The sequence below is a fragment of the Chryseobacterium manosquense genome (genome assembly GCF_014623485.1).
GTDB classification, from domain to species: domain Bacteria; phylum Bacteroidota; class Bacteroidia; order Flavobacteriales; family Weeksellaceae; genus Kaistella; species Kaistella haifensis.
The window spans coordinates 383,444-614,129 of record NZ_CP060203.1; the positions used below are offsets into that span (position 1 = coordinate 383,444).

Here is a 230,686-nt window from a genome sequence, read left to right on the forward strand (position 1 = left end):
GACCGCATGGGAACGGGCGGCAAAGCATCCGAAAAAGTTTTTCGCGTATTCGATGATTTTTCTGTCGGTATCGTTTGTCGGCTCACTGATTCAGGGGATTTTCTTCCCGTCTAATTCATTGTTCAAAATCAAACCGCCGGTGCTTTATAACAAAAGTGCCGTCCACCAAAATTCCGATGTAAAAAGGGATAAGGAAATGGAAAACATAGTGGAGGAACTCAAGGGCTTAAAACTGAAAAGAGATCGAAACGAACTGAGAAAGGAGGACAGCCTGAGAATAGAATACCTGTACAGTCAGTATCAAAAACTAAAAAATTCCGGTAGTACCGAAAGCAATTGAATTAAAAATAGCAACTCAATGAAAAAAATAAACTTTAAAGACAAGAAATATGTGCTGCCGCTGTTGGCGCTTCCGTTTCTGTTGCTTTTCATTTATGTGGGGGCGCAGTTCACCAAGGAAGACACCAAAAAGGATCAGCCTAAAGAACTTTCGACATCATTTGGTGAAACTCGGGATTCCATTATGACCAAAAATGATGCGTATGATGCCTTTTTCAAAAATGGCGACAACAGATCGATGTTAGAAGGATTGGACAAGGAACATGACAGTTTAATGAGTTACCAAGACCAAATTTCCATCGACCAGAAACGAAGGATAGATTCCCTAAAGGCGGTGTCATCAAGACAGAATCAAATTCCGGTAAAAGGAAAACCGTCGTCTTATTACAATCCCAAGAATGAAGACAAGGACTACAACCGCTCAGCAGACATCATCCGGATGCTGAACGACAAATCCTACGGAAAACCTGAAAACGAATATGCTTCAGAAAGTCCTAAGGAAAAAACACAAAATGTTCAGCCCGACCCGGTAAAATATCTGAAAGAACAGATGCTGGTGATGGATTCATTGGAAAAATCCAGAGATCCCGAATACCAGAGCAAGTTATTGGCAGAACAGAAACTGAAAGCCAACAAGGAAAAAATGGAGGAGTTTCTCAACTCTACCTTCAATGTCAGCAAGTCAGGAATAAACAGTGGCTTCAATGCCTTTTACAGGGAAACGGAGAACAGTTTCATAAAAGCCGTAATCGATGAAGACAACAAAGGTTTTCTCGGCAGCAGAATCCGATTTAGGCTTTTGGAAGATATATTCGTGGGACAAAGAAAGATTGAAAAAGGTTCTATCCTTTACGGTCAGATTTCAGGGTTTGCAATGCAGCGGGTGGACCTGACCATTGTCTCGGTATTTACCAGAGGGGAAATCCTGCCGGTTCATCTCTCCATTTATGATTTGGACGGAATGAAGGGGCTGTATGTTCCGCAAAGTGTTTTCCGTGAGATGATCCGTGAAATGGGAAGTAATTCCGTTCAGGGAACGCAGATGGATATGGGCGGTTCAGGATTCTTCACGAGCATCGGAAGCAAACTGTTTACCTCCACCTCTAAATCCATTGCCAATCTGATTAAGACCAATAAAGCCAAACTGAAATACAATTCCTATGTCTTTCTGATTGACGAAAAACAACTTAAAAATTCAAAAAACCCATAAAAGCCAAAAGATGAAAAATACATTCGTACTACTATTCGCATTAATCGCCAATATTTTGATGGCACAGACGGCAACCAAAGAACAAATCCTGTCGGAATTGCCCGAACTTGAAATTACCAAAGATGTAAACCTGCACATTATTTCGCCGGAGCCGATTCAATATGTAGATTTATCGACGCAACAACTGACGGGAGATTTACCGACCACCAACATTGCGAGAATTAGAATTAGTGACAATATTCCGGCCGATTCCAAAGAGAAAACAAAAACACCAAATTCATTCTCCAACGGTAGCACTGTCGGAATCATCACGGTAGTCGGACAATCCTTTATCGCACAATATAAGGCCGTTTACAGGAATTCTGAAAACAGGAATATCGCCACCAATATCCATATCCAGCCCGAAGCGATGCAGCCGATTGAGTTTAACAAAATGACTTTTTCAAATTTGGAACTGGCAAAGTTTGCAATGCAAATTATTCAGAAAAAAACCGATGAAAAGCCCATTCGTGAACAGAAAAATATGAAACTCTCGATGCAGCTCAACAACGTTTACGTGATGAGCGATTATATCTTTCTCGATTTGACTTTTGAGAACCGCACCAACCTGAGTTACGACATTGAAGATTTAAAGTTTTCGATTGAGGATAAAAAGATTTACAAAGCAACGAACAACCAGAGTATTGAACTGACGCCGATTTTTCGGTTAAACGGTCAAAAGAGTTTCAGGAAAAATTACCGGAACATTTATGTCTTCAAAAAGTTCACTTATCCGAATAGTAAAGTAATGATGATCCGGCTAATCGAAGAGCAATTCTCTGGAAGAACCATTGAAATGAAGGTGAACTATTCGGATATTTTAAAGGCAGATACATTTTAGAATATGACTATGGAATTTACTATTACGCTCGAACAGCTGGTTAATGGATTTCTGTACTTGCTATGGGGATGCTACGTTTTAATCTTTATTTCAATGGTTCAACAGAACACCGAGAAATCAGAACAGTTAGTTAACTGCCAGCAAAAAAATAATGTGCTGCAAAAACTTAATCAAAAACTTAATCAAGCTTATGAGGAACAGAGAAAAGAGAGTCAATCTTCAAAAAAAATCTGTGAAGAATTAACCAGGCTTGATTTAGTGAAGAATATTGAGACAAAAGCACAAGAAATAATTAGTGATATGAATCAAATTGATGAAAATCTTGTGAAAATGCAGAAACAGCATGAGCAGTTGTTTGAAGAACAGAAGAAGTTACATAGCAGCCTTCTCCGCGAACACCACTTACTCAATCAATATTTTCAAAACTATACCTAATGCAGGAACAACAGCACCAGATAAAGATTTATGGATTCCTTCAGAAGGCGGTCTATGCCGTGGTTGCATTGGACTGTGCATCGTTGTTCTATCTGAATGCCGATATTCCAGTGGTCTCCAATCTGTTGAAGAATTTTTCAAAGATGAGTTTCTTTTATCCGCCGATCCATGCAAAATTTGCAACGCTTATTTTGATTGGTTTGGTCGCCATTGGAACGAAAGCGAAGAAAAAACGGGATTTAAAGATTGCGACCGAAATTGTCATTCCGATGATTTTAGGACTGCTGATGATTTTCTCTTCGCTGATATGGCAGAACGAGGCAGGAAATACGACAATTCCAAAGATACTTCCCGGTTTGAATTTATACCAGATCATGTATGCGGTGCTTTCTTTTTTGGGAGCGGTGATTCTTCAGATGGGAGCGGATTCCATTTCCAAACTGATGCAGCAGAAGATGGGCAAAGACCGATGGAATGTTGAAGAGGAAAGTTTCGACCAAAACCAGCAACTCGTAGAAACCGATACCAGCATCAATATTCCGTATCTGTTCAGGTTTCAGAAAACCATCAAAAAAGGTTGGATGAATATCAATCCGTTTCGAGGAACAATGGTGATTGGAACGCCCGGTTCTGGAAAATCTTTCGGGGTCATCAATCCCGCGATTCGTCAGATGATTGGTAAAGGATTCTGCCTGTGTATTTATGATTTCAAATTTCCCGATTTGGCACAAATCGCCTATTACCATTATTTGCTCAAAAAAAGTAAGAATAAGGGCTACCAGCATCAGTTCCACGTCATCAATTTGAACGACGTGGAAAAATCCAAAAGAGTGAACCCGTTTAGAAAAGAATACATCCAGACTTTGGCGGAAGCACAAGAAATGGCAGAATCGATGGTGTCATCACTCCAAAAAGGCGGTTCAAGTTCGGGAGGCGGTTCCGACGCGTTTTTCACGCAGTCGGCAATCAATTTCCTTTCGTCGTGCATCTACTTTTTTGCCAGACTCGAGAACGGAAAATATTCTGATTTACCGCATATCCTTTCCTTTATGAACCGCAGTTACAAAGAGATTTTTGATGCGCTGTTCACCAATGAGGAAATTTTATCGCTGCTGTCGCCGTTCAAGACCGCTTATGACAACAAGGCTTTTGACCAGTTGGAAGGACAGATTGGAACCTTGAAAATTTTTATGTCCCGATTGGCGACCAAGGAAAGTTTTTGGGTGTTTTCGGGTGACGAAGTCGAACTGAAGATTACCGACAGGGAAAATCCTTCTATCCTGATTCTGGCATCGGATCCGGGAACACAGGATATTAATTCCGCACTTTATTCTTCGGTTCTGAACAGGACTTTGCGATTGATCAACTCCAAACACAATTTACCGGGAGGAATTATAGCAGATGAATTTCCAACGATTTACATCCATAAAATCGACAATGTAGTGGCAACGGCAAGAAGTAACCGGGTTGCGGTTTTGCTCGGACTGCAGGAAATTCCGCAACTCCGACAATTCTACAAAAAAGAGGTCGCCGATACCATTTCCGCCATTGTCGGGAATATTCTGTCGGGTTCCGCAAGAGATAAAAACACTTTGGACTGGCTCGAAAAACTGTTTGGCAAAATCAAACAGAAATCCTACTCCCAATCCATATCGCAGCAGGGAACTACGACGAGCATTAACGAGAAGATGGACAATATGATTCCTGCTGGAAAGATAGCCGCGCTTAAAACCGGAGAAATGGTTGGAATGATTGCCCAGGGCGAAGAAAACGACACCGAAGAATACAAAACTTCCGCTATGAACGGAAAAATCAACCTGGATTTAAAAGCCATCAAGCACGAGGAACAGAACTATGTGAAAATGCCCGTTTATTACTCCTTTGCGGACAAAACAGGAAAAGACCGGAAAGACGAAGTCCTGATGACCAATTTCAGAAAAATCAACAAAGAGGTGGAACTCATTGTGAACGAACTTTCAAAAGAATAAAATAATGAAACAAAAAATAGCAAATATTCTTGTACCCATCTTTATTCTAACAGGAAACTTTCTGTCGGCGCAGTTTAATACGCTGACACCAACCTTACACCGAAGAAGTGAGGTTTTCATCCCTGCTGAAAAAATGGCTGAAACCAAGGACAGGAAAGGCAAAAAATCTTGGAAGGAGGTGTTCAACCTTACTTCAAAATCGAACATAAGGACGGAATTGGACTCCCTGAAATCGTTGATAAAGCAGTATAACGGTGAAGAACAATTCGAGGAAATGCAGTATAAAAAACTGGAAGATTCCCTGCATCAACTGATTTTAAAGAGTGATAATAATAGTAAAAACAATACCCAATTAGAGCAACCAAATTCTATTTCTGATGAAAATGAATGGTTTCCATCCATCTCCAAAATAGTGATGCCCCTGAAGAGTAATCTGTCTATCACTTCGGGTTATGGTTCAAGAATCCATCCCATTTTTGGAATGCGCAAAATGCACAACGGCATTGATTTGAAAGCCGACCACGAAGATGTTTACGCCGTCCTTGACGGAATCGTCACCGAATCGGGTTGGGATTCCAAAGGTGGTGGAAACTACATCAAAATCAAACATTTTGACCGATTTGAAACCGCTTATCTGCACCTGTCGCAATTGTATTACAGGACGGGAGAAAAAGTAAGAGCGGGCTTCATCATCGGAAAAAGCGGAAATACCGGAAATTCTACCGGACCGCACCTGCATTTCGCAGTAAAGGAATATAGCAGAAGCATCAATCCTGCCCACTTCCTCAACGACCTAATCAACGCAAACCAATTAATCGCCACATACTATGCAAACAGAACATTTACCGACCGAAGACCTTAAAAAATTCGGAATCATCAACGAAGACTTATCGTTTTCCAAAAACCTGAAAGCAGACGATATTCAAAAATTTCTTCAGGGCTACACCATTGTCGCCGACAACGGGAAAAACCGGGCAACCTTCCAACTGACGGAGAACAACACTAAACTCAAAGTCATCTTTTTGGAACGGGACAAAAGCATCTCTGAAATCATTGAAAACAGCAAGGAAAGAATTGAGTATTCCAATATTAAAAATCTTTCAGAGTCCAGGGAATCGAAACTTTCCCTTGAGAAAAAGGCTTTCATCTACGATAAGGAAAACAACATCGTGGCAGAATTTGACCTGATTAGAAACGCCACGGAACTGACCGCCATTATCGTCGATAAAAAGGACGTTGTGGAAATCAACCGCTACAAAGTAGAACTCCAAAAACTGAAAAATTTTCTGATGGACAAAATCGACCAATATCCCGAAATCGCCAAAGAGATTGAGAAAGACATCAACATCGTCTCAAGGGAAATAAATACCGTAAACAGCATCAGTCCGGACGAGAAACAAATCTCAAAAGGACAGAATTCGGAGGTTCAACTCAATGTCAACGACAAAGACCTTTATGAAGATGCCAATAGAAATCGGGATGAGCAGAAAGAGGAATTGCAGGAACGGGAGAAACCACGAGGATTCAGGCGATAATATTCAATTCAAAAACACAAAAAATGGAAAATACTAATCCGAAAAATTTTTCGTCAAGATATGAAGAGGAGATGGACGCAACACGTTCGGGATTTTCATTAGAAGATGCCGTAGATGATGTTCCTTTCAAGAAGAACATCAGGGAAACAGACGGAAAAATTAGTAACATGGACATTAAAAACCAGTCCAATGGAAAGAACACGAATTATGGCTTTGAGGAGGATGAGACAACACGCTATCTCAAAACGTCGGAAGGCGAAATATTACCCTACAAATTATTCTCAGCCGGAAATCATCTTGGTGGGGAATCCCATCTCCTACGGGAAAACGACTCACACCGAGATCCCACCGATTTTGCGTTAGTAGAACGGCAATTCGCTGAAAACAGAACACTTTCGTTTACGGCAGGAACAAAAATTTCTGAAGTTTCGGATGTCGCGTTGCTTTTTCGTGCTTTAGAAGACGAAGCCGTGGAACATACTTTTGCGCTTTACCGCTTTAAGGACGACAGTTATCTCGTTCAGCATCTTTCTTCCGGAGGAATTACTGCTACGGTGGTGGATTTACGTCTTTTAGCGGGAAATGTATTTAAACTCAATCCTGAAAGCATCACTTTGGTTCACAATCATCCGAGTGGAAGATTGGTTTCAAGCCTTGAAGACCGTTTGATGCTCGACCGCCTGAACAAGATTTTTGCTGATACCGGAATCAAGGTGGAGGACGGCATTATCCTCAATCTGCGTTCAGGGAAATATTTGACATTCACTGCTGAAAGTATTACCGACGTGGTTCACGAACTGAAGAATCAAAACCAGTTTCAGAACCAATTTCCGGTCAATGTTTACAGTTTCAGCAAGCAGGTTTTTGCAGAGAATTACCAACCGAAACGCATCAACGGTCCCGAAGACATTGCTGCCTATCTTTCCTCCCAGAAATTTGGACTTTCGGACAGAACCGAAGCCCTCATTTTGAACAACGCCAACGAGATTGTAGGAAAATTTGTCCTTCCGCAACACCGCCAATTGGAAAAACTCACGGAATTACTGACCATTCACGCAGGAACAGCCACGATTCTTTATGGAAATAACGTCACCGATGAAATGTTCCGTTCCTACCGTGATAAGTTGGCTTTATCGGGATTTACTGCCTTGGATGCGATCAGACTTAAAAGCAACAACTACCATTCGGTATCGCAGGAAGTGGACATCAAGGTTTCTGATCATCTTTTAAACAAATTCGGCAAAAATAATTTGAATGCTGAACCAATGTTATTTGAACCCGAAAACAGAACGTATCGCTGTATTTCGGACAATATAAACCCTTTGACCAATCCGGAAAATTTTGATTATGCCAAGATATTTTTCGATGACTTCGAAGGCAATACCAAGCACGAATTTGAAATTTCCTTAACCGATGATGATTTTGAAAATTACAAAGAAATTTCGGCAAAGATTCAACTATATCGGCAGTCACAGGATACGGTGCTGCTTTTCATCAGTGGTCAGTTGCGGAGTTATGAGCCGGAAGAAAAAACTGAAGACGTCATTCAATCTATTAAAATGCTTTTCGATCTAACGACTAAGCAGGAAAAAACCCTATTAAACAAACAACATTTTATTAACAACCAAAACCCCAGCATTATGGAAACAAACAAAGATTTCAACCAGACAGATTATTTAAAAAACCAATTAAAATACCTTGGTTTCGGAGAAGACGAAAAACTTCATAAAGATTTGGAGAAAGGCATCAAATCAAAAAATCAGGAATTTGAAATCAAAACATCCTCTGACAAAGCCCTTCCGGGAAACAAGGTAGATTTTACCCTGAAATTCAACAAAACGGAGAATGGAGGTGTTTTTCTCAACACGTACCACGCTCAACTCACCAACGAAAAAGGCGAGGAGATTTCGCACAACTTTCCTGTTAATCGGGAAAATACCTTTACTGCTAAGGAAGCGGTCAACCTATTGGAGGGCAGGAGCGTAAAAATCGAATTCCACAACCCGAAAAGCGACCAATCTGAAACGGCGTTTGTCCAGTTCAACTTCGAGGAACCCAAAACCGACAAGGGAAACTATATGTTTCAGAATTTTTACCAAAACTATGGCGTGGATACTGAAAAAATCGTTGAAAAATCCAACCTCATTTTTGACAAACCGGAATATAAAGAAAACACCATTAAATCCTTAGAAAAAGGAAATGTGGTGAAAGTGAAATTTGAGTTGGATGACAAAGTATTGGAAGGCAAAGCAGTGCTGAATCCCCAGTACAAAAACCTGAACCTCTACGACAGCGAAATGAACAGAATCAATACCAACAAACCTTTGCAAGGTTTGGATAATGAAGAAAAGAATGAGAAAGCCACTGTAAGGGAGCAGAGCATTAAGCGATAAAATAATACCTGACCAATATTATCCGAAGGCGGCAGGTCAGCAATTGATTTGCCGCTTTTTTAAAACTACAGAGATGAAATTAAAAACACTTTTTCTTTTATGCCTTTTGGCAATTTTGCCCTATTCGTGCCGCAAAGAAATCAAATCCGAAAAAGGCGGAATCGATCTTATATCCAATGTTTATTTTGATGCCTCCAAAGGTTTGGAGCAAATGCAGAGTTTCCATTTGTCGAAACTCAATTACTTGGGAAACCAAATCATAGAATTCGTTCCCGATCATTCCTTCCCTGAAATCAACATGCAAACCTACTTTATGCAGGACTCACTTTTCTATCCGGTTGAAAATGATAATGAAAGCATTATTCTTTCAGAAGTGGCTAAAACTCAGAAACCGCAATTGGTCTGGAATAAGAAGGAAGGTGCAATTTTCTCAAAGGAACAGATTCTGAACTACCGAAACCGCAGAAAACTTTCCGACACGGTTTTGTTCAACAAAAAATACAAACGTTTCGAGATTAATTCCCCGTGGAATTACACGAGGTTCTACATCTATCCGACGGACACCATTCTGCCTTACTCCATTTACAGACACGCCGAAAAGGATTATGGAGGACGGTTGGAGCGCATCGATTCCTACAATAAAAAAACCGACATTTTTGTAAGCCTGCAACTTTTGCCCAGAAAAAATTGGGATTATGCGGCTAAAGAAATTTTTGACTTTAACCATTTTGTAAACAGCAGAAAAAGTGAGTGAACCATTGGCAACAAACAGTTTTGTTGAAGATATTTCCATCATCGAGGGAACCCGGAATGAAGTCATTGTCTTTAAAAATGATAAAGACAGAACCTCCTTTTTGGATCTCCTGAAACTGAACAATCAAAGCAATCACAGAACTTTGGTAACGCTGCATTCGGATGAAAATACCCCAAAATTAATCAACCAGTTTCAAAACTATGACGGCAAAATATTTCTTTGTCTTCCTGCAGACCAGAAGTCAAATTTATCGACTCAAACAATCCTTTCCGAACTACAAGGGAAAAACATCAAGGATGTCCGACCGCTTTACGGCATCTCTGAAAACGGGCATCAAAATCTGGAGGAATATTTACGGAATAAACTCAAATATGAGCAGAAAAATATTACATTAGCACAACAAAAAAAATCCGAAGATGAAAACCATGGCATTAAATCCAACGGAATTTCCAACGCTCAGCACGTGGGAACCGAAATTGTTGGACGAAATATTAGAAAACCTTTCCAGAACGGCGAATCCCAGCAAAACGGAAATCACACCGGAAGACAAAATGTGGGGAGCGACGATGCTCGAAATGGACTTGCAGGCACAGAGCGGAGCAATTTGGGAAACGGAAAACGAGGAGTATCCACTAACGGAACACAACCGCAAAATGCTCCAAAAAATGAAGGAGCAAAAAATACCGTGGGCGGAATCGTATCCGGAGGAACTTCTGTAAATCCAACAGGGGAAAAATTAAACAAACTCAATAAAAATAATGAGGAATTAAATTCTCTTATTTCAAAATACAAAGGTCAGAAACTGACCAATGAACAGATTGCGGAAATGGTTTCTGCAACTTGTTTTGTTTCCGATGAAAAGAAGATTCTTTTAAAGGATAACGTAAATATTTCCGATGATCTGAAAGAAATCTGCCATCAGTTCAAAAGCGGCGGAACCGCCAAAGAAGGCAGGGGAATTTTAGATGAATACTATACTGATTCCACGATTGTAAACTCTGTCCGCAATTTAATCAAAGATTACTTCAAAAACCGCACGGAAATTTCAGTTTTGGAGCCTAGTGTCGGTACTGGAAATTTTCTGTATGCAGCCAAAGATTTGGTAATCAAAACCAATATCACAGCCTTTGAAATCAACGAAACCACAGCAAAAATTACAAAAATTCTGCACCCGGAAACTGACATCAATTTCCGTTCTTTTGAAACCGAATTTATTGATGAAAGAGGCAATAAGAAAGTCTTTTCCGACCAATACGACTTGGTCGTTGGCAATCCGCCTTTTGGCGACCATCGTGGTCTGTATAAGGGTTTAGGCGAAGAACCAAAAATATCCAAGTATGAGGATTACTTTGTTAAAAGGTCTTTGGATTCTCTAAAACCCAACGGTATTTTGGCAATGGTGCTTCCTTCCGGTTGGCTGAACCGGCAAAACCAACTGAAAAACGCCGAAATGATTGAGGGCTTTCGTTTGCCGGTTGGTGCTTTTGCAGGAACGCAGGTCGGGACGGATATTATCATTCTCAAAAAAACCGATCAGAAAATATCCAATAACATTTCGAATTATTTTGAAAACCATCCTGAAAGAATTTTAGGCGAAATCAAAGAAAAGACCAACCGCTTTGGACGATTGGAAAACTATGTTCATGGGAATTTAGAGGATGTCTTAATTCGGATGGAAAATCTTAAAAACAGGAAGGAAACCGAAAGAATCGGAAATCTTTTTGAGGACTTGTTTTTGGAGGTGGAGGACGTGAAAAAAGTTGAAAAAACGATAAAGACCGAGAAACTCAAGAATAATTCTGAAGAAGATTTAACAACCGAAAATGAAATTGATTTTTCTGAACTCAATGAAAAAATTGAGCAGGTTCTTACTGCGCTCAATAATGTAAAATTCAAATCTCCGGCAGTTGAAAAAGAAATTGCAAAATACACCCAACTGCAATCCGAACTTTCAATTAATCCTCAAGATTTTGCTCAGAAACGGATTGATGAGTTGATTCAAAAGGCGGACAAGATTGTTCAGTCACAAAAAGAAAAGAACAGGGAATATCATATCCAGAGCAAGCCAGAACTCAAAAAAGGAATTCTGAAATATCAGTTTTTAAAACCTGATAAGGTAGTGGATGCCTCGCTCCACAACAGTTCCGCTATCACCAAAGAGCAAGTTGAAGCCTTCCGGGATACCGAATACGACGGAACACTAAATAATTACGGGAAACACTACCAATTTGCCAATTATTTGGACGGAAAATGGGTTCATGATTTTTATTACGCGGAAGGAAATATCTATGCAAAATTGGAACAACTTGAAGTAGACTTCAGGGATAAATATGCCGTTGGTGGAACAGAAAACCAGTATGAAAAGCAAAAGAATTTACTTCAGAGTGTCCTTCCCAAGCCAAAATCATTGGATGAAATTTCCATCAGTCCCAATCACGAGTTTGTCCACCAGTTTGATTTAGGAACTGTAGAAAAAGACCGATGGAATCCCAATAGCAGACAAACGGAAACCGTTTCTGTGCCGTATAACCTTGCCGAAAAGTTTAAAGATTTCGTTGGAACTTTGTCGAGTGACGCCTTTGCAGGTTCCTCTTCGTGGGAAGTCCGCAGTTTTGTGGACAATGAATCGGTTACAGGAAGCGACAAGGAAAGAAACGCATTGGTTCGTGAAAGGCGAAAAGCGGCAGCCAATGATTTGTTTCAAAAATTTTTGAGGGAAGAATTATCGGATGAATTGCGGGAGCGATTTGTAAAGGATTTCAACCGAAACTATAACAACATCTATGTTCCGGACTATTCCAAATTTCCCCTGTTTTCAAAAATCCATTTAAACTTTAAGGGAAGGGAACTCAAATTAACCGAAGTTCAGAAAGCGGGAATCGGACGGCAGACTACTAAAGGCGTAGGATTATTGGCACATGAAGTCGGATTCGGAAAAACTTTGTCGGGGATTTTGGCGATGCACGAAGCGATGGAAAGAGGAAATGCCAAAAGACCTTTAATTGTTGTTCCAAATGACAGCATCCTAAAACAATGGGTAGAAACGATTTTCGAAACCATCCCCGAAGCCAAAGTCAATGTCTTGGGAAATCTCGGAAAGGATTATGACCTTTCAAAATTTGACAACAAAGACGGTGAAATTACCATCGTGACTTATGAAGGTTTCAATAATATCGGATTTTCTGAAAATATTACGGAGCGTTTAGCATCAAAATTCTCCTACATCTCCGAAAATGAGATGCGCAGCGTGAACAGTATCAGCGAAAGGGATTTTCAAAAAGAAATTGAGAAGGAAAAGGAACTGGTCGGTAAAATGAAGCGGGGTAAGATTTATGATTGGGAAGACTTTGGCTTTGACCATTTGACTTACGATGAAGTCCACAACGCAAACCATATTGTCGGTAAAGTAAGAATTGAAGACCGAAGATTTGCATCAGATTTTAGAAGTCAAAACCAGCAAACTTCAAAATTGGGCATCAATACCTGGATGGCGGCTCAATACATTCAGGAGCAGAACGACGGCAGAAATGTAACGCTACTTTCCGCAACGCCTTTTACAAACAAACCTTTAGAGTATTATTCCATTTTATCGCTCATTGCGAATAAGCGGTTGGAAGAATCGGGCTACTTCAATGTCAATACCTTTTTTGAAACCTTTATGGAGGCGGACAACGATATGGAAATTGATGCAAAAGGCGATGTGAAATTCAAGGCGAATGTCAGAAGGTTTAAAAACAATTCATTGTTCCAGCAGTTGCTTTCAGAATTTATCGACATCAAAGGCGAAGAAGACAATCCCGAACTGAAAAGGCCGAAGAAAATCAACAAAGAATATAAGATCGAGCAGAACGTTTTAACCAAGGAACAGTATGAAATGCTCAATGAAAATTTCAGCGAAACACAAAAGGGAGCCATTCTCACGCATATTCTGAACGCAAGATTAATTGCTATTTCACCTTTTTTGTCGCCATATTATGATGGGGAGGAGCCATCAGTTAAGCAATTTATCGAAGAATCAACAAAGTTGAAGCAGACGATGGATTTGATACAGCAAAATAAGAAAGACATTCCCGAATCCGGACAGATTATCTATTCTGAATTGGCGGTTTCGGAGTTTCCAAAAATGAAGGAATACCTTGTGCAGGAAATCGGATACAAACCTGAAGAAGTCGGAGTTATCACAGGTGCTACGAGCAAACCGAACCGACTGAAGATTCAGGATGAATTTAATTCCGGAAAAATAATGGTTGTCATTGGCAGTGAAGCCATTCAGGAAGGGATGAACCTTCAGGAAAATACGACGGATATATATATGCTTTCGCTTCCCTATAACTTCACCTCGCTTCGGCAGGTAGAAGGTCGGGCTTGGCGTCAGGGAAACAAGAATGAAAATGTCCGTATCAACTTTATGCTTACCAATGACAGTATTGATGTGTTTATGCTTCAGAAATTGCAGGCTAAGCAGGCAAGATATTTAGAGGCAATGAAGAAAGGAGCCGATGTTTTGGATGTATCAGACATCAGCACGCAGGAACTTAAAACCGCTATTATTACCAGTCCGGAAACAAGAGCCAATATCGAGATTGAATTACTGAAAAAGAGAATTGAAAATCAAAAAAGCAGGTATGTAGCAGACAATGCTGTTATCCTTAGAAAGCATCAGGACTTTTTGAAAATACAGGACGGAGTAACCAAAGCCCAGAACGACTACAACCGTATTTTGGGCTATTCTAATGATGGAAGTGCAAATTCAGATTATTGGAAAAATCAACTTTCATTTTATCAAAAAAATATTGATGCTGCTAAACAATTGGTAGATGAAAAAATTAGTGAGTTGGCAGGCAAAGGCATCAATGTAGATGAAATTGAAAAACAGACCAAGTCCACCGATGAAAAGATTTCGGCTTTAGAAGAGGAATTAGAAAAACTCCCGGAAGTTAAGGCTAAATTGGTATCCAAATATACCGAGGAAAAACAGAAACAATTGCTGGAAAATCTCAAACAGGATTATGTAAAAAAAAGAAGAGAGGAAAATGTACAATTGTTTGGAGCGGTTCCATCTTTTTGGGAAGAAAAAAGAGAAATTGTAGAAATTGAAATAGCGGAAAAAGTTGAGAATAACGCGAGTTATTTAAGGAGAAGGTAAATTCTATTTGGAAGTTTAAGTTTTGACTAATTCAAATAAATCCTTTCCATTTATTGAAATTTCAGACTGCATTTCTATAAAACCCTTACTTTTCATATTGATTCTTTTGAAATATTTATTATCTAAGCGTTGTATATCCTTCCTTAATTCTAAAAACATATTGTGAATTCCATGTTTGGAAAACTCCTCCGGCTCATATTCTGCCGTGCTGATGCTGCACGCAAACTCCCAAATCTCATGGATTTCGGAGAGCGGAATTTTTAAAGGTTCATAAAAATTGTTGTCTGATTTCACGCAGATATAGTTGCCCTCATGAAATTGAAATCTTTTATATACAATCCCATCGTTCGCGGTGATGAATACATAGGTTTTGTCGGTTTTCAGGTCGGCGAGGTTCTCCACATATTTTCCAACGATGTAGGTTCCATCTTTATATGGCGGCATGGAGTCTCCGGTTGCCGGAAAAGCCCGGAATTTTCCATTTCTTAGGAATGGAAGCGAAAGTGTTTGCAAGCCTTCAATATATTCGGGATCCTGATAGCCGTTCAGGTAACCCATAGATGCTTTTATGGGGATAATTTCAATTTTATTTTCTCCCTTGGAATCCACCGCTACAGGCACCAAAATTTTATTCTCTGAAAGCTTTATCATTTCCTCCAGAGGATATTTCTTGATGTCGATACTCAGCAAAAGGTCGATGCTCACTTTAAAATATTTCGAAATCTTCACCAATAAATCCATTGGCGGTTCGGAACTGCCATCTTCGTATTTCACATATCTCCCACGGGTAATATTCAGATCATTGGCTATGGTCTGTTGGGTAAGTTTCTGGCGATTTCTTAAATGCTTGATGTTTTCAGAGAAAATTGACATTGTTATAAATTATAACTACAAATATACTAATTTTTGTTATAAAACATAATAATTTTGCCCGTATGGAAAAAACAATTGCACACTTGGATTTGGATACTTTTTTTGTTTCCTGTGAGCGGCTTCAAAATTCGAAACTGAACGGAATTCCCGTAATCATCGGTGGTGGAGATCGTGGAGTAGTAGCTTCCTGCTCTTACGAGGCGAGATATTTTGGTGTTCGTTCTGCAATGCCTATTAGAATGGCGCTGAAACTTTGTCCCGAAGCAAAAGTAATAAAGGGTGATCACGAACGATATTCAAAGCTATCAAATGAAGTCACCGAGATTATTCAGGAAAAAGTTCCCTTGGTTGAAAAAGCGAGTATTGATGAGTTTTATCTCGACCTTACGGGGATGGATCGCTTTTTCGGCTGCTATCAGTGGACCACAGAAGTGGCAGAATCCATCAAAAAAAATACAGGTTTGCCAATAAGTTTTGCGGTCTCTGCTAATAAAACTGTAGCAAAAATCGGAACAGGAGAGGCGAAACCCTTGGGAAGAATTGAAATTCCAAACCGGGAAATCCAACCTTTTCTTAATCCTCTGTCTATTAAAAAAATTCCGATGGTGGGGAATGTAACCTTTCAGCTTCTTTCAAGAATCGGAATCCGACACATAAAAACTTTGGCTGAAATGCCTGTAGATGTATTACAACAGATGATCGGTAAAAACGGAGCAGAACTCTGGAAAAAAGCCAATGGAATAGATGATTCGCCCGTGGTTCCTTATTCAGAAAGGAAATCGCTTTCCGCTGAGCATACATTTGCACAAGACAGCATCGATTTGGAAAATATGCGCAGTATAATCTCCGGAATGGTGGAGCAACTTGCATTTCAACTAAGACAAGAAAAATGGCTGACCTCGGTGGTTACCATAAAAATTCGGTATGCTAATTTCGATACCGAAACAAAGCAATGCCGCATATCCTACACATCTGCCGATCATACGCTTTTGAAATATGCCCTGGAATTATTTAAAAAACTCTATACAAGGCGGATGCGCCTGAGATTGATAGGAATCCGTTTTTCAGGATTGGTTCACGGCAGTCATCAGATGGATTTATTCGAAGATACCGAAGAACTCATGAATCTTTATCAGAGTATGGACCGTATGAAAAACAGATTCGGAAAAACCGCAGTAGGTCGTGCATCAGGACTTTTAATCCAATAGATACAAGAATTTAGAATCCAGAATCCAACATCCAAAACCAAAAACATGTACCTAAATTGTCATTCCTATCACAGCTTGCGCTACGGCACTATTTCCGTGGAAGATTTGGTGCGCAATTCTGCAAGGATGGGAATTTCAGCATTAGCACTCACGGATATCAATACCATTACCGGAATTTATGAATTTTATAAACTGTGCAAAGAATTTGGCATAAAACCCATTGTAGGGGTAGATGTTCGGCTGGATAACCAACAATACTTCATTGTTTTAGCTAAAAATAATCAAGGGATTACGGAAATCTGTCGGATGCTCACAGCCCACAATTGTGATGGGGAAATATTACCAAGACAAAATCCAGACTTACCGAACTGCTTCATAATCTATCCATTAAAAAATATCCCCGAAGTATTAGAGGATAATGAATTCATCGGCATCCGTGCGGAGGAACTTCATGTTTTAATCCAAAAAAAGTGGCAGCAATTTTCAGACAAAATAGTAGTGTTGCAACCTGTAACCTTCCGCACAAAAAGGGAGTATAATCTGCACCGGATCTTGCGTGCGGTCGATCGCAACACTTTGCTTTCTAAGTTAGATGAAGGGGATGTCTGCCGGACTTCGGAAACTTTAAAACCGCCTGCGGAAGTTTTAAATGATTTTAAAGACCATCCGGAGATTCTCATTAACACCAAAAAAATCATTGAAGAATGTGGTTTCGAGTTCGAGTTTGGTGTACCGAGGAATAAAAAGCATTTCACCGATAGCAAAGAGAACGACGAGAAACTATTGCGAAAATTGGCTTACCAAGGTTTGAAATTCCGCTATCCCGAAAATGACGAAGCCGCCATAAAACGAGTGGAAAAAGAACTGAAAGTTATCGATCAGCTGAATTTCAGCGGCTATTTCCTGATTACTTGGGATATTGTAGAATACAGCCGCCGCCGTGGTTTTATGCATGTGGGACGTGGTTCCGGAGCTAATTCCATCGTGAGCTATTGTCTGGGAATTACAGATATTTGCCCAATCGAACTCGATCTTTATTTTGAAAGATTCTTAAACTTAAACCGAAAATCACCGCCGGATTTTGATATCGATTGGAGCTGGCGTGAGCGCGATGAAATTCTGAAATACATCTTCGAAAAATACGGCAGAGATCATGTGGCATTTTGTGGCACCAATGTGGAGTTTAAGTACCGCTCGATATTCCGAGAGGTCGGTAAAGCTTTCGGTTTACCCAAAGAAGAACTGGATGCTCTGGCAAAAAATCCTATGGCGCTTCACGATGATAATTCTGTGGTGAAAATGGTGCAGAAATACGGGATGCTTTTGGAAAAATTCCCCAACCAGCGGAGCATGCACTCCTGCGGAATCTTGATTTCAGAAGAACCGATTACCAATTTTACTGCCCTGGAGATGCCTCCCAAAGGTTTCCCAATCGTGCAGTTTGATATGCATGTGGCAGAGTCCATAGGGTTTGAAAAGTTCGATATTCTTTCGCAAAGAGGATTAGGAACGATAGACGATGCCGTGAAACTCATTAAAAAAAATAGGGGAATAGACGTAGATATTCGCAACACTCGAATTTCCAAAAATGAAAAAACAGCCAACGAATTCTTGGCAAAGGGAAAAACCATCGGCTGCTTCTATATCGAAAGTCCCGCTATGCGAGGACTGTTGCGACGGCTGAAATGCGATAATTATAAAACCTTGGTGGCGGCCTCGTCCATCATTCGTCCCGGTGTGGCGCAGAGCGGCATGATGCGCGAGTATATTTTCCGGCATAACAATCCCGGTCAGTTTGAATATTTTCATCCTGTTTTCGAGCAGCAACTTGGTGAAACCTACGGCATCATGGTTTATCAGGAAGATGTGATTAAAATTGCGCTTCACTACGGTGGTTTGGCTGCTGCAGACGGCGATATACTCCGCCGTGCGATGAGTGGAAAAGGCAGGTCGCTTTCAGCTTTGCAAAAAGTAAAAGATCATTTTTTTGAATCTTGTAAAAAGCTCGGGCATCCCGAAAAACTATCGCAGGAAGTGTATCGCCAGATTGAAAGTTTCGCAGGATATTCTTTCTGCAAGGCGCATTCCGCGAGTTACGCGGTAGAGAGTTACCAAAGCCTTTATCTGAAAGTGTATTATCCCATTGAGTTTATGGTGGCAGCGATTAACAATGGTGGCGGATTTTACCGAACCGAGGTCTATGTCCACGAATGCAGGATGGCCGGTGGAAAAATTCATAATCCATGTGTAAACAAAAGTATATTGCAAGCAACCCTTTATGGCGAAGATGTTTATTTAGGTCTGATGCACATTGAAAAACTTGAGGCAAAAATTGCGCAATTTATCCCAGAGGAACGTCAGGAAAACGGCGAATACACTTCATTGGAAAATTTTATAAAACGAGTTCCGATCGGCATTGAAACCTTGCAAATTTTAATTTTTTGTGGTGCGTTTCGGTTTACGGGAAAACAGAAAAATGAGTTGCTGATAGAGGCACGGCTAATTATGGTAAATTTCAAACCTCAGAACCGATATCTTTCATTTTTTGAGGAACCAAAAAAGGATTATCAATTGCCACAATTGAAAAGAAATCTTTTCGAAGATGCTTTTGATGAGATTGAGATTCTGGGTTTTCCTGTTTCCTGCAGTCCGTTTGATTTGTTGGCGACGAAGTTCCGGGGCGATGTGATGGCGAAAGACCTTTTGAAATTCCATAAAAAACGAGTTCGAATGCTGGCTTACTTGATTTCTCGAAAACATGTACCCACCAAAAAAGGCACGATGTATTTCGGAACTTGGATAGATTCCGATGGGGAATATTTCGACACGGCCCACTTTCCTGACAATCTTAAAAACTATCCTTTTCAGGGTGGTAGTTGCTACCTTTTGCTCGGTTTGGTGGAAGTAGATTTTCATTTCCCGACCATCACCATTTTAAAGATGGCGAAAATGCCTTTCATCCCGGATCCTCGCTATTCCTTAGACAGCGGAAAATCCTACGAAATTCATCAGAAAATCAATGAAGATGTGAGCATGACTTGGCGAAAGCCTTATCCACAGGAACATGAGATTGTGTTGCCTCGGCGGAAAATGAGTTGAAAAATTTCACTGATTTAGATGTCAGCATTTAGGAGAGAAGTGTTTAGAAGACTGCCTATTTTTCTCTCAATGCTTAGAGAAAAACCGAAATATAAATAACATAAAATGTTAATCGCTTAAATCACTACGGGCTTTAATAATACTTATCCAGACGAAAATAACATCTTTATTTGATAATATAAAACTATGCGCATTTTGAATTATCAATAATTAGTGAATAAACCCGTTTGTAAATGTTTATAATTAGATTTGTCATTGATTTTTAATGAATTAAAATTTTATTTAGTTTAACAATATATTCGTATATTTGGGTGTTGGCAGACATTTTGGAAAATCGTGCTGCAAACAACAATCACTTAAAATAATAAATTATGAAGTTAAAGTTGTTAATAATCTTTTTGACGTTACTAAAAAATATTTCATATTCACAACCAAAAGACACAATTTACGGCAAAATAAAGTCCATTAGAGAACAACTTCTATTTTTAGATGAAAATCGACAAAATAGAAAACTATTCAGTACCGAAGGTGATTACGGACATAATGGTTTTTTAAGCGAAGAATATACAAAAAGAAGATTTAATATTTGGTGGTATCAAACTTATTGGGTTCACTATATTAATTACTATAAAGAATTTGACATCAACAATAAACTATTAAAAGTCATATGGTATTATAAAGACCAGACGATTTTAAATTCTTGTGAAAACGAATATGATAAAGAGGGTAAGTTAGTAAATCAAAAATTTAATTCTTATAAATTTTCAAATACAACTAATCTTTATGATAAAAACAATAATTTGATTTTATCAAAAAATATTGATTCGGATAAAAAGTATTAACGTTACAAATTTATAAAAAAAAAACAAATCGGAATAACATTAATTGCTATTCCGATTTGTATAAAGTGTAATTTAAAATATTATCTTAATTCTTCAATTAATGGCACTTGTTCTAATAAGGCTTGCCGTATAGTGTTTTCAATATACATTTCCGCTTGGATGAATTTAGCAGCTTCCACAGGTGTAATAACTTTTGACATTTTTTTATAAGTTGAACCCCATAAAGATGTCATTTCTTTTTGAACATCAAGAGCATTTTTCATTATAGCATTGATGCTTTCTGGTGTAAAATTCTCGTAATTTTCAGCGTATTTTGTAATGTTTTGAATACGTTTTAAACCAATGGCTCTTCTGCTGTTTTCATAGGTTTCGTATAATTTCCAAAATTCAGCAGCTTTCGATTCGTCAACTTTCATATTATTTTCAATCAACGTTCTTTTTTCAATACCAAAAGCGTTTTGAAAGATAGCTACTTCATCTTTTACAGTTTGTGAAAATGATGGCAATGCAATTAAAGCAAATACTAAGGATAAAATAAATTTTCTCATTTTTTAGTTGTTTTAATGTTAGTTTTAATAAGATATAATCAAAAATATTTTTCAAATATATAAATAAAATCAATACTGTCCTAAATAAATTTTAGGTTTCACAAATTTATTAAATCTATTGAGTTTATTGACCGAAAAACTCAATAATCAGAACAAAACCCCTTGTATAGTAATTTCTTGCTTTTGAAAGTGTTCTTCAAATGGTTTATCGAGCCATTTTTGGAGTTCAATTTTCACAAATAAATTGAGTCTAATAAATGCCACTAAATTTGATAAATGCCAATTATACCGAGCCATTGCTTTTAATGCTTTAAGGACAAGTATTGTTATTAAAGCTGTCCATATTTGTATCATTACTGCATTTTGTGTTGTTCCTACAAAGGATTTTATATGTAATAATTGTTTTATTTCTCTAAAGAATATTTCTACTTGCCAACGGCTTTTATACAGTTCACTTATGGTATTTGGCGACCAAATGAATTGGTTTGTGATGAGTTCAATAGTTTGCTGATTTTGTTCATTCCAAACCACAACGCGTCTCAATTTCTTTGGATATTTATCTTTTGATGTTTGATTTTTCAATTCAATTATTTCATCCTTTAGGATGTGTTGATGCGTTTTTTCAGGCAATTCATTTTCTTTTATAGTGAGATATTGAAGATTTTCTTTATGTCTAATTACAAAGAAAACATTTTTGCTGTCCCAAAGGTTTAGCAGATAAAAATCATTATAAAAACGGTCGGCCACAATAACACTGCCTTTGATTAAAGGCACGTCGTAAGCTCCTTTATTGTCGGCTGTTTTGCCATCTGTAATATTGATATAGGATGGCAGATTACCATCATAATCAAGCAATGTGTGCATTTTTACAGCGCCTTTTGCAGTCTTGTATTTTGCCCAATCAAACAGACTTAAACACATTGATATCGTGGTGGAATCTAAAAGAAATATTTTGCTCTTAATTTTAAATTTTACTTGCTTGAACTTGGCTTGCTGTCCTAAAGAATTTAATAGTTCAAAATAATACGATTTAAAGAGTTCCCAATCTCGATGCTTGTTTTGATAACTTATAGTTGATTTTGACGGAGCGCGCTCAACTCCTAAATGATTTAAATTTCCAGTAGCAGAACGAAGTCCGTTACTAATATCACGTACAGATTGACTCTTAGCAAATTGACAAAATAGCATTGAAACTAAATGCGTCCAAGATGAAAAACCCTTTTGATGCTTATCGGTTTGTTTTTCTTTTACAAGTTTGTTAAATTTTGAACGATCGAGTTTACTAATAATTTGAGAAAACAATGTTACATTTGTCATAAGAAAGGATGGTTTTTTGGTCAACCTCAAAGATAATCTTTGAGTTAAAAACTTCCTTTCTTTATTAAATCGTTTTGGACGCTATTGATTTTGAATATGTATTTGATGACAAAAAAAATTGGATTGAACAAACAAAATCAATTAATGGAAAAAAATTATATGTTTGGAAAAGAGAAATAAAATACTTTGAATAAAAACGTCAGCCAATAACTAAGCTTTCGTTTTGTCTGCAAGACAAGAAATGAAAGCCCGTTGAACGGAAGCTCCGGTAGCTTTTCAGCGGTATTTTGGCAGTCTATGGAGTTTTCGATTTTAGAATTTAGGATCACAAAGCAGTTTTTTCGTAAGGACTGCTTTTTTTGTGGCGTTTGGTAGCCTTTATTGGTGGATTTCAGCGGTTTTTCCTCGCTTCAGAACATAGGTTCCCTTACCCGCAAAGGTTATTTTGCAGACAGCGTTTGGGTAACGAAAAGAAAATCCTGCGGCGGCCCCCGCTGCCCGAAAACAGCAATTGTAACCAGGTTTCCCTCCTTGCAGCACCGGCATTTATTGAGCAAAGTCTTGGGTTTTGCTTCCGGAACCCGGATGTTTAAATCAGACTGTAAATTCTGCAGTTTCCCGCGTTTCCAGCTGCTACTCAGGATTCCATAATGCCTGATCCGCACAAATCTTTTTGGCAGAATGTGCAGGGAGAACCTTCGCGCAAACTCTTCGTTGCTGAGGGTCATCTCCTTTTTTTCGCCACCTTTCCGGTAATCTTTGTAGCCAAAACGAACTTCTTTATCGGTAACTTCTTTGATGCGGTGATTGCTGATGGCGACTTTGTGGGTGTATCTGCCTAAATATTCAATCACCTGTTTCGGGCCACCAAAAGGTCTTTTGGCATAGACGACCCAGTTCTTGGTAAAGAGTTTATCCATTAAATTGGAATCTTTTACTCCCGAAGTTCTCAATAAAGCCACAAACTTTGCCCGAAATACTTTGCTCATCGCTTTTACCGGAAAAAGGTATTTATCGGTTCGTACTTTCTTTTTCCACTTTCCGTGATGATCAATTCCGCCGCCAGGAACAATGCAGTGCAGGTGCGAATGCAAGCTCAGGTTCTGTCCCCACGTGTGAAGTATCGCAATCATTCCGAGCTGCATTCCTTCCGTTTTGCCAAACTGGTTTAATGTTGCCCAAGCTGCTTCAAACAATGTTTTGTAAATGAGTGTGGGATTTGCAATTGCCAAACCGTTCAGCTCTTCGGGAAGCGTGAAAACGAGATGATAATAGCTGCACGGGAGTAAATCCGCTTCGCGCTTCTGAATCCATTCTTCTTTTTTATGACCTTGACATTGCGGACAATGCCGATTACGACACGAGTTGTAACTGATGGAAAGATTTCCGCAGCCATCACACGCATCAATATGACCGCCCAAAGCAGAAGTTCTACAATACGATAAAGCGCGAAGCGTTTTTTCCTGATGAGGCGTAAAATTCTGGGCCGATAGATTGAGTTTACGAAGAACATCTGCAACGCTTCCGTTTTGATGCTTTGCCTTACTTCGGGATTCCATTTTTGCGGTACAAAGCAAATACGGTATCCAAAGGACTGTGAGGCTTCTGATCCGAAAGCTGGCAGACATGAAGGTATTCCATCGTCGATTCAATTCTTTCATGCCCCAGAAGTTTCTGAACCATGATGATCGGAACGCCGTCTTCCAGCAGATGCGTGGCGTAGCTGTGGCGCAAAGTATGGGTGTGCACCTCTTTGGTGATGCCTGCTTTTTTTGAGATGGTCTTGATCACCCACTGAACGCCGCGCTGGCTGTAGCGGGAGTCGAAATCAGGTTTCTGTAAAGCGTTTTGATGCGTTTTTAAATCAATCTCCTCAATATTCCTGTTATGGTTCCCATTGAATAAATACTGATCCGGATTTTCAATACTGATGAAGGTTTTCAAGCCTCTGATTAAATGTTCCGACAGGGGAACATAGCGGTCTTTGCCGCCTTTTCCCTGCACGATATGCAGCATCTTCCGGTCGAAATCCAAATGCTGAAGCTTGATATTTCTTACTTCCATACAGCGCAGTCCGCAACCGTAGATCAGGCCGATGAGAAGTTTGTGTTTCAGGAGTTCAGCACTTTGAAGCATGCGCCAGATTTCTTCGCGGCTCAGGATTACGGGCAGTTTCTTGACTTTTGGAATCGCGGGAAGATGGAGGTAGCTGTAAGGCAAACCTTCGGTTTTCAGCAAAAACCGCAGTCCGTAAACGGTATGTTTAAAGTACGACTGAGAAGGGGTTTTTGATCGCTTTTGAAGTTCAAAAAGGTAATCTTTGATGTCTTCCGGGTCTAATTCGGTAGGGACTTTACCGAAATGAAGCGCCAAGGCTGCAACGTGACGGGAATAATTTTCGAAGGTACGCTTGCTTCTGCCCAGGATGGAAATATTTCTTTCGAAGCGTTGCAGAAGTTCGGCAAAACCATTAACTTCGCTCGAGGCACGGTTCAGGAATTTGTTGGTCCTTAAATCCTCCGGAGATTTTTTTTTGTAGCCATTTCATGAGTTTTTAAAAGGTTAATAAAAACAAAGTTACTAAAACGGCGAATGGGAAAAGCTACCGGAGGTTTAGTTCAACACACGTTTGGCGCAATTGCGAATTTTGTAGTAAATTCACGTTCACGTTTCGCAAGAAATTTTATCTTTAACAGAAAATAATCAGTTCCGAAATTCGCAACTGACGCCAAGCGTGGGAACGTTATCGGCAATTCTGAAAAGCGAGCGGTTTTAAATCAGATTTCAGATATAAAGGATGACAAGGATTTCCATCTTTTGTGAGTTTTAATACTTTCCAATTTTCATCAAAAAATGTAGGCTCGCAGCCTTTAATTGCAATATTTCCATAAGCCAATATAAATTCGGAACATTTCGACTTCATTTCTTTTATATGCTTTATATTTTCAAGTGGACACAATTTTTCAAACGGAATGCCGATTAAATCTTTTGGATTTGTTGAACGATAAGGAAAAACATTTCCAACATAAAGGCCTCCAAAACCCCAACTTTTTGAAAAATTTATTATTCGTCTAATTGTCGGGTCGTCTTTTTCGGCATCTGCTGTTGATGGATTGTGCATTATCCAAAGAATTTTTGGTTTTGAATCGTCCCAAATCCGCCATAATTTCCACCGATATTTCCCACAATCTGAAATTTCTGCACCTGAAAAATTATCAGGAAACAAAGAAGAACTGCCGATAATAACTAAGCTTTCGTTTTGTCTGCAAGACAAGAAATGAAAGCCCGTTGAACGGAAGCTCCGGTAGCTTTTCAGCGGTATTTTGGCAGTCTATGGAGTTTTCGATTTTAGAATTTAGGATCACAAAGCAGTTTTTTCGTAAGGACTGCTTTTTTTGTGGCGTTTGGTAGCCTTTATTGGTGGATTTCAGCGGTTTTTCCTCGCTTCAGAACATAGGTTCCCTTACCCGCAAAGGTTATTTTGCAGACAGCGTTTGGGTAACGAAAAGAAAATCCTGCGGCGGCCCCCGCTGCCCGAAAACAGCAATTGTAACCAGGTTTCCCTCCTTGCAGCACCGGCATTTATTGAGCAAAGTCTTGGGTTTTGCTTCCGGAACCCGGATGTTTAAATCAGACTGTAAATTCTGCAGTTTCCCGCGTTTCCAGCTGCTACTCAGGATTCCATAATGCCTGATCCGCACAAATCTTTTTGGCAGAATGTGCAGGGAGAACCTTCGCGCAAACTCTTCGTTGCTGAGGGTCATCTCCTTTTTTTCGCCACCTTTCCGGTAATCTTTGTAGCCAAAACGAACTTCTTTATCGGTAACTTCTTTGATGCGGTGATTGCTGATGGCGACTTTGTGGGTGTATCTGCCTAAATATTCAATCACCTGTTTCGGGCCACCAAAAGGTCTTTTGGCATAGACTACCCAGTTCTTGGTAAAGAGTTTATCCATTAAATTGGAATCTTTTACTCCCGAAGTTCTCAATAAAGCCACAAACTTTGCCCGAAATACTTTGCTCATCGCTTTTACCGGAAAAAGGTATTTATCGGTTCGTACTTTCTTTTTCCACTTTCCGTGATGATCAATTCCGCCGCCAGGAACAATGCAGTGCAGGTGCGGATGCAAGCTCAGGTTCTGTCCCCACGTGTGAAGTATCGCAATCATTCCGAGCTGCATTCCTTCCGTTTTGCCAAACTGGTTTAATGTTGCCCAAGCTGCTTCAAACAATGTTTTGTAAATGAGTGTGGGATTTGCAATTGCCAAACCGTTCAGCTCTTCGGGAAGCGTGAAAACGAGATGATAATAGCTGCACGGGAGTAAATCCGCTTCGCGCTTCTGAATCCATTCTTCTTTTTTATGACCTTGACATTGCGGACAATGCCGATTACGACACGAGTTGTAACTGATGGAAAGATTTCCGCAGCCATCACACGCATCAATATGACCGCCCAAAGCAGAAGTTCTACAATACGATAAAGCGCGAAGCGTTTTTTCCTGATGAGGCGTAAAATTCTGGGCCGATAGATTGAGTTTACGAAGAACATCTGCAACGCTTCCGTTTTGATGCTTTGCCTTACTTCGGGATTCCATTTTTGCGGTACAAAGCAAATACGGTATCCAAAGGACTGTGAGGCTTCTGATCCGAAAGCTGGCAGACATGAAGGTATTCCATCGTCGATTCAATTCTTTCATGCCCCAGAAGTTTCTGAACCATGATGATCGGAACGCCGTCTTCCAGCAGATGCGTGGCGTAGCTGTGGCGCAAAGTATGGGTGTGCACCTCTTTGGTGATGCCTGCTTTTTTTGAGATGGTCTTGATCACCCACTGAACGCCGCGCTGGCTGTAGCGGGAGTCGAAATCAGGTTTCTGTAAAGCGTTTTGATGCGTTTTTAAATCAATCTCCTCAATATTCCTGTTATGGTTCCCATTGAATAAATACTGATCCGGATTTTCAATACTGATGAAGGTTTTCAAGCCTCTGATTAAATGTTCCGACAGGGGAACATAGCGGTCTTTGCCGCCTTTTCCCTGCACGATATGCAGCATCTTCCGGTCGAAATCCAAATGCTGAAGCTTGATATTTCTTACTTCCATACAGCGCAGTCCGCAACCGTAGATCAGGCCGATGAGAAGTTTGTGTTTCAGGAGTTCAGCACTTTGAAGCATGCGCCAGATTTCTTCGCGGCTCAGGATTACGGGCAGTTTCTTGACTTTTGGAATCGCGGGAAGATGGAGGTAGCTGTAAGGCAAACCTTCGGTTTTCAGCAAAAACCGCAGTCCGTAAACGGTATGTTTAAAGTACGACTGAGAAGGGGTTTTTGATCGCTTTTGAAGTTCAAAAAGGTAATCTTTGATGTCTTCCGGGTCTAATTCGGTAGGGACTTTACCGAAATGAAGCGCCAAGGCTGCAACGTGACGGGAATAATTTTCGAAGGTACGCTTGCTTCTGCCCAGGATGGAAATATTTCTTTCGAAGCGTTGCAGAAGTTCGGCAAAACCATTAACTTCGCTCGAGGCACGGTTCAGGAATTTGTTGGTCCTTAAATCCTCCGGAGATTTTTTTTTGTAGCCATTTCATGAGTTTTTAAAAGGTTAATAAAAACAAAGTTACTAAAACGGCGAATGGGAAAAGCTACCGGAGGTTTAGTTCAACATAGTATTGGCAAAATGCGGGGAGAAGTTTTCATATAAAATTTTGTACTATTTTCGCCGCCGCTATTTTTCCATTTCGTTTGTTTTGTGTAATTTCACTTCATGGAAAAAATATCGGCTCCGTTTGGTCTGAATTGAACTTTTAGTTCACTTCTTCCCGCACTTCGCCAATACTTTTTCCGTTGTAGGCAATGCCACCAAAAATACCGCTAAAAACAAATAAAAAATAAAAATCAATTTAAAATTTATGAAAAAAACCTTTATCGCATTATTCTTAATTGCGTTCACATTCAAATCATTCGGACAACAAAAAAAAGCAGTATTTACAGAACAATTTAAGAAAGAAAATCGTGGGAAATATAATATTGAAGTAAATGAATTAAAGGAACTTCTAATTATTATGCTTGCGATAACTGATTACGGTTTAGGAAACGACGATATGTTTTTTCAAGAAGGCGATTATTATCAAGATGTTTTAAAGCAATTCAAACCATACAAAAATGAACCGATAATATTAAAAATGGACAGTCTTATGAAAGAAAGTCCTTTAAATTATCTTTTCTTTACAGGAAATTCTCAAACTTATAATTTTGACGGAGATGTTTTGAAACCTGATGATGTTTATTTTTTCACAGCGGACGAAGTTGCAAAAGTTAAAATTGACAAAAATCCAATTACAACCTACAAAAAGGAAATAGAAGATTTTGCAAAAAAATCAGACTTTAGAAAATTCTATAGTAACCACAAAGACTTTTATAATAAGATTTATGAAAATTATGAAAAGAATGTAAACTTGGTAAAGCAATGGAAATGGCTTGAAAAAAACTTTGAAGCAAAAAATGACAGTTATGTAATTTATACTTCTCAATTAATAAATGGTTTGAATTATACAAATCGTTATGACGAAAAAGATTTCAAATTAATTGAAATGGTTTTACCTGCACTTTCCAAAATTGAAGGAAGAACAGAAAAAAATGCGGAAGCGTTTAACACAAGAGTTATGTTTACAGAAATTGACCACAATTATGTAAACAAACCGAGCAACAAATATGAAAAACAAATTGACGAAGCATTAAAAAATCGTGATAAATGGGTAAATGCAAAAGTTTATGGAACAGAATATTATCCAACAGGAGAACATGTTTTCAATGAATACATGACTTATGGAGTTTTTATTCTTTATGCACTTGACAATTGGAAAGGCGATACAAAATTGCTTAACGAAATTGAAAAGGAAGTAAATTATACAATGGTAAATCGTGGATTTATAAAAATGAACGAATTTACTAATGAACTTAAAAAACTTCGTGCAAAAAACAAGAATAAAAAAATTGACAAACTTTACCCGCAACTAGTTAAATGGTGTGCTAAACAATAAAGGCACTGCCTACAATAACTAAGCTTTCGTTTTGTCTGCAAGACAAGAAATGAAAGCCCGTTGAACGGAACCTCCGGTGGCTTTTCAGCGGTATGATGGTCCTCTTATGGGGATGTCGTTTTTAGAATTTAGAGGTACAAAGCAGTTTTTTCGTAAGGAATGCTTTTTTTGTGGCGTTTGGTAGCCTTTATTGGTGGATTTCAGCGGTTTTTCCTCGCTTCAGAACATAGGTTCCCTTACCCGCAAAGGTTATTTTGCAGACAGCGTTTGGGTAACGAAAAGAAAATCCTGCGGCGGGCCGCGCTGGCCGAAAATGGCAATGGTCACAAGGTTTCCTTCCTTGCAGCACCGGCATTTCCGGAACAAAGTTTTGGGAACAAAAGCCCTTCTTTCCACTTTTAAGGAAGCCTGCAAATTTTGCAGTTTCCCGCGTTTCCAGATGCTACTCAGGATTCCATAATGCCTGATCCGCACAAACCTTTTTGGCAGAATATGCAGGGAGAACCTTCGCGCAAACTCTTCGTTGCTGAGGGTCATCTCCTTTTTTTCGCCACCTTTCCGGTAATCTTTGTAGCCAAAACGAACTTCTTTATCGGTAACTTCTTTGATACGGTGGTTGCTGATGGCGACTTTGTGGGTGTATCTGCCTAAATATTCAATCACCTGTTTCGGACCGCCAAAAGGTCTTTTGGCATAGACGACCCAGTTTTTGGCGAAGAGCTTGTCCATGAGGTCGGCATCTTTAATTCCACAAGCCTTTAATGATGCCGCAAACTTCGCCCGAAATACCTTGCCCAAAGCCTTTACCGGAAAAAGGTATTTATCGGTTCGTACTTTGCCTTTCCATTTTCCCTGTTTATTAGTGCCTCCACCGGGAACAATGCAGTGCAGGTGCGGATGCAAGCTCAGGTTCTGTCCCCACGTGTGAAGTATCGCAATCATTCCGAGCTGCATTCCTTCCGTTTTGCCAAACTGGTTTAATGTTGCCCAAGCTGCTTCAAACAATGTTTTGTAAATGAGTGTGGGATTGGCAATTGCCAAACCGTTCAGCTCTTCGGGAAGCGTGAAAACGAGATGATAATAGCTGCACGGCAGCAAGTCCGCTTCGCGCTTCTGAATCCATTCTTCTTTTTTATGACCTTGACATTGCGGACAATGCCGATTACGACACGAGTTGTAACTGATGGAAAGATTTCCGCAACCGTCGCACGCATCGATATGACCACCCAAAGCTGAAGTGCGGCAGTACGATAAAGCCCGAAGTGTTTTTTCCTGATGAACCGTAAAATTCTGAGTTGATAAACTGACTGCGCGCAGAACGTCGGCTACACTTCTGCCCTTACTTCGGGATTCCATTTTTGCGGCACAAAGCGAAAACGGTATCCAGAGGACTGTGCGGAGTTTGATCCGACAGTTGGCAGACATGAAGGTATTCCATCGTCGATTCAATTCTTTCATGACCCAGAAGTTTCTGAACCATGATGATCGGAACGCCGTCTTCCAGCAGATGCGTGGCGTAGCTGTGGCGCAAAGTATGGGTGTGAACCTCTTTGGTGATGCCGGCTTTTTTTGAGATGGTCTTGATCACCCACTGAACGCCGCGCTGGCTGTAGCGGGAGTCAAAATCAGGTTTTTGTAAAGCGTTTTGATGCGTTTTTAAATCAATTTCTTCAATATTTCTGTTTTGATTTCCGTTGAATAAATACTGATCCGGATTTTCAATACTGATGAAGGTTTTCAAGCCTCTGATTAAATGTTCCGACAGGGGAACATAACGGTCTTTGCTTCCTTTACCTTGAACAACATGCAGCATTTGTCGGCCAAAATCCAGGTGCTGAAGTTTGATATTCCGCACTTCCATGCAGCGCAGTCCGCAACCGTAGATCAGGCCGATGAGCAGTTTGTGTTTCAGGAGTTCAGTACTTTGAAGCATGCGCCAGATTTCTTCACGGCTTAAAATAGTGGGAAGTTTTTTGACTTTTGGAATGGCGGGAAGGTGGAGGTAGCTGTAAGGCAAACCTTCGGTTTTCAGCAAAAACCGCAGTCCGTAAACGGTGTGTTTAAAGTACGACTGAGAAGGGGTTTTTGATCGCTTTTGAAGTTCAAAAAGGTAATCTTTGATGTCTTCCGGGTCTAATTCGGTAGGGATTTTACCGAAATGAAGCGCTAAGGCTGCAACGTGCCTGGAATAATTGTCGAAGGTACGCTTGCTTCTGCCCAGGATGGAAATATTTCTTTCAAAGCGTTGCAGGAGTTCGGCAAAACCGTTAACTTCGCTCGAAGCACGATTGAGAAATTTGTTCGTCCTTAAATCCTCCGGAGATTTTTTTTTGTAGCCATTTTATACGTTTTTTAAGGGTAAATAAAAACAAAGTTACTAAAACGGCGAATGGGAAAAGCTACCGGAGGTTTAGTTCAACATAGGTAACCGTTGCACAACTCCACATTTTCAGTAATTTCCAAAGTAAAACCATAAAAAACGGCCTCCTTTAAAGCGATTTAAGGGAGGTTTCTATTTTTGTCGGGCAAAGGAGCTGAGGTTTTCGGGTGGCTTAAATTGAAGTGATCAGTGAACTGTGGAACCGGTTTAGAAAAAGCCGGAGTATCCCTTCCGGAAGGTGCATAATCTGGGCATTGCTTTTTGGTTTCCGGGAGATAAACTTCAGGTACTTCTTCAGGTTGTAAGCCAAAGCGGCCATTAAAACATGCTTGTTGGCGTTTTTCATGCCCCGCGTGTTGACCCTCTTCATGCTGTGGTAGTTGATTAGCGTGCCCAGCACCGGCTCCACCGTGGAGCTGCGGCGTTTGGTGAGGAAGCGTGTGTAGTTTTTGTCCCTGTTCAGCTTCTCGTGCATCGCATCGTAGAGCGGCTTGTGGATACTGTCCTCTATCTTCTTGAACTTAGTTACCCTGCCGCAGCACTGGGCACGCAGCGGACAGTCCTTACAGTCACGCTCGCTGCTGCGGTAGCTCTTCTTTTGGTAGCCCTTGCTGTCGGTGAGGATTCTCTTGAACTGTAAGACAGCTCCGTTGCCGCCTTTTTGGGTGCAGCGGTAATGATCCTCCTCCTGCGTTTCTCCTTTTACAAATTCAAATCCCTCCCGTTCCGCTTTGTACTGCCCGAAGTTCGGGATAAACGCATTGATGCCGTTCTTTTCGCAATACTCCAGGCTCTCGCCACTGCTGTAGCCGGCATCCAGCAATGCTTCCTCCGTCCTTATGCCGTGCTGTTCCAGGTTTTCCAGCATGCGGTCCATAATCTCGTGCATGATTGCACTGTCCTTGCTGCCGGCCGTGCTCGCGCAGGCTCCCGTGATAACATGATGTTTGTCGTCCACCGCTATCTGTCCGGCATAGTTGAGCTGCCTCGCTTTGCCCGGTTTTACCGAGATTTTGGCATCCGGATCCGTGGGAGAATAATGGGTATGATTGGAGAGGAACTTGGGACGCAGCGGGTTGCCGTCCTCGTCCCTCCTGTCCTCGTTTTTGCTGGCTCCGGGCATGTCTTTGTATTCTTTTTCCTTCCAGGCGTGGTGCTGTTCTACAAGTTTCTTTCGGGCCGAAGTTACCTTGTACTCGCTGTTCTCCTCCAGTTCCTCCACAAACGCTGAAGCGTCTTCCAAAACTTCCTTTTCAACCAGGCTGTCCATGCTTGCATTGGCCTTAATGAAGGCTGAATCCACCGCCTGGCGCTTCCCGCGCACCATGCCTTTCTCTATGCAGAGGCTCAGGATTTTTTGGAACAGTTTCATAAAGAGTTCCTCCCCGAAAAGCGCCCGCGTCCTGGATATGGTGGAATGCCACGGAAGCTCCTCATCCAGGTCGTAGCCCAGGAAAAGGCGGATGGAGAGGCTGTCTGAACAGAACCGCAGCAAGGCGCGGTCGCTGTTTAAATTGTTCAGGTAGCCCACTAACAGTATCTTGAAAAAGACCACAGGATCGATGCTGTCCTGCCCGCAACGGCCGTAATAATGAGAGGTTGACTTGTAGAGGAAGCTAAAGGGTACTTCCTGACTGATTTTACGGTAGAAATCATCCTGGGGAACGAGCCCCTCCAGGCTGAGTTCGTAGAAGATTTTCGGTTCAAATGTTTTTCTGCCTTGCATACGCTAATTTACGGAGAATAAACGATATATACAATTGATTTTCAATATTTTAAACCCGTTTATAACCACATTTTCTATTTCTGAAATCTTTTTACCGTATCTTTGAAAAGAGGTTGTGCAACAGGCACATTGTATTGGCAAAATGCGGGGAGAAGTATAAAGTTGAAAGACTTGTAAAATTTATCCGCCGATGCTTTTTCGTATTGATTTTTTTCTTAATTTAACAATCCGAAAAAAGCATCGGCTACGGTCAGTCTAAATTGAACTTTTCGTTCCATTTAGCCCGCACTTCGCCAATACTTTTTCCGTTATCTGCAACCCAATTTGAACGATGTCGATAAAATGAAGTTAGACTTTTATAAACCGAAAAATGAAATTTTAAAGAAATATATTGAAGGATATTATTTCATTTCAGAAGACCAACATCAGAAAACTATAAAATATTGGACATTTCCGAATAACTATTGTATTTTTTCTGTTTATCAAAACACTAACGAAGAATTTGCAGAAAATCAATTTATAATCACATCTTCAAAACAAAAAAATATTATTGCAGGACTTGTTTCCCGATATTCTAAGCCTATTGAAATAGTTTATGAAAACCCAGTAAATGAAATTACCATTTATTTCAAACCTCTTGGAATAAATCAATTCATAGAAAATCCTAACGTTTTTAAGCAATCTCAAATTTCAAATTATATTCCTTTCTCTGATTACAAAGAGAAAATGGAAAACATTTTCAACACAAAAAATCGTGAGCACCAAATCGAACAATTAGAAGATTATTGGTTATCGAAATTTATAAAAAAAGATTTAACCTTAATAGAGCAAATTTTATCGGACGTTGAAGCTGATTTAAAAATAGAAGAAATCGCAGAAAAATATAATTTCACAAGACAATACATTAATAAAATTTTCTCGAAAAACATCGGTAAAACGCCATCAGAATATCGCAAAATTTTTCGTTTCAGAAAGGCATTGAATGAAGTTAAGAAAGCCACAAACTTAACTCATCTTTCTCACAACAACCTCTTTTATGACCAAGCTCATTTCATAAAAGATTTTAAAGCATTGACAAACACTAATCCAACTTCATTTTTCAAAAATGTGGATACTGAAAAAGGAAATGTTTGGCTTTTTGTATAGAGTTTCCATTTTTACAATTTTCTAAGTAAAAAGACAAATACTTTTGCCTTATAAATTTAATGAATTAAAGATGAAAAATTTAGTACTGGTAATTTCTATATTTTTGGCAAATATCTCATTTGGTCAGGAAAAGTGCGATTGTGATGTAGCATTAAACAAGTTAATATCTAAAATAGAAAATGAGTATCCGGGATTTGAAGAAAAGACAAAAGACAAAGTTCTTTACAACAGTTTTAAAAAGCAATTAACAGAAGAAGCAAAAGAAGCCAAGCAATCATCCTGTTTTGATGTATTGGAGAAATACACTGATTTTTTTAGGGACGGTCACATATTATGGCTCCATCCCAAAATTTCAAAAAAATCAGAAAAAACCCAGGAAAAGGAATTTATCAAAATAGATATTGAAAAATTTGAAAAGAAATTCAAAAATCGAAACCATAAAATTGAAGGAATTTGGAAGAACGAATATGAAAAAATGTTTGGAGATATTACTTATACCATTGGTATTACGGAAGCAACGAAAAATGAGTATGTTGGTTTTGTTATCAAATCAGGTTCAAAACTTTGGGAGCCAAAAGAAGTGAAATTCCGTTTGTTTCCAGACGGAACTTATGAATACTACGATAAAAGCCATAATCTACTAAAAGGAAAATATACCATTCACAACGAAACTATTCTTTCATTCGACAATATAAAATCGTTCTTTGTAAAAGAGAAAACAACGGATGAAAATTCATTAGACAAAATCACAGAATTAAGCGGATTCTCACTTAAAAAACTAACAGATAAAACAATCCTGTTAGCATTACCATCCTTTGATTACGTTTATGTTGACATCATAAATAGGTTAATTGAAAACAACAAGAATTTGCTTGAAAGTAGCCCCTATTTAATCGTAGATGTTAGAAATAACGGTGGAGGAACTGACAATGCCTACCTTAATCTGTTGCCCTATATTATGACACAATCCATCAGGACTTTAGGAGTTGAATTTCTATCAACACCAACTTTGATAAACGGATTACAAGGCTATATAGATGGAATTAAAGATGATAAAAGCAAAGAGAGAGAAATAACCCGAATTAAAAGAGAAATCGAAATTCTAAAAAAGAATGAGGGCAAATTTGTAAATATTCACGATACTGAAGTGGACACAATGAAGGTTAGAATTGCAGAAAAAAGCCCCCAAAATGTAGTCGTTTTAGCAAATAAAAATGTGGGTAGTTCAGGAGAGTATTTTGTGATGTTTACCAGACAAAGTAAAAAAGTCAAGATTTTTGGAACACCCACTTATGGCGGTTTAGATTATGCTTCTGCACGGGTATTTGATTTTGGTTGCTCTGAATACCAATTGGGATTACCCACTTATCGTTCGTTAAGATTACCCGATTTTCCAGTAGATAATATCGGATTACAACCTGATATTTATATGGATAAATTTATAGAAGATTGGGTACAATATGCTGTTGATTATTTGGAAAACTAAATCCCAAAAATGGGCAGCAGATAATAACTAAGCTTTCGTTTTGTCTGCAAGACAAGAAATGAAAGCCCGTTGAACGGAAGCTCCGGTAGCTTTTCAGCAGTATGATGGTCCTCTTATGGGGATGTCGTTTTTAGAATATAGAGGTGCAAAGCAGTTTTTTCGGAAGGACTGCTTTTTTTGTGGCGTTGGGTAGCCTTTGGAAGTGGTTTCTGCTGGCTTTTACTGGCTGTAGGGCACAGCTTCCCTTACCCGCAAAGGTTATTTCGCAGAGAAAGGTTGGGTGACGAAAAGAAAGTCCTGCGGCGGACCGCGCTGCCCGAAAACAGCAATGGTCACCAGGTTTCCCTCCTTGCAGCACCGGCATTTATTGAGCAGCGTTTTGGGTGTGAAGCTTGATATTCCTTACTTCCATACAGCGCAGTCCGCACCCGTAGATCAGGCCGATGAGCAGTTTGTGTTTCAGGAGTTCGGCGGTTTGAAGCATGCGCCAGATTTCTTCACGGCTTAAAATAGTGGGCAGTTTTTTGACTTTTGGAATGGCGGGAAGGTGGAGGTAGCTGTAAGGCAAGCCTTCGGTTTTCAGCAAAAACCGCAGTCCGTAAACGGTATGTTTAAAGTACGACTGGGAAGGGGTTTTTGATCGCTTTTGAAGTTCAAAAAGGTAATCTTTGATGTCTTCCGGGTCTAATTCGGTAGGGACTTTACCGAAATGAAGCGCCTAGGCTGCAACGTGACGGGAATAATTGTCGAAGGTACGCTTGCTTCTGCCCAGGATGGAAATATTTCTTTCGAAGCGTTGCAGAAGTTCGGCAAAACCGTTAACTTCGCTCGAAGCACGATTCAGGAATTTGTTGGTCCTTAAATCCTCCGGAGATTTTTTTTTGTAGCCATTTCATGAGTTTTTAAAAGGTTAATAAAAACAAAGTTACTAAAACGGCGAATGGGAAAAGCTACCGGAGGTTTAGTTCAACATTGGTTTTGCAATAGCGGTTTTGAAAGTTCTTTGCGTATAAAAACCGCCATCGCAAAGCCTTTTAACGTTAGTGGCAAGGCTATGACGACACAACCCGACAGACAAATCGGGTACTTTTTGACATTTTGTATTTTAGTAATTGCTTAAATAAACAAATTGACTATCTTTGTACTATGGACAACATTTCTTGTATAAGACAACAGGCGGACATTAAGCAAATCAACCGTTGTAAAGACCGAGTTTCAGAACTAAACGGTTCGTTTGACTATTTATCGAATGGACTTGAATTAGCGGGTAACAACGTAAGGCTCAAAATTCTTTTTCTGCTTTATGAAGAAAAACGACTTTGTGTTTGTGATATAAGCGATATTCTTGGTATGACAATTTCAGCAGTTTCGCAACACTTACGAAAACTCAAAGACAGAAAGCTCATTGAAACCGAACGTGAAGCACAAACCATTTTTTACTCATTGACAAAAGAGTATGAAAAAATGCTGAAACCGTTTTTCAAAATACTTGACGAAAACAAAATATTAGAAACATTATGAAAACAGACAACAAACTAATCGGAGCAGGACTTTTAACAGCAATTGCAGCTTCATTGTGTTGCATTACACCTGTCTTGGCTCTCATTGCAGGAACAAGCGGACTTGCTTCAACTTTTTCTTGGCTTGAACCTTTCCGACCATATTTTATCGGTTTGACAATTTTGGTTCTTGGTTTTGCTTGGTATCAAAAGTTAAAACCTAAAAAGCAAATTGACTGCAATTGTGAAACAGAAGAAAAACCAAAATTCATTCAGTCAAAAATGTTTTTAGGAATAGTAACAGCATTTGCAATCGTAATGCTTGCCTTTCCATACTGCTCAAGCATTTTCTACCTAAAGACAGAAAAGCAAATCATAGTAGTGGACAAATCCAATATTCAAAAAGTAGAATTTACGATTACCGGAATGACTTGTGCAAGTTGTAGCGAACACGTAAATCACGAAGTAAATAAATTGACAGGAATAATAAGTTCAAACGCTTCATACGAAAATGGAAACGCAATGGTAGAATTTGACAACTCAAAAACAAATATTTCAGAAATTGAAGAAGCAATAAACTCAACAGGATATTCTGTAACCGACAAAAAAGAAAAATAGAATGGAAATCAAATTACAATCAACAATTACTTGCCCCAACTGCGGACACAAGAAAGAAGAAACAATGCCGACTGACGCCTGCCAATATTTTTACGAATGTGAAAAATGTAAACAAGTTCTTAAACCAAAACAAGGCGACTGCTGTGTTTATTGTAGTTACGGAAGTGTTGCTTGTCCACCAATTCAGCAGGACAAAAAATGTTGCTGACAGACGGAAAACAAAGAAGCCCAGCCACTAATAACTAAGCTTTCGTTTTGTCTGCAAGACAAGAAATGAAAGCCCGTTGAACGGAACCTTCGGTGGCTTTTCAGCGGTATGATGGTCCTCTTATGGGGATGTCGTTTTTAGAATTTAGAGGTGCAAAGTAGTTTTTTCGGAAGGACTGCTTTTTTTGTGGCGTTGGGTAGCCTTTGGAAGTGGTTTCTGCGGGGTTTTATTGGCTGTAGAGCACAGCTTCCCTTACCCGCAAAGGTTATTTTGCAGACAAAGGTTGGGTGACGAAAAGAAAGTCCTGCGGTGGACCGCGCTGCCCGAAAACGGCAATGGTTACCAGGTTTCCCTCCTTGCAGCACCGGCATTTATTGAGCAGCATCTTCCGGTCAAAATCCAAATGCTGAAGCTTGATATTTCTTACTTCCATACAGCGCAGTCCGCAACCGTAGATCAGGCCGATGAGCAGTTTGTGTTTCAGGAGTTCTGCTGTTTGAAGCATGCGCCAAACTTCCTGCCGGCTTAAAATAGTGGGAAGTTTTTTCACTTTTGGAATCGCGGGAAGGTGGAGGTAGCTGTAGGGTAAACCTTCCGTCTTCAATAAAAACCGCAGTCCGTAAACGGTATGTTTAAAATAGGACTGTGATGGGGTTTGGCTTCGCTGCTGGAGTTCAAAAAGGTAGTCTTTGACCTGTTCGGGATCCAGTTCGGTGGGCAATGTTTTGAAATGTAGCGCCATAGCCGCAACGTGACGGGAATAATTATCAAAGGTTCGCTTGCTTCTGCCCAGGATGGAAATATTTCTTTCAAAGCGTTGCAGAAGTTCGGCAAAACCGTTAACTTCGCTCGAAGCACGATTGAGAAATTTGTTGGTCCTTAAATCCTCCGGAGATTTTTTTTTGTAGCCATTTCATGAGTTTTTAAAAGGTTAATAAAAACAAAGTTACTAAAACGGCGATTGGAAAAAGCTACCGGAGGTTTAGTTCAACATCGGTTTTGCAAAAGCGGGGGATTTTCACAAAGTTGAGCCTTTTGTAATTTTTAGTCGCAAAAAACCATTTCGTTTTTTATTTTTTGTAATTTTGAAAAAACGAAAATGGTTTTTGCTCGGTGCAGTTTTTAGTTGAACTTTTAGTTTTTAAAAGCCCCGCCTTCGCAAAGCCCTATCCCGTTATATGCTATGCTTTTACAAACGAAGTACATAAAACGAAATAACTAAACACAACAAAAGATGAAGAACAAAACACCCAACGCTAAATTTATTCTTTTTTCCAGCACCTTTTTTGCCAACGCGCATCAGCACATTTGCAAAAAGCCAAAGCATTTCCCAACGCTTATTTTGCAAAAGAGCTGATTTTTTCCATCGCTCATAATTTAGATAAAACACAAATTAATACATATGAACCACGAAAAACTTATTAATCTTCTTAAACAATATGGTACAATATCAGAAACCGAGCAGCAAAATATTGAAAATTACTTTATTCCAACACAAGTAAAAAGAAAGCAAGTTTTAATAGAAAAAAACTCACCTTGTAATAAACTTTTCTTTATAAATAGTGGACTTTTAAGAGCTTATTATATAAATGAAAAAGGAAAAGAAGTAACTAGAATGTTTGCTTGGGAAGGTAGATTTTTAACAAACATCGGTAGCTTCAAAATACTTTCAGAAAACAATGAAACTATAGAATGTGTGAAAGATGCAAATATTTTATCTATAAATAGGGATGATTTTGAAAGATTTATGAAATCCTCATTAAACATTAAAAGTATTTACGCAGATTTATTAGAGAAATACAACATTTTACATATAAAACGTTTTGAAGCTCTCCATACTTTTGATTTGGAAAAGAAACTATTACACTTAAAACTTGATTTTCCAAATCTTATAAACGATCTTAATGACAATTTACTAGCTTCTTTTCTTGGTATTTCAAGAATCCACTTTGCAAACAACAAGCATTTACTGCATAAATAGAAAAATCAAAAAAAAATGAAAAGTGTAAAATATTTTACACTTTTTTTTGATTTTTTATTCAAATATTTGCAATACAATACTTCATGAATGTCAAAAATCGTAATCTTTTTTTTAATTATATCTTCAATCTTTTTTTTCGGACAAGAAAAGAAAGATTCTATAAATAAAATTGTTGAAAAACAAATTCAAGAAATAGAAATAACAGCAAAAAAGAAACTAATTGAAAGAAAAGTAGACAGATTAGTTTTTAACGTGGAAAATTCTATTTCTGCAACTGGAGGGGATGCGATTGACGCATTAAAAACAACACCTGGGCTTAAAGTTCAAAACGACCAAATTTCAATGATTGGGAAAGGAAATATGTTGGTGTTAATAAATGACAGGGCGACCCAATTAAGTGGAAATGATTTAATAAGTTACTTGAAAACACTAAAATCTGATGAAATAAAAAAAATAGAGGTAATTACAAATCCACCTTCAAAGTATACAGCAGAAGGAAATAGTGGTGTTTTGAACATTATCACGAAAAATGCAAAAAAAAATACTTGGAACAGTACTATTCGTTCGGTATATCAGCAAGCTACATATGCGACTGGAAATTTTGGAGGTAATTTTAATTTACAGAAAAATAAACTTACTTTTTTTTCTTCAATAAACTATTTAAACGGCTCAAATGCACCAGTGGAAACAAATAATATTTTTTATCCTAATATTATTTGGCAGGAATTGAACAACAGAAGAGACTATAGCAACAGCCTATCAACAAGATTGGGTTTAGATTATAGATTTTCGGATAAGATAACAACAGGATTTACATATGGATATTTCAATTCTAAACCTTTAATTAAAGATTTTACAAAGTCTAACCTCATCAATCCAGTAACAAACAAAATAGATTCGTTGATTTACAATAAAGGAAGAAACTCCAATGTAAGAAATTCCAACATTATTAATTACCATATCATATATAATATGGACACTATTGGCAGGAAACTATCTGTTGATTTTGATTATTTTAATTTTGACTTATCAAGAAATAGAGATTTTACAACTGAAAGATTAAATCCCGATTTATCACCAATTGATTCAGATTATTATACACAGAACAGAAATTATGGGAATCAAAATATTAATAATTTTTCTCTAAATATTGATATGGAACACCCAACAAAATGGATGATTTTCAATTATGGTTTTCGCTTGTCACATACCAAAACAAATAATGATTTTGATTTTTATGATGTAATTAATAATTCAGAAACCTTAGATGAATCACAAAGTGATAGTTTTATTTATAAAGAAAACACTCAATCATATTATTTTTCAGCGAACAAAAATATTTCTGAAAAATGGGAGGCAAAAGCAGGTTTAAGAATAGAGAGTACAAAAACAGAAGGTTTATCTAAGACACTAAACCAAACAACAACAATTAACTATACTAAACTATTCCCGACATTTTATTTGTCATACAATCCAAATGAAAACAATTCATTTAGCATTAATTATGGTCGTAGAATAAATAGACCTAGTTATAATTATCTTAATCCTTTTCGCTGGGTATCTTCTCCATATTCTTACACAGAAGGAAATCCATTTCTCAAACCATCTTTTATAAATAATTTGGAGTTAGAATATTCTTACAAAGGCAACATAATAACAAATTTATATTATTCAGATTTGAACGACGGGTTTGAACAATTAACAATAGTAAATGCAACTACTAATATTCAACAGGTAATACCAGAAAATTATATCAAAGGAAAAACATATGGTGTTACTCATACCTTAATTTACAAACCTGCTGATTGGTTAAACACGAATTTTGTTGCGGATGTTTATTATTGTTCAACAAAATCACAAATACCAGTAACATTACAATTTTTAAAAGGTTGGAATGGAGAATTTAACCTTTCAAATGACATTACATTAAATAAAAAGAAAACCATCTTATTCAATGTGGCCTACAGACTAATTACGAAAGGGGTTGACAATTTAGATTACAACTCATTTTCCAACCAACTTGATGCTTCGCTCAAATTATTAGCATTTGATAAGAAACTAGTAATTAATATTTATGCAAATGATATTCTAAGTTCAAGTCGTACAACTTATACCACATATTCAAATGGCATTAAGAATACTTTTAGAAATTATTATGATGAAAGATATTTTCGAATATCTCTATCTTACAGTTTTGGTAAGATATTTAAAAGGGAAAGCTATCAGAATAAAAATAATGAAGAATTAGAAAGAACAGAATAAAAAAAGTCCTTGCAAGGGAAGCCAATGAGGAGTTTTAGGCTTAAAAAGGTAACTCACAATCATTAATTAAAATGTTTTTTTAAGATGAAAAAATCAAATTTCGATCCTAAAAAATTCTTAAACGTAAAAAGCTTGTCTCCCCTTGAAAGTAAAGCAATCACAGGTGGTATGGCTGACGTAAAAGATAAAAAAAAGGACAAGAAAGCCGATATTAAAGTTGACGTAAAAGTAGACTTATAGTATCGCCCATTTTATGAGTAATAGAGGCAATCTCTATTACTCTTTTTACCCTAATCGCAAAAAAAATATTATGAAAAAAATTAATCCAAAAGATTTTTTAAAAATTAAAATATTATCCCCATTAGAAAATAGTAAAATACTAGGTGGTATAATGGATGTCGAAGACGACAAACAAAAAAAGAAGCAAAAACAAAAACAAAAGGTGATAATTATAAGTTGAATTAACAAATGCTAAAATATTATGAAAACAAATAGTAGTGCATTTGACACTAAATGGTGGGATGAATTTCTTGTTAAAAATAAGAATTTTACAGAGCCTTGCATAATGGAAGACTGTTTAGACAAATCATTTATTGATTTGCTAAATAATGGTATTGTAGAAATGTTACAAGAAAGATATGGTGTACAACATGTTGATAGAGGTTTCCGAGTTTATGTTGATGGCATTGAACAAAACAGTGAGTTCTGTAAAAACTTATCTTTAAATCCGCCAAAAGAAAATGAAAATCTCACAAAATATTTCCAAAAAATTTTCGACAAAAAATTCGGAATGATTATCAATAGTGGAGAAAAGTATTCTAATATTTTTGCTGACAATTTATTGAGAAAACTTAAACCTTTAGTAGATAAAATTGGCTTACCTACTTCAGGTTTAGAGCTTACTATTTTTATCGGAGATTATGGTTGGACACCTTTAGGAATTCATCAAGATCACAAAGGCGAGAACGTATTACATTTTCATTTAGGTCCTGGAGAAAAAACGATGTATACATGGGATGAAGGCAAATATCATGAATTAACTAAAACGAAGCATAACAATAAGGATGTCGAGCCTTTGCTTGAATATGCAAATGAGTTTCCGTTCGGAGCGGGTGATTTATTCTATATGCCGTGGAACAAATTTCATATTGGTTTCAGTGACCAATTTTCTATTGGAATCACATTATGGTTTAACAATCCAACAAAATCTGGCTTTACCAACAATATAATTAAATCATTTATAAACCAATATGTTGAAGAAAACCAAAACATCCTAACTCCTCAAATAAACTATATAAAAAATGATAACTCATTTAATGAATTGATAGATAATATAAAAATAAATGATAGTCTAAAAGAAAAAAATGTAACAGATTTTTTCAAGCATATTTATGAAGAGTATAAATATTCAATATTGAGTAATGGAGGTTGGCAATCCGTACCCTTAAATAGAGAAATTAGAGATAAATATATAGTTGATGATTATGAATTTATTGATAACAAAAAAATAAAATCAAAGGAAGGTTACGAAATTTTGTATAAAACCGACAATGATTTTTTAGATATCTTTGTTAGAGGCTCAAAAGTTGAAATGAGTTATTTCCCTGAAATCATTAATCTTATAAATAAAATTAATTCTCATGAAACCTTAAGTGTGAATGATTTGCTGGATAAGAATAATGAAGATTTTCCAAAGGAAGCAGGATTATATTTTTTATCTTTATTGTATAATAAACGTGGTATTGAGATTGTATGAGAGCATTTTATTTAATAATTTCATTAATTATTATTTTTATGGGCATTAATATTAATTGTTCACAAGTTCGCATTAACACAAAACAACATTCTATATTTACAAAAAATGAATATAAGTCGAAACTACATTATAAAATAGGGTTTCATAAAAGTAAATATCTGAATGTGTTACAAGTTCTTAAAAGTTATTTTCCGAAATATATAGAAAATACTTTATTAGTCGACAGTGGTTTGCAAATAAAGCTTCAAAAAAATAAGCTTAGTGTTAAGTATATTACTTCAGATTCTAGAGATGCTGAAGTTGTTCGCACAATAGAAGAGTTAAAATCCAAAATAGAAAATTTATAAGTGTCTTTCAAAGTTGTATATCAGCATGATAAAAAAGATTGTGGTCCTTCCTGCTTATCAATGATAAGTATACATTACGGCAAGTCATATCCTTTACAGTATTTAAGAAATATTTCACACATCACAAAAGAAGGTGTCTCTATTCTTGGGATTAGCGAGGCGGCAAATCATATCGGCATTGAAAGTCGTTCCACAAAAATTTCACTCGAAGGTTTATATAAGAATAAAGATTTATTGCCTTGCATTTTACATTGGCGTAAAAATCATTTTGTAGTATTGCGATCAATTACAAAAAATAGATTGACTAATAAGTTGGTCTATAATATCGCCGATCCTTCCCATGGTTTAATATCTTTATCAGAAAAGAGATTTAAAAAATCTTGGCTCTCAGACGATGAAGGTATTGCGTTATATTTATATCCAACGGATGATTTTTATTCAGCCAATCCTCCAAAAGAAGAACAGATTACAATAAAATATCTTTTAAAGTATCTTGCTCCTCACAAAAAGAGAATAGCAATTATCTTTTTGTTACTTCTATTAGGAAGCTGTTTCACCCTCATTTTTCCTTTTCTTACAGAATATTTGATAGATAAAGGAGTTTCCAAAAAGGATTTGAATTATATTACTACCATTCTTTTAGCACAACTTTTTTTGTTTATCGGTTCATTATTATTTGGTGTAATTAGGAATTGGCTAATGTTATATATTGGTACGAAAATTAGCATAACTATCATTTCAGATTTTCTAAAAAAACTACTACAGCTACCCATCAATTTTTTTGATACAAAATTGATGGGAGATTTCAATCAGAGAATACAAGACAATGAAAGAATTGAGGAATTTCTTACGTCTCAATCATTATTAACTTTTTTTTCTGTAATATCTTTTTCCGTCTTTTTTGCGGTTTTACTTTATTATGACTATAAAATTTTATTAGTTTATCTTTTACTAACATTAATTTCAATTTTATGGTCATTGATGTGGTTGAAACGTAGAAAAATGCTTGACTATTATCGCTTTCTACATAAAAGTCAAAATCAAGAATCCATATATGAGTTATTAAATGGTGTTACTGAAATGAAACTAAATCAGTTTGAAAGCTATAAGATTTCTGAATGGGAAAAAATTCAAAATAAGTTGTTTAAACTGAATATGAAAATTTTAAAAGTTGATCAAATTCAAATTTCAGGTTTTGATTTTTTTAATCAGCTCAAAAATATTATCGTAACATTTTTAGCAGCTACATATGTAGTAAAAGACAGTATGACCTTAGGTATGCTTCTATCCATTTCATATATCATTGGCCAGATGAATGCTCCTGTAAATCAATTGGTAAATTTTCTTCGGTCACTTCAAGATGCAAGATTAAGTTTAGAAAGACTTAATGAAGTTCAAAATCATGCTATAGAAGAAAAATCAAAACAACAAAAACTCAACCTTAATACTCAAGCGATAAAAAAAGGTATTGAACTTAAAAAGATAAATTTTCAATATGAAGGACCAAAATCTCCATATGTGTTGAAAAATATTAATTTATTTATTCCAGAAGGAAAAATAACAGCAATTGTTGGAGCAAGCGGAAGTGGAAAAACTACCTTAATGAAACTCTTGCTAAAGTTTTATAAACCTTCGCAAGGAGAAATTTTATATAATTCTACTGAAATGAATCAGCTCTCTGCAAAAAGTATCAGGGAAAATTGTGGAGTCGTCATGCAGGATGGATTCATTTTTTCTGATACAATAGAAAGAAATATTGCTACAGGAGATATAAATATTAATGACAATAAATTAGAACAAGCCGTTAAAACAGCTAACATAGGGGAATTTATCGAATCTCTACCTCTGAAATTTAATACTAAAGTAGGCGCATCAGGCAATGGTATGTCAGGGGGACAAAAACAACGAATATTGATTGCAAGAGCAGTTTACAAAAACCCTCATTATATTTTCTTTGATGAAGCCACAAGTGCATTGGATGCTGATAATGAAAAAATAATCCATGATAATTTACAAGATTTTTTCAAAGGAAAAACAGTATTAATAATTGCTCATAGACTATCTACTGTAAAAAATGCAGACCAAATCATTGTGCTAAAAAATGGAGAAATTGTTGAACAAGGCAACCATCAAGAATTGGTTCAAAAAAAATTAGATTATTATCATTTAGTGAAAAATCAATTGGAATTAGGCAACTAATTAATATTATTTTGTAATTTTGATTCTATCAATCTTAAAAACACAATACTATGCCATCAACATCAGAAGTAGGACACGCCAAAAATGTCGCAAACCTGCAAAAACTCACAGAACAAGTAACCGTTTACACGTTGTACAATCCACCCGTAGACAATCTTACAATTGCAAATCTACAAGCACTTTACTGGAAAAAACGGACAAATTGACCACCCAGATTCGGAGTAAATTGACCACCAGATTCGGAGTAAACTGACCACCTGGATTCGGAGCAAATTGACCACCTTGATTTTGGTTGATTTTTTCAGGTAAAAACGATTGATTTTTTCATGTTGTTAGCGTCATAAATTCGTATAAAAATACGGATTATGGCCAATAAAACAACCGACATGAGTAAAATTAGAAAAGTCCTTAAGTTTTATAGCAATGGGAAGAGTAAGTTGTTTATCAGCAATTACTTATCGCTTTCCAGAAACACCGTAAAGAAGTATATTTCGTTATTTGAAGTCCTTGGATTAAGTTTTGAGATCATTAACGAAAAGACAGATGCAGAACTTGAACTTTTGTTTTCTCATACTATTGAGGAATCCGTAAGTCCCAAATTACAGACTTTGTACGATTATTTTCCGGTGATGGAACGGGAATTAAAAAAGGTAGGAGTTACTATTTATCGAACTTGGGAGCAGTATATCGCTTTGTATCCCGATGGTTTTCAGATCACCCAATTCCGGCATCATTACAAGATATGGGCAAAACGGGTGAATCCTGTGATGCACATGAACCACAAAGCAGGTGATAAAATGTATGTGGATTATGCCGGTAAAACCCTCTCTATTACCGATAAAAAGAGTGGTGAGATCAAAAGCGTACATTTTTTTGTGGCCATCCTGGGAGCGAGCCAGTATACGTATGCAGAAGCTTCGATGAGCCAGCAAAAGGAAGATTTTGTACGTTCGGTAGAAAATGCGATGCACTATTTTCAGGGCGTTCCTGCGGCCATTGTTCCTGACAATTTAAAATCTGCAGTCACCAAAAGCAGCCGTTTTGAACCCACCATTAATGAAACCTTTGCCGATTTTGCAGAGCATTATGGAGCCACTATTTTACCGGCCAGAGCTTATAAGCCGAGAGATAAATCTTTGGTAGAAGGAGCTGTGAAGATTTTATACCACAGAATTTATGCCCATTTAAAAGAAAACTCATTTTATTCATTAGCAGAATTAAACCATCAAATTTGGGATCTGTTAAAGATGCACAACGATCGCAAACTCACCGCACGTCCTTACTCCCGCAAAGAATTGTTTTTAGAAGACGAAAAAGAAAAACTGCGTCCACTTCCCGAAGCGCGTTTTGAGCTCAAATACCAGTCGCACGCAACGGTGATGCAGAATGGCCACGTTCTTTTGAGTCAGGACAAAAATTATTACAGCGTTCCGTATCAGTATCTGAAGAAAAAAGTCAAACTTTTATACACGTCATCCGCTGTAGAAATTTTTCATAAATACAACAGGATTGCGATTCATATGCGCAATTACAATCCTTACGTATATACCACCAATGCTGAACATTTAGCCAGTACGCATCAATTTGTGTCCGATTGGAGTCCGTCGCGATTTATTGATTGGGCCACTGAAATTGATCCCGTTGTTGGTGAATATATTATCCAAATTATCGAGAGCAGAAATCATCCTGAACAAGCTTATAAAAGTTGTATGGGAATATTAAACTTCGAAAAAAAGGTAGGTAGAGAGCGATTGATCAATGCCTGCAAACGCGCCCTTGACTTTAAAATTTACAGCTTTCAAACCATCCAGAAAATTTTAGAAAACAATTTAGACCAAATTGATTTTGAGCAAAAATCGGAGTCTGAACAGCAACTTCCAATCCATGGTAATATCCGTGGGAAACAGTATTATAACTAGCAATTAGCAAAATTGACATTTTAATTAAATCATCATTAAACCAAATTAAATTTTAAAAATCATGAACGAACCTACCGTTACCAAAATGAAGCAAATGAAGTTTTACGGAATGCATCATGCGTTTAAAACCGCTATTGAAAGTGGCAAAACAGATCATTACACGCTCGATGAGTTTATCTCGATGCTGATCGATGCAGAATGGGATGAAAGGCACAACAGGCGCATCGAAAGAAGCATCAAGAACGCACGATTCCATTACAAATCAAATATCGAAAATATTAACTTCGATGAATCCCGAAACTTGGACCGCAATCTGGTGCTGCGCTTAGCTGGATGCGAATTTGTAGAAAAGAATGAAAACATACTGATCACCGGAAGTACGGGCGTAGGCAAAAGTTATTTAGGCACCGCACTTGGTTATCAGGCATGTATAGAGGGTTTTAAGGTCAGTTATTTTAACACCAATAAATTGTTTGCTAAATTGAAAATGGCAAAAGCAGATGGATCTTATCTTCGGGAACTGGCCAAAATACAACGCCAGGAGGTGATTATATTGGATGATTTTGGCCTCCAGGCATTGGACAGTCAAAACAGAATAACTCTTTTAGAACTCATTGAAGACCGTCATAACAATGGTTCTGTCATCGTAACTTCGCAAATCCCGGTTCAGGGTTGGTACGATATCATCGGTGAAAAGACCATAGCCGATGCTATTTTAGACCGGCTGATCCATCAATCTCACCGCCTCGAATTGAAGGGGGAATCGATGCGCAAAAAAAGAGGTATAAACAGAGCCGAAAATTAATTATATTTGAATACAAATTAGCACATGAAAAACAGTCGTTTTTACCACAAAAAAGAGGTGGTCAATTTAGACCGAACTTACATGGTCACTTTAAACCGAATCTAGGTGGTCAATTACACCGAACTTTGCATCAAATACTGGAATCTCAAATATGGAAAAGATATTAAAAAACTATGGCAAACTTTGAAAACTCAGAACAACAGATTGTAACCGTTAAAGCGAGAGCTGATAAAGCAATCAATTCTCTTAAAGGAATTTTCTTAGGAATTATTTCTGATGAGAAAATCGATTCGTATGAAATGAAAGAATTACAATTGTGGGCAAGAGAAAACAACGATTTAGTAAACAGGAATCCCTTCAAAGAATTTATGACATTGATTGATAATACAGCTTCTAATGGGATTCCTACAAAAGAAGCTATTGAAGACCTTTATTGGCTTTGTCAAAAATACGAACACGATAGTATCTATTACAAAGGTATTACTTCAGATTTACAGCAGCTTCAAGGGATTTTTCACGGAATCTTATCTGATGGAGAACTCAATGATACAGAAATTTTTAAACTTCACGAATGGCTTTCAGAGAATGAACATCTAAATTCCTATTATCCTTATGATGAAATCCGAAGTTTGGTACTGTCCATTGTTTCTGATAAGAAGATTGATGAAGAAGAAAGATTGATATTAATGGCTTTCATCAAGCAATTTGTTGAACTTAGTAATAATGATATAAAGGAATCCATTGATAAAGCTACGACAGATGTAAATATTTCCGGAATATGTGCAGTTGATCCCGAGATTATTTTTGAAAATAAAACATTCTGTGTCACAGGTATTCTCAGCAGAGGAACCAGGGCTGAACTTCAAAATGCTATTAAAAATAAAGGTGGTATCGCCGTAAATTCTATTTCAAAAAAAACAGATTATCTGATTATTGGTGATACAAGTAATGCTTGTTGGAGCTATGCCTGTTATGGTAGAAAAGTAGAAAAAGCTTTGGACTTGAGAAAGTCAGGACATACCATTGTCTTAGTTCACGAATTTGATGTGTTTGACGCAATATAAAATTTAAGGTAGTATGACTTTTTTTATCATTCTGGTAATTTTATTTTTTATCATTGCTATAAGCAAAAACCAAAAGAAAACTCCTAAAAATAAAGTTACATTTAAAAATACAAATTCTTATCCCATAAAAGCACAGTCTGAAAAATCGTATAGTGAAAAAAGAAATGAAATCATCCCATCCCAATCTAAAAATGAGATAGATTCTGTGGAATCTAAAGTGAAGGACGACTCCATCATTGATGTCTCTGATTTGATGAACACTTTGATAAGTAATATAAAAATCACATCAGAATATTCATCTTCAAACTCGCCATCATCTTATTCTTCTGTGCCTTATTGGCCTCATCAATACGTATATTCTTATGATGAAATTAACTATGCAACAAAAGAACAACAAGGTTTTTATGACAAGTTTAAAACGGAATTTTTAAAGGGAAATATTTTATCTCTCAATGGAAATACAAACTATGCTTTTATTCTACTTTTTGATTTACTAAACGATTTTGAAGTTCATAAGGATTATAAAAAAATCGAGCATCAATTGGAAATGTTAGGAAATACTTTTTCGAGAACAAAATCATATTGTGTATCATTTCTGCTAAAGAAGCTTGAAGAATATAATATGGATGACGAAGCTGAACATTTCAGAGAAAAAAATCAGCAATATGATTATGATTATTGGAAATTAGGAAGAAAATATAAAAAGAAGCTTAATCTTTCAAATGCACAAGAAGAAATACTTAATAGAATTTGGCTTCAGAATAATGTTTTTAATGATATTGAATTCTGTAAAACTGAAATCCTGAAACAGTTTTTACGCGCAGTAGAATCTCTTCAGGATAATTATGTTTCCAACGATAATTCATTTGACAATCTGATGGATGAATTGTCTGATTTGGTGGTAAGAAAATATTATCGTTATAGAAAAGGTAGCCAAAATTATAAATATACTTTTGATTCGGTAAAGGGTGAAATTTATGGACATATCCTTAAATTATGTGAAAACAATGTCAGAGTGGTTTATTCAAATAAGAGGAAACTGACAGCAGAATTTAATTATAGTGCACCGGAAATTTATACCTCGTATTATGAAAAAGTGATTTCAAAATTAGATGTGTTCTTAATTGATGATCAGAAAAATATTCCTTCTCCTGATACCGAAACCGAAAAGTTATTGAATGAAAGCAATACAACCCGTTGGAAATCTAAATTTGAAATAATAACACAAACTTATACGAACACAGAAGACTTTGAAAATCAAATTATCAGACTAGCAGAGGAAAACATAAAAAATCCTTCGGTAGAAAATATTTTTTATGAGGCTTCTAAGTTTATGGCGAAACTGGACAAGTCAAGTTCCCTTAAACTTTATATTTATTACATAGATTTCGATTTGAAATCATCAAAGTTTGACAACAAGCAGATGAATAAAACCATTCAGAAAAGTCTTTTTAAAACAAATGAACAACTGGTGGAATTTGAAGGGATTTTGAATGATTTCATTAAAGATAAACAACTCGAAAACGCATTAAAGAAAGTAAGTTATTTATATGAGCCCAAACGAAAAAAAATTGTCATCGACAGAAATTCAATACAAGAGGTTCAAAAACAGCATTCCGGAACTGTCAATCTTCTGAATGAATATCTTCATGATGAATTGGAGGATGAAGTAAAAACATCTGATTTCAAAGAAGAAAATGAAACCGAAGAAATTCAAATTCATATAAACAACGATGATAATACAGAATCCGCCATATCTAGATTTAATTCAGATTTACACCTTTCAGAACTTCAGAAAGAGGTTCTAGAAATTTTTGAAAAAAGCAGCTTCAGCATTTCCCAAAATGAATTGGAAGAAGTCTTGAAAAGCAAAAACCAAATGATGAGCTCGGTGATTGACTCAATTAATGAATCCTGCTATGAAACATTGGATGATGTACTGATTGAAGAAGAAGATGACTATTTTACCATATTCCCAGATTATTACAAAAAACTATTAAACAATGATTGATAATATTAAACCAAAAGAAGCAACCTCTATTATTAATTCTCTTGTAGGAGGAGTTGTTCCAAAAATTGGAGTACAGCATATTACAGTAGGAAGAACAGACGAAATAGAAGCCTTTATTACCGCACTGAATGACGTAAAGAATGGACACAGCATTGCAAAATTCTGGATCGGAGATTTTGGAAGCGGTAAATCATTTATGCTTCATTTGCTCAATACAGTAGCGCTAAAGCAAAAATTTGTAGTTGCAAATGCAGACTTTACTCCTGATAACCGTCTTTATGCCAATGATGGGAAAAGTGTTTTATTATATTCGGCAATTATGGATAATATTGCTATCCAGACCAAGCCGGAAGGAGGTGCTTTGCAGACATTGTTGGAAAAATGGATAGAGCAGGTTATTTCAAAAACAGCACAGGAAAACAATATTTCATTGGTTGATATCCGTAATGAAGAATATCTTGGACTGATTCAAAACACCATAATGAAAACCATCAACGAAATCACAGAAGTAGGTGGTTTTGACTTTGGTTCAGTCATCGTGAAATATTACGAAGGCTATATTAAAAATGATGAATTTTTAAGAAGGAATGCATTAAAATGGCTGAAAGGAGAATATAAAACAAAGACCGAAGCAAGACAGGATTTGGGTGTACGGGAGATTATCAATGACCAGAATTTTTATGATATGCTCAAAAATTTCTGCAAGTTGTTTGTAAGTATGGGATATAGCGGATTTATGATAAATCTTGACGAAGCTATCAACCTTTACAAAATTTCTACCTCAGTAATGCGTGATAAGAATTATGAAAAAATTCTAACAATTTACAATGATTGCTTTCAGGGAAAGGTGTCTAATCTATTCATCAATTTCGCCGGGACAAGAGAATTTCTTGAAAACGAGAGAAGAGGTTTGTTTAGTTATCAGGCATTAAAATCCAGATTACAGACCAACAAATTTGAAACTTTGGAAATGCGTGACTTTGCACAGCCTGTCATCAAACTTACGCCTTTGGATCATAATGAAATATTTGTTCTTTTGAAAAAATTGAAATTAATCTTTGATTTTAATTACAAAAGTGAAATCAGTATTTCTGATGAAGAGATTTCTGCTTTTATGGAAGAAATGTTTAATAAACCAGGCGCATCAGAGTTCCTGACGCCTAGAGAAGTTATTCGTGATTTCTTGAATATTCTAAATATCATTCGTCAAAATCCGGGTGTTGACAAAAAGCAGTTGTTTGGAGATATTGAAATCGAAGACGAGCGACCAAATGACTTGAATATCCTGGATAGTATTGAAGAACTATGACGTCCTTCAATCTACTTTCTGAACCCATAAGGAAATACATCAGAGACAAAGGCTGGGAAAGTTTGCGACCAATACAGGAAGCCGCCATCCAAAGAATATTGTCAACTGAAAATAATTATGTATTAATTTCCAGAACAGCTTCCGGGAAAACGGAGGCTGCTTTTCTACCTATTTTATCAAGAACAGATTTTAGAGAAGAGGGTGTGAAAGTGCTTTACATTTCTCCATTGATTGCTTTGATTAATGACCAGTTTCGTCGTGTTGAAGAATTGTGTGAATATTTGGACATCAGTGTAACCAAATGGCATGGTGAAGCGAGCAAAAGTCAAAAAGATAAATTACTAAAAAATCCAAACGGAATCATTTTAATTACACCTGAATCTTTAGAAGCAATGTTTGTGAATAAACCTTATAATATAAAACATTTGTTTGCGTCATTAGAATATGTAGTAATTGATGAAATTCACTCTTTTTTAGGTTCCGACAGAGGCATTCAATTGCAATCTATTTTGTCGCGTTTACAAAAAATAAATAAAACCAAATTCAAAACGATTGCACTTTCTGCAACCGTAAGCGATTCTAATCAATATTTAGAACTGAAAAGTTTTATAGGAGACGTAGAGAATACAAAAATTATAAGAGATACAACTCCCAAACCTATCAATGCTGTCTTTAGATATTTTGAAGGTAGTGGTGCAGAACTGCCTCTCGAATTATTAAAAGATTTATACATCCAGACAAGAAATAGCAAATCATTGATTTTTCCAAATGCCAGAGGAAGAGTTGAGGAAGTTGCCGTGAAATTGAGAAAGATTTCTGATAAAGTTGGAGGACATCAGAATTACTTTTCCCATCATTCTTCTGTAGATAAAGAAGTTCGGGAATATGTAGAATTCTTTGCAAAGAATAACACGTATGAAAACTTTAGTATCGCCTGTACTTCAACATTGGAATTAGGAATTGATATTGGAAGTGTGGACCAAGTTGTTCAGATTGATGCCACTCACAGTATTGCTTCATTAATCCAGAGAGTAGGAAGAAGCGGGAGAAGAGATGACAAAGCAAGTAATTTGTTTTTGTATGCTACTAATCGTTGGACATTATTACAATCAGTTGCATGTTGGCTTTTATATGATGAGAAGTATATAGAGCCGGTTTATTTGAATGAAAAGCCCTACGATATTTTAGTTCATCAGATATTGTCTATTGTAAAAGGATTATCTGGAATTTCAAAAAAGCAGTTAATTGCTGAAATGCGACAAAATACTTCTTTTAAGAGTATTGATGCATCAGAAATAGAAGGAATAATAGATTACTTAGTTGAAAAAGAACTTCTTGAACAACTTGGTCCAGAATTAATTTTAGGAATTGAAGGAGAGGAAATTGTTAACAACAGAGAGTTTTACAGTGTTTTTCAAACCGAAAATTTATTCAAAGTATCTCATAAAGGAAATAAAGTGGGCGAAATCCCATTAACCATTCAGATTAGGGAAGATGAAAATATTTATTTATCTGCAAGAATTTGGAAAATCGTAGCGATTGATTTAAAATCTAAAAAAATTGAAGTTGTCCCTTCGAAGGATGGAAAAAAACCAATATTTGAAGGCAATGGAGCAAATATTGCAAACAAAATCAGAGAAAAAATGTTTGAAGTATTGGTTTCTAAAAAAGAATATGATTTTCTTGATGAACCAAGTCAGGATGTTATATCGGAAATGCAGAAAGAATTTTCAGTCTTTGATTTTTCAGATATTATCAAAGAACGACCATTACTTACAACAAATGAAAAACTTATTTTTTATTCATTTACAGGTTCAAAAATAAACAGAACGCTTAAACTTATTTTTGATTCTTTAGAAATTCAGAATATTTACTCCGATTTGGATTCTTCTTTTGAAATAAAAACTTCTCAGGAAGAGTTTATCTTAAAAATTAAAAACATAGAATCATCCGACATCAATCTCGATTTGGTTTTAGCAAATCTTTTGGAAAATACTCCTGAGATTCTGGATTTTTCGAAATACGGTAAGTTCTTACCTCTAAAATATCAAATTGAAACATTGAAAAATTCTTACTATGATTTTCCTAAATCAAAAGAGTTTTTAAAGCATTTAGAATTGATAATCAATTAAGAATTAAAAAACTAAAACTATGAGCTTTAAATTAATTGCGATAAGAACATTAGAAGGTTGTAATGAAAAATTTCGGAAAAATCTTATTCCCAATCAGATTTATAAATTTTATAATGAATACGAATTTTTAGATAAAAACGATAAGGAAATTAAATGTACAGAAAATTTTGTAGAAGTTTCCAAAATTGTAAAGATGGCAAATAATGTTCCAGAAGATCTTTATTATCAAGGAAATACTAAAATAAATATATCGGCTATTGTTGGCAAAAATGGAAGTGGTAAAAGTAGTTTGATAGAACTTATTTGTGTAGCTTTTTATAACTTATCTGTCAAAGCAAAATTAATTAATGATATTGAAATAGATGATAAAAAGAATCGAAGATTAAGAAAACAAGTAAAGCATTTGGAGGATGTAATTACAGGTATACAATATGATTTAGGTGAAACCCAAATTTCACAATTGACAGATGAGGAGATTGATGAAAAAGAAGCGTATATCGAATTTTATACATTGCTAAAAAATGAACAAGAGAAGAATATTAGAAATAAAATAATTAAGAGGGAGATTGTTGAAGATATAAAACTAAATATATATTTTGTACAGAAAAATGAAAATAATAGTGATGAAAAAGTAGTTACAATTAGTTTTAATAATGATAAAATTTATTTTTTTGAGAGTAAAATAAATGAATTTGTTAAAAAGGAAACAGAAGTAAAAGAGATTACTCAAGATTCATCTTTAAACGAGTTATTTTATAATATAATTGTAAACTACTCATTTTATGGATTAAACTCTATCGAAGTAGATGATTGGATTGAGACTATATTTCATAAAAATGATGGTTATCAAACACCTATTGTTTTGAATCCAATGAGGACAGAGGGTAATATTGATATAAATACGGAAAATTCATTAACGAAACAACGCTTTCTGTATAACTTAACTAAAAATTCTGATTTATTGCAAGTTACTCCAACCAATAGAATAGATAAAGTAATTCTAAAACTTAAAAAGTATCATAAGAAGGATTTTTTTGTTTCCTTAAGTGGTGAAAGTAATACAGATCCAGCTTATTTATTTGAACAAATTATACTCAAAAATTTCTATAATTATTCTGAAAGTGAAATATTTATAAAAAATACTGAATTGAATTTCAGGTTAATGAGATATATTCTGGAAAAACTAATAAAAATAAGAGAAACTTACGAAATTTATAATGATTGTAGTGCATTTTATGATGAGAACTTTTCTACTTATAAATTTTCAAAAGATTATAACCAGTTTTTTGAAATGCTAAGAGAAGATAATAGTCATATTACGTATAAATTCAAACAAGCCCTTAATTTTCTTTTTTTCAACAATTTAAAAATTCCAGAATTTGAGAATAATATCTATCAAAAATTTTTAAGTATTTCAGAAGGGAAATTTACAATTGATGAAATTTCTTGTGGTATAAAAAATAAAAATAAATTAGATAGATTTTACAAAGTGAAAATGTAACGAAGATATTTTTCATTTACAACCATCTATTTTTGAAATTGATTATATATTCGAAAATGGAAGTTTATTCTCATACCTAAGCTCGGGGGAAAAACAATTTATATACAGTATTAATTCAATCCTGTATCATTTAACCAATCTGAATTCTACTTATGAAAATGAAACAATTAACAAATATAAATTTCTAAATTTAATTTTAGATGAAATCGAGCTGTACTCACATCCTGAAATGCAAAAGAAATTTGTAAATAGTTTGCTGGAAGGAATTACCAAACTTTCAATTAATAACATTCAAGGCTTAAATATACTTTTTATAACTCACTCGCCATTTATTTTATCAGATATTCCTAAGCAAAATGTATTATTTTTAGATAAAGGTGTACCTCAGGATTTTGAGCGGATGAATACTTTTGGAGCTAATATAACAGATTTGTTAGCAGATAGTTTTTTTCTTAAAGATGGACTGATGGGGGATTTTGCTAAAGAAAAAATAGAAGAAATAATATATTGGCTTAATGTGGAAAGAAAGAATAAGCAAAGTAAATCGGAGAAATCCTATAATTTGGATTTAAAAGATTATGAATATCATAAGAAAATAGTTCAACTAATTGATGAACCTATTTTAAAAATGAAATTGGCGGAAATGCTTGATGAATTGCAGGATAGCAGAAATTTACAAAAGGAAGTTGCACAAAAGGAAATTGATTTTTTAAAAAATAAATTTGGTTTATAATGTTAAAAATTTGGCCTACACAAAAAGCTATAGACTTTCATCAAAAAGAAGTAAGTAAAGTTTTTGAAGAAACAATAAAAAAAGGTTATATACTAAGAAACAAAAAACAAAAGAATCTACCAAAGGTCTTTATTTCATTTTTAAATCAGTTTAAAAATGAAATAATAAGTGGTAAGCCAAAAAGATTATTCGAAATACAGTTAGAGTTTGAAAAAAAAAGATTTTCTGTCCATCAATTAAAATTAATTAAAAGTTTCTTTATACAAACAGGATATAATAACTTCGATAATAAAGAGTTTTTGGAAAAGTTGAATGTAGATACTTGTGTTTATTGTAACAGAAATTATACAACTCAATTAGTAAAGGATAGAGCTCGAGCTGAATTAGATCACTGGTTTCCAAAAGAATCATTTCCAATTCTTGCACTAAGCTTTTACAATTTAATTCCGAGTTGTCATTCTTGTAACCATATCAAACATAATAATCATCCAGATGAAGGTTGGTCTAAAGCTTTATCTAATATTACACACCCATATATCGACAATAAAGATGAGACTTTTTTGTTCAGTTATTTTTATAGTTCGTTAAATAAACCGAAAGTAATATTAAAAACCGAAAATGATAAAGTAGAGAAAACAATCATTTTTGGTAAAATTGATGAAATTTACGAATCCCATTCAAACAGAGAATTAAAAGATTTATTGGAACTTAGATATAAATATTCTAAAAATTATTTAGATATTTTACTGAACAATACATTTAAAGAAATGAGACTGTCTCACGAAGAAGTCTATAGAATGATTTTTGGAACAGAAATAAATGAACATGACTATCATAAACGTCCATTCTCGAAGTTTAAAAAAGATATTATTGAAGAATTACTACAGAGAAAATAATTCAAAGATTTACTTAATACTTAAATTTCATGAAATATGAATTTACTCATTCCAATTAGCAAGTAAACAATGACTAAGACAATAATGATTTTTGTATTTTTGATAGACAACAATATTGAAAATAACTAGTTAATTTAAAGGCAAGCATAACTAAATAATTATGAACTATCACGACCCAATCCGCCAATCTAAATATTTAAGACAAACTTTATCTCAAGACAAAAAACCTGTCGGTTTTTTCATTTCAGCGGGATGTCCATTGGCTGTTTCTATGCCAGAGGGAAAATGGCCATTGATTCCTGATGTAGCTGGCTTGACTAAATATATTAAAGATGAAATAGACAAAGAAAAAACTGTTATTGGTGATACTCCACGAAATTTAGCGGATGCATATACTGAACTTATAAATGAAGTTGTAAAAACAGGAAAGAGCAATCCAAACATTGAAGATATTTTAAGTTTTCTGAGAGGTATGATGCAAGTCTCTAAAGGAGCTATCGATATTAGAGGTTTTTCCGAATCAGAATTACAAAATCTTGAGAAGATAGTTTGTCAGAAAATAGCTGAAAAACTGAGCGTAGAATTACCAGATAATAAAACACCTTATCACAAATTAGCTAAATGGGTCAACAATATTGATAGAGATACGCCTATAGAAATATTTACCACCAATTACGATCTGCTATTAGAAGAGGCATTCGAATCTTTAAAAGTCCCGTATTTTGATGGATTTGTAGGTACGCGATTTCCGTTTTTTGACTTACGGGCTGTTGAAGATAATCTGATACCTAATCATTGGACAAGACTATGGAAAATACATGGTTCTATAAACTGGTATCTCAAAGACAATAAAGACGTTTATCGTTCTACAAGTTTAGAAGAATGTGATTCATATATCATCCACCCTTCTCATTTGAAATATGACCAGAGTCGTAAGATGCCTTATTTAGCATTGATTGACCGATTGAATAAATTTCTAAGACAGAATTCAGCGGTTTTAATATTGTCCGGCTATTCTTTTAGTGATGACCATTTGAACGATACCATATTGAATGCATTAAGAGCAAATCCCACAGCTATGGTAATTGCTTTATTGTTTGGAGATTTAACTAAGACCACACAAGAAGAGGGCGATGGAGGTGAAATGATAACCAAAACAATCATTAATCATGAAAAAGCTCTTGAGTTGGCAGAAAACAGATCTAATCTAAGTATCTGGACGTTTGATGAGGCTGTGATTGGTGGACTGAGAGCAAAATGGAAGCCGATGAAATCAGACTATGAAGCGGAAGAAAATATAGGTAATGCTGTAAGACCAATTAAAGATGAGAATCAAAATATTGTTGGTTACAATTTTCATCTTGGAGACTTTGCTGTTTTAGGAGATTTCTTACAAGAATTAATTGGCAAGGAACAATTTAAAATAGAGCAAGATGGCGTTTAAATCTACTTATTTAGGAACAATCCAAGACGTTAGTGGCACTTCCATTCATATTGCATTAGATAATACCGCGCCATCCGGTCTTACTTATGTGGATGGAGAAGGCTATCGTATTGGACAGATTGGCTCGTTTGTGAAAATCCCTATTGGTTATATTGATCTGTTTGGTATTGTCACACAAGTGGGAGCCAGTGCGGCTCCAGAAAATCAAGTCTTAGCCCAACCTTATGGATATCGATGGATCAAAGTCCAACTTATTGGTGAGGGGCAACGAAACGGTTCTTTCCAAAGAGGGATATCTCAATATCCTACTATTAGCGATGAAGTACATTTAGTTTCAGAAAGCGATCTAAAGAAGATTTACGGACAGCCAGATAGGCCATACTTCGTAAAGGTAGGTCATATAGCAGGAGCAGAATCCATCCCAGCACTAATTGATATCAATAAATTGGTTACTCGCCATTCTGCCATTGTCGGGACTACAGGTTCTGGAAAATCAACAACTGTTGCAAGTATTTTAAATGCAATTTCTGATCCGGTTAAATATCCATCAGCGAGGGTAATTGTATTTGACCTGCATGGTGAATATGGTCACGCCTTAAAAGACCGGGCAAATATTTTTAAAGTAAATCCAGATAAGACAGCAGGAAGTATTGAAAAGGATTTATTTATTCCTTTTTGGGCATTAAAATTTGAAGAGCTAGTTGGAATTAGTTTTGGACAATTTAGCAGCGAAAAGGACTACAACACTGTTTTAGAGAAAATAACGAACGCTAAATTCAAAAGTTTAGAAACCTATCCAAAAAATGGAATAGATACTGATTCACTAAATGTTGATTCTCCTATTCCATTTAGTTTAAACCATGTTTGGCATGAATTATATACTAAAACATTAGGCAAATTTTATCCAGATAAAGCTGGTAAACCATTAGCTTTTGAACTTGATGATGACGGTAAAGAGATGAAGGGAAATCCCATCAAAGCTATCCCGCCAGTTTTTAAACCTGTAAATACTAATACTGCTAACGGAGACCGTGTTCAACATCCTACAGATTCACCATTAGCGAATAGTCAACAATTACATTCTTTAGGTTCAAAACTAAGAATCCCACGATTTGATTTTTTATTTAAACCAGGCGATTGGACTCCTGCTGAAGATGGTAAAACAGAGAAAGATTTAGATTCGTTGATTAAGGAATGGATAGGAAGTGATAAACCAATTACAATAATGGATTTATCTGGTGTTCCAAATTCTATACTTAATACTATTATTGGAGTTTTATTGCGAATCATTTATGATGGTCTTTTTTGGGCAAGAAATTTATCGCAAGGAGGGCGAAACAGACCATTGTTATTGTTGATGGAAGAAGCTCATAATTATTTGAACAATGAAGGTAGTGCATTGCCGGTAGTCCAAAAAATAGTGAAAGAAGGTCGAAAATACGGAATAGGTGCTATGATTGTGAGCCAAAGGCCTTCAGAAGTAAATTCCACCATTCTTTCTCAATGTGGGACATTCTTTGCCTTGCGACTAGCGAATGCAACAGATAGAGGACATATTACAAGTGCAGTAACGGATAATTTAGAGGGATTGACCAGTATGTTGCCGATTTTACGAACAGGTGAGGCTATTATATTGGGTGAAGCTGTAAAACTTCCGATGCGGACATTAATTGATGCTCCGCCTAAAGATCGGAGACCGGATAGTCAGGATCCAATCATTTATGACGAGCAAGGAGACGACGATTCAATGCATCCTGGTGGATGGGGAATTAAAATGGAAGATAATCCTAACTATAAAGAATTTTTAGAGACTTGGAGAGCCCAAAGTCCATTTGTTAAACGTATCATTAAATAATAAAAATTATGAACAGACAAGCAGTTACCTCTTCAAACATTGCATCAATAGGTTATGATGCTGATTCGCAAACATTAGAAATCGAGTTCTTAAACGGTGGTGTGTATCAATATTTTGATGTGCCTCAACATATTTACGACGGAATAATGAGTGCTGATTCGCATGGACAGTATCTGGCCCAGAATATTAAAGGCGCATATCGCTACTCTAAGGTATAATATTTACCATGGAAAGATATGGGAATTCAGGAGGGGATTCAGGTGTCTCCTCCTTTGAAATAGGTGTTGATTATATCAGCGTAAGGTTTTCAGGCTCTATGCGTACTTATCGATATAGCTACCGAAAAGCAGGTCAGCATCACGTCGAAACTATGAAACAATTAGCCAGAAGTGGTAATGGGTTGAATAGTTACATCAACCGATATGTGAAAAATTTATACGATTAATAATATCTTCTCTATGCATATAGAAAACATTATCATTTTCAATTACCGTAGTTGTAAATTTCTGGACTTAGAATTATCAAGAGAGCATCCTAACGTGTTTATAGGGTTAAATGATTCTGGTAAATCTACAGTTCTTCAAGCATTTGATTTATTATTAGGTAATAAGCCTAAATATAGTTCATATGGAGAAGGAAGTTACAAAAGTGATTTATCTAATTCATTGGCAAGTATCGAACAAATAAATACTACGTTAGCGGGTAAAGACTTGCCCTTATTTGGTTTTACGGATGATTCCACACTGATAATCGGTAAATTGGTTTATAGTGATGATGAAGTTGAAAAATATACAGATCTAAACCTAACCACCGCATTAAAATGGTCTATTGAATGCAATCTTACCAATGTATTATGGATTGCCAAAAGATATTACAACAATAGAGTCCAAACATATTTAATTTCCTCAGAAGCAGATGAACCATTAGAGCTTTGGAATGCTACGCAAGCGACAATAAATGGAAAAATTAGAGAATTGGCTGTTACCAATGAAGATATTGAAAATGAAAACAGAAAAGGGAGATTTTCAAACTTCGAAAAAATAAGAGCGGTTTACGGTAAATTGAATTGTTCATTAAAATGGGTGGAGTATAGCTTTGGAAAGAGTGATAAGGATATACTTCCGTCCTTCAATTTGTTCGATTGGAACACGTCATTGGAAGAAATTATCTCTACCGCTAATGCAATAATGCAAGAAGAAATTAATGAACACATAACACCCATCAAACAATTGGCGAGTGATTCAGCGAGAAAAGCTGAGGAAGCGATTAATCAAAAGTTCGGAGCAATCAGTTCGATTATCAAAGAGGTTGCTAAAGAGGTAGAAGGCATTAGCTCAAAAGTACATTTTGATGTCAAGGAAAAAATTTCGGATATAATGGTTACTAAAACCAATAGTGATGGCCCTATTCATCTCGAAAATCAGGGTGAAGGATTAAAACGTCAAATTTGGTTTTCTTTGATTAAAGCGAAAGCAACCACCGAAGAACAAGGTGAAACTAAATTTATTTGGGCGTTTGATGAACCCGAAACGCATTTATATCCCGGAGCGCAGAGAGAGTTTTTTGATATCCTAAACAAGATTTCGATTGGGAATGTACAAACATTAATCAGTACACATTCAACTATTTTTATTGATAAATCTAATCTCAACAAAATAAATAGTGTCAAAAAACAGAATAATGGTTATACAGAAATTAATTTTTGCAAAGATATTGATTCGATATTTTTATCATTAAGTGTTAAGAACAGTGATTTTTTATTCTATAATAAGTTTCTAATTGTTGAAGGAGACACTGAGCAATACCTGATACCGCAACTTTATGAATTATATACAGGTAAATCTCTAATAGCAGATAATATTCAACTATTGAATATTCAGGGGAAGAACAAGTGGAATGAAAACAAAAGAATCATAGATAAAGTATTAGGGGATTTTAAGAAATCAGAAGACCAATTAATTTTCTTGTTTGACAATGATATGAGTTTTGAAATTGGGAGAGGCGTAATTACTGAAAATATGTTTTTTGTGGGAGAGCAAGACGTTGAAGATTCCATTGATGATGAGGTGTGGCTTAACATTCTCAATGACTATTATCAAGGAATATTAGAATTCAATTTGGAAGAGATCAATAGTTGGAAAGAATCAGTAACAAAAAATGCTAAATGCAATGATTATGAGAAATTTTATCCAATACTTAAAAAGGCAATAAAATTAAAGTGTGAAAACTCAAATATAGAATATGACTCCGTCAAAAGAATACCTTCAAAGGGGGGCGAATCGGCTGAGTTCCTTCTCAAATTTATGAACAATGAGAATACCATTCCTTTAAAAATAAAGGAAGCATTCGATAAATTAAGAGTTTAATATGTCAACAATAAAGATAAACCAACAGCTTAAACGCATAGAAATAAAAGAATTTGAAATCGAAAACCAAATCGTTTTCAACTATTTCGATAACCTTTCGGCGACAGAACGAGATGAAAAATTACTTCGGGCTATTTACATCGGAGTATTGGCATTAATGGAAGATCGTATGTCGGCATTTCTTTCCAAAACCAGCAATGAACTGGGAACGGAACTGGAAAGTCTTAAAATGATCTTTGATATGAAAAAGGAGCTGTTTTACAAATCCTCTATCAAAGGAATATTGGCGGAGGACGAAATAGCCGATTTTCTCAATCAATATTTTGCAGAGAAAAGACTAAAAGACCGTGCAGTATTAACAGGAAATACAGCAGGAACTATTCCGAGAAATAAAACAGGCGATATCATTTGTGAGGTAGACGGTAATCCCAATCTCAGAATCGCTATTGAATGTAAATTTGATAAGAGTGTACGATTAGGAGATATTGAAACCAAAGATCTGTTTACACGGAAGACCGATACCGCCTGGAGCCAATTGCTCGAAGCACAAGCTAACAGGGATGCAAAAGTGGGTCTCATCGTATTTGATATTTCCTTGGTAGATAATTCTGTTCTTAGGGAATTTGAAAACGTAGGATATATTCCCAGTATCGGATTGGTTGCCATTATCAACTCTCAAAAAGGCGATTACTCCAACTTAGCAATTGCCTATATGCTGGCGAGAGATATTGCGTTAAATGCCAAGCAGGTGGAACTGGATAAGGATTTGTTAGTGATATTAGTCAATCGGCTTATAAAAGACATCAACGAAATCACAACGATAAAAAGCCTGGTTCATAATAATATTGAGAATAATAAAGCCATTCTCAAACAGCTAGAAAAAAGTATTTTGTTAATGGAGTTTAATCAACAATATCTCAAAAAATTCTTAGCTGATGGTACATTAACAAAAGAGGATTTACTCAATTATTATCAAGGTGAAGATATAAAAGATAAATACCGGTTAATAGAAAATGAAATTAATGCGCTGAAATGACAGACACTTCTCAAATATTAAACACACTGGACACTTCGCCAAGTGTTGAACTGTTGCGTTTACGCAATAGAGCAATGGTTGTTGAATTTCTTGTCAACACCTTTTTAAATAAGCAAGGTGCAATTTCTTCCGAAAATATGCATACGCAATTAGCAGATTTTTTAGAAGGACATGAAGTGGAAAATGACGAAGAAAGCGAAATCAGTGTGTTTGATACGTATGAAGTAAAAGCTAAAAAATATATTCAGAAATGGACAAATAGCGGTTTTTTAACGAATTATCCCGATGAACAAGGAGAGATTTTCTATGATCTATCTACCCATTCAAGTAAAACCATAGACTGGTTAACAAGTTTAAAAAAAGAGGAATTTGTTGGTACAGAATCTAAATTCAACAATATTCTAAATCAGTTGAAAGAACTGGTGGAATTTACCAACGAAGATGCCGAGAAGCGTATTCAATTATTGGAAGAAAAGAAACTGGAAATTGAACAACAAATTCAACGCATAAAAATAGGTGAAGATGTAAAGGTATTTGAAGAATTTGAAATCATTCCACGTTTCAACCAGCTCAATCAGTCAGCGAAAGAACTGTTATCCGATTTCAAGGAAGTAGAAGATAATTTTAAAGAAATAACAAAAGGTATTTACCAAAAACACGCAGAAGGTAGTTTGACAAAAAGCGATATTCTGACGTTCACTTTCGATGCTCTTGATGAACTGAAAGACAGCCAGCAAGGAAAAAGTTTCTACGCTTTTTGGTCATTTGTTCTCAATCCTGACTTGCAAAACAAATGGGAAAATTTGACTAAAGAATTGTATGACACTTTAGAAGAAAAATCTATTTCTGTCAACGATTCATTTCTCAAAGGAATGAAAAACCATTTGTACAACTCGGGAAGAAAGGTCTATAAAGCCAATGATAAAATGGCTGAAAAACTAAGTCGTATCATTCGGGAAACCGAAAGCACAAAATCAGAAGCCACGAAAAAGTTAATTCAGGAAATCAAAAAGCAATTGGTAGAAATCAGCAAAACAAAAAAGAAGCCTAATATTTCGTTTGAATTGGAAACCGAAATTGAAATCAATATCCCATTTGAACGTAAATTAACCACCGAACAAACTGAAGAAATTACTTATACCAACAAACCAAAAATAGCAGACGAAGACATTACGACCTCCAATCATTTAGGAAAATTGTTTTCACAATCCAACATTGACAAAGAGTTGCTAAGGAAAAGAATCAAAGATATTTTGAAAGAAAAATCGCAAACAACACTTTTAGACGTGGTTGAAAATTATGGCGGACTCGAAAAAGGTTTGCCCGAATTGTTCGGATATATTGGAATTGTAAAAGAGTTTAAACACGTTATCAATCCCGAAAAAACACAGAACATAATCTTCGATGTGGAAAGAGGGAGACACATAAAAATTCCTGAAATAATTTTGACCAAATGAGCAGTTTAGAACAGCATGTTACCCCATATAGCAAAGCAATTGTGAGATTGCTTAAATCGACAGTTGAACGTACTTCAAACGTATGGGATGATATCATTCTTTATCAAAATGAAATTCAGGATTATATCAGCCAAATTGGTTTAGAACTTATCGTAAAGAAAGACGAAGGATTTGCTTTTGTAAAACAATTGGAAGACAGCGAAGGTAAAACGCTTGGCTTGGTAACAAGACGACAAATTGGTTTTGAAACATCCATAGTTTTGGTCGTTTTAAGACAAAGTTTAGAAGATTTTGATAGCAATCCAACACAATTGGCAAGCGAGAAATTCATTACTGATACAGAAATCAAAGATGAATTAGAACTTTTTCTGCAAGAGGGTTATAATAAATTGAAATTTCAAAAAGATTTAGATAAATATATTCGGAGTGTTGTAGAATTAGGTTTTTTAAAGGAAATCAGCAAAAAAGAAAACGAAACAAAATACCAGATACACCGCATTATCAAAGAAAAAATAACAATGGATATATTACAGGATTTTCAAACAAAACTGAAAGAATATGTTGAGTCTGTTTAGTACAAGTTCCGAGAAAGCAGGTTTCAGACTTCAATATATGGAAGTTTACAACTGGGGAACGTTTAACGAAAAGGTTTTCAGAATCAATCCGCAGGGAAATAATTCATTGTTGACTGGAGCAAACGCTTCGGGAAAAAGCACCTACATTGATGCCTTGTTGACGTTAATTGTTCCAGCAAAAAAAGACCGTTTTTACAATCAATCATCCGGTGTTGATAAGAAAGGCGACCGAACCGAAGAGACGTATGTGTTAGGGCATTACGGAAACATTCAGGAAGAAGGAAAAACATCCTCTTCTACACAAAAACTGCGTGATACCAACACCTACTCGGTTATTCTTGCTCATTTTGAAAATACCGACCAAAAGAGAATTACATTGTTTCAAGTTCGTTGGTTTTCTAATAATGAATTGAGGAGGCAATTTGGAATTGCCCACATTCCACTTACAGTAGAAAAAGATTTTCGTGATTTTGATGCCAAAGGCTTGTGGAAAAGAAGATTGGATAAAATTTACAATGCGAACGCAACTAAAAATAAAATTGAATTTAAAGAAACAATAACCGATTATGCTAATAGAGTGGTTGATTTATTCGGTATGCGTTCTGTTAAAGCATTGAGCTTGTTTAATCAGGTTGTGGGTGTAAAAGTTTTGGAAGATTTAGATGAATTTATCCGAACGAATATGTTGGAAGAACAAGATGCAGAAGCCGAATTTATCCAGCTTAAAGAAAGTTTTTTGACTTTAATGGATGCCAAAACTAATATTGAAAAAGCCAAAGAACAAATCAAACAGCTTACACCAATTAACGAAATAGCGAAACAATTAAATGAAATTCAAAATGATTTACAGCAATTAGAAACATCAAAAGAAACGGCTGTGTATTGGTTTGCCAAGATAGGAATTGAATTGGGCGAAAAGCAATTGGAAAAATGCAAAGAAGTATTACAACTTTTACAGGATAAATTAGCCGGGTTGCGAGCGAAAGAAACTGAATTAAAAGACCAAGAAACGGATTTGACAGTTCAGATAAAGTCGGATGAAGTGGGAAATCAAATAGAGAAACTTGAAGCAGAAATAGGACGATTAGAAAAAAGTAAAAATTTAAGAAGCGACAAACTTGACGATTACAACAAAATTGCTCAATACATAAATATAAACACCAACCCAAGTGAAGAAATTTTTATTGAAAACAGAGAAAAAGCAAAACAACTAAAGCAAAGTACGCAACAGAATATTGATGAAGAAAATGAAAATCTTCGTGCCTTTAAAAACGAAGAAGATAAATTAAAACAGGACACAGAAGAGTTAGTAAACACTATCCAAATACTTCAAAAAAATAAAAATAATATTGCTGGTCGTGAGGCAGAAATAAGGGATGAAATTATTACACACATTGGAGCAAATAGAGAAGAAATTCCTTTTATTGGTGAATTGATTAAAGTAAAGGAAGATGAACTACATTGGGAGTCTTCCGTTGAAAAAGTGTTGCACAACTTTGCTTTGCGATTGATTGTTCCACCAAAATACTATTCACAGGTAAATCAATACGTAAACAGCCACAATCTGAAAGGCAGAATTCGTTATGATAAATATGAAGAACAAGATTATCTCAAAAATTTTCATAGAAAAAATATCGAGGAAAAATCTTTAGTTCATAAGATTGATATAAAGCCTAAAACAGTTTATGCCGATTGGATTGAAAACTATTTGGAAGCACAATTTAATTTTACTTGTGTAGATAACATTTCGGAATTTGAACGTCATTCGGAAATGGCAATCACTCAAAACGGATTGATAAAATTCAAAAGAGGTAAACACGAAAAAGACGACCGTCCGCACATTTCCAAAAAAGAAAACTATGTTCTAGGTTGGGATAATAAAGAAAAGATTGCTGTTTTAAGGAGAGAATTAAATAGTGTGCAAAATCAACAGTCCGAAAATAAAAAGGCAATTTCAAACAAAAATATTGAGATTAAAAACTTAGGAACATTCAGAGACGAATGTCATAATTTGTTTTCAAAGTTTGACAAATACGATGATATAAACTGGCAATTTTACGCCAATGAAATTCAGGAAAAAACAGATCAAAAAGAGGGTTTAGAAACAACAAACGACCGGGTAAAGCAGTTGCAAGAGCAATTGAAGAAGGTGCAAACCAACTTAAAGCAGCTTACTGAAATTGATGTTGCAAATAATAACAGAGAAATTTTTCAAACAGAAGAAAGGCAAAAAAGTATTGAAAAGACAATAAGAGATAGTCAAGTCCTTATCGAACCATTTGGAGATATTGATATAACTGCATTTGAGGTTCAAAATTCGGATTTAATTAATATCGAATACGAAAACTTTGAAACAAATCGCAGAAAATTTCAAGACGAAAATTTAAAACAAACTCGAGAACTTCAAGAGCAGAAAGGAAAAAAAGAAAGTGAAGTAAGAATTAAAATCAATACTTTCAAACAACCGACCGAAACCATCACCAGCAGATTCAAAGATTGGCGTTCGGATGTTAATTCATTACCAGATTCTACAAATTTGGATTTAATCAGTGAATATCAAACCTGTTTAGAAAGATTAGAAAAAGACAATCTCCCAAAATTTGAGAAGAAATTCAACGACTATTTACAGGAAACCATTACCAACAAAGTGGGAGATTTCAGAATGTTTTTTCAAAACTGGTCGGATTCTATAAAAGATAATATTCAGCATTTGAACACATCCTTGAAAGAGATTGATTTCAAAAGCAATCCTAAGACATATATTCAAATCGTTGCACCGAATAAAATCAGTGACGAAGTAAAAGAATTCAGAAGACTATTGGACAATGCAGTTCCGAATGTGCATCAGATGAATGCTACGATTGACGGAAGAAAGCATCATTTTAACGAGAACATTCAACCATTTATTGAAAAATTAGACAAAGAAGAATGGCGCAAAAAAGTAATGGATGTTCGCTCTTGGTTCAGTTACAAAGCCGAAGAGTTTTACAAAGAAACCCACCATAAATTCAAAACCTATGAAGCTATGGGACAACTTTCCGGTGGAGAAAAGGCACAACTTACCTACACAATTTTAGGTTCTGCCATTGCATATCAATTTGGCTTGACAAAAGAAGGGTTGCAAAGCAATTCGTTTCGTTTTATCGCCATTGATGAAGCGTTCAAGGCACAAGACGAAGACAAAGCCAGATACTTGATTACGCTTTGCAAACAGCTTCATTTGCAGTTGTTGGTGGTTACACCAAGCGACAACATTCACATTGTAGAAAATGATATTTCATTCGTTCATTTTGTAGAACGCAAAGAAGAGCGACATTCTTGGTTGTACGATATGCCGATTGAACAATTCAAAGAGGAAAAAATCAATTATTTGAACCAATGATTACAGCACAAGAAATAAGAAACAAAACCGATAAAAAGTACATTTCTTTTCTTCAATCATTGGTAGAACAGAGACCTTTTGAAAAGTTGGTAATTCGTGGGGATAAATCATATACCAAATCATCATTACCTGAATTTGAAAAAGAAATCCAACAAATCGTCAGTCAATCCAAAGAGAAAAAAGGTTTTGGCTACACATTGGAATTTCAATTAGTAAAAACAAAATTTTTAGCCTCACAAAACTTACCTATTTCAATTTACTTCGATACGGAAAAAGATTTTTTGAAATTTTTGGACAAAGAGAAGGAAGTAGAATTATTCAAATCAGATGTTGAAAAAATTACCAATGTGTTCCCTGAATTAAAAGAATGGATAATCAAAAATCCTTTGCGAGTAATTACAAATCAAACGGAATGGGATAACATTTTGAAAGTATGCCAATATTTCAAAAAAAATCCCAAACCGAATTTGTATATAAGAGAATTGCCGATAAAAATACATACGAAATTTATTGAAAAGAATAAAGGCGTAATCCGGGAACTACTTGACATTCTGCTCACAGAACAGATCAATAGTGATAGTAAAGAGTTTGAAAAAAGGTTTCATCTTAAGTTTAGTGAACCACTTATCCGGTTTAAAATATTAGACAAAGAAATAAGCCAAAAATACTTTTCAGGAATTGATGATGTTGCTATTCCTGTAAGTCAATTTGAATCATTGAATTTACCAATTAAAAGGGTTTTAGTAGTTGAAAATAAAACCACACTTTATACCACTTTAACTTTGCCCAAAATGGATGAGACCATTGCAATATTTGGGAGTGGATTTAGTGTTTATAATTTAAAAGGTGCTCAATGGCTTATCAATGTTGAATTGTTCTATTGGGGCGATATTGATGTCCAGGGATTTGAAATTTTATCGCAATTTAGGTCTTACTTTCCGCAGACTCAAAGTATGCTGATGGATAAAACAACTTTTGAGAAATTCTTTGAAAATGATAGCGGTACTCCGACAAATGTTTCAACAAAGCTCAATTTGACAGACGGGGAACAACAACTTTATGAAGTTTTGAAAATAAATAATTGGCGATTGGAGCAGGAGAAAATTCCATTGTATTGGATAAATGAATTAGTAAATTGAATTAGTAATTACTTAAACTGAAAGCTACAATCACCTTCTCCTCTGAAAAGAAGTCATCTGTTCCGGTATTATCGGTATCTTGTTATTCAGAGGAGTAGAATTGCTGTTTTTTATCTCATAATTAAAATCAGTCTTTTTAAAGAGAAAGAAAAATATATCATATGCTTCAACTGGGAACCAAGTATCCATTATGAGAGATGCTTCAAGACTATTATCCTCTTTGATGATTTGCCTTAAAAACGATTCTTTCAACTTCTTTTTTATTGGCTCTTGAACTTGGAGACCTCTCGTTTCATATCCAATTCCAAAACTTTCTCTAAGATAATTAATATTGAATCCTCTGTACATCTTTTATTTATAATTTTAATATGAATTTTGCCTTATAATTTGATTTTTCTAAAATTTCAAAACCGCTTCAGCAGACTCCTTAAAAGCATTCGTCTTCTCAATTTGTTTTTCTAAATTCAAAAAATCGGAAGCATCCAATTGACTTGAAAATTTCTGGGCTCTTTGAAGCATTTTGATATAAACAGATGGATCGCTGCTTCTTGTAAGTTTTCGTAAAGCTCCCAAATAATCCTCTCGGTAAACAGTAGGAATCATTATCCTACTTTGACCTGCATGGACGAATTCGGCATTCATCATTACTCTGGCAATTCTGCCATTCCCATCTAAAAAAGGGTGAACCTCGCTAATTAAGAACATTATAAATGCAGCACGGGAGAAGGCATCTGTAAGAGCCTGATAAAACTCAAAGCCTTTTTTGAGAGTTCCTCTAACCATTGTGAAGTCCACAAAATGTGTTTCACCAGCCCGATTATTTTTATCCTTAAATTCTCCTGGTTTTTTAGATTGCCGGGCATCTAATAAAACTTTGTGGCGATAAGAGAGGATATCGAATAGTTCATCAACATTAGCCGGAATCAGCGACATTTCTTTTTTGCTGCTCACTAATTTATAGGTTCCGAGAATATCGTGCGAATCTTCGCCACGGTTTTTGATGGGTATTTGACTGTCAACAATTTGTTTTGCTTCCTCAATTTCAAAGACCGTTCCTTCAATGTAATTTGAAAAGTAAGCCTCAAAAAAAGCAAAATTTCTGAATGATTCAGGAGAAAGGTTTTTATCTTCAATATTCTCAAAAATATCTTGTTTAAGATGAATAAATAGCTTTTCAAAAAGTTTCAACCTTCCTTCATCATAAGGCTCACCAAGGGCTCTTGCTTTTGCGATAGGAGAGGATAGAAGATTGGAAGGGCGTGTTTTTAATAATGCCCCAATAATTTTATTAAGCTTTGCATACTCACTTTGCATCCCTGTTTTTACTGATATTTCTCTTGCATTATCTCTAAAGTCATTTAAGCCATTTTCGCCTTTGATTAAAAAAATCTTTTCCAGTTTATTTTCTAATTCCTCAACTGGGAGATTTTTGGGAAGTCTTCCTGTCTTTCTGGCAGATTGAAGATTCTCAAGAAATGCTCGTTCCTGGCTTGCGACATAGAGCTCACCAACAAATTTGGAATCTCCCTCAACAGGCTGTTCTCCCTTGAAAAAATTTAAAGTAATACCTGGTAATTCAATTTTTTTTGAGTAAGAATAAGTTAGAAATATTTGTGAATCTTCAGTCGGTTTAAATTCCAAAGCAGATCGATGGCTTAATACTGCTCCGGGATACAAGTTTCCCAAAATTTGAAAAATATTTCTCTGAATAATTTTTGCAGCAGACTCCTCAAGATTAGATGTGTAAATACGTGGGGCAATTTTTCTGATAATGCCCTTATTTTCCATTTTGGAAATTTCTCTGCTAACTTCCGGATTACTTGAAGAAAAAATAAGTTCTTGTAGTCTCAACTGCATATTTTTTTCCATTAAAAAGTAAAATATTATTCAAATTTACAAATATTTTCTATTAAAATATAAAAAATAGCATTTTTTTTATATTAATAAATTTTATTTGCTATTAAGACGGGATAGGAAGTAAAAACTTTATGATCTACGATTTGAAGGTAATACAATCACTTGTTCAAAAAATAAAAATGTTTGTTTGGAAATAACCAAAAAAACAATATATTTGCACCATTGAAACGACGCTCTTATTGGTATATTTTCAGTGACCTATTTAGTGACCTGTCAAAAGCCAAAGCAGCATAAAGATGATGGATAGGGCATTTACGAAAATAAATTAAGTCCCGTCCGGATCGCAACTATTAAATCAAAATAGTACAAAATGCTGTAAAACATAGGTTTTACGGCATTTTTCTTTTTATGCTGATATCAAAGAGCAACAAATTCGCACATATTTCGGTTTCAAAAATTTTGTCTCAGTTACGATGATAGTTTAATATTGATGGATTAAAAATTTATTATTTCTCCGATAATCTATTAGACTTCTATTGGACTTATAATGGAATTACTAAAAATGAGATATAAACCAAAATAGATACTGAGCTTTGCTAAAAACACAGTTCAAGACTCTGCATATTGATAAGCATTTCTTCGATGTTAAGCGAGAGAGCGTGTCATATATTGTTTCGTCAATTTTAAGCAGCTTTTGAGAAAGGTTGCTTTTTCTATTTAAAGATTTTGCAATGTTTGTTAAAATTTCTTTAAACTAACAATCATCATCAAATAATATTTTGTGGGATGCATAAAAAATGCTAATATTGTTATGAAACCCAACTCATTAAAAATATTAAAAAATGCCCAAAATGAAACCCAGTGTGATCTCTATAGTTCTAGGTGGTGGCAGGGGAACCCGGCTGTTTCCATTAACTTATACTCGTTCGAAACCCGCGGTGCCTATCGCCGGAAAATATAGGTTGGTGGATATTCCGATTTCCAACTGCCTGAATTCGGGATATAACAGGATTTTGGTACTAACCCAATTCAATTCTGCTTCGCTTAATTCACATATCAAAAATTCTTATCATTTTGATATTTTCAGCAAGGGCTTTGTGGACATCCTCGCCGCCGAACAAAATGTGGAAAATGACCAATGGTACCAAGGTACTGCAGATGCGGTCCGCCAGTCGATGAAGCATTTGGAAAAATATGAATATGATTATATTTTAATTCTTTCCGGAGATCAACTTTATCAAATGGATTTTCGTGATATGATTGATTTCCATTGTAAAAATGAAGGCGATATTACAATAGCCACAATTCCGGTTAATTGCAAAGATGCACCTGGTTTCGGAATTTTGAAGTCAGATGACCAAGGTAATATCACTTCATTCGTAGAGAAACCATCACATGATATCCTCGAAGATTGGAAATCGGAAGTGTCAGAAAAAAGTAAATCTGAAGGGAAAGAATACCTCGCTTCTATGGGAATTTATGTTTTTAGTAAGAACGTTCTTAAAAAAATGTTTGAAAACATGCCCGGCGATGATTTCGGAGGAGAATTAATTCCCAATGCCCTGGGAACTTATAAAACACTAAGTTTTCAGTACGACGGCTATTGGACGGATATCGGTACCATTGATTCTTTCTTTGATGCCAATATTGATTTGACCAGAGACTTTCCTCATTTTAATCTGTTCAGCAATGCGCCGATCTACACGAGAGTGAGAATGTTGCCTCCTTCGAAAATCCTTGGTTCTTATGTGAGCAAAGCGATCTTCGGAGACGGCTGTATCGTGATGGCCGATAAAATTGAAAATTCTATTGTAGGAAACCGTAGCCGCGTTGATAAAGGAAGTACGTTGATGGATACCTACATGATGGGTGCGGATTACTACCAAGATACCGAAGAAATTGTAGCAAATGATCAGCGAGGAATGCCTAATCTTGGCGTTGGGAAATATTGCTACATCGAGCGGGCAATTCTCGATAAAAACTGTCATATCGGTGATAATGTAAGAATCATCGGTGGAAAACATCTTCCAGATGGAGATTTTGAACATTATTCCATTAAAGACGGAATTGTGGTAGTGAAAAAAAATGCAGTCATTCATCCCGGAACCATTATCCCTTAATAATTTCAACCAGAAAAATTACGCACGGCAATATTTTTATTGTCGTGTTTTTTTTGCACGGCTTTTTTGTATTTTTGCCCCATGCGTTGGTTAAAATTTGGGAGTTTATTGATACTTTTTGCGGTGGCGGTTTATGCGATTGCGATGACTTTTGTGGAGGATGCAAAAAGTTTTACCATTCAAAAAGAAATTTCATATCCTGTAGATCGGGTTTTTCCGCAGTTTAATAATTTGCAGAATTTCACCCGTTGGAATGCCTTTTTCTCCGAAGATCCGGATTTTACCTTCGATTATTTCACGCCCTATGAAGGGCAGGGAAGTTCAATGAGTTATCACGACAAAAAAGATCCGGATCAATTCGGAGATCTCTTCATCCGTTACGAAAATCCGAACCGAACGCTTCGTTACCAGCTTTTTGAAGGCAAAAAAAATACTCCATACTTAATTGATGTGAAGTTTCGTTCCCTAAACGATAAAACATCCATTACATGGTTTATTCATACTCCGAAACAACCTTTCCTGAAGCGATCTTTAAACTTAATAACCGAAGATTTGGTTGCCGAGAAGATTGATTTAAGCATGAAAAATCTCATGGAGGTTCTTGGAAATAAAGTGCAGAAAGAGCAGTTATTGGAGAATTTGAAGTTTGATAGTTTGATGGTAGAAGAACAGGAAGGTCAGCTCCTTCTGGGCGTAAATGTAAATTCTAAAAACACCAAAGACGCGCTCTTCAAAAACATCGTCATGAATCACAACAAAACCCTGAATTACATCAAAATGGATTTGGGAAAAAGAAATGACGAATACGGAGAACCAGTCCTCATAACCGATGCAGACAATTTCAAGGATAAGGAAGTTTCTTATTACTACGGAATTCCGCTTTCGAAAAGAATCGCAGTTTCCGATAATAATTTCAGTTTCAGAACTGTCAATGCTTCCCGAAATTATGTGATTTACTATCGAGGCAACTATTCCGGACGCGTTAAGGCCATTCAACAGCTGCTTTTGAAAGCAAAACGCGATACAATGAGAACAGGAGATTTACAGCAAACTTTCTTAGAAGAGCCAACTTCCGAGGCAAATACTTTACTGAAATTATCGTTGCCGGTTTTCCGATAAATATTTAACTAATTTTTAAAGAGTTTTCGGCTTTAGTACTTCACTTTTTTTTGCTAAATTTGTCTTTTAAATAAAAACCAACAGTTAATCTGTAAATAATGGACAAATTTTCATTTCTGAATGCTGCGCATTCGCAGTTAATAGAAGACTTATACCAACAATATTTAAAATATCCCGACAGTTTAGAGCCTTCCTGGAAAGCATTTTTCCAGGGATTTGATTTTGCGCTGGAGAACTATGGCGATGAAATTCCGGGAGATAACAACTTTGCAGCTTCTGCTCCGAGTGCAGTGCAATTGGCAAATAATGCTGCAGCTAACGGACAAATTCCGGATGATATTCAAAAGGAGTTCAAGGTGCTTAACCTTATTGAAGCTTACAGACAAAGAGGTCACCTCTTTACCAAAACCAATCCGGTAAGGGAGAGAAGACATCACGAACCTACCTTGGCAATTGAAAATTTCGGGCTTTCTCAGCAAGATTTGAACAAAAAATTCAACTCCGCTACCGAAACCGGAATGCCTGGAGCGGCTACATTGCAAGAGATTATCAATCATTTAGAAAAAATCTATTGCGAGTCCATCGGGGTAGAGTACATGCACATTAATAACGTTAATGAGAAAACATTCATCAGAGAATGGATTCAAGTTAACGAAAATCATCCAAAGCTGAATGCTGCCGAGAAAACTGAAATCTTAGGAAAGCTTAATCAGGCAGTTGCTTTTGAAAATTATCTTCATACCAAATTTGTTGGGCAAAAAAGATTTTCCCTTGAAGGCGGTGAGTCTTTGATTCCTGCTTTGGACCAGTTGATTACCCGTTCATCTCAATTGGGTGTTGATGAGGTTGTGCTTGGAATGGCTCACAGAGGCCGATTGAATGTTTTAACCAATATTTTCGGGAAATCGTACAAACAGATTTTCTCTGAATTTGAAGGGAAAGAATTTGAAGAAGATGTATTCTCCGGTGATGTGAAGTATCACTTGGGTTCATCTAAAAAAATAAAAACTGCTTCCGGCGAAGAAGTATCTATCAATTTAACACCAAACCCGTCTCACCTGGAAACGGTTGGTGCTTTGGTGGAAGGAATTTGTCGCGCGAAAGTGGATAATAAGTATAAAGATTACAAAAAAGTCTTGCCAATCGTTATTCATGGTGATGGAGCAATTGCCGGACAGGGAATTGTGTACGAAATTGCACAAATGATGACTCTGGAAGGCTATAAAACCGGTGGAACTGTTCATATCGTGGTTAATAACCAAGTTTCGTTTACCACCAATTATTTGGATGCACGATCTTCAACTTATTGTACTGACATCGCAAAAGTAACCGAATCTCCTGTGATGCATGTGAATGCAGATGATGTGGAAGCGGTAGTTCATGCAATAAGATTTGCTGCTGATTTCCGTGCGGAATTTGGTAAAGATGTATACATCGATCTTTTGGGTTACAGAAAATATGGTCACAACGAAGGTGATGAACCCAGATTCACTCAACCGAATTTGTATAAACTCATCTCTAAACATAAAAACCCGAGAGAAATTTACAAAGAACAACTTATCAAAGAAGGAATAGTTTCCGATGAGGTGTTGAAGAAAATGGAAACCGAATTCAAAACTCTTCTAGATGCTGATTTCGATGCTTCCAAAGAAATTGAAAAAAATACCATGGACATCTTCATGGCGGAAGATTGGAAGCAATATCCACTTTGTCCAAGAGGAGCTATGCAAAAGACGGTAGATACAGGATTTGATCTTGATAAACTGAAAAAACTAGCAGTGGAAATGAGCACTTTGCCGGCCGATAAAAAATTCATTAACAAAATTACCCGACTTTTCGAAAACCGTTTGAAAATGATCGAAGGCAATTCTTTGGATTGGGCTTTGGGCGAATGGTTGGCTTATGCAACATTGTTGGTGGAAGGGAATAATGTGAGAATTTCTGGGGAAGATGTGGAAAGAGGAACTTTCTCTCACCGCCATGCCGTTATAAAAACGGAAGATACTGAGGAAGAATACATCCCGCTAAGACATATCTCCGATAATCGTTTTGATGTTTACAATTCACACCTTTCCGAGTACGGAGTTTTAGGTTTCGATTATGGTTACGCAATGGCTTCACCGAATACATTGACCATTTGGGAAGCTCAGTTTGGTGATTTTGTGAATGGTGCGCAGATTATTGTAGACCAATATCTAGCTGCTGCAGAAGAAAAATGGAAAGTCCAAAATGGATTGGTAATGCTTCTTCCACACGGTTTCGAAGGACAAGGTGCAGAACACTCTTCCGCAAGACTCGAAAGATTCTTGGAGCTTTGCGCTAATGAAAATATGACAGTAGCCAATGCGACTACTCCTGCGAACTTTTTCCATCTTCTGAGAAGACAAATGAAATGGAATTTCAGAAAACCTCTTATTGTAATGTCTCCAAAATCATTGCTAAGACATCCGCAAGTAATTTCACCTCTTGAAGATTTTGCAAATGGAAGCTTCCAACCAATTTTGGATGATGTCGCTGCAAACCCTGAAAAAATTGAAAAGTTGGTGCTCTGTTCTGGTAAAATTTACTACGAACTTTTAGCCAAAAAAGAAGAATTAGGTTGCGAAAACATCGCTTTGGTAAGATTTGAGCAATTGTACCCACTTCAGCAAGATAAAATAGAGGAAATTTTTAACAAATACAGCAACAGAAAACAATTGCTTTGGGTACAGGAAGAACCGGAAAATATGGGCGCATGGAGTTATATTTTACGTAATTTCAGAAAGTCTGATATTGATGTAATTGCGCCTGTAGCGAGCGGATCACCAGCTCCGGGAACTCACAAAATGTTTGAGAAAAATCAAAATAGCGTAATAAACAGAGTTTTCGACCGAGAAGATGCGCCTGCAAAAAGACCGGTTACCGCATAATTTCAATTTTAAATAATAAAAAAAATATTCACGATGTCAATATTAGAAATGAAAGTCCCGTCTCCGGGAGAATCCATCACCGAAGTTGAAATCGCATCTTGGTTGGTAAAAGACGGCGATTATGTAGAAAAAGATCAACCGATTGCGGAAGTAGATTCCGATAAAGCAACACTAGAATTACCTGCTGAACAAAGTGGCATCATCACTTTAAAAGCTGAAGAAGGCGAAGTGGTACAAGTTGGTCAGGTGGTATGTCTTATCGATATGGATGCTGCAAAACCAGCTGGTGAGGCTGCTCCGAAAGCGGAAAATGCTGAAGCTCCTCAAGCGGAACAAAAAGTTGTTGAAAAACCGGCAATCATTCAGGAAGCTAAAAAAGAAGAACAACCTGCTGCTACTTCTTACGCTACAGGAACTCCTTCACCTGCTGCTAAAAAAATACTTGACGAAAAAGGAATACCAGCTGCACAAGTTTCAGGTACTGGAAAAGATGGAAGAATAACCAAAGAAGATGCCCAAACTGCGCAAGTTGCTGCAATGGGAACTCCTTCTTCTACTGGCGGATCCAGAGGTTCTAATACCACTAAACTTTCTGTCCTAAGAAGAAAAATTGCTGCAAGATTGGTATCTGTGAAAAACGAAACCGCTATGCTAACCACTTTCAACGAGGTGGATATGTCTGAAATCTTCAGAATTAGAAAACAATATAAAGAGGAATTCGCTGCGAAACACGGCGTTGGACTAGGTTTCATGTCATTCTTTACCAAAGCAGTTACCCGCGCATTGCAAATGTACCCAGACGTGAACGCTTCAATTGATGGGGATTACAAAATCAACTACGATTTCTGTGATATTTCTGTTGCTGTTTCCGGACCGAAAGGTTTGATGGTTCCTGTTCTTAGAAACGCTGAGAACATGACTTTCAGAGGAGTAGAAGCAAATATTAAAGATCTTGCGGAAAAAGTAAGAAGCGGAAAAATTACGGTAGACGAAATGACCGGAGGAACTTTTACCGTAACCAACGGAGGAACTTTTGGTTCCATGATGTCAACTCCAATTATTAACCCTCCACAATCCGCAATTTTAGGAATGCATAACATCCTACAAAGACCTATGGCAGTGGATGGACAAGTGGTGATTCGCCCAATGATGTACGTTGCACTTTCTTATGACCACAGAATTATCGACGGTAAAGAATCCGTAGGTTTCCTGGTTGCTGTAAAAGAAGCAATCGACAATCCGGTAGAATTCCTCATGAACGGCAACGAGAGAAAAGCTTTGGAACTTTAATTAATCTTAAAGTTTTCAAGATCAATAATATCCCGTCTAAAAAGGCGGGATTTTTGTATTATTAATTTTAATAAAATTCCAACCCTATGTTTTCTACGACTACTTTCGATATTAAGGTTTCCGTGAAACCAGAGTACGATCCAAGAAATAGTTTTCCGTCCGAAAACCGATTTGTTTTCCGCTACAATATTAAAATCGAAAATCTAAGCGAAAATCCTATTGTTTTGTTGAAAAGAAGATGGCTGATTTATGATTTAGGTTTCGGTTTTACCGAAGTTGCAGGAGAGGGAGTAATTGGGTTGACACCCGAAATTTTGCCTGGAGAGGAGTTTAGCTACTTCTCCAATGTCGTGTTGCGCTCCGGTGTAGGAAATATGACCGGACAGTATTTTTGTATGAATCCTTTAACGAAAGAAAATCTGGAAATCAATATTCCGAAATTTGATTTAATGGCGGAAGTATTGAGTAACTAATGATTAAATTTAAAGAATTTTCAAATTCTTTTTTAAAACCTCTTTCACTTCATCGTTTCTTGTAATCATTAAATTATTAAATGCCAAAAGCGAAATTTTCGCACAAACTTCCGCATCATCTCCCGCGCGGTGGTGGTTAAAGGTTAACTGATGCTGCTCTGCAAGACTTTTCAAACCATATCTAGGTAAGTTTTTCCAGGATTTTTTAGCAATTTGAATGGAACACAAATACTCCATCTTCGGTTTGAAAAATCCGTGATAATCCAGACAACTTCTCAGTACACCTGCATCAAAGGATGCATTGTGTGCAATCATCAGATTTCCGTACATCAATTCTTCGGCTTCATGCCATACATCCTCGAATGTAGGAGCATCTTGCACATCTTCGGGGTGAATACCGTGAACTTCAATGTTTCTTCTATTAAAGTAAGGAAAACTTGGTGGTTTAATGAGCCAGGTCTGGGTTTTCACAATTTCTCCATTTTCGACCACACAAATCCCCATTTCACAAGCGGAATTTCGCTCGTGGGTTGCGGTTTCAAAATCCAATGCGCAAAAATCAAGCATCTTTTTGGTTTTAAATATTTAAATAAAATGTTTGAAGATCAACCATTTCGATTGGTAAAAATGATCGATCTGAAATTTTTTTCTTCGCTTTATGGTCCCGGGAAGTTGACAATAAAAACCGTAATGTGCTCTAATCACCGCCAAAAAATGAGCTGGACCGTTCTTAAAACCAAAATAAAAGCCGGCAATTCCGTCTAAACATAATCGCAAAAATATTACCCAAATAAGCTTTGGAAATGGCAAGTTTTTGCACAACATAGAAAGATTATTGCGTATGTTGAGATAAGTTTTCTGTGGATTTTCTTTGTTTAATGTTCCGCCGCCGACGTGATAGACAGTGGATTTTCCTGTATAAAAAATCTTTTTTCCTGAGTTCTTTAAACGCCAACATAAGTCGATTTCTTCCTGATGAGCGAAAAATCTTTCATCAAAACCGTTTTCTGCCCAAAAATCTTCCGAACGAATAAACATACAGCAACCTGAAGCCCAAAAAATCTCGGTTTCATCATCGTACTGACCTTTGTCTTCTTCAATTTCGTCAAAAATTCTTCCGCGGCAATAAGGGTAACCAAGGTTATCGATCAATCCTCCACCAGCACCTGCAAATTCAAAGAAATTCTTTCGATGATAAGCCAATATTTTTGGTTGAATGGCCGCAATGTTTTGATTTTTTTCGAATAATTCAAGAACGGGATTTAACCAATTTTCAGTTACTTCAACATCGGAATTCAGAAGGCAATAAATATCTGCATCGATTTTTTTAAATCCTTCATTATAACCGCCTGCAAATCCTGAATTGGAAGGGTTTTGTACAATTTTAACTTCGGGAAAATGAGATCGTAAAAAATTTACGGAATCGTCGGTAGATGCGTTGTCGATGACGTAAATATCGGTGTTTTGGGAATGTGAAATCACATTGGGAAGAAACTTTTCTAACCAATTTTTTCCGTTCCAATTGAGAATTGCTATGACTACTTTCAAATCAATGAGAATTAAATTCGGGTTTCCATTACTTTTATCGAATCCTGATATTTCCACCTTCTGTGCGACCAAAGATAATTATCGGGTCTTTTATTAATCGTAGTTTCAAGCATTTTATGGAATTTTCTTACCACTTCATATTCCTGAAATTTTTCACCATCGGGGTAAATCCGGTGATAATTTATTTGGTAATACCCGCGTTTTACCTTTTTCATTTCGCAATATACAAATACCAAATCCATTCTAGTGGAAAGCTTGTCGTAGCCTACGAATGCTGGTGTTTTCTGGTGCAGGAATTCCAGTCCGTATGTAACTTCAGAGGAATGCGGAGTTTGATCTGCAACAAACATGTACACCGAATTTCCATCATTGGTATTTTTGAAAATATGACGAATGACTTCTTTGGCTTCTAAAGCGTGATTACCAAACCTGTTACGAATTGCTTTCACTTTTTGTTCCCAAAAACTGCTCTGAACTTTTCGGTAAACCGGAAAGCTTTTTTCCTGAGGAATAATTGTTGCCAATGCGTTAAACCATTCCCAATTGAAAATATGCCCTGCTAGAAGAATTACATTTTTGTTTTCTTTTTTGGCCTCATGAAATACATCTTGATTTAGGTGTTGCACGCGAACCCGCAATTCGTGGGAAGAAATGGTAAAAGATTTCAAAGTTTCTACAAGATAATCGCAGAAATTATGATAAAACTTCTTTCTAATAATTTTCAGTTCCGAGTCGCTTTTTGCAGGAAAAGAATTTTTCAGATTTTGCAAAACCACATCTTTCCGATAACCTACCACAAAGTAAAGTATCACGAAAATAAAATCGGCTAACCCATACAAAACCTTTAATGGTAATTTTGAAAAAAGTATAATTATTTTAAATAGAAAATTCATAAATAGTATGCAAATTTAGCAATTATAAAATTTATTGTTGGCGTAATTTTTGTTATTTTGTGGCATTAATTTAATTGAAAAATCAATGAGAAATAATAGAATAAAATTGATGATGTTTTCGGCACTTTGTTTTGGAGGTGCAACCTTTGCACAAACCACAGAAATTAAAACCGAAAAATCGGTAGCGATAGCTGAAGGTGCAGCAAAAGAAGATAGCGCAGCGATACTAGCGGCCAATAAAAAAAGAGCAGCCGAAGAGAAAGCAAAACTTCCGAAGCCGTATGACGCAACAGAAAATGCTGAAGCTAAAATTGCTGAATTGGTAAAAAAAGCAAAAGCTGAAAATAAAAATATCATTTTACAAGCCGGAGGAAACTGGTGTATTTGGTGTTTAAGGTTCAATAATTTCGTGCAAACAACTCCGGAACTGAAAGAAATTGTGGATGCAAATTACCTTTATTACCACTTGAATTATTCGCCGGAGAACAAAAACGAGAAAGTTTTTGCGAAATATGATAATCCGGGAGCGAAATTCGGATACCCGGTTTTTGTCGTTTTGGACCAAAATGGAAAGATGATTCATACCCAAGATAGCGCGGTGCTGGAAGAGGGGAAAGGGTATAGCAAAGAAAAAGTGAAAGCGTTTTTCGAGAAGTGGGCTCCAAAATCATAAATCAAAAAAGTTCCGGAAATTTCCGGAACTTTTTTTTTATAGCAATTTTTTAATCCAATTCATTTTCTTCTCCGTGTAAGGCGGATATTTCAAATCGGGCTCGCCCCAATTTACACGCTCGAGAACGGCTTTTTGATGGGAAAAAGTTTCAAAGCCAAATTTTCCGTGGTAATTTCCAATTCCCGAATTTCCAACGCCTCCGAATGGTAAATTTTCATTGCTCAAATGCATCACCACATCGTTAATACAGCCGCCACCAAAGGAAATTTTCGAAGTGAAACTCTCTTTTTCTTCTGAATTATTGGTAAAAAGATAAGCCGCCAAAGGTTTTTCTTTTTCTGAAATTTTAAGTAAAGCTTCATTAAAATTTTTAAAAGTGAGAACCGGCAAAATCGGACCAAAAATTTCTTCCTGCATTACAGCGTCCTCCCAGCTGATTTCGTGCATAATCGTAGGTTCGATGTGAAGTTTTTGAGAATCGTGGTTTCCACCGAAATAGATTTTGTCTTTTTCAATATAATTTACCAATCTGTCGAAATTTCTTCTGTTGATTATTTTCGTATAATGTTCCGAATCCGGTTGGTAATTGAATTTTTGAATATAAGATTTTAATGTGTCCAGAAAACTGTCTTTCACTTTCTCATCCACCAAAATATAATCCGGAGCCACACAAGTTTGTCCGGCATTAAGGAATTTTCCCCAGACAATTCTTTTTGCAGCGACCTCAAAATCAGCATTTGCAGTTACAATAGCTGGACTTTTTCCGCCCAATTCCAAGGTTACCGGTGTTAAATTTTTCGCAGCAGCTTCATATACGATTTGCCCAACCTTCGTGCTTCCGGTAAAAAATATTTTGTCGAATTTCAGTTTTAAAATTTCTGTGATTTCTTCCACACCACCTTCAAGCACAAACAGATATTGTTTTGGGAAATTTTCGTTGATTATTTTTGCCATGGCTTTCATGGTGTGTTCTGCCACTTCGCTAGGTTTTACAATACAGGTGTTTCCTGCTGCCAACGCAGCAATCATGGGCGAAAGCGAAAGTTGGTAAGGGTAATTCCATGCACCGATCACAAGGGTACAACCGAGTGGTTCGCTGTGGATTTTACTCGTTCCAAGTTGATTCGCAAGGTTGGTTTTTACTTTTTTGGGTTTTGATAGCGAATTGAGGTTTTTCAGGTAAAAATCGATGTCTTTTAAAATGAAAGAAATTTCCGTAGTATAAGTATCAAATCTAGATTTTCCGAAATCTTTGTAAATGGCGGCATAAAGTAGTTCTTCATTTTTGATGATCAAATCTCGCAGTTTTTCCAGATACATTTTTCTGAACTTGATGCTTTTGGTTTTCTGGCTGTTAAAAAAGGTACGCTGATCTGCTAATATCTTTTCAAAATTCATTACATTTATTTTATAATTCAAACAAATTTACTCCAAATTAAACAGATAAAGACAAAATGGATTTCAGAAATAAAAAAATTCTTATTACCGGCGGATGTTCCGGAATTGGTAAAATAATGGCAAGAAAATCTCTGGAAAGAGGCGTCGAAAAACTGGTAATTTGGGATATTAATGAAGAAGCTTTGGTGAAAACTAAGCAAGAGTTTTCAGGGATTGGTGGTGAAATTTTCACTTACAAAGTAGATGTTTTTAATTTGAATGAAATTAAAATTAATGCCCAAAAAGTACGTACAGAAGTTGGTAAAATTGATGTATTGATCAATAATGCCGGAATTGTGGTTGGAAAATATTTTCATGAACACACGCACGAACAAATCGAAAAAAGCATGAACATCAATTCCAATGCTTTTATGCATATCGGATTGGAATTTTTGCCCGGAATGATGGCGGATAATTCAGGAGCCATTTGCAATATTGCTTCTTCTGCCGGATTGATTTCAAATCCGAAAATGTCGGTTTATGCCGCTTCAAAATGGGCGGTTGTCGGTTGGAGCGACAGTGTTCGGCTGGAAATGGAACAACTTGGTAAAAATATTTCTTTTACTACCATAATGCCTTTCTACATTAATACAGGAATGTTTGATGGTGTAAAATCAAAATTATTGCCCATTTTAGAGCCTGAACCCACCGCTGAAAAAATCATTAAAGCCATTGAAAACAAAACAAAAATGCTTGCAATGCCTCTTCCGTATTGGTTTATTCAACTTTCTCAAGGAATTTTGCCGTTGCCGATATTTGATTGGGTGATGAAAAATGTTTTCGGAGTTTACGATACTATGAAAGATTTCAGAGGCAGAAAATAACCCACAGGATTTGTTGAATTTAGCATTAAAAATACAAATGTAAGTCCTCCGATTCTTATAATTTTCTTAAATTTGTGCATCTAAAAAAGTAAAAAGAAAGAATGAATTCCTACAAAAACCCTCTTGAAGAACGCTATTCAAGTGAGGAAATGCTCTATAATTTTTCGCCGAACAACAAGTTCAGAAACTGGCGAAAATTGTGGATTGCTCTTGCCGAAATCCAAAAAGATCTTGGTTTGGATATTTCCGATGAACAAATTTCAGAACTCAAAAATAATGCAGATGACATCGATTATGTGAAAGCTGCAGAATACGAAAAAAAATTCCGTCACGATGTGATGGCGCATGTTCACACGTATGGCGATGCCGCTCCTTCCGCGAAAGGAATCATCCATTTGGGTGCGACGTCCGCATTTGTAGGTGATAATACCGATTTAATTCAAATGCGCGACGGATTGTTGATTTTGAGAAAGCAATTGGTGAATGTCATTAAAAACTTGTCGGATTTCGCTTTGAAATATAAGGATTTGCCGACTTTAGGGTTTACGCACTATCAACCGGCGCAATTGACGACCGTTGGGAAACGTGCTACACTTTGGTTGCAATCTTTGATTTTGGATTTTGAGGAACTCGAATTTTTTCTTGAAACTTTAAGATTCCGCGGTGTGAAAGGAACTACCGGAACTGCAGCTAGTTTTTTAGAGCTTTTCAACGGCGATTATTCTAAAGTAAAACATTTGGATACCGAACTTTCAAAACGTTTTGGATTTGATAAAGTTTTTGGTGTTTCCGGGCAAACCTACGACCGAAAAATCGATGCGAAAGTTTTGGCTTTATTGTCGAATATCGCTCAATCTGCTCATAAATTCACTAATGATTTACGACTATTGCAGAATTTAAAGGAAATTGAAGAACCTTTCGAGAAAAACCAAATCGGTTCCTCGGCGATGGCGTACAAAAGAAATCCAATGCGTTCCGAAAGAATCGGCTCGTTAGCGAAATTCGTGATGTCGCTTTCTTCGAGTTCCGCAATGGTGGCAGCAACGCAATGGTTTGAAAGAACTTTGGATGATTCAGCGAACAAAAGACTCGCAATTCCGCAATCTTTCCTTGCTGTGGATGCTATTTTGTTGATTTGGAACAATATCATGAACGGAATTGTAGTTTACGAAAACCGAATCAAGAAACATATTATGGACGAACTTCCTTTCATGGCGACGGAATACATCATCATGGAAGAAGTAAAAGCAGGTGGCGACCGGCAGGAAATCCACGAAACCATCCGCGTTCATTCCATGGAAGCTTCAAAAAAGGTGAAGATGGAAGGCAAAGAAAACGATCTGATTGAAAGAATTTTGAACGATGAATCCCTGAAAATGGATAAAGCCAAATTCATGGAAATGCTCGATCCTAAAAACTTCATTGGGTTCGCACCGATTCAAGCTGAAGAGTTTGTCCAGAATGAAGCACAACCTATTCTTGATAAATATTCCGATTTAATTGGCTTAGAAGCTGACCTTAAAGTATAAAGTGATGCAGGCAATTTTGTCTGCATTTTTTAATGAATTACTCCCTTTAAAATTGACATAGAATGTCTGATAAGAAAAGAATTTTTGTAGAAAAACGTGGAATTTTCGATGTAGAAAGTCCAAAAATTTTTAGTGAAATTAAAACCATCGTTCCTCATATTCAGGATGTGAAAGTTTATAATATTTATGATCTGTTCGGGATTGAAGAAAATGAACTTAATAAAGTGATTTTCAATACTTTTGTAGATCCGGTCGTTGATATTCTTCACAACGAAAATCCGGCTAAAAACCTTCATTTTGCTACGGAATTTCTACCTGGCCAATATGATCAGCGCGCAGATTCTGCCCAGCAGTGTATTGCTTTGCTTACCGGAAACGAAAATTCAAAGGTGAGAAGCGGAAAATTAATCGAACTCTTCGGAATCTCCTCCGCTGACCTCGATAAAATAAAAAATCATCTAATTAATAAAGTCGAAAGTCAGGAAAAAGATTTGTCCAAACTTGAAATTCCGGCTGAAGAAACTCCAGATCCGGTTGTCATCCACGAGGGTTTTATTGATTTTTCTACGGATCAACTTAATGAGTTTTATCACCAACATGGTTTTGCTTTGGGATTTGATGATTTGGAGTTTATTCAAAATTACTTCAAATCTGAAAAGCGAAATCCTACAGAAACCGAACTTAAAGTTCTCGACACTTACTGGAGCGACCATTGCCGACATACCACTTTCGAAACAGCATTAACTGATATTCAGTTTAATGATTCTTTTAAAGATACTTTAGAAAGAATTTTTAATGATTATTTAGAGAAAAGAAAATTTCTCGGAAGAGAAGCAAAACCGATTTCTTTGATGGATTTGGCGACGGTTTGTGCAAGATATTTTCACAAAACCGGTAAGCTCGAAAACCTCGTTGTTTCCGATGAAATCAATGCGTGTACCATAGAAATTGAAGCCGAATTTGATGGTAAAAAGGAACCTTGGTACCTTTTATTTAAAAATGAAACACACAATCACCCGACAGAGATAGAACCTTTTGGTGGTGCTTCTACGTGTTTAGGTGGCGCAATCCGCGATCCATTGTCCGGTAGAGCGTTTGTTTATCAGGCGATGCGACTTTCTGGAGCTGCTAATGTTTTAGAACCGATTAGCGACACTTTGCCCGGAAAACTTCCGCAAAGAACTATTTCTAAGCAGGCTGCAAATGGCTATTCTTCCTACGGAAACCAAATTGGTTTAGCGACGACTTTGGTGAATGAGATTTACCATGATGGCTACAAAGCAAAAAGAATGGAAGTGGGTTTTGTAGTGGGAGCTGTAAAGAAAGATTGGGTCCGACGGGAGAAACCACAACCTGGAGATTTGGTGATTTTACTCGGCGGAGCAACCGGAAGAGACGGAGTTGGAGGTGCAACTGGAAGTTCAAAAGAGCAAGATGAAACCTCTATTCATACGCTTTCTACTGAAGTTCAAAAAGGAAACGCGGTGGAAGAACGTAAAATTCAGCGTTTATTCAGAAATCCTGATGTTACTACTTTAATTAAAAAATCCAACGATTTCGGTGCAGGTGGTGTTTCTGTTGCGATCGGTGAAATTGCTGATTCGTTGGAAATCAATCTTGATATTTTGCCTTTGAAATATGAAGGTCTAAACGGGACTGAACTCGCTATTTCTGAATCTCAGGAAAGAATGGCAGTCGTAATTGAAGCTAAGGACAAAGAAAAATTCATCAAATTCTGTGAAAAGGAAAATATTAAAGCTGTAGAAGTGGCGAAAGTAACCGATTCCGGAAGAATGCAGATGTTTTGGCAAGGCAATAAAATTGTGGATTTAAGCCGCGAATTTTTAGATACCAACGGTTGTGCAAAATCTCAGCGTGCAGAAATTTCACATTTGCAAATAGTAGATAATCAAAATATTCGGTTCAATGAGGTGAACTTTTTGAAGGAAATTTCTAGTAAAAATAATGCTTCGCAAAAAGGTTTGGCAGAAATGTTTGACGCATCCGTTGGCGGAACTTCCGTTGCGATGCCATTTGGCGGAAGATTTCAGGAAACGGAAATGGAAGGAAGTGTACAGACGCTTCCGGTTTTAGACGCGGAAAATATTGAAACTGTTTCTTTGGCAAGTTGGGGTTTTGATGCGGAAATTTCTTCGCAAAACTCGATGATTGGAGCTGCAAATGCGGTCGTAGAGAGCGTTGCCAAAATCGTGGCAATGGGAGGAAAATATCAAAATATCCGTTTGAGTTTCCAAGAATATTTCGAAAAATTGGGAAATCAACCTGAAAAATGGGGCAAGCCTTTAGCCTCGCTTCTGGGTGCTTACGATGCACAAATGAATTTGGAACTCGCTGCAATTGGCGGAAAAGATTCGATGAGTGGAAGTTTCCAGGATATCAATGTACCGCCAACGCTGATTTCTTTTGCTTGTGCAAATGGCGAAAAGAAAAACATCATTTCTCCGGAACTGAAAAAAGCGGGAAACAAATTGTATTTTTTCCAACATGTTCCTCAGGAAAATGGCTTGCCGAATTATGAAAATTTGAAGAAAGTTTTCAATAATATTCATGAAAATATTCAGTCAGGAAATATCGTTTCTGTTAAAACAGTGAAAGATGGAGGAGTAGCGGTGTCATTGGCAAAAATGAGTTTCGGAAACCAATTAGGGGCTGAAATTGCTTTGGATGAGAGTTTACTTTTAAATAAAAATATTGGAAGTTTAATTATTGAAACTACCGCAGATTTGGAAAATGGTTTATTTCAATTGATTGGTGAGGTTAAAACTGATAAAGTTTTAATAATTAATGATTTAAAAATTTCTATCTCAAGTTTATTTGAGGCTTGGAAAGGAACTTTTGAAGAACTATTTCCGACGGTAGAGAAAGAAAAAATTGTGGTCCAATTGGACGAAAAATTGAATGCTACAAAAGCAGAAACCATAATAATTCGAAAACACGGAATTGCAAAACCTCGTGTTTTTGCACCTATTTTTCCGGGAACCAATTGTGAATATGAAACTCAAAATGCCTTCCGAAAAGAAGGAGCAGAAGTTTCAAGTTTACCGTTGATCAATTTGAATCATCAGCTTCTTAATGAAAGTTTGGATGCGTGGATTTCGCAAATCAATCAGTCTCAAATTTTGGTGTTTTCTGGAGGTTTCTCTGCCGGTGATGAGCCGGATGGTTCCGCAAAATTCATTGTCAATGTTTTGAAAAACGAGAAAATGAAAAATGCTGTTCACGAATTATTAAACCGCGATGGAATGATTCTCGGTATTTGCAACGGGTTCCAGGCATTGGTAAAATCCGGACTTTTGCCTTATGGTGAAATCCGCGATTTGGACGAAAATTCACCTACTTTGGCGCACAATGCGATCGGAAGACATATTTCTCAAATGGTTGATGTAAAAGTAGTCAACGATCATTCGCCTTGGTTAAAAGGGATGAAAGATCAGGTTTTTACCATTCCGATTTCTCACGGGGAAGGAAGATTTATGGCGTCTGAAGAAGTGATTAAAGAATTGTATGAAAACGGACAAATCGCTACGCAATACATAGATTTTGAAAGGAAAATTGCACATGGAATGCCTTTTAATCCAAATAATTCGTTGTTCGGGATTGAAGGAATTGCAAGTAAATCCGGGAAAATTTTTGGTAGAATGGGACATCCGGAAAGATTTTCGGAAGGTTTGTTGAAGAATATTCCTACAGCCAATTATCATAATATTTTCAAGAACGGAGTTGAGTATTTCAAATAAGAAATCAATTTTGTTAACGGTTAAATAGTTAGAAATAAGAAATTAATTATAAGTGAATTTCCTTATAAAATATATTTATTAGCGATTTGGCTTATATTTAGGTTTTATAAGGGCAATTGCTTATATTTGCGAAATGATTGCCATTATTACTGGAGATATTATAAATTCTCAAAATACTGATTCTGAATTATGGCTTCCTAAGTTGAAAAATTTATTGGGAAGTTGGTCTGCAACTCCTGAAAATTGGGAAGTATATCGTGGCGACGAATTTCAGTTGAAATGTAGTGTGGATGAAGTTTTTTCAAAATCATTGATGATAAAATCACTCATCAAAACTTTTGAGAATCTGGATGTAAGATTGGCAATCGGCATCGGAAATGAAGTTTTTCTGTCTGAAAAAATTACCGAATCAAACGGCTCTGCTTACGTAAATTCCGGGCGACTTTTAAATGATATAACAACCGAAGGACGTACCTTGGCGATAAAAACCGAAAATGATAAAGTGAACCGCGATTTAAATATTCTTTTTAAATGGACTTCGATTGATTTCGACAGTTGGTCGGTTGCCACTGCGGAAATTATTCACCGGTTGCTGATCAATCCGGAACTTACGCAAGAAGAATTAGCAAAGGAATTAAATATTACTCAATCATCAGTAAGTCAACGAATTAAGCGATCTCATTTTGATTTGATTCAGGAAACGGATTTGTTTTTTAGAAAAAAAATAGCAGAACTCTAATGATTTTTATTCCTCTCATATTGGCACATTTGTTAGGAGATTTTCTTCTACAGCCCAATTCGTGGGTTGCTGATAAAGAGCGGAAAAAAGCGGGAAGTGGTTATTTGTATTTGCATATTTTGCTTCACACGGTTTTGGCTTTTGTTTTTTTATGGAATATTGAGCTTTGGTGGATCGCTGCAGTTATCGGGGTTTCGCATTTTTTGATCGATTGGGCAAAGCTGAATTTTCAAAATGCAAAAACTAAACGAACCTGGTTTTTTGTGGATCAATTGCTTCATATTTTAGTTATCGTCGCGGTATCGATGTTGTATTTTCCATATTTCATGTGGGACGATTTCTTTAATTCTGAATCTTTAAAACTCATCACGGCCGTGGTTTTTTTAACAGTTCCATCTTCTATTTTTATCAAAACATTAATCTCGATTTGGACTCCAGTTACCGTAGAACACAGCAAGTTACAAACGGAATCCTTAGTGAATGCAGGGAAATACATAGGAATTCTCGAAAGACTTTTGGTTTTCGTATTCATCCTTGTCGACCATTGGGAAGGCGTGGGTTTTATGATTGCCGCAAAATCGGTTTTCAGATTTAGTGATTTGGCAGAAGCAAAGCAAAGAAAACTGACAGAGTACGTATTGATAGGAACTTTATTAAGTTTCGGAATCGCTGTATTGACAGGGATTCTAGTTAAAATTTAAATTAAAAAAAACAGTTGAAATAATCAAATAAAAAATAAAAATGACAAAAGGAGCAATGCTTTATGAAGGAAAAGCAAAACAAGTTTTCGAAACCGATCAGCCGAATGAAGTGATTGTTCGTTTCAAGGATGACGCGACCGCATTTAACGCACAAAAAAGAGGAAGTGTAGATTTGAAAGGTGAGATGAATAACGCCATCACCACCATGATTTTCGAATATTTGAATGAAAAAGGAATCCCGACGCATTTCATTAAAAAACTGGATGAAAGAGAGCAGTTGGTTAAGAAAGTGAATATTATTCCTCTGGAAATGGTAGTTCGGAATTATTCTGCAGGAAGTATGGCGCAAAGATTAGGGGTGGAAGAAGGCATAAAATCGCCGGTGACTATTTTCGATATTTGTTATAAAAAAGACGAATTGGGAGATCCACTTATCAATGATCATCACGCGGTTTTTTTAGGTGCAGCTACCTATGAAGAACTTGATGAAATGTATGAACTTACTTCAGATATCAACGAAATTTTGATCGATCTTTTCGATAAAATGAATATTATTTTGGTTGATTTTAAAATCGAATTGGGCAAAACGGCAGACGGAAAAATTGTTCTTGCCGACGAAATTTCACCCGATACTTGCAGACTTTGGGATAAAGATACCATGAAAAAATTGGATAAAGACCGTTTCAGAAGAGATTTGGGCGAGGTAACAGAAGCTTACGTTGAAATCTACGAAAGATTGAAAAAGGTGCTGAACAAATAATTTTTTGGGAGAAAAGTAAAAAATGAAAGATTTACAACAACATAAAGTAAATTATTTAAACCAGTTCAAAGAAAGAACCTACGGAAGAAATTTGCTGAAATCCGAAGACCTTTTTGATGCACCCTCTGAAGAATGCGGAATCTTCGGACTGTACTCCGATAAGGATCTAGATACCTTTTCACTTTCGCAGTTCGGCCTTTTTGCATTGCAACATCGCGGTCAGGAAGCTTGCGGTATTTCGGTAATGAAAAATGGAAAAATTTTCAATATTAAAGATGAAGGTCTCGTGCTCGATGTGTACAAAAACATTCGCGAACCCGAAACTTTCATGGGAAATTCCGCAATTGGACATACAAGATATACCACAGCGGGCGACAAAAAGAAGTATAATTTTCAACCTTTCTTTGCGAAAAACGAATACGACCAAATCATCCTTTCCATCGCTCATAATGGAAATTTGACCAACGCTGAGGAACTCAAAAAAGAACTCGAAGCAGAAGGAGTTGTTTTCAAGGCAACTTCCGATTCTGAAGTAATTTTAAGATTGATTCAGAAAAACTTGGATCTCGGTTTGCGAGGAGCCATCAAAGCCACAATGGAAAAGATTGAAGGCGCTTATTCAGTGGTGGGAATGACACGAAATAAATTTTTTGCTTTCCGAGATTTTCACGGCATCCGCCCTCTGATTTTGGGAGCGATTGACGAGAAAACCTTCGTTGCAGCATCGGAATCTGTCGCTTTAGACGCTGTTGGTGCGCAATATGTTCGAGATATTTTGCCGGGAGAAATCGTTTATACCAGCGAAAATGAATCTGGTTTGAAATCTTTTCTTGTGAAAGAAAACTGTGAAAACCGCATCTGTGCTTTTGAATATATTTATTTCGCAAGACCAGATTCCAAGTTAGAGAACATTAATGTTCACGAAATACGCGAAAAATCCGGGATGAAAATCTGGGAACAGGCTCCTGTAGAAGCAGATATTGTTATTGGTGTTCCGGATTCAGGGGTTCCCGCGGCGATTGGTTTTTCTATTGCTTCGGGGATTCCTTTTCGTCCTGTCTTGATTAAAAATCGGTATATCGGAAGAAGTTTCATCGTTCCAACCCAGGAAATGCGGGAAAGAATAGTGAATTTAAAACTCAACCCCATTCTGTCAGAAATTAAAGGGAAAAGGGTAGTGATTATTGATGATTCCATCGTTCGTGGAACAACATCGAAACGTTTGGTAAAAATTTTGAAAGATGCGGGAGTAAAAGAAATCCATTTCCGCAGCGTTTCACCACCGATTATTGCGCCGTGTTATCTGGGAATTGATACGCCTTCGAAAGACGATTTAATTTCCGCCAATATGTCAGTAGAGGAGTTGCGGGATTATTTGGGTGTTGATTCGTTGGAGTTTTTAAGTATGGATAATCTGAAAGTTATCCTGGGAAGTTCCAACCATTGTTTCGGTTGTTTTACCGAAGAATATCCGGTTCCGGCGGGACCTAACCCAGATTATACTGATGAATAAAAAAAAGGTTGGGAAATTTCCCAACCTTTTCTATATAAATTGTGTTTTTGATATGAAGTGTGCTATTACTTACTGAATTTGTAAGCTAAACCAACTTGGAATACATTGTTTTTAACTGAATCACCTGGGTTATCTTTGATAATGTCTGATAATCCTGCAGTATATCTAGCAGTTAAACCTAAATTAGGTGTGAAATAATATCCAGCTCCTAAACCAATTCCAAAATCAAAAGTGTTGAAATTGTCTTTGTCCAAAGCAACGATAGTAGCATTGTCTGTACTTCCGTTAGTAGAGTTTTTGAATTTGTCTTTAGCACTTACTAAGAAACCAAACTGTGGTCCTGCTTCAAGGTAGAATGCTGGAGTTGCATTGTACTGGAACATTACCGGTACTGAAATGTAACCTAAGTTTCTAGAGTAATCTGCAGAGTAAGTATTCCCTAAAATTTCTGTACTTCTTGTCACTTTTGAACCAAGGTCATTATATAATACCTCTGGCTGAATGCTGAAGTTCTCTGCTAAAGGAGCATTCATAAATACACCGGCGTTAAATCCAATTTAAGATTCTTGGTCGCTTAATGTTGCATCATCTGAAAGTGAAGAAACATTCATACCACCTTTAACACCAAATTGCTGTGCGAATGTCAATGAACTCATTGCGATTGCTGCACCTAAAAATAACTTTTTCATAATTTTTAAATTTTAATTAATTTTTTTTAAAACTTGATAATCGTTTCTTTTAAAATATGTAAGCGAATTAATTTTTCAGGCTTACTTTCAGAAACGCTTCTCAAATCTCACGTTTTTTAAATTTGTTTTACGAGAGGGATGTTTCAAATGCTGTGCCAAAAAACATAAATTTTACAAAAATTTAAACAATGGTTTAATTATGTTTTTATTTAAAGTGCTAATAATCAATACTATAAATTAATCATTTCTAAATATTTTATGGTGTAAATTTTCTTTAACATTATGTGCAAAATAATATCATTTTCTGCTTTTTACGCCAAACTTTGATAAAAATGCAATGCTGAAATGATGTTTTCTCCCGAAACCGCACAGTCAAATTGGCAATTTCCAATCTTGTCAATCAGTGCAAAACTTATTTTTCCGTCGGAATTCTTCTTATCATTTTTCATTAAAGCCAGCAATTGTTCGCTTGAGAAAGCATGAATAGAAATATAAGGATAGAATTTTCGAATTTTCTTGATGATTTCTTCTTCAGTTTCCGCGTTGATGAGGTTTTCCAGACAAGAAAGATGCGTCTCGCAAATCATTCCTAGCGCAACGGCTTCGCCATGAGGAATCAGCTGATTGCTTTGCAAAAATAAGCTTTCCACAGCATGACCAATCGTGTGTCCGAAGTTTAATGTTTTGCGGATATTTTGTTCTTTAAAATCAATTTCGACTACATTTTGCTTAATCTTCATCGAAGTTTCTATGAAAGGATAAATGCTCTCTGGATTCAAATTTTCGATGGAACTGAGGTCTTTCCAATGTTTTCCATCAGCAATTAAACCGTGTTTCAACATCTCGGCAAATCCACTTCTTATTTCCACGAAAGGCAAGGTTTGCAGGAAATCGGGGTAAACAAAGATTTGTTGTGGTTCGGCAAAAGTTCCTACAATGTTTTTTAAAAATTTATGATCAATTCCTGTTTTTCCGCCAATAGAAGCGTCGCACATCCCCAAAAGCGTGGTTGGTACATTGATAAAAGGTATTCCACGTTTGTAAGTGGAAGCAACGAATCCACCCAAATCGGTGATTACTCCGCCACCAAGATTCAATAGTAATGATTTTCTATCGGCCTCAAATTCGGAGAGGATTTCCCAAAGTTGTGTCGCCGTTTCGATGGTTTTCAGTTCTTCGCCAGCTTCAATTTCGATGATTTCAAAAGGGATTTCGGTTTCTAAATTTCCCAAAACTGTCGGAAGGCAATATTCATGCGTATTTTCATCAACTAGAATGAAAAGTTTCGAAGGTTTTAAATTCTTTAAAAATTGATTAAGTTGAGAAAAATTCTGGTCTAAAACGGAAATCATATCGAGAAAAATTTTACGCAAAATTAAACTTTAAATTCGTTTTATCAATTCATATAGTATTATTAAATTTGCGCGTATTAAAAAGTATCAATGAGTATTTTCAACAACACAGCATTGGCATTTGCCGACAAATCAGATTATCAGTTAAAAAAAGCTTACTGGATGTTCAAATTAATCGAGCAACCGGCTTTAACCAAAATAGGAACCAGAATTTTGAATTTTACGGTCCACAATAATTTTCCACTTGCCGGTGATTTAGTAAAAGCTACGTTGTTTGAGCAATTTTGCGGTGGCGAAACTAGGGAAGAGAGCATGAAGGCAGTGATCAGAATGTTCAAGCGAGGCGTGGGAAGTATTTTCGATTATTCCATTGAAGGCAAAGAAGAGGAAGAAACTTTTGATGCGGTTTGCCAGGAAATTAAAGATATCGTACGTTTTTCTGTTGGAAATCCTGCGATTCCTTTTATTGTTTTTAAGCCCACTGCTTTTGGAAGAATTGATATTTACGAAGCCGTGGGGAAGGGAACTGAATTGACTGAAAGCCAAAAAGAAGAATGGGCGCGTGTGGTCAAAAGATTTGATGAAGTATGTCAACTTTGCCATGAAAACAACAAAAAAGTGATGGTGGATGCAGAAGAATCTTGGATGCAAGACGCAGCAGATCATTTGGTGGAAGAAATGATGGAGAAATACAACCGTGAAAAACCCATCGTTTGGAATACCATTCAAATGTACCGAACCGGACGCATCGAATATATGCAGGAAAACCTCCAACGTGCGAAAGAAAAAGGATATTATATTGGATACAAAATTGTTCGTGGTGCGTACATGGAAAAGGAAAGAGAAAGAGCTGCCGAAATGAATTATCCAGATCCGATCCAACCCAATAAGGAAGCTTCCGACAAAAATTACAATGCAGCAATCGATTTCGTGATGCAAAATATAGATCGTGTTTCAGGATTTTTCGGAACGCATAACGAGATCTCCACCGAATTGGTGATGAATAAAATGCAGGGAAAAGATCTAGAAAACAGTTCCGAAAGCATTTATTTCGGGCAACTTTATGGCATGAGCGACAATATCACGTACACCCTTGCCGACCAAAAATACAATGTGGCGAAATATTTACCTTATGGCCCGGTGAAAGATGTGGTGCCTTACCTCACGCGCCGCGCCGAAGAAAATACCTCTGTAGCAGGTCAAACCGGCCGCGAATTGTCTTTAATTAGCAAAGAATTGAAAAGAAGAAAAGGAAATTAATCTTTTTTCTTACAATTTTAAATAGATCGGAGTTGGATTTTTTTCCAACTCTTTTTCATTAAATTTGTCTTTCGATGTTGCATGAATTTTCAAAAAATCTATTGAATTGACTTTTGCCCAAATTATTTTACCGCTCAATCTTGCAGGGACTTTCACTTATAAAGTTCCTGATGATTTGGTTGAAATCTTACAACCCGGAATGCGCGTTTTGGTTTCATTTCGTGGCAAAAAAATTTATACAGGAATCGTCACGGAAATCCACGATCGCAAACCCGAAAATTTTGTACCAAAAGAAATTCTGAACATTCTTGATGATTCTCCAATTCTGCCGGAAGAGCAAATTGCTTTCTGGCAATGGATTTCGGAATATTATCTATGCAATTTGGGCGAGATTTATAGATACGCATTTCCTTCCTCATTAAAGCTGGAGAGCGAAACTTATCTAAAATTAAAACCCAATATCACGGTAGATTTTCAGAATTTGGATGTGAATGAAATGTATTTAATTCAAGCTTTGGAAGTTCGGCAATTGATCAATTTAACTGAAATTGAAGCATTTATTCCGAAAAAAGAAATTGTGAAAACCATTAATTCTTTGATCGACCTTCAATACATTGAAATTGATGAAAAAATTGCAGAGAAATATAGGGCGAAAGAAGTTGCTTACTTGAAAATCAATGAAGTAGAAATTTCAAAACGGAAAATTCCGGAAATTCTTTTGGAGCTGAAACGTTCGCCGAAGCAACAGGAATTGTTTCTTTATTTACTTGAAAAACATACCGAAAATCCCGAAAAAGATTTAAAAAAATCTGAAGTTTTCGAAGAAGGAAATTTTTCTCAGCCACAATTGAAATCTCTGGTGGAAAAAAATTTGGTTCAGGAATATTATCTTCAAAAAGATCGTTTGGAAGTGTACGATGGCGAAATAGAAAATATTGAAAAGCTCACGGAAACCCAGTTGCAGTCGAAGAAAGAGATTGATGAAGCTTTCGAAATCGGAAAAAATGTTTTGCTCCACGGCGTGACTTCTTCGGGGAAAACCCATATCTATTTAGAGAAAATTGAAGAAACAGTTTCCGAAGGAAAAAACGTCCTTTTTTTGCTCCCGGAGATTGCACTTACCAAACAAATTGTACAGCGGTTAGAAAAAAAATATGGCAAAGAACTCGGTTTTTATCATCAAAAACTGACGGATTTTGAGAAGGTTGAAGTATGGCGAAAAATAAAGAATAATCAACTGAAAATACTCATCGGAACTAGAAATTCGTTGTTTCTTCCGTTCTCGAATTTAGGTTTGGTTGTGGTTGATGAAGAGCACGATTCTGCGTACAAACCAAGAGAAGTTTCCCCCTTTTTTAATGCCAAAGATGCGGCCCAAGTTTTGGCAAAATTGTATCATGCTCCAGTAATATTGGGTTCGGCGACTCCTTCAGTTGAATCTTACTATTTGGCCAAAACCGAAAAATTGAAATATATTTTTTTATCCGAACGTTTCGGAAAGGTGAAACTTCCTGAATTTGAATTGATTAATTTTAAAGAAGCGCAGGATTCCAAAAAAGTGATTGGGAATTTTTCTTTACAATTAATTAGCGAAATAAAAACTGAACTAGAACGGAAAAAACAAACCATGATTCTCCACAATCGCCGTGGATACGCCAATGTAGTGGAATGTGAAAGTTGTGGCTATGTGAATTATTGCTCGAATTGTGATGTGGTGATGACGTATCACAAGTTTTCGAATGAGATGAAATGCCACTATTGCGGGCAAAAATCGGCTAAACCGAAAGTGTGTCCGAAATGTCATTCCGAAAATTTGAATGAACGTGGAGTGGGTGTGGAACAGGTTCACGAAGAGATTTCGCGGCTTTTTCCTGATTCGGAAGTCGACCGAATGGATGTAGATTCGATGAGGAAGAAATTCGCTTATGAAAAATTATACGAAAAAATTGAAAGTGGCGAAACCGATATTTTGGTAGGAACGCAAATGATTTCCAAGGGTTTAGATTTCGATAATATAGAATTGGTCGCGATTCCTCGAGCAGATTCGATGTTGTATGTACAAGATTTTCGGGCAGAAGAAAGGGCTTTTCAGTTGATCACCCAAGTTTCCGGAAGAGCCGGGAGAATCTCGGGTGAAGGAAAAGTTTTTATTCAAACCTACAATCCGCAACATTCAGTTTTTCAATTAATTAAAGATAATAATCAGGAGAAAATCTACCGACATTTCCTGGAAGAAAGGAAAAAATTTCTCTATCCGCCTTTTGTGAAGTTAATCATGATTGAACTAAAACACCGAAAAGAAGATAAAGTGAACCGCGCCTCTCAGTTTTTAGGTTCAATTCTTAGAAAATATCTTCCGGAAGAATGCATTCTAGGACCGGAAAAATCTCCTATCGGAAAACTGAATTTGATGTATCAATATCAAATTTTACTCAAACTTCCACGAGGGAAAAAGTATAAAGAATTCAAAAATATTTTACTTCAAAGTTTTGATGAATTTGAGGAAATTACTGCATATCAGAGCATTAAAAAACTGATATTTGTCGACTTTTAACATTTTTTAACATAATTTACGACGTTTTATAAGCTTCAAAACATGGTAGCTCGGTAATAATTTATATTTTTGAACGTTGAATAAAGAGCATTATTCAGATCATCAAATTAAATGTAAATGATTAGACTTAAAAATATATTGGTCTCTACTGCTTTTGCGATTTCTGCATTTGCATTCGGACAAGGAACTTTTGCTTCTTCAAACTATCCTCAATCCTACGAAACTCACTCCTCAAATATTTCCGCACCAGAAAAATTAATGTCAGCTAAAGAGTTGGTCGACATTAAAATCAATTCGTTAATGAACGATCCGGTGCTTCGAAATGCGAATTGGGGTTTTGTGATATATGATCCTAAAACCAAAAAAGTGGTGAGTTCCTACAATGAAAACGCTTCTTTGGTTCCGGCATCTACCACCAAACTTCTAACTACTGAAACCGCAATGAATCTTTTGGGAGAAAAATTTCGTTGGAATACTCAGTTAGAACATTCCGGAACTATTGATGCAGACGGAGTTTTGCAAGGAAATTTGTATATCGTTGGAAGCGGCGATCCATCATTAGGAACTAATAAAGCGGGAGCTTCTTCCTATAGTGCAATCATTGCCGATTTCATGAGCGCAATTTCACAGAAAGGAATCAAGAAGGTTAATGGCGATATCATCATCCAAACTGCGGTTTTCAAAATGAATAAAATGCAAAGTTTGCCCGCGAATATCGTTTGGTTGGAAAATGGAAGCTATTATTTGCCGGTGGGTTCTACCTATGAAATTAATCCACAAAATGAGAAATTAATTGCCAAACAAGTCAATCCTTTTGCCGAAAACAAGAATTTCTATTACATTTCTCCGTATATCAATCAAATGGTTTATGCCGATAAATTTAACGGATCTGGACTTACCACAAAATTGCCCGATGCACCAGCTTATCTTGCCAATAATTTAAAAGCGACAATGATCAAAAGAGGTTTGCCTGTGACAGGAAGTGTGGTTTCTAAAACTACAGATCTTAATCCTGAAAAAAGAGAAACAATCACCAACTATCAGTCGCCGACTTTATCCGAGATCATTTATTATACTAATCAACGTAGCGATAATTCTTTGGCAGAAGCTACTTTGCGAATGGTGGGTTTTCAGAAAAACGGAGATCAAACTTTAGAAAGCGGTAGGAAAGTAGTGGTGGATCATCTGAAGGAAATTTCTTTTGATACCAACGGCCTGAATTATATGGATGGAAGCGGTTTATCACGAAGCAATTTGGTAACACCCATTTCACAGGCGAAATTTTTAACCAATTTAATGAATGAAAAATATTATAAAACGTATTTTGAATCTTTACCGATTGGCGGACAAACCGGAACGTTGAAGAGAATGTTTTTAGGAAACGGCAACGGACAAATTTTTGCCAAAACCGGTACATTAAATAAAGTAAAAACTTTGGCAGGTTACCTGAAAACCTATAGTGGCAAAACATTGGTTTTCTCTTTGCTCATCAATAATTACGCTGGTTCCGTAGATCAGGTGAAAAGCCGAATGGAACAACTTTTGGAGCCGGCTCTTAATCTTTAGTAGATAATAAATTAATGATATCATTAACCTTTCAATAATAATTGAGAGGTTTTTTTTAACTTTAGCCAAAAATCTACCTTAATGAAAAAACTTTATTTAATTGCTTTTGCAGTATTTTTTGTGCAGGCATTTTCTCAGAAAAATGAGGAGGCCGAAAGAAAAAGCATGATTCGAAATGAGCTTCAAAAGTATTCGAAAATGGTTGACTACAATGTCAACCCGAATACGCTCAATTATGACTTAAAATATCAAAGACTGGAATTGGATTTGGATCCGGCCCAACATTTCGTGAGCGGAATGGTTACCAGCTATTTCGTTCCAAATCAGAATATTTCAAGCATTTATTTTGATCTTTCTAATGTGCTTTCTGTTTCAGAAGTGAAATATCACGGTTCTAATCTTCCTTTTACGCAACTGAGTACAAAGGAAATTAAAATAGATTTTCCGTCAAATATTCCTGCAGCGACTTTGGATTCGCTTTCCATTAAATATTCTGGCACTCCGGATACCGGCGGAAGTGCAGGCGATGCTTTCACTGTTTCTACGCAAGGTGGAACACCTGTTTTGTATACACTTTCCGAACCTTACGGAGCTCAGGAATGGTTTCCGACAAAGCAAAGTTTGAATGACAAAATTGAAAAAGTTGATATCAAAATCAATACACCATCGCAATACAGCGTGGCAGCGAATGGGAAATTGATTTCTGAAACTTCATTGACCGGAAGCAGAAAACTCACTTTTTGGCAAACCAATTATCCAATTCCTGCTTATCTAATTGCATTGGGAATAACGAAATATACGAAACTTAACGATACGATGGGAACACCGCCGTTTCCTTTCGTTAATTATTTATATCCTTCCACAGCTACCAATACAACTACGATTTCGAATATCAACTGGACAAAAACAGTGATGAATACTTTCGAAGAATATTTTGGACCTTATCCTTACCGAAACGAAAAATACGGTCATATGCAATTTAGTTGGGGAGGCGGTATGGAACATGCTACAATGTCTTCAATGGGATCGTGGGGACGCGGAATCATCGCTCACGAACTTGCGCATCAATGGTTTGGTGATAAAGTTACTTGTGGAGCATGGAATGACATTTGGCTCAACGAAGGTTTTGCGACTTTTGGGGAACATCTTGCCAACGAAAAATTATTGATGACGAATTCTCAATTTCTAAACTACCTGAGTTCTGAAATGAGTTATATTACAGGCTCTCCGGGCGGAAGTGTGTATGTAGCAGATGGTAATCTTGGAAATACAGGAACTATTTTCAGTGGAAGATTAACTTACTCTAAAGGCGGATATGTCGTACGAATGCTCAAGTGGATTTTGGGTGATGAAGCATTTTATTCAGCAATCAAAGATTATCATGCAAGACCGGAATTGGCATATGGATATGCGAAAACAGCCGATTTGAAGAACTCTCTGCTTCAATCTACCGGAAAAGATTTTACTGAATTTTTCAACGATTGGATCTACGGACAAGGTTATCCGACTTATCAAATCCGTTGGAACCAAACCTCTGATGATATGTTGAGAATTAAAGTAAGTCAAACGCAAAGTCATTCGTCTGTCAGCTTCTTTGAAATGCCATTGCCGATCAAGGTGAATGGCAACGGTGGTCAGGTTGCGTATTTAACATTAGATCATACGACAAATAATCAGAATTTTGCTAACCTGATCAACTTTCCGGTTTCTAGCATTCAGTTCAATTATGAAAATCAAATTATTCAAAGAAACTCGACAGTAACCAAAGACACGTCGATTCTTGCTGTTGATGATTCTTCGAAGGACGCCGTGAAAATTTATCCAAATCCGGTGAAAAATCAATTGTCAGTTTCAGGAATTTCTAAAGATCAAAATTTCGAAATCTTTAGCATCGACGGGAAATTGATTAAAAAAGGAAGTATTTCTTCAGGAAAATCGGTGGATGTTACATCGCTTTCGAAAGGAGTTTATATCTTCAAAATTGATATTCAGAATCTCAAATTCGTTAAACAATAAAAATCAGAAACCTTCAGCAATGAAGGTTTTTTTTATGACTTTTTTTTAAGTAACTCAAATAAATTCTTTTTTAAAAACCATTGCTTTGGTCTTTCCATCAAGGCTTTTTTTGTTAAATTAGCATTTCTAAATAAATTCTATTATGATTTCTAAAAATTATCTGGAAACCCTTCAGAACGAATTACAAAATATCAAAAACGACGGACTTTTTAAAACTGAAAGAATTATCACTTCCCAACAATCCGCCGAGATCGAGGCGAATGGGAAGAAATTGCTCAATTTTTGTGCAAACAATTATTTAGGACTTTCAAATAATCCAGAAGTGATGAAAGCTTCCCAAGATATGATCGAAAGCCACGGTTACGGGATGTCTTCGGTTCGTTTTATTTGCGGAACTCAGGATATCCATAAAGAACTTGAAGCGAAAATTTCCAAATTTTTAGGAATGGAAGATACGATTCTTTACGCAGCTTGTTTTGATGCGAACGGCGGTGTTTTCGAACCTTTATTTTCAGAAGAAGATGCCATTATTTCAGATGAATTGAATCACGCTTCCATTATTGATGGAGTTCGTCTTTGCAAAGCTGCGAGATACCGCTACAAAAATAACAATATGGAGGATTTAGAAGCACAGCTAAAGGCAGCTTCCGAAAAAAATCACCGTTTCAAAATCATCGTTACCGATGGAGTTTTCTCCATGGATGGAATTGTTGCTGACTTAAAGGGAGTTTGCGATCTTGCAGAAAAATATGACTGTCTGGTAATGGTTGACGATTCCCACGCTACCGGATTTATCGGAAAAACCGGCCGCGGAACGCACGAAGCGAACGACGTGATATGTAGAGTTGATCTTATTACTTCAACTTTAGGAAAAGCTTTAGGCGGTGCTTTGGGGGGATTTACTTCCGGAAAGAAAGAAATTATTGATATGCTGAGACAGCGCTCCAGACCGTATTTGTTCTCAAATTCATTGGCTCCGGGAATTGTTGGGGCGGCGATGAAAGTTTTGGATATGATTTCTGAAGATACATCGCTCAGAGATCGCGTGATGGAAAATGCCGAATATTTCCGAACCGAGATGAAAGCCAAAGGATTTGACATTCCCGATGGTGACGCTGCGATTGTTCCGGTAATGCTTTATGATGCTCCTTTAGCCCAAAAAATGGCAGAAAAACTGATGGATGAAGGAATTTACGTAATCGGATTTTTCTATCCTGTTGTGCCAAAAGGAAAAGCGAGAATCCGCGTTCAGCTTTCTGCGGCACATACGAAAGAACAGTTGGATAAAGCGATTGTCGCATTTGAAAAAGTGGGAAAAGAATTGAGTGTTATTTAATTTAGAGCGAAAAAAATGCTAAAAACCTTCCGTTTCGGGAGGTTTTTTATTTAGAAAAATATTTTATAAAGATTTCTGGCACTCGAAACAATTAGTAGAAGTGCAACCAAGATCAGCGCAGTTTTTCGGGGCATTTTTCCTGCTAATCGAGCTGCAATGGGTGCAGCAAGAACTCCTCCGATAATTAATCCCAAGATGATTTCGATATTTGAAACTCCCAAACTTGAAAAGAAAACAATCGCTGCGGCAAGAGTAACGAAAAATTCCGCCATGCTCACCGTTCCGATGACATAGTTGGTTTTTCGCCCTTTGGAAAGTAGAGTAGAAGTAACAATTGGCCCCCAACCTCCGCCACCGAATGCGTCCATCATTCCTCCGAAAAACCCGAGTCTCCCGATATGGGTTTTTTGTTTCACCATAATTTTTTTGAAGGCCAATCGGGTAATTCTATAGCCCATAATCAGGGTGTAAGTTGCCATCAAGCCTTTTGCAAGATTCTCATATTCATTGCCCAAATAAATTAGTAATAATGATCCTGAAACCGCTCCAATAACGCCGGGAACAGCGAGATAAAGCAACATTTTTTTATTTACATTTCCATATTTGTAATGAGAATAACCACTCATCGCGCTCGAAAACATTTCTGCAGTGTGAATGGATCCGGAGATGGAAGGCAGTTTAATTCCCATACCGAGCATTAGGGTGGAACTCGTCAAACCATAACCCATTCCCAAAGCGCCATCCACCATTTGGGCGAAAAATCCGATCGCAAGCATCCAATAAAATTCATTCGGAATTTCGTAAACAAAATCTTTCGCTTGCGTGTACGAAAAGTAATTATCAAATGCAATTCCCAAGAAAAAAGCAGCAAAAGCAAGTGATAAATAGATCACAAGTCGCCGGTATTTTTTCGCTTCTTTGGAATATTGCCATTTCAGTTTTTGTTCTTTCAGAACCGATTCTTTATTTTTTGAAATGAAATTTTCAAGTTGAAAATCACTTAGTTCCGGTTGATTGGCGATACTGATAAGAATATTTTTTTTCTGAACAATATCGATGATTTCGGTGTAAAATTCGACTCCCAAATCGGTAATCAGCGCGATATGAGCATTATAAAAATCGTCTTCGAAAAACCGTCTTTCTTGAATTTTAATGGTATCTTTTCCTTCAGCGAATCGTTTAATCTCATCAGAAACCGATTCGAAAATCAAATTAATTTTAGTATTCGGAAAGCTATTAATAATTGTTTTAAGGCTTTCCAAAGCTTCTGTTCCACCGCCTACAATAAGCACTTTCAGGTTTTCCAGATTCAGGAAAACACTCAAAGATTGATGCTGAATATTGTGTTCGGACGACATTGAATTCGGTAAATATTTTGTTAGAATTTACAAAAGCATTACCGCTCCAACGGTTGAATTGCTGGTTTCGTCGACCAAAATTGCACTTCCTGTTGAATTATTTTTTTCAAAAGCATCAAAAACTAATGGTGATGCTGTTTTCAAACGTACTTTTACGATTTCATTCAGTTTTACTGAATCCGAAACCGGAGTTTGTTGCAATGTATTGACATCGATTTTGTATTCGATTTCTTTCACAACGGTTTTTATAAGTCTGCTTTTATGTTGAATAAAATACTTGTTTCCTTCGGTAAGTTCGCGCTTATCGAGCCAGCAAACTAAAGCTTCAAATTCATTTTCAACACGTGGTTTGTTTTCAGATTTCACAAAAAAATCTCCGCGGCTTACATCGATATCATCAGCGATATGTAAAACGGCAGGTTGGAGCGCAAAAACTTCTTCTACTTCAGTACCGCCGGTTTCCACTTTAGAAATCGTAGTTTCAATATTTTCCGGAAGGATGGTTATTCGATCTCCTTTTTTATAAGTTCCGGAAATAATTTGCCCTGCATAGCCACGGTAATCGTGCAGTTCTTCGGTTTGCGGACGAATAACATACTGAACCTGAAATCGTGCGTTTTCGTAATCTACATCTTCATTTACTTCAACATTTTCCAGAAAAGTGAGCAATGGTTCGTCATTAAACCACGTCATTTTCTCGGATTTGTCTACAATATTGTCTCCATTAAAAGCGGAAATAGGGAAGTAAGCTACGTTTTTCAAACCAAGACTATTTGCGACTTGATCATAATCTTTTTTAATGCTATTGAAAACATCTTCAGAATAATCTACCAAATCCATCTTGTTTACGGCCACTACTACGCGTTTCATTTTCAAAAGTGAAGCGATGATGGAATGTCTTCGGGTTTGTTCGATAACGCCTTGTCGGGCATCAATTAAAATGATGATTAACTGCGAATTGGAAGCTCCCGTGATCATGTTTCTGGTATATTGAACATGTCCCGGAGCATCGGCGATAATAAATTTTCTATTCGGAGTGGAAAAATATCGATAAGCAACGTCGATGGTAATTCCTTGTTCTCTTTCGGCGCGTAAACCGTCGGTAAGGATTGCTAAATCTATCCCGTCTGCGTTTTTATTTTTCGATTGTTTTTCTAGGGCTTCAAGCTGGTCTACCAAAATGCTTTTGCTGTCATAAAGCAGTCTTCCGATCAAGGTGCTTTTTCCATCATCTACACTTCCGGCGGTAATAAATCTTAATATATCCATGTTGATTTTGAGTAAAAATTGGGTGAAAATGAGTTGGGTTTTGTCCTAAAGAAAAAACTTAAAAATAACCTCCTTTTTTTCGGTCTTCCATTGCAGCTTCGGTCACTTTATCATCAATTCTGGTTTCGCCACGTTCGGAAATTCTGGACGCCATAATTTCATTCACCACTTCGTCCAAAGTTGCGGCATCACTTTCTACAGCAGCGGTACAAGTCATATCACCCACAGTTCTGTAACGTACTTTTTTGTTGATAATGGTGTCGTTTTCATCAATCGTAATGAAATCGGAGACGGCGATTAATTGACCATCGTATTCAATAACATCTCTTTGATGCGCAAAATAAATCGATGGCAGCTGGATTTTTTCTTTTTTAATGTAATTCCACACATCAAGTTCAGTCCAGTTTGAAATTGGGAATACCCTCACATTTTCACCTTTTTGAATTCTTCCGTTGTAGATATTCCAAAGTTCTGGCCGTTGAAGTTTCGGTTCCCACTGCCCGAAATCGTCACGTACAGAGAAAAAACGTTCTTTGGCTCTGGCTTTTTCCTCATCGCGACGGGCTCCTCCGATACAAGCATCAAATTTGAATTCCTCAATCGTATCCAGCAGGGTATGGGTTTGAAGCCAGTTTCGGGAAGCAAATTTGCCTTTCGGTTCGGTCAGTTTTTTCTCGCGAATCGTATCTTCAACTTTTCTTACGATCAGTTCAGCACCGATTTCTTGGGCCAAATGATCACGATATGCTAATGCTTCCGGGAAATTGTGTCCGGTGTCAATATGTACCAACGGAAATGGAATTTTCATTGGTGCGAAAGCTTTTTTTGCCAAATGAACCAGCGTGATGGAATCCTTACCACCACTGAAAAGCAATGCTGGATTTTCAAATTGTGCTGCTACTTCGCGCATAATGAAAATACTTTCGGCTTCTAATTGTTCCAGATAGTCTAATTGATATTTGCTCATATTGATCACTAAAAATTTTTTGAAAATTTAATTAAATAAAAAAAATAAAGAAGTTTGGCCAGCGATTTATTTCGAGTGCAGTCCACATTCCTTCTGGGATTCTTCCCAAAACCACCGGCCGGCTCTCGGGTTTTCACCTTCTGCTATGGCTCTGGTACACGGTTTACAGCCAACGCTGATAAATCCTTTTTTATGAAGAGGCAAATCCTGAACATTATGCTGTTCGATATAATCTAAAACATCCTGATAGGTCCAGTGAATCAACGGATTGAATTTGAAAAGTTTCCGGTCGCCGTCCCATTCGACCATTTTCATGTTTTCTCGATTTTCAGATTGTTCACTGCGCAATCCGGTAATCCATATTTTTGCACCTTCCAAAGCTCGATTCAATGGTTTCACTTTGCGGATGTAGCAACATTCTTTTCGATTTTCCACGGAATGAAAAAAAGCGTTGATTCCTTTTTCATTCACATATTTTTCTACATCATTTGCATCGGGAAAATAAACTTCAGTTTTGGTTTTATAGCGTGAATTGTTCTGAGAAAGCAATTCGTAATGTTCATAAAATAGTCTTCCCGTATCCAAAGTGAAAACTTTAATATTCAGTTTATTTCGAAAAATCATATCCGTAATTACCTGATCTTCTTGTCCTAAAGAAGTCGAAAAAACCACTCCTTCAGATATTTTTTCGGTGATGAAGAGAAGACTTTCCTCGGTGGATAAATTTTCGAGATGTACAATATCGTCAGTTGAAAGCATATTGAACTTTTTATTTGTGCTGGCAAATTTAGTTCATTAATATTTAATCTACAAAATAGGTAGACTTTTATCCCAAAAAAAAGCTTAGTCCTTTAATTCTAAAAGCGATTTTTTTTCCAAAATAGCCAGCGTCGCATCGCGAACTTCGATCAAAACATCGTGTAGCGAACAGTGATCTTCCGTACAATTGGTGCACTTTTCATAGAAATTAAGACTTACACAAGGCAACATTGCAATCGGACCATTTACCAATCGAATGATTCTCGCTAAGGAAATATCTCGTGGATTTTTACTGAAAAAATAGCCGCCACCTTTCCCTTTTTTACTGTCAAGAATTTCTGCTTTTTTGAGTTCTAAAAGTATGTTTTCTAAAAATTTAAGAGGAATTTTCTTTTTTTCTGCAATTTCGGAAATCAAAATCGGACCTTCACTTTGTTTTTCAACAAGATATGAAAGTGCCTTCAGTGCGTATTGCGATTTTTTGGATAACATTTAGCAAAAGTAATAAAAATAGAAAATATAAAATTTCGACTTCCATTTAAAATTGATTAAGTTCGCATAAATTTACTTTAGATTATGTTCAGTAAACAGGAAGCACAACAACTAAAAAAAGATTTTTGGATCGCATTTGGGAAAAGTTTTCCTAGAAAATGGTTATTGTATGACACGAAAATTAAAGATTTTTCTTTTAAATTTTACGCAGACAACAAGAAAGCTGAAGTTTCTATCGATATCGAAATGAAAGATGAACTCTTCCGAAATGCTTATTACGAGAAGATTTGGTCGCTGGAGGAAATTCTCAGAGAAGAAGTTGGCGATTTTTATAAAGACGAATTTTACACTTTGGAAAACGGTAAAGTAATTTCCAGAATTTGGGTTTCCAAAGAAAATGTTTCGATTTTCAACAAAAATTCGTGGCATGAAATTTTCGAATTTTTCGTGGAGAAAATGGACGGTTTCGAAAGGTTTTTTTACGATTACGAAGATTTTATCAAAGATGTTTAATACAATAAAAAACGGTTCCAAATTTTGAAATCGTTTTTTATTTAAATGAATTTTTAAGCAAATTTCTTTTTTCTAAGCCAGAAGAAAAATCCTCCTAGAAGTCCGATCAATGCAATAGGAATCAGTAAATTAATCCATTGCCATTTCGATCTTTCTTCGTCAATTCTTTGTCGGTCGAGCAAGCGTGCTTCGATATTTCGGTTTCGGAGTTCCATTAAATTAGAATCATCCAAAAGAAAATCGAGTGCATTTCTCAGGAATTGTTCGTTTCCATAGGTTTGTTTAGTGAGCAAATCTTCGCCCAAAGGCAGTGCTTTTCCTTTGTAAACCTGGTTTTTTCCGATATCGCCGTCGGCAATTACGATCATTTTATTGTCTGCACTTTGCGCTTTAAAATTTGGGAAATTTGTTCTTTCAATTCTCGAAGCGTACGCAGAATTGAATTTACCTTCTAAACTTACAGCGAAAATTTTTGGACTGCTTGGTTGGTCGAACTCACTAAGGGAATCTGTACGTACAATCTCGCTTAAAGCTATATAATTCGGGACTTGTTTCACATTGGTTCTTTCGCTGGATTCGAAAAGAACATTTGTTTTAATATTTTTTCTTCCCAAAGTGTCGATGGAAGTCGGAAATTCGAATTTTACCGGATTGATATTTTTGGTAATCGGGTTTTTGTTTTCAGCAATTCCGAGTGGGAAATAAGGCCAAAGAAAACTACTGAATTGTGGATTTCCTGCCACTTCACCTGAAACAATTCTGATCAGTGCGGATTTCTGCATGTCCTTCACCAATCCCGGATTGATGCGGATTCCGTAATTGAAAAAGAAATCCGTAAGATTGGTATCCATCGGGTATGCCATGATTTTTTTTGATTGAAAAAGAGTGTCCATTTCAGCATTTACGGCATCAATCATCCACAAAGTTTTTCCGCCATTCATGATGTATTGATCGAGGATTACTTTTTCGTTTTCGGTGAATGGTTTTCGTGGTTTTGCGATGACTAAAGCGTCCATATTTTTCAATTTAGGAACGTCGGCTAAGGTTAATTCTTTTTCGTTTGCCGGGATTATCGGACCTGCGTTGTAATTTTCGAGCGCCATTTCCATAAAACCTTGAAATTGTTCCGGCCCCAATTCGTCTTGATTGATCAGAATTCCGATATTTTTCTTTTTTTCTTCGGTAATGGCTTTAATATTTGAAGCAAAATTATATTCCAAATTTTCGATCGAGCGGGTGAGTTGTTCGGAAGCATCGATTCCTGTTTGGTTGATGATTAAAGGAATTGATGTGCCGTAAGAATTATATTTAATGGCAGCAAACGGAAACATCACGATTTCCGAGATTTTACCATCTTTCATGTCCGGAAGGATCGAAGGTTGCATTCCCATTGCAGCCAAAGTATCTTTCGACATTTTGGTTTTAATCGGATCGATGAATTTGTAATCGATTTTCGGATTGATTTTTCTAAATTCTTCCAACATAAATTTCGTTTCATTCTGCAATTGGCGGAAACTTGCCGGGAAATCACCTTCCAGATAAACATCGACTGTTAAAGGTTTTTCAACCGATTCCAAAATCTTAATGGTAGAATCGGAGAGGGTATATCTTTTTTCCTGAGTAAGATCCAGTCGTTTCGAGAAAATTCCGAAAACTCCGGCCAATAAAACGAGTGCGAGAATGCTATATATAATGTTCTTTTTGTTCATTTTTAAATGTCTAAACGGTTCAGATTATTTTTTCTTTTCTACAAAAATTTTTGCCAAAAACAAACAAATTCCTATTACTAAAATGAAATAGAAAACATCTTTGGTGTCGATTAAACCGCGTGTGAAAGCTAGAAAATGCTGATAAAATCCAAGTTTGGAAAGCACATAATCTGCACCGCCCAATAATTTATAACTTGCCAATTGCTCGATCCCGAAATAGAAAATAAAACATAGGAAAACGCCGAGTAAATAAGCCATAATTTGGTTCTGAGAAAGGGAAGAAGCCAAGATTCCGACAGCCGAAAATGCTGCGGTAAGAATGACCAATCCGAAATAACTTCCGAAAGTTGCTCCCAAATCGATATTGCCTTCCGGAACGCCCAAAACATAAACCGTATACAAATAAAAAACGGATGGAACTAAGCAAAGAATTCCAACCAGCCATACGGAAAGAAATTTTCCGACGATGATTTCGGAGATTTTTATTGGTTGTGAGAAAAGCCAGTTCAAAGTTCCGGATTGTTGCTCTTCTGCCAAAGTTTTCATCGAAATAGCGGGAATGATGAACATGAGCAACCAAGGAACCAAAACGAAATAACTTTGAAGAGAAGCAGTTCCGATATCGAAAATATTGGAATCGTTTTCGAAGAAAAACAGAAAAAGGGTTCCGATTAAACTGAACGCTGCGATGATCAGCCAAGCGCTCCAATTTCCGAAATAACTCCAGAGTTCTTTTTTAAATATTGCAATCATTTTTTATAATGAATTTATTTGAAAATAAAAGTTTATTTTTTCTTGTTGACCAATTTTACGGTCATCATAATGGCAAAAACCAGAACGAAAAACCCTACAATTAATTGCCACCAATATTCAATCACCATCGATTTTAGAATCACTGTAAATACGACGAGAAATAGGATGAAAGTAGCGATTTCATTAGCTTGCCGAAGTTTGATGTTTGCTATTGGTAAAGTGTTTCCGGCGAGAATTTTCATTTGTAAAACTTTTTTCCAGCACCAGAAATGATAAAATGCAAGTCCAATCAAAAAGGTGAGTTTCAGGTGAAACCAAGGTGTTTTCATTAACCCGAAATTTAAAAAAATCATCGTTAAACCGCTTGCAAGCATGATGATTCCTGCTGGAACGGTGATGATATTCCATAATCTTCTCGCCATGAAAATGTATTGTGCTCGTAGGATTTGTTTTTTTTGATCCTCAAAAACATCAGTGTCTTTATAATAAACGAACAGCCGAACCAGGTAAAAAATTCCTGAAAAATAACTCACCATGAAAATGATGTGAATGGCTTTGATAATGGTATAAAGCATCTGAAAAATTTATGTGCAAAGATAAAAGATTTATGTTTAGGAAATGGTATGGATATGATTGTCTTATTATTAATGTTAAAATTGCGTTTTTAAGGAAGAGTTCGATTTTTTTTTTAGTTTTTTTGTAAACTAATAATTTTTAAAATATCAATATGAAAAGAATTTTCCAATTGTGTTTTGGTTTGGCCTTTTTCTCATTCGGTTTTTCTCAGGAATTAAAACCGGTTGCGGAAAAAGTGAAAAACGCGCACGTTGCCAACAAAGCTTTTGTAAAGTACAGTCCCTTCACTGTGGATTCGTCACCGAATAAGCAGATTGCTTACCGCACTGCAGCAGAAGGTGTTACCGTGATGAAACTGCAAAAAGCTGAATTGCTGAGGATTAATACTGAAAAACCCGAAGCTTTAGAAATGGATTTTCCTTTTGAAGGGAAAAACATCACTGTAGAATTGGTGAAAAACAATTTTTTCACACATGATTTCAAAGTTAATACCGATAAAGGCTACATCAATTACACGCCGGGAGTGTACTATCAGGGAATTGTGAAAGGTGATCAGGAATCGCTTGTAGCAATTAGTTTTTTCAAAGATGATGTGGTTGGCGTAACTTCCATTAAAAATATTGGGAACATTGTTATCGGTAAATCCAAAAACGCGGATGAATTTGTTTCTTATAATGACCAAAAACTGAAAGGCGAAAATCCTTTTTCGTGCTCCGCAGATGAGTTGGTTGAAAATAAAAAATTGGCAGCTCCATCTTACGATCCGAAAACGATGACGGCAAAGAAAACCGATAACTGTGTGAGAATTTATTACGAAGCAGGTTACGGTCCTTACACCCAAAATGGTTCTAACGTTACTACAACGACCAACTGGGTTACTTCAATGCACAATAATATTTCTACGCTTTATGCAAATGACGGAATTACTGTTGCTTTAAGTGAAATTATGGTTTGGACGACTACAGATCCTTATTCAGGAAGTCCATCGAATATCTTGAATCAGTTCCGAACTACAAGAACTTCATTTAATGGAGATGTTGCGCAATTGTTGAGAAACCCAGCTACAACAAGTATCGCATGGGTGAATGCTTTATGTAGTTCTTACAAATATTCTTACTCAGGAGTGAATTTCAGCTATCAGGATGTTCCTACTTATTCATGGAATATCGAAGCAATGACCCATGAAATTGGACATAATTTAGGTTCTCCTCACACTCACGCTTGTAACTGGAATGGTGATAACACCGCAATCGATGGTTGTGGACCTGCTTCCGGAAATAATGAAGGTTGTGACGCTCCACTTCCAACCGGAACTGGAGGTACGATCATGAGTTATTGTCATTTGGTTTCCTCTGTCGGAATAAATTTTGCCAACGGATTTGGTCCTCAACCGGGTGCTTTGATTAGAGCTACCGTGAACTCTAAAGGATGTCTAGGTACAGATTGTGTGGCATCTTGTGAATCTACCATTACCGGACTTACTTTGAGCAATGTTACAACCAATTCGGCTACTGCTACCATTGTGGATAATGTAGCGACAAGTTGGAAGTATAAACTTGCTAAAATGGACGGAACTGTAATTACTTCCGGAATTACTTCGAATAAAGTTTTGCAGTTCAATAATTTAAATGAAGGAAGTTACTACAATGTTTCTGTGGGAACCGAATGTTCAGGGCCGCAAGCTTTTGCTTATGAACAACTTATTCTTACTGATGCAAACTGGTGTAGTGGAGTTGCATTTACCGATCCGGGAGGAGCTGATGCTAATTACGGAGACAATCAAATTATTACCAAAACTTTCTATCCATCAAATTCAAATGAAAAATTGAAACTTACTTTCTCATTATTTGATACCGAAGCCGATTATGATTTTATGAATGTTTATAACGGACCAACGACTGGCTCCCCAAGATTTAGCGGAGGTACACAACTTTCCGGAACTACAATTCCAGGTCCATTTACTTCTACCCATGCAACTGGTGCGATTACCGTAAGATTTATTTCTGATCCAGGAGTTAATGCAGCAGGTTGGAATGCTAATTTTGAATGTATGACCTTAGCTACAGGTGAAACTTCTGCTACAGCATCTGTAAGCATTTCTCAATCGTCTGTAAAAGGAATTTTCGACATCAAATCTAAAGATAAAATGCATTCTTATTCGGTGTTTGATGCATCAGGGAAATTGGTGAAAAATAACGTGAAATCTAATTCAACTGATGAAAAACTAGATCTTACCGCTTTCCCGAAAGGAACTTACGTGGTAAGTGTGATCACGTCCAAAGAAACTGTTACCAAAAAAGTAATCAGATAAAATTCTGTAATCAAAGAAAAAGCCGTCTCGAAAGTAGACTGCACCCAAAAAGTTAGACACTTTTTAGGGGCAGTCCAAAGAGGCGGCTTTTTTTATTAATAAATATTAAAAAAATTCAATATAAATACTTTCGCCAACCTTCATGCCGAATAATGTTTTTGCACCATTTTGGCTATTTCCTTTGTAAATAGTAAGCTCCAGTAAACCCGCATCATTGAAGATTGCTACAGATTTGCCATGATATTCGTGCTCATTTTGCCAATCGCTGACAAACTCGGTATATTGATTGTAAATTCTAGAAAGTGCCAAATTTCTGAACTTCACGATGAAATTTTCATAACCAACGCCGTTTTTTTCGAAGAATTTTTTGCTGATGTTTGAAATTACATTCCCGAAATTATCGATATACATGATTTCTCCGATAATCATTTTTTCGCTTTCATTAAAAACTGGTCGTGGAAACGAAAGTTGCTTTGGGGTTTTATATTTTCTTCCGATGACTTCCGGTAAGCCACCATTTTTTAAGTGAACAGCTGCAGGTGCAAAAATATCGGTTGAGGTGAAATTCACTTCATCATCAAATCGATTGTTAAAAGTGATTTCGTACACAGCTTCCGGCTTGATGTCGTAGAAAATTAAACTTAAAACTCCATTATCCGCCGCGATGAAATAATGTCCATCCGCTTGATAAAGAATGCATTTTCTGTCTTTGGTATAAAAGCTATCAACTGCAATAATATGAACAGTGCCTTTCGGGAAAAAAGAATAGGCATTTCTTACGATGTACGCGGTTTGAAGAAGGTTATAGGCTTGGATTTCATGGGAAATATCTGCAATTTTTACATTTTCATTTAAGCTCAGGATTTTTCCCTTCACAGAAGGAACCCTGTGATCTACCAACCCATAATCTGATGTGAATGTAATAATAGACATGATGATTTGTAAAGAATCGCAAATTTAGTTTAAAATAATATTTTTCTTCTCATTGTGGAAAATAAAAATGCCGTATTTGAAATTATTTCGATAATTTTAGGGAAAATATTAATATTAAAGAACACTTAAATGTTTGAACTGAACTACGAAATTACAGGCATCGATGCCAAAACTTTTTACGGAGTTAATAATCAGTATTTCAATCTTTTAAAATCGACTTTTCCGACCCTTAAAATTACAGGAAGAGATCATTTTATCTTTGCTTTAGGAAACAATGAAGCACTCGATGTACTGAAAAATAAGCTGGATGATCTCGTCAGTTTCATCTCTAAACACAATTCAATTACTTTAAAAGATGTTGAAAATATCTTGAATATTAAGAACGAAACCGAAAAACAACTGGTTTTTGATCAAGATATTATTGTAAAAGGCGTAAACGGCAAGATTATTAAGGCGAAGACGACTAATTTGAAAAAACTCGTAAAAGAATGCGAGAAAAAAGATATGGTTTTCGCGATAGGACCTGCGGGAACCGGAAAAACTTATACCAGTGTGGCGTTGGCAGCGAAAGCCCTGCGCGATAAGGAAGTGAAAAGAATTATTCTCACGAGACCTGCGGTGGAAGCAGGTGAAAGCTTGGGATTTCTTCCAGGTGATTTAAAAGAGAAACTGGATCCATATTTACAGCCGCTTTACGATGCACTTCGAGATATGATTCCCCACGAAAAACTGGAAGGATTTATTGAGAAAAAAGTAATCGAAGTGGCACCACTGGCTTTCATGCGCGGGCGTACGCTCGATGAAGCATTCGTAATCCTCGACGAAGCACAGAATACAACGCATTCTCAAATGAAAATGTTCCTTACAAGAATGGGAATGAATGCGAAATTCATCATCACCGGGGATCCGAGTCAGGTGGATTTACCATTAAGGCAAAAATCCGGTTTGAAGGAAGCGATGAGAATCTTGAAAGATGTGCAGGAAATAGGTTTTGTACACCTTACCGAAGAAGATGTGGTGCGACATCCGGTAGTTCGAAAAATTATTAACGCTTACGGAAACGAAGAGAAACGACAGAGAGAAGAGTAATTCATGATAAAAGTCATGTTAACGGAATGTTAAATAAACTTATCTTTGCAGCCAAATTAAATTAAAAATTATGAAAAAATTATTGCTTGTTGGTGCATTAGCACTTTTCGCGGCTGTAAATGCACAAACTGAAAAAGGATCTTGGGTAATCGGTGGTAGCACAACTTTAGGATTCAACTCTGCAACTTCTAAGTACAAATATGATGGAGAGTCAGAAGATGGACCAAAAGTATCTACAGTTACTGTAACTCCATCTGTGGCTTACTTCGTTGCAAATAATATTGCAGTAGGAGTAGATTTAGGAATTTCTTCTATTTCTCAGAAAGAAGAAAGTAATAATTATAGTGATAAAACCACCACCACTACTATTTCAGTAATGCCGACTGGAACTTACTACTTTAAATCAGCTTCTAACATTCTTCCTTATTTAGGTGTTGGTGTTGGGTACGCTTCCTCAAAAGTTAAAAATACTTATACATTTGGTAACCAATCTGGCACTGATGAAGAAAAAGTTGACGGTTTTGCTTACAAAGCAAAAGGTGGTGTAGTATTTTTGCTTAACCAAAGCGTTGGTATTGATTTAGGAGTTTCTTACATGGGAATCAACGGAAAACTTGATTCAGACAACGATGTTAAAGTTAATACTGGAACTGTTGGTGTAAATGCTGGTGTTTCTGTATTCTTCAAATAAGAATTTTATTAAGTTCATTATCCCGTTTCGCAAGAAGCGGGATTTTTTTTGTTTTTACTATTAATTTTTCCGGAAAAATAGGAATCATCTTTTGTAGTCGATGTTTTAATTGATATTTTTGATGAAAATTAAAAACTTATGAAAAAACTATTCTTAGCTGTGGCGATCGTTTTGTTTGGAGCGATCAATGCTCAAGTTAAATTTGGGATCAACGGTGGATTTTCGTCGGCTGCAGTTTCTGATGATTTTGATGAGCTTACTGCAGGTTATTATGCAGGGGTTTTCACCGAATTCGGAATTCCGGGATTTGCCAAAATGCAACCGGCCGTTAATTATGTGAAATTTAAAGATGATTCTTATCTGCAAATTCCGGTGATGATGAAATTTTATTTCCTGCCGAAAGTAAATGTGCAGCTAGGTCCGCAATTCGCTTTCAGATTAGGTGAAGTTCCAGATACGATCAACAAAACGAATTTTGGCGCAGCAGTTGGTTTAGGAGCTGATTTGTTTTCCGGTTTGCTCATTGAAGCCAGATACGCTTTTCAGTTGAATAATGCTTTCAACAGCCCTGCAGCAGGCGAGAAATTGCATTTCAACTTATTTAATGTAGGTTTAGGTTTGCGACTTTAAGGATTAAAAAATAGCTCACAAAAAATCCCGAATCATTACAATTCGGGATTTTTTTATCTGATAATTCTGGAAATTTAAAGGTTATTTTCCGAAAAGATTACCGCCCATTCCTGGCATTTTTGGCATTCCTTTGCTCATCATTTCCATCATTTGTTTTCCTTGTGGACCTTGCATCATTTTCATCATTTTACCCATTTGGTCAAATTGTTTCATCAAAGCGTTTACGTCTTCAATTTTTCTTCCGGAACCTTTTGCAATTCGGTTTTTTCTTTGGGTATTGATGATGGATGGTCGTCTTCTTTCCTCCGGCGTCATCGAGTAGATGATGGCTTCGATGTGTTTGAAAGCATCATCTTGAATGTCCACATCTTTGATCGCTTTTCCAACTCCCGGAATCATTCCCATCAAATCCTTCATATTTCCCATTTTTTTGATCTGGTTGATCTGTTTTAGGAAATCATCAAAACCGAATTCGTTTTTAGCGATTTTTTTGTGAAGTTTTTTTGCTTCTTCTTCATCAAATTGTTCCTGAGCTCTTTCTACAAGGGAAACAACGTCACCCATTCCCAAAATTCTGTCCGCCATTCTTTCAGGATAGAAAACATCAAGTGCTTCCATTTTTTCACCGGTTGAAATAAACTTGATAGGTTTTTCAACAACAGAACGGATGGTAAGAGCCGCTCCACCACGGGTATCACCATCTAACTTGGTCAAAACAACTCCGTCAAAGTTTAAGGCTTCGTTAAAGGTCTTAGCAGTATTCACGGCATCCTGACCCGTCATGGAATCTACCACGAATAAAGTCTCATTAGGCTTGATGAAATAATGAACCGATTTAATCTCGTTCATCATCTGCTCATCAACAGCCAAACGGCCCGCGGTATCCACAATTACTACATCGTGGTTGTTTTCTTTCGCAAATTTCACGGCATTTTCAGCAATTGAGGATGGATTTACAGCGCCTGGTTCTGTATATACTGGGATTCCTATTTGGTTTCCTAAAACTTTCAATTGTTCTATCGCGGCAGGTCTGTACACGTCGCAAGCGACCAATAGAGGCTTTTTGTTTCTTTTTTGTTTAAGATAATTTGCCAATTTTCCCGAGAAAGTGGTTTTACCGGAACCTTGTAATCCAGCAATTAAAATTACGGTTGGTTTCCCGGAAAGGTTGATTCCTTCTTGGGTTCCGCCCATTAATTCTACCAATTCATCGTGAACGATTTTGGTCATCAATTGTCCCGGAGTTAAACTGGTTAAAACATTTTGTCCTAAAGCTTTTTCCTGAACTCTCTTGGTTAAATCTTTTGCAACTTTATAATTAACATCGGCATCCACCAATGCGCGGCGGATTTCTTTTACGGTTTCTGCAACGTTGATTTCAGTAATCTTTCCGCGTCCGGAAATATTATGAAGTGCTTTATCTAACTTATCCTGTAAACTATTGAACATTGTTTTTTATTTAAGATGCGCAAAAATACAGAAATTTGATGAATTTTAAAATTCTAAATTTTTCTATTGTCTTATAATCATTAGATTTGCAAAAATGTAAACAGCATGTCCGACGAAAAACCAACCGAAGAGGAGTTCAGCAAAGAAGACCAAGAAAATTTCGAAAAGAATGGTTTGCGGCAGTATGGCGTCTATTCAGCGATTGTTTTTCAGATGCTCGCAACGATGGGACTCGCGTTTTGGGGTGGCAAAAAAATTAATGATCATTTCGAGATTGAACGAAATCTTTTAACTATTGGCATAGGGTTTTTGGGAATGGGACTTGCGTTTTATAATCTTCTTCATCAGCTAAAAAATATTCAGAATAATGAAAATAAAAAGTAATACCATATATGTGATTTTGTTTTTTTTAATGTTTGCCTTGCATTTTTTCATTTGGCAAAACTTAAATATTGGTTTTGAAACCACTTTTATTAAGTATTATTTGTTTCTTACCTTACTTTTTATGATGGTAGTGACGGTGATTTCAATCATCAAAAAAATATATCCAAATTATGTGGGATTTGGATTTATGGGTTTGGTGATGTTTAAATTAATGCTGATGCTATTGGTAATGAAGAAACTTAATTTGAATGAAGTTCCTAATTATAAGGTTCATTTCATCATTCCATATTTAATCGCTTTGGTGCTGGAAACATTGTACGCGGTAAAAATTATTCAGGATGGAGAGGTTTCCGAATCCTCGAAAGATGAAAAAAATCAGTAAAAATTGATTTTTATATTATGATTATTTGTTCTATTTTTGCAAAACTTTAAAATAAGATATAGCAATGCTGAAAAGAGTAGTTCTTGTACTAGGTTTTTTATCGACATTTTCAACATCGTTTGCACAGCACGACGCTGTTGTAGTAAGCGAAACACCTGTTGCTACGGCTCCTGCACAGGCGACAGAAGTGCCTGCGGCGGTTACTGAAAAAGACAAAATTAAGAAAGAAAACAAGGACTTTATTAATCATCACCTTTTGGATGCGCACAGCTTCGATATCATGGTGACTAAAGAGGGAAAGCATATTGGTTTTCCGCTTCCTGTGATTTTTTATGATAAAGCTAATGGTTTTCATGCGATGATGAGTTCCGCTTTTCACCACGGCGAAGAAGTGGTAGAAAGTAAAGGTGGACACTACAAACTTTTCCACGAAAAAATCTATAAAACCGATGCTTCAGGAACAATTAACCTAGATGCAGAGCACCATCCAACCAATGAAAAAGTCTTGGATCTATCCATTACTAAAAGTGTGCTAATGATTGTTTTGGTATCTTTATTAATGATTTTTATTTTTGGTGGAATTGCTAGAAGCTATAAAAATTCTTTAGTACCAAGTGGTGCTGGAAAACTCCTAGAACCATTGATTCTTTTTATAAGAGACGATATTGCTAAACCAAACATCGGTCCGAAATACAAGAAATACATGGGTTATTTGCTCACTATTTTCTTCTTTATTTTGTTCTTGAATATTTTGGGATTGTTGCCATTTGGGATTAACGTAACTGGAAATATCGCAGTTACTGCGGCTTTAGCAATATTTACATTCTTTATTACACAATTTACAGCAAACAAAACATACTGGCAACACATTTTCTGGATGCCGGGATTGCCTTGGCCAATGAAAATTGTAATGATGCCAATTGAAATTATTGGAATGTTCATTAAGCCATTCGCACTTTTGATACGTCTTTTTGCGAACATGACCGCGGGACACATTGTAATCATGTCACTTATCGCGATGATCTATGTTTTCAAAAATATAATCGCGGGAGTAGCATTCTCTTTCTTAACATTTGTACTTTATCTTCTTGAAATATTAGTTGCTTTCTTGCAGGCATATATCTTCACCATGCTTTCTGCCGTATATTTCGGTATGGCAAACGAAGAACATGCGCATGAAGGCGAAGAAGGAGTAGCACATCATTAATAAAACCTTTTAAATTTTTATATTATGGATCTTAAATTAGTAGGAGCAGGTTTAGTAGTAATCGGAGCAGGTCTTGGTATCGGTAAAATCGGTGCTGCGGCTCTAGAAGGTATGGCTAGACAACCAGAACAAGCTGGTAAGCTTCAAACTGCAATGCTTATTGCTGCTGCACTTGTTGAAGGTCTTGCTTTTGCTGCACTTTTCGCAGTTTAATCAAGCTATTCAGCCACCAAAAATCATCTGCCGGGAACGGTTGGTTACGGCAGATGTTTTTCTAAAAAAAACAAAATCAATTACAATATATATCATAACTCATTATGGGATTATTAGAAAATTTTTCATCAGGTTTATTCATCATACAATCCGTGGTTTTTATCATTCTGTTGTTGGTACTAAGAAAATTCGCATGGAAACCAATTATGGATGCTTTGAATGAAAGAGAAGGAACAATTGTTGATTCTCTTAATCAAGCTAAATTGGCAAGACAGGAAGTGCAGAATTTGAAGGCTGAAAACGAAAACATTATCCGTGAAGCTAAAATTGAGCGCGACAATATCTTGAAAGAAGCAAAAGAAATCAAAGAAAGAATTGTAGGTGATGCCAAGAATGTTGCTCAAACCGAAGCTGATAAAATTATCGAGCAGGCAAGACAATCAATCCAAGCAGAGAAAACTGCGGCAATGGCAGATATTAAAAACCAAATCGGTGCTCTTTCCGTAACCATCGCTGAGTCTATCCTGAAGCAAAAATTAGATAACGACGTTGCTCAAAACGCTTTGGTAGAAAACATTCTTAACAAATCTAATTTGAACTAAAATGCTTACAAGTAAAGTAGCAAAAAGATACGCACAAGGATTGCTTAATTTTACCCAAGAAACAGCTCAAACTGATGCTGTTTTCGGGGAGATGGGCGATATTGTGAAAACGATTGAAAAATCAAAAGAACTACAGAATTTTTTTGATTCTCCGATTATTGATAGTAAGAAAAAAGCAAACATAGCTTTAGAAGTTTTCAAGAACTTTTCTCCTGTTACCAAAAGTTTTCTTCAGTTGATCATTAAACAAGGTCGTGAAAGTCAATTGCAAAACATCGCTCAAGAATTCATCAACAAAGTGGAAGATATGAAAGGTGTTCAGCGAATTACTTTAACATCCGCCGCACAGTTGTCTGATGAAAATATTAGCAACATCTTGAAATCATCAGATTTGGTAAATCATAACCAGACTTTCGATGTAAAATCGATCATCAACCCAAATCTTTTAGGAGGTTATATCTTGAGAGTTGGCGATCAGCAAATAGATCAATCAGTGAAATCGAAACTAAGTAAGTTAAAAAAAGAATTTCAATTAAATTAAGATAAAACAACCATAAAATGGCAGAAATAAATCCGGCAGAAGTATCTGCAATTCTTAAACAGCAGCTAGCAAACTTCGATACACAATCGAATGTGGAAGAAGTAGGAACTGTATTGTCCATCGGTGATGGTATCGCTTTGGTATACGGTTTAGAAAATGTTCAGTACGGTGAATTGGTGAAGTTTGAAAGCGGTATTGAAGGTATCGTATTGAACCTTGCTGAAGACAACGTAGGTGTTGCACTTCTTGGTGAATCCAAATTAGTAAAAGAAGGTGATACCGTAAATAGAACCAAAAGAATTTCATCAATCAAAGTTGGTGAAGGGATGTTGGGTAGAGTAGTTGATATCCTTGGAAACCCAATCGATGGAAAAGGACCTATCGCTGGTGACTTATTCGAAATGCCATTGGAAAGAAAAGCTCCTGGAGTTATTTTCCGTCAACCGGTTACCGAGCCACTTCAAACTGGTATCGTTGCAATCGACTCCATGATTCCAATCGGAAGAGGACAGAGAGAATTAATCATCGGTGACCGTCAAACCGGGAAAACTACCGTTGCGATTGACACGATTTTGAATCAAAAAGAATTTTACGACGCAGGTCAACCAGTATATTGTATCTATGTTGCAGTGGGACAAAAAGGTTCTACCGTAGCACAAATCGTTCAAACTTTGGCGGATAAAGGAGCTTTAGCTTACACGGTTGTTGTAGCTGCAAACGCTTCTGATCCTTCTCCAATGCAGGTTTATGCACCAATGGCGGGAGCTGCAATCGGTGAATATTTCCGTGATACAGGAAGACCGGCTTTAATTATTTATGATGATTTATCTAAACAAGCGGTTGCTTACCGTGAACTTTCGCTACTTTTGAGAAGACCACCGGGACGTGAAGCTTATCCAGGAGATGTTTTCTACCTTCACTCAAGATTGTTGGAAAGAGCGGCAAAAGTTATTGCAGACGACACAATCGCTGCACAAATGAACGATTTGCCGGAATCTTTGAGACCAATGGTTAAAGGTGGTGGTTCGTTAACAGCACTTCCAATCATCGAAACTCAAGCGGGAGACGTTTCTGCGTATATTCCAACCAACGTAATTTCAATTACGGACGGACAGATTTTCTTGGAATCAGACTTGTTCAACTCGGGAGTTCGTCCTGCGATCAACGTGGGGATCTCTGTATCGAGAGTAGGTGGTAACGCACAGATTAAGTCAATGAAGAAAGTTTCTGGTACGCTAAAACTTGACCAAGCGCAGTACAAAGAATTGGAAGCGTTTGCGAAATTCGGTTCCGACCTTGATGCTACTACACTTGCCGTAATTACTAAAGGTGAAAAAAACGTGGAAATCTTGAAACAGCCGGTAAACTCTCCATTAAGAGTTGAAGACCAAGTTGCAATGGTTTACGCAGGAACTGAAAACTTGTTAAGAAACGTTCCTGTAAAAAAGGTGAAAGAATTTATGAAAGAATATAGAGAATTCTTGAAATCTAAGCATCCAGAAACCATGGCAGCCATCAAATCCGGAAAGATTGATGACAACATTACAGGAGTTTTGAAGCAAGCTGCTACAGAACTGGCTTCTAAATACAACTAAAATTAATTCAATATTCAATATTCGGAATGTATTTTCTGAATATTGAATTTTAAATTTTCAACCCATAGAATGGCAAACTTAAAGGAAATACGAGGAAGAATTACTTCAATCTCTTCGACAATGCAAATTACCAGTGCAATGAAAATGGTTTCGGCAGCGAAACTAAAAAAAGCAACGGATGCTATTGTCATGCTGAGACCTTACTCAGAAAAATTGCAGGAAATTATTGAAAATGTAAGTTCCACAACTGATCTCGAAGGGGTTTCTACTTTCACTGCTGAAAGAGAAGTGAAAAAAGTTCTTTATATTGTAGTTACTTCAAACAAAGGGCTTGCCGGAGCTTTCAATTCTTCGGTGATCAAAGAGCTTAATCATGTGATTGGAAACACCCAACACGAAGTAGAAATTCTGTCCGTAGGGAAAAAAGTATTTGACGCTGTTAGAAGAACCCGAAAAGTGTACGATAACCAAAGTGCAATTTTCGATGGAATGAGTTTTCAAGTAGTTTCCAATTTTATGGAAAACGTAATGAAAGATTATAAAGAAGAAAAATTCGATAAAGTTTTTGTGATTTATAATAAATTCATCAACGCAGCAACTCAGGAGGTTCATACAGAGCAGGTTTTACCAATCGCAATGGCTGCAAAAGAAGAAAATACAAATACCGATTATATTTTCGAACCAAATGCGGCCGAAATCCTTAATGTTTTGATTCCGAAATCCATCAAAACTCAGGTTTACAAAGCGATTCTCGATTCTATCGCTTCCGAACACGGAGCTAGAATGACCGCTATGCACAAAGCAACCGACAACGCACAAGCTTTAAGAAATGATCTGGTAATTTTCTACAACAAAGCGCGACAAGTAGCAATTACGAACGAAATTTTGGAAATTGTATCCGGAGCGGAAGCCTTGAAAAATTCCTAAGAAAAATTCTTTTTTTAAGATTATAAATGAAGCATCGAAACATTCGGTGCTTTTTTTTATATATTTTAGTCAACGATTTTCGGATTACTTAATTATTTAATTTTGTATATCTTTGTATCAAATATTTTTTAAAAATTTAAATGGACTCAGACGTCGTCAAGCTTTTCTTAGCATTATTCTTAGTATTACTCAATGGTTTTTTCGTAGCCGCAGAATTTTCTATCGTTAAAGTTCGTTACTCCCAAATTCAGCTCAAAGCCGCCGAAGGCAACTCTATGGCAAAACAGGCGGAACATATCATCAAACATCTTGATGAATACCTTTCAGCCACTCAGCTCGGGATTACACTTGCTTCATTGGCATTAGGTTGGGTCGGCGAAAGTGCGATGCACCATATCATCGAGAAGATTTTCCATTATTTCAATTTTGAAATTGCACAAGTATCGATTACTACCATTTCTTTGGTTTTAAGTTTCCTTTTGATTACCGTGATGCATATTGTTTTCGGGGAATTAATTCCGAAATCCATTGCAATTCGAAAATCCGAAGCCACCACAATGTTCATTGCAGTACCGCTAAGGGCCTTCTATACCATCTTCAAACCTTTTATTTGGTCCATGAATCAAATGTCAAACGGCGTTTTGCGATTGATGAAAATTCATCCCGCGTCGGAACATGAGATTCATTCCACTGAAGAGTTGCAACTTTTGGTAAAGCAATCCGCAGATTCTGGTGAAATTGAAGAAGAAAATTACGAAATCATCAAAAATGCTTTCGATTTTACCGATCATTCTGCGAAGCAGATTATGGTTCCACGACAGAATATTTCTTCCATTGATATCGAAGAACCTGTGGAAGAAATTATCACGAAGATCATGGATGGAGGTTATTCACGGCTTCCAGTTTACAAAAATTCAATCGATAATATTATCGGAATTTTTTATGCAAAGGAAATTATCCGAGAATATGTAAAAAGAAAAGGTCAAATTACCCATGAAGATTTGGAAAAACTCATGCGCGAACCGTTCTTCGTTGTTGGCAGCAAGAAAATTTCGGATCTATTGAAAGTTTTCCAGCAGAAAAAGCAACACTTGGCAGTGGTAATCGATGAGTTTGGCGGAACGGAAGGAATCATAACTCTGGAGGATATTTTGGAGGAATTGGTTGGCGAAATTCAAGATGAAGAAGATGACGAAGAGAAAATCGTAGACAAAGTTGGAGAAAATGTTTATTGGGTTCAGGCAACTCAGCCGTTAGATGAAATTAATGAGCATTTACCAAAGAAATTCCCGCTTTCCGAAGACGGCGAATACAACACATTGGCTGGTTATATTCTGCATGAATTGCAAGACATTCCGGAAGAAAACCAGGAGTTCAACATTAATGATTATCATGTGAAAATCCTGAAAATGCAAAATAAGAGTGTCGATTTGGTTGAATTGGTTTACGAAGAACCGAATGTTATCGATGTTTTGACCGAAGAAATCAGTGAAATTTAATTTAAAATTTAATCTTTGATGATTTTTTTTAATAGCGTTCCTGGCTTTGTAAAGGATTACGAAAAACCACAGCGTGAATACGAAGAAGATGTTGCGCTGATGGAAGATGAAGACGAAGTTTACAAATTGGTGCTTTGGAACGATGATGTCAATACTTTTGATTATGTAATTGAATGCCTGATAGAAATTTGCGGACACACCTTGGAACAAGCCGAACAATGCACGATATTGGTTCATTACAAAGGGAAATGTACCGTGAAAACAGGAAGCTTGGAACTCCTTAAGCCAATGCATGAAAAATTAATTTCCCGAAGTTTAACTTCAGAAATCGTATAACCAAAGTTTCGTCTCCGAAACTTTTCTTTTATAAAAAAATATGAGTTCAGTACTTTTAATCGTGATTGTCGTAACTGCTATTATCAGTTTTATTGCTTTCAATAATCAAAATATTTTCGAGAAATATAAATTTAACGTCGGTGCAATTCTGAGAAACAAAGAATACATCAGGTTGCTTTCCGCCGGTTTTTTGCATGGCGATTTGATGCACTTGTTGTTCAATATGATGACATTGTATTTCTTTGGACCTATTGTTAATCAAGCCTTTGGAGATTTTGGGTTTTTGATGATTTATTTCGGATCGATTCTTCTCGGAAATTTATTTTCCTTGTATTTGTATAAAAACCAGTCTTGGTATTCCGCAATTGGGGCGAGTGGTGGTGTTTCCGGGATTTTGTTTGCATCTATCGCGATGATTCCGGATTTGCCAATTTATTTTTTCTTCATTCCAATTCCGATACCGGGTTATATTTTTGGATTTCTTTACTTCGCTTATTCTGTTTACAGCATGCTAAATCCTCGCCAACAAGATAATATCGGACATGCTGCGCATTTGGGAGGTGCATTTTTTGGTTTGATTTATGCAGTGGCCTTGCAACCGGAACGAGCGATAGAAAACGCATTATTCCTCGGAATTATGTCGATTCCTTTGATTTATATGGCTTACCAGGTTTTCGTGAAGAAGAGAATAGGATAATTTTTTACTTCTTTCCCCAAACGAAGCGATCATTCCCCGAAATATCTTTCATTAAATGAACATCCGCTAAAATTTCCTGATAAAGTTGTAGGGTTTCATCTCCTAATTTTTGGTTAATTTCGAGGAAGATCATTCCGTTTTCTGAAAGGTATTTTCTGCAATCTTTCGCAATTTTTTCATAGAAAACCAATGCGTTTGAAGTAGGAGAGAAAAGTGCCATTTTGGGTTCAAAATCTTTTACCGAATCCGCAATTTCATTTTCCTCGTCGATTCCGATGTATGGCGGATTCGAGATGATAATGTCGTATTTTTGGGTTAAATTTTCATTCAAATAATCTTGATGAATAAATTCAATTTCAACTTTATGAAAATCGGCGTTTTTCTGAGCCACTTCTAAAGCTTTTTCAGAATAATCAATCGCGGAAATTTTTGCATCAGGGAATTTCTTTTTCAAAACAATCGGAATTATTCCGCTTCCAGTTCCGATATCCAGGATTTTTAAAGCTTTATTTTGAAAGTTGTTTTTAATTTTTTCAATGGCCAATTCCAGCAATTCTTCGGTTTCCGGACGAGGAATCAGAACGTTTTCATCCATAAAAATTTTTAGTCCGTAAAATTCAGTTTCTCCTAGAATTTGCTGAAAAGGTTTCCCTGTTTTCAGTTCGGAAATGAAATTTTCCAAATCTTCAATATGACTTTCCAAAAGTGGATGGTTTTCAAAACGTCTTTGGAGATATTTGTCGAAACCTACCAGCTTGTTGACAAATATGGAATAAAGGGCCGCGCTTTCGGATTCCGTGTACAATTCCAAAAGTTCTTTTTTAAAGTATATTTTAAATTCTGAAATGGTCATTTTCTTACTATTTTTCTTTCTTTAATTTTAACATTTAAATATAATTCCTTTTTTCGAAGAAGTCTGCAATATATGTTCAAACATTTATTAAATAAGGAAAAAACAAAAATTTAATATTTTTTGAAAATAAAATTACTATTTTTGAGAAATCGCTATTTTAAAATATGAAAAACTTATTTTTCTATGTCTTTGCCAGTACGGTTTTGGTGTCTTGTGGATCTTCCAAACCGGTTGTAAAAAGGTCTGTTCCAACCAAATCTGTGGCGAAAGCTCCTGGTTTGAAAACTTTATCTTCTCACTATTCCGGAAATGTCAATGGGCAAATTAAAGAAATTTTAAAAGATGCTGAAAAATATTTAGGCGCACCCTACAAATACGCAGGAAATACTTCAGCTGGCTTCGACTGCTCCGGTCTCGTTTCCAAAGTTTTTGATGAAAATAAGATGAAACTTCCGCGAAGATCAGAGGATCAATCTAAAGAAGGCAGAGAAATCAGCATTAAAGAGGCAAAACCAGGAGATTTGGTATTTTTTGCAACTTCCGGTGGAAGTAGGGTTTCACATGTTGGGATTATTCACGATATCGGAAATAATGGAGAAGTTACTTTTATTCATTCTTCAACATCCAAGGGAGTCATTATTTCTTCTCTCAATGAAAGTTATTGGAATAAATCCTACCTATTCGCGAGAAGAGTTTTGTAAATTTGCCATAATTATTATTAAAAAATTAAATAAACAATGTTACAACAAACCATTGAAAATATCTGGGACAACCGAGATTTATTGAAAAATGAAGACAGCCAAAAAGCCATTCGTGAAGTAATTCGACAATTGGATTTGGGCGAACTTCGTGTTGCTGAACCTACCGAAAATGGATGGCAAGTGAACGAATGGGTGAAAAAAGCTGTCGTGATGTATTTCCCAATTCAAAAAATGGAAACCATCGAAGTTGGTCCATTTGAATTTCACGATAAAATGCCATTGAAAAGAAACTATGCTGAAAAAGGAGTGCGTGTAGTTCCTCATGCAGTTGCTCGCGAAGGTGCTTACATCGCTTCCGGAGTTATTTTGATGCCATCTTATGTGAACATCGGAGCTTATGTGGATTCCGGAACAATGGTCGATACTTGGGCAACCGTGGGAAGTTGTGCGCAAATCGGAAAAAACGTTCACCTGAGCGGTGGAGTAGGAATTGGCGGCGTTTTGGAACCGCTTCAAGCTGCTCCGGTTATTATCGAAGATGATGTTTTCGTAGGTTCAAGATGTATCGTTGTAGAAGGTGTTCACGTAGAAAAAGAAGCTGTTTTGGGCGCAAATGTTGTTCTTACCGCTTCTACAAAAATCATCGATGTTACCGGATCCGAACCAGTGGAAATTAAAGGAAGAGTTCCGGCTCGTTCTGTGGTGATTCCGGGAAGTTATACGAAACAGTTTCCGGCAGGTGAATTTCAGGTTCCATGCGCATTGATTATCGGACAAAGAAAAGAATCTACCGATAGAAAAACATCTCTGAATGATGCTTTAAGAGAAAATAATGTTGCAGTTTAAACAATATGGCGATTCCAAAACAAATATTTCAAACCTTTAAGTCAGAAAAATTACCCTGGCTTACTCGAATGCATATCAAAAGGATGCTACGAAGAAATCGAGAATATACTTATCATTTTTACGACGATGAGCGTATTGAAAAATTTTTGCTAGAAGAATTTCCACGTGAATATTATGTGGCATATAAAAGTCTTACCGTAGGAGCGGCTAAAGCAGACTTTTTCCGCTACGCAATTTTGTATAAAAAAGGTCGGATTTATTTGGATATAGATTGTAAATTGATTTCCAGATTTCGGGATTTTGTTAAAGATTCTGATGAGGCAATTATTTCAATCGAAAACAATGGAAATCTTTATACGCAATGGGCGCTAATTTTTGATGTCGGTCATCCTTTCTTGAAAAGAACATTGGAATTGTGCTTAATCAACATTTTTGAACACCGATATCCTCATGATGTTCATCAAACAACTGGTCCGACTGTTTTCACACACGCTATCAAAGAGGTTTTGCAGCTGGATCCAAATACACCCTACCGAGAAATGGGAATGGAGTACGAAGGTCATATCGATGATAAATACAAACTTGCAAAGTTCTTCCTTTATAAAGACAGGAAAGAGCATTGGAAAAAGCAACAATTGTCGCAGGATATTATAAAACCGTTTGAGTAATGAAAATTGCTTTCGACGGAAAACGTTTTTTCAATAATGGATCGGGATTAGGAAATTATTCGCGAGATTTGGTAAGGATATTGGCTACTTATTATCCTGATAATGAATATTTACTTTTAAATAATAAAAAATCTGAGCGCGGAAAAGAAATTCTGGCACTTCCGAGTGTTTCGTTTATCGAAACTTCGAAAGGAAAACTTTCCCGACAGTTCAAAATGGGAAAAGATGCGCAGAATGCAAATTGTGATATTTTCCACGGACTCTCCGGTGAATTGCCTTTAAGATGGAATGAAAAGTCGATTAAAAAAATCGTAACCATTCACGATTTAATTTTCTTGAGATATCCGAAATATTATGGTTTTTTTGATCGGAAAATTCATTTTTGGAAATTTAAAAAAGCTGCCGAACAGGCAGATTTAATCATCGCAATTTCCGAACAGACCAAAGCGGATATCATCAAATTTCTGAAAATTCCGGAAAATAAAATCAGAGTTGTTTATCAAGGTTGTCATCATTCTTTTAAAGAAAATAAACCGCAAGAATTTTTGGAATCAGTTCAAGATAAATTTAAAATTCCGAAAGAATTCATCTTAAATGTTGGTACGATTGAAGAGAGAAAAAACCTTTTGAATATTGTAAAATCGTTCAATAATACAGAAATTCCTTTGGTGGTTGTTGGGAAGAAAAAGGAGAAATATTTCAAAAAAGTTGAACGTTTTATTATTAAAAATAAATTGCAAAATCAAGTTTTTTTCTTGGAAAATGTTTCGATGGAAGAGTTGGCAGCGATTTATAAATTAGCGAAAATTTTCGTTTACCCGAGTGTTTTCGAAGGTTTTGGGATTCCGGTTATTGAAGCACTTTTTTCCGGAACCGCGGTGATTACAAGCAATTCGAGTTCGCTTCCGGAAGCCGGTGGAAAAGATTCTCTTTACATCGATCCGAATAATATTGACGATTTAAAGTCCAAAATTTTATTTCTATGGTCCAACGAATCCGAACGAAAACGTAGAGTAGAAAAGGGTTTGTTATATGTTCAAAAATTCAGTGATGAAAATATAGCAAAAGAATTGATGAAGGTTTACAGGGAAACGATTACGATTTGATCTTTTTCTTATTTTGAAATAATAATTTTCTTGGTGAGTTTGCGATCTTCGACATACATTGTTCCGAAATAAATTCCGGGTGAAAGTTTAGAAATATCTATTTTTTTACTGTTTTTAGTTTTAAGTAAAAGTTTTCCGGATACATCGCTAATATTGAAAGAATAATCTCTAAAATTAGAATTTAGCATTTCAATATTGATAAAATCAAAAGCCGGATTTGGATAAATTCGCAATGATTCCAACATTTTTTCAGGAGGACAATCAGCTACCGATAAGGTGCTTGTTTCTGCAGTCGTGAAATGCTGAACTGCTCCCAAAGCCGCTTTAGCAACATTGCAAACAAAAACAGGATCCATATTTGCATAGGTGTCGCCGGAGGAATGTGGTTGCAAACTTTCATTATATTCATAAAAGCCAGTAATTACCTCTCCATTCGACTGAAACGGCATATAATCCGAGCCGTATGCGTAAGATAAATTGGTTTGCAGTGGAGAATATAATGTTACGCAGTTCATTAATTCTTGTGTAGCACTATTCGAAGCAACATTATTCGTAGAAGGGGAGTTGCTGGTATCGCGTTCGCAGGTAATTGTATTGTTTACTTCTCCGGCAACACCGCCGACTTGATCAATATTGAAAACCAATTTGATGTTCATCTTTGGATTGGTGCTATTTACAACGGTATTCACGTAGTTTTGGCTTCCGCGAAGTCCTTGTTCTTCGCCCGTGAAATTGATGAATTTGATGGAATATTCGGTAGGAACATCTTTTAGGATTCTAGCCATTTCAAGAATCACGGAAGTTCCGCTTCCATTATCATTCACTCCAGGTCCGGCAATTGTATCGTAATGTCCGCAAACAATGACGTACGTGTTGGGATATTTGGTTCCGGTTTTAGTGAGAATGAGATTCTTGGTTGTATTTCCGTTGTATGAAAAGGCATTTTCAGAAATCTGAGATTCGCTGTAACCAAATGCGAGATATTTATTTTTAAGCCAATTAAATGTATTATTGTTATTCGCACTTCCTGTGGTTTTCACTCCAAAAGCCGCAAATTCAGTAAGATAAGTATTGATGTTGGTTTGTGTAATTTGCTCAATCCTGTTTTGATAAGCCTGTATAAATGTTTGGGCTGAAGAGAATATAGAAATGTAAAGGGCGGAAAAGATAAAAAGTTTTTTCATTTTTTATTAGCAATTCATCAAAAATAATAAAAAAATCTCATACAAATTTGTATGAGATTTAATATTGATAACAAAAAATTTTACATTTATTTGATTTGATCTACAACTGCTTTGAAAGCTTCAGGGTGATTCATTGCTAAATCTGCTAAAACTTTTCTGTTCAGTTCGATGTTGTTGCTTTTTAGAGCGCCCATAAATTGGGAGTAAGACATTCCGTGTTCTCTGGCACCAGCATTAATACGGGTAATCCAAAGGCTTCTGAAATTTCTTTTCTTCTCTTTTCTACCGCGGTAAGCATATTGCATTGCTTTTTCTACGGCGTTTTTAGCTACAGTCCAAACATTTTTTCTTCTACCGAAAAAACCTTTAGCCTGCTTCATTACTTTTTTTCTGCGAGCTCTGGAAGCTACTGCATTTACTGATCTTGGCATAATTTAAATTGTTTTTTTTGAAAAGGGCGGCAAATTATTTCATTACACTTTTCTGCTCCGTTTCAGGGTTAAAATTTCTGAATTTTTAGAATTCTTATAAACCGAAAGATTTATAAAAACTACTTGATGGCTAATTGACGTAAAACGCTTTTCTCATCCACAGTAGCAACGTAAGAAGTTTGCGTAAGATTTCTCTTTTGCTTAGTTTCTTTTTTCGTCAAGATGTGGCTTTTGTAAGCATTTTTTCTTTTAATTTTACCGGTTCCGGTAAGCTTAAAACGCTTCTTAGCACCTGATTTAGTTTTTAATTTTGGCATTTTGCTTAATTTATAATATTTGTTATCAATATCTTATTGTGTGATTTAACCTAGTTAAATCGGTAAACTTCTTATTTCGCCGGCTTTTTCGGGCTCATCATCATGATCATTCTTTTGCCTTCAAGTTTTGGCAATTGGTCAACTTTTCCGACATGTTCCAGCTCTTGAGCTAATTTTAAAAGAAGAATTTCACCTTGATCCTTAAAAATAATCGAACGGCCTTTAAAGAAAACATAGGTTTTTAGTTTTGAACCTTCTTCCAGGAACTTTTCAGCATGTTTTTTCTTGAATTCGTAATCGTGATCATCCGTTTGTGGACCAAATCTGATTTCTTTTACGACAACTTTTACCTGCTTGGCTTTCAGCTCCTTTTGCTTTTTCTTTTGCTCGTAAAGGAATTTCTTATAATCCAGAATTCTGGAAATAAATGGTTCAGCTTTGTCGGAAATTACAACCAAATCCAGTTCTTGTTCTTTAGCTATTTCCAAAGCTTTTGCTAAAGGATACACGCCTGGTTCTACGTTATCACCGACCAAGCGTACTTCTTTCGCCCGAATCTTTTCGTTGATCTGGTGCAAATCTTCTTGTACGCGTCGCTGTGGACCTCTACCTCGGTAATTAAATTTCTGTGCTATGGTGTTATGTTTTAAAGTTAATTCTAAATTTTTGATTCTTTTTTGAAGTAGGAGATGAATTCTTCTATAGTCATCGTTCCTAAATCTCCTTCGCCTCTTCTTCTTACAGAAACTGTTCCGCTAACTTCTTCATTTTCACCTACAACTAGCATAAATGGAAGTTTTTTCAACTCAGCATCACGGATTTTTTTGCCCGTTTTCTCGTTTCTGTCGTCAATCAGCCCGCAAATATCGTGATTTTCTAGCAATTGTGAAACTTTTTTTGCATAATCAACGTATTTTTCACTAATCGGCAAAATCGTGAATTGATCCGGAGCGAGCCACAACGGGAAATCTCCTGCGGTATTTTCCAATAAAATCGCGATGAATCTCTCCATAGAACCAAACGGCGCACGGTGAATCATCACAGGTCTGTGTTTTTCGTTATCGCTTCCAATGTAGTGAAGGTCAAATCTTTCTGGCAAATTATAATCCACTTGAATGGTTCCCAATTGCCAACTTCTGCCTAAAGCATCCTTCACCATGAAATCGAGTTTTGGTCCGTAGAATGCAGCTTCACCGTATTCAACAATGGTTTTTAAACCTTTCTTCTCCGCAGCTTGAATAATTGCATCTTCTGCTTTTTTCCAGTTTTCGTCACTTCCGATATACTTTTCTTTATTTTCAGGATCTCTAAGTGAAACTTGCGTTACAAAATCCTCAAAACCTAACGATCGAAATACATAAAGTGTCAAATCGATTACGTTTTCAAATTCAGCCAAAAGCTGATCAGGAGTACAGAAAAGGTGTGCATCATCTTGGGTAAATCCACGTACTCTTGTTAATCCGTGAAGTTCTCCGGATTGTTCATAACGATAAACAGTTCCGAATTCTGCATATCTTTTTGGCAAATCTTTATAAGACCATTGTCCAACTTTGTATATTTCGCAGTGGTGAGGGCAGTTCATTGGTTTCAGCATGAATTCTTCACCTTCATTAGGTGTTTTAATTGGCTGGAAACTGTCTGCACCATATTTATCCCAGTGACCGGAAGTTACGTACAATTCTTTAGCTCCGATGTGTGGAGTCATCACGAATTCGTAACCTGATTTTTTCTGAGCATCAGAAAGGAAGTTTTCCAATTTTTTTCTTAATGCAGTTCCTTTTGGTAACCACAACGGAAGTCCGGCTCCCACTTTTTCCGAGAATGCGTAAATGCCCAATTCCTTTCCGAGTTTTCGGTGGTCGCGGCGTTTCGCTTCTTCTAATCTTTCTAAATATTCTGTTAAATCTTTCTGTTTTGGGAAAGAAATAGCATAAACTCGGGTAAGTTGCTTGTTTTTTTCATCACCTCGCCAATAAGCTCCGGCTGCGTTTAAAATTTTCACCGCTTTCACGATGCCTGTAGATGGAATGTGTCCACCGCGACATAAATCGGTAAAATTATCGTGGGAGCAGAAAGTTATTTCGCCATCGTTTAAATTAGAAATGAGCTCGGTTTTATATTCATTGCCTTCATATTCCTTCAAAGCATCGGCTTTTGATACCGAATAAAGATTGAAAGTAGAATCTTTCTTAGCGTTTTCGAGCATTTTCTTTTCGATTTTTTCGAAATCTTTTTCCGAAAGACTTTTGTCACCAAAATCTACATCATAATAAAATCCGCTATCGATTGCAGGACCAATGGTGAGTTTGGCATGAGGATAAAATTCCATGATCGCCTGCGCCAAAAGGTGCGCAGAAGAATGCCAGAATGCTTTTTTCCCCATATCATCATTCCACGTCAGAAGCTGTAGCGAAGAATCTGTGCTTATAGGCGTCGTGATTTCTACCTGTGTTCCGTTTACGATTGCGGAAATGGTGTTTCTTGCCAAACCTTCACTTATTGATTTTGCTACCTCAAGCGGTGTTACCACGCTTTCGAATTCTCTGATGCTTCCGTCGGGAAGTGTAATTTTTATCATACTGAATTAAAAATTTTAAGTGGCAAAAATACGGAATTTCTACTAATTTTTTATTTTGTTTTTGAGGGAATTTTACTTCTGGTTATTAATTTCCAATTATTCGTAAATAAATTTCCAGTTGTAATGTAGAAAATTCTATAATTAATGGAAAATGTAAATGAGGTTTAATGATAAAAAAAGCAGAAAATTTAATTTCTGCTCTCGTTTTTTGTATTATCGGTTTTGCCGTCTTTATTAAGCTTAGAAGATTCCTTAATCTGCCGCTTTACTGTTTTTTCGGAGTTCATTTTATCGGATGATGCGGGAATGTTTGGCAAATCCTGGTTTTCTTTTTTTGTTTGTGCCGGTTGTTCTTTATCTTTTTCCATAAATCATTTTTTTAAAGTTTTGATGAATCGATTTGACCGGTATGGTCTTCAATTTTATAATTCAAAGCCTTTGCCAAAACGAAAATATGATCAAGATTTTCTAACAATTGTTTTCTTCCTTCGCTTCGTAGTCGCTCCTGATTCACGGTTTTGTAAGCATTGTCTTTCGCAGATTTGGTTATTTTTTGCAAATCTTTTTGGTCAAAACGATCGAGGAAAGAATCATCCATGGACTGTATTTCTACACTTGGGATTATTCGTATCTCGGCCGTTGGCAACTCTCTGATGATTAGTTTTTTGTTGGTGGAATCAACATCAATTTTCATTTTATTTAGATCGTAAGAAACCTGCGCATTTGTTTTGGTAAAAGTAATGAGCTCTTTTTCCATACTGGGAAGCATTCCGCCAAAAAGCTCGGAAGTTATTTTAGTTTTCTGCATGCTCGAAAAATCCTGTTCCATGACCACCATTTTGTTCATTTTTTTGATTTGATTGGTGATAATGTAGTAATCGTTTTGCACTTGATCGTCTTTCTTTTTTGTCAAACTGTTCCAAATGAAAAATGCGAGCAACATTGCGATTGCTCCTAATATGAAAGGTAAAATTTTTTTGTCTGTTTTCAATTTATTTTAATAGGTCTTTAAGTGTAGTATTGTCTTTTTTAAGGATTTCCAGAAGGTCTCTTTCCAGATAACCGGTTGTTGGGTATTCAATAATCCTTCCAATTTCTTTGCCATATTTTTGTACGATAATGGTTGGGACTCTTTGGATATTGTAAACGCCTTCTTCGCCGTTTGGAGCTTCTTTTTTCCGGTTCACAGCGATGATTTTCAATTTTTGTTCAGGGAAATTCATGCTTTCCAAAATTTTCATCAGTCGTGGAACTTCTCGGTGGCTATCCTCGCACCAAGTTCCCATCACAAGGGTTATTCCGTAAGAATTAAGTTTTTCTTTCTTAAGTTCATCAACTGTTTTTTGGTCAATGGCGTATTCATCATGTTCTTTCACATACCAATCGCTGTATGGTGCTTTTTGAAACTGGTTTTTGGTTTGTGTTCCGAGGAGCATTTTTCCGTCATTGGTAGTTTCAACTTCGCGGTTTACGACTACTTTCTGCGAATCACAAGATTGAAAAGTGAGTAGGGAAGTGGCAGTAATCAAAAGGGTTTTCGTAATTTTTTTCATTGATGAATACTTGTTTTTTTAAAATAAAAATTGGAAAAATGTGAATTTTATTTCTTCAAAATAGTTGCCAAATCTGCAGGTGAATAATATTTGTTTTTCAATACTTTATGATCAGATTTTCGGTGAACATTAATTTTGTTTCCGGAAATTTCCGAGAAAGCTTCTTCACCTTTTTCGGCATAAAAAGCGATAGTTTCGTCTGCCTGTTGCTGATTTTCGCAAGCTTTCGACATGTTCGAGCGGTGTACTTCATTGAACATTTCCACAAATTTTTCGCCCAAACCAAATTCTAAAACTGCGCCACTTAAAACATATTGCAAATCGCAAAGTGCATCTGCGATTTCTACCATATTTTGATCAGAAATGGCTTCTTTCAACTCATTTAATTCTTCCTGAAGCAGGGAAATTCTCAATTCGCATCTTTCTTTTGAAGGAATTTGAGGCATTTCTAAGACTGGTGCGTTAAAGGTTTTGTGGAATTCTGCAACTTGGTTCAGCGAATCTATTTTTTCCATTAAAATTAAATTTAAACAAATATAGAAAATCAAAAATGATTTTTGGTAAAGACTTTTTTAAATAAAGCATGAAAAAAAGCACCGAATTTCGATGCTTTTTATATTTAAAATGAATAAAGTCTGTAATTTTTATTTAGAAATTTCTCTTCCGATAACCAATCTTTGGATTTCCGAAGTTCCTTCTCCAATAGTACAAAGTTTGGAATCTCTGTAGAATTTTTCTACCGGGAAATCCTTTGTATAACCATAACCGCCGAAAACCTGAACGGCATTGTTAGCGATTCTTACACAAGCTTCGGAGGCGTACAATTTTGCCATTGCACCTTCTTTGGTCATTGGTTTTTTCGCGTTTTTCAAGTTGGAAGCACGTTGAATCAATAGTTCCGCAGCGTCGATTTCTGTAGCCATATCTGCAAGCATGAAATTAATTGCCTGAAATTCGTTGATGGCTTTTCCGAACTGTTTTCTTTCTAGTGAATATTTCAAAGCGGCTTTGTAAGCACCTCTTGCGATTCCTAAACTAAGAGCAGCGATGGAGATTCTTCCACCGTCAAGAATTTTCATCGCTTGTTTGAAACCGGAGCCCACTTCTCCTAATCGGTGAGAATCGGGAACTCTTACATTGTCAAAGATAAGTTCGGCAGTTTCGGAAGCTCTCATTCCGAGTTTGTTTTCTTTTTTACCTGAAGAAAATCCGGGCATTCCTTTTTCCAAAACGAAAGCCGTAGAATTGTTTTTTGCTCCTATTTCGCCCGTTCTGGTCATTACCACCGCGATATCACCGGAAATTGCGTGGGTGATAAAGTTTTTAGCGCCGTTCAAAACCCATTCGTCGCCGTCTTTTACAGCTGTTGTGCTCATCCCGCCGGAATCTGAACCTGTATTGTGTTCGGTAAGTCCCCATGCTCCGATTACTTTTCCGGAAGCGAGTTGAGGAAGCCATTTTTTGCGTTGCTCTTCGTTTCCGAATTCATATATATGATTGGTACAAAGTGAGTTATGAGCGGCAACTGACAAACCAATTGATGGATCAACCTGAGAAATTTCATCTAAAATTGCCACATATTCATGATAACCCAAACCAGATCCTCCGTATTCTTCGGGAATTACAATTCCCATAAATCCCATTTCACCCAATTGATGAAAAAGTTCTACCGGAAATGTTTGACTTTCGTCCCATTCCATAATATTTGGGCGGATGTTTTTTTCTGCAAAATCTTTTGCGGTTTCTGCAATCATTGCGATGTTGCTCATTGTTTCACTATTCATATTTGTTTATTTCTTATTTGTAATCAAAGATAATTAAATTGGCGAATTTTGAAAATAAAAATAATATTCATGCGAACTTCATTTTTTTTTTTAATTAGAAATTTATTGTTAAAAGATTACGAAAAATTAATAATTATTACGTCTCCTAAGCAAGTAATTTGACTAAATTGCAAGCCAAATTTTTAGTAAATGAAAAGAATTTTATTTTTGATTTTATTGCCGTTTATAGCTGAAGCTCAAGCGCCTTCCGGATATTATGATGGTACTTCAACACTTACGGGATATGTCCTGAAATCGAAACTTCACCAGATTATTTCGGAGAAAAACATCAATTGGCATTATGGCGATTTGACCAATTTTTATAACCAAACCGATTTGGATAAATATTACGATCATGATGCATCGAACACCACAATTTTATTAGATATTTACTCTGAAATTCCCAACGGATCCGATTCGTACGAATATACCACCGCAAATATTGTAGGTTCTGCAAGCGCAGAAGGACAAGGCTGGAACCGCGAACACATGATGCCGCAAAGTACTTTCAATAGTAACTATCCAATGTATTCGGATTTGTTTTATGTAATTCCGACCGATGCGAGAATTAATCAATTGAGAAGCAATTATCCTTATGGTATTGCAAAAGCAAGCACAACGCCTTTTTATACTTTTACCAACGGATCAAAAATCAATACCAATGCAACTGCCGGTTCGGGATATTCGGGAAGAGTGTACGAACCAATCGATGAATTTAAAGGTGATATCGCAAGAAGTTTGCTTTATTTTGCGGTAAGATATGAAGGAAAATTAAGCTCTTTCAATTTCTACAACGGTTCTTCTGCAGCCAATGATACCAGTCCGCTAGATGGAACCGAGGAAAAATCTTTCGAAAATTGGTATTTGGCGCTGTTGCTTCAATGGAATGCTCAGGATCCGGTTTCTCAGAAAGAAATTGATCGAAATAATGCGGTTTATGCGATTCAGAAAAACAGAAATCCATTCATTGATCATCCGGAATGGGTGAATGCGATTTGGTCTCAAACTCCTGATGCAGCGGTTCCGCAAGCTCCAAGTAATTTAAATGTGGCGAAAACCAGCGCATATTTCGTAACTTTAAATTGGAATGCATCTCCGGATACGGATGTTATCGGCTATAAAATTTACCAAAATGGCGTTTTAGTGGCCACTACAAAAAATACTTCTGTCGATATCGACCATCTTCTGCCTTCTACGGCGTATCAGTTTACAGTAAAAGCTTATGATAATGGTTATTTGGAATCTTCTGAAAGTAATTTGATTTCTGTGACGACTTTGCCAAATGATATTTTTGCGAAAGATTTAATGATTACCAAATATATCGAAGGAACCGCAAATAATAAAGCGATTGAAATAACCAATAAAACCGGCCATTCCGTAAATTTGGATAAATATAGATTGAGCATCCAGCTTTATAGCGGAACCAATTATTATTTTCCTGCACCATTTGAATTGGAGGGAACGGTTCAAAACAACGAAACTTTTGTTATTTTAAATCCAAACGCTGAGTTATCCTGTATCTCGAATGAGCAGTCTAAATTTGTGACAGCCGCACCTCAAATGACTTTCGCAGGAAGCCAATATTTGGAACTTCGTTATGGTTCCCAAACGGTTGATGCGATGGGTACGAAAGATATGAGTAATTTTTCAACTCTGGGTAATATTTCACTGTATCGATCAAATTCCGTGAAGCAACCGACTGCTAATTTTGATCTTGCAGAATGGCAAAGTCACGAAACAAACTACTGCGAAAATTTAGGAATTTTAGATGCAACAGATGTTTCTATTTTTAGTGAAAATGATTTTTCTGTCTATCCGAATCCTGTTGGCGATTGGCTTTCGGTAAAAGGAAAACAACTTGAAAAAGTTCAGAAAGTTTCTTTGGTTGATGCTTCCGGTAAATTGTTGATGCAGGAAAATAATCCTTTCAAAAATGGAAATTCATGGAATGTTCAGCATGTGAAACCGGGAGTTTATATCCTAAAAATCGATCATCGCGCGGTGAAGTTTATCAAAAAATAATCACTTGAAAATACAAAAACGAAAATCCCCGCAAACAGTTGTGGGGATTTTTGTTTAAAAACTTTAATCATTTAAGTAAAGCCTCATTCGAGCCTCGTATTCTGGTTTTAATTTCAGGAATTTCCAAATCTTTTTATCATCAGGATATGAAATTCGATAGTAAATAATTTTATCCGCAGAATATTTAAAATAAGGATGCGATTTCAGCCATTCTTCGGGAGCGGAAACTAAAGTGTATTTCGGAACTTTAGAATGGTCCAATCTTGCTACGGCAACCAATTTCTGCGCTAATTCTTTGTCGATATCATAGGTGTCAACAATTTGTTGTCTGGTAACAAAACCACCAAGTTTTTTCCTGTAATTTAGGATCATTCCAGCGCTTTTTTCATCAAAGCCAAATTCTAAAAGTTGTTTGAAAGTAATTTGGTTCAAGTCGGTTTTTGCGAAGTCTGTTTTTGCTTCCGGAGCGCTTTCAGATTTTGAATTTGAAACAAATGATGCATTTCCTGCCTTTTGCGGAGCATTTGCTTTGAAATTTTCAGGATTCAATACAATATAAGGTTTCATTTCCTCGAATTTTTCTTCCGAAATCACAAAACATCGGGCAATTTCTTGCAAATTTTTGAAACTTCCTTTCAAATTTCGGTCGCGATAATTGACGATCACTTGCGCCTGTTTTTCAGAAAAACCGAGTTTTCGCCAACCTTCTAAATCGGTAATATTGGGATCAAATTTTTCGTAAGAAATTTTTTCTTTTTCCGTAGAATTGCTTTTGAAATTAGTTTTTGTAACATAGTTTTCCGGAGTTTTTTCCGGAAGCAGAAGATAAGGTTCCATTTTCCGGAAATTTTCTTCGCTGATGATGAAGCAATCTTTAAATTTCTCTTTGCTGATAAAGCTTCCGCCAAGATATTGTTTGTATTTCAGAATTGAATTGGCCTGTCTTTCAGTGAAACCCATTTTTACAAAATCTGCAGCGCTGAAATTGTCTGGATTGAATTTCCCTGGAATTTGAAGCTCTTTTTTCTCGTAATTTCCTTGATTGGAACTGTAAAAAGATCGATAATTTCCGTTTTCGTAGGAGTTTTCAGAATTTTCCGGAAGCAGAATATAAGGTTCTAATTCATTGAATTTTTCCTCGGAAATCGAATAGCATTTTTTTAGTTGTGCTTTTGAGGTAAATTCTCCGCCAACGATGTTTTTGTATTTCAGAATCGTAGCTACTTGTTTTTCCGAAAATCCGAGTTTTTTCCATCCATTTTCATCCAAATCATTTGGATCGAATTCTTGTAATTCGGTTTTTTCTACGTTTGCAAATTCAATTTTTTCAGTGGGATCAACCTCGGATTCTTTGTTTTTATCGTAATCAAAATAGAAAAGTCCGCCCAATAGAATAGCTCCTGAAGTAGCAAAACCAAGAAAATAATTCTTAGCTGCAGAAAATTGAAATGGAGAACTCATAACAAATCTTTCTACAAACTTACTACAAATTTTCTTTTTTTTAGTAATAAAAAAATGCTATTTTTTGATGAGTGAAAACACCTTTTTTTATTCCGGTTTATCGACAAGAGAATCTTTAAGCTTCTGTAATTCAGCCTTTACAAACTCCAAACGATCGATCATGGTGATGGTTTCTGAGATTTTAGAATTGGTCGCCAAAGCGATTCTTGCGCCATCCAAAGTGTAGCCTTTTTCTTTCACCAAATGATAGATGATTTGCAAATTTTTCAGATCTTCAGGGGTGAAATAGCGGTTTCCCTTTTTATTTTTCTTTGGCTTGATGATAGGGAATTCCTGTTCCCAATAGCGAATTAGGGAAGTGTTGACATTGAATGCTTTCGCAACTTCGCCAATAGAATAATAGAGCTTGTCAGGAAGATTAAGTTTCATTTGTAATCAAAAACTTTTTGAAGATGACAAATATACTATTTATGGATTAATAAACTCAATAAGCGATTTCAATTTTCACTTTTTTACCTTTCAACTTTTCGTTGGCTAATTGTTTGAGCAATTCGATGGTTTTTTTTCGGTTGACAGCCACGTAAGAAGTTGTGTCTTTTACCTCGATTAAACCAATGTCATCTTTTCCTACACCACCTTTTTTGATTAGGTAACCAACAATATCAACTTTGTTGACTTTGTCTTTTTTTCCGGCACTGATGTAAATGGTTTGGTTGGGTGTTCGCTCCGGCGCTTTGTCGAAACCGGCAACGCTTTCTTCTGGCGTATTATTTTTAATGAATGGGAAATTTTCGTCTTCAGTCATTATTAAATACGCAAAACCTTTGGCATTCATTCTGGCGGTTCGCCCATTTCGGTGGATGAAAGCGTCTTCTTTTGGCGGAAGTTGATAATGCACAATCGATTCTACTTCCGGAATATCCAAGCCTCTTGCTGCCAAATCGGTGGTAATGAGAATTCTTGCGGAATCGTTTCGGAATTTCAGCAACGCGCGTTCTCTTTCGTCTTGTTCCATACCGCCATGGAAGGTTTCTCGTTGGATTCCTTTTTCCCTCAATAATTCAGAAATTCGATCGACTGCATCGCGGTGATTGCAGAAAATCAGGGTTCTTTTATTCCCTATTTTACATATTAAATGGAATAAAGTATCGAGTTTTTCCTCGGAAATCGTCATTACTCTTCGCAATTGGATGTCCGGTTTGGTTTCTTGAAGTTTAAGGAAATTAATGGTTTTTTCATTCTTTAAGCCCACAAAATCCGGAATTTTATCCATCGCAGTTGCCGAAGTAAGAATTCGCTGGGAATTGTTTTCTAAAGCTTCAATAATTTCATTCATATCTTCCTCGAAACCAAGTTCCAAAGCTTTGTCGAATTCATCTAAAACCAAAGTTTTAATGGTAGTAGGATCAAAATTTTGGTTTCTTAAATGATATGCGATTCTTCCTGGAGTTCCAATCAAAACCGCAGGAGCCTCTCTGAAATTGTTGATTTCGATTTTTTTATCGTGACCTCCGTAGCAAATAGAAACTTTGAAATCGGTACCCATTTGTTTGAAAACCTGTTCAATTTGCAGTGCAAGTTCTCTTGCCGGAACGAGAATCATGGCCTGAATGTCGGTGTTTTCTTTTTTTAAATTTCTAAGCAAAGGGAATAGAAAAGCGAGTGTTTTCCCTGATCCTGTGGGCGATAGCAGAATGACGTCGGTTTCGTTTTCGGTCGCAGTATAGGTGGATTTCTGCATCTGATTCATGTCTTGAATCTGCAGTTTTTGGAAGATGGATTCTAAATTCATATTGCAAAGGTAAAGAAAAGGGCTTTGTTTGAGAAATCGAGTGTAGAAGAAATATGATTTAAAGTTCTGAAAATATTGCAATTATCAAATATTTTCTTAATTTTGCACCACTTTTTGTGGGAGCGTTTGGCAAAGTTAAAATATTCATAACTAACAACTTCCGTATTTTTCGTAAACCACATTGGGCCAAGCAACGAGAAAGATGGAATACAAATTTTATTAGAAAATGTCAAAAGAGACAAATTCAGCAGAGGTTTTATTAAACCAAAACGTAGCACCAGAACAATTTGATTGGGATTCTTTCGAATCAGGATTAGATGCTGATGCAAGAAAAGAGAAAAGTGATTTAGAGGAAATCTATAACGGATCTCTTAACAACCTTAGCGATAACGATGTATTGGTAGGAAAAGTTGTAAGACTTACTGATAAAGAAGCTATCGTAGATATCAACTTCAAATCTGAAGGGGTTATTTCATTAAACGAATTCCGTTATAACCAAGGATTGAAAGTTGGTGATGAAGTAGAAGTAATGGTTGACAGAAGAGAAGACAAATCTGGTCAATTGCAACTTTCTCACAAAAAAGCAAGAACTCTTAAAGCTTGGGATAAAGTAAACGAACTTCACGAAACTGGAGAAATCGTAAACGGTTTCGTAAAATCTAGAACTAAAGGTGGAATGATCGTTGACGTACACGGTATCGAAGCGTTCTTACCAGGTTCTCAAATCGATGTGAAGCCAATCAAAGATTACGATCAGTTCGTAGGTAAAACTATGGAGTTCAAAGTTGTGAAAATCAACCCTGAATTCAAAAACGTTGTTGTATCTCACAAAGCGCTTATCGAAGCAGATCTTGAAGGTCAAAAAAGAGAAATCATCGGTCAGTTAGAAAAAGGACAAGTTCTTGAAGGAACTGTTAAAAATATTACTTCTTACGGAGTATTCGTAGACCTAGGTGGTGTTGATGGATTGATCCACATTACCGACCTTTCTTGGTCTAGAGTAAACCACCCATCTGAAATCCTTTCTGACGGAGAAACTGTAAAAGTAGTAATCCTTGATTTCGATGATGAGAAAACAAGAATCCAATTAGGTATGAAGCAATTGGAAGCTCACCCATGGGATGCGCTTTCTGCTGACTTGAAAGTTGGTGATAAAGTTAAAGGAAAAGTAGTTGTTCTAGCTGATTACGGTGCATTCGTAGAGGTTGCTCCAGGGGTAGAAGGATTAATCCACGTTTCTGAAATGTCTTGGTCAACTCACTTAAGAAGTGCTGGTGATTTCGTAAAAGTAGGTGATGAGGTAGAAGCTGAAGTTTTAACTCTTGATAGAGAAGACAGAAAAATCTCTTTAGGAATGAAACAACTTACTCAGGATCCTTGGGCAAATATCGAAGCTAAGTATCCTGTAGGTTCTAAACATGTAGGAACTGTAAGAAACTTCACTAACTTCGGAGTTTTCGTAGAATTGGAAGAAGGAATCGATGGTTTGATCTATATTTCTGACCTTTCTTGGACTAAGAAAATCAAGCATCCATCAGAATTCTGTGCAGTTGGTGATAAATTAGACGTAATCGTTCTAGAATTGGATACCGCTGCAAGAAGACTTTCTTTAGGTCACAAACAACTTTTTGAAAATCCTTGGGATAAATTCGAAACTAAATATGCTGAAGGTACTGTACACACAGGAAAAGCTACTGAAGTTTTCGATAAAGGAGCACAAGTTCAGTTCGAAGATGCTGAAGTTGAAGCATTCTGCCCATCAAGATTATTAGAAAAAGAAGACGGTTCTAAAATCAAGAAAGGAGAAGAAGCACAATTCAAAGTAATCGAATTCAACAAAGAATTCAAGAGAGTAGTAGTTTCACACACCGGAACCTTCAGAGACGAAGAGAAGAAAAACGTGAAAGAAGCTTCTTCCAAACCAGCTGCTTCATCTAGCAACGAAGAGAAATCTACCCTAGGTGATTTAGACGTTTTAGCTGAATTGAAAAAGAAAATGGAAGGAAACTAATTCCTGATTTTCATTAATAAAAATGGCGCCTCAGTAATCTGGGGCGTCCTTTTTTTTGATTGCATATTTTATTATTCAGTATAAAAACATTTTTCCGTGCTAAACCTAAAAATGAATGTTGATAACATCTATCTATTTTTTGTGTTAAAAAATCAAATCTTATTGATATTTTTTATTAATTCGATGCCAATTAATTAATATATATAAAAAATAGAAATCTACCCTTGAAAATCGCGGCGGTATGTTTGATGTTTTCTTTTGGAGCAGCGAATGCTCAAGACTACAAATCCATCATTCAGAGCCAACTTTCTGCGAAAAGCAACTTCCAAAAAAAGCAAACCTTAATAATTTTGAAATCATCACTCATGATTTTTCAAAATCAATGAATGCTGATGTTGTTAAAGTTCAACAGTCTTTTAATGGAATTCCTGTTTACAATGCATTGGCAACCGCACTAATTAGTCGCTCCTTAAAATGTGTTTAACATATTGAATATTAGTGTTTTAATCAATATTTCACTTGTGTTTTCTTGCAGGCTTTTGTATCTTAGAGCCTTAAAACCTTGCAAATATGTTGGGAAAAAATCCAGAGAAACTGCCAGAATTATTCCGTCCTATGTTGATAGATTTTATTGATAATACGCACGAACTTGTTTTGCTTGCAGAAAAAGTTGATTGGAATTATTTTGAAAAAGAATTCGCCTCCCTATATTCCAAGAAAGGAAACGCAAGCCATCCGATCCGGTTTATGGTGGGCTGTCTGCTTCTGAAACACCTTTACAATTTGGGCGATGAGACTTTAGAAAAAGCCTGGATTATGAATCCTTACATGCAATATTTTTGTGGCAGGGTTTTCTTTGAACACGAGTTTCCGTGTGACCCGAGCAATTTGGTTCATTTCCGAAAAAGAATTGGCGAGAAGGGAATTGAGAAAATCTTCGCCTACAGCGTAAGGATGCACGATGTAAAGACGAAGACCTCGAACTTTGTTTTATCAGACACTACTGTTCAGGAGAATAATACCACTTTTCCCACCGATGCAAAATTGTGCAAGAAAGTAATTGATTATTGCAACAAAATAGCCGAAAAAGAAGGCATAAAACAAAGACAACGCTACACGAAAGTCAGTAAACAATTGGTTCGTGACACCTATAATGGCAAACATCCTAAGCGAGCCAAAGGAGCAAGAAAATCTGCAAGACGATTAAAGACTATTGCCCTGAGGATGGTACGCGAACTGGAGCGCAACTTTACTCCTGAACAAAAAGAATTCTACAAAGATTTACTCGCTCTTTACTCCAAAGCCGTCACTCAGGAAAGAAAAGGTACCGATAAAATTTACAGCCTGCACAAACCTTTTACCCAATGCATCGCCAAAGGAAAAGCGCATAAACAATACGAATTCGGGAATAAAGTGGGCTTGATCACCACCGCTAATAAAGGAAAAAAAATCATTCTCGCAATTAAAGCATTTTTACAAACCCCTTATGATGGTCACACCATTGAACCACTTTTGGAACAAATGGAAACAGGTGGCCAACCCCTTCCCAAAGAACTGGTTTACGACCGTGGCGGAAAAGGGAAATCGGAAATAAAAGGAGTGAAAATCTCCATTCCAGGTCCACCGAGAAAAAAAGACACCCTCTACCAGAAACAAACAAAGCGCAAAAAATTCAGAACCAGAGCTGCCATAGAGCCTATCATCGGACATTTAAAAACTGATTTCAGGCTGGCTAAAAATTACTTTATGGGAGAAACGGGGCCTCAAATCAATGCCTTCCTAGCAGCAACTGCCTGGAATATGAAGAAAATGATGGAGATTCTTAAAGCCAATCTTCGTTGGCTATATTTTTCTTTGCAGAATTTCCTCTTTGCTGCATATTTTTTCACAATAAAAAGAAAATATTTATATTGTTAAGGAACGACTAATTAAAGATCAAAAAGTAAATTACCTTACTGAAAATTTTGCTAAAAATTATGTAAATGCTGCACAACCAAGTACAGCACGTTCTGCAGCAAATGTTTTTGCCAGTATGGCTCAAAATTTCGGGTTGAAGAACAGCAGCGACTACCAATTGCTAAAGTTTGATGATGCTGATGTAGACGGAGCCTCTTTCGCCAAAACAAAATTAGTATATTTTCTTACTGAAAAAGGAGATTTGAAACTTTGCCATCAATTTATGTTTGCAGAAAAAGGTACCTCAAACTATTGGGATATTCTTGCTGATGCAACAACGGGAGAAATTGTGAATAAAGAAAATTTAACCATTTCTTGTACTTTCCCACATGGTACTTTCCAGCACGATTATTCTGCACACACTCCAGAAGGTTTTTCTACCAATTTCGACAAAGAATCAGTTCCTGAAATTAAAGCTCCAACTGCTTTAGCAGCTTTAGATGCAAGTTATAATGTATTTGCTCTGCCTTTAGAGAGTCCGAGTCACGGCAGTAGATCTGTTGTTTCTAATCCTTGGTTTTTAGATGCTTCACCTGATGGATGGCATACAATTTCCGGAGGTAGTTATTCTGGTTCTTATAATACGACTAGGGGAAACAACGTGATGGCCTACGATGATGTAGCTAAGAAAAACGCGGCAGGAATGTATGCAGACGGTGGTGCTAGCAGGATGTTTGATTTCCCGTTTTCAATTGATAATCAGTATACAGTTAATCAGAATGCGGCGATCACCAATTTATTCTACATGAATAATAAAATGCACGATGTATTTTATCGCTTAGGATTTACAGAAACTGCTAGAAATTTCCAAGCGTATAATTTCGGAAAAGGTGGCTCTCAACATGATTATGTTATGGCTGAAGCGCAAGATGGTGGTGGAACTGATAATGCTAACTTCTATACACCGTCCGACGGAACAAGACCAAGGATGCAAATGTACCTTTGGAATCCGGCACTTACGGAAAGGGTATTTTATAATACTCCACCAGAAGCAATTGGTAGAAAAGTGAAAAATTATGTTTCAACAACATTTGGTCCTACTTTAACAACAACGGGCGTAACCGGAGATGTTGTTTTAACTTCGGTTGCTGACGGCTGCACGGCACTGCCTGCCGGTTCACTTACCGGTAAGATTGGCTTGATGCCAAGAGGTACTTGTTCTTTTACCGTAAAGGTGAAAAATGCACAGGAAGCCGGTGCTGCTGCTGCGATTATTTATAATATGCCAGATTCTACTCCTACAACCGGTATGGGTGGCACCGACGCATCCATTACTATTCCTTCAGTTTTGGTAGAGAATGTTGAAGGTGTTTATATGAAAGGACTTATTGATTCTGGTAAAAATGTTAATGTTACTTTAAAATATGATTCATCCACACAGATTTTCAGAGACGGAAGTTTTGATAATGGAATCATCGCCCATGAGTATGGCCACGGAATTTCTACAAGAATTATCGGGTCATTAAGTTCCAGTTTAAATAAAGAGCAGATGGGTGAAGGTTGGTCTGATTTCTTTGCTTTGATGCTTACCAACAGACCAGGTGACAATGCAAGTGTGCCTAGAGGAATAGGAACTTATGCTTCTTCCGAAGCAATTGATGGAGGAGGGATTCGTCCGGCTCCATATTCCCCGGATTTTGGTGTAAATAATTATGTTTACAGCGATACTAACGGTATGGAATATGCTAATTCTTCAGGCGTATTGGTGCCAGATGTTCACTCGATAGGTTTCGTTTGGGCGTCGATGTTGTGGGATCTGCACTGGAAATACGTTGAAAAATATGGATATTCTTCTGATGTAATGGCCAATACCGCCAACGGAAGCACTAGAGTTCTTCAACTGGTAGTTGATGCTCTTAAACTGACTCCTATCAATCCTGGATTTATCCAAGGTCGAGATGCTATTTTAGCAGCGGAAGAGGCAACAACTCAAGGAACAGATAAATGTATGATTTGGGAAGTTTTTGCTAAGCGAGGTCTGGGAGTTAATGCAGCTTCAGGATCTACAACCAATATCAATGATCAGGTTGAAGATTTCACAAAGCATGCAGATGATGCGCGTTGCCAAAAAGTATTAGCTTCAGGGGAAGTCAATGTAAATAAAGGTATACACATTTATCCAAATCCTGCGAAAAACGAATTTTTCTTAAAATCAGCAAACAAAACTTTAGGAAAAGTAAATGTTGAAATCTTCGATGCAACCGGAAAATTAGTTTCCAGCCAGAAAATTTCTGCTACTGACGCAGTTAATACACAATCTCTAGTAAATGGAGTATATGTAGTAAAAGTTTCAGGAATAGGAGTAAATTACTCTTCTAAATTGATGATTAAAAAATAATTGTTAGTCATGATATTTATAGCCGTCTTGCTTTTTAGCAAGGCGGTTTTTTTATGAGATACCACTTTTATAAAAATAGCATCAATAAAAAACCCATCAAAAAAATCTGATGGGTTTTCCTATTGTTGTTGTCTGAATTATTTTTTGTAAGCAGCGTCTTTAATTCTCGCTTTTTTACCTCTAAGGTTTCTAAAGTAGTAGATTCTAGCTCTTCTAACTTTTCCTCTTCTGTCTAATTCAATTTTCTGAAGAGCTGGCATGTTCATTGGGAAAACTCTCTCTACACCTACATCACCACTCATTTTTCTGATGGTAAATGTCTTGGTAAGACCAGTTCCTCTCAACTGAATTACTGTACCTTTAAAGAACTGAGTTCTTGTTTTAGCACCTTCTTTAATTTCGTAATACACAGTGATGGTGTCACCGGCTTTGAATTCTGGGAATTCTTTTTTTGTGATGTACTTGTCTTGTACGTACTTTACTAAATCCATTTTTTTGTAAAAAAATTGTTTTGTCGAGCTAACCAACTTTCACGTCCTTCGTCAGAGGTTGATTAACAGGGTGCAAAAATAACATAATTTTTTCTGTCTGCCAATACTTTAAAAGATTTTTTTTTAAAATTGCCATTCAATGATGATTTAAAAATATTTAAAAAAAGCTTTTGCAAATTTACAAAAACCGGAAATAGAATTTTATTAAAAAAAATTGTAATTTCAAGCCACAAAATTTCAATATTATAATGATCGATAAAAGAGTAAAAAATGCCCAGGAAGCCATCCAGGGAATTACCGATGGAATGACTTTGATTGTAGGTGGTTTCGGATTATCCGGAATTCCAGAAAATTCAATCGCCGAGCTGGTTGCAAGCAATATTTCCGGACTTACCTGTATTTCCAATAATGCGGGAGTGGATGATTTTGGACTTGGTTTGCTTCTTCAAAAGAAACAAATTAAAAAAATGATCGCATCCTATGTAGGCGAAAATGCCGAATTCGAAAGACAAATGCTTTCCGGTGAATTGGAAGTGGAACTCACGCCCCAAGGAACTTTAGCGGAAAAATGTCGCGCTGCGCAACACGGAATTCCTGCGTTCTATACTCCCGCAGGTTACGGAACTGAGGTTGCGGAAGGTAAGGAAACCAAAGAATTCAACGGTAAGATGTATATTCTGGAGTATGCCTACGAAGCAGATTTTTCTATCGTGAAAGCATGGAAAGGAGATCACGCAGGGAATTTAATCTTCAGGGGAACTGCACGGAATTTCAATGCGCCAATGGCTGGAGCAGGAAAAATAACCATTGCCGAGGTGGAAGAATTGGTAGAGCCGGGCGAACTTGATCCTAACCAGATTCATATTCCGGGAATTATGGTACAGCGGATTTTTCAGGGAGAAAAATTCGAGAAAAGAATAGAGCAACGTACAACCCGAAAAAGAGAATCATAATGCTAACAAAAGAACAAATCGCACAGCGAATTTCAAAGGAAGTTAAAGACCGTTATTATGTAAATCTCGGGATCGGAATCCCCACCTTGGTCGCAAACTACGTTCCGCAGGATATTTCTGTGGAATTCCAAAGTGAAAATGGCGTTTTAGGAATGGGACCTTTTCCTTTTGAAGGCGAAGAGGATCCGGACTTGATTAATGCTGGAAAGCAAACCATTACAACACTTCCAGGTGCTTCTTTTTTCGATTCTGCATTCAGTTTTGGGATGATCCGAAGCCAAAAAGTGGATCTCACCATTCTTGGTGCAATGGAAGTTTCGGAAAATGGCGATATTGCCAATTGGAAAATCCCTGGAAAAATGGTGAAGGGAATGGGCGGCGCAATGGATTTGGTAGCTTCTGCGGAAAATATCATCGTTGCGATGATGCATGTAAATAAAGCCGGAGAAAGCAAAATCCTGAAAAAATGTACGCTTCCTTTAACTGGCGTCGGCTGTGTGAAAAAAGTCGTGACAGAACTTGCAGTGATGGATGTAACGCCGAATGGTTTCAAACTTCTCGAGCGTGCACCCGGAGTTTCCGTGGAAGATATCGTGAAAGCTACAGAAGCTGATTTAATTATTGAAGGAGAAATTCCAGAGATGGTTTTCTAAGAGTATACATATTTTAAGTTTCAATTTTTAAGAAAAGCGCAGATTTTATCTGGGCTTTTCTTTTTTTATAGATATTATAATTAAAATTGCGCTAATTTTTAAAAATTAAATCTATAAAGAATTGTTTTTAAACAAAATTTATCTATTTTTGCGCTCTAATTTAGATAAAAGTGGATTTAAATAATAAATTTATAGTTACAGTCGCTGAAAATAAGCATCTTGAATTTGTTCCAGTTATTTTAAAAGAGATAGAAGAATCAGCCAAAGAGCGCGGAACGGGAATTGCAAAGCGGTCTGCAGCTTATCTCGAAGAAAAAATCAACGAAGGAAAAGCAGTAATGGCTTTTTCGGCTGAAGGGGAATGGGCGGGTTTCTGTTATATTGAAACTTGGAGCAACAAGGAATATGTCGCTAATTCGGGGTTAATAGTCGCGAAAAAATTCAGGAAAGATGGTTTGGCAAAGGCGATTAAACAAAAGATATTTTCCTACTCGCGCGAAAAATATCCCAACGCGAAATTATTCGGCCTTACAACGGGTTTAGCGGTAATGAAAATCAATAGCAGCTTGGGTTACAAGCCGGTTACTTATTCCGAATTGACTCAGGATGAGGTTTTTTGGAGCGGCTGCAAAAGTTGTGTGAATTTCGAAATTTTAAATAGTAAAGATCGCAAGAACTGCCTTTGCACCGCGATGTTGTATAATCCGGAAGAAAATAAATCTCAAGAAAATTCTAATAATATCAAATCTGAAAATGACCAGAAGTTGTTTTCAAAATTCAAAAAAATAAAAACAATGTTATGGAAAAAGTAGTTTTGGCTTACAGTGGCGGCCTCGACACATCTTTTTGTGCGGTTTATCTTTCAAAAATTAAGCAGTTGGAAGTTCATGCGGTGATGGTCAATCTTGGTGGATTTTCTGCTGAGGAAATTCAAAAAACCGAGGAACGCGCATATCAATTGGGCGTAAAATCTTTTCATGTAATTGATGATGCGGAGAATTATTACCAAAAATGCATCAAATATTTAATTTTCGGAAACGTCTTGAAAAACAATACCTATCCGCTTTCCGTAAGTTCTGAGAGGGTTTTTCAGGCAACTGCGATTGCTGATTATGCAAAGAAAATCGGCGCAAAATCCATTGCTCACGGAAGTACCGGTGCAGGAAACGATCAAGTGAGATTTGATAGTATTTTTCAGATTCTTTTGCCGGAAGTTGAAATCATTACGCCGATTCGTGATTTGAAACTTTCTAGAAATGAAGAGATTGATTTTCTAAAAGAAAATGGTTTCGAAATTAATTTTGAAAAGTCGCAATATTCGATCAATAAAGGTCTTTGGGGAACTTCTGTAGGTGGAAAGGAAACTTTGACATCTAATATTTCACTTCCTGAAACAGCTTTTCCAACGCAAATTTCAAAATCGGAGCCTGAAGAATTGAGCATTACTTTCGAAAAAGGAGAAATCAAGGCAGTGAATGGTCAGGAATTTTCTAAACCGATTGAGGCAATTCAGTTTATTCAGGAAATAGCACAACCTTTTGCAATTGGCCGCGATACGCACGTTGGCGATACAATTATCGGAATCAAAGGTCGGGTAAGTTTTGAAGCTGCAGCGCCTTTGATCATTCTGAAAGCGCATCATTTGCTGGAAAAACATACCTTAACCAAAAGTCAACTTTTCATAAAAGATCAGCTGAGTCTTTCTTACGGAAATTATCTGCACGACGGTTTGGTGCTCGATCCGGTGATGCAGGATATGGAAGCACTTTTCGAATCTTCACAGAAAACAGTGAACGGAATTGTGAAAATTTTATTGAAACCTTATCATTTTTCACTGATCGGAGTAGAGTCGGAAAACGATTTAATGTCTTCAAAATTCGGCTCTTATGGAGAAATGAACAAAACTTGGACGGAAGCTGATGTGAAAGGGTTCTCCAAAATTTATTCGAATGCGCTCAGCATTTATCATCAGGTAAACAACAAGAATTAAAATGGAAAAAATAAAAGTAGGAATTGTAGGCGGAACAGGTTTTACAGCGGGCGAATTGATTCGAATCTTGCTCTATCACCCGAATGTGGAAATTTCTTTCGTGACGAGCCAAAGTCTTCAGGGCGAATTTGTTTCTGATGTTCATAAAGATTTGTTTGGGGAAACAACTTTAAAATTTGAAAATTTAGCACAACCTGCAGATATGATTTTCCTTTGTCTTCCGCATGGCGAAAGCAAAAATTGGCTTATCGAAAACGAAAAACGCATTGCTCCCGAAACTAAAATTATCGATTTGGGTAACGATTTCCGGGTAGATGAAGAATGGAACGACAAAAAATTCATCTACGGACTGTCGGAATTTAATAAAGAAAAAATTGCAAAAGCTTCATATATCGCCAATCCGGGATGTTTTGCAACGGCGATTCAACTGGGGATTTTACCAATTTTAAAACAAGAAAAAATTGAAAAAATCCAATGTGTAGGAATTACAGGTTCTACAGGCGCCGGAAAAGCGTTGCATCAATCATTGAATTTCAACTGGCGAAATGATAATATTTCTCCATACAAAACCTTTACTCATCAACATATCGCGGAAATTGAGAAAAGTATTTCTTTGATTTCTGAAACTAAAACGGAAATTAATTTTATCCCGTGGAGAGGCGATTTCACGCGCGGAATTTTCGTTTCAGTAATGATGGAAAGCGATCTTTCTCAGACTGAAATCGAGGAAATGTATCGTTACTCTTATAAATACTCAAAATTTGTCTTCGTTTCCGCAAGTCCGATTGATTTAAAACAAGTCGTAAATACCAATAAAGCAGTTGTTTATATCGAAAAAGTCGGAAAAAATCTTGCAGTTCATGTCGCGATCGATAATCTGTTGAAAGGCGCTTCCGGACAAGCGATCCAAAATATGAATTTGATGTTCGGTTTCAATGAAAAATCCGGACTTAATCTTAAACCTTCTGTCTTTTAATCATGAAATTATTTGATGTATATCCTTTGATGCCCATAAATATTGTAAAGGCAGAAAATTGTAAACTTTGGGACGAAAACGGAACCGAATATCTCGATTTCTATGGTGGTCATGCGGTGATTTCTGTTGGTCACACGCATCCTCATTATGTGGAAAAAATTAAAAATCAACTCGATCAAATCGGTTTTTATTCCAATTCGGTGATTAATAAACTCCAGGAAGAATTGGCAGAAAAGCTCGGAAAAATTTCCGGATATGAAGATTATGCGCTTTTTCTTTGCAATTCTGGTGCGGAAGCGAATGAAAATGCCCTGAAAATCGCATCTTTCACTTCTGGGAAAAAGAAATTCATTACGTTCAGAAATTCTTTTCACGGCAGAACTTCCGCGGTAGTTGCAGCAACGGATGATTCTTCGATTGTCGCTCCTGTAAACGAAACTTCAAATTTTATTTTCTGTGAATGGAATAATGCAGAAGCATTTGAAAAATTATTCAAAGAAAATCTCCACGATTTGGCCGGAGTTATTATCGAAGGAATTCAGGGAATTGGCGGAATTCAGATCCCTTCTCAGGAATTAATGTCGAAAATCTCGGAATTGTGCACCGAAAATTCGGTTTTCTTTATTTCCGATGAAATTCAGTCCGGTTATGCGAGAAGCGGGAAATTCTTTGCTCATCAGCATTTCAAAGTAAAACCCGACATCATTACCACAGCAAAAGGGATGGCAAATGGTTTCCCGATCGGTGGCGTTTTGGTTTCCCCGAAAATTCCGGCAAAACATAAAATGCTCGGAACTACTTTTGGCGGAAATCATTTGGCTTGTGCCGCTGCAATTGCGGTTTTGGAGATTATTGCTGATGAAAATCTTATGGAAGAATCCTTTCAAAAAGGAGCCTATTTAATCCAAAAATTACAGGAAATTCCGCAAATCAAAGAAATCCGCGGAAAAGGTCTTTTAATAGGAATCGATTTTGAAATTCCTGCCGCTCACGTTTCTAAAAAATTAAGGGAAGAACATAAAATTTTTGTAGGAAGCGCTAAAAATCCTTTAACGATGAGGCTTTTACCACCGCTCACGATTTCTTATTCGGAGATCGATTATTTTATTGCTTCTCTTCAATCAGTTTTAAATTTAATTTAAAAAAAATGAAAAATTTCACTTCAGTACACGATATATCAAATCCTGAAATACTTGTTCAGGAAGCTTTGGAACTTAAAAAAAATCTTTACGGTTTCAGTGATTTAGGAAAAAATAAAACGCTCGGCTTGGTATTTCTAAATCCTAGTTTAAGAACCAGAATGAGCAGTCAAAAAGCCGGAATGAACCTCGGAATGCAGGTTCAGGTGATCAACGCCGGACAAGATGCATGGAATTGGGAATTTGCAGAAAACGCTGTGATGAACGGTACTACCGTGGAGCATATCAAAGATGCGGCTAAAGTCTTGAGCGAATATTGCGATGTCATCGGTTTGCGATGTTTTCCGGGATTAAAAGACCGCGACGAGGATTATAACGAGTTTGTTTTGAATTCTTTCATCAAATATGCAACAGTTCCGGTGATTTCTCTGGAATCGGCTACACGACATCCTTTGCAGAGTTTTGCGGATTTAATTACGATTCGTGAAAACTGGAATAAACCTCAGAAACCCAATGTGGTTCTTTCATGGGCGCCACACATCAAAGCGCTTCCCCAAGCGGTTGGAAATTCTTTTGCGGAATGGATGAACGCTGCCGACGTCGATTTTTGTATCGCAAATCCGGAAGGTTATGATTTAAGCAAAGAATTTACAGGAGCTGCGAAAGTGTATCATAATCAGGAAGAGGCATTGCAAAATGCAGATTTTGTATATTTTAAAAACTGGTCTTCGTTTGAAAATTATGGCGCATTACCCGAAGTGAAAGGAGATTGGCTTTTGGGTGAAGATTTTTTAAAAACCAACCCCGAAACAAAATTTATGCATTGTCTTCCGGTTCGCCGAAATCTGGAAATGAGTGATGCAGTTTTGGATTCTTCGAATTCTTTAATTTATCAACAAGCCAATAACAGAACGCTTTCCGCGCAGTTAATCATTAAGAAAATCCTCGAAAATTCATTGTGAAATGGAAGATTTATTCATCATAAAAATTGGCGGCGAAACCATCAATAATTCCGAAACGCTGAAAACCTGTCTAAAAGCAATTGCAGCATCCGGACAGAAAACGATTTTGGTTCACGGTGGCGGAAAAAAAGTGACAGAACTTGCCCAAAAACTTCAGGTTCCACAGCAAATGGTGGAGGGAAGACGCATCACATCTGCAGAAACTTTGGAGCTTTGTACAATGGTGTATGCGGGTTTGATCAATAAAAATATTGTGACGGGTTTGTCTTCCGAAAAGCTTTTGGCAATAGGACTTTCGGGCGCAGATTTGAATTGTATAGTTGCAAAGAAAAGAGATGCTTCTGTCATCAATTATGGTTTTGTTGGCGATATTGTAAAGGTGAATGAGGCGATTTTCGAAAATTTCATTGCGGGAAATATCGTTCCGGTTGTGAATTCTATCAGCATTAGTGAAGAAAGCGAACTTTTAAATACCAATGCAGATGCTGTAGCGGCAGAAATTGCAAAAGCGATGTCGGCGAATTATAAAACGCACCTCATTTATTGTTTTGAAAAAAATGGGGTTTTAAAAGATATTGCGGATGAAAATTCGGTGATTGAAGAAATTTCAAAGTCCGATTTTACGCAAATGAAAGAAACCAAACAAATTGCCGATGGAATGATTCCTAAGCTACAAACGGCTTTCAGAGCATTGTATCACGGCGTAGAAGAAGCTAGAATTCTAAAAAGTGACGCATTGGAATTGTATTTCAACAACGGAAAACCGGGAACAAATATCATTTTGCATTAATGGAAAATTTAAAAAAAGACGCCAAAAAGTTTTTGATGCAACTCATCGAAACGCCTTCTTTCAGCAGAGAAGAGGAAATTACGGCTTTAATTATAGAGAAATATTTGCGCGAAAAGAAGATTCCGTTTCAGCGAAAAGGAAATAATATCTGGGCAAAGAATCTTTATTTCGATGAAAATCTTCCGACAATTCTCCTTAATTCCCATCACGACACGGTAAAACCCAATTCTGCGTACACCCTCGACCCTTTCAAAGCAATAGAAAAAGACGGGAAAATTTTTGGCTTGGGAAGCAATGATGCAGGTGCTAGTTTGGTGAGTTTATGGGCGGTTTTTTCTCATTTTTATGCTCAAAAATTGAAATATAATTTAATCTATGCAGCTACGGCTGAAGAAGAAATTTCCGGCAAAAACGGAGTGACTTCAATTCTGGAGGATTTGGGGAAAATCGATTTTGCAATTGTTGGAGAACCTACCAAAATGAATTTGGCAATCGCTGAAAAAGGGTTGGTGGTTTTAAACTGTGTGGCAAAAGGAACGGCTTCTCACGCGGCCCATCTCAATGATGATAATTCCATTTATAAAGCGGTTCGCGATATTCAGAAAATTCAGAATTTAAGTTTTGACAAGGTTTCTGAGGTTTTAGGAAAAGTAAAAGCTACGGTAACGATTGTGAATGCCGGTTCTCAACATAATGTGGTTCCGGATCAGTGTCATTTCACGGTGGATGTTCGTACGAATGAACTTTATTCAAATTCGGAAATTGTAGAGATTTTCCAAAAAGAATTGGAGTCGGAAATTCAACCTCGATCTCTGGCTTTAAATTCTTCCCGAATCGATCTGGATCATCCTTTTGTTTGGGCGGCACAACAAGAAAATTGCGAGCTTTATGGTTCTCCGACGATTTCAGATCAGGCGTTAATGCCTTTTAATTCTGTAAAAATTGGTCCCGGAGATTCTACGCGTTCCCACACTGCTGACGAATTTATCTACGAAAAAGAACTCGATGAAGGCATCGAAAAATACATTAAAATTCTCTCTCATATCCTTTAAAAAATGGAAAATAAAAAATTGTGGGCAAAAGATTCCGCGAATCTGAAATACTTGGAAATCATCGAAAAATTTACCGTCGGAAATGATAAAGATTTCGATGTTTTATTGGCTCAATACGATATTCTTGGAACAAAAGCGCATTGCAAAATGCTTAAGAAAATCGGTTTTTTGACGGAGAAAGAAAACGATTCCATTCAAAAAGAATTGGATGAAATGAATGTTTTGGCAAAACAAAACCAACTTTTGATCAACAGCGGAGTAGAGGATATTCACAGCCAAATTGAGTTTAATCTCACCGAAAAACTCGGCGATGCAGGAAAGAAAATTCACACTGGAAGATCCAGAAATGATCAGGTTTTATTGGCAATCAAATTATTTTTAACAGCAGAAATTAAATCGATTGCGAAGCTTTCAAAATCTTTATTTGAAAGATTAATGATGCTTTCAGAAACCCACAAATCTGTATTGATGCCGGGTTACACGCATTTCCAAATTGGGATGCCTTCTTCATTTGGACTATGGTTCAGTGCTTTTGCCGAATCTTTATCTGAGGATTTGGAGGTTTTGGCGGCGGCTTTATCGGTGGTTCAGAAAAATCCTTTGGGTTCTGGAGCGGGTTTTGGCTCTTCTTTTCCGCTCGACAGAGATTTTACGACGAAGGAATTGAATCTTGAAAAAATGAATGTCAATTCTGTTTACGCGCAGATGACTCGTGGAAAATCGGAAAAAATAACAGCGATGGCGATGAGCACTTTAGCGTCGACTTTAGGCAAATTGGCTTACGATATTTGCATGTTCAGCAATCAGAATTACGGATTTATCGGTTTTCCGACGGAACTTACGACCGGTAGCAGCATTATGCCTCACAAAAAAAATCCCGATGTTTTTGAATTGATCCGCGCAAAATCTGCGAGAATCCAAAGTCTTCCGAATGAATTGACGCTCCTTACCAATAATCTCCCGTCCGGTTACCACAGGGATTTTCAGCTTACTAAAGAAATTATTTTTCCCGGAATTCAGGAGCTAAAAGATTGTCTCGAAATTTTTGAATTTATGCTTCAACATATCGAAGTGAAAAATGATATTTTAAAGGACGAAAAATATGATTATCTTTTCAGCGTCGAAAAAATCAACGAATTGGTGATGAATGGAGCGAGTTTTCGCGAAGCCTATCGCGAGGTCGGAAATGCCATTGAAAATGGGACTTATCACTACCGAAACGATGATTTGAAGCATACTCATAAAGGAAGTATCGGCAATTTGTGTTTGGAAGAAATTACTTTAAATTTCGAGGAGGTCTTCAGAAAATTTAATTAAAAAAGATGAAAACATTAGACGCGAACGATCATAAAATACTCAATTTTCTGCAGGAAGATTCTACGGTATCGGTGAAAGATTTGGCCGAGAAAATAGGACTTTCTTTTACGGCAACTTACGAAAGAATCAAGTCGTTGAAAAACAGCGGAATCATCCGAAAACATGTAGTCTTGATCGATGCTGAACTTGCCGGTTTCGAAATCATGGCGTATTGTAACATCGTTTTGAAGGAACAATCCAACGAAAAATTGCAGGAATTTGAAGCCAAAATCAAAGCGGAACCACAGGTTTTGGAAGTGGTAAGTCTTTCCGGGCAATACGATTATGTGATCAAAGTTGTTGCGAAAAATATCAAAGATTATAATAATTTCATGACGACTGTTGTTGCTAATATTCCCAATATCGGTCAGTATCACAGCAATATCGTGCTTTCGGTGATTAAAAATGACACGAAATTTACTTTCTAAATTTAGACTTTTTTTAAACAAAAATCCTCTTCAGTTTTGAAAAGGATTTTTTTTTATAAATAATGGAAAAGAAATTATTTTAAAATCTCTTTCAAAAATAACAACGTGTGATTCCACGCTCGTTTCGCCATTATTGGATTATAATCGGCCGTTTCAGGATTTGTAAAAGTGTGTTTCGAATTCGCGTAAGTGATGATTTGCCAATCAGCTTTTCCCTCATTCATTTCTTTTACCAGATTGTGGTAATCTTCCGCCGTTACGCTTTCGTCATCGGCGGGATGTTCTACTAAAATTTTGGCCTTCAGATCTTCATTCTTCCTCATCGGATTTTTCGCTAATCCACCATGAATGGACACGAATCCAGCAGCAGGCAATTTCCCTCTTGCAGCTTCCAAGGCACCGGTTCCTCCGAAACAGTAGCCGATGATGGCTATTTTTTCAGGGATTGCGCCATGTTTTTTTAGTTGTTCCAATGCCAGTGCAATTCTTTTTTGATATTCAGCAAAATTTTCTTTGTAATATCCAGCTGTTTTTGCCGCTGTAGCATTATCCGAAGGGATGTTTCCTTCACCATAAATGTCGGCAATAAATGCAATATACCCTTCTTTTTCTAAATCTAAAGCAGCAGTTTTTGCTTCATTGTCAATTCCTTTCCACGCGGGTAAAATGAGAACTCCGGGAAGTTTTTTTCCGTTGTTGGAAGTTACTAAACCATTCAGTTTTTGTTTGCCATCTTGATAGGAAACAGGTTTTAGTTGCTGACTAAATAGAGTTCCCGAAAATGCAATTGCAACGGTTAATAGTAAGGATCGTATCATTATTTTGATTTTTATTAGTTCAAATTTAAACATAAGAATAAAGATACAGTGAGTGTTTGGTGTAATATTCGGCGACGTGTTTCATCGAAATGAAAGATAATCGTAATTTTGAGATACTTAAAAATAAAGAAAATGCCAAAATATAAAATTCAAAAATCACCTTTTGTGGTTCCGACGACCGACGGGAAGCTGATTGAAGAAATCTGGGGAAACTCCACCGGAAATTCCAATATTTCCATTGCGCACATGGTAGCTCCGCCGAATTGGAGCGAACCGCATCAAACACCGGAATTTGATGAATTTACCTACATAATAAAAGGGAAAAAACAGTTTGAAATCGATGGAGAAACCCTTGTTTTGGAGGCCGGACAAAGCATCATGATCGAAAAAGGTGCAAGAATCCGCTACAGCAATCCGTTCGAAAATCCTTGCGAATATTTAGCAATTTGTCTGCCTGCTTTTTCGATGGAACTGGTTAATCGCGAAGAGGAATAGCGGATTTTAATTAAAATTCTACTCCCAAATTTCGAAGTTCTTCTGCTAAATTGGTTTCTTCAGTAATATGAATCGTTACAAAACCTAAGTTTTTGGCGGTTTCAATATTCTTGGCGTTATCATCAATGAAAACCGATTCATTAGCCTTAATGTTGTACCGTTCCAATAAAACTTCCCAAATTTTCGGGTCGGGTTTAATCAATTTTTCCGTGCCTGAAACCACGATTTTCCCATCAAATATTTTGAAGAAATCGTAATTTTCCAAAGCATAAGGAAAAGTTTCTGCAGACCAATTCGTTAATCCAAAAAGATCATATTCTGAATGTTCTAGCTTTCGTAAAACTGCCACGTTTTCCGGAATATCCGATCTCAACATCGTGGTCCAATTGTCGTAATATGCGCGGATTTCCGTTTCCCATTCTGGGAATTTTGCAATCAGAATTTCGGTTCCTTCAGCCAGACTTCTTCCTCGATCTTGTTCCGCATTCCACTCATCGGTGGCAATGTTTCTGAGGAAAAATTCCATTTTTTCGTCATCATTAAAGTAATCTTTGTAGAAATACCGCGGATTCCAGTCCATTAAAACGCCACCAAAATCGAAAATGATATTTTTTATTGTTGAATTCTGCTTCGTCATACTGATTGTTTTTTGCCAAAAAAAATGCTGATTAATGTGAAAACTAAAAGGATATGAAGGTAAAATGAATATTGAACAAGGTCCGGATATTCCATTTTGAAATTACTCAATGAGATTAAAATAAGAATTTGAGCACCGTAAGGAATCAATCCTTGAACATAACAGGAAAAAATATCAAGGATAGATGCACTTTGCTGTGGTTTCAGTCCGTATTTATCATTAATTTCTTTCGCTACTTTGCCCGAAATAATAATCGAAATGGTGTTGTTGGCAACGCAAAGATTGGCAACCGTAACCAAACCGCCAATTCCCAAAAGTGCTGTTTTTTTGGAATTAATGATTTTGCTGATGTTTTTAATAACGAAAGAAATTCCGCCGGCTTTTTCTACCATTGCTGCCAAACCGCCTGTGAGAAGTGAAAGCAGAAAAATCTCGGTCATGCTGGTAAATCCTTCATAGGTTTTTTTGGCAAAGCCGATAAAATCGAAACTTCCATAACCAAATCCAAGCATTCCGGCGAAAATTAGTCCTGCGAATAATACAACGAAAACATTTAAACCAATCAATGAAAGCGCAATAACCAAAAGATAAGGCAAGATTAAAATCAAATTAAATTCTTTGTTTCCGCTAATGACTGCTGTACCTTCCTGATTGAATCCCAATACAATTAAAATTAAAATCGTTACCAACGCAGCGGGAAATGCTAACTTGGAATTGAAACGAAATTTATCTTTCATCTGGCAGCCCAAACTTTGGGTCGCAGCAATGGTAGTGTCCGAAATCAAAGACAGGTTATCGCCAAACATCGCTCCCGAAAGTAAACAAGCACCGATTAATCCTAAAGGTGAGTCGCTTTTTTCAGCCAATGCAATCACAATCGGACCCAGCGTAACGATAGATCCAACAGATGTTCCGGAGGCGAATGAAAGAAACGCCGCCATGACAAAAACCCCAACTGGAAAATAGGCCGGAGAAACATAATTTAATCCCAGATTTACGATGGAATCTACACTACCTGTCGCTTTGGTTACCGTTGCGAAAGCACCTGCCAAAAGGTAAATAATACACATCGTGAGGATTTTTCCGTCGCCGCAACCTTTCAAAAAAGTATCTACTTTTTCGTTGATTTTTCCTTTTAGAAGGATGAAAGCTGCGGTAATCCCGATCAAAGCTGCGATAGGAGAGGGAAGCGCGTAAAAATCATTATTATAAATTCCGAATCCCAAAAATACCAGAACAAAAATTAGCAAAGGAAATATGGAAAAAAGGGGGTGGTTGAGTTTTAACATTTTGCAAAATTAATATGCAAAAGGCGAAAAAACGTAATGATTTTCAGAAAATTTCGCAAAAACATGTAGCAAACCATTGGAAAGTATAATTTCTTCCGCACCGATGATGGAGTTGTATCGCGCGATTTGCTCAAAAGTTTTTTCGGTGATTTTGATGTGAGGAGCTTTGCACTCCACCAGGATTTTCGGAATGGTTTTTTCGGTAACCAAAAGATCAATTCTCTTTGTGGTACCGTTCAGTTCCAGCTTTTTTTCGAGGATTAGTGAGGAAAGATTTCTGCCTTTTTTTAAATGAAAATAATGCACCCAATGTTGCCGAACCCATTCTTCGGGCGTTAGCAAAAGCCAGCTTTTCCGAACCAAATCATAAATAAAAAACTTATCTTTGTCTCTCTTGATTTGAAAATCAAAAGTATCCTCAAAATTCAGTTCCGGAAGTTGCATTTATGAAAGAATTAGATTTAATCCTCAAAAATATTAAAAATAAAGAGTTTTTACCGATTTATTTTTTCCATGGTGAAGAACCTTTTTTTATAGATTCAGCAGTGAAATCTTTCGAAAACGATGTTTTGGAAGAGGATGAAAAAGCTTTCAATCAAACCGTGGTTTATGGCAAAGACACCACTTTTTCTGAGGTGCTTTCTCTAGCAAGACAATTCCCGATGATGGGCGATAAACAGGTGATTATCCTTAAAGAAGCTCAGGAAATTCGGTTAACCGAAAAAGAAGCAGATGCGTTGAAAATCTATGTTGAAAATCCCGTGGAATCGACTCTTTTAGTGATCGCACATAAGCACAAAAAGGTGGATACTAGAAAGAGTTTTGCCAAGATACTTTCCAAAAGCAAAATGCTTTTCGAAAGTCCGAAAATGAAGGATTATGAAGTACCGAAATGGATCGAGCAGGAGCTTCGCAATGTCGGTCTGAAAACAAAACCAGATATTCCTTTATTACTCTCCGAATACCTCGGAACCGATTTGTCAAGGATTTCCAACGAACTCAGTAAGCTCAAAATGATTCTGAAAAACGATGAACTTCTCGACGAAAAAATCATCGAAACCCACATCGGAATCAGCAAAGATTTTAATGTTTTCGAACTCATCAAAGCTCTTGGTAAAAAAGATGAAAGCAACGCGCTGCGGATCGCACATTTCATGGGGAAATCGCCAAAAAACAATTCGTTCCCAATGGTGATCGGTAATTTATATAACTTTTTTTCGAATCTGGTGATTTGCCACACCATGGCAGGACAGTCGCAGCAGGCGATGGCATCCGCAATGGGCGTAAACCCGTATTTTGTCAAAAATTATACTGAAGCTGCACGTTTTTACAACCTCAAACACTGTACGCGAATCATCTCCATTCTGCGCGAAATGGACCTGAAAAACAAAGGTTTAGGCGCCGTAAATATGGAAGAAAGCGAGTTGCTGCGAGAAATGGTATACAAAATCCTTCATGTCGACCGCTTAAAGGTGAAAGTGTGATTTTGGGCGACTTTTCCGCCCTCCGTTCCCGCTTTTTTGCTTCACTTCGTTGCGCAAAAAGAGCTCCACTCAGGTCGGGTCGCGGTTTCAGTTGTGAAACAAAGATCATTAAATAAAGAAAAAACATCAGACAAATAAAATAAAGATGATATTTCGCGCATTGAAAAAAATCATCATAACATATACTTCAACCCAAAATAAATACCGATTTTTGAACATTCAAAATTTTAAACTTAATTCATGGAACAAAATATTTTAGAATGCGTTATCGTAGGTTCCGGACCTTCCGGATTTACCGCAGCGATTTACGCAGCCAGAGCCGATCTTAAACCCGAATTGTACACAGGTCTTGAACCTGGCGGGCAGCTAACAACTACCACAGAAGTAGATAACTTTCCCGGCTATCCAGACGGCGTTACAGGTCCTCAAATGATGATGGATCTTCAGAAACAGGCCGAAAGATTCGATACAAAAGTTCATTACGAACTCATCACCAAAGTTGAATTTTCTAAAGAAGAAGGTGGTGTTCATCGTTTATGGGCCGGAAATAAAGAGATCTTTGCCAGAACGGTGATAATTTCTACCGGTGCTACTGCGAAATATTTAGGCCTTGATGATGAGAAAAAATATTCCGGAGGTGGAGTTTCTGCCTGTGCAACCTGCGACGGATTTTTCTATAAAGGAAAAGATGTGGTGGTAGTAGGAGCGGGCGATACCGCGGCTGAAGAAGCGACCTATCTGGCAAAACTTACGAACAAAGTAACCATGTTGGTAAGAAAAGATACCTTCCGGGCATCAAAAGCGATGATCCATCGGGTTCTAAATACGCCCAATATCGAAGTGAAATTCAACCATGAATTAATCGGAATTGAAGGCGAAAATGCTTTGGTCGAAAGAGCAGTGGTGATTAATAATCAAACTCAGGAAATCTCCAAGATAGACGTTCACGGAATTTTTATCGCGATTGGTCATAAACCGAATACAGATATTTTTGCAGGCCAAATCGATTTGGATGAAAGCGGATACATCAAAACCGTTCCGGGTTCCACCTTGACCAATTTGCCGGGAGTTTTCGCAGCGGGCGATGTTCAGGATCACAGATATCGTCAGGCGATTACCGCAGCAGGAAGTGGTTGTATGGCTGCAATGGATGCGGAAAAATACTTGGCAGAACTAAATTAGAATTTGGCAGAAATTTAAGTCTAGAATCTAGAATCCAGACTATTTTGTCTAAATAATGAAAAATCTTTTCTACATATTCATCGGTGGTGGTTTGGGTAGCGTTTTGCGTTTCCTGATGTCCCATTATACCCAGAAATTATGGAACATCAACGCCTTTCCGATGGGAACTTTTGTGGTGAATATCATCGGGTGTTTTCTGATCGGGATTTTCAGTGCTTATTTTGTTAAAATAGACAACTATCTGAAATTTCTTTTGATTACCGGATTTTGTGGAGGCTTTACTACTTTCTCTACATTTTCGGCAGAAAACATCTCCCTTTGGCAAAGTGGCGAATATATCATCCTCATTTTATATGTCGTTCTCAGCGTAATATTGGGTTTGGGAGCAGTTTATTTAGGACTGAATGTAGCGAGAAACTAAATTTTTCTCTTTGAATATGAGTTTTTTACTTATTTTTTGTAAAAATAATTTGCTCAGTTTATAAAAACGCTTTATATTTGCACCACTGAAAATGAGAAATCATTTGACTGGAGGAATGGCAGAGTGGTCGATTGCGGCAGTCTTGAAAACTGTTGACTGTAACAGGTCCCGGGGTTCGAATCCCTGTTCCTCCGCCATGTAAATTTCACGGTTTACATTTAAACCCTTTAAAGCGTAAGTTTTAAAGGGTTTTTTGTTTTTATTTGGTTTTACATAAAATCACACCGCTGTGTATTTGACATCCTGTTTCAAAGTTCGGGTGATTTTGCCCTAAAAATTGAGACATTTGTTTCATGCCTATGAAACAGTAGTTCCATGCTGATGGTTATGGAGTTTCACTTGCATGAAACTTTTGTCTCATGCCTATGTTTTTTTGCTGATATAGTGGGGAATTACTTTTTCGGTGCTTGGTAAATGGAGTTTTGTTTATTTGAAATTTGCACAACTCACTACACAAATCCTCCCGCCTTTCGGTGTCTTTTACTTCACATTCAACAGTGTATTGCTACCGCTTCCTAGTACGGTACTTGGCATCACGCCGTCCCATTTCAGCACGCGTTGGTATTCAACATAAGTAGGGGTGATTTCCTGCTGTTTCAAGCTGATAGCTTTTGCTTCTGCTTGCGCTCTAATTACCAACGATGCCGAATCTCCTTTGGCTAACTGAATTTTTCTTTGTGCATCGGCTTGTGCAACTCTTGCTTGTGCTTCAGCTTTAATGGCGTCTGCATCTGCAGTGGCTTTATCTTCGATGGATTGTCGAATGGCTTTCGGAGGTTGTATATTGGTTTTTAATTGTGAAACCAAAAACCACTTTCCGATTCTTTTGTTTACTTCCGACAAAATTTCAGCTTCGTAAGTTTCACGGTTATTGAAAAGATAATCAATGGAATGACGGTTGGCTACATCATTTATCGCTCCGATAATGGCATTGTTCAGCCAGCCTTCCTGTATTGCTTCCAATCCGCCTTTTTTATAGGTGGATCGCAGGTTTGTGAACATATCTGCTGCGGTAGATTCTTTTACTGAATAGTTAAATGAAGGCTTGATCGGGCAGGGGAAACCACCTTTGGCCACGATTATGGATTCAGGATATTCAATATGTCGCTGGTCGAGCGGAACTTCCTGTATTTCTTGGGTGTATTTGTTGTAGAACACGACTCCCGAAACCTCTTCGGTATTCGAAGCGCCTCTTTTATCTCCTAAAAGATTAATTAAAAGCCCTTTGTGCCCCACGCTGATCACTTCGTAATTCATAGGTTGGAAGAGTGCTGCCAGAACAGCTAACAAAATAATAGTGATGGGTTTCCATTTGAAGCCGTTGGGTTTTCGGTTTCCATTTTTATCCGGTTCAGAATAGGTGAGGAGGTCGAGTTTTTTTGTAATGATTCCTATGGTAACAAGTACCCCGATCATCAACAAAAGTAGAAATGTTAGAGACATAAATAAAATTTTGGATGTGAGTTTTTAAAGATAATCATTTTCATGAATCCTACAAAATAAGAACTCCTGATTCTACAAGTATTACCAAACCGGTAAATTGGAGTATTTCATTAAAATATTCTTTTATATTTAAATGGTAAAGAAGCATTAAAAGCGTAAAATAAAATCCGCTCCATCTGTTAAATCCATGAGAAAAATATTCCTCAAATTAATATTCCCTAATTTTGCACCATGGATCAATTGGAACAGATTGTTGAGTTTCGTACTTCGCCGGAACTCATCACGAAACTTAAGCAATACAGTACCGAAAAAATGTACCGTGAAGGGGAGGTGATTCTTGATGAAAATTCATCGATCCGCGCAATCCCTATTGTAACCAAAGGCACCCTGAAAGTAATGCGAACCGAAGAAGACGGCCGCGAAATATTGCTGTACTACATTAAAGCCGGCGAAAGCTGCATCATGTCTTTCCTTGGCGGAATGCACGATGAGAAAAGTAAGGTGAAAGCCGAAGTGGAAGAGGATGCAGAAATTCTCTTTTTGCCGATGGAGAAAGTTTCGCTGTTCATCAAGGAATATCCGGAGTGGCTGGATTATATTTTCAGGCTCTATCACAAGCGTTTTGAAGAATTACTCGAAATCATTAACGCTATTGCTTTTAAAAAAATGGATGAAAGATTGCTGAATCTCCTCCATAAAAAAGAAGAATTATCGGGTAGCAAAATCCTCAGCATCACCCATGAACAACTTGCCAATGAGCTGGGAACTGCCAGAGTAGTGGTTTCCAGGCTTCTGAAACAACTGGAAGAAAACGGCAATCTGAAACTCGGTAGAAACAAAATTACCCTTATGTAACCAAAGTAGCGGTACAAGTTTCTGGATTGGTGCATTTTTGCAGCATCAATTTCAGATTATGATGGACGTATTCGGCTATATTGCCTCGGTTTTTATCGGAATTTCTTTAGGAATCATCGGTGGTGGTGGCAGTATTCTCACCGTACCGGTTTTGGTTTATCTTTTCAGCATCGATGCTGCTTTGGCGACTGTTTATTCGCTTTTCATTGTCGGAATGACCAGTCTTGCGGGTTCGGTTTCTTATTTTAAAAAAGGACTCATTAATCTGAAAACGGCTCTCGTTTTTGGTATTCCTTCTATTGCAGCTGTATTTCTTACACGAACCTATGTAGTGACCGCAATTCCCGACGAAATTTTCTCCTTAGGAAACTTCATCGTTACCAAAAACATCTTGCTGATGCTGGTTTTCGCCGTGCTGATGTTGTTTGCATCGTTCAGTATGATCAAAAAATGTAGAGGAGAAGATTGTTTCCCTTCTGAAAATCATATCGTAAAAAACAGTGCAGTAATTTTTCAAGGCGTTTTTGTGGGCTTTGTAACCGGACTAATAGGTGCCGGAGGCGGATTTCTCATCATTCCGGCATTGGTGAATTTGCTTAAACTGGATATCAAAAAAGCCATCGGGACTTCACTGTTTATTATTGCGCTCAATTCACTTTTCGGCTTTGTGGTTTCTCTTTCCCATTCGGAAATCGACTGGATTTTTATACTCAAAATTTTAGGTCTCGCTATTTTTGGAGTGTTCATCGGAAGCCGACTTTCTTCAAAGATAGATGGTAAAAAACTCAAACCCGCTTTCGGGTGGTTTGTCCTGGTGATGGGAGTTTATATCCTGATTAAAGAAATTTTCTTTCAATAAAAATTTATAGGAATTAATTCCTTTTTAAATCATATTTTAAATAAAAAATCATGTCACAACAGCATTTTTACGAAGTAAGCGCCACTTGGAATGAAGGGCGTAAAGGAGAGTTGTCTTCCCCGATTTTAAACAAAACCATCGAATGTGCAACACCTCCCGAATTTCCAAACGGAGTGCCGGGAATCTGGTCGCCGGAGCATCTTTATGCAGCAGCAAGCAGCAGTTGCTATCTTTCTACTTTTTTGGCCATTGCTGAAAATTTTAAACTTGAATTTCTAAATTTTTCATGCAAAACCAAATGCAAACTGGAAGTAGTGGAAGGAAAATATCAAATCACAGAACCTGAAATCACCCCGGAATTGCTCCTGAAAAATCCCGAAAATGATCTAGAGAAGGCAATAAAAGTCTTAGAAAAATCCAAGGCAGCTTGTTTGGTTACCAATTCCATGAAAACCTCTGTTTCGCTGAATCTTCATCTTCTGTAACAAAAGTAGCGGTGCAGGTGGATCAACTTATCGAATTTTGCACCATTCAATCATTAAAAAGAATTAAAATGAATATCGAACAAATTTATACCGGATGTTTGGCTCAAGGGGCCTATTACATCACTTCAAATGGCGAGGCAGCCATCATCGATCCTTTGCGTGAAACCCAACCTTATATTGAACGACTCGAAAAAGAGGGCGTGAAGCTCAAATATATTTTTGAAACACATTTCCATGCAGATTTCGTGAGCGGGCATTTGGATTTAGCCAAAAAAACCGACGCTGCAATCGTATACGGGCCTACCGCACAGCCGGAATTTGAAAGCATTATTGCAGAAGATGGGCAGATTTTCGAATTGGGAAATGTAAAAATCAAAGTTTTACACACTCCCGGTCACACCATGGAGAGTTCTTGTTTCCTTTTAATGGATGAAAACGGCAAAGAAACGGCTTTGTTCAGTGGCGACACGCTTTTCCTGGGAGATGTGGGTCGTCCGGATCTTGCTCAGAAAGCAGCACATCTTACTCAGGAAGAATTGGCGGGTTTGCTTTATGAAAGTTTAACCAAAAAAATACTTCCTCTGGATGATGAAATTACGGTCTATCCTGCACATGGAGCCGGATCTGCTTGCGGAAAAAATATGATGAAGGAAACCGTGGATTCTTTGGGCAACCAGAAAAAAGTAAACTACGCCCTCAATCAACCTAATAAACAGGCGTTTATTGAAGCCGTGACAGATGGTTTGTTGCCTCCTCCGGCGTATTTCGGAATGAATGTAGCGATGAATAAAAAAGGATACGGAAGTTTTGATGAGGTATTAAATAGGGGAATGATCGCTTTGTCTGCCGACGATTTCGAAGGAATGGCAGAAAACACCGGCGCATTGATCCTGGATACCAGAAGCAATGCCGATTTTGCCAAAGGGTTCATCCCACAGTCTGTAAATATTGGACTTAACGGCGATTTTGCACCTTGGGTAGGCGCGATGATTGTTGATGTGAAACAGCCTATTTTGTTGGTAACCGATGCAGGCCAGGAAGAGGAAGCTGTTACCCGCCTCAGCCGGGTGGGATTTGATCAGGTTTTAGGACATTTAAAAGGAGGTTTCGCCACTTGGAAGAACTCCGGAAAAGAAACGGATACCGTGAAAAGAATTACCGCAGGGGAATTTGCTGACCGTTTTGAAACGGAAAAAAGCGTGGTGGTAGATGTTCGAAAAGAAAGTGAATACGCCGCAGAACATGTAGAAGATGCTTACAGCAAGCCATTGGCTTATATCAATGATTGGATCAACAATGTAGATCCTCAGCAGCATTTTTTCCTGCATTGTGCAGGCGGATACCGAAGCATGATTGCAGCGAGTATTCTTCAGGCAAGAGGTTACCGAAATTTCACGGAAGTGGAAGGCGGTTTCGCAGCAATTGGCCAAACTAAAGTTCCGAAAACGGATTTTATCTGCCAAAGCAAAGTGTTATCTACTCAAAATTCTTAATTAACGGATAAAATAGTAAAAAGCATGTTAAATTTTTTAAAAAATATTTTGAACCCAAGGGGTCATCAAGCTTTAACTGAAGCACTCAACGGAGGAGCGTATCTGGTTGATGTGCGAACTCCCGCCGAATTTTCTGCGGGTAGCGTAAAAGGTGCCGTTAATATCCCTTTGGATGCGATCTCAAAACATTTAGGTAAATTTGCAGGAAAGAAAAGCATCGTCGTTTTCTGCAGAAGTGGCAACAGAAGCAGCCAAGCCAAAAGAATTCTGGATCAAAACGGCATTAACAATGTCATGGATGGCAGAACCTGGCAAAATGTACAACAACTCCTAACTAACTAAACAATTTTATGATAGAACTTATTCAAAAGCCGTGGCCATGGTATGTCGCGGGACCATTGATCGGGCTTACGGTTCCGGCGCTCCTTATTCTTGGGAACAAATCTTTCGGTATTTCCTCTTCGTTGCGCCACATTTGCGCATCGTGTCTGCCGGCAAATATTCCTTTTTTTAAATACAACTGGAAAAAAGAAGCATGGAATCTGTTCTTCGTTTTCGGGATTTTTCTCGGCGGAGTCATCACCATGCTGTTTTTTTCAAATCCTAATCCTGTAGCGGTTCACCCCGAACTCGCCAAAGAATTGGCAGGTTACGGCATCACGGATTATTCGAACTTGGTGCCGGTTCAGCTCATGAATTGGGAGTCACTCTTCACCCTTCGTGGATTTCTCATGATGGTAGGCGGAGGTTTTCTGGTAGGTTTCGGAACCCGATATGCCGGAGGATGCACCAGTGGACACTCGATTATGGGAATCGCGAATTTGCAGCTTCCGAGTTTAATAGCCACCATTTGTTTTATGATCGGCGGATTTTTAATGGCCAATGTACTGCTTCCGATTATTCTTTCACTTTAAAAATTAAAAAATGCAACAAAATACAGAAGAAAAAAACGATCTGGAGCTGAGGTCTTTAGATACCGTTTGTATCAACGAAAGCCAACTGCAGCACCGGTGGTATCACAACTTGAAATATTTGTTTTTGGGAATTCTTTTCGGGTTTATTTTTATCAAAGCCGAAGTCATCAGCTGGTTCAGGATTCAGGAGATGTTCCGCCTGCAGTCTTTCCACATGTACGGCATTATCGGTAGTGCGATTTTGGTGGCGATGATTTCAATTTTTATCATTAAAAAATTCAACATCAAAACCATTTACGGCGAGGAAATCATCTTTCATAAAAAGAAATTCAACAAAGGACAAATTTATGGTGGCTTAATCTTCGGATTCGGCTGGGCGCTTACGGGAGCTTGCCCCGGGCCGCTGTTTGCACAAATCGGAACCGGTGCTACAGTAGTGGTAGTTACTTTGTTCAGTGCAATCGCCGGAACCTGGGTTTATGGCTATTTCAGGGACAAACTGCCTCATTAAAAGAAGTTTTATACACCATCAAAATGAATATAGGAAAGAAAGCACACTGGGAAAAAGTGTATGAAACGAAAGAACCACACGAAGTAAGCTGGATCCAAGATGTTCCCAAAACTTCACTGGAAATGATACATTCTTTTCCGATAAACCGTTCTGCCAAAATTATTGATGTCGGCGGTGGCGACAGCACTTTGGTTGATTTTCTCCTGGAGCAGGGTTTTGAAAACATCACGGTGCTTGATATTTCGGCAAAAGCTCTCGAAAAAGCCAAAGCAAGATTAGGTGATAGAGCGCAATTGGTTACCTGGATCGTGAGTGATATTATCCAATTTCAACCGGAAACCACTTATGATGTATGGCACGATCGGGCTGTTTTTCATTTTCTTACCGAGCAGGAACAGATTGAAAAGTATCTCAATATCGCCCGAAAGGCAGCGGTGGGATATCTTACCATCGGCACCTTCTCCGAAAACGGACCCGAAAAATGCAGCGGATTGGCCATTAAGCAATACACCGAAGAAACACTGTCTTCTGTTTTTGTATCAGATTTTGAGACTTTAACCTCAAAAAGAGAAAACCATATAACGCCTTTTGCTACAGAACAGAATTTTGTGTTCTGCAGTTTTCAGCGTAAAACAATCAAGAATTGATGTTGTTAAAACCTCTTTAAATAGGGAAAAACAAAAAGGTAAATGACCACACCGCTTTTCAAGAAGAGTGGTGTTTTTTGTGTATTTTAAACAATTAATTTTTATCTGTCACGAGATATTCCGGATCTTCCAAAATTGTAACCTTATTATGGAAACTTTTTAAACTTTTTAATACTCCGTATGATTTTTGTTATATTTGTGTATAAATATTTGTGTAATGGAAGCAATGGATTTCACAAGGGAGCAATTAGCCCAATATATCCTGAATAATGCAAAGGATTCCGTAATCGATAAAATAAAAGCACTTTTGGAAAAAGAGGACGAAACTGTTGCATATACAATACAAGGGCAGCCTTTAACGAAAAAAGAATACACTTCGCATATTGAAACGATCAGCCAAAAAATAGATGATGGTGCAAAAACTTTTACTTCTAAAGAAGTGAAAGAGTATGTGATGAACAGAAAGGCAAGATTAGGATAGGATGATACAAAAAGTTGAATGGTCAGAAGAAGCTAAAGAATCTTTAGCTGATATATATGACTATATTTTTGAAAGCAGCCCACAAAATGCATAATATGTAATTGAGACTTTGTTAGATTTGGGAAATACATTAAAGGATTCAAGATTCGATTATTCCAAGGATTTAATAATTAATAGTGACAGGTTTAGATTTATTCCTAAATGGAGTTATAAGATTATTTACGAAAGAAAAAATAATGAAGTGAGAATAATTGATGTTTTCGGAACCAAGCAAAATCCTGAAATTTTAAAGAAATACAAATAGCTTTAGTGAATGAAATCAAACAAAGATTTCATCAAATAAAACAAACACCGCTTTTCAAGAAGAGCGGTGTTTTTTGTGTATTTAAAACCATTAATTTTTATCTGTCACGAGATATTCCGGATCTTCCAAAATATTAACTTCAATGATGGCTTCTGCATTTTTCAGCAAAGCGATGCAGTCTGCGCTGAGGTGTTGCAACCGAACCATCTTCCCAGCTTGGTGATAGCGGTGGGTAATGGCGTTGAGTGCTTCTATTGCTGACATATCTACCACGCGGCTTTCTGCAAAATCGATGATTACTTCTTCTGGATCATTGGCAACATCAAATTTTTCTGCAAACCCTGTTACCGATCCGAAAAACAAAGGCCCATAAATATCGTAATGTTTCACGCCGTTTTCATCGAGATGTTTTCTGGCACGAATTCTCTTCGCATTATCCCAAGCAAAAACCAATGCAGAAATAATCACTCCGATTAAAACCGCCAATGCAAGATTGTGAAGAAAAACAGTAACCAGCATCACTACGATCATGACAAAAATATCCGATTTGGGCATCCTTTTGAAAATTCTCAAACTCGCCCATTCAAAAGTACCTACAGCAACCATGATCATCACTCCGGTGAGGGCAGCCATCGGGAGTTTTCCGATTACGGGAGCGCCTACCAGTATAATCATTAAAATCGTTAGAGCAGCGATAATTCCAGATAATCTTGCCCTCGCTCCGGCAGAAAGATTCACCAAAGTTTGTGCAATCATCGGGCAACCGCCCATCCCGAAAAAGAATCCGTTCAAAATATTGGCGCCTCCTTGTGCAATACATTCGCGGTTAGAATTTCCTTTGGTCCCCGTGATTTCATCTACAAGATTTAAAGTCAGAAGTCCTTCCGTTAATCCCACCGCCGCCATAATCATTGCATAAGGAAAAATGATTTGCAAAGTCTCCAAATTAAAAGGAATATTCGGAATATGGAAAGGGGGGAGCGAACCATTGATCGAGGCAATATCTTCCACCTGTTTAGTATCGATATTGAAAATCATTACAATGGCAAAAACCACCGCAATAGCTACCAACGATGCCGGAATTTTCTTAGTGATTTTCGGAAGAAGCATCACAATTGAAATCGTCAAGGCAACCAAACCTGCCATCATCAGAAACGGAGTTCCGCTAAGCCATTCAGTCTTTCCATTGATATTTATTTTAAATTGCTCGAGTTGCGACATAAAGATAACGATGGCCAAACCATTCACAAAGCCATACATCACAGGTTGCGGAACCAGTCGGATAAATTTTCCCAATTTGAAAAGTCCTACGATAATTTGTAAAACTCCCGCCAAAGCAATCGCTCCGAAAACATATTCCAATCCATGGGATTTCATCAAAGCAATCAACACGATGACCGTAGCGCCCGCTCCTCCGGAAATCAATCCCGGTCTTCCGCCGAAAACAGCCGTTACCAATCCCATAATAAAAGCACCATACAACCCAACCAAAGGCGGGAAACCCGCTAAAATCGCAAAAGAAAGCGACTCAGGAATCATCGTCATGGCGACGGTGAGACCGGCAAGAATTTCTGTGCGGTAATTCACTTTCTGGGAAAAATCGAAAAGCCTGAAAACATTGTCCATAAATCATATTATCCTGCAAAAGTAGTTGTTTGCTCAGGAAAAGACAACTTGCATTCATCCCGAAAATCTAAAGCCAAGATTTTTTGAATATAAGAATAGATTTTGTTTCCAAGTTGCAAAGACATGAGTCCGAAGATTTTTTGCATCAAGTGACATAATCAGTGTTTTGGTAATGCAACCGAATAGGTGTTTATCTTTATTGCTAACCAATATAGAAGTCAGGCACAAGTGTATTCTAATTTAGGTTACCTTCTAGTTAGTTTCGTATTAAATACATTAAAAATAAATAGCAAATGAATAGTTTAAGCATATTTTATATAGACTTACTATAGACTTTATATGGACTTACTATGGACAATCTAAGAATATGACCCGTCTAAAATAGCAATTTGACCCGTCCTAAAATTGGGGTTGATCCTCCTTTAAAAGTATGGTTTTGGGGATGAAAGAATGGGTTTTGTTTCAAAAAATAAAAATGAGAATCGTGTGATGGTGCGGATTTCTATTTTTTTTCAAATGAATTTGAACGTTTTTAGCCCAAAAAAGCAGCGAAAAATCGCTGCTTTACAACTAAAATTTAAAGAATGATGATGGTTATTTCAGTTTTCCTTCGATTAAATCGCGGTCTCCTTTACCGAAAACAAATCCTCCTTGGTGTTCCCACAAATAGTTTCCATCTTTGTCTTGATATTTTGCACCGCTTCCGCTTACCACATTTTTCATATCGTAAGTTTTTCCGGTAGTTTCGTTTTTCACGGCAGCGGTACCTTTTTCGGCATCGTAAATTACGCTGAATTCGGTTTTCTTGTCGTTGCTGATGTAGTGGTACACTTCGCCTGTAGTGTTTTTTGTGGTCACAGTTTTGTCAGCGGTGGTTACTTTGTCGGTGTGTGCGATTGCGGTGGCAGAGTCTACCGGAGTTACTGTGGTGGTAGTGGTCGTTTCTGGATTAGCGATTTCGGTGTTTTGGGTGGTGATGGTTCCGGTTTCTTGTTTTTTTTCACAAGCGGTAGCAATTAGCGCAAATGATGCTGCAAATAACATTTTTTTCATTTTGTATATTTTTTTTCAGTTCGTAACAAATTGTGTTCCATTTTAACCTTTAATAAAAGAAAAATTGAATATTTATTACTTGTTTTTTTTAATTTTCAATGAAATAATTAAAGCAAATTTTGAAGTTGTTTTTTAGGATAATAAATTGCCATAATTGTTTTAATTTCTCAATAATTTCCCTATTTTTGACCAATGGAAAATTTCGTTGTTTCAGCAAGAAAATACCGTCCACAAGAGTTTGATACTGTTGTGGGGCAATCTCATATTACCGATACGCTGGAACATGCCATTGAAGAAAATCAATTGGCTCAAGCGTTGTTGTTCTGCGGTCCGAGAGGAGTTGGGAAAACTACCTGCGCCAGAATTCTTGCAAGAAAGATCAATGAAAAAGACGGATCCACCTCTGAAGATGGTTTCGCATACAATATTTTCGAACTTGATGCCGCGTCGAATAACTCCGTGGAAGATATTCGGGATTTGACAGATCAGGTGCGTTTTGCGCCACAAGTAGGGAAATATAAAATCTATATCATTGATGAGGTTCACATGCTTTCTTCGGCCGCTTTCAATGCATTTTTGAAAACTTTGGAAGAACCTCCGGCTCACGCGATTTTTATCCTTGCAACGACCGAGAAACACAAGATTATTCCTACGATTTTGTCGAGATGTCAGATTTATGATTTCAAAAGAATCACCATTGACGATATCCAGAATCATTTAAAAAGTATCGCTGCTAAAGAAGGAATTTCCTACGAAGATGATGCACTTTACTTGATCGCTCAAAAAGCGGATGGTGCGCTTCGGGATGCTCTTTCGATTTTTGACCGACTTTCTACCTTTACCCAGAAAAATATCACTTTGGCGAAAGCTGCCGAAGTTTTGAATATTTTAGATTACGATCAATATCTGAATATCGTCGATATCGCTCATGAAAACAGAATTTCCGATGTTTTGTTTGCCTTCAACGAAATTGTGAAAAAGGGTTTTGATCCTCATATTTTCATTGCCGGACTGGGGAATCATTTTAGAGATTTAATGATGGCGCAGAATCCCGTGACTTTAAGTTTAATAGAAGTTGGGGAAAAAACAAAAGCCAAATTTGCCGACCAAAGCAAAAAATGGAATGCCCAGCAACTCATCGATGCGATCGAAATCTGCAACCATGCGGACATCAATTATAAAAACTCCAAGAATCCAAGGCTTACCGTAGAAATTGCTTTGATGCAACTCTCATCCATCACTGCCAACGGCTCGGAAGTAAAAAAAAAAAGTATCTGATCTTAGCGCCGCTTCTTAAAGCCGCATCTATAGCTCAACCGCTTCCTTTAGCTCCTAAAATAAAGGTTTCCGAGGATTTTCCGAAAGAAGAAGTTCCTAAAATTAAAAAAACGGCCGAACCGATCGCTCAGAAGAATATTAAACCGAAGTTCAGTATTTTTGAAGCATTAAATCCTGCCGAAAAGGAAAAAGAACAAGAGGTTTCCTCTTCCCAAGAGCAATTGCCGAGCAATCATTTCACCGAAACGGATTTGCATAATGAATGGAATAAGTTTTTGGGCGAAATGCAAAGCAAAGACATCATCGTATATAACGCGATCAGCTCCTTTAAACTCCGGAAAAAAGATGAAAATACCGTTGAAATCACCTATCCATCAGAATCTGCAAAAAGCGAATTCGAAAAGGTGAGAGGGGATTTTTTCAATCATTTCATGCATAAAGTCAGTCATTTCAATATCGTGATCGAATATAAAAATGATATAACCTTAAAAAAAGAAATCGTTACCAAACGAAAGATTTTTGATAAATTTGCTGAGTTAAATCCTGTTTTAAAGGATTTGGACGAAATATTTAAGTTTGACCTCAATTAAAATTACCATAAGCCAACGAAATTTTGGCTTCCCTTTTTAGAATGAATTTAAAAGATTTAGAAAACAACTGGGTAAAAGATTTTCCTAGCCCATTGATTATTGCAGGACCATGTAGTGCGGAAAGTGAATCTCAAATGCTGGAAACAGCGAAAAGAATAAAAGAAACCAATGCAGAAGTTCCTATTTTCCGTGCAGGAATCTGGAAACCAAGAACTAAACCCAACGGATTTGAAGGTGTTGGTGTTATTGGCCTTAATTGGTTGAAAAAAGTAAAAGCAGAATACGGTTTCAAAACAGCGACCGAAGTTGCCAATGCGCATCACGTAGCTGCTGCTTTGGAAGCAGATGTTGATATTTTGTGGATTGGTGCGAGATCTACAGTGAATCCTTTTACCGTTCAGGAAATTGCAGAAGCTTTGAAAGGAACCGACAAACCGGTTTTTGTGAAGAATCCTGTGAATCCGGATTTGGCTTTGTGGATCGGCGCTTTGGAAAGACTTTTAGGACAAGATGTGAAGAATCTTGGGGTTATTCACCGTGGTTTTTCAACGTACCAGAAAACAAAATATAGAAATATCCCGAACTGGCAAATCGCTTTGGATTTCAAAAATCAATATCCGAATATTCCGATGTTGGTAGATCCATCACATATTTGCGGAAACAGAACTGGTTTGGCAGGAATTGCTCAGGAAGCCTTTAATGTTGGATATCAAGGGATGATTATTGAAAGTCATTGTACTCCGGATGAAGCTTGGAGCGACGCTTCACAGCAAATTACCCCTGAAGTTTTGGCTGATTTAATCAACAATTTGCAGATCAGAAATTCCGATATTTCAGCATTTGATGACGAAATGGGAAGACACCGAACTTTAATTTCGGATCTTGATTTTAATTTAATTGAGCTTTTGTCTCAAAGGATGAAGATTTCTGAGAAAATCGGAACTTTAAAAAAGGAAAACAACATCGCGATCTTCCAGCCGGAAAGATGGAAAGTGATCACCGAATACGCCAATCAAAAAGCGGATGAAACAGGAATGTCGCAAGAATTCATTGAAAAAGTTTTCAAAGCGATTCATGAAGAATCAATCGAGATTCAGAATAATATTTAACGGATGAGCGACTTTAAATTATTGAGTGATGTATTATTGGAAGCGTTCACCAAAGAACTTAGCGACCAACTGCTCTATTCAATAAATGAAGCCGGTGATACTGAAATTGAAGTAGATTATTTTGATTTTTATAATGCCGTGTCCTCTGTTTTCTCCTCTAAAATAGAGGGCGAAGACATTGAGCTCGACAGTTTTTTCAAACATAAATTCCTAAAAGTTGAATTTAATCCCGATTACACAGCACGTGCCAATGATTTGTTTGCTGCTTATGAATTGATGAAAACTCAGGAGTTGAATCTTAATAATTTCCTGAATGCACACGCTATCATTACCAAAAATATACTGCCTAAATCCCAGCAGGGTTTACTGCGGAATTCCCCAATGGTAGTAATGAATGGAGAGGGCAAGATTGAATATGTTGCTACAGATCCCAGCCTTGTAAAAAGTGAAATAAACAAACTCTTTCATGATATAGACATGCTTTTATCTATGGATTTGGATGAGTATGAAGTGTTGTACTACAGTGCTCAGATCCACTTCTGGTTTGTGAAAATGCATCCTTTTTATGATGGTAACGGTAGAGCAGGAAGGCTGTTGGAAAAGTGGTTTTTAGTATCCCACTTTAAAGAAAAAGGATTTGCTCTTCAGACCGAAAAAAGCTATTACCAAAATCTTCAGGCCTATTATAAAAACCTGAGAATATCAGGATTTGAATATGAAGACACTGATTTCTCAAAAGCTATAAATTTCATGCTAATGTCGTCAAACGCAATAATCGATAACAACAAATGAAAGGGCTCATCACCAAATCCACAGGAAGTTGGTACCAGGTTTTGGAACAAGAAACCGGGCGATTTTTTGAGGCGAGAATCCGTGGTAAGTTTAAACTCATTAAAACGAGGTTAACCAATCCTTTGGCAGTAGGCGATAGGGTAGAATTCTCTTTGGAGCAGGACGAAGTTGCGTGGATTACCAAAATCGAACCCAGAAAGAATTACCTGATCCGAAAATCGGTAAATCTCTCAAAAGAAGCGCATATTATCGCGTCAAATATCGATGTGGCTTGTTTTATTTTTACGCTGAAACATCCGGAAACTTCGCTGGGCTTCCTTGATCGATTTTTGGCGTGTTGCGAAGCTTATAATATTAAGCCGCTCATTTTGTTCAATAAAATGGATATGTTGAATGAAGATGAGAAAGATTTTGTGGCCAGTTTTCGGGCTTTGTATGAACATATTGGCTACGAAACGCTGGAGATTTCTTCTTATTCCAAAATGAATCTTGAGCTTCTCACGCAAACCATAAAAGATAAAGTATCTGTATTTTTTGGTCACTCGGGAAGTGGCAAATCGACTTTGGTGAATGCGATGCAACCGGATTTGAATATCAAAACATCAGAAATTTCTGTATCCCAGCTGAAAGGAAAACATACAACCACTTTTGCACAGATGCATTTTTGGGATTTCGGTGGCAGTGTAATCGATACACCCGGAGTTCGGGAATTTGCGATGATTGATGTTAAGAAAGAAGAAATCCAGCATTATTTCCCTGAAATATTCAGAATCGGAAGAGATTGCAAGTTCCACAATTGCATGCATTTGAATGAACCCAAATGTGCAGTTTTGGCCAATATCGAAACCGGCGAAATCGAGGAAACCCGTTATCTCACGTATTTGAAACTCATGGAAGAAGCAGAGGAAAATTCTGCTTTATAAAAATAAAAAACCCAGCCGAAGCTGGGTAAAAACTAATAACCATGAAAACTCAAATTAAACATGAGAATCGAGAAATAAATTACAATTTCCGTGCCAAATAAATTCAGCTACTCGTCATGAGAATTTTCGGTGCAAATATAAGAACTTTTTTGTACTTTTGCGCCACATTAAAACAAGATTTATGTCAAGTAAAATTACATTCACGATGATCAAACCGGATGCAGTTGCAGATGGTCACATTGGTGCTATTTTAGGAAAAATTGCTGAAGGAGGTTTCAAAATCAAAGCTTTGAAATTAACTCAACTTACTGTAGCAGATGCTCAAAAATTCTACGCAGTACACGCTGAAAGACCTTTCTATGGCGAGTTGGTAGATTTTATGTCTTCCGGGCCAATCGTAGCAGCGGTTTTAGAAAAAGACAATGCTGTTGAAGATTTCCGTACGCTAATTGGGGCTACAAATCCTGCTGAAGCTGCTGAAGGAACCATCAGAAAAATTTTTGCAAGAAGCATCGGCGAAAACGCAGTACACGGATCAGATTCTGATGAAAATGCTTTAATCGAAGCACAATTTCACTTCTCTGGAAGAGAGATTTTCTAATTAAGAATTCATCTTATTATCATAAAAGTTCGGAAGTTTTTTCCGGACTTTTTTATTTATATTTGATGAAAATTACAAGATGAAAAAGTTTTTTATTGGGGTTGTTTTAGGGTTATTTTTCTTGATAACACCATCTGCTTTTGCGCAAACCCAAATCGATAGTTTAAAAACCGTTGAAAACCCATTGAATACTGAGAAAAATTTGCAGTTTGGATTGGGATTCGGGTTGAATTTTGTGGGCGGAACAAGTGTTTCACTTTCACCGAATTTAACTTATAGATTGAATGACAAAATGTCTGCCGGTGCGGGATTGCTCTTTAATTACAATGCAGTGAAAGATTTACAAACCACGACAACGATTGGTGCCAATGCGATTTTTAATTATTATCCAGTCGAGAAACTCCTTACCACAGCGGAATTTGCGGAAATGCATGTGAACAGAAATAATAAAGTAACCAGCGTGAAAGATGATTTCTGGGATTCGGCGCTTTTTTTGGGAGTTGGATATCAACTGACACCGAAAATTTCGGTTGGAGGAAAATATAATTTGCTCTACGATAAAGATAAAAGTGTTTACAGTAGCCCGTTTGTACCGTTTGTGAATATTAGTTTTTAAAAGAAAATTCCAAAAAATATTTTGGGATTATTTTCTATCGAAAGTCATCAATATCAGTTGAAGCATCAGTTCTGCTGATAAAATGGGTGCTTCCGTGTTTCTTTTTAATTTTATTTGCCCAGAAAACTCCCAAGCCAACACCTATTGCAATAATAAATACTAAAAGAAAAGCCCCTGTAGCTTTGTCTTCCATCGAAAGGTAAATTGCAACTCCTATAATGGCGCAAAGAATGGCAGGAGAAAGAACAATTTTGATCCAATTAATCCATTCTATGACGTTTTCAAATGCAGAAGGTTTTTCCATGAAGGTTTTTATAATCAAATACGAAAAAACAGTGTCGGAAGTTACATTTTAAATGACCAAAATTCCTAATCAGGAAAAGTGTTTTTCCTGCTCTCTTTTCACGAAAATAAGGCAATTCAAATTTGAATTGCCTTATTTTATTTTTTATATTTTCAAAAGTTCTATAGTTTTTTCAGGATTTTCTGAGGAAAAAACGGCATTTCCGGCGACAAGAACATCGGCTCCAGCTTCGAAAAGTTTTGCGGCATTGTCGAGATTTACACCTCCGTCAATTTGAATTAAAGCCGTGGAATTGTTGGAAAGTATCAAGTCCTTGGTTTCTGCGATTTTTTTGTAGGTATTTTCAATGAATTTCTGTCCGCCAAAACCTGGATTTACACTCATTAATAATACCAAATCCACTTCTGCGATGATGTCTTCCAACATCAAAACCGGGGTTGATGGATTCAAAACCACACCAGCTTTTGCACCTTTGTCTTGAATGAAATTAATCGTTCTGTGAAGATGGGTACATGCTTCATAATGCACGGAAACCAAATCCGCGCCCATGTTAATGAATTCTTCTACATATTTTTCAGGTTCTACGATCATTAAATGCACATCAACAAATTTCTTCGCATGTTGCTGAATGGTTTTCATCACTGGAAATCCGAAAGAAATGTTGGGAACAAATCTACCGTCCATTACATCAACATGTAACCAATCGGCTTGTGAATTGTTCAGCATTTCGATGTCGCGTTGCAGATTCCCGAAGTCTGCGGATAGCAGGGAAGGAGCGATGAGCTTAGTTTTCATTTTTTTTCTTATTAGATGTTAGATTTTAGAAGTTAGATGTTAGATTCAAGAAATTAAACCGAATTTTTCATCAGGATTTATTTTCAAAATGATGCATCTCATTTAATTTTAAAATAGTGTCTCAAATCTTGGTTCTTGCCTCCTTTAATGATACTTCAATTTCATATCAGGTTTTATCTTCAACAATGTTTCATAGATCAATTGAATTACATTGCCAACATCTTCTTTGGAAACCATTTCTACTGTGGTGTGCATATATCTTAAAGGTAAAGAAATCAATGCTGATGGAACTCCGCCGTTGGAATGCGCAAATGCATCGGTATCGGTTCCGGTTGCGCGGCTTGCTGCTGCTCTTTGGAAAGGGATTTTCTTGGTTTTTGCGGTATCTATAATCAGTTCGCGAATAAGGTGATGAACACTTGGTGCGAAGAAAACAACCGGTCCATTACCACATTTTTGGTAGCCTTCTTTTTTCTTTTCGATCATCGGAGTAGAGGTGTCATGCGTTACATCTGTCACAATGGCAATGTTTGGTTTGATGGTATCTGCAATCATATCAGCACCGTATAAACCGACTTCTTCCTGCACGGAATTGGTAATGTACAAACCGAAAGGCAGTTTCTTTTTGTTTTCTTTTATAAGTCGAGCAACTTCGGCAATCATAAACCCGCCGATTCTGTTGTCGAGCGCACGACAAACAAAATATCGGTCGTTCAGTTCGAAAAACTCGTCAGGATAAGTGATCATCGCACCAACGAAAATTCCTAATTCTTCCACTTCTTTTTTGCTGGTTGCGCCACAATCGATAAAAATATTTTCGAGTTTCGGAACGGGTTCGTTGGAATTTACCCCTCTTGTATGAATTGCAGGCCAGCCAAAAACACCTTTTACAATGCCTTTTTCGCCATGAATATGAACTACTTTGGAAGGAGCAATCATTTGATCGGAACCACCGTTTCGGATGACATAAATTAAGCCATCATCGGTAATGTAATTCACATACCAAGAAATTTCGTCGGCGTGCGCTTCGATGACCACTTTGAATTCAGCTTCCGGATTGATGATTCCGTAGCAAGTTCCGTAGTGATCTATTTCTATTTTGTCCACATACGGTTTGATGTAGTTCATCCAGACTTTTTGCCCGTTGTGTTCGTAACCAGTTGGACTTGCAGTGTTTAGATATTCTTCTAAAAATTTAAAAGATTTTTTTTCAAATTTCATATTAAAAAGGAATGAATTTTGTTATTGATATTTAATTTTATAGGAAGTAAAAGTAATGAAATTTAACAAAATAATCGTCATATTTCTTTTGTTTTCGGGGGGTATTACCTATGCTCAGCAAGACACACTATTCGCACCGAAACCTCTAAGCCAATATCCGCAGGAACTTTTGAAAACGGATGAATTTGGAAATAAATATTACTACGACGAAGCGCAAAAAGCCAAAATATACGAAATCAATGGGGAGAATGTAGTGGTGATGGATGAATTGATCTTATTAAATAAACCTAGATTTAATAACCAACTGGATCAGAATTATTATTATTTTCTTAATAAAAAACTGAACCGTGTTTACCCGTTGTTCATTACCGCTTTAAGCCAATATCAAGAAATCCAGAAAGATATTCAGAAACTCGATAAAAGTTCTCAGCGCAAGTATGTAGATCAGAAACAAAAAGCCCTTGCAGATCAATATGAAAAGCAATTGAGGAATTTAACCACCACAGAAGGAAAAGTTTTTGCCAAATTGATGAATCGCGCCACCGGAAAAACGGTTTTCGAAATCATCAAAGAGCTGCGTGGCGGTTGGAGTGCTTTCTGGTGGAATGTAAAGGGAAATATAGCGGATGTCGATCTTAAGGAGCCTTACGATCCTCATAAAAACCGATCCGACGAGTTTGTGGAATCTTTGCTTCAAAGCAATTGGAATGCTGGTTATTTTCGGCCATATCCTGGTTATCAGAATTTTAAAATCAAGAAATAATTTATGAGAAAATTTTTATTAAACTTAGTACTGATAATTCCGGTACTGAGTTTTAATTTGGCTTACTCGTACGGAGTGACCGGTCACAGAGTTGTTGCGGAAATCGCTGAAAACCACCTTTCGGGAAAAGCGAAAAGGCATCTGAAGAAAATCATTGGCGACCAAAAATTGGCGTATTGGGCAAACTGGCCGGATTTTATTAAGTCGGATACTACCGGAGTTTGGAAACAAACCGATCGTTGGCATTATGTAAACATCAATCCACAACCGAATTTCAAAATGTTTTCTGATAGTTTACAAGTGCAAACCGGACCTAATTTATATACCCAAATCAAAACGCTTTCTGAGCAAATTAAAGATAAAAAAACCGCTGCTAAAGATCGGGAAATTGCTTTGCGATTCTTGATTCATTTGGTAGGAGATTCTTCGCAACCACTTCATGTTGGAAGAGCGGAAGATTTGGGTGGAAACAAAGTGAAGGTAAAATTCTTTGGTGAAAATACCAATTTGCATACGCTTTGGGATACCAAATTGATTGATTTTCAGAAATATAGTTACACAGAATATGCAAGTTTACTGGATGTGAAATCCAAAGAAGAAGTGAAGCAAATACAATCCGGAACACTAGAGGATTGGTTGTACGATAGCCACCAAAATGCTAATAAAATTTATGCTAATACTTTGATCGATGGTTCTTATTCTTACGATTACAACTATAAATTTGCAGATTTAATGGAGCGTCAATTGCTTTATGGAGGCTTGAGATTGGCGAAAATATTAAACGAAATTTTATAGAAATTTTTCTTTCAATTTTTCGAATACAATTTTATCAATAGGTAAAGGAAATGGATTTTCATCGGATTCGATGGGAATCCATTCTATTTTTTCGATGCAAGGATCCATGATTAGAAATTCGTTTTCATCGATAATTTCGACGAGATAATAGACTGTCAAAAGTTGCTCATTATTTCGAAAACGAGAAATCAAAAATTCCTCCTGCGTATAAAGATGACCGAGAACATTAATTTTCACATTCAGCTCCTCCTCAAATTCCCTATGCAAGCAATCATGTAATCCCTCGCCGAATTCCAGGCCTCCACCGGGAAGTTTCATCAGTTGTTCACCGGCGTATTCTTCATGTAGGACCAAAACTTTTTTGTCTTTCACAGCGGCTGCATAAACTCGGATGTTGAACTTGTCGATCATGATAGATGGGCTTAATGGCTTTTCACAAAGTTACTAAAAACCCTCATTCAATTTCACAGCATTAATCATTTCCCGTTTTCCCGGAGGCCCGGCTTTTTTTTCTATTTTAAAATTGAGTTCCTGCAAAATCCTTCTTACACTGCCTTTGGAGGAATACGTTGTGAGTAAACCACCGACTTCCATTTTATCGGAAACCATTTCAAACAAAGGTTTTTCCCATAAATCAGGCTGAACTCTCGCACCAAAACAGTCGTAATAAACAAGGTTAATTTTTGGTAAATCAAGGTTTTTTAGTTCAAAAAAATCCGTATTGTATTTGGTGAAGAAGAAATTTGGAAGAATTTCTGTGGTTTTATTCCATTCGCAAGCGTGAATTTGACGGTAATATTCTTTCATTTTTGGATTTTCGAAGAAAGAATCGTAGCCTAGCTCATCAATTTCCGAATTGTTTACAGGATATTTTTCAATTGTAAAGAATTTGATGATATGATTTTTGTCAGTTTTTAAAAACTCATCAATTGTTACCAAAACGTTAAGTCCTGTTCCAAAACCGAGTTCTAAAATATTAATATCGCAAAAATAAACCAAATTCAATCCATTTTTTATAAACACATGTATCGCTTCCTGTAACGCTCCGTGATGCGAGTGGTAGTTTTCATTTAAATCTTTGATATATAGTGTTTTACTCCCGTCGGAAGTGGTTTTTATTTCGCGGTTCATCTTTATTTTTTTTCAAAATTAAATCAAAATTTTGATATTTAAAAAATTATATTAAATTTGTAGAACATCAACTAAAATTTTTAAAATGATAATTCAAAAATCTACAAATCCGAGAATTTCTACATTCGACCCCGATAATTTTTCCTTTGGAAATACATTTATCGATCACATGGTAATTTGCGAATATGAAAACGGTAAATGGGGCGATGTGAAGGTAATGCCTTATGGTGGATTGCCTTTTTCACCAGCAATGATGGGTGTAAATTATGGTCAGGCGTGTTTCGAAGGAATGAAAGCCTACAAAGATCCTAATGGAGACGTTTTCCTTTTCAGGCCGGAAAAGAATTTTGAAAGAATCAATAAATCAGCAAAGCGACTTGCAATGCCTGAAGTTACCGAAGAAATGTTTCTAGACGGGCTGAAAGCTTTGGTAGATATCGATAGAGCGTGGATCCCGCAAGGAGAAGGAATGTCGCTTTATATTCGTCCGCTTATTTTCGCTACTGAAGAAGCGTTAAAAGCTAGAATTTCCAACAAATATATGTTTGCTATCGTTGCAACTCCGGCGAAAAGCTATTATACAGAACCGGTTTCTGTTTTGATTTCTGATTTCTATTCAAGATCAGCAAACGGAGGAGTAGGATCTGCAAAGGCAGCAGGAAATTATGCAGCGTCATTTTACCCAACTCAGCTTGCGATAGAACAAGGTTATGAGCAAATCATCTGGACGGATGATGCGACCCACGAATATTTCGAAGAAAGTGGTACGATGAATGTTTTTGTGAGGATTAACGATACGATTTATACGCCTCCAACTTCCGAGAAAATATTGGACGGAGTTACCCGCGACAGTTTCATTCAGCTTGCGAAAAAAAGAGGAATTGAAGTGAAAGTAGAGCCGATTCCGGTAAAAACAGTTATTGAAGCTCAGAAAAATGGTACATTAAAAGAAGTTTGGGGAGTGGGAACAGCTGTTGTAACAAGTGTTTTCCAAGCTTTGGGATATAAAGGTGAAAAACTGATGTTGCCATCGCTTCCTGCTGAAGAAAGTTTTGCTTTAGCATTGCAAAAAGATTTGGTTAATATTCAAACCAATCATGCTGAAGATCCTTTCGGATGGAGGGTTTTGGTAGAAAAAAAAATCATGGAAACTGCATAAGTTTTTTTTTAAATACAATCTGAAAATCCGGGAAATTTCAATCCCGGTTTTTTTGTTTTACTATGTGGTGCGAAATGCTTATTTTCGCAAAAGTTTTATATGAAAAAAAGTATTTTAGTTCCACTGCTGTTTATAATTTCCTGTGCTCAAAATACACAGACGCATCCTCCTGTAGGCGGTTTTCTGAGCGAAAATGATTTGAATACTTCCAAAAACAGAGCGAAAAATCTTAACGAAACCGAAAGAATACAAATTCAGGATTGGATTGCCAATCAGCAGGAAAAATTTTTTCCAATGAGTTTAAATTATTGGGTAAATGTTGAAAATCTTCAGCAGAATCCAAAAAAAAATGATGGAGAAAGCATTTCCTACCAATATGAATTGTATGATTTCGACCTTGTAAAACTTTATGATGCTCCCAAGAAAAATATCAGCGTGCAATTTGGTCGTTTCGAAGAACTGAAAGCGGTAGAAGATGTGCTCAGATATATGGAGAAAGGCCAAGAAGCAACGATTTTGGTGCCTTCTGTATTGGCTTTTGGGACATACGGCGATAATGATAAAATCCCGAACGATATGCCTTTGATTATCAAAATAAAAATATTGTAAAAAAAAATTAATGATAAAGAAGAATTTTTTAATCGCATTAGCATCAATTTTGCTAACAAGTTGTACCCCAATTTATAAAAAAATGAACGTAGACAAAGAAACTTACGAAGGCCTTAATGACGGTCTTTACGCAAATTTCCAAACATCAAAAGGAAATATGATTGTAAAATTCGAAGATAAAAAAGCTCCGGTTACCGTTGCCAATTTCGTCGGATTAGCTGAAGGTAAAATCGAAAACAAAGCAAAAGCGAAAGGCGTTCCTTTCTATGATGGAACTATTTTTCACCGTGTAATTAAGGATTTTATGATCCAAGGTGGTGATCCACAAGGAACAGGAATGGGAGATCCAGGTTATAAATTTGATGATGAAAAGAACGATTTGCAACACAAAGGCAAAGGAATTCTCTCCATGGCGAATTCTGGTCCGAACACCAATGGTTCCCAATTTTTCATTACGGAAGTTGCTACTCCTTGGTTGGACGGAAGACACACCATTTTCGGTGAAGTAGTGAAAGGTGAAGAAGTAATTGATGCGATCGCCAATGTAGAAAAAGGTGCACAGGATAAACCTAAAACTGATGTGGTTTTAGAGAAAGTTTCTATTTTTTCTAAAGGTGATGAATACAAAGATTACGATGCCGCAAAGGTTTTCAATGACGGAAAAGGTAAAATCCAGGAAAACAACAAAGCAATTCTCGCTAAAATTGAAGCTGATAAGAAGAAAAAAGAAGAAGAATTTGCTGCAAACCAACAAAAATTGGTAGACGATTTGAAGGCAGGAATGCAAGTAACTCCATCTGGTTTGTACTACAAAATCACCAAAACTACCAACGGTGTTGCTCCAAAAGCGGGAGACGAAGTTTCCGTACACTATGCAGGTAAATTGGTTGATGGAAGCGAATTCGATTCTTCATTTAAAAGAAATCAGCCGATCGAAATTCCTATCGGAATCGGGCAAGTAATTAAAGGTTGGGACGAAGGAATTTTACTTTTAAAAGAAGGAGAAGCAGCAACGCTATTAATTCCATCTGAATTAGGTTACGGCGCAAGAGGAGCTGGAGGCGTAATTCCACCAAATGCTTGGTTAATCTTCGATGTAGAGTTGGTTAAGGTAAACAGCAACGCGGTAAAATAATTGTCAAGAAACTTTAGACAAAAAAAACACTCCATATTCGGAGTGTTTTTTGTTTTTTATGATAAATTTTAAATACTCATGAAAAGTTTCGGATTTACCGGCGTGTTGTTTTTGTGGACTTCATAATGCAGATGTGGTCCTGTAGATCTACCAGAATTTCCGCTTCTGGCAATCACCTGATTTACGTTGATCACATCATTTGTTTCAACCAAAATTTCCGAAAGATGTCCATAAAGCGTCGCCAAACCATTTCCGTGTGAAACAATGACGCAGTTTCCGTATCCCCCTTTTTTACCGGCAAAAATAACGGTTCCTTTCGCTGCAGCGCGTACATCGGTTCCGTAAGCTACCGCAATATCAAGACCTTTGTGGAACTGAATTTGATCCGCTTCAGCAGGTGGATTGTTTTTTTCAATAACAACTTGTGGTGCAGGAGTGGTTTTGATGATATTTCCGGCGCTGTCTCTTTCTACGATGGCTTCGGGAGCGGGTTTTGATTCGGTTTTCACTGGTTTTGCGGAAGCTAAAAGTACATTTCTAGATGGAATCGGGTTTTTTCTCTTCCCGAAATTAGAAGAAATATAACCATCTGTTGGAATTCCCAGGGGAACCTGTTGCAATTTATTCTGCAGATCCATCAAATATTGGCTGTACCGATTGGTTTGTTTTGCTAGATATACCGCGTTGGAAATGCTGTCTTGAGCAAGAGTACCAATTTTTCCGTCAGTAATATTTTTTGAAGCTAAAAAGGAGTTTAATTCTCGCACCGTGTGATCTACCAAAGCGAGATTGTTTTTCATTTCAAGATAATCGATGCTGTCTTTTTGGGTGTTTATTTTCACCAAATTCACCTCGTAAGTTTTATCACTTTTTTCGGTATACAATTTGGTAATCATCAATGCTTGCGCAAAGATTACCAGCAAAAAGGCGCCTAGTAAGATATTTACTTTTTTCTTGTTGCTAAGGAAATTTTTCATATACTATTTTGTAACAGTTGTTTATAATTAAGGTTTGCAAAAATAATATTAATTTTTTAAAGTGTATTTTAATCAATTATTTTATCATATTTTTTGCTGATATACGAGTTGGAAAATAAATTTATAATTGATAATTTTAAAAAATGGAATTGTTTAAAATGCTTTTTTTTAAGCAATTCACTTTCGTATCTTTGCAAGTAAATCGAAGTTTATGGCTAAGAAAGATCAGAAAAAAGAAAAGGTTATTGGCGTAGTAGGTAGCGGAAGTTTCGCCACAGCAATCGTAAAAATGCTTACTGAAAACTCCAAAACTATTCACTGGTGTGTTCGAAACGAGTTTGTAAAAGGTGCAATCGAACTTCGTCATCATAATCCCACCTATCTTACAGCCGTAAATTTCAATGTGAAAAATTTAAGACTTACGACGGATATCAACGAGTTGGTTTCAGCTTGTGATATTGTGGTTTTAGCAACACCGTCGATTTATCTTTCAGATACTTTAGACAAGATGACTTGCGATTATACAAATAAAATTTTTGTTTCCGCGATCAAAGGTATTGTTCCGAAAGTTAATGATGTCGTAGCACATTATCTCCGCGATGAGTTCAAAATTGGATTCCGTTTTCAGGCCGTAATTGCTGGTCCGTGTCACGCTGAAGAAGTCGCTATGGAAAGACTTTCTTACCTTACGATTGCCACTATAGAAGAACATCAGGAAGTACTTCGTGAGAAATTTGCTTCTCGTTTTATCAAGGTAAATTGCAGTTCCGATATTTTGGGGAATGAGTACAGTGCAATTTTGAAAAATATTTATGCAATAGGAGCAGGAATTGCAAGCGGATTAGGCTACGGAGATAACTTTACAGCCGTTTTCGTTTCCAATGCAATTCGGGAAATGGAGCTTTTCTTGGAAAGAATCCATGAGATGCCACGCGATGTGAACGAAAGTGCTTATTTGGGAGATTTGCTCGTAACCGCTTATTCGCTTTTTTCCAGAAACCGAAATCTAGGAAATCTTATCGGAAAAGGTTATACCGTGAAATCTGCAATACAATCGATGAACATGATTGCAGAAGGTTACTACGCTGCAGATTCTATCTACAAAACTGCAAAAGAAAAGAAAATGAAAACTCCGATTATCGATGCAGTTTACAGAATTCTTTATGAAGATAAAAATGCTGAAAAAGAATTTAAAAAACTTACTGCAAAGTTGGATTGATAGTAGAACAAAACAACAATATATTAATTTCTATTTTTAAATTGTCATGCCTAAATCTTTAAATAAAAAAACTCCAAAACCGCACTACGACGTAGTTTTAATCGGTGGAGGAATTATGAGCGCCACGCTCGCTACATTGCTTAGTGAGTTGGATCCTAATCTTGAAATTGCAATATTCGAAAGACTCGGAAGATTTGCCCGAGAAAGTTCTGCCGCATGGAATAATGCTGGTACAGGGCATTCTGCTTTTTGCGAACTCAATTATACCCCGGAAAAAGAGGACGGAACGATCGATATTTCGAAAGCAGAAAATATCGCTGAACAGTTTGAAATTTCCAAGCAGCTCTGGAGTTATTTGATTAATAAAAATTTCATTAGAAATCCGAAAGAATTCATCATTTCATGTCCTCACATGAGTTTGGTTTTTGGGGTAAATGATGCCGAATACCTTAGAAAAAGACACGAAAAATTGACACAGTCTGTCCTTTTTAAAGGAATGGAATTTACCACGGACCACCAGAAACTGCAGGAATGGATTCCGCTGGTAATGAGTAAAAGAAAGGAAAACGAAGTTCTTGCAGCCACAAAGATGGATTTGGGAACCGATGTGAATTTTGGTACACTCACCAGAAAAATGGGAAGATATCTTGTTGATAATTCCAATGTAGAGGTATTCCTTTATCATGAAGCAAAAGACTTGGATCTGCAAAATGACGGCAAATGGAATATAAAAGTGAAAGATCGTTTGAACCAGCATAAACAAGAAGTAGTAGCAAATTTTGTTTTTATTGGCGCCGGTGGTTATGCGTTGCCACTTCTCGACAGTTCAGATATTCCGGAAAGTGAAGGATATGGCGGTTTTCCGGTTTCCGGGCAATGGCTGGTTTCTTTCAACCAAGATTTGGTGGAAAAACACCATGCGAAAGTTTATACTCAAGCAACTGTAGATGCGCCACCAATGAGCGTTCCGCATTTGGATTTAAGAATTATTGATGGGAAAAAAGCACTTCTCTTTGGACCTTTCGCCGGTTTCTCCACCAAATTTCTCAAAGAGGGAAGCTATCTCGATTTACCCGAAAGTGTAAACTTCAAAAACATCCGTTCGCTTTTTGGAGCGTGGTGGCATAATATTCCCCTCACCAAATATCTCGTACAGCAGGTTGCAATGACTAAATCTCAAAGAATGCAGCATTTAAGGGAGTTTGTAAAAGATGCAAAAGATGAGGATTGGGAAATGAAAGTAGCCGGACAAAGGGTGCAAATCATTAAAAAAGATGATAAACTCGGCGGAAAACTAGAATTCGGAACCGAAGTGGTGGTGAATAAAAATGGAACGATTGCCTCACTTCTTGGAGCTTCTCCTGGAGCTTCTACTGCGGTTTATGCGATGATTCAAGTTTTGGAAAAATGTTTTGGCGAGAGAATGAAAAATGAGTGGAAAGAAAAAATTACCGAGATGGTTCCTTCCTACGGAAAAAAACTAGCTGAAAATCCTGAACTTGCTGAAGAAATCCGAAATTACACCAAAGAAAAATTAGAACTTGAATATTAATATTCAGCATTGTTTTCATTGAAAAAGTGAGTACTATTACCAAACCTACAATAGCGCCAGAAATCCTTGAAGCTCTGCAAACCAAAGTAGAGGAGGAGAAACAGGTAATTGTGCACTGCTGTTATTCTGCCTCTTTTTTTTCCGGAGATTTGATTAGAATTTGGCAATCTACTTTTTTAATCGATGAAAATACCAACCACAAAAGCCATCTGATTCATCACGAGAATATCTCTCTTTTTCCTTACTGGACTGAGGTTCCAAGGATGAAAGATTTTTGGTTCACCTTAGTTTTTTCAGGCTTGCCGAAAGAATGCAAATCTTTTAGCTTGAAAGAAGAAATTCCTGAAGAGGGTGGCTTTTTTGTTCAAAATATCAAAAGAAATGGTACTGATGTTTATCGAGTAAAAATCAGTTGAACCCATTTTATTTTTGTGGAAAATCTTAAATTTTTGCGAGAAATTCTTCGAAAGCTGGAATCACAGATACGGTTCCGTCGTTTTCGATTTTATTCAACTTTAAAACTTCAATTTGATTGATGGAGTTTTCGTCGAAAGGCTTTTGTACACGGACATAATTTTCAGTAAATCCGAACATCAAACCGTTTTTGTTTTCGTGTTCCCAAAGTACCGGCAACGTTTTCCCCAATTGAGTTTGGTAGAAAGCCATTTTCTTTTTCTCGGAAAGAATTCTCAGCATTTTATTGCGTTTTTTTCTTTCAGGAATTGGTACAACACCTTCCATTTCAGCAGCTTCCGTGTTTTCTCTTTCAGAATAAGTAAAAACGTGCAAATAACTGATCGGAAGTTCGTTGAGGAACTGATAAGTTTCCATAAATTTTTCTTCGGTTTCCCCCGGAAATCCTACGATAACGTCAACTCCAATACTCGCATCCGGCATTACTTCACGTATTTTTGAAACTCGGTTTTGGTATAAACTAGTCAGATATCGACGCTTCATTTTCTTCAATAAATCATCGCTTCCGCTTTGCAATGGTATGTGGAAATGTGGAACAAAACTTATGCTTTTAGAAACTAGTTCGATACTTTCATCCTTCAAAAGATTCGGTTCAATCGAAGAAATACGGATTCTCTCGATGCCTTCAACTTGGTCGAGCTCCGAAATTAAATCCAGAAAAGTATGTTCGTGTTTTTTATTCCCAAATTCCCCTTTTCCGTAATCACCAATGTTTACGCCTGTTAAAACGATTTCTTTAATATCTCTCTCCGCGATTTCTTTCGCATTTTTCACCACATTTTCGATGGTATCGGAACGGGAAATCCCTCTCGCCAAAGGAATTGTACAGTAAGTGCATTTGTAATCGCAGCCGTCTTGTACTTTTAAGAAAGCTCGAGTTCGGTCACCGATTGAATAGCTTCCGATGAAAAAGTCGGTTTCGCTAATTTCACAGGAATGGATTAATCCTTGGTTTTCGCTTTTCTGCAAATCGTCCAGGTAACTCAAAATATTGAACTTTTCTTTGGCACCTAAAACCAAATCTACCCCTTCAATTGCCGAAATTTCTTCCGGTTTTAGCTGTGCATAACACCCAACAATGACCACCAAACCTTCCGGATTGGCTTTCATGGCTCGCTTCACGTGAAGTTTGCATTCTCGGTCAGCATTTTCGGTCACCGAACAAGTGTTGATTACATAAACGTTGGCTTTGTCTTCAAAACTTACTTTTTCGTAACCAGCATCGGTCAATTGTCGTGCAATAGTAGAGGTTTCCGCAAAGTTGAGTTTGCAGCCAAGCGTATGGAAAGCGGCGGTTTTGGGTTGATTTGAGTTCAATTCAGTATAAAATTCAGGCTGCAAAGATAGTGATTTTAGAAGTTTTAAACTAAAAACGAATTTTGCCTTGATTCATGAAGTTATTCTGCTTTATAATCTTCGCGAACTTCATCGCTATTTGCATAACAAACCGGTGAAGAATTCTGTTGTTGAAACATTAGATGATTGAAATCTTTGGATTGATTTCTAGCGATAGAAAGGGTTTTCCAATTTTCGTTTTTCAGCATTTTTGCGATGTACACGATTTGCCCGATATGATAAGGATAATGCGCTAATTGTCTCAAAACAGCATCTGCAACTGAATGTTTTTCGCCACGGATAAAAATGGTTTGATGAAGATTTTCTTCATTAATTTGATCCAGAGCGTTGAACAGAATTTTCCAACCTTTTTCCCATAATTCCAGCATTTCTGCTTTTGTTTTTATTGTATGTTCGAATTCCGAATCGCGGTTTCGCCAATCTTTTTCGCCATCTTCGGTGAGGAAGTTGGTCCAGCGAGAAATCATGTTTCCGGAAAGATGTTTTACGATTGTTGCAATCGAATTGCTTTCCTCGTTGTATTGCCACAAAATCTCTTGTTCATTGAGTTGTTCGAAGGTTTTGTCGCCCAATTCTTTGTAGTATTGAAACCGTTTGATGAAAAGCTCTTTCATGATTTGTACCATTTATTTGATCAAATTTACAGAAAAATTAGCGTGATTTTATTTAATCATCGTTAAATTTCCGCAGAGATTTTCGAGGTGAAAAATCTTATGAAATGGAGATTTTATTTGATGGAGGTTTTCTTTGTTTTGGATGAAAGTGTAGCGCGACGCCAATGAATGCATATCCGAAACGATCACGAGCCAACATTCCTCCACGCTGCGATCGTAGTATGGAAATTTCTCATTTTTCTTTTCAATCAATTCAATGATTTTTTCAGACGAAAGTTCATCAAAAAGTCCCATGGTAAAATCAGGCGTAATGAAAACATTGCGGCGATGCGGCGATTTGCGGATTTTTTTCACATGACCACAGCTTTTATTTTGTCGGATAGATTTCACAATGTTGATGATCATTTCGTTTTGTTTTTCGAGCAAATCGATTTTCGCAAGATGATGAAATTCCAAAAAATAAACACCACGATATTCCGCGGTGTTTTCCTGTTCTAATATAATTTCGGCTTGGCGGAAAATCTTATTCAGTTGGCTTTCGATTTTTTTTATTTCGAGATGGTTAATCACTTCGGTGAGTTCGATTCCGATTTTTTTGTTGTTGAAATTGGCGATAAAGTCGGGGCTTTCGCAGGTGAGATTTTCAAACTGTATTTCGGGAAAATGATGGAGAAACGAGTTCAGCAAAAGGATTTCTGCTTTCTTTTTATACTTTTCTCTATCGTGAAGTTGGGAGTTGTCGATTTGCCGATGATAGCGCTCGATCGGCTTTTTTTTCAAGTGGCGGTTCAGGTAGTAAAGCGATAGGTTTTTTACCAAATCTTCGTCGGAAAATACTTTCTTCATCATCTTATTTTTTTTAATCAAAAAATTGAATACCAATATTTTACGATTTTAAAGTTATATAAATAAATCAGATAATCAACGATTTACATAAAATTTAAAATATAATTAATATTAAATCTTACCTGAAAATGGTTTTTCATGGAATTTTAGGGAAGAAAGATATTGTTCACACCTTTATTTTTATGCTGATAACCCACAAATAAATATCGATTATATCATGTTTAACAAAAAATAATCTTAATATTTTTGAACAGTAATTAAAATTTTTATCTTTGCAACTTAAATTTATTGAAGATTATGGATTTTAAAAACTTTGCGATGCCTTTCAGCATCAACCCTGAATATTCAAAAAAAGTTGCTTATTTTTCAATGGAATTTGCCATTGATCAGGCATTAAAAATATATTCCGGAGGACTAGGATTTTTGGCTGGTTCCCACATGAGAAGTGCTTATAACTTGAAGCAAGATTTAGTAGGAATCGGGATTTTGTGGAAATTTGGTTATTATGATCAAGCACGAAATCATGATCAAACTATGCAACCAACTTGGACTAAAAAGATGTATTCTTTTTTACAAGATACCGGAATCAAATTTCAAATCGAGATCCACTCTGCACCGGTTTGGGTGAAAGTTTGGTATTTGGATCCTGAAGTTTTCCATACTGCACCGATGTTTTTCCTTTCTACGGACGTTCCGGAAAACGATCATGTTTCCAAAACAATTTGTCACCGTTTGTATGATGCAAACGAATCTACCAAAATTGCACAATATATTTTACTCGGAAAAGGCGGAGCGAAACTTCTAGATTTGATGAATTTCGAAAGAGATGTATATCATTTAAATGAAGCGCATGGTTTGCCTGCTGCATTCTATCTCTTGAAGAAATTTGGCGGAGATCTAGAAAAAGTAAAAGAAAAATTAGTTTTCACCACACATACTCCGGAAGAAGCCGGGAACGAAAAGCACAACATCTACCTTTGCCACGATATGTCCTATTTTTCAGGACTCAGCATTGATGAGGTTAAGACCATTAAAGGGGTTGAAGACGATCGTTTCAATCACTCGCTTTGCGCTTTGAGAATGGCAAGACTGGCGAATGGAGTTTCTCAACTTCACGGTGAAGTTTCCCGAAAAATGTGGAGCAAATATTCTAAAATTTGTGAAATTAAAGCCATTACCAACGCACAGGAATTTAAATATTGGGCAGATAAACCGCTTTATGATGCAAAAGATGAAAATGATCCTGTACTTTTCGATTTCAGAAAAAAACATTTAAAGAAAAGATTTTTCAAAACAGTTGCTGACCAAACCGGAAATTTATTCGATCCGAATGTGTTTACCATTGTTTGGGCACGAAGATTTGCTGGTTACAAAAGAGCAGATCTCTTGTTGCAAGACAAAGAAAGATTCGCAAGATTATTGAACAATCCGAAATATCCGGTACAAATTGTCTGGGCAGGAAAACCTTATCCGATGGATTATTCAGCGATTTCAACGTTCAATTCTATAGTGGAAGAAAGCAAATTTCACAAAAACATGGCGGTTCTCACCGGTTATGAATTGGCTTTAAGTAAATTGATGAAACAGGGTTCAGATCTTTGGTTGAACAACCCAAGAGTCCCAAGAGAAGCATCTGGAACTTCCGGAATGACCGCCGCAATGAATGGTTCGGTGAATCTTTCAACCAATGATGGTTGGATCCCAGAATTTGCTAAAAACGGGGTGAACGGTTTCGTGGTTCCACAAGCGGATTACGAGAATACCAGTGTTTACGATCAGGATAATTTCGACCTTCAGAATCTTTATGCAGCTTTGGAAAACGAAATTCTTCCAACATATTATGACCGTCCGGATGAGTGGAGAAAAATTCAGCAAACCGCGATGGATGATGTGAAAAGTAAATTCAATTCCGACAGAATGGCAGATGAATATTACAAGCAGATTTACGCTTAATTCATTGATTAAACTAAAATACAAAATCCGGGAAGCATTGGTTTTCCGGATTTTCTTTTTTTAAAATTTATTCCAATATCAAATGTCTTGGAGAAAAAAAATTGGGAAATAGCGGCAGATTTACTTTAATAATACATCCACATTCCGAGTTTGTTTCTGCGGGCTTTTTCTTCCGATTTCCTGAAGTCTTCGACGTATTTGATGTTTGGTGGAAAAGTGGCTATTCTTGCATATCCTTTCGCAAGCAAATACTGGTTCAGAAAAACACCATTTTCAAGGTAAACATAAGCTAAGGTTCTTCCGTAGCGATCGATTTTTTGTACATCAAACTCCAACCGAATTTTTTTATTGAAAAGTAATTTTTTAAGATGAGTTTTTGCTTCAGAACCAAAAACCTGAACTTGTTTTCTGTTGCCTACATTTCTGCTTTCAGGCGCATCTATTCCGATGAACCGGATTTTGTACTGGTTGTCCGACTCATCTTGAATTACTACAGTATCGCCATCTGAAACCCTCTTGATGCTATAAAATTTCCCAGAAACTTGAGCATTAATCTTTAATGAAGAAAATAAAATGAAAAAAATTATAAATAATGGTTGACGCATTGGGCGAAAATACCATAAATTCATTTAAAAACATAGTTGAAATCAACATAAACTTAGTGTATATCATAAGTTTTTATAATGTTTGAAATTGTAAATTTGTTGCAATTCCAAAATTTCAAATCCGTATTTTTGCATTATGATTAACAGCGACCAAATAAAAGAAGCACAATCCCGAATCGAGGATTTATATAAATTTTTGCAGATCGAAAAAAAGAAAATCGAAATTGCTAATGATGAAGAAAAAACGGTTTCTCCGGAGTTTTGGGACAACCCGAAAGAGGCAGAAATTTTCATGAAGCAGCTTCGTTCCAAGAAAAAATGGGTCAATGATTATGAAGAAATTTTCGCCCTATTTGAAGATATTCAGGTTTTGATCGATTTTGCAAAAGAAGATCCGGAGTCCGAGAAAGAACTTGATGAATTATATCCTCAATTATTGGAGAAAATTGAAGATTTGGAGTTTAAAAATATGTTGTCGAATGAAGGTGACGAACTTTCTGCGGTCTTGCAAATTACCGCAGGAGCTGGCGGAACCGAATCTTGCGATTGGGCTTCTATGCTAATGAGAATGTATACCATGTGGGCCGAAAAGCAAGGATATAAAATTCGGGAACTGAATTTTCAGGAAGGTGATGTAGCAGGCGTGAAGACGGTAACTTTGGAATTCGATGGCGAATTTGCGTTCGGATATTTGCGTGGTGAAAATGGAGTTCATCGTTTGGTGAGAATTTCACCATTTGATTCTAATGCGAAACGCCATACAAGTTTTGTTTCGGTTTATGTATATCCTTTGGTAGATGATACAATCGAAATCAACATCAATCCAGCCGATATTTCTTTTGAAACCATGCGTTCGAGTGGAGCGGGTGGACAAAACGTAAATAAGGTGGAAACTGCGGTTCGACTTCGTCACGCACCAACAGGAATCATTATTGAAAACTCTGAAAGCCGCTCCCAGCTTCAAAATAAAGAAAAAGCTATGCAATTATTGCGTTCCCGATTGTATGAAATGGAATTGGAAGAGCGAATGAAAGCCCGAAATGAAATTGAAGCAGGAAAAATGAAAATAGAGTGGGGAAGCCAGATTCGAAATTATGTGATGCATCCTTATAAATTGGTGAAAGATGTACGTTCCGGTTACGAAACTTCGGATGTAGATGGTGTGTTGAATGGTAATTTAACACCTTTCCTAAAAGCCTTCCTGATGGCCGATGGAACCGCTGCTACAGAAGAAGATTTTACCCTTTAAGTTTTGGCAAACTTTAACAATTTATTAATCTGCTCAAAACCCGCTGTTTTGTTATCTTTGCCAATATGGAACATTTAGAAAGTTGGAAGGATCTTTTGAATCCTGAATTTTACATTAATAATGGTGGCTTTTGGCTAATTTTATTTATCATTTTTGCTGAGACCGGTTTATTTGTCGGGTTTTTCTTACCAGGCGACAGTTTGTTGTTTGTCAGCGGGATTTATGCAGTTACAATCATTACTGAAACTTTCGGATCAACCGGGAGCGATTTTTTGGATACTACTATTTTAGCGTCCGCAGTGGCAATTGCTGCAGTAATCGGGAACGAAGTAGGGTATTGGTTTGGTCGAAAAGCAGGTCCGGCACTTTATAAAAGAGAGGATTCTTTACTTTTTAAGAAAAAATACCTTTTCCAGGCGCACGATTTCTTCGAACAGCATGGTGCACTTGCGGTAATCATGGCGAGATTTTTACCGGTGGTTAGAACCTTTACACCAATTGTGGCAGGGATTGTGAAAATGGATAAAACCCGATTTTTAATTGATAATATCATCGGAGCTTTTCTTTGGTCTTTTTCCCTCATTTTTGCTGGTCATTATTTGGATAAACTCTTTATGGATCAATTTGGAATCGATTTGAAATCTCATTTGGAGATGATTATCATTATCATCGTTTTGATTACTACAGTTCCGATTATCGTTAAATTTTTCTTTGGTAAAAGCAAACAAGAAGAAATAACAGAAGAATAATTAACGAGAATTTACATACAAAAAAAAAGCAACCTAAATTATCAGGTTGCTTTTTTTATTTTAAGTTGAATTTTTGCGAAAACTAAAAGTGATTATTTAATATTAAATAGTTTTGAAAAAATTCTCTTTATTTTACTTCAATTAAAAAGATCGCGAACTTTATCGAAGAAAGTTTTCTCTTTTCCTGATGGTTCAGCCACCATTTCTCCGTTTTTGAGCTGCTTTTCGAAGAATTCTTTTTGTTCAGGAGAAAGATGTTGCGGAGTCCAAACATTGATGTGGACAAACATATCGCCTTTTCCGTAGCTGTCGATGCTTGGTAAGCCTTTCCCAGAAAGTCTGAGGATTTTCCCGGATTGGGTTCCGGCATCCACTTTAATTTTCACTTTGCCGCCAACGGTAGGAATTTCTTTTTGAGTTCCCAAAGCCGCTTCCGCAAACGAAATATATAATTCCTGATGAAGGTTGTCTCCTTCGCGCTTAATTTTATGATCCACTTCTTCTTCTACTACAACCAATAAATCACCAGGATTTCCACCGAAAGGTGCATCATTACCTTTTCCACGAACACTCAACTGAATACCTTCTCGTGCACCAGCAGGAATGTTGATGGTTACTTCTTCTTCTACTTTTATTAAACCTTGCGCACTAGCACCAGCAGGAATTTTATCAGCTACTTTTCCGAATCCCTGACAAGTTGCGCAGTGCGTTTGAGTCTGCATTTGTCCGAACATGGTGTTCATTACTTTCACTTGCATACCAGTTCCGTTACAAGTTGGGCAGGTTTTTGAGGTTGCTCCCGGTGCCAATTTAAGTTTTTTAACTTTAATGGTTTTTTGGGTACCATTCACCATTTCTTCAAGGTTGAGTTTAATTCTCACTCGAAGATTTGTTCCCCGTACTTGTTGTCTTTGTGCGCCACCGCCGCCGCCGAAATGTCCACCGAAAATATCTCCAAACTGGCTGAAAATATCTTCCATATTCATTCCACCACCGAAACCTCCGCCACCGCCGAATCCTCCAGCGCCGCCCATTCCGGCGTGTCCGTACTGATCGTAGTTCGCTTTTTTGTTTGCATCACTTAATACTTCATAAGCTTCTGCCGCTTCTTTGAAACTTTCTTCAGCCGCTTTATCACCCGGATTTTTATCTGGGTGATATTTCAGAGCCATTTTTCGGTAGGCTTTCTTTATTTCATCGGCGCTTGCTGATTTGCTTACTCCAAGCACTTCGTAGTAATCTCTTTTTGACATAACTGAATTTTGAATAATTTAAAATCTAAGGAATTAGAATTTAAAATTAGTTTCCGGTAACCACTTTAGCAAAACGAATTACTTTATCATTTAAAGTATAACCCGTTTCGATAACATCTACGATTTTACCTTTCAAATCTTCCGATGGAGCTGGAATTTGGGTAATTGCTTCGTGAAAATCCACATTAAAAGGTTCACCAACTTTTACTTCAATTGGTTTCAATCCTTTTTCGAAAAGTTTATTTTTGAATTTCTGATAGATGAGTTCGACGCCTTGTAGATCGGCTTGGTTTCCGTTTTTGCTCATTTCTTTAATTGCTCTTTCAAAGTCATCTAAAACAGCCAACATTGAAATCATCAAATCCTGATTGGCGTATTGAAAGAATTCCATTTTTTCTTTTGCAGTTCGTTTTTTATAATTTTCAAACTCTGCAAAAAGTCGTACATAGCGCTCTCTTTCTTCTGCCAAAAGTTCTTCCGAACAAGGTGTGGTTGTCTCATTTTCGGTAGTTTCAGCTTCCGGATTTTGAGTATTTTCGTTAGGAGTATTAACGTTTTCTTCGTGTATATCTTGGTTTTCTGACATAATATTACATTTTTATAACCATCAGTTCGCAACAATTTTGCCAAAGAAAGTTTTAGGACAATTCGGCAGATAATTATTATGAATTAATATTTTGGTGTTTGTAGAAATGAGTAGTTATGGTATTTTTTATATTTTAATAAAAGACTTTTTTTATGATGGAAAAATAGTTTGTATAAAAAGATAGACATTAAGTATAATAATTATCGCTGCAATAACCCAAACCAAAACCTTTAACCAAGGTTTATTGACGAATTCTCCCATTTTCAGTTTAGAGCCAGTAAACATCACCAAAGGAACCACCGCAAAACTTAGTTGCATCGAAAGGATAACCTGGCTGAGAACCAACAAATCTGTAGTACCTTTTTCTCCATAAATAATGGTAACAATAAGCGCGGGAATTACGGCAATAAGTCGCGTAATCAATCTGCGTAACCATGGTTTCAGACGGATTTTGAGGAAACCTTCCATTACGATCTGCCCCGCCAAAGTTCCTGTGAGTGTAGAATTCTGTCCGGAAGCAAGAAGCGCAACAGCAAAGAATATACTCGCGAAAGTAGTTCCTAGAAGTGGCGTAAGCATTTTATAAGCATCGTGTATATCTGCAACATCCTTGTTCCCGGAAGTATGGAAAGTAGCCGCCGCAACAATCAGAATTGCTGCATTAATGAAAAATGCAAGAAATAGGGAAAGCGAACTGTCAATGGTTGCAAATTTAATCGCTTCTTTCTTGCCTTCGTTGGTACGATCGTAATTTCTTGTTTGAACAATACTGCTGTGGAGGTAAAGATTATGTGGCATTACTGTAGCGCCTAAAATCCCGATAGCGATATAAAGCATCGACGGATTGGTAACCACTTCTTTTTGAGGAACTAAACCTTTCAGAATTGGAAATAGACCAGGTTTGCTGAGGATAATCTCGTAAGCGAAACATCCTAATATAATGAAAATAAGTCCTGCAACGATACTTTCAATTACTCTAAAACCTTTTGCCTGAAGAAATAAAATAAGAAACACATCAATCACGGTAATGACAATTCCCCACGTTAATGGAATTCCAAACAGCAAATTCAGAGCTATTGCAGCTCCGATGACCTCGGCTAAATCGCAGGCAGCAATTGCAATTTCACAGAATATCCATAGAATAAAATTGGTGGTAGGGTTGAAATGATCGCGACAAGCCTGCGCCAAATCTCTTTCCGCAACGATGCCTAATTTTAAGGCCAAATGCTGCAAAACGATTGCAAACAAGTTGGAGATTAAGATCACTGAAAGCAAAGTATAACCAAATTGAGCTCCACCCGCAATGTCTGTCGCCCAGTTTCCCGGATCCATATATCCAACGGCGACCATCAATCCCGGACCTGCGAAGGCAAAGAGTTTTCGCCAAAATCCGGGACCTTCAGGAATATTAATGCTGGAAAAGGCTTCTGGCAATGAGTTTGAGTGTTTTTCCTGACGCCAACCTGTATTGATTTTATTCATAAATGTTAGATTACTCTAACAAATTTAGTTAATTAAATATAATATGCAAATCCTTCGGTAAAACGTACTTTCGATCCTTAATATAAACAATTGATTTACAAATAATAAAATTTAATTAATTTTAGAGCTCATACCTTTTAAAATAAAAAAAATCCCGACAAAAATGCCGGGATTCCATTGTTTAAGCTAAGTGATTATTTTGTAAATCTGATAGCAGTTTTTCTGTCTGCTTCTCTTTCTTTATCAGAAGCAGTTTCGGGAACGGTAGCAAATTCTTCTCCGTAACCTTCAGCACTTGTTACTTGTGCAGAACCAAGAGCCGCTTTTACAGCATCAGCTCTTTTTTGAGATAACGCTTTGTTTCCAGCATCATCACCTTTTTTATCTGTATAAGCACCAATTTTCACTTTAGCATCTGGGTAAGCAACGAGGATTAGTTTTAAGTTATCCAACTGCGCCTGAGATTCCGGAGTCAATTTTGTTGTTCCAAATTCAAAATTCAAGTTATCAAAGTTGAACCATCTGTCTTTAAGAGCAGCCTCGTCAGCATTTTTGTATTCGTCGGAATTAAGGAAAGCTACTATTTGATCCTCGATACCACCTTTATAAGCATTCAAAGTTTTTCCGTTTGGCAGTGTAACCATAATGGACTCTTTGGTTGCAACAAGAGTTGTCCCAGTAGAATCAACAGCAACGACAGCAGTAGAGTCATAAACTACTGCGGTAGAATCAGTTACGCCGGTAGTGGTTTCCGCAGGTTTGTTGCATTGCTTCCAAAGGAACCAAGCTGCAAGTGCAAGAAGTAACAATGGCAATAACCATTTCCAGATAGATCCACCTCCGTTATCTTCATTTCTATCTACATTTACATGAGTGTTTCCACCTCTATTTACTTCTACTTTTGGCTGATCGTAAGAAGTAACTTTTACTTTTTCAGTTTCAAGATGTGCGTTGGCACCAGACCAGTTTCCAAGACCTAATGAAGCTAAAGAAAGACCAGCAGGAAGTAAAGAAGAAACGATACCTTTTTGATCTTTTAAAAGCCTAGACAATTCTGAAGCGCCTAAGTTATTATCAGCTGCATATTTTCCTAAAGAGCCCAAGGAAGCGCCTGTTACCATATTTAATAAAGAATTTGACGAGGAGTTGCTAATCCCCGCATAACTGGCAACAGCATTTACTAATCCTCCAATTTTGTCACCAAAAATTGTAGATAGTACGTTGGTGATTAAAGAATTATTGGATGAACCACCCAATAGGTTTCCTAATAATCCGCTGCTTGCAGATCCGGTGATCGCATCTAAAACTTCTGGTTTATCAGCATTATTTGCTAATCCGCCCACAACAGCAGGCAAAAGACCGCTTATTGCTTTAGAAATACCTGATTCGCTTTCTCCAAACTGAGAAGCTGCTTGTGAAACTAATGCAGGACCAAGCTGTCCTTTGATAAGATCGATTACATTTAATGACATAATAGTTTATTTTTAAAATTTAACTTGGATAAAGTTATACAAATTTTAATCCAAGTCTATTCTAAAAGATGTAATTTATAAAAAAATTAACATTTTGTTAAATATTGTCAAGTAATAAGACTTTCTTAATAAGATTTCGCAAAAATAACCCTTTGTTTGGATGGTTTTCCCGAAATGAGTGAAATGCCATCTTCTAAAGGATTATCCAAAGGAATGCATCGGATGGTTGCTTTTGTTTCGTTTTTGATTTGCTCTTCCTCTTCCGCAGTTCCGTCCCAATGCGCAGAAATAAATCCTCCTTTTTCTTCCAAAACCCGCTTGAATTCTTCGTAAGAATCTACTTTTGTCGTGTGTTCCGCGCGATGGTTCAATGCTTTTTGGTAAATATCTTTTTGGATGGTTTCTAATAAATTTTCGATGTAAACTTCCAGATTTTCAATCGGTTGGGTTTCTTTGGTTAAGTTATCTCTTCTAGCGATTTCTACGGTTTTGTTTTCTAGATCTCTCGCTCCGATTGCGATTCGCACCGGCACACCTTTTAATTCATATTCAGCGAATTTCCAGCCCGGTTTATTCTCCGTACGGTTGTCGTATTTTACTGAAATTCCTCTTGCTTTTAACTTTTGTTGAAGATTGTAAGCAACTTCATCGATTTTCTGTAATTGTTCTTCACCTTTAAAAATAGGAACAATTACCACCTGAATTGGCGCTAAAGTTGGAGGTAAAACCAAGCCAAAATCATCGGAATGCGTCATGATTAATGCCCCCATCAATCGGGTTGAAGTTCCCCATGAAGTTCCCCATGCATGTTCTATTTTTCCTTCTCTATTGGTGAATTTCACATCAAATGCTTTACCGAAATTCTGTCCTAAAAAGTGAGAAGTTCCTGCTTGTAGCGCTTTTCCGTCCTGCATTAGTGCTTCGATACAATAGGTTTCATCAGCACCGGCAAATCTTTCGGAAGGAGTTTTAATTCCACGAATTACCGGAATTGCCATGAAGTTTTCTGCAAAATCGGCATAAACGTCCAGCATTTTTTCGGTTTCTTCCACGGCTTCCTCTTTTGTTGCGTGCGCAGTATGTCCTTCTTGCCAAAGAAATTCTGCTGTTCTTAGGAAAAGTCGGGTTCTCATTTCCCAACGTACCACATTCGCCCATTGGTTGATGAGAATTGGTAAATCGCGGTAAGACTGAATCCAGTTTTTGTAAGTATTCCAAATAATTGCTTCAGAAGTTGGGCGAACAATTAATTCCTCTTCCAGCTTTGCTTCCGGATCAACGACGAGTTTTTTCGGGTTATCTGGATCCGTCTTTAATCTGTAATGAGTTACTACTGCGCATTCTTTAGCAAAACCTTCAGCATTTTTTTCTTCGGCTTCAAATAAGCTTTTAGGGATAAAAATGGGAAAATATGCATTTTCGTGGCCAGTTTCTTTGAATCTTTTATCCATTTGATCTCGCATTTTTTCCCAAATTGCGTATCCGTAAGGTTTAATTACCATACATCCACGAACACCGGAATTTTCTGCCAAATCTGCCTTTACTACTAGTTCATTGTACCATTTGCTGTAATCTTCGGCTCTTGAAGTAAGTTTTGCCATTTATTTGATCTTTTGATTTAACTTTTGTATATTGCTTTAATCTAAACTTAAAATTGTATTTTTACTCAAATTTTATACGCTTGGTTTGGTATATTTTTGGTGTAAAATGCAAATATAATTCAAATTAAAACTTTTCACCTTATCATGAAAAAAATTACTTATAAAAATTTCCTTGAATTGCTTAAATCTAAAACGGTTTTGGCGGTTTCCGGAGGTTTGATTTTGATGTCGTGTGGTACCCAAGTGGGCGGGTATACAGAGACTGACGGGATTTATTATGATCCCAACAAAGATACCTTGCCCGAAGGAACTGTGATGAACAGTGGAAATAGGGTAGGAGAATACTATGATTATCAGCAAACCGATAATCCTAACCAATATTTGAATTCGGATAATAGAAACGAAAAATGGAATGATAATCAAAATTCCGACTGGGGAAACTATACCGGAACTGATACTTATTATAATGACAATTGGGGTTATCCTTACGGGTTTTACTCTGGTTTTGGCTTCGGAGTAGGCTATGGTTGGGGTTCACCTTGGGGTTATGGTAGTTATTACAGCCCTTGGGGATTTGGTTTCGATCCTTGGTATGGATACTATAATCCATGGGGATTTGGTTATAATTCATGGTACGGATATTATAATCCTTACTATGGTTACGGAAATCCTTATTATGGTTTTAGTCCTTATTATTACAATAATTATGGCTATGGAAATACTTACGGAGGAGGATTTACCTATAAAAGAAGCGGTGCAGATGGCGCTTTTAGAAATTCAGTGAGAAATTCCAATTCCAATTCCAATTTGCGTACCAATAATAGTTCGAATTCAGGATTCAGAAATGAAAGCTATAGAAACCAGCAAGGTAATTCGCCTCGATCAATTACCCCTAACAATGGTGTGCAACCAAGATTGAGAACCTCTCCTCAACCAAATACCAATCCTCGATATAATTCTGCACCAAGAGAAAGTATGCCTAATTATAACACCCCATCTCGATCAAATTCAAGCGATGGAGGCGGATTTAGAAATGGAGGTAGTGGTTTTGGCGGTGGATCCTCCAATTCAAGTTCAGGATCTACGAGATCGTCGGGCGGTTTTAGAAGATAATATTTAATAAGTGTACATAAATAAAATGATTAAAAAATCTTTAATGATCTTGAGCATTTCCGCTGCGTATTTTGCGAATGCACAAGATATATCAACCATCAGAAATACCGCGGAGGTATATTCAAACTCATCACTAAACGGTACTTCAAAATACAATTCAATGGCAGGATCTATGGGAGCTTTGGGCGGAGATTTCTCTGTTTTGAATTCAAATCCTGCAGGTGTCGGAGTGAGCATTGCAGGCGAAGTTTCAGGAACTTTAAGTATTGAAGGCAGTAAAAACACCACTTCGTACGCCGGAAAATCTTTGGATTATAACGTTAATAATACCGATTTAGGAAACGTGGGTGGAATTGCCGTTTTTCAAATTGATTCTTCACCTTGGAAGTTCGTGAATGTTGCAGTGAATTATTCTAACCGATCTCTGGAGGATTACATTGAAACCCCCGGAAAGAGTGATTTGGTATATGAAATACGAGATGCCGATAATAATTTGGTGGATGAGCTATCTTTCGCCGGTCATGCATATAACCGATACGGAAATCTTTCGAAAATGAGTATCGGAGTTGGCGGGAATTACGATAACCGAATTTACGTAGGAGCAGGTTTAAATTTCCATAATTCTATTCTTGATCAATACGATTCCGCAGCTTTTACCAACAACGCAAATGTTACAGATGTTTACGATAAGCAATACACGCCATTTTCTGAATCAGCGAGTGGTTTTTCAGCTTCAGTTGGGGTTATCGGGAAAATCAGTCCTCAATTCAGACTTGGAGCAGCATTAGAAACGCCAACGTGGTGGAACATTGCAAGAGTGTACAGCGAATATGAAAACCCTGTTGATGGAACTTACACCGAAGATCGCGATCTCTCTACACCGATGAAGGCTACTTTAAGTGCTGCGTATGTTCCAAATAAAAATTTAGCAATCAACGTAGATTATTCATTAGGTCTTACCAAACCGAAATATAAAGTTTATGGCGATTCCGAAACTGAATTAAACCAATTCTTTTCAAATAATTACGCTAATCTTTCCGAGTTGAAAGTTGGCGCGGAATATCGTGTACAAGCTTTCAGATTGAGAGGTGGTTATGGTTTTTCGGCGAGTCCTTTCGATTCCATGTCTATTCAAACTGTAGCAGGAAATACCGCGTATGATAATTTGATTTTAGGAAAAAGAAATACCATCGCGGCCGGACTCGGATATGATTTCAAGTCCTTTTTTATTGATGCAGCTTACCAAAACGTAAGTTCAGAATACAGCAATCCTTTCATGCAAGGATCTTCAGCAAGTAACACCGGATATTTTTCTAGTCAATATATCGTAAATTCTGATGCTGCAATTGTTTCAAATGTGAAAAACAAAAAAGATAATTTTTTTATTACACTCGGTTGGAAATTTTAATTTCCAGACTTAAGTGAAATAATGATGGAAGACTCCGGAGCAATCCGGAGTCTTTTATTTTTAATGAGAATGAAATATATGGCTGAATAAAGCCAAACCGATTCCACAAATCACCATCAGAATTTTCATCCAGTCGATATTGTGGTTCTTGTTGCTTTCGAAAATAATGACCGAAGAAATGTGAAGGAAAATTCCACCAACAAGCGCTAGAAAATAAGGTTTGTAATCCGAATTAAAATAATTTCCAAAAAGCATACCCAAAGGCGATGCGATGGCAAATATCGATATCACAAGCCACGAAGAAGTAGAAAATTTATTTTTATGAATTAGAAAAGCTCCCAAAACAAATGAAATAGGCAAGTTGTGAAACAAAATCCCCATCAAATAAGGATTGAAAATATTCTTCTCATTAGCAATAGGAATTCCTTCCAAAAAGGCATGGATAAACATTCCGACCATCAAAGCAATCGGTAAAATATTCTTCTCTTCGTGATGATGATGAAGGTGACCGTGCTCGAATCCTTTCGTCAGGTTTTCGAGAAGAATTTGAAGCAGAACTCCTGCAATTACAAAAATTCCTACATTGTGATGTTTCGAAGAATACACTTCCGGGAAAACATCATTCAAGCAAATGGTAATGAGAAATCCTGCACTTAAAATCAAAAGATTTTTGGCAAATTTTTCTTTTTCACCGAAGAATTTTCCTAGCAAAACACCTGCTAGAACACTTAAAATCAATAAAAAAATAATCATATTTTATTATAGTTTTTTTTTAAAAACGTTGATGCATCGAGACGAATTTTCCGGATCAAATGTTCCTAAATTATAATCACCATATATTTTCACTCTTTCAAAACCAAATTCTTTCGCATAATTCCCGATGCTTTCTAAGGTGTGGAGTTTCACTTTCTCGAAAAAATGAAAATCCTTTCCTTCATGATGAAACCGAATATCTTTAATAACGAATTGATTATCAATCTTTTTACTAATCTGAAAAACGATTCCGTCTTTTAATATTTCCTCTTCGGGGACCAAAGTGTTTTTTACCCAGTTTGCATTTAGAAAATCCAGAACAAAATAACCGTCGTCTTTTAAGGCGTTTGCTACCGATCTGAAGATTTTTTTGTCTTCAGTTTCATCATCGAAATACCCGAAACTTGTGAAAAGATTAAAAACCGCATCTACTTTCTCTGCAGAAACTTCCGGATAAATTTCGTTTCGCATATCGTGGACAGCAAATTTCAGGAAATGTTCAGCAGCATCATCAGTTTCAAATTTTTTATTTTGCAAAATACTTTCTTTCGATAGATCCAGACCTAAAACATTGTAACCCAATTGATGGAGATAAACGGAATGTCGGCCTTTCCCACATGCCAAATCGATGATGGTGGTGTCTTTTTTTATCTTTAAATCATTGATTAGTAAGGAAATAAAATGTTCTGCCTCCCGGAAATCCCGGTCTTTATATAGAATGTGATAATAAGGGGTATCAAACCATGTTTCAAACCAAGCCATAATGCAAAAATAGCTAAAATTGAATAGATTTTATCAGTTAAGTGTCCTTTCATATCATCTGCTTGAGCATCAAACTTCTATAAAATAGAAAAGCCGAGATCAGACAACCTCGAAAATCATTACCTTTGCAAACTATGAACATCGACAATTTACAAATTCAAATCAAAACTTTTTTCGGTCTCGAAGCAGTGTTGGCAGAGGAAATCAAGAAACTAGGCGGCAAAAATGTCGAAATTAAAAACCGCGCGGTAAACTGCGAAGGTGATCTTGGTTTTCTTTATAAAATCAATTATTCTGCAAGAACTGCACTCAAAATTCTTATTCCAGTTCTCACTTTTAAAGCTTGGGACGAAAGCCGGTTTTACGATAAACTTTTTGCTTTTCCTTGGGATGATTTCATGACTGTGGACCAAACTTTTGCGATCGATTCAACGGTGTATTCCGAAAGATTTAAACACTCGCAGTTTATGTCGCAGAAAATGAAAGATGCAATTGTAGATTATTTTAAATTTCACCATCGAAAAAGACCCAATGTTGATGTTCAGAATCCGGATATCAAATTTCATCTGCATATCGATCGGGAATTGGTGACGATTTCCCTTGACTCAGCGGGCGATCCTTTGTTCAAACGTGGTTACCGAAAAGAGCAGGGGGAAGCACCAATCAATGAAGTCTTGGCGAGCGGAATGTTGCAGTTGGCAGGTTGGGACGGGAAAGGAAATTTCCTGGATCCGATGTGTGGTTCCGGAACTTTATTGATCGAAGCAGCGATGATTGCGATGGATTTGCCGGCGCAAATTTTCAGAAAGAAGTTCTCTTTCCAGAACTGGAAAAATTACGATGCAGAACTTTTCCAAAAAATAAAAGAAGTAAGAATCAACCGAATCAAAGAATTCACCGGGAAAATTGTTGGGTATGATTTGGATTCTCAAATGTTGAACGCGGCTCATCTCAACATCGAAGCTGCCGAAATGGAAGATGTGATCGAAGTAAAACGACAAGATTTTTTCGAGTCTAAAAAAGAATTATTCCCATTGATGATGGTTTTCAATCCGCCTTATGACGAGCGAATTGAAATCACTGATGATGAATTTTACAAGAAAATCGGTGATACTTTCAAGAAAAATTATCCAAATACTTTAGCGTGGTTTATTTCTTCAGACCTTGATGCTGCAAAGAAAGTGGGTTTAAGACCTTCAAGAAGAATCAAACTTTTCAACGGAAAATTGGAATGCCGTTTTCTGCAGTTTGAAATGTATGAAGGAACCAAGAAGGTTCATAAATTGGAGAATAAATAATTTTATTTCATTGTTGAAATTAATGAATAGATTTTCAAATTAACTCATTCTAAAATTCTCAAATTGCCGACCGTTTCCATCATAATAGCTATTTACAATCGCAAAGACGAACTTTTCGAGTTGCTCAATTCATTGTCTCATCAAACCGATAAAGATTTTGAAATCATCATTGTTGATGATGGTTCCAAGATTGATTTGCGACCGACTGCCGAACTTTTTAAAGAAAGTTTAAATATTCAGTTTTTCCGAAAAGACAATTCCGGACCAGGTTTGAGCAGGAATTATGGCGCAAGAAGAGCAAAAAATGACTGGCTCGTTTTCGTCGATTCCGATGTGATTGTGGAGAAAGATTACATCGAAAACATCAAAAAAAATATCCGCGAAATTCCTTGCGATGCATTTGGCGGTGCCGACAAAGCCCACAAAGGTTTTAACTTGATGCAGAAAGCAATTTCCTATTCGATGACCTCGGTTTTTACCACAGGCGGAATTCGTGGCAGCAAAAAAGCGGTCACCAAATTTCAGCCACGGAGCTTCAATATGGGAGTTCGAAAATCGTCTTTCGAAAAGGTCGGCGGTTTCTCCGAAATGCGAATTGGCGAAGATCCTGATCTTTCGATGAAACTGTGGGAAAATGGCTTCACCACAGCTTTTTTTGACAATATCGGTGTGTATCATAAGCGGCGTGTCGATTTCGGGAAATTCTCCAAACAAGTCTATCAATTTGGCTGTGCGAGACCGATTCTCAACCAGCGACACCCGAATTATGTAAAGATTTCTTTCGCATTTCCATCCATATTTTTGATCGGATATGTGCTGGGATTTATCGAATATTTCACACTTCAGAGAGGATTAATCCTCGCATTTTACGGACTTTACACCTTCATCGTATTTTTTCACGCTCTCCTTTTAACAAAAAACATCAGCATCGCGGCGATGGCCGTAATTTCCACGTATATTCAGATGTTTTCCTACGGTTACGGCTTCCTAAAATCCTGGATTTTACTCAATGTGTTCCGCCAAAAACCCGAAGAAGCCTTTCCGTCGCATTTTCATCAAAACTAAAGAAGGTTGGGAATTGTTTTCCTTTGGGCGCACATTTCCGGCTTTCACTACTCGCTTTTTTGTTCCGCTATGCTCCACAAAAAGAGCTCAAACATGCCGTTCAATCCGGGGCGCAGTTCGGTTTTCATTAGAAAATTAACTATTTTTACAAAAAAAGATTAGTAAAAAGCAAAAATAAGCAAAACGATTAAACCCGTTGCTATACAATGCTTTATAAAACAGTAGTCTTAGTTTGGAACTCGGTGTCCGATAGGTTTTGGGCTTAAAAATACAAGGTTAGGTTACTAATTCGTTACCGATTAACAAAGGCAACTACATAGCTTAACTGATTATATTTCAGTCTTTTGCACCCATTTTTATATTCCCTTGTAACTCAATGTAATTTAATTTTAAACATTAAACATTTGAGTTATGGAACAGACAAAAAAGTCCACGTTCAAACTGCTTTTCTACCTGAAAAAGAACGAACTGAAAAAGAACGGTAATGCACCAATTATGGCACGTATTACCATTGATGGAACACCTAAAACTTTCGGAACAAAGTTAGAAATCAATCCTAATAATTGGGATTTAAAATACGGAAGAGTTGAGGGAAAGAGTGCCACCGCTTTGAGCGTTAACCAAAAATTGGATAACATACGTGGACGTATCGACAAGATTTACGAAGATATGCTGAAGCACGAGGGGTTTGCAACCGCCCAAAAAGTAAAGCTCTCGTTTTTAGGTGTTGGTGTAATGGAAGATGCCGTACTAAAAGTCTTTAAAGACCAAAACGAAGACTTTGAAAAAATGGTCGCTAAGGGAAAACGCTCTCAAAGCACATATAGCAAGTACAACACTGTTTACAATCACCTTAGCGAATTTATAAGGGAGCGTTACCATCGTGACGATATGGCTTTCCGAGAACTCACTTCTGATTTTATCCGTGAGTTTGATTTCTTTCTTCGCATTGATAAGGAATGTACTCATAATACGGTTTGGGTTTACACAATGCCAGTTATTGCTTTGGCAGAATTGGCTATCAAGAAAGGCTTGATACGGGATAATCCTTTTGAGGATTATGAAATCAGTATGGAAGAAACCGACCGCAGCTACCTTTTAAAAGAGGATGTGGAAACCTTAATGCTCCTGAAACCATCCAAGTCCCGATATGAACTTGTAAAAGACCTTTTTATTTTCAGTTGCTTTACAGGGCTTTCCTACATTGACATTAAGAAACTGAAATGGAGCAATATCCAGTCTTTCTTTGATGGACACCAATGGATAATCAGCAGGAGGAAGAAATCAGATGTTGCCTCCAACGTCCGTCTTTTGGAAATCCCCAAACGCATCATTGAGAAATATCGTGGAGTTACAAGAAATGATTTTGTATTCCCAATGCCATCCAATGCGACTTGCAACACGCATATAGGTAAACTTATTGAGGAAGCGAGTATTGTTACAGAACAGAAAGTTACATTCCACACCGCCCGTCACACATTCGCCACAATGTTTTTGACCGAGGGCGTACCGCTTGAAAGCCTTAGCAAAATGATGGGGCATAAAAATATTTCCACCACACAGATTTACGCCAAAATCACAAGCCAAAAAATCAGTAAGGATATGGATTTAGTTGCCCCAAAATTTCAGGCTATGGAAGAAGCATTTTTAGCCGCAATCTGATTAACTTTTATTACTTCACTACAGAGCAGAACTTAACGGTTCTGCTTTTTTTATGCCCTTACTTTTCGATTATTCCAACCTCTATTTCAGGCTCTCATAGCCTGGTCATTTATTCCATAAAAATTAGAACAGAATATTTCCACAATCAACCGGTAAAAAGGCAGCTAAGTTATAGCGGGCAGCCACCGCACCCACCCACCAATAAAAAAAATGAATGAACGGTTTCCCCCTAAAGGAACCCCCATTAAATCATTTTTTTTCTTGGTCTTCGCTGTTGCCCGCTTGGATTATCTGCTTTCTTTTTTCCGGTTTTTCTTTTGGAAAAAATTATGCGAAGCGAAGCGGAGCAAACCACAACAGGAAGCAGGAAACGAGAAAAGCGAACGTAACAAAATGTACAACTTTTAAAACAGGACGATTATGAACATCACAGGAAGACTGACAAGGGATGCGGAAGTACGCACAACGTCAAACGGAAAACAAGTAGTAAACTTTTCAGTAGCGGTAAACGACAGCTACAAAACCAAACAGGGCGAACGAGTGGAGCAAACCGCCTATTTCGACTGCTCATATTGGAGAACCCCGAACGCAGTGAAGATACTCACCAAAGGTCTATTGGTAGAAGTGACTGGCAGGGTAAGCACAAGAGCGTGGGTAGGCAAAGACGGAGAAGCAAAGGCAGGTTTGAACTTTCATACCTCTGACTTCAAACCGCTTGCAGGAGGCAGGAGAGCCGAAACCATACAGGCTACTGCACAATCTGAAAGCAACGGATTTACAACACAGGGAGTAGATGAGGACCTCCCATTTTAACAACGAGTATTCAATCATTTTTTAACATCAAAATTTTAAGCATTATGGCACATAATATCAATTTCAACGAGAGAACAGGGCGTTATTCATTTTTCAGCGTTCAAAAAAAAGCGTGGCACAACTTGGGGCAAATCGTGGAGCAATACCCGACAAGCGAGGAAGCTATCAAATACGCAGGGTTAGATTACGAAGTCATAAAATCCCCACTATTTACAAAAGGTTCGGGCATTATCGAAACTGCCAACGGCATAGAGATAGGCAGTAGCGAATTGGAAGTACCTAACTATTTCGCCAACATACGCACCGATAACAACGCAGTATTGGGCGTAGTCGGCAAGGATTACCACATAGTACAAAACCGTGAAGCCTTTAATTTCTTTGATGCTATTGTAGGTGGTGGCGAGGGGATTTTATACGAAACCGCAGGAGCGTTAGGCAACGGAGAACGCATTTTTATCACAGCCAAATTGCCCGACTATATCCGTGTAGGTAATGGCGATGATGTAACAGAAAAGTACATTTTCCTAACCACTTCGCACGATGGTAGCGGAAGTATTACAGCCGCATTTACGCCTATCAGAATTGTTTGTCAAAACACCTTAAACGCTTCGTTACGCAGTATGACCAATGTAGTCCGTATCAAGCACACTTCGGGGGCAAAACAACGTATCGAGAATGCTCACAAGATTATGGGACTTGCCAACACATTGAGCAACCAATTAGAGGGCATTTTCAACGAATGGGCAAAAGTAAAGGTAACAGACCGAGAGGTAAGAAAGCTAATACAGTTGGCACTTTGCCCAAATAAAGAAACGCTTGACCTAATCAAAAAAGGTGCGGATGATGAAATTTCCACCGTGTTCAAAAACACCGTTGAGGATGCTTTTGCTTATGCGATGATAAGCGATACACAGCAAATGGACACTACCAAAGGCACGTTGTTCGGAGCGTATAATGCTGTGACAGGGTACTATCAGAACGTGAGAAATTACAAGAACGATGAAGCCAAGTTGCAAAGTATTGTATTGGGTGGTACTGCCCAACTCAAATCACAAAAAGCATTTGAATTGTGTAGTGATTTTGCCTTAGATGGTGCGGAAATCCTAAACCTTAATTAAATAACAACAGGCTACCGCCTTAATCGGTGGTAGCCTTATAAAACAACGGATATGAAAGCAAAAACAATAGAGGAAGCAAAAAGTATGGCTAAAGACAAGAGCCTTGAAACACAATACAAAGACGAAGCTATTTACATCATCTATTGCAGTAGAACCGAGTATTTCTATGTAGATACCAATAGCCTAATACGACTTTGGGAACAGCTATTTGGCTATTATGAAAATGGAGTTTATACCGCTGAAAAACCACACTCATAAAGCTATGCAAGTAACAGATTTGAACGGTTGCCCCATTGAGATAACGAACCTTAAAGAAGCCATTAAAATGGCAAGGCAATATAAAGAGTACCGACACGAGGACAAAAGTTTTTCAGAGTTCGACAAAAAGCTAAAAGCCTATTGGACGGATATGTTTGAGAAACTGACAACAATCAAAAAACGATTAGACGAAACTTTAAAATTTTAGAACAATGAACACAAATTTTTTCAATCAGATACAGCAGTTGGACTTTACAGGAGTTTTACAACTGAACATTTCAAAAGGAATAGAAAGCAACTTAATCGTAACAGTATTGCTCAACAACGAACAATGCGGAGATAGTGCCAAAAACGGTATTCCCCCATTGACATTTAACGCCACGCCCCAAGAGTTTGACGAGGGATTTTTTGAGCAGATAACCACACCTATACAAAAGGTATCGGGCTTAATGGTGGATATGGAGAAATTCTTAAAGCAATTGGAAGAAGTTAAAAAGCAATCGGCAATCGAGAAAGAAAAAGCCGAAAAGGAGAAAAAGGAAAAAGAAGCCAAAGACAAGAAGTTTAAAGATGCTATGGCAAAGGCTGACGAGTTGGAGAAAGAGGGCAAGTTCCGTGATGCGTGGATGAAAGTACCCGATATAACGGAGTTCCCCGAAAAAGCGGACGAGATACGCAAGCGTAAAACATCATTGTCCGACAAGTTTGCCACACCAAGCCTTTTCGGGGCAATGGAAGAAGCAAAACCCGAACCGCAAAAAGAGGAAGAAGTTACTGCCGATTATCCTATTGATGAAGCGGACGAAGAAGAACAGTATTAACACTTAAAAACGACCATTATGTTATTAGCAACCCAATTAGAGCGAGTATTTATCCTCAATGATAAAGGACAGGACATCAGACTGACCGACCCAGAACCACGTTGGAGCGTGGAAGCCGTAATGAATTTTTACGCCAATATGTACCCGATTTTGACAACAGCAAAAGCATCCGCACCGCAAATCAAAGATGATGCGGTAGAGTACAAATTTGAAAGCGTAATGGGTACGAAAGGTTAAACAAAAATTATAAAACGATGAATTATGCAACGCAATATCATATCGGGAACAATCAGCATACCCGAACAGAAACGACAACAGCAGTTACACCGACAGTTGGGCGAGTTCGCAAATTGGCTACAAAGACCAAAGGACGCAAACCAAGTGCAGAAAGACAAACAGAAATCCGTACCAATAGCAATGCTACCAATGGTATTCTAAAGTGTACGTTTCTGCCTAAACTGAAAATAGCACAATCCGTACAGGCTTGTCAGAAAACGGAGAGGGATTTTTACAAGTCCCTTTCCCGACTTGCTGAACATTACAGCATTGAGCCAATGCAGACCAAAGATTTTGATTTTCCATACAATATAACATTGTCTATGTGGGATATGGAAACCAAAGTAAAACGTACCAACATAAATTGGGATAGTTTCAAATTGGTACAGGATAGTAAGAAAACCTTTTTTGTGAGCGAGGAAAGGTATAATGTAGGTACAACCTTGTATTATATTCCTATTGCACCACTCTTTAAAATGCTCAAAGACCCGAAACGTAAAAAGACCGCACAGGTACTTTTATCGGTATGCAGTTATCTGTACCATATTGCCGATGTACCGTATTACAGGCAGGAAGACAGCTATTTGTATTGGTTGTATGAAACGCATAAAGATTGGGTAGAACAGGATGATGAAACAGACGAAACCGAAACGTATAAAAGTGAGTTGAGAAATGCCGAATATATTGGCGACAATATAGAACAAAAGCTATTTAACCGTATCAATCTAAAGGTATTTGAACAGCGTTTGAGCCGATTTAAAAGCCTTGATACATTCGACAGGGAATGTTGGCAGATAGCTTGTAATGCTTTTGTCCTTTATACGGAATATCCGAACGCAACCATTTTCAGAAATGCACCATTGCCCGAAGAAGACCCCTATAATGATGATTACGAAAATGAAGCAATCGGAATGGAAAAGTATATCTCTTTTATTTCCGATACCAAAGGTTGGTTATATGAAAGCCTTAAAGAAAGCATCAACAACGAGTTTAACGAGTGCGGAGTATTGGAAGAACCGACCATTTGCAAAGCCTTTGACGGAAGCAAAATAAAGACAAACAACCTTGATTTTGAAAACCGCCTGTTTACCTTATTGGACGACCTATGCACTCTATTGTATGACTATAAAACAACAGAAAAATGAACACCATAAACAACATAACCAAAGATTTCGGCACATTGTACTATCCAAAATCCGCTTTGGTTTTCTATGAAACCAAAGGAACAGATACAGCAATGTACGTGGAGCATTTCGATATGGATAGCAACGGAACGCCTACCAATGCCCACCCATTGACAGTAAAAAAAGCCAACGTATTATCAATGGCTTTACAGACCGATGAAGAAAAGAATAAAGCCTTTTTAAAGCCAAAGGGAATTTTGCCGACAAACATTTTGCATATCAATCAGAGTGCAGAAAATGGTGCGGTACTTTGGTACACCAAATCAAAGCAAAGGCAACTGTATTTTGTAGATAGTTTGGGCATACCCAACGGAAAGGCACAAGTACCGCCAATGCTTTGGTTAGCGAGCAAAAGCAGTCTTACTGTATTTGCTTTGGCAAACGACAGAAGACCCACCGAGAAAACGCCATTGCATTACGTTCCTTTCTTCAATATCTATGAAAAGGGCAATGTATGTATGGGTACTGTTAGTATTGACATTAAACCCAAATTCCGCAATAGAAAAAAAAGAGTATTTTAGTATTCTAATATCCAACTGCGTAGCAGTAGAAAAAAATAAGCGATGAAATTCGATCTATCCTTTACCAATAAAGAGATTACGCCTTGGGGAGGAATGGTGTTTTTAAAGCAAATGTTGGACAAAATCGGCTTTAGAGAGCAAATTGAAAAATGCGAATCTTTACCTGTGTCACTTTCCAATAATTCTTATAAAAAAGAAGTTTTGCTTGAATCTTTTATTACGAGTATTTGGTGTGGCGCCAATCGTTTTTTGCACACAGAAATTACCCGTGCAGATAAGGCTCTTGGGGAAATATTTGACTGGCGGAAAACCCCTGCTCAGGACGCATATAAACGCTATTTTGGCAAGTTTACACAACACATCAACCAGCAAGTTGGGCATCATTTTTTCAGTTGGTTTTTTCAGAATTTGAACCTCAATTATTTTACGTTAGACATTGATTCATCTGTAATTACTCGATACGGAGAGCAAGAGGGAGCAAAAAAAGGCTACAATCCTAAGAAAAAAGGAAGAAACAGCCATCATCCTATCATTGCATTTGTGAACGATGTAAAGATGGTCGCTAATTTTTGGCTCAGGAGCGGTGATACTTCTTCGGCAAATAATTTTGTAGGATTTTTAGAAGAAACACTCTTAAATTTTGGGGATAAAAAAGTAGGATTAGTTCGTTTGGATAGTGGTTTTTTCCAGAAAGACATTATGGATTATCTTGAATTAAAAACACTCCAATACATCATCGCTGCAAAATTTACTCACCCCATTCAACACTTGATAGACCAGCAAGATTTTTGGATAAAAGTTGATGAGGGCATCGAAATTTGCGACAAATATTATCAAGCAAAAAACTGGGAAAAGCCAAGAAGGATAGTCATTGTAAGGCAAAAAACAGCACAACGGCCGAATGCGGCAGGCCGAATATTAAGCCTGTTTCCGGAAGATGAAATCCATAGAAATTATCGCTATTCAGCCTATATTACCAACCAAGAACAATCGGCAACAGATGTTTGGAGAACGTACCGAAACAGAGGCGATGCAGAGAATAGAATCAAGGAATTAAAGGCAGATTTTGGAGCCGAAAGTTTTAACCTTAAAGGCTTTTTCCCTACAGAAGCTGCACTTATATTTTCGATGATTGCTTATAATCTGATGTCAATTTTCAGACTGTTTGTTCTTCAAGAAAAAACGCAGAAAACATTATCTACACTACGATATAGAACCTTTGCTATTGGAGCTTATTTTGAAAAAGTAGGTGACACACTCAAACTGAAGATTGCACTCACCAAAAAACGCAGAAAATGGTTCGTCGGAATTTGGGATTACCCCATAGACTTATCTCAAAAAATTTCAACTGCGTGATTTGGGTTAAAAATTCGACTTCGGTTGAGGAATTTATACAGGCGTGGGAACATTATTTTTTCAATTCCTATTTCAGCCATTCATTATGCGAGAACCTCACGAAAAAAAACATTGTAAACCTTTGGAAAGACCTTATCAATACTGATAAACCTTTTCCGAAAGAAGTATTAAAAAAGAATAACAAAACCCTTAAAAATCTATTGTGAAGAATACAGCAAAAACAGCAATCCATTTTACGGACAATTATCTGCTCAATCCGACAAACCCAATTTCGGTAAACCTTATCGGGGCAGGTGGCACAGGCTCAAAAGTATTGACCGCTTTAATGGAAATAAACGAGAGCTTGATAGCGTTGGGACACGCAGGGTTGCAAGTCCGCCTTTGGGATGATGATGTTATCACGAGTGCCAATTTAGGCAGACAGCGTTTTTTTGAAAGTGAAACAGGATTGTACAAATCGGTTGCATTGATAAACCGTATCAATCGTTGCATCGGTACAAATTGGAAAGCCGAAACGGTAAAATTTGAAAAGGACAAGTTTGGCAGAATACCCGAAAAAGCAAGGGCAATCATTACTATTACTTGTGTGGACAATGTACAGGCGAGGTTTGGCGTTGCTGAAATTCTTAAAGAAATAAGTTACCGCAGACACTACCAAGATGAGCCGAAATATTGGTTGGATTTTGGCAACAGCCAAGATACAGGACAAGTGCTACTATCTACTATCGGAGAGATAAAGCAACCCAATTCAGAGAAATACCAAACGGTGGCAAGCCTGCCATTTGTTACCGATGAATTTGGCGAATTGCTGAAGCAATCCGAACAAGAGGATAACACGCCAAGTTGCTCACTTGCCGAAGCGTTGGAACACCAGGACTTGTTTATCAATTCCTCATTAACCCAAGTGGGTTGTTCTTTGCTGTGGAACTTATTTCGCAGGGGAATGACTGAATACAAAGGATTTTTTCACAATCTGAAAGATTTCCGCACCCACCCGATAAAAGTCGCCTGACCCGAAAAGTCGGGCGGCAAAAAGACAGATCCTCCCGATGGTCGGGACAGTCTTTTTGCATCAAATCGGTGCAACCCCTTTGTCAAAATGCACCGCTACACAATTTCCTTTCTCTACCTTTTACCAAACAGGTTGCGACATTATTGTGTGGGATATTCATTATCCCAATGATTAGGTATGCAATGACTTCTTTTCTTTTCACATAAGCGACCAAAGAAAAGAAGCAAAAGAACGCCGCTTGATTAGAACAGATATTTTATACTATTATAATCGGAACGTTACTTATTACTGAAATATTCCTGTGCAATTTCCGCTACTCCCACACTAAAATATCTAC

Annotated in this window: 218 protein-coding genes, 1 tRNA gene and 7 pseudogenes (2 of these 226 cut by a window edge); 152 read left to right on the forward strand and 74 right to left on the reverse strand. The window is 37.0% G+C overall.

The window, feature by feature from the left end:
- The 10 genes from H0S70_RS01785 to H0S70_RS01830 form a co-directional block, all read left to right on the forward strand.
- Positions 1-340 carry the 3' portion of a hypothetical protein gene (locus tag H0S70_RS01785; RefSeq protein WP_116096261.1) on the forward strand. 29 nt of this gene lie to the left of the window's left edge, so 340 of the gene's 369 nt are visible here — the last part of the coding sequence; its start codon lies beyond the left edge, outside the window; the stop codon is at positions 338-340.
- A gap of 18 nt (positions 341-358) precedes the next feature.
- Positions 359-1,549 carry a conjugative transposon protein TraM gene (gene traM, locus H0S70_RS01790; RefSeq protein ID WP_188321499.1) on the forward strand — a complete coding sequence of 397 codons (1,191 nt, stop codon included), beginning with the start codon at positions 359-361 and terminating at the stop codon, positions 1,547-1,549.
- A 10-nt stretch (positions 1,550-1,559) separates the two neighbouring features.
- The gene (gene traN / locus H0S70_RS01795; RefSeq protein WP_188321500.1) at positions 1,560-2,429 is read left to right on the forward strand and encodes a conjugative transposon protein TraN; all 870 of its coding nucleotides are present in this window, start codon (positions 1,560-1,562) and stop codon (positions 2,427-2,429) included.
- A gap of 9 nt (positions 2,430-2,438) precedes the next feature.
- Positions 2,439-2,864, forward strand: a complete 426-nt coding sequence (locus H0S70_RS01800; RefSeq protein WP_168638665.1) for a hypothetical protein — start codon at positions 2,439-2,441, stop codon at positions 2,862-2,864.
- On the forward strand, positions 2,864-4,852 hold the full coding sequence (locus H0S70_RS01805; RefSeq protein WP_188321501.1) for a type IV secretion system DNA-binding domain-containing protein: 1,989 nt from the start codon (positions 2,864-2,866) through the stop codon (positions 4,850-4,852). Before H0S70_RS01800 ends, H0S70_RS01805 begins: the two co-directional genes overlap by 1 nt.
- Before the next feature lie 4 nt (positions 4,853-4,856).
- Positions 4,857-5,714, forward strand: coding sequence for a M23 family metallopeptidase (locus tag H0S70_RS01810; protein WP_188321451.1), 858 nt, complete (start codon positions 4,857-4,859; stop codon positions 5,712-5,714).
- On the forward strand, positions 5,680-6,387 hold the full coding sequence (locus H0S70_RS01815; protein ID WP_188321502.1) for a hypothetical protein: 708 nt from the start codon (positions 5,680-5,682) through the stop codon (positions 6,385-6,387). Before H0S70_RS01810 ends, H0S70_RS01815 begins: the two co-directional genes overlap by 35 nt.
- A gap of 23 nt (positions 6,388-6,410) precedes the next feature.
- Positions 6,411-8,780 (forward strand): JAB domain-containing protein, encoded by a 2,370-nt coding sequence (locus tag H0S70_RS01820; protein ID WP_188321503.1) that lies wholly within the window; start codon positions 6,411-6,413, stop codon positions 8,778-8,780.
- A 73-nt stretch (positions 8,781-8,853) separates the two neighbouring features.
- The gene (locus tag H0S70_RS01825) at positions 8,854-9,534 is read left to right on the forward strand and encodes a hypothetical protein (protein WP_168638660.1); all 681 of its coding nucleotides are present in this window, start codon (positions 8,854-8,856) and stop codon (positions 9,532-9,534) included.
- The gene (locus H0S70_RS01830) at positions 9,527-14,680 is read left to right on the forward strand and encodes a helicase-related protein (protein WP_188321504.1); all 5,154 of its coding nucleotides are present in this window, start codon (positions 9,527-9,529) and stop codon (positions 14,678-14,680) included. The genes H0S70_RS01825 and H0S70_RS01830 overlap by 8 nt, the downstream gene beginning before the upstream one ends.
- A gap of 15 nt (positions 14,681-14,695) precedes the next feature.
- On the opposite strand, the gene H0S70_RS01835 is transcribed toward H0S70_RS01830, so the two are convergent.
- On the reverse strand, positions 14,696-15,553 hold the full coding sequence (locus H0S70_RS01835) for an XRE family transcriptional regulator (RefSeq protein WP_188321505.1): 858 nt from the start codon (positions 15,551-15,553) through the stop codon (positions 14,696-14,698).
- 62 nt (positions 15,554-15,615) lie between these two features.
- On the opposite strand from H0S70_RS01835, the gene dinB reads away from it, so the two are divergent.
- The 3 genes from dinB (at position 15,616) to H0S70_RS01850 (ending at position 20,702) form a co-directional block, all read left to right on the forward strand.
- Positions 15,616-16,761 carry a DNA polymerase IV gene (gene dinB, locus H0S70_RS01840; protein WP_188321506.1) on the forward strand — a complete coding sequence of 382 codons (1,146 nt, stop codon included), beginning with the start codon at positions 15,616-15,618 and terminating at the stop codon, positions 16,759-16,761.
- Positions 16,762-16,806: 45 nt separating this feature from the next.
- Positions 16,807-19,860: a DNA polymerase III subunit alpha gene (locus H0S70_RS01845; RefSeq protein ID WP_188321507.1), complete on the forward strand. Its 3,054-nt coding sequence runs from the start codon at positions 16,807-16,809 to the stop codon at positions 19,858-19,860.
- Positions 19,861-20,231: 371 nt separating this feature from the next.
- Complete coding sequence (locus H0S70_RS01850; protein ID WP_089770025.1) at positions 20,232-20,702, forward strand: hypothetical protein; 471 nt, start codon at positions 20,232-20,234, stop codon at positions 20,700-20,702.
- A gap of 80 nt (positions 20,703-20,782) precedes the next feature.
- Here the strand turns inward: H0S70_RS01850 and H0S70_RS01855 are convergent, their stop codons facing one another.
- From H0S70_RS01855 to H0S70_RS01870, 4 genes are all read right to left on the reverse strand, one after another.
- Positions 20,783-21,250: a hypothetical protein gene (locus H0S70_RS01855; RefSeq protein ID WP_188321508.1), complete on the reverse strand. Its 468-nt coding sequence runs from the start codon at positions 21,248-21,250 to the stop codon at positions 20,783-20,785.
- A gap of 147 nt (positions 21,251-21,397) precedes the next feature.
- A complete protein-coding gene (locus H0S70_RS01860; RefSeq protein WP_089770023.1) occupies positions 21,398-22,567 on the reverse strand; it encodes an IS4 family transposase in 1,170 nt (389 codons plus the stop codon).
- A 440-nt stretch (positions 22,568-23,007) separates the two neighbouring features.
- Positions 23,008-24,126, reverse strand: coding sequence for an IS91 family transposase (locus tag H0S70_RS01865; RefSeq protein ID WP_188321509.1), 1,119 nt, complete (start codon positions 24,124-24,126; stop codon positions 23,008-23,010).
- A complete protein-coding gene (locus H0S70_RS01870; RefSeq protein WP_228453820.1) occupies positions 24,110-25,000 on the reverse strand; it encodes a tyrosine-type recombinase/integrase in 891 nt (296 codons plus the stop codon). Before H0S70_RS01870 ends, H0S70_RS01865 begins: the two co-directional genes overlap by 17 nt.
- Here H0S70_RS01870 and H0S70_RS14050 point away from each other — a divergent pair.
- Positions 24,929-25,081: a hypothetical protein gene (locus H0S70_RS14050; RefSeq protein WP_228453699.1), complete on the forward strand. Its 153-nt coding sequence runs from the start codon at positions 24,929-24,931 to the stop codon at positions 25,079-25,081. The two genes, H0S70_RS01870 and H0S70_RS14050, sit on opposite strands and share 72 nt — an antisense overlap.
- Before the next feature lie 229 nt (positions 25,082-25,310).
- Here the strand turns inward: H0S70_RS14050 and H0S70_RS01875 are convergent, their stop codons facing one another.
- From H0S70_RS01875 to H0S70_RS01885, 3 genes are all read right to left on the reverse strand, one after another.
- A complete protein-coding gene (locus tag H0S70_RS01875; protein WP_317173163.1) occupies positions 25,311-25,841 on the reverse strand; it encodes a DUF1643 domain-containing protein in 531 nt (176 codons plus the stop codon).
- Between the two features lie 202 nt (positions 25,842-26,043).
- Positions 26,044-27,162, reverse strand: a complete 1,119-nt coding sequence (locus H0S70_RS01880; RefSeq protein WP_188320469.1) for an IS91 family transposase — start codon at positions 27,160-27,162, stop codon at positions 26,044-26,046.
- Positions 27,146-28,036, reverse strand: a complete 891-nt coding sequence (locus H0S70_RS01885) for a tyrosine-type recombinase/integrase (protein ID WP_228453820.1) — start codon at positions 28,034-28,036, stop codon at positions 27,146-27,148. The genes H0S70_RS01880 and H0S70_RS01885 overlap by 17 nt, the downstream gene beginning before the upstream one ends.
- Here H0S70_RS01885 and H0S70_RS14055 point away from each other — a divergent pair.
- Positions 27,965-28,117, forward strand: a complete 153-nt coding sequence (locus H0S70_RS14055; RefSeq protein WP_228453699.1) for a hypothetical protein — start codon at positions 27,965-27,967, stop codon at positions 28,115-28,117. The two genes, H0S70_RS01885 and H0S70_RS14055, sit on opposite strands and share 72 nt — an antisense overlap.
- 355 nt (positions 28,118-28,472) lie before the next feature.
- A complete protein-coding gene (locus H0S70_RS01890) occupies positions 28,473-29,603 on the forward strand; it encodes a DUF4932 domain-containing protein (RefSeq protein WP_188321510.1) in 1,131 nt (376 codons plus the stop codon).
- A gap of 249 nt (positions 29,604-29,852) precedes the next feature.
- Here H0S70_RS01890 and H0S70_RS01895 read toward each other — a convergent pair whose 3' ends face one another.
- From H0S70_RS01895 to H0S70_RS14400, 3 genes and pseudogenes are all read right to left on the reverse strand, one after another.
- Complete coding sequence (locus H0S70_RS01895) at positions 29,853-30,959, reverse strand: IS91 family transposase (protein ID WP_188321511.1); 1,107 nt, start codon at positions 30,957-30,959, stop codon at positions 29,853-29,855.
- Positions 30,943-31,638, reverse strand: coding sequence for a tyrosine-type recombinase/integrase (locus H0S70_RS01900; protein WP_262891124.1), 696 nt, complete (start codon positions 31,636-31,638; stop codon positions 30,943-30,945). The genes H0S70_RS01895 and H0S70_RS01900 overlap by 17 nt, the downstream gene beginning before the upstream one ends.
- A 57-nt stretch (positions 31,639-31,695) precedes the next feature.
- Positions 31,696-31,833 (reverse strand): annotated as a pseudogene (locus H0S70_RS14400) (tyrosine-type recombinase/integrase); the annotation flags it as partial.
- On the opposite strand from H0S70_RS14400, the gene H0S70_RS14405 reads away from it, so the two are divergent.
- The gene (locus H0S70_RS14405; RefSeq protein WP_262891125.1) at positions 31,783-31,914 is read left to right on the forward strand and encodes a hypothetical protein; all 132 of its coding nucleotides are present in this window, start codon (positions 31,783-31,785) and stop codon (positions 31,912-31,914) included. The pseudogene H0S70_RS14400 and the gene H0S70_RS14405 sit on opposite strands and share 51 nt — an antisense overlap.
- A gap of 241 nt (positions 31,915-32,155) precedes the next feature.
- On the opposite strand, the gene H0S70_RS01905 is transcribed toward H0S70_RS14405, so the two are convergent.
- A complete protein-coding gene (locus H0S70_RS01905) occupies positions 32,156-33,709 on the reverse strand; it encodes an IS1182 family transposase (protein WP_088263489.1) in 1,554 nt (517 codons plus the stop codon).
- 342 nt (positions 33,710-34,051) lie between these two features.
- Here H0S70_RS01905 and H0S70_RS01910 point away from each other — a divergent pair, with 342 nt between their 5' ends.
- Together H0S70_RS01910 and H0S70_RS01915 are read left to right on the forward strand one after the other, a co-directional pair.
- Entirely contained in the window at positions 34,052-34,855 is an 804-nt protein-coding gene (locus H0S70_RS01910; protein WP_188321512.1) for a helix-turn-helix domain-containing protein, read from the forward strand.
- A 43-nt stretch (positions 34,856-34,898) separates the two neighbouring features.
- Positions 34,899-36,341, forward strand: coding sequence for a S41 family peptidase (locus H0S70_RS01915; protein ID WP_228453763.1), 1,443 nt, complete (start codon positions 34,899-34,901; stop codon positions 36,339-36,341).
- A 258-nt stretch (positions 36,342-36,599) separates the two neighbouring features.
- Here the strand turns inward: H0S70_RS01915 and H0S70_RS14655 are convergent.
- Both H0S70_RS14655 and H0S70_RS14060 read right to left on the reverse strand, forming a co-directional pair.
- Positions 36,600-36,728: pseudogene (locus H0S70_RS14655) on the reverse strand (IS91 family transposase); the annotation flags it as partial.
- Positions 36,706-36,927 carry a site-specific integrase gene (locus tag H0S70_RS14060; protein WP_228453764.1) on the reverse strand — a complete coding sequence of 74 codons (222 nt, stop codon included), beginning with the start codon at positions 36,925-36,927 and terminating at the stop codon, positions 36,706-36,708. The pseudogene H0S70_RS14655 and the gene H0S70_RS14060, both read right to left, overlap by 23 nt.
- Positions 36,928-37,050: 123 nt before the next feature.
- On the opposite strand from H0S70_RS14060, the gene H0S70_RS01925 reads away from it, so the two are divergent.
- The 4 genes from H0S70_RS01925 to H0S70_RS01940 all read left to right on the forward strand — a co-directional run bounded on the left by H0S70_RS01925 (position 37,051) and on the right by H0S70_RS01940 (position 38,666).
- Positions 37,051-37,203, forward strand: coding sequence for a hypothetical protein (locus H0S70_RS01925; protein ID WP_188322265.1), 153 nt, complete (start codon positions 37,051-37,053; stop codon positions 37,201-37,203).
- Between the two features lie 284 nt (positions 37,204-37,487).
- Positions 37,488-37,862: an ArsR/SmtB family transcription factor gene (locus H0S70_RS01930; RefSeq protein ID WP_124801948.1), complete on the forward strand. Its 375-nt coding sequence runs from the start codon at positions 37,488-37,490 to the stop codon at positions 37,860-37,862.
- Complete coding sequence (gene merTP / locus H0S70_RS01935; RefSeq protein ID WP_188321513.1) at positions 37,859-38,458, forward strand: mercuric transport protein MerTP; 600 nt, start codon at positions 37,859-37,861, stop codon at positions 38,456-38,458. The genes H0S70_RS01930 and merTP overlap by 4 nt, the downstream gene beginning before the upstream one ends.
- A gap of 1 nt (position 38,459) precedes the next feature.
- Positions 38,460-38,666, forward strand: coding sequence for a GDCCVxC domain-containing (seleno)protein (locus H0S70_RS01940; protein WP_069796431.1), 207 nt, complete (start codon positions 38,460-38,462; stop codon positions 38,664-38,666).
- A gap of 265 nt (positions 38,667-38,931) precedes the next feature.
- Here the strand turns inward: H0S70_RS01940 and H0S70_RS14660 are convergent.
- Together H0S70_RS14660 and H0S70_RS14665 are read right to left on the reverse strand one after the other, a co-directional pair.
- Positions 38,932-39,054 (reverse strand): annotated as a pseudogene (locus H0S70_RS14660) (IS91 family transposase); the annotation flags it as partial.
- A gap of 276 nt (positions 39,055-39,330) precedes the next feature.
- Positions 39,331-39,468: pseudogene (locus tag H0S70_RS14665) on the reverse strand (tyrosine-type recombinase/integrase); the annotation flags it as partial.
- Between H0S70_RS14665 and H0S70_RS14410 the strand changes: the two are divergent.
- From H0S70_RS14410 to H0S70_RS02075, 27 genes are all read left to right on the forward strand, one after another.
- Positions 39,418-39,549, forward strand: coding sequence for a hypothetical protein (locus H0S70_RS14410; RefSeq protein WP_262891126.1), 132 nt, complete (start codon positions 39,418-39,420; stop codon positions 39,547-39,549). The pseudogene H0S70_RS14665 and the gene H0S70_RS14410 sit on opposite strands and share 51 nt — an antisense overlap.
- 519 nt (positions 39,550-40,068) lie before the next feature.
- The gene (locus H0S70_RS01950) at positions 40,069-40,647 is read left to right on the forward strand and encodes a Crp/Fnr family transcriptional regulator (protein ID WP_188321514.1); all 579 of its coding nucleotides are present in this window, start codon (positions 40,069-40,071) and stop codon (positions 40,645-40,647) included.
- 87 nt (positions 40,648-40,734) lie between these two features.
- The gene (locus H0S70_RS01955; RefSeq protein WP_188321515.1) at positions 40,735-42,909 is read left to right on the forward strand and encodes a TonB-dependent receptor domain-containing protein; all 2,175 of its coding nucleotides are present in this window, start codon (positions 40,735-40,737) and stop codon (positions 42,907-42,909) included.
- Positions 42,910-42,993: 84 nt separating this feature from the next.
- The gene (locus H0S70_RS01960) at positions 42,994-43,149 is read left to right on the forward strand and encodes a hypothetical protein (protein ID WP_188321516.1); all 156 of its coding nucleotides are present in this window, start codon (positions 42,994-42,996) and stop codon (positions 43,147-43,149) included.
- Between the two features lie 70 nt (positions 43,150-43,219).
- Positions 43,220-43,369 (forward strand): hypothetical protein, encoded by a 150-nt coding sequence (locus H0S70_RS01965; RefSeq protein WP_188321517.1) that lies wholly within the window; start codon positions 43,220-43,222, stop codon positions 43,367-43,369.
- Positions 43,370-43,390: 21 nt separating this feature from the next.
- Positions 43,391-44,665: a hypothetical protein gene (locus H0S70_RS01970; RefSeq protein ID WP_188321518.1), complete on the forward strand. Its 1,275-nt coding sequence runs from the start codon at positions 43,391-43,393 to the stop codon at positions 44,663-44,665.
- Positions 44,666-44,703: 38 nt separating this feature from the next.
- Entirely contained in the window at positions 44,704-45,012 is a 309-nt protein-coding gene (locus H0S70_RS01975; protein ID WP_188321519.1) for a hypothetical protein, read from the forward strand.
- 60 nt (positions 45,013-45,072) lie between these two features.
- Entirely contained in the window at positions 45,073-47,211 is a 2,139-nt protein-coding gene (locus tag H0S70_RS01980) for a peptidase domain-containing ABC transporter (protein WP_394367318.1), read from the forward strand.
- A 50-nt stretch (positions 47,212-47,261) separates the two neighbouring features.
- The gene (locus tag H0S70_RS01985; RefSeq protein ID WP_188322266.1) at positions 47,262-47,417 is read left to right on the forward strand and encodes a hypothetical protein; all 156 of its coding nucleotides are present in this window, start codon (positions 47,262-47,264) and stop codon (positions 47,415-47,417) included.
- 159 nt (positions 47,418-47,576) lie between these two features.
- Positions 47,577-49,130, forward strand: coding sequence for an IS21 family transposase (gene istA / locus H0S70_RS01990; protein WP_188321521.1), 1,554 nt, complete (start codon positions 47,577-47,579; stop codon positions 49,128-49,130).
- A gap of 61 nt (positions 49,131-49,191) precedes the next feature.
- On the forward strand, positions 49,192-49,935 hold the full coding sequence (gene istB / locus H0S70_RS01995) for an IS21-like element helper ATPase IstB (protein WP_188321522.1): 744 nt from the start codon (positions 49,192-49,194) through the stop codon (positions 49,933-49,935).
- A gap of 173 nt (positions 49,936-50,108) precedes the next feature.
- The gene (locus H0S70_RS02000) at positions 50,109-50,999 is read left to right on the forward strand and encodes a BRCT domain-containing protein (RefSeq protein ID WP_123247833.1); all 891 of its coding nucleotides are present in this window, start codon (positions 50,109-50,111) and stop codon (positions 50,997-50,999) included.
- 13 nt (positions 51,000-51,012) lie between these two features.
- Positions 51,013-53,010, forward strand: a complete 1,998-nt coding sequence (locus H0S70_RS02005; RefSeq protein ID WP_123247832.1) for a tellurite resistance TerB C-terminal domain-containing protein — start codon at positions 51,013-51,015, stop codon at positions 53,008-53,010.
- Positions 53,003-54,319: an ATP-binding protein gene (locus tag H0S70_RS02010; protein WP_123247831.1), complete on the forward strand. Its 1,317-nt coding sequence runs from the start codon at positions 53,003-53,005 to the stop codon at positions 54,317-54,319. Before H0S70_RS02005 ends, H0S70_RS02010 begins: the two co-directional genes overlap by 8 nt.
- Positions 54,316-56,451 carry a DEAD/DEAH box helicase gene (locus H0S70_RS02015; protein ID WP_188321523.1) on the forward strand — a complete coding sequence of 712 codons (2,136 nt, stop codon included), beginning with the start codon at positions 54,316-54,318 and terminating at the stop codon, positions 56,449-56,451. Before H0S70_RS02010 ends, H0S70_RS02015 begins: the two co-directional genes overlap by 4 nt.
- Positions 56,452-56,470: 19 nt before the next feature.
- Positions 56,471-57,952: an ATP-binding cassette domain-containing protein gene (locus H0S70_RS02020; RefSeq protein WP_188321524.1), complete on the forward strand. Its 1,482-nt coding sequence runs from the start codon at positions 56,471-56,473 to the stop codon at positions 57,950-57,952.
- Positions 57,953-58,181: 229 nt separating this feature from the next.
- The gene (locus H0S70_RS02025) at positions 58,182-58,685 is read left to right on the forward strand and encodes a hypothetical protein (RefSeq protein WP_188321525.1); all 504 of its coding nucleotides are present in this window, start codon (positions 58,182-58,184) and stop codon (positions 58,683-58,685) included.
- On the forward strand, positions 58,685-59,581 hold the full coding sequence (locus H0S70_RS02030) for an HNH endonuclease (protein ID WP_123247828.1): 897 nt from the start codon (positions 58,685-58,687) through the stop codon (positions 59,579-59,581). Before H0S70_RS02025 ends, H0S70_RS02030 begins: the two co-directional genes overlap by 1 nt.
- A gap of 160 nt (positions 59,582-59,741) precedes the next feature.
- A complete protein-coding gene (locus H0S70_RS02035) occupies positions 59,742-61,025 on the forward strand; it encodes an SIR2 family protein (RefSeq protein WP_123247827.1) in 1,284 nt (427 codons plus the stop codon).
- The gene (locus tag H0S70_RS02040; RefSeq protein ID WP_188321526.1) at positions 61,015-62,880 is read left to right on the forward strand and encodes an ATP-binding protein; all 1,866 of its coding nucleotides are present in this window, start codon (positions 61,015-61,017) and stop codon (positions 62,878-62,880) included. The genes H0S70_RS02035 and H0S70_RS02040 overlap by 11 nt, the downstream gene beginning before the upstream one ends.
- A gap of 8 nt (positions 62,881-62,888) precedes the next feature.
- Positions 62,889-63,098: a KTSC domain-containing protein gene (locus tag H0S70_RS02045; protein WP_123247825.1), complete on the forward strand. Its 210-nt coding sequence runs from the start codon at positions 62,889-62,891 to the stop codon at positions 63,096-63,098.
- Between the two features lie 240 nt (positions 63,099-63,338).
- The gene (locus H0S70_RS02050) at positions 63,339-65,246 is read left to right on the forward strand and encodes an ATP-dependent nuclease (RefSeq protein ID WP_188321527.1); all 1,908 of its coding nucleotides are present in this window, start codon (positions 63,339-63,341) and stop codon (positions 65,244-65,246) included.
- Between the two features lies 1 nt (position 65,247).
- On the forward strand, positions 65,248-66,282 hold the full coding sequence (locus H0S70_RS02055; RefSeq protein ID WP_123247822.1) for a hypothetical protein: 1,035 nt from the start codon (positions 65,248-65,250) through the stop codon (positions 66,280-66,282).
- A complete protein-coding gene (locus H0S70_RS02060) occupies positions 66,279-67,739 on the forward strand; it encodes a DUF3375 domain-containing protein (RefSeq protein ID WP_123247821.1) in 1,461 nt (486 codons plus the stop codon). The genes H0S70_RS02055 and H0S70_RS02060 overlap by 4 nt, the downstream gene beginning before the upstream one ends.
- Complete coding sequence (locus tag H0S70_RS02065) at positions 67,736-68,314, forward strand: DUF4194 domain-containing protein (protein WP_188321528.1); 579 nt, start codon at positions 67,736-67,738, stop codon at positions 68,312-68,314. The genes H0S70_RS02060 and H0S70_RS02065 overlap by 4 nt, the downstream gene beginning before the upstream one ends.
- A complete protein-coding gene (locus H0S70_RS02070; protein WP_188321529.1) occupies positions 68,298-71,696 on the forward strand; it encodes an ATP-binding protein in 3,399 nt (1,132 codons plus the stop codon). Before H0S70_RS02065 ends, H0S70_RS02070 begins: the two co-directional genes overlap by 17 nt.
- On the forward strand, positions 71,693-72,835 hold the full coding sequence (locus H0S70_RS02075) for a Wadjet anti-phage system protein JetD domain-containing protein (RefSeq protein WP_188321530.1): 1,143 nt from the start codon (positions 71,693-71,695) through the stop codon (positions 72,833-72,835). The genes H0S70_RS02070 and H0S70_RS02075 overlap by 4 nt, the downstream gene beginning before the upstream one ends.
- Positions 72,836-72,865: 30 nt before the next feature.
- Here H0S70_RS02075 and H0S70_RS02080 read toward each other — a convergent pair whose 3' ends face one another.
- Together H0S70_RS02080 and H0S70_RS02085 are read right to left on the reverse strand one after the other, a co-directional pair.
- Complete coding sequence (locus tag H0S70_RS02080) at positions 72,866-73,183, reverse strand: hypothetical protein (protein WP_188321531.1); 318 nt, start codon at positions 73,181-73,183, stop codon at positions 72,866-72,868.
- A gap of 48 nt (positions 73,184-73,231) precedes the next feature.
- Complete coding sequence (locus H0S70_RS02085) at positions 73,232-74,692, reverse strand: Fic family protein (protein WP_228453824.1); 1,461 nt, start codon at positions 74,690-74,692, stop codon at positions 73,232-73,234.
- 851 nt (positions 74,693-75,543) lie between these two features.
- Here H0S70_RS02085 and H0S70_RS02090 point away from each other — a divergent pair.
- From H0S70_RS02090 to apaG, 5 genes are all read left to right on the forward strand, one after another.
- Positions 75,544-76,812, forward strand: coding sequence for a glucose-1-phosphate adenylyltransferase (locus H0S70_RS02090; RefSeq protein ID WP_188321533.1), 1,269 nt, complete (start codon positions 75,544-75,546; stop codon positions 76,810-76,812).
- A gap of 108 nt (positions 76,813-76,920) precedes the next feature.
- A complete protein-coding gene (locus tag H0S70_RS02095) occupies positions 76,921-77,931 on the forward strand; it encodes an SRPBCC family protein (RefSeq protein ID WP_228453765.1) in 1,011 nt (336 codons plus the stop codon).
- A gap of 98 nt (positions 77,932-78,029) precedes the next feature.
- Positions 78,030-80,840, forward strand: coding sequence for a 2-oxoglutarate dehydrogenase E1 component (locus H0S70_RS02100; RefSeq protein ID WP_188321535.1), 2,811 nt, complete (start codon positions 78,030-78,032; stop codon positions 80,838-80,840).
- 33 nt (positions 80,841-80,873) lie between these two features.
- A complete protein-coding gene (gene odhB, locus H0S70_RS02105; RefSeq protein WP_188321536.1) occupies positions 80,874-82,130 on the forward strand; it encodes a 2-oxoglutarate dehydrogenase complex dihydrolipoyllysine-residue succinyltransferase in 1,257 nt (418 codons plus the stop codon).
- An 86-nt stretch (positions 82,131-82,216) separates the two neighbouring features.
- On the forward strand, positions 82,217-82,603 hold the full coding sequence (apaG, locus tag H0S70_RS02110) for a Co2+/Mg2+ efflux protein ApaG (RefSeq protein WP_031504062.1): 387 nt from the start codon (positions 82,217-82,219) through the stop codon (positions 82,601-82,603).
- Positions 82,604-82,612: 9 nt separating this feature from the next.
- Here apaG and H0S70_RS02115 read toward each other — a convergent pair whose 3' ends face one another.
- From H0S70_RS02115 to H0S70_RS02125, 3 genes are read right to left on the reverse strand one after another with little or no spacing between them, the layout of a single operon-like run.
- Positions 82,613-83,170: a 3'-5' exonuclease gene (locus tag H0S70_RS02115; RefSeq protein ID WP_188321537.1), complete on the reverse strand. Its 558-nt coding sequence runs from the start codon at positions 83,168-83,170 to the stop codon at positions 82,613-82,615.
- Positions 83,171-83,188: 18 nt separating this feature from the next.
- On the reverse strand, positions 83,189-84,151 hold the full coding sequence (locus H0S70_RS02120; protein WP_188322177.1) for a glycosyltransferase family 2 protein: 963 nt from the start codon (positions 84,149-84,151) through the stop codon (positions 83,189-83,191).
- An 11-nt stretch (positions 84,152-84,162) separates the two neighbouring features.
- A complete protein-coding gene (locus H0S70_RS02125; RefSeq protein WP_188321538.1) occupies positions 84,163-85,044 on the reverse strand; it encodes a lysophospholipid acyltransferase family protein in 882 nt (293 codons plus the stop codon).
- 85 nt (positions 85,045-85,129) lie between these two features.
- Here H0S70_RS02125 and H0S70_RS02130 point away from each other — a divergent pair, with 85 nt between their 5' ends.
- The gene (locus tag H0S70_RS02130) at positions 85,130-85,717 is read left to right on the forward strand and encodes a thioredoxin family protein (RefSeq protein WP_228453766.1); all 588 of its coding nucleotides are present in this window, start codon (positions 85,130-85,132) and stop codon (positions 85,715-85,717) included.
- Positions 85,718-85,753: 36 nt separating this feature from the next.
- Here H0S70_RS02130 and H0S70_RS02135 read toward each other — a convergent pair whose 3' ends face one another.
- On the reverse strand, positions 85,754-87,115 hold the full coding sequence (locus H0S70_RS02135) for an aldehyde dehydrogenase (RefSeq protein WP_188321539.1): 1,362 nt from the start codon (positions 87,113-87,115) through the stop codon (positions 85,754-85,756).
- A gap of 56 nt (positions 87,116-87,171) precedes the next feature.
- Here H0S70_RS02135 and H0S70_RS02140 point away from each other — a divergent pair, with 56 nt between their 5' ends.
- The 7 genes from H0S70_RS02140 to purF all read left to right on the forward strand — a co-directional run bounded on the left by H0S70_RS02140 (position 87,172) and on the right by purF (position 96,978).
- Positions 87,172-87,978 carry an SDR family oxidoreductase gene (locus tag H0S70_RS02140; protein WP_188321540.1) on the forward strand — a complete coding sequence of 269 codons (807 nt, stop codon included), beginning with the start codon at positions 87,172-87,174 and terminating at the stop codon, positions 87,976-87,978.
- Between the two features lie 101 nt (positions 87,979-88,079).
- Positions 88,080-89,507, forward strand: a complete 1,428-nt coding sequence (gene purB / locus H0S70_RS02145) for an adenylosuccinate lyase (RefSeq protein WP_188321541.1) — start codon at positions 88,080-88,082, stop codon at positions 89,505-89,507.
- Positions 89,508-89,569: 62 nt separating this feature from the next.
- Positions 89,570-93,265, forward strand: a complete 3,696-nt coding sequence (locus H0S70_RS02150) for a phosphoribosylformylglycinamidine synthase (protein ID WP_188321542.1) — start codon at positions 89,570-89,572, stop codon at positions 93,263-93,265.
- A gap of 133 nt (positions 93,266-93,398) precedes the next feature.
- Positions 93,399-94,004, forward strand: a complete 606-nt coding sequence (locus H0S70_RS02155; RefSeq protein ID WP_188321543.1) for a SatD family protein — start codon at positions 93,399-93,401, stop codon at positions 94,002-94,004.
- On the forward strand, positions 94,004-94,705 hold the full coding sequence (locus tag H0S70_RS02160; RefSeq protein WP_188321544.1) for a DUF3307 domain-containing protein: 702 nt from the start codon (positions 94,004-94,006) through the stop codon (positions 94,703-94,705). Before H0S70_RS02155 ends, H0S70_RS02160 begins: the two co-directional genes overlap by 1 nt.
- A gap of 40 nt (positions 94,706-94,745) precedes the next feature.
- Positions 94,746-95,465, forward strand: a complete 720-nt coding sequence (purC, locus tag H0S70_RS02165) for a phosphoribosylaminoimidazolesuccinocarboxamide synthase (RefSeq protein WP_188321545.1) — start codon at positions 94,746-94,748, stop codon at positions 95,463-95,465.
- 22 nt (positions 95,466-95,487) lie between these two features.
- On the forward strand, positions 95,488-96,978 hold the full coding sequence (gene purF, locus H0S70_RS02170) for an amidophosphoribosyltransferase (RefSeq protein ID WP_188321546.1): 1,491 nt from the start codon (positions 95,488-95,490) through the stop codon (positions 96,976-96,978).
- Between the two features lie 65 nt (positions 96,979-97,043).
- On the opposite strand, the pseudogene H0S70_RS02175 reads toward purF, so the two are convergent.
- Both H0S70_RS02175 and aroB read right to left on the reverse strand, forming a co-directional pair.
- A pseudogene (locus H0S70_RS02175) lies at positions 97,044-97,667 on the reverse strand (porin family protein).
- 311 nt (positions 97,668-97,978) lie between these two features.
- Positions 97,979-99,019 (reverse strand): 3-dehydroquinate synthase, encoded by a 1,041-nt coding sequence (aroB, locus tag H0S70_RS02180; RefSeq protein ID WP_123248019.1) that lies wholly within the window; start codon positions 99,017-99,019, stop codon positions 97,979-97,981.
- A 90-nt stretch (positions 99,020-99,109) separates the two neighbouring features.
- On the opposite strand from aroB, the gene H0S70_RS02185 reads away from it, so the two are divergent.
- The 5 genes from H0S70_RS02185 to kbl all read left to right on the forward strand — a co-directional run bounded on the left by H0S70_RS02185 (position 99,110) and on the right by kbl (position 107,751).
- Entirely contained in the window at positions 99,110-100,279 is a 1,170-nt protein-coding gene (locus H0S70_RS02185; protein ID WP_188321547.1) for a proline dehydrogenase family protein, read from the forward strand.
- Between the two features lie 106 nt (positions 100,280-100,385).
- Positions 100,386-102,833, forward strand: coding sequence for a replication restart helicase PriA (gene priA / locus H0S70_RS02190; protein ID WP_188321548.1), 2,448 nt, complete (start codon positions 100,386-100,388; stop codon positions 102,831-102,833).
- A gap of 117 nt (positions 102,834-102,950) precedes the next feature.
- Positions 102,951-104,399 (forward strand): D-alanyl-D-alanine carboxypeptidase/D-alanyl-D-alanine endopeptidase, encoded by a 1,449-nt coding sequence (dacB, locus tag H0S70_RS02195; protein WP_188321549.1) that lies wholly within the window; start codon positions 102,951-102,953, stop codon positions 104,397-104,399.
- An 81-nt stretch (positions 104,400-104,480) separates the two neighbouring features.
- Positions 104,481-106,415 (forward strand): M1 family aminopeptidase, encoded by a 1,935-nt coding sequence (locus H0S70_RS02200; protein WP_188321550.1) that lies wholly within the window; start codon positions 104,481-104,483, stop codon positions 106,413-106,415.
- A gap of 142 nt (positions 106,416-106,557) precedes the next feature.
- A complete protein-coding gene (kbl, locus tag H0S70_RS02205; RefSeq protein WP_188321551.1) occupies positions 106,558-107,751 on the forward strand; it encodes a glycine C-acetyltransferase in 1,194 nt (397 codons plus the stop codon).
- Positions 107,752-107,801: 50 nt separating this feature from the next.
- Here the strand turns inward: kbl and H0S70_RS02210 are convergent, their stop codons facing one another.
- From H0S70_RS02210 to H0S70_RS02230, 5 genes are all read right to left on the reverse strand, one after another.
- Positions 107,802-109,109, reverse strand: a complete 1,308-nt coding sequence (locus H0S70_RS02210; protein WP_188321552.1) for a TSUP family transporter — start codon at positions 109,107-109,109, stop codon at positions 107,802-107,804.
- A 27-nt stretch (positions 109,110-109,136) separates the two neighbouring features.
- Positions 109,137-110,378, reverse strand: a complete 1,242-nt coding sequence (locus tag H0S70_RS02215; RefSeq protein ID WP_188321553.1) for a sulfate adenylyltransferase subunit 1 — start codon at positions 110,376-110,378, stop codon at positions 109,137-109,139.
- A 58-nt stretch (positions 110,379-110,436) separates the two neighbouring features.
- Complete coding sequence (cysD, locus tag H0S70_RS02220; RefSeq protein WP_188321554.1) at positions 110,437-111,345, reverse strand: sulfate adenylyltransferase subunit CysD; 909 nt, start codon at positions 111,343-111,345, stop codon at positions 110,437-110,439.
- A gap of 66 nt (positions 111,346-111,411) precedes the next feature.
- On the reverse strand, positions 111,412-112,104 hold the full coding sequence (locus tag H0S70_RS02225) for a phosphoadenylyl-sulfate reductase (RefSeq protein WP_123248010.1): 693 nt from the start codon (positions 112,102-112,104) through the stop codon (positions 111,412-111,414).
- 84 nt (positions 112,105-112,188) lie between these two features.
- Positions 112,189-112,596 (reverse strand): RrF2 family transcriptional regulator, encoded by a 408-nt coding sequence (locus tag H0S70_RS02230; RefSeq protein WP_031501695.1) that lies wholly within the window; start codon positions 112,594-112,596, stop codon positions 112,189-112,191.
- A gap of 84 nt (positions 112,597-112,680) precedes the next feature.
- Between H0S70_RS02230 and H0S70_RS02235 the strand changes: the two genes are divergently transcribed.
- Positions 112,681-113,109 carry a DUF4268 domain-containing protein gene (locus tag H0S70_RS02235; RefSeq protein ID WP_188321555.1) on the forward strand — a complete coding sequence of 143 codons (429 nt, stop codon included), beginning with the start codon at positions 112,681-112,683 and terminating at the stop codon, positions 113,107-113,109.
- 53 nt (positions 113,110-113,162) lie between these two features.
- Here H0S70_RS02235 and gldG read toward each other — a convergent pair whose 3' ends face one another.
- From gldG to H0S70_RS02250, 3 genes are read right to left on the reverse strand one after another with little or no spacing between them, the layout of a single operon-like run.
- Positions 113,163-114,818 (reverse strand): gliding motility-associated ABC transporter substrate-binding protein GldG, encoded by a 1,656-nt coding sequence (gene gldG / locus H0S70_RS02240; protein ID WP_188321556.1) that lies wholly within the window; start codon positions 114,816-114,818, stop codon positions 113,163-113,165.
- A gap of 24 nt (positions 114,819-114,842) precedes the next feature.
- Entirely contained in the window at positions 114,843-115,571 is a 729-nt protein-coding gene (locus H0S70_RS02245) for an ABC transporter permease subunit (RefSeq protein WP_188321557.1), read from the reverse strand.
- 32 nt (positions 115,572-115,603) lie between these two features.
- On the reverse strand, positions 115,604-116,146 hold the full coding sequence (locus H0S70_RS02250) for a CopD family protein (protein ID WP_188321558.1): 543 nt from the start codon (positions 116,144-116,146) through the stop codon (positions 115,604-115,606).
- 152 nt (positions 116,147-116,298) lie between these two features.
- Between H0S70_RS02250 and H0S70_RS02255 the strand changes: the two genes are divergently transcribed.
- Entirely contained in the window at positions 116,299-118,458 is a 2,160-nt protein-coding gene (locus H0S70_RS02255; protein ID WP_188321559.1) for a M12 family metallo-peptidase, read from the forward strand.
- 105 nt (positions 118,459-118,563) lie between these two features.
- On the opposite strand, the gene H0S70_RS02260 is transcribed toward H0S70_RS02255, so the two are convergent.
- Positions 118,564-119,391 carry an SAM hydrolase/SAM-dependent halogenase family protein gene (locus H0S70_RS02260; RefSeq protein WP_123904618.1) on the reverse strand — a complete coding sequence of 276 codons (828 nt, stop codon included), beginning with the start codon at positions 119,389-119,391 and terminating at the stop codon, positions 118,564-118,566.
- Positions 119,392-119,520: 129 nt separating this feature from the next.
- Between H0S70_RS02260 and H0S70_RS02265 the strand changes: the two genes are divergently transcribed.
- From H0S70_RS02265 to H0S70_RS02275, 3 genes are all read left to right on the forward strand, one after another.
- On the forward strand, positions 119,521-120,480 hold the full coding sequence (locus H0S70_RS02265; protein ID WP_188321560.1) for a PhoH family protein: 960 nt from the start codon (positions 119,521-119,523) through the stop codon (positions 120,478-120,480).
- Between the two features lie 82 nt (positions 120,481-120,562).
- Positions 120,563-121,171, forward strand: coding sequence for an OmpW family outer membrane protein (locus tag H0S70_RS02270; protein WP_228453767.1), 609 nt, complete (start codon positions 120,563-120,565; stop codon positions 121,169-121,171).
- 138 nt (positions 121,172-121,309) lie between these two features.
- Positions 121,310-121,801 (forward strand): outer membrane beta-barrel protein, encoded by a 492-nt coding sequence (locus H0S70_RS02275; RefSeq protein ID WP_123248000.1) that lies wholly within the window; start codon positions 121,310-121,312, stop codon positions 121,799-121,801.
- 81 nt (positions 121,802-121,882) lie between these two features.
- Here the strand turns inward: H0S70_RS02275 and ffh are convergent, their stop codons facing one another.
- Positions 121,883-123,250, reverse strand: coding sequence for a signal recognition particle protein (ffh, locus tag H0S70_RS02280; RefSeq protein ID WP_188321562.1), 1,368 nt, complete (start codon positions 123,248-123,250; stop codon positions 121,883-121,885).
- Positions 123,251-123,355: 105 nt separating this feature from the next.
- Here ffh and H0S70_RS02285 point away from each other — a divergent pair, with 105 nt between their 5' ends.
- From H0S70_RS02285 to H0S70_RS02335, 11 genes are all read left to right on the forward strand, one after another.
- Positions 123,356-123,634, forward strand: a complete 279-nt coding sequence (locus H0S70_RS02285; RefSeq protein ID WP_188321563.1) for an AtpZ/AtpI family protein — start codon at positions 123,356-123,358, stop codon at positions 123,632-123,634.
- Positions 123,618-124,016, forward strand: coding sequence for a hypothetical protein (locus tag H0S70_RS02290; protein ID WP_088263777.1), 399 nt, complete (start codon positions 123,618-123,620; stop codon positions 124,014-124,016). The genes H0S70_RS02285 and H0S70_RS02290 overlap by 17 nt, the downstream gene beginning before the upstream one ends.
- 64 nt (positions 124,017-124,080) lie before the next feature.
- Positions 124,081-125,223, forward strand: coding sequence for a F0F1 ATP synthase subunit A (gene atpB / locus H0S70_RS02295; RefSeq protein WP_188321564.1), 1,143 nt, complete (start codon positions 124,081-124,083; stop codon positions 125,221-125,223).
- Positions 125,224-125,247: 24 nt separating this feature from the next.
- Positions 125,248-125,436 (forward strand): ATP synthase F0 subunit C, encoded by a 189-nt coding sequence (gene atpE / locus H0S70_RS02300; RefSeq protein WP_031503230.1) that lies wholly within the window; start codon positions 125,248-125,250, stop codon positions 125,434-125,436.
- A 104-nt stretch (positions 125,437-125,540) separates the two neighbouring features.
- Positions 125,541-126,038, forward strand: a complete 498-nt coding sequence (gene atpF / locus H0S70_RS02305) for a F0F1 ATP synthase subunit B (protein WP_188321565.1) — start codon at positions 125,541-125,543, stop codon at positions 126,036-126,038.
- Between the two features lies 1 nt (position 126,039).
- Complete coding sequence (gene atpH, locus H0S70_RS02310; RefSeq protein ID WP_123247994.1) at positions 126,040-126,579, forward strand: ATP synthase F1 subunit delta; 540 nt, start codon at positions 126,040-126,042, stop codon at positions 126,577-126,579.
- A gap of 17 nt (positions 126,580-126,596) precedes the next feature.
- Positions 126,597-128,174: a F0F1 ATP synthase subunit alpha gene (gene atpA / locus H0S70_RS02315; RefSeq protein ID WP_123247993.1), complete on the forward strand. Its 1,578-nt coding sequence runs from the start codon at positions 126,597-126,599 to the stop codon at positions 128,172-128,174.
- Positions 128,175-128,243: 69 nt separating this feature from the next.
- Positions 128,244-129,101 carry an ATP synthase F1 subunit gamma gene (atpG, locus tag H0S70_RS02320; RefSeq protein ID WP_188321566.1) on the forward strand — a complete coding sequence of 286 codons (858 nt, stop codon included), beginning with the start codon at positions 128,244-128,246 and terminating at the stop codon, positions 129,099-129,101.
- Positions 129,102-129,241: 140 nt separating this feature from the next.
- Entirely contained in the window at positions 129,242-130,600 is a 1,359-nt protein-coding gene (locus H0S70_RS02325; RefSeq protein WP_188321567.1) for a hemolysin family protein, read from the forward strand.
- 18 nt (positions 130,601-130,618) lie between these two features.
- Positions 130,619-130,936: an ATP-dependent Clp protease adaptor ClpS gene (locus tag H0S70_RS02330; protein ID WP_031502123.1), complete on the forward strand. Its 318-nt coding sequence runs from the start codon at positions 130,619-130,621 to the stop codon at positions 130,934-130,936.
- A 40-nt stretch (positions 130,937-130,976) separates the two neighbouring features.
- On the forward strand, positions 130,977-131,633 hold the full coding sequence (locus H0S70_RS02335; protein WP_188321568.1) for a rhomboid family intramembrane serine protease: 657 nt from the start codon (positions 130,977-130,979) through the stop codon (positions 131,631-131,633).
- Between the two features lie 4 nt (positions 131,634-131,637).
- On the opposite strand, the gene prmC is transcribed toward H0S70_RS02335, so the two are convergent.
- Positions 131,638-132,486: a peptide chain release factor N(5)-glutamine methyltransferase gene (gene prmC / locus H0S70_RS02340; RefSeq protein ID WP_188321569.1), complete on the reverse strand. Its 849-nt coding sequence runs from the start codon at positions 132,484-132,486 to the stop codon at positions 131,638-131,640.
- 164 nt (positions 132,487-132,650) lie between these two features.
- Here prmC and H0S70_RS02345 point away from each other — a divergent pair, with 164 nt between their 5' ends.
- From H0S70_RS02345 to H0S70_RS02360, 4 genes are all read left to right on the forward strand, one after another.
- Positions 132,651-133,187: a C40 family peptidase gene (locus H0S70_RS02345; protein WP_088263783.1), complete on the forward strand. Its 537-nt coding sequence runs from the start codon at positions 132,651-132,653 to the stop codon at positions 133,185-133,187.
- A gap of 36 nt (positions 133,188-133,223) precedes the next feature.
- On the forward strand, positions 133,224-134,033 hold the full coding sequence (locus H0S70_RS02350) for a 2,3,4,5-tetrahydropyridine-2,6-dicarboxylate N-succinyltransferase (protein ID WP_188321570.1): 810 nt from the start codon (positions 133,224-133,226) through the stop codon (positions 134,031-134,033).
- 83 nt (positions 134,034-134,116) lie between these two features.
- Positions 134,117-134,701, forward strand: a complete 585-nt coding sequence (locus H0S70_RS02355; protein ID WP_228453768.1) for a glycosyltransferase family 32 protein — start codon at positions 134,117-134,119, stop codon at positions 134,699-134,701.
- Complete coding sequence (locus H0S70_RS02360) at positions 134,701-135,807, forward strand: glycosyltransferase family 4 protein (RefSeq protein ID WP_188321572.1); 1,107 nt, start codon at positions 134,701-134,703, stop codon at positions 135,805-135,807. Before H0S70_RS02355 ends, H0S70_RS02360 begins: the two co-directional genes overlap by 1 nt.
- Positions 135,808-135,815: 8 nt before the next feature.
- Here the strand turns inward: H0S70_RS02360 and H0S70_RS02365 are convergent, their stop codons facing one another.
- The 10 genes from H0S70_RS02365 to H0S70_RS02410 form a co-directional block, all read right to left on the reverse strand.
- Positions 135,816-136,991 carry a M28 family peptidase gene (locus H0S70_RS02365; protein ID WP_188321573.1) on the reverse strand — a complete coding sequence of 392 codons (1,176 nt, stop codon included), beginning with the start codon at positions 136,989-136,991 and terminating at the stop codon, positions 135,816-135,818.
- Between the two features lie 86 nt (positions 136,992-137,077).
- Positions 137,078-137,422 carry a 50S ribosomal protein L20 gene (rplT, locus tag H0S70_RS02370; RefSeq protein ID WP_055042814.1) on the reverse strand — a complete coding sequence of 115 codons (345 nt, stop codon included), beginning with the start codon at positions 137,420-137,422 and terminating at the stop codon, positions 137,078-137,080.
- Between the two features lie 119 nt (positions 137,423-137,541).
- Entirely contained in the window at positions 137,542-137,739 is a 198-nt protein-coding gene (gene rpmI / locus H0S70_RS02375; protein ID WP_031503941.1) for a 50S ribosomal protein L35, read from the reverse strand.
- A gap of 71 nt (positions 137,740-137,810) precedes the next feature.
- Entirely contained in the window at positions 137,811-138,317 is a 507-nt protein-coding gene (gene infC, locus H0S70_RS02380; RefSeq protein ID WP_123247979.1) for a translation initiation factor IF-3, read from the reverse strand.
- A gap of 80 nt (positions 138,318-138,397) precedes the next feature.
- Positions 138,398-140,317: a threonine--tRNA ligase gene (thrS, locus tag H0S70_RS02385; RefSeq protein ID WP_188321574.1), complete on the reverse strand. Its 1,920-nt coding sequence runs from the start codon at positions 140,315-140,317 to the stop codon at positions 138,398-138,400.
- 188 nt (positions 140,318-140,505) lie between these two features.
- A complete protein-coding gene (locus H0S70_RS02390) occupies positions 140,506-140,685 on the reverse strand; it encodes a hypothetical protein (RefSeq protein WP_188321575.1) in 180 nt (59 codons plus the stop codon).
- 11 nt (positions 140,686-140,696) lie between these two features.
- The gene (locus tag H0S70_RS02395) at positions 140,697-141,308 is read right to left on the reverse strand and encodes a DUF4230 domain-containing protein (protein ID WP_188321576.1); all 612 of its coding nucleotides are present in this window, start codon (positions 141,306-141,308) and stop codon (positions 140,697-140,699) included.
- Between the two features lies 1 nt (position 141,309).
- Positions 141,310-141,870, reverse strand: a complete 561-nt coding sequence (locus H0S70_RS02400; protein WP_188321577.1) for a TlpA family protein disulfide reductase — start codon at positions 141,868-141,870, stop codon at positions 141,310-141,312.
- A 47-nt stretch (positions 141,871-141,917) separates the two neighbouring features.
- Positions 141,918-142,385: a pyrophosphohydrolase domain-containing protein gene (locus H0S70_RS02405; RefSeq protein WP_188321578.1), complete on the reverse strand. Its 468-nt coding sequence runs from the start codon at positions 142,383-142,385 to the stop codon at positions 141,918-141,920.
- A gap of 129 nt (positions 142,386-142,514) precedes the next feature.
- Positions 142,515-143,639 (reverse strand): acyl-CoA dehydrogenase family protein, encoded by a 1,125-nt coding sequence (locus H0S70_RS02410; protein ID WP_394367319.1) that lies wholly within the window; start codon positions 143,637-143,639, stop codon positions 142,515-142,517.
- 204 nt (positions 143,640-143,843) lie between these two features.
- On the opposite strand from H0S70_RS02410, the gene H0S70_RS02415 reads away from it, so the two are divergent.
- Positions 143,844-145,715, forward strand: a complete 1,872-nt coding sequence (locus H0S70_RS02415) for an endonuclease (RefSeq protein ID WP_188321580.1) — start codon at positions 143,844-143,846, stop codon at positions 145,713-145,715.
- A 63-nt stretch (positions 145,716-145,778) separates the two neighbouring features.
- Here H0S70_RS02415 and H0S70_RS02420 read toward each other — a convergent pair whose 3' ends face one another.
- From H0S70_RS02420 to H0S70_RS02430, 3 genes are all read right to left on the reverse strand, one after another.
- Positions 145,779-147,176 carry a helix-hairpin-helix domain-containing protein gene (locus tag H0S70_RS02420; RefSeq protein WP_188321581.1) on the reverse strand — a complete coding sequence of 466 codons (1,398 nt, stop codon included), beginning with the start codon at positions 147,174-147,176 and terminating at the stop codon, positions 145,779-145,781.
- Positions 147,177-147,263: 87 nt separating this feature from the next.
- Entirely contained in the window at positions 147,264-147,605 is a 342-nt protein-coding gene (locus H0S70_RS02425) for a MerR family transcriptional regulator (protein WP_031503928.1), read from the reverse strand.
- Positions 147,606-147,660: 55 nt separating this feature from the next.
- Complete coding sequence (locus H0S70_RS02430) at positions 147,661-148,968, reverse strand: DEAD/DEAH box helicase (protein WP_188321582.1); 1,308 nt, start codon at positions 148,966-148,968, stop codon at positions 147,661-147,663.
- 226 nt (positions 148,969-149,194) lie between these two features.
- On the opposite strand from H0S70_RS02430, the gene rpsA reads away from it, so the two are divergent.
- The 4 genes from rpsA (at position 149,195) to H0S70_RS02450 (ending at position 155,273) form a co-directional block, all read left to right on the forward strand.
- Complete coding sequence (gene rpsA, locus H0S70_RS02435) at positions 149,195-150,979, forward strand: 30S ribosomal protein S1 (protein WP_088263790.1); 1,785 nt, start codon at positions 149,195-149,197, stop codon at positions 150,977-150,979.
- A 241-nt stretch (positions 150,980-151,220) separates the two neighbouring features.
- Entirely contained in the window at positions 151,221-151,463 is a 243-nt protein-coding gene (locus tag H0S70_RS02440; RefSeq protein ID WP_188321583.1) for a hypothetical protein, read from the forward strand.
- Between the two features lie 86 nt (positions 151,464-151,549).
- Complete coding sequence (locus tag H0S70_RS02445) at positions 151,550-152,896, forward strand: IS5 family transposase (RefSeq protein WP_088263474.1); 1,347 nt, start codon at positions 151,550-151,552, stop codon at positions 152,894-152,896.
- A 10-nt stretch (positions 152,897-152,906) separates the two neighbouring features.
- Positions 152,907-155,273: a T9SS-dependent M36 family metallopeptidase gene (locus H0S70_RS02450; RefSeq protein WP_228453825.1), complete on the forward strand. Its 2,367-nt coding sequence runs from the start codon at positions 152,907-152,909 to the stop codon at positions 155,271-155,273.
- A 137-nt stretch (positions 155,274-155,410) separates the two neighbouring features.
- On the opposite strand, the gene rplS is transcribed toward H0S70_RS02450, so the two are convergent.
- Positions 155,411-155,764: a 50S ribosomal protein L19 gene (gene rplS, locus H0S70_RS02455; protein ID WP_088264890.1), complete on the reverse strand. Its 354-nt coding sequence runs from the start codon at positions 155,762-155,764 to the stop codon at positions 155,411-155,413.
- 248 nt (positions 155,765-156,012) lie between these two features.
- Between rplS and H0S70_RS02460 the strand changes: the two genes are divergently transcribed.
- The 11 genes from H0S70_RS02460 to H0S70_RS02510 all read left to right on the forward strand — a co-directional run bounded on the left by H0S70_RS02460 (position 156,013) and on the right by H0S70_RS02510 (position 166,063).
- Positions 156,013-156,717: a CoA transferase subunit A gene (locus H0S70_RS02460; protein ID WP_188321584.1), complete on the forward strand. Its 705-nt coding sequence runs from the start codon at positions 156,013-156,015 to the stop codon at positions 156,715-156,717.
- The gene (locus H0S70_RS02465) at positions 156,717-157,370 is read left to right on the forward strand and encodes a CoA transferase subunit B (protein WP_188321585.1); all 654 of its coding nucleotides are present in this window, start codon (positions 156,717-156,719) and stop codon (positions 157,368-157,370) included. The genes H0S70_RS02460 and H0S70_RS02465 overlap by 1 nt, the downstream gene beginning before the upstream one ends.
- A gap of 170 nt (positions 157,371-157,540) precedes the next feature.
- Positions 157,541-158,182 carry an N-acetyltransferase gene (locus H0S70_RS02470; RefSeq protein ID WP_188321586.1) on the forward strand — a complete coding sequence of 214 codons (642 nt, stop codon included), beginning with the start codon at positions 157,541-157,543 and terminating at the stop codon, positions 158,180-158,182.
- Positions 158,170-159,360, forward strand: coding sequence for an argininosuccinate synthase (gene argG, locus H0S70_RS02475; protein WP_188321587.1), 1,191 nt, complete (start codon positions 158,170-158,172; stop codon positions 159,358-159,360). The genes H0S70_RS02470 and argG overlap by 13 nt, the downstream gene beginning before the upstream one ends.
- Before the next feature lies 1 nt (position 159,361).
- Positions 159,362-160,336: an N-acetyl-gamma-glutamyl-phosphate reductase gene (gene argC / locus H0S70_RS02480; RefSeq protein ID WP_188321588.1), complete on the forward strand. Its 975-nt coding sequence runs from the start codon at positions 159,362-159,364 to the stop codon at positions 160,334-160,336.
- A 2-nt stretch (positions 160,337-160,338) separates the two neighbouring features.
- Entirely contained in the window at positions 160,339-161,478 is a 1,140-nt protein-coding gene (locus tag H0S70_RS02485; RefSeq protein WP_188321589.1) for an aspartate aminotransferase family protein, read from the forward strand.
- Between the two features lie 5 nt (positions 161,479-161,483).
- Complete coding sequence (locus H0S70_RS02490) at positions 161,484-162,437, forward strand: Rossmann-fold NAD(P)-binding domain-containing protein (RefSeq protein ID WP_188321590.1); 954 nt, start codon at positions 161,484-161,486, stop codon at positions 162,435-162,437.
- A 1-nt stretch (position 162,438) separates the two neighbouring features.
- Positions 162,439-163,227, forward strand: a complete 789-nt coding sequence (argB, locus tag H0S70_RS02495) for an acetylglutamate kinase (RefSeq protein ID WP_188321591.1) — start codon at positions 162,439-162,441, stop codon at positions 163,225-163,227.
- A complete protein-coding gene (locus H0S70_RS02500; RefSeq protein WP_188321592.1) occupies positions 163,227-164,279 on the forward strand; it encodes a M20 family metallo-hydrolase in 1,053 nt (350 codons plus the stop codon). Before argB ends, H0S70_RS02500 begins: the two co-directional genes overlap by 1 nt.
- A 3-nt stretch (positions 164,280-164,282) precedes the next feature.
- The gene (gene argH, locus H0S70_RS02505) at positions 164,283-165,596 is read left to right on the forward strand and encodes an argininosuccinate lyase (protein ID WP_188321593.1); all 1,314 of its coding nucleotides are present in this window, start codon (positions 164,283-164,285) and stop codon (positions 165,594-165,596) included.
- 5 nt (positions 165,597-165,601) lie between these two features.
- Positions 165,602-166,063: an Lrp/AsnC family transcriptional regulator gene (locus H0S70_RS02510; RefSeq protein ID WP_031502284.1), complete on the forward strand. Its 462-nt coding sequence runs from the start codon at positions 165,602-165,604 to the stop codon at positions 166,061-166,063.
- A 74-nt stretch (positions 166,064-166,137) separates the two neighbouring features.
- Here H0S70_RS02510 and H0S70_RS02515 read toward each other — a convergent pair whose 3' ends face one another.
- Positions 166,138-166,881, reverse strand: a complete 744-nt coding sequence (locus H0S70_RS02515) for a dienelactone hydrolase family protein (RefSeq protein ID WP_188321594.1) — start codon at positions 166,879-166,881, stop codon at positions 166,138-166,140.
- A gap of 132 nt (positions 166,882-167,013) precedes the next feature.
- Between H0S70_RS02515 and H0S70_RS02520 the strand changes: the two genes are divergently transcribed.
- The gene (locus H0S70_RS02520) at positions 167,014-167,376 is read left to right on the forward strand and encodes a cupin domain-containing protein (protein WP_188321595.1); all 363 of its coding nucleotides are present in this window, start codon (positions 167,014-167,016) and stop codon (positions 167,374-167,376) included.
- A gap of 10 nt (positions 167,377-167,386) precedes the next feature.
- On the opposite strand, the gene H0S70_RS02525 is transcribed toward H0S70_RS02520, so the two are convergent.
- Genes H0S70_RS02525 through H0S70_RS02535 form a run of 3 tightly spaced genes read right to left on the reverse strand, consistent with a single transcriptional unit; the run spans position 167,387 to position 169,746 of the window.
- Positions 167,387-168,013, reverse strand: coding sequence for an HAD family hydrolase (locus tag H0S70_RS02525; RefSeq protein ID WP_031502278.1), 627 nt, complete (start codon positions 168,011-168,013; stop codon positions 167,387-167,389).
- The gene (locus tag H0S70_RS02530; RefSeq protein ID WP_188321596.1) at positions 168,010-169,302 is read right to left on the reverse strand and encodes a Na+/H+ antiporter NhaC family protein; all 1,293 of its coding nucleotides are present in this window, start codon (positions 169,300-169,302) and stop codon (positions 168,010-168,012) included. The genes H0S70_RS02525 and H0S70_RS02530 overlap by 4 nt, the downstream gene beginning before the upstream one ends.
- A 9-nt stretch (positions 169,303-169,311) precedes the next feature.
- A complete protein-coding gene (locus tag H0S70_RS02535) occupies positions 169,312-169,746 on the reverse strand; it encodes a type I restriction enzyme HsdR N-terminal domain-containing protein (RefSeq protein WP_188321597.1) in 435 nt (144 codons plus the stop codon).
- 2 nt (positions 169,747-169,748) lie between these two features.
- Here H0S70_RS02535 and holA point away from each other — a divergent pair, with 2 nt between their 5' ends.
- The 4 genes from holA (at position 169,749) to H0S70_RS02555 (ending at position 172,586) form a co-directional block, all read left to right on the forward strand.
- The gene (gene holA, locus H0S70_RS02540) at positions 169,749-170,786 is read left to right on the forward strand and encodes a DNA polymerase III subunit delta (RefSeq protein ID WP_188321598.1); all 1,038 of its coding nucleotides are present in this window, start codon (positions 169,749-169,751) and stop codon (positions 170,784-170,786) included.
- 240 nt (positions 170,787-171,026) lie between these two features.
- Positions 171,027-171,968: a thioredoxin-disulfide reductase gene (trxB, locus tag H0S70_RS02545; RefSeq protein ID WP_188321599.1), complete on the forward strand. Its 942-nt coding sequence runs from the start codon at positions 171,027-171,029 to the stop codon at positions 171,966-171,968.
- 55 nt (positions 171,969-172,023) lie between these two features.
- On the forward strand, positions 172,024-172,389 hold the full coding sequence (crcB, locus tag H0S70_RS02550) for a fluoride efflux transporter CrcB (RefSeq protein ID WP_188321600.1): 366 nt from the start codon (positions 172,024-172,026) through the stop codon (positions 172,387-172,389).
- Between the two features lie 109 nt (positions 172,390-172,498).
- Positions 172,499-172,586 (forward strand) — tRNA-Ser (locus H0S70_RS02555).
- A gap of 343 nt (positions 172,587-172,929) precedes the next feature.
- Here H0S70_RS02555 and H0S70_RS02560 read toward each other — a convergent pair.
- Positions 172,930-173,892 carry an SPFH domain-containing protein gene (locus tag H0S70_RS02560; protein WP_123247938.1) on the reverse strand — a complete coding sequence of 321 codons (963 nt, stop codon included), beginning with the start codon at positions 173,890-173,892 and terminating at the stop codon, positions 172,930-172,932.
- Between the two features lie 231 nt (positions 173,893-174,123).
- On the opposite strand from H0S70_RS02560, the gene H0S70_RS02565 reads away from it, so the two are divergent.
- The 9 genes from H0S70_RS02565 to H0S70_RS02605 all read left to right on the forward strand — a co-directional run bounded on the left by H0S70_RS02565 (position 174,124) and on the right by H0S70_RS02605 (position 180,137).
- Positions 174,124-174,747, forward strand: coding sequence for a Crp/Fnr family transcriptional regulator (locus H0S70_RS02565; protein ID WP_123247937.1), 624 nt, complete (start codon positions 174,124-174,126; stop codon positions 174,745-174,747).
- Between the two features lie 61 nt (positions 174,748-174,808).
- Positions 174,809-175,606, forward strand: coding sequence for a sulfite exporter TauE/SafE family protein (locus H0S70_RS02570; protein WP_188322180.1), 798 nt, complete (start codon positions 174,809-174,811; stop codon positions 175,604-175,606).
- Between the two features lie 50 nt (positions 175,607-175,656).
- Positions 175,657-176,091, forward strand: a complete 435-nt coding sequence (locus tag H0S70_RS02575; protein ID WP_188321601.1) for an OsmC family protein — start codon at positions 175,657-175,659, stop codon at positions 176,089-176,091.
- 68 nt (positions 176,092-176,159) lie between these two features.
- Complete coding sequence (locus H0S70_RS02580) at positions 176,160-177,584, forward strand: MBL fold metallo-hydrolase (protein ID WP_188321602.1); 1,425 nt, start codon at positions 176,160-176,162, stop codon at positions 177,582-177,584.
- A gap of 24 nt (positions 177,585-177,608) precedes the next feature.
- The gene (locus H0S70_RS02585; RefSeq protein ID WP_188321603.1) at positions 177,609-177,926 is read left to right on the forward strand and encodes a rhodanese-like domain-containing protein; all 318 of its coding nucleotides are present in this window, start codon (positions 177,609-177,611) and stop codon (positions 177,924-177,926) included.
- A gap of 8 nt (positions 177,927-177,934) precedes the next feature.
- On the forward strand, positions 177,935-178,498 hold the full coding sequence (locus tag H0S70_RS02590) for a YeeE/YedE family protein (protein ID WP_188321604.1): 564 nt from the start codon (positions 177,935-177,937) through the stop codon (positions 178,496-178,498).
- Between the two features lie 10 nt (positions 178,499-178,508).
- Positions 178,509-179,009 carry a DUF6691 family protein gene (locus tag H0S70_RS02595; protein ID WP_188321605.1) on the forward strand — a complete coding sequence of 167 codons (501 nt, stop codon included), beginning with the start codon at positions 178,509-178,511 and terminating at the stop codon, positions 179,007-179,009.
- Positions 179,010-179,032: 23 nt separating this feature from the next.
- Complete coding sequence (locus H0S70_RS02600) at positions 179,033-179,656, forward strand: class I SAM-dependent methyltransferase (RefSeq protein ID WP_188321606.1); 624 nt, start codon at positions 179,033-179,035, stop codon at positions 179,654-179,656.
- A 217-nt stretch (positions 179,657-179,873) separates the two neighbouring features.
- On the forward strand, positions 179,874-180,137 hold the full coding sequence (locus H0S70_RS02605; RefSeq protein WP_188321607.1) for a hypothetical protein: 264 nt from the start codon (positions 179,874-179,876) through the stop codon (positions 180,135-180,137).
- A gap of 394 nt (positions 180,138-180,531) precedes the next feature.
- Here H0S70_RS02605 and H0S70_RS02610 read toward each other — a convergent pair whose 3' ends face one another.
- Both H0S70_RS02610 and H0S70_RS02615 read right to left on the reverse strand, forming a co-directional pair.
- Positions 180,532-182,067, reverse strand: coding sequence for a SulP family inorganic anion transporter (locus H0S70_RS02610; RefSeq protein ID WP_188321608.1), 1,536 nt, complete (start codon positions 182,065-182,067; stop codon positions 180,532-180,534).
- A gap of 594 nt (positions 182,068-182,661) precedes the next feature.
- Entirely contained in the window at positions 182,662-183,120 is a 459-nt protein-coding gene (locus tag H0S70_RS02615; RefSeq protein ID WP_188321609.1) for an MliC family protein, read from the reverse strand.
- Between the two features lie 192 nt (positions 183,121-183,312).
- On the opposite strand from H0S70_RS02615, the gene dnaX reads away from it, so the two are divergent.
- The 7 genes from dnaX to H0S70_RS02650 all read left to right on the forward strand — a co-directional run bounded on the left by dnaX (position 183,313) and on the right by H0S70_RS02650 (position 189,029).
- Positions 183,313-184,398 (forward strand): DNA polymerase III subunit gamma/tau, encoded by a 1,086-nt coding sequence (dnaX, locus tag H0S70_RS02620; protein WP_088264898.1) that lies wholly within the window; start codon positions 183,313-183,315, stop codon positions 184,396-184,398.
- A 221-nt stretch (positions 184,399-184,619) separates the two neighbouring features.
- Positions 184,620-184,988: a hypothetical protein gene (locus H0S70_RS02625; RefSeq protein ID WP_228453769.1), complete on the forward strand. Its 369-nt coding sequence runs from the start codon at positions 184,620-184,622 to the stop codon at positions 184,986-184,988.
- Between the two features lie 41 nt (positions 184,989-185,029).
- On the forward strand, positions 185,030-186,097 hold the full coding sequence (locus H0S70_RS02630) for a chorismate mutase (RefSeq protein WP_188321611.1): 1,068 nt from the start codon (positions 185,030-185,032) through the stop codon (positions 186,095-186,097).
- Positions 186,098-186,100: 3 nt separating this feature from the next.
- Positions 186,101-186,889, forward strand: coding sequence for a Fic family protein (locus H0S70_RS02635; protein ID WP_188321612.1), 789 nt, complete (start codon positions 186,101-186,103; stop codon positions 186,887-186,889).
- Entirely contained in the window at positions 186,886-187,812 is a 927-nt protein-coding gene (gene rsgA, locus H0S70_RS02640; RefSeq protein WP_188321613.1) for a ribosome small subunit-dependent GTPase A, read from the forward strand. Before H0S70_RS02635 ends, rsgA begins: the two co-directional genes overlap by 4 nt.
- Before the next feature lie 181 nt (positions 187,813-187,993).
- Positions 187,994-188,413, forward strand: a complete 420-nt coding sequence (locus tag H0S70_RS02645) for a nucleoside-diphosphate kinase (protein WP_031502099.1) — start codon at positions 187,994-187,996, stop codon at positions 188,411-188,413.
- 79 nt (positions 188,414-188,492) lie between these two features.
- Positions 188,493-189,029: a porin family protein gene (locus H0S70_RS02650; protein WP_051872563.1), complete on the forward strand. Its 537-nt coding sequence runs from the start codon at positions 188,493-188,495 to the stop codon at positions 189,027-189,029.
- A 34-nt stretch (positions 189,030-189,063) separates the two neighbouring features.
- Here the strand turns inward: H0S70_RS02650 and H0S70_RS02655 are convergent, their stop codons facing one another.
- The 3 genes from H0S70_RS02655 to H0S70_RS02665 form a co-directional block, all read right to left on the reverse strand.
- Positions 189,064-189,333 (reverse strand): hypothetical protein, encoded by a 270-nt coding sequence (locus H0S70_RS02655; RefSeq protein ID WP_088264900.1) that lies wholly within the window; start codon positions 189,331-189,333, stop codon positions 189,064-189,066.
- 144 nt (positions 189,334-189,477) lie between these two features.
- The gene (gene rpe / locus H0S70_RS02660) at positions 189,478-190,128 is read right to left on the reverse strand and encodes a ribulose-phosphate 3-epimerase (RefSeq protein ID WP_188321614.1); all 651 of its coding nucleotides are present in this window, start codon (positions 190,126-190,128) and stop codon (positions 189,478-189,480) included.
- A gap of 144 nt (positions 190,129-190,272) precedes the next feature.
- Positions 190,273-191,349 (reverse strand): M42 family metallopeptidase, encoded by a 1,077-nt coding sequence (locus tag H0S70_RS02665; protein WP_188321615.1) that lies wholly within the window; start codon positions 191,347-191,349, stop codon positions 190,273-190,275.
- Positions 191,350-191,404: 55 nt separating this feature from the next.
- Here H0S70_RS02665 and H0S70_RS02670 point away from each other — a divergent pair, with 55 nt between their 5' ends.
- Together H0S70_RS02670 and H0S70_RS02675 are read left to right on the forward strand one after the other, a co-directional pair.
- Positions 191,405-192,112 carry a DUF4294 domain-containing protein gene (locus H0S70_RS02670; protein WP_188321616.1) on the forward strand — a complete coding sequence of 236 codons (708 nt, stop codon included), beginning with the start codon at positions 191,405-191,407 and terminating at the stop codon, positions 192,110-192,112.
- Between the two features lie 3 nt (positions 192,113-192,115).
- Entirely contained in the window at positions 192,116-192,907 is a 792-nt protein-coding gene (locus H0S70_RS02675; protein ID WP_188321617.1) for a S1/P1 nuclease, read from the forward strand.
- Here H0S70_RS02675 and H0S70_RS02680 read toward each other — a convergent pair.
- Both H0S70_RS02680 and mnmD read right to left on the reverse strand, forming a co-directional pair.
- Complete coding sequence (locus tag H0S70_RS02680; protein WP_123247918.1) at positions 192,902-193,318, reverse strand: NUDIX domain-containing protein; 417 nt, start codon at positions 193,316-193,318, stop codon at positions 192,902-192,904. The two genes, H0S70_RS02675 and H0S70_RS02680, sit on opposite strands and share 6 nt — an antisense overlap.
- Positions 193,319-193,351: 33 nt before the next feature.
- A complete protein-coding gene (gene mnmD, locus H0S70_RS02685) occupies positions 193,352-194,038 on the reverse strand; it encodes a tRNA (5-methylaminomethyl-2-thiouridine)(34)-methyltransferase MnmD (protein ID WP_188321618.1) in 687 nt (228 codons plus the stop codon).
- A gap of 85 nt (positions 194,039-194,123) precedes the next feature.
- On the opposite strand from mnmD, the gene H0S70_RS02690 reads away from it, so the two are divergent.
- The 3 genes from H0S70_RS02690 (at position 194,124) to H0S70_RS02700 (ending at position 196,941) form a co-directional block, all read left to right on the forward strand.
- Complete coding sequence (locus H0S70_RS02690; RefSeq protein WP_188321619.1) at positions 194,124-195,197, forward strand: branched-chain amino acid aminotransferase; 1,074 nt, start codon at positions 194,124-194,126, stop codon at positions 195,195-195,197.
- Between the two features lie 99 nt (positions 195,198-195,296).
- The gene (locus tag H0S70_RS02695; protein ID WP_188321620.1) at positions 195,297-195,806 is read left to right on the forward strand and encodes an FKBP-type peptidyl-prolyl cis-trans isomerase; all 510 of its coding nucleotides are present in this window, start codon (positions 195,297-195,299) and stop codon (positions 195,804-195,806) included.
- A gap of 82 nt (positions 195,807-195,888) precedes the next feature.
- Entirely contained in the window at positions 195,889-196,941 is a 1,053-nt protein-coding gene (locus H0S70_RS02700; RefSeq protein WP_228453770.1) for a peptidylprolyl isomerase, read from the forward strand.
- A gap of 68 nt (positions 196,942-197,009) precedes the next feature.
- On the opposite strand, the gene H0S70_RS02705 is transcribed toward H0S70_RS02700, so the two are convergent.
- Entirely contained in the window at positions 197,010-197,918 is a 909-nt protein-coding gene (locus tag H0S70_RS02705; RefSeq protein WP_188321622.1) for a M23 family metallopeptidase, read from the reverse strand.
- A 211-nt stretch (positions 197,919-198,129) separates the two neighbouring features.
- Between H0S70_RS02705 and H0S70_RS02710 the strand changes: the two genes are divergently transcribed.
- Genes H0S70_RS02710 through H0S70_RS02720 form a run of 3 tightly spaced genes read left to right on the forward strand, consistent with a single transcriptional unit; the run spans position 198,130 to position 201,105 of the window.
- The gene (locus tag H0S70_RS02710; RefSeq protein ID WP_088264430.1) at positions 198,130-199,137 is read left to right on the forward strand and encodes an NAD(P)H-dependent glycerol-3-phosphate dehydrogenase; all 1,008 of its coding nucleotides are present in this window, start codon (positions 198,130-198,132) and stop codon (positions 199,135-199,137) included.
- Between the two features lie 46 nt (positions 199,138-199,183).
- On the forward strand, positions 199,184-200,689 hold the full coding sequence (gene mqo, locus H0S70_RS02715; protein ID WP_123247912.1) for a malate dehydrogenase (quinone): 1,506 nt from the start codon (positions 199,184-199,186) through the stop codon (positions 200,687-200,689).
- A gap of 26 nt (positions 200,690-200,715) precedes the next feature.
- Positions 200,716-201,105: a hypothetical protein gene (locus H0S70_RS02720; protein ID WP_031501920.1), complete on the forward strand. Its 390-nt coding sequence runs from the start codon at positions 200,716-200,718 to the stop codon at positions 201,103-201,105.
- Positions 201,106-201,130: 25 nt separating this feature from the next.
- On the opposite strand, the gene mtaB is transcribed toward H0S70_RS02720, so the two are convergent.
- The 3 genes from mtaB to H0S70_RS02735 all read right to left on the reverse strand — a co-directional run bounded on the left by mtaB (position 201,131) and on the right by H0S70_RS02735 (position 203,982).
- Positions 201,131-202,480 carry a tRNA (N(6)-L-threonylcarbamoyladenosine(37)-C(2))-methylthiotransferase MtaB gene (gene mtaB, locus H0S70_RS02725; RefSeq protein WP_188321623.1) on the reverse strand — a complete coding sequence of 450 codons (1,350 nt, stop codon included), beginning with the start codon at positions 202,478-202,480 and terminating at the stop codon, positions 201,131-201,133.
- Positions 202,481-202,560: 80 nt separating this feature from the next.
- Positions 202,561-203,133, reverse strand: coding sequence for a DUF1572 family protein (locus H0S70_RS02730; RefSeq protein ID WP_188321624.1), 573 nt, complete (start codon positions 203,131-203,133; stop codon positions 202,561-202,563).
- Positions 203,134-203,181: 48 nt separating this feature from the next.
- Entirely contained in the window at positions 203,182-203,982 is an 801-nt protein-coding gene (locus H0S70_RS02735; protein ID WP_228453771.1) for a hypothetical protein, read from the reverse strand.
- 294 nt (positions 203,983-204,276) lie between these two features.
- On the opposite strand from H0S70_RS02735, the gene glgP reads away from it, so the two are divergent.
- Positions 204,277-205,932 (forward strand): alpha-glucan family phosphorylase, encoded by a 1,656-nt coding sequence (gene glgP / locus H0S70_RS02740; protein ID WP_188321625.1) that lies wholly within the window; start codon positions 204,277-204,279, stop codon positions 205,930-205,932.
- A gap of 125 nt (positions 205,933-206,057) precedes the next feature.
- Here glgP and H0S70_RS02745 read toward each other — a convergent pair whose 3' ends face one another.
- Positions 206,058-206,561 carry a thermonuclease family protein gene (locus tag H0S70_RS02745; protein WP_221177703.1) on the reverse strand — a complete coding sequence of 168 codons (504 nt, stop codon included), beginning with the start codon at positions 206,559-206,561 and terminating at the stop codon, positions 206,058-206,060.
- 112 nt (positions 206,562-206,673) lie between these two features.
- Here H0S70_RS02745 and prfB point away from each other — a divergent pair, with 112 nt between their 5' ends.
- Positions 206,674-207,786: a peptide chain release factor 2 gene (gene prfB / locus H0S70_RS02750; protein WP_188321626.1), complete on the forward strand. Its 1,113-nt coding sequence runs from the start codon at positions 206,674-206,676 to the stop codon at positions 207,784-207,786.
- Positions 207,787-207,851: 65 nt separating this feature from the next.
- Positions 207,852-208,535 (forward strand): DedA family protein, encoded by a 684-nt coding sequence (locus tag H0S70_RS02755; protein WP_188321627.1) that lies wholly within the window; start codon positions 207,852-207,854, stop codon positions 208,533-208,535.
- Between the two features lie 137 nt (positions 208,536-208,672).
- On the opposite strand, the gene dnaJ is transcribed toward H0S70_RS02755, so the two are convergent.
- The 5 genes from dnaJ to proS all read right to left on the reverse strand — a co-directional run bounded on the left by dnaJ (position 208,673) and on the right by proS (position 214,929).
- A complete protein-coding gene (dnaJ, locus tag H0S70_RS02760; protein ID WP_188321628.1) occupies positions 208,673-209,788 on the reverse strand; it encodes a molecular chaperone DnaJ in 1,116 nt (371 codons plus the stop codon).
- Positions 209,789-209,834: 46 nt separating this feature from the next.
- Positions 209,835-210,374 (reverse strand): nucleotide exchange factor GrpE, encoded by a 540-nt coding sequence (locus tag H0S70_RS02765; RefSeq protein WP_188321629.1) that lies wholly within the window; start codon positions 210,372-210,374, stop codon positions 209,835-209,837.
- Between the two features lie 150 nt (positions 210,375-210,524).
- On the reverse strand, positions 210,525-211,856 hold the full coding sequence (locus tag H0S70_RS02770) for an Nramp family divalent metal transporter (protein WP_188321630.1): 1,332 nt from the start codon (positions 211,854-211,856) through the stop codon (positions 210,525-210,527).
- A 194-nt stretch (positions 211,857-212,050) separates the two neighbouring features.
- Positions 212,051-213,328 (reverse strand): OmpA family protein, encoded by a 1,278-nt coding sequence (locus H0S70_RS02775; protein WP_188321631.1) that lies wholly within the window; start codon positions 213,326-213,328, stop codon positions 212,051-212,053.
- A gap of 125 nt (positions 213,329-213,453) precedes the next feature.
- Entirely contained in the window at positions 213,454-214,929 is a 1,476-nt protein-coding gene (gene proS, locus H0S70_RS02780; RefSeq protein WP_188321632.1) for a proline--tRNA ligase, read from the reverse strand.
- A 144-nt stretch (positions 214,930-215,073) separates the two neighbouring features.
- Between proS and H0S70_RS02785 the strand changes: the two genes are divergently transcribed.
- On the forward strand, positions 215,074-216,042 hold the full coding sequence (locus H0S70_RS02785; protein ID WP_228453772.1) for a prolyl-tRNA synthetase: 969 nt from the start codon (positions 215,074-215,076) through the stop codon (positions 216,040-216,042).
- Between the two features lie 25 nt (positions 216,043-216,067).
- On the forward strand, positions 216,068-217,450 hold the full coding sequence (locus H0S70_RS02790; protein ID WP_188321633.1) for an OmpP1/FadL family transporter: 1,383 nt from the start codon (positions 216,068-216,070) through the stop codon (positions 217,448-217,450).
- Positions 217,451-217,510: 60 nt separating this feature from the next.
- On the opposite strand, the gene H0S70_RS02795 is transcribed toward H0S70_RS02790, so the two are convergent.
- Positions 217,511-218,203: a ZIP family metal transporter gene (locus H0S70_RS02795; RefSeq protein ID WP_188321634.1), complete on the reverse strand. Its 693-nt coding sequence runs from the start codon at positions 218,201-218,203 to the stop codon at positions 217,511-217,513.
- Positions 218,204-218,209: 6 nt separating this feature from the next.
- Positions 218,210-218,965, reverse strand: coding sequence for a class I SAM-dependent DNA methyltransferase (locus H0S70_RS02800; RefSeq protein ID WP_188321635.1), 756 nt, complete (start codon positions 218,963-218,965; stop codon positions 218,210-218,212).
- A 134-nt stretch (positions 218,966-219,099) separates the two neighbouring features.
- Between H0S70_RS02800 and H0S70_RS02805 the strand changes: the two genes are divergently transcribed.
- The 14 genes and pseudogenes from H0S70_RS02805 to H0S70_RS02870 all read left to right on the forward strand — a co-directional run bounded on the left by H0S70_RS02805 (position 219,100) and on the right by H0S70_RS02870 (position 230,349).
- Complete coding sequence (locus H0S70_RS02805) at positions 219,100-220,263, forward strand: THUMP domain-containing class I SAM-dependent RNA methyltransferase (RefSeq protein WP_188321636.1); 1,164 nt, start codon at positions 219,100-219,102, stop codon at positions 220,261-220,263.
- Positions 220,264-220,326: 63 nt separating this feature from the next.
- Positions 220,327-221,328 (forward strand): glycosyltransferase, encoded by a 1,002-nt coding sequence (locus tag H0S70_RS02810; protein WP_188321637.1) that lies wholly within the window; start codon positions 220,327-220,329, stop codon positions 221,326-221,328.
- Positions 221,329-221,739: 411 nt separating this feature from the next.
- The gene (locus tag H0S70_RS02815) at positions 221,740-222,990 is read left to right on the forward strand and encodes a site-specific integrase (RefSeq protein ID WP_188321638.1); all 1,251 of its coding nucleotides are present in this window, start codon (positions 221,740-221,742) and stop codon (positions 222,988-222,990) included.
- 420 nt (positions 222,991-223,410) lie between these two features.
- Positions 223,411-223,803: a single-stranded DNA-binding protein gene (locus H0S70_RS02820; RefSeq protein ID WP_188321639.1), complete on the forward strand. Its 393-nt coding sequence runs from the start codon at positions 223,411-223,413 to the stop codon at positions 223,801-223,803.
- A 44-nt stretch (positions 223,804-223,847) separates the two neighbouring features.
- Positions 223,848-224,921, forward strand: coding sequence for a DUF932 domain-containing protein (locus H0S70_RS02825; protein WP_132772562.1), 1,074 nt, complete (start codon positions 223,848-223,850; stop codon positions 224,919-224,921).
- An 84-nt stretch (positions 224,922-225,005) separates the two neighbouring features.
- Positions 225,006-225,179, forward strand: a complete 174-nt coding sequence (locus H0S70_RS02830; protein WP_228378467.1) for a DNA-binding protein — start codon at positions 225,006-225,008, stop codon at positions 225,177-225,179.
- A gap of 4 nt (positions 225,180-225,183) precedes the next feature.
- The gene (locus tag H0S70_RS02835) at positions 225,184-225,387 is read left to right on the forward strand and encodes a hypothetical protein (RefSeq protein ID WP_026357465.1); all 204 of its coding nucleotides are present in this window, start codon (positions 225,184-225,186) and stop codon (positions 225,385-225,387) included.
- 4 nt (positions 225,388-225,391) lie between these two features.
- Positions 225,392-226,000, forward strand: a complete 609-nt coding sequence (locus H0S70_RS02840) for a PRTRC system protein E (RefSeq protein WP_055133023.1) — start codon at positions 225,392-225,394, stop codon at positions 225,998-226,000.
- 18 nt (positions 226,001-226,018) lie between these two features.
- Positions 226,019-226,237, forward strand: coding sequence for a PRTRC system protein C (locus H0S70_RS02845; RefSeq protein WP_055133022.1), 219 nt, complete (start codon positions 226,019-226,021; stop codon positions 226,235-226,237).
- A 17-nt stretch (positions 226,238-226,254) separates the two neighbouring features.
- Positions 226,255-227,421, forward strand: a complete 1,167-nt coding sequence (locus H0S70_RS02850) for a hypothetical protein (RefSeq protein WP_055133021.1) — start codon at positions 226,255-226,257, stop codon at positions 227,419-227,421.
- A pseudogene (locus tag H0S70_RS02855) lies at positions 227,418-227,945 on the forward strand (PRTRC system protein B); the annotation flags it as partial. The gene H0S70_RS02850 and the pseudogene H0S70_RS02855, both read left to right, overlap by 4 nt.
- A 78-nt stretch (positions 227,946-228,023) precedes the next feature.
- Entirely contained in the window at positions 228,024-229,337 is a 1,314-nt protein-coding gene (locus tag H0S70_RS02860) for an IS1380 family transposase (RefSeq protein WP_124986562.1), read from the forward strand.
- A gap of 5 nt (positions 229,338-229,342) precedes the next feature.
- A pseudogene (locus H0S70_RS02865) lies at positions 229,343-229,543 on the forward strand (PRTRC system protein B); the annotation flags it as partial.
- Complete coding sequence (locus tag H0S70_RS02870; protein WP_188321640.1) at positions 229,540-230,349, forward strand: PRTRC system ThiF family protein; 810 nt, start codon at positions 229,540-229,542, stop codon at positions 230,347-230,349. The pseudogene H0S70_RS02865 and the gene H0S70_RS02870, both read left to right, overlap by 4 nt.
- A gap of 278 nt (positions 230,350-230,627) precedes the next feature.
- Here H0S70_RS02870 and H0S70_RS02875 read toward each other — a convergent pair whose 3' ends face one another.
- Positions 230,628-230,686, reverse strand: the end of a protein-coding gene (locus tag H0S70_RS02875; protein WP_055133018.1) for a response regulator. It continues 391 nt past the right edge of the window; only the last 59 of its 450 coding nucleotides appear in the window; the start codon falls outside the window, past its right edge; it ends in the stop codon at positions 230,628-230,630.

Bases quoted from the DNA above. Each gene is read 5' to 3' on its own strand.
- traM (WP_188321499.1), top strand. From the start codon at position 359: ATGAAAAAAATAAACTTTAAAGACAAGAAATATGTGCTGCCGCTGTTG.
- traN (WP_188321500.1), top strand. From the start codon at position 1,560: ATGAAAAATACATTCGTACTACTATTCGCATTAATCGCCAATATTTTG.
- H0S70_RS01800 (WP_168638665.1), top strand. From the start codon at position 2,439: ATGGAATTTACTATTACGCTCGAACAGCTGGTTAATGGATTTCTGTAC.
- H0S70_RS01805 (WP_188321501.1), top strand. From the start codon at position 2,864: ATGCAGGAACAACAGCACCAGATAAAGATTTATGGATTCCTTCAGAAG.
- H0S70_RS01810 (WP_188321451.1), top strand. From the start codon at position 4,857: ATGAAACAAAAAATAGCAAATATTCTTGTACCCATCTTTATTCTAACA.
- H0S70_RS01815 (WP_188321502.1), top strand. From the start codon at position 5,680: ATGCAAACAGAACATTTACCGACCGAAGACCTTAAAAAATTCGGAATC.
- H0S70_RS01820 (WP_188321503.1), top strand. From the start codon at position 6,411: ATGGAAAATACTAATCCGAAAAATTTTTCGTCAAGATATGAAGAGGAG.
- H0S70_RS01825 (WP_168638660.1), top strand. From the start codon at position 8,854: ATGAAATTAAAAACACTTTTTCTTTTATGCCTTTTGGCAATTTTGCCC.
- H0S70_RS01835 (WP_188321505.1), bottom strand. From the start codon at position 15,553: ATGTCAATTTTCTCTGAAAACATCAAGCATTTAAGAAATCGCCAGAAA.
- dinB (WP_188321506.1), top strand. From the start codon at position 15,616: ATGGAAAAAACAATTGCACACTTGGATTTGGATACTTTTTTTGTTTCC.
- H0S70_RS01845 (WP_188321507.1), top strand. From the start codon at position 16,807: ATGTACCTAAATTGTCATTCCTATCACAGCTTGCGCTACGGCACTATT.
- H0S70_RS01850 (WP_089770025.1), top strand. From the start codon at position 20,232: ATGAAGTTAAAGTTGTTAATAATCTTTTTGACGTTACTAAAAAATATT.
- H0S70_RS01855 (WP_188321508.1), bottom strand. From the start codon at position 21,250: ATGAGAAAATTTATTTTATCCTTAGTATTTGCTTTAATTGCATTGCCA.
- H0S70_RS01860 (WP_089770023.1), bottom strand. From the start codon at position 22,567: ATGACAAATGTAACATTGTTTTCTCAAATTATTAGTAAACTCGATCGT.
- H0S70_RS01865 (WP_188321509.1), bottom strand. From the start codon at position 24,126: ATGGAATCCCGAAGTAAGGCAAAGCATCAAAACGGAAGCGTTGCAGAT.
- H0S70_RS14050 (WP_228453699.1), top strand. From the start codon at position 24,929: ATGAAGCGCCAAGGCTGCAACGTGACGGGAATAATTTTCGAAGGTACG.
- H0S70_RS01880 (WP_188320469.1), bottom strand. From the start codon at position 27,162: ATGGAATCCCGAAGTAAGGCAAAGCATCAAAACGGAAGCGTTGCAGAT.
- H0S70_RS14055 (WP_228453699.1), top strand. From the start codon at position 27,965: ATGAAGCGCCAAGGCTGCAACGTGACGGGAATAATTTTCGAAGGTACG.
- H0S70_RS01890 (WP_188321510.1), top strand. From the start codon at position 28,473: ATGAAAAAAACCTTTATCGCATTATTCTTAATTGCGTTCACATTCAAA.
- H0S70_RS01895 (WP_188321511.1), bottom strand. From the start codon at position 30,959: ATGGAATCCCGAAGTAAGGGCAGAAGTGTAGCCGACGTTCTGCGCGCA.
- H0S70_RS01905 (WP_088263489.1), bottom strand. From the start codon at position 33,709: ATGCAAGGCAGAAAAACATTTGAACCGAAAATCTTCTACGAACTCAGC.
- H0S70_RS01910 (WP_188321512.1), top strand. From the start codon at position 34,052: ATGAAGTTAGACTTTTATAAACCGAAAAATGAAATTTTAAAGAAATAT.
- H0S70_RS01925 (WP_188322265.1), top strand. From the start codon at position 37,051: ATGAAGCGCCTAGGCTGCAACGTGACGGGAATAATTGTCGAAGGTACG.
- H0S70_RS01930 (WP_124801948.1), top strand. From the start codon at position 37,488: ATGGACAACATTTCTTGTATAAGACAACAGGCGGACATTAAGCAAATC.
- merTP (WP_188321513.1), top strand. From the start codon at position 37,859: ATGAAAACAGACAACAAACTAATCGGAGCAGGACTTTTAACAGCAATT.
- H0S70_RS01940 (WP_069796431.1), top strand. From the start codon at position 38,460: ATGGAAATCAAATTACAATCAACAATTACTTGCCCCAACTGCGGACAC.
- H0S70_RS01950 (WP_188321514.1), top strand. From the start codon at position 40,069: ATGAACCACGAAAAACTTATTAATCTTCTTAAACAATATGGTACAATA.
- H0S70_RS01955 (WP_188321515.1), top strand. From the start codon at position 40,735: ATGTCAAAAATCGTAATCTTTTTTTTAATTATATCTTCAATCTTTTTT.
- H0S70_RS01960 (WP_188321516.1), top strand. From the start codon at position 42,994: ATGAAAAAATCAAATTTCGATCCTAAAAAATTCTTAAACGTAAAAAGC.
- H0S70_RS01965 (WP_188321517.1), top strand. From the start codon at position 43,220: ATGAAAAAAATTAATCCAAAAGATTTTTTAAAAATTAAAATATTATCC.
- H0S70_RS01970 (WP_188321518.1), top strand. From the start codon at position 43,391: ATGAAAACAAATAGTAGTGCATTTGACACTAAATGGTGGGATGAATTT.
- H0S70_RS01975 (WP_188321519.1), top strand. From the start codon at position 44,704: ATGGGCATTAATATTAATTGTTCACAAGTTCGCATTAACACAAAACAA.
- H0S70_RS01980 (WP_394367318.1), top strand. From the start codon at position 45,073: ATGATAAGTATACATTACGGCAAGTCATATCCTTTACAGTATTTAAGA.
- H0S70_RS01985 (WP_188322266.1), top strand. From the start codon at position 47,262: ATGCCATCAACATCAGAAGTAGGACACGCCAAAAATGTCGCAAACCTG.
- istA (WP_188321521.1), top strand. From the start codon at position 47,577: ATGGCCAATAAAACAACCGACATGAGTAAAATTAGAAAAGTCCTTAAG.
- istB (WP_188321522.1), top strand. From the start codon at position 49,192: ATGAACGAACCTACCGTTACCAAAATGAAGCAAATGAAGTTTTACGGA.
- H0S70_RS02000 (WP_123247833.1), top strand. From the start codon at position 50,109: ATGGCAAACTTTGAAAACTCAGAACAACAGATTGTAACCGTTAAAGCG.
- H0S70_RS02005 (WP_123247832.1), top strand. From the start codon at position 51,013: ATGACTTTTTTTATCATTCTGGTAATTTTATTTTTTATCATTGCTATA.
- H0S70_RS02010 (WP_123247831.1), top strand. From the start codon at position 53,003: ATGATTGATAATATTAAACCAAAAGAAGCAACCTCTATTATTAATTCT.
- H0S70_RS02015 (WP_188321523.1), top strand. From the start codon at position 54,316: ATGACGTCCTTCAATCTACTTTCTGAACCCATAAGGAAATACATCAGA.
- H0S70_RS02020 (WP_188321524.1), top strand. From the start codon at position 56,471: ATGAGCTTTAAATTAATTGCGATAAGAACATTAGAAGGTTGTAATGAA.
- H0S70_RS02025 (WP_188321525.1), top strand. From the start codon at position 58,182: ATGCAAAAGAAATTTGTAAATAGTTTGCTGGAAGGAATTACCAAACTT.
- H0S70_RS02030 (WP_123247828.1), top strand. From the start codon at position 58,685: ATGTTAAAAATTTGGCCTACACAAAAAGCTATAGACTTTCATCAAAAA.
- H0S70_RS02035 (WP_123247827.1), top strand. From the start codon at position 59,742: ATGAACTATCACGACCCAATCCGCCAATCTAAATATTTAAGACAAACT.
- H0S70_RS02040 (WP_188321526.1), top strand. From the start codon at position 61,015: ATGGCGTTTAAATCTACTTATTTAGGAACAATCCAAGACGTTAGTGGC.
- H0S70_RS02045 (WP_123247825.1), top strand. From the start codon at position 62,889: ATGAACAGACAAGCAGTTACCTCTTCAAACATTGCATCAATAGGTTAT.
- H0S70_RS02050 (WP_188321527.1), top strand. From the start codon at position 63,339: ATGCATATAGAAAACATTATCATTTTCAATTACCGTAGTTGTAAATTT.
- H0S70_RS02055 (WP_123247822.1), top strand. From the start codon at position 65,248: ATGTCAACAATAAAGATAAACCAACAGCTTAAACGCATAGAAATAAAA.
- H0S70_RS02060 (WP_123247821.1), top strand. From the start codon at position 66,279: ATGACAGACACTTCTCAAATATTAAACACACTGGACACTTCGCCAAGT.
- H0S70_RS02065 (WP_188321528.1), top strand. From the start codon at position 67,736: ATGAGCAGTTTAGAACAGCATGTTACCCCATATAGCAAAGCAATTGTG.
- H0S70_RS02070 (WP_188321529.1), top strand. From the start codon at position 68,298: ATGTTGAGTCTGTTTAGTACAAGTTCCGAGAAAGCAGGTTTCAGACTT.
- H0S70_RS02075 (WP_188321530.1), top strand. From the start codon at position 71,693: ATGATTACAGCACAAGAAATAAGAAACAAAACCGATAAAAAGTACATT.
- H0S70_RS02080 (WP_188321531.1), bottom strand. From the start codon at position 73,183: ATGTACAGAGGATTCAATATTAATTATCTTAGAGAAAGTTTTGGAATT.
- H0S70_RS02085 (WP_228453824.1), bottom strand. From the start codon at position 74,692: ATGCAGTTGAGACTACAAGAACTTATTTTTTCTTCAAGTAATCCGGAA.
- H0S70_RS02090 (WP_188321533.1), top strand. From the start codon at position 75,544: ATGAAACCCAGTGTGATCTCTATAGTTCTAGGTGGTGGCAGGGGAACC.
- H0S70_RS02100 (WP_188321535.1), top strand. From the start codon at position 78,030: ATGGACAAATTTTCATTTCTGAATGCTGCGCATTCGCAGTTAATAGAA.
- odhB (WP_188321536.1), top strand. From the start codon at position 80,874: ATGTCAATATTAGAAATGAAAGTCCCGTCTCCGGGAGAATCCATCACC.
- apaG (WP_031504062.1), top strand. From the start codon at position 82,217: ATGTTTTCTACGACTACTTTCGATATTAAGGTTTCCGTGAAACCAGAG.
- H0S70_RS02115 (WP_188321537.1), bottom strand. From the start codon at position 83,170: ATGCTTGATTTTTGCGCATTGGATTTTGAAACCGCAACCCACGAGCGA.
- H0S70_RS02125 (WP_188321538.1), bottom strand. From the start codon at position 85,044: ATGAATTTTCTATTTAAAATAATTATACTTTTTTCAAAATTACCATTA.
- H0S70_RS02130 (WP_228453766.1), top strand. From the start codon at position 85,130: ATGAGAAATAATAGAATAAAATTGATGATGTTTTCGGCACTTTGTTTT.
- H0S70_RS02135 (WP_188321539.1), bottom strand. From the start codon at position 87,115: ATGAATTTTGAAAAGATATTAGCAGATCAGCGTACCTTTTTTAACAGC.
- H0S70_RS02140 (WP_188321540.1), top strand. From the start codon at position 87,172: ATGGATTTCAGAAATAAAAAAATTCTTATTACCGGCGGATGTTCCGGA.
- purB (WP_188321541.1), top strand. From the start codon at position 88,080: ATGAATTCCTACAAAAACCCTCTTGAAGAACGCTATTCAAGTGAGGAA.
- H0S70_RS02150 (WP_188321542.1), top strand. From the start codon at position 89,570: ATGTCTGATAAGAAAAGAATTTTTGTAGAAAAACGTGGAATTTTCGAT.
- H0S70_RS02155 (WP_188321543.1), top strand. From the start codon at position 93,399: ATGATTGCCATTATTACTGGAGATATTATAAATTCTCAAAATACTGAT.
- H0S70_RS02160 (WP_188321544.1), top strand. From the start codon at position 94,004: ATGATTTTTATTCCTCTCATATTGGCACATTTGTTAGGAGATTTTCTT.
- purC (WP_188321545.1), top strand. From the start codon at position 94,746: ATGACAAAAGGAGCAATGCTTTATGAAGGAAAAGCAAAACAAGTTTTC.
- purF (WP_188321546.1), top strand. From the start codon at position 95,488: ATGAAAGATTTACAACAACATAAAGTAAATTATTTAAACCAGTTCAAA.
- aroB (WP_123248019.1), bottom strand. From the start codon at position 99,019: ATGATTTCCGTTTTAGACCAGAATTTTTCTCAACTTAATCAATTTTTA.
- H0S70_RS02185 (WP_188321547.1), top strand. From the start codon at position 99,110: ATGAGTATTTTCAACAACACAGCATTGGCATTTGCCGACAAATCAGAT.
- dacB (WP_188321549.1), top strand. From the start codon at position 102,951: ATGATTAGACTTAAAAATATATTGGTCTCTACTGCTTTTGCGATTTCT.
- H0S70_RS02200 (WP_188321550.1), top strand. From the start codon at position 104,481: ATGAAAAAACTTTATTTAATTGCTTTTGCAGTATTTTTTGTGCAGGCA.
- kbl (WP_188321551.1), top strand. From the start codon at position 106,558: ATGATTTCTAAAAATTATCTGGAAACCCTTCAGAACGAATTACAAAAT.
- H0S70_RS02210 (WP_188321552.1), bottom strand. From the start codon at position 109,109: ATGTCGTCCGAACACAATATTCAGCATCAATCTTTGAGTGTTTTCCTG.
- H0S70_RS02215 (WP_188321553.1), bottom strand. From the start codon at position 110,378: ATGGATATATTAAGATTTATTACCGCCGGAAGTGTAGATGATGGAAAA.
- cysD (WP_188321554.1), bottom strand. From the start codon at position 111,345: ATGAGCAAATATCAATTAGACTATCTGGAACAATTAGAAGCCGAAAGT.
- H0S70_RS02225 (WP_123248010.1), bottom strand. From the start codon at position 112,104: ATGCTTTCAACTGACGATATTGTACATCTCGAAAATTTATCCACCGAG.
- H0S70_RS02230 (WP_031501695.1), bottom strand. From the start codon at position 112,596: ATGTTATCCAAAAAATCGCAATACGCACTGAAGGCACTTTCATATCTT.
- H0S70_RS02235 (WP_188321555.1), top strand. From the start codon at position 112,681: ATGTTCAGTAAACAGGAAGCACAACAACTAAAAAAAGATTTTTGGATC.
- gldG (WP_188321556.1), bottom strand. From the start codon at position 114,818: ATGAACAAAAAGAACATTATATATAGCATTCTCGCACTCGTTTTATTG.
- H0S70_RS02245 (WP_188321557.1), bottom strand. From the start codon at position 115,571: ATGATTGCAATATTTAAAAAAGAACTCTGGAGTTATTTCGGAAATTGG.
- H0S70_RS02250 (WP_188321558.1), bottom strand. From the start codon at position 116,146: ATGCTTTATACCATTATCAAAGCCATTCACATCATTTTCATGGTGAGT.
- H0S70_RS02255 (WP_188321559.1), top strand. From the start codon at position 116,299: ATGAAAAGAATTTTCCAATTGTGTTTTGGTTTGGCCTTTTTCTCATTC.
- H0S70_RS02260 (WP_123904618.1), bottom strand. From the start codon at position 119,391: ATGTCTATTATTACATTCACATCAGATTATGGGTTGGTAGATCACAGG.
- H0S70_RS02265 (WP_188321560.1), top strand. From the start codon at position 119,521: ATGTTTGAACTGAACTACGAAATTACAGGCATCGATGCCAAAACTTTT.
- H0S70_RS02275 (WP_123248000.1), top strand. From the start codon at position 121,310: ATGAAAAAACTATTCTTAGCTGTGGCGATCGTTTTGTTTGGAGCGATC.
- ffh (WP_188321562.1), bottom strand. From the start codon at position 123,250: ATGTTCAATAGTTTACAGGATAAGTTAGATAAAGCACTTCATAATATT.
- H0S70_RS02285 (WP_188321563.1), top strand. From the start codon at position 123,356: ATGTCCGACGAAAAACCAACCGAAGAGGAGTTCAGCAAAGAAGACCAA.
- H0S70_RS02290 (WP_088263777.1), top strand. From the start codon at position 123,618: ATGAAAATAAAAAGTAATACCATATATGTGATTTTGTTTTTTTTAATG.
- atpB (WP_188321564.1), top strand. From the start codon at position 124,081: ATGCTGAAAAGAGTAGTTCTTGTACTAGGTTTTTTATCGACATTTTCA.
- atpE (WP_031503230.1), top strand. From the start codon at position 125,248: ATGGATCTTAAATTAGTAGGAGCAGGTTTAGTAGTAATCGGAGCAGGT.
- atpF (WP_188321565.1), top strand. From the start codon at position 125,541: ATGGGATTATTAGAAAATTTTTCATCAGGTTTATTCATCATACAATCC.
- atpH (WP_123247994.1), top strand. From the start codon at position 126,040: ATGCTTACAAGTAAAGTAGCAAAAAGATACGCACAAGGATTGCTTAAT.
- atpA (WP_123247993.1), top strand. From the start codon at position 126,597: ATGGCAGAAATAAATCCGGCAGAAGTATCTGCAATTCTTAAACAGCAG.
- atpG (WP_188321566.1), top strand. From the start codon at position 128,244: ATGGCAAACTTAAAGGAAATACGAGGAAGAATTACTTCAATCTCTTCG.
- H0S70_RS02325 (WP_188321567.1), top strand. From the start codon at position 129,242: ATGGACTCAGACGTCGTCAAGCTTTTCTTAGCATTATTCTTAGTATTA.
- H0S70_RS02330 (WP_031502123.1), top strand. From the start codon at position 130,619: ATGATTTTTTTTAATAGCGTTCCTGGCTTTGTAAAGGATTACGAAAAA.
- H0S70_RS02335 (WP_188321568.1), top strand. From the start codon at position 130,977: ATGAGTTCAGTACTTTTAATCGTGATTGTCGTAACTGCTATTATCAGT.
- prmC (WP_188321569.1), bottom strand. From the start codon at position 132,486: ATGACCATTTCAGAATTTAAAATATACTTTAAAAAAGAACTTTTGGAA.
- H0S70_RS02345 (WP_088263783.1), top strand. From the start codon at position 132,651: ATGAAAAACTTATTTTTCTATGTCTTTGCCAGTACGGTTTTGGTGTCT.
- H0S70_RS02350 (WP_188321570.1), top strand. From the start codon at position 133,224: ATGTTACAACAAACCATTGAAAATATCTGGGACAACCGAGATTTATTG.
- H0S70_RS02355 (WP_228453768.1), top strand. From the start codon at position 134,117: ATGCTACGAAGAAATCGAGAATATACTTATCATTTTTACGACGATGAG.
- H0S70_RS02360 (WP_188321572.1), top strand. From the start codon at position 134,701: ATGAAAATTGCTTTCGACGGAAAACGTTTTTTCAATAATGGATCGGGA.
- H0S70_RS02365 (WP_188321573.1), bottom strand. From the start codon at position 136,991: ATGAAAAAACTTTTTATCTTTTCCGCCCTTTACATTTCTATATTCTCT.
- rplT (WP_055042814.1), bottom strand. From the start codon at position 137,422: ATGCCAAGATCAGTAAATGCAGTAGCTTCCAGAGCTCGCAGAAAAAAA.
- rpmI (WP_031503941.1), bottom strand. From the start codon at position 137,739: ATGCCAAAATTAAAAACTAAATCAGGTGCTAAGAAGCGTTTTAAGCTT.
- thrS (WP_188321574.1), bottom strand. From the start codon at position 140,317: ATGATAAAAATTACACTTCCCGACGGAAGCATCAGAGAATTCGAAAGC.
- H0S70_RS02390 (WP_188321575.1), bottom strand. From the start codon at position 140,685: ATGGAAAAAGATAAAGAACAACCGGCACAAACAAAAAAAGAAAACCAG.
- H0S70_RS02400 (WP_188321577.1), bottom strand. From the start codon at position 141,870: ATGAAAAAAATTACGAAAACCCTTTTGATTACTGCCACTTCCCTACTC.
- H0S70_RS02405 (WP_188321578.1), bottom strand. From the start codon at position 142,385: ATGGAAAAAATAGATTCGCTGAACCAAGTTGCAGAATTCCACAAAACC.
- H0S70_RS02410 (WP_394367319.1), bottom strand. From the start codon at position 143,639: ATGAGCAACATCGCAATGATTGCAGAAACCGCAAAAGATTTTGCAGAA.
- H0S70_RS02415 (WP_188321580.1), top strand. From the start codon at position 143,844: ATGAAAAGAATTTTATTTTTGATTTTATTGCCGTTTATAGCTGAAGCT.
- H0S70_RS02420 (WP_188321581.1), bottom strand. From the start codon at position 147,176: ATGAGTTCTCCATTTCAATTTTCTGCAGCTAAGAATTATTTTCTTGGT.
- H0S70_RS02425 (WP_031503928.1), bottom strand. From the start codon at position 147,605: ATGAAACTTAATCTTCCTGACAAGCTCTATTATTCTATTGGCGAAGTT.
- H0S70_RS02430 (WP_188321582.1), bottom strand. From the start codon at position 148,968: ATGAATTTAGAATCCATCTTCCAAAAACTGCAGATTCAAGACATGAAT.
- rpsA (WP_088263790.1), top strand. From the start codon at position 149,195: ATGTCAAAAGAGACAAATTCAGCAGAGGTTTTATTAAACCAAAACGTA.
- H0S70_RS02440 (WP_188321583.1), top strand. From the start codon at position 151,221: ATGTTTGATGTTTTCTTTTGGAGCAGCGAATGCTCAAGACTACAAATC.
- H0S70_RS02445 (WP_088263474.1), top strand. From the start codon at position 151,550: ATGTTGGGAAAAAATCCAGAGAAACTGCCAGAATTATTCCGTCCTATG.
- rplS (WP_088264890.1), bottom strand. From the start codon at position 155,764: ATGGATTTAGTAAAGTACGTACAAGACAAGTACATCACAAAAAAAGAA.
- H0S70_RS02460 (WP_188321584.1), top strand. From the start codon at position 156,013: ATGATCGATAAAAGAGTAAAAAATGCCCAGGAAGCCATCCAGGGAATT.
- H0S70_RS02465 (WP_188321585.1), top strand. From the start codon at position 156,717: ATGCTAACAAAAGAACAAATCGCACAGCGAATTTCAAAGGAAGTTAAA.
- argG (WP_188321587.1), top strand. From the start codon at position 158,170: ATGGAAAAAGTAGTTTTGGCTTACAGTGGCGGCCTCGACACATCTTTT.
- argC (WP_188321588.1), top strand. From the start codon at position 159,362: ATGGAAAAAATAAAAGTAGGAATTGTAGGCGGAACAGGTTTTACAGCG.
- H0S70_RS02485 (WP_188321589.1), top strand. From the start codon at position 160,339: ATGAAATTATTTGATGTATATCCTTTGATGCCCATAAATATTGTAAAG.
- H0S70_RS02490 (WP_188321590.1), top strand. From the start codon at position 161,484: ATGAAAAATTTCACTTCAGTACACGATATATCAAATCCTGAAATACTT.
- argB (WP_188321591.1), top strand. From the start codon at position 162,439: ATGGAAGATTTATTCATCATAAAAATTGGCGGCGAAACCATCAATAAT.
- H0S70_RS02500 (WP_188321592.1), top strand. From the start codon at position 163,227: ATGGAAAATTTAAAAAAAGACGCCAAAAAGTTTTTGATGCAACTCATC.
- argH (WP_188321593.1), top strand. From the start codon at position 164,283: ATGGAAAATAAAAAATTGTGGGCAAAAGATTCCGCGAATCTGAAATAC.
- H0S70_RS02510 (WP_031502284.1), top strand. From the start codon at position 165,602: ATGAAAACATTAGACGCGAACGATCATAAAATACTCAATTTTCTGCAG.
- H0S70_RS02515 (WP_188321594.1), bottom strand. From the start codon at position 166,881: ATGATACGATCCTTACTATTAACCGTTGCAATTGCATTTTCGGGAACT.
- H0S70_RS02520 (WP_188321595.1), top strand. From the start codon at position 167,014: ATGCCAAAATATAAAATTCAAAAATCACCTTTTGTGGTTCCGACGACC.
- H0S70_RS02525 (WP_031502278.1), bottom strand. From the start codon at position 168,013: ATGACGAAGCAGAATTCAACAATAAAAAATATCATTTTCGATTTTGGT.
- H0S70_RS02530 (WP_188321596.1), bottom strand. From the start codon at position 169,302: ATGTTAAAACTCAACCACCCCCTTTTTTCCATATTTCCTTTGCTAATT.
- H0S70_RS02535 (WP_188321597.1), bottom strand. From the start codon at position 169,746: ATGCAACTTCCGGAACTGAATTTTGAGGATACTTTTGATTTTCAAATC.
- holA (WP_188321598.1), top strand. From the start codon at position 169,749: ATGAAAGAATTAGATTTAATCCTCAAAAATATTAAAAATAAAGAGTTT.
- trxB (WP_188321599.1), top strand. From the start codon at position 171,027: ATGGAACAAAATATTTTAGAATGCGTTATCGTAGGTTCCGGACCTTCC.
- crcB (WP_188321600.1), top strand. From the start codon at position 172,024: ATGAAAAATCTTTTCTACATATTCATCGGTGGTGGTTTGGGTAGCGTT.
- H0S70_RS02560 (WP_123247938.1), bottom strand. From the start codon at position 173,892: ATGTCTCTAACATTTCTACTTTTGTTGATGATCGGGGTACTTGTTACC.
- H0S70_RS02565 (WP_123247937.1), top strand. From the start codon at position 174,124: ATGGATCAATTGGAACAGATTGTTGAGTTTCGTACTTCGCCGGAACTC.
- H0S70_RS02570 (WP_188322180.1), top strand. From the start codon at position 174,809: ATGGACGTATTCGGCTATATTGCCTCGGTTTTTATCGGAATTTCTTTA.
- H0S70_RS02575 (WP_188321601.1), top strand. From the start codon at position 175,657: ATGTCACAACAGCATTTTTACGAAGTAAGCGCCACTTGGAATGAAGGG.
- H0S70_RS02580 (WP_188321602.1), top strand. From the start codon at position 176,160: ATGAATATCGAACAAATTTATACCGGATGTTTGGCTCAAGGGGCCTAT.
- H0S70_RS02585 (WP_188321603.1), top strand. From the start codon at position 177,609: ATGTTAAATTTTTTAAAAAATATTTTGAACCCAAGGGGTCATCAAGCT.
- H0S70_RS02590 (WP_188321604.1), top strand. From the start codon at position 177,935: ATGATAGAACTTATTCAAAAGCCGTGGCCATGGTATGTCGCGGGACCA.
- H0S70_RS02595 (WP_188321605.1), top strand. From the start codon at position 178,509: ATGCAACAAAATACAGAAGAAAAAAACGATCTGGAGCTGAGGTCTTTA.
- H0S70_RS02600 (WP_188321606.1), top strand. From the start codon at position 179,033: ATGAATATAGGAAAGAAAGCACACTGGGAAAAAGTGTATGAAACGAAA.
- H0S70_RS02605 (WP_188321607.1), top strand. From the start codon at position 179,874: ATGGAAGCAATGGATTTCACAAGGGAGCAATTAGCCCAATATATCCTG.
- H0S70_RS02610 (WP_188321608.1), bottom strand. From the start codon at position 182,067: ATGGACAATGTTTTCAGGCTTTTCGATTTTTCCCAGAAAGTGAATTAC.
- H0S70_RS02615 (WP_188321609.1), bottom strand. From the start codon at position 183,120: ATGAAAAAAATGTTATTTGCAGCATCATTTGCGCTAATTGCTACCGCT.
- dnaX (WP_088264898.1), top strand. From the start codon at position 183,313: ATGGAAAATTTCGTTGTTTCAGCAAGAAAATACCGTCCACAAGAGTTT.
- H0S70_RS02630 (WP_188321611.1), top strand. From the start codon at position 185,030: ATGAATTTAAAAGATTTAGAAAACAACTGGGTAAAAGATTTTCCTAGC.
- H0S70_RS02635 (WP_188321612.1), top strand. From the start codon at position 186,101: ATGAGCGACTTTAAATTATTGAGTGATGTATTATTGGAAGCGTTCACC.
- rsgA (WP_188321613.1), top strand. From the start codon at position 186,886: ATGAAAGGGCTCATCACCAAATCCACAGGAAGTTGGTACCAGGTTTTG.
- H0S70_RS02645 (WP_031502099.1), top strand. From the start codon at position 187,994: ATGTCAAGTAAAATTACATTCACGATGATCAAACCGGATGCAGTTGCA.
- H0S70_RS02650 (WP_051872563.1), top strand. From the start codon at position 188,493: ATGAAAAAGTTTTTTATTGGGGTTGTTTTAGGGTTATTTTTCTTGATA.
- H0S70_RS02655 (WP_088264900.1), bottom strand. From the start codon at position 189,333: ATGGAAAAACCTTCTGCATTTGAAAACGTCATAGAATGGATTAATTGG.
- rpe (WP_188321614.1), bottom strand. From the start codon at position 190,128: ATGAAAACTAAGCTCATCGCTCCTTCCCTGCTATCCGCAGACTTCGGG.
- H0S70_RS02665 (WP_188321615.1), bottom strand. From the start codon at position 191,349: ATGAAATTTGAAAAAAAATCTTTTAAATTTTTAGAAGAATATCTAAAC.
- H0S70_RS02670 (WP_188321616.1), top strand. From the start codon at position 191,405: ATGAAATTTAACAAAATAATCGTCATATTTCTTTTGTTTTCGGGGGGT.
- H0S70_RS02675 (WP_188321617.1), top strand. From the start codon at position 192,116: ATGAGAAAATTTTTATTAAACTTAGTACTGATAATTCCGGTACTGAGT.
- H0S70_RS02680 (WP_123247918.1), bottom strand. From the start codon at position 193,318: ATGATCGACAAGTTCAACATCCGAGTTTATGCAGCCGCTGTGAAAGAC.
- mnmD (WP_188321618.1), bottom strand. From the start codon at position 194,038: ATGAACCGCGAAATAAAAACCACTTCCGACGGGAGTAAAACACTATAT.
- H0S70_RS02690 (WP_188321619.1), top strand. From the start codon at position 194,124: ATGATAATTCAAAAATCTACAAATCCGAGAATTTCTACATTCGACCCC.
- H0S70_RS02695 (WP_188321620.1), top strand. From the start codon at position 195,297: ATGAAAAAAAGTATTTTAGTTCCACTGCTGTTTATAATTTCCTGTGCT.
- H0S70_RS02700 (WP_228453770.1), top strand. From the start codon at position 195,889: ATGAACGTAGACAAAGAAACTTACGAAGGCCTTAATGACGGTCTTTAC.
- H0S70_RS02705 (WP_188321622.1), bottom strand. From the start codon at position 197,918: ATGAAAAATTTCCTTAGCAACAAGAAAAAAGTAAATATCTTACTAGGC.
- H0S70_RS02710 (WP_088264430.1), top strand. From the start codon at position 198,130: ATGGCTAAGAAAGATCAGAAAAAAGAAAAGGTTATTGGCGTAGTAGGT.
- mqo (WP_123247912.1), top strand. From the start codon at position 199,184: ATGCCTAAATCTTTAAATAAAAAAACTCCAAAACCGCACTACGACGTA.
- H0S70_RS02730 (WP_188321624.1), bottom strand. From the start codon at position 203,133: ATGAAAGAGCTTTTCATCAAACGGTTTCAATACTACAAAGAATTGGGC.
- H0S70_RS02735 (WP_228453771.1), bottom strand. From the start codon at position 203,982: ATGATGAAGAAAGTATTTTCCGACGAAGATTTGGTAAAAAACCTATCG.
- glgP (WP_188321625.1), top strand. From the start codon at position 204,277: ATGGATTTTAAAAACTTTGCGATGCCTTTCAGCATCAACCCTGAATAT.
- H0S70_RS02745 (WP_221177703.1), bottom strand. From the start codon at position 206,561: ATGAATTTATGGTATTTTCGCCCAATGCGTCAACCATTATTTATAATT.
- prfB (WP_188321626.1), top strand. From the start codon at position 206,674: ATGATTAACAGCGACCAAATAAAAGAAGCACAATCCCGAATCGAGGAT.
- H0S70_RS02755 (WP_188321627.1), top strand. From the start codon at position 207,852: ATGGAACATTTAGAAAGTTGGAAGGATCTTTTGAATCCTGAATTTTAC.
- dnaJ (WP_188321628.1), bottom strand. From the start codon at position 209,788: ATGTCAAAAAGAGATTACTACGAAGTGCTTGGAGTAAGCAAATCAGCA.
- H0S70_RS02765 (WP_188321629.1), bottom strand. From the start codon at position 210,374: ATGTCAGAAAACCAAGATATACACGAAGAAAACGTTAATACTCCTAAC.
- H0S70_RS02770 (WP_188321630.1), bottom strand. From the start codon at position 211,856: ATGAATAAAATCAATACAGGTTGGCGTCAGGAAAAACACTCAAACTCA.
- H0S70_RS02775 (WP_188321631.1), bottom strand. From the start codon at position 213,328: ATGTCATTAAATGTAATCGATCTTATCAAAGGACAGCTTGGTCCTGCA.
- proS (WP_188321632.1), bottom strand. From the start codon at position 214,929: ATGGCAAAACTTACTTCAAGAGCCGAAGATTACAGCAAATGGTACAAT.
- H0S70_RS02785 (WP_228453772.1), top strand. From the start codon at position 215,074: ATGAAAAAAATTACTTATAAAAATTTCCTTGAATTGCTTAAATCTAAA.
- H0S70_RS02790 (WP_188321633.1), top strand. From the start codon at position 216,068: ATGATTAAAAAATCTTTAATGATCTTGAGCATTTCCGCTGCGTATTTT.
- H0S70_RS02795 (WP_188321634.1), bottom strand. From the start codon at position 218,203: ATGATTATTTTTTTATTGATTTTAAGTGTTCTAGCAGGTGTTTTGCTA.
- H0S70_RS02800 (WP_188321635.1), bottom strand. From the start codon at position 218,965: ATGGCTTGGTTTGAAACATGGTTTGATACCCCTTATTATCACATTCTA.
- H0S70_RS02805 (WP_188321636.1), top strand. From the start codon at position 219,100: ATGAACATCGACAATTTACAAATTCAAATCAAAACTTTTTTCGGTCTC.
- H0S70_RS02815 (WP_188321638.1), top strand. From the start codon at position 221,740: ATGGAACAGACAAAAAAGTCCACGTTCAAACTGCTTTTCTACCTGAAA.
- H0S70_RS02820 (WP_188321639.1), top strand. From the start codon at position 223,411: ATGAACATCACAGGAAGACTGACAAGGGATGCGGAAGTACGCACAACG.
- H0S70_RS02825 (WP_132772562.1), top strand. From the start codon at position 223,848: ATGGCACATAATATCAATTTCAACGAGAGAACAGGGCGTTATTCATTT.
- H0S70_RS02830 (WP_228378467.1), top strand. From the start codon at position 225,006: ATGGCTAAAGACAAGAGCCTTGAAACACAATACAAAGACGAAGCTATT.
- H0S70_RS02835 (WP_026357465.1), top strand. From the start codon at position 225,184: ATGCAAGTAACAGATTTGAACGGTTGCCCCATTGAGATAACGAACCTT.
- H0S70_RS02840 (WP_055133023.1), top strand. From the start codon at position 225,392: ATGAACACAAATTTTTTCAATCAGATACAGCAGTTGGACTTTACAGGA.
- H0S70_RS02845 (WP_055133022.1), top strand. From the start codon at position 226,019: ATGTTATTAGCAACCCAATTAGAGCGAGTATTTATCCTCAATGATAAA.
- H0S70_RS02850 (WP_055133021.1), top strand. From the start codon at position 226,255: ATGAATTATGCAACGCAATATCATATCGGGAACAATCAGCATACCCGA.
- H0S70_RS02860 (WP_124986562.1), top strand. From the start codon at position 228,024: ATGAAATTCGATCTATCCTTTACCAATAAAGAGATTACGCCTTGGGGA.